This window comes from Niallia yueguangensis (assembly GCF_052663115.1).
Genome location: NZ_JBQTCX010000001.1, coordinates 173014 through 349184, shown reverse-complemented (window position 1 = coordinate 349184; position 176171 = coordinate 173014). Strand labels below are relative to the sequence as shown.

The 176171-nt window shown below is 34.3% G+C and carries 152 protein-coding genes, 7 pseudogenes, 4 riboswitches and 1 other annotated feature (1 of these 164 running past the window's edge); of the genes and pseudogenes, 117 read left to right on the top strand and 42 right to left on the bottom strand.

Features of this window, described 5'->3' with window-relative positions:
* Positions 1 to 329: 329 nt before the first annotated feature.
* The 6 genes from ACTYA4_RS01650 to ACTYA4_RS01625 all read left to right on the top strand — a co-directional run bounded on the left by ACTYA4_RS01650 (position 330) and on the right by ACTYA4_RS01625 (position 5065).
* Positions 330 to 818, top strand: coding sequence for a peroxiredoxin family protein (locus ACTYA4_RS01650; protein WP_443479788.1), 489 nt, complete (start codon positions 330 to 332; stop codon positions 816 to 818).
* 195 nt (positions 819 to 1013) lie between these two features.
* Positions 1014 to 1157, top strand: coding sequence for an FbpB family small basic protein (locus ACTYA4_RS01645; RefSeq protein WP_443479787.1), 144 nt, complete (start codon positions 1014 to 1016; stop codon positions 1155 to 1157).
* An 85-nt stretch (positions 1158 to 1242) separates the two neighbouring features.
* A complete protein-coding gene (locus ACTYA4_RS01640) occupies positions 1243 to 1386 on the top strand; it encodes an acid-soluble spore protein N (RefSeq protein WP_443479786.1) in 144 nt (47 codons plus the stop codon).
* A gap of 324 nt (positions 1387 to 1710) precedes the next feature.
* Positions 1711 to 4044, top strand: coding sequence for an AAA family ATPase (locus ACTYA4_RS01635; protein ID WP_445505415.1), 2334 nt, complete (start codon positions 1711 to 1713; stop codon positions 4042 to 4044).
* Between the two features lie 188 nt (positions 4045 to 4232).
* On the top strand, positions 4233 to 4667 hold the full coding sequence (locus ACTYA4_RS01630) for an acyl-CoA thioesterase (protein WP_443479784.1): 435 nt from the start codon (positions 4233 to 4235) through the stop codon (positions 4665 to 4667).
* Positions 4668 to 4774: 107 nt separating this feature from the next.
* A complete protein-coding gene (locus tag ACTYA4_RS01625) occupies positions 4775 to 5065 on the top strand; it encodes a hypothetical protein (RefSeq protein WP_443479783.1) in 291 nt (96 codons plus the stop codon).
* A 193-nt stretch (positions 5066 to 5258) separates the two neighbouring features.
* Here the strand turns inward: ACTYA4_RS01625 and ACTYA4_RS01620 are convergent, their stop codons facing one another.
* The 3 genes from ACTYA4_RS01620 to plsY all read right to left on the bottom strand — a co-directional run bounded on the left by ACTYA4_RS01620 (position 5259) and on the right by plsY (position 8247).
* Positions 5259 to 5555 (bottom strand): HesB/YadR/YfhF family protein, encoded by a 297-nt coding sequence (locus ACTYA4_RS01620; protein ID WP_443479782.1) that lies wholly within the window; start codon positions 5553 to 5555, stop codon positions 5259 to 5261.
* 434 nt (positions 5556 to 5989) lie between these two features.
* Positions 5990 to 7087, bottom strand: coding sequence for an ATP-binding protein (locus ACTYA4_RS01615; RefSeq protein ID WP_443479781.1), 1098 nt, complete (start codon positions 7085 to 7087; stop codon positions 5990 to 5992).
* A gap of 569 nt (positions 7088 to 7656) precedes the next feature.
* Positions 7657 to 8247 (bottom strand): glycerol-3-phosphate 1-O-acyltransferase PlsY, encoded by a 591-nt coding sequence (gene plsY, locus ACTYA4_RS01610; protein WP_443479780.1) that lies wholly within the window; start codon positions 8245 to 8247, stop codon positions 7657 to 7659.
* Positions 8248 to 8748: 501 nt separating this feature from the next.
* Between plsY and ACTYA4_RS01605 the strand changes: the two genes are divergently transcribed.
* From ACTYA4_RS01605 to ACTYA4_RS01585, 5 genes are all read left to right on the top strand, one after another.
* Positions 8749 to 9900, top strand: coding sequence for an acyl-CoA dehydrogenase family protein (locus ACTYA4_RS01605; RefSeq protein ID WP_443479779.1), 1152 nt, complete (start codon positions 8749 to 8751; stop codon positions 9898 to 9900).
* Positions 9901 to 10124: 224 nt separating this feature from the next.
* Positions 10125 to 10949 (top strand): glyoxal/methylglyoxal reductase, encoded by an 825-nt coding sequence (pgoN, locus tag ACTYA4_RS01600; protein ID WP_443479778.1) that lies wholly within the window; start codon positions 10125 to 10127, stop codon positions 10947 to 10949.
* 144 nt (positions 10950 to 11093) lie between these two features.
* Positions 11094 to 11660, top strand: coding sequence for a GNAT family N-acetyltransferase (locus ACTYA4_RS01595; RefSeq protein ID WP_443479777.1), 567 nt, complete (start codon positions 11094 to 11096; stop codon positions 11658 to 11660).
* Between the two features lie 63 nt (positions 11661 to 11723).
* Positions 11724 to 12422: an SGNH/GDSL hydrolase family protein gene (locus ACTYA4_RS01590; RefSeq protein WP_443479776.1), complete on the top strand. Its 699-nt coding sequence runs from the start codon at positions 11724 to 11726 to the stop codon at positions 12420 to 12422.
* A gap of 312 nt (positions 12423 to 12734) precedes the next feature.
* Positions 12735 to 13313 carry a hypothetical protein gene (locus tag ACTYA4_RS01585; RefSeq protein ID WP_443479775.1) on the top strand — a complete coding sequence of 193 codons (579 nt, stop codon included), beginning with the start codon at positions 12735 to 12737 and terminating at the stop codon, positions 13311 to 13313.
* Positions 13314 to 13479: 166 nt separating this feature from the next.
* On the opposite strand, the gene metH is transcribed toward ACTYA4_RS01585, so the two are convergent.
* The 4 genes from metH to ACTYA4_RS01565 form a co-directional block, all read right to left on the bottom strand.
* On the bottom strand, positions 13480 to 16938 hold the full coding sequence (metH, locus tag ACTYA4_RS01580) for a methionine synthase (protein WP_443479774.1): 3459 nt from the start codon (positions 16936 to 16938) through the stop codon (positions 13480 to 13482).
* A complete protein-coding gene (locus tag ACTYA4_RS01575) occupies positions 16913 to 18778 on the bottom strand; it encodes a bifunctional homocysteine S-methyltransferase/methylenetetrahydrofolate reductase (RefSeq protein ID WP_443479773.1) in 1866 nt (621 codons plus the stop codon). The genes metH and ACTYA4_RS01575 overlap by 26 nt, the downstream gene beginning before the upstream one ends.
* Positions 18779 to 19202: 424 nt before the next feature.
* Positions 19203 to 20309 carry a methionine biosynthesis PLP-dependent protein gene (locus ACTYA4_RS01570; protein WP_443479772.1) on the bottom strand — a complete coding sequence of 369 codons (1107 nt, stop codon included), beginning with the start codon at positions 20307 to 20309 and terminating at the stop codon, positions 19203 to 19205.
* A gap of 216 nt (positions 20310 to 20525) precedes the next feature.
* Positions 20526 to 20636, bottom strand: a riboswitch (SAM riboswitch).
* Positions 20637 to 20831: 195 nt separating this feature from the next.
* Positions 20832 to 21014 carry an H-type small acid-soluble spore protein gene (locus ACTYA4_RS01565; RefSeq protein WP_443479771.1) on the bottom strand — a complete coding sequence of 61 codons (183 nt, stop codon included), beginning with the start codon at positions 21012 to 21014 and terminating at the stop codon, positions 20832 to 20834.
* A gap of 298 nt (positions 21015 to 21312) precedes the next feature.
* On the opposite strand from ACTYA4_RS01565, the gene ACTYA4_RS01560 reads away from it, so the two are divergent.
* The 5 genes from ACTYA4_RS01560 to odhB all read left to right on the top strand — a co-directional run bounded on the left by ACTYA4_RS01560 (position 21313) and on the right by odhB (position 27938).
* The gene (locus tag ACTYA4_RS01560) at positions 21313 to 21441 is read left to right on the top strand and encodes a hypothetical protein (protein ID WP_443479770.1); all 129 of its coding nucleotides are present in this window, start codon (positions 21313 to 21315) and stop codon (positions 21439 to 21441) included.
* A gap of 27 nt (positions 21442 to 21468) precedes the next feature.
* Positions 21469 to 22146: a response regulator transcription factor gene (locus tag ACTYA4_RS01555; protein ID WP_443479769.1), complete on the top strand. Its 678-nt coding sequence runs from the start codon at positions 21469 to 21471 to the stop codon at positions 22144 to 22146.
* Positions 22143 to 23537 (top strand): HAMP domain-containing sensor histidine kinase, encoded by a 1395-nt coding sequence (locus ACTYA4_RS01550; RefSeq protein ID WP_445505414.1) that lies wholly within the window; start codon positions 22143 to 22145, stop codon positions 23535 to 23537. Before ACTYA4_RS01555 ends, ACTYA4_RS01550 begins: the two co-directional genes overlap by 4 nt.
* A 317-nt stretch (positions 23538 to 23854) precedes the next feature.
* Entirely contained in the window at positions 23855 to 26701 is a 2847-nt protein-coding gene (gene sucA, locus ACTYA4_RS01545) for a 2-oxoglutarate dehydrogenase E1 component (protein ID WP_443479767.1), read from the top strand.
* Positions 26694 to 27938, top strand: coding sequence for a 2-oxoglutarate dehydrogenase complex dihydrolipoyllysine-residue succinyltransferase (gene odhB, locus ACTYA4_RS01540; RefSeq protein ID WP_443479766.1), 1245 nt, complete (start codon positions 26694 to 26696; stop codon positions 27936 to 27938). Before sucA ends, odhB begins: the two co-directional genes overlap by 8 nt.
* A gap of 479 nt (positions 27939 to 28417) precedes the next feature.
* Here the strand turns inward: odhB and sda are convergent, their stop codons facing one another.
* The gene (gene sda / locus ACTYA4_RS01535) at positions 28418 to 28549 is read right to left on the bottom strand and encodes a sporulation histidine kinase inhibitor Sda (RefSeq protein ID WP_443479765.1); all 132 of its coding nucleotides are present in this window, start codon (positions 28547 to 28549) and stop codon (positions 28418 to 28420) included.
* Between the two features lie 230 nt (positions 28550 to 28779).
* On the opposite strand from sda, the gene ACTYA4_RS01530 reads away from it, so the two are divergent.
* The 5 genes from ACTYA4_RS01530 to ACTYA4_RS01510 all read left to right on the top strand — a co-directional run bounded on the left by ACTYA4_RS01530 (position 28780) and on the right by ACTYA4_RS01510 (position 30784).
* Positions 28780 to 29181: a secondary thiamine-phosphate synthase enzyme YjbQ gene (locus ACTYA4_RS01530; protein ID WP_443479764.1), complete on the top strand. Its 402-nt coding sequence runs from the start codon at positions 28780 to 28782 to the stop codon at positions 29179 to 29181.
* Between the two features lie 95 nt (positions 29182 to 29276).
* Positions 29277 to 29591 (top strand): gamma-glutamylcyclotransferase family protein, encoded by a 315-nt coding sequence (locus tag ACTYA4_RS01525; protein WP_443479807.1) that lies wholly within the window; start codon positions 29277 to 29279, stop codon positions 29589 to 29591.
* A gap of 138 nt (positions 29592 to 29729) precedes the next feature.
* Complete coding sequence (locus ACTYA4_RS01520; protein ID WP_443479763.1) at positions 29730 to 29933, top strand: DUF6501 family protein; 204 nt, start codon at positions 29730 to 29732, stop codon at positions 29931 to 29933.
* A 75-nt stretch (positions 29934 to 30008) separates the two neighbouring features.
* Positions 30009 to 30425 (top strand): fluoride efflux transporter CrcB, encoded by a 417-nt coding sequence (crcB, locus tag ACTYA4_RS01515; protein WP_443479762.1) that lies wholly within the window; start codon positions 30009 to 30011, stop codon positions 30423 to 30425.
* Complete coding sequence (locus ACTYA4_RS01510) at positions 30422 to 30784, top strand: fluoride efflux transporter FluC (RefSeq protein ID WP_443479761.1); 363 nt, start codon at positions 30422 to 30424, stop codon at positions 30782 to 30784. Before crcB ends, ACTYA4_RS01510 begins: the two co-directional genes overlap by 4 nt.
* Before the next feature lie 88 nt (positions 30785 to 30872).
* On the opposite strand, the gene yidC is transcribed toward ACTYA4_RS01510, so the two are convergent.
* Together yidC and ACTYA4_RS01500 are read right to left on the bottom strand one after the other, a co-directional pair.
* Entirely contained in the window at positions 30873 to 31661 is a 789-nt protein-coding gene (yidC, locus tag ACTYA4_RS01505) for a membrane protein insertase YidC (protein WP_445505413.1), read from the bottom strand.
* A gap of 27 nt (positions 31662 to 31688) precedes the next feature.
* Positions 31689 to 31988: a hypothetical protein gene (locus ACTYA4_RS01500; protein ID WP_443479759.1), complete on the bottom strand. Its 300-nt coding sequence runs from the start codon at positions 31986 to 31988 to the stop codon at positions 31689 to 31691.
* Positions 31989 to 32631: 643 nt separating this feature from the next.
* Here ACTYA4_RS01500 and ACTYA4_RS01495 point away from each other — a divergent pair.
* Positions 32632 to 34107 (top strand): nicotinate phosphoribosyltransferase, encoded by a 1476-nt coding sequence (locus tag ACTYA4_RS01495; RefSeq protein WP_443479758.1) that lies wholly within the window; start codon positions 32632 to 32634, stop codon positions 34105 to 34107.
* A 2-nt stretch (positions 34108 to 34109) separates the two neighbouring features.
* Positions 34110 to 34931 carry an NAD(+) synthase gene (gene nadE / locus ACTYA4_RS01490; RefSeq protein ID WP_443479757.1) on the top strand — a complete coding sequence of 274 codons (822 nt, stop codon included), beginning with the start codon at positions 34110 to 34112 and terminating at the stop codon, positions 34929 to 34931.
* Between the two features lie 171 nt (positions 34932 to 35102).
* Here nadE and pflA read toward each other — a convergent pair whose 3' ends face one another.
* Both pflA and pflB read right to left on the bottom strand, forming a co-directional pair.
* Positions 35103 to 35846, bottom strand: coding sequence for a pyruvate formate-lyase-activating protein (gene pflA / locus ACTYA4_RS01485; protein ID WP_443479756.1), 744 nt, complete (start codon positions 35844 to 35846; stop codon positions 35103 to 35105).
* 431 nt (positions 35847 to 36277) lie between these two features.
* A complete protein-coding gene (pflB, locus tag ACTYA4_RS01480) occupies positions 36278 to 38518 on the bottom strand; it encodes a formate C-acetyltransferase (protein ID WP_443479755.1) in 2241 nt (746 codons plus the stop codon).
* A 666-nt stretch (positions 38519 to 39184) separates the two neighbouring features.
* Between pflB and mprF the strand changes: the two genes are divergently transcribed.
* The gene (gene mprF, locus ACTYA4_RS01475) at positions 39185 to 41713 is read left to right on the top strand and encodes a bifunctional lysylphosphatidylglycerol flippase/synthetase MprF (RefSeq protein WP_443479754.1); all 2529 of its coding nucleotides are present in this window, start codon (positions 39185 to 39187) and stop codon (positions 41711 to 41713) included.
* 109 nt (positions 41714 to 41822) lie between these two features.
* On the opposite strand, the gene ACTYA4_RS01470 is transcribed toward mprF, so the two are convergent.
* Positions 41823 to 43442 (bottom strand): ABC-F family ATP-binding cassette domain-containing protein, encoded by a 1620-nt coding sequence (locus ACTYA4_RS01470; protein ID WP_443479753.1) that lies wholly within the window; start codon positions 43440 to 43442, stop codon positions 41823 to 41825.
* 524 nt (positions 43443 to 43966) lie between these two features.
* Here ACTYA4_RS01470 and ACTYA4_RS01465 point away from each other — a divergent pair.
* Positions 43967 to 44104, top strand: a complete 138-nt coding sequence (locus tag ACTYA4_RS01465; RefSeq protein WP_443479752.1) for a hypothetical protein — start codon at positions 43967 to 43969, stop codon at positions 44102 to 44104.
* Positions 44105 to 44377: 273 nt separating this feature from the next.
* Positions 44378 to 45202, top strand: coding sequence for a formate/nitrite transporter family protein (locus tag ACTYA4_RS01460; RefSeq protein ID WP_443479751.1), 825 nt, complete (start codon positions 44378 to 44380; stop codon positions 45200 to 45202).
* 119 nt (positions 45203 to 45321) lie between these two features.
* On the opposite strand, the gene ACTYA4_RS01455 is transcribed toward ACTYA4_RS01460, so the two are convergent.
* The gene (locus ACTYA4_RS01455) at positions 45322 to 46053 is read right to left on the bottom strand and encodes a ZIP family metal transporter (RefSeq protein ID WP_443479750.1); all 732 of its coding nucleotides are present in this window, start codon (positions 46051 to 46053) and stop codon (positions 45322 to 45324) included.
* A 265-nt stretch (positions 46054 to 46318) separates the two neighbouring features.
* Here ACTYA4_RS01455 and ACTYA4_RS01450 point away from each other — a divergent pair, with 265 nt between their 5' ends.
* From ACTYA4_RS01450 to ACTYA4_RS01425, 6 genes are all read left to right on the top strand, one after another.
* Positions 46319 to 47509 (top strand): MFS transporter, encoded by a 1191-nt coding sequence (locus tag ACTYA4_RS01450; protein ID WP_443479749.1) that lies wholly within the window; start codon positions 46319 to 46321, stop codon positions 47507 to 47509.
* A 246-nt stretch (positions 47510 to 47755) separates the two neighbouring features.
* Entirely contained in the window at positions 47756 to 48046 is a 291-nt protein-coding gene (locus ACTYA4_RS01445; protein ID WP_443479748.1) for a hypothetical protein, read from the top strand.
* Between the two features lie 380 nt (positions 48047 to 48426).
* Positions 48427 to 48543, top strand: coding sequence for a YjcZ family sporulation protein (locus ACTYA4_RS01440; RefSeq protein WP_443479747.1), 117 nt, complete (start codon positions 48427 to 48429; stop codon positions 48541 to 48543).
* A 28-nt stretch (positions 48544 to 48571) separates the two neighbouring features.
* Positions 48572 to 48733, top strand: coding sequence for a YjcZ family sporulation protein (locus ACTYA4_RS01435; protein ID WP_443479746.1), 162 nt, complete (start codon positions 48572 to 48574; stop codon positions 48731 to 48733).
* A gap of 143 nt (positions 48734 to 48876) precedes the next feature.
* Entirely contained in the window at positions 48877 to 51033 is a 2157-nt protein-coding gene (gene recQ, locus ACTYA4_RS01430; protein WP_443479745.1) for a DNA helicase RecQ, read from the top strand.
* Positions 51034 to 51402: 369 nt separating this feature from the next.
* Entirely contained in the window at positions 51403 to 51594 is a 192-nt protein-coding gene (locus ACTYA4_RS01425) for a cold-inducible protein YdjO-related protein (protein WP_443479806.1), read from the top strand.
* Between the two features lie 117 nt (positions 51595 to 51711).
* On the opposite strand, the gene ACTYA4_RS01420 is transcribed toward ACTYA4_RS01425, so the two are convergent.
* Positions 51712 to 51861 (bottom strand): hypothetical protein, encoded by a 150-nt coding sequence (locus ACTYA4_RS01420; protein WP_443479744.1) that lies wholly within the window; start codon positions 51859 to 51861, stop codon positions 51712 to 51714.
* Between the two features lie 404 nt (positions 51862 to 52265).
* Here ACTYA4_RS01420 and ACTYA4_RS01415 point away from each other — a divergent pair, with 404 nt between their 5' ends.
* Together ACTYA4_RS01415 and ACTYA4_RS01410 are read left to right on the top strand one after the other, a co-directional pair.
* Entirely contained in the window at positions 52266 to 54395 is a 2130-nt protein-coding gene (locus ACTYA4_RS01415) for a PAS domain S-box protein (protein WP_443479743.1), read from the top strand.
* A gap of 205 nt (positions 54396 to 54600) precedes the next feature.
* Positions 54601 to 55359, top strand: a complete 759-nt coding sequence (locus ACTYA4_RS01410) for a 3D domain-containing protein (RefSeq protein WP_443479742.1) — start codon at positions 54601 to 54603, stop codon at positions 55357 to 55359.
* A 24-nt stretch (positions 55360 to 55383) separates the two neighbouring features.
* Here the strand turns inward: ACTYA4_RS01410 and ACTYA4_RS01405 are convergent, their stop codons facing one another.
* Together ACTYA4_RS01405 and ACTYA4_RS01400 are read right to left on the bottom strand one after the other, a co-directional pair.
* The gene (locus tag ACTYA4_RS01405) at positions 55384 to 56115 is read right to left on the bottom strand and encodes a hypothetical protein (protein WP_443479741.1); all 732 of its coding nucleotides are present in this window, start codon (positions 56113 to 56115) and stop codon (positions 55384 to 55386) included.
* A 441-nt stretch (positions 56116 to 56556) separates the two neighbouring features.
* Complete coding sequence (locus tag ACTYA4_RS01400) at positions 56557 to 56793, bottom strand: helix-turn-helix transcriptional regulator (RefSeq protein WP_443479740.1); 237 nt, start codon at positions 56791 to 56793, stop codon at positions 56557 to 56559.
* 385 nt (positions 56794 to 57178) lie between these two features.
* Between ACTYA4_RS01400 and ACTYA4_RS01395 the strand changes: the two genes are divergently transcribed.
* The 11 genes from ACTYA4_RS01395 to ACTYA4_RS01345 all read left to right on the top strand — a co-directional run bounded on the left by ACTYA4_RS01395 (position 57179) and on the right by ACTYA4_RS01345 (position 69389).
* The gene (locus ACTYA4_RS01395; RefSeq protein WP_443479739.1) at positions 57179 to 57742 is read left to right on the top strand and encodes a glycerol-3-phosphate acyltransferase; all 564 of its coding nucleotides are present in this window, start codon (positions 57179 to 57181) and stop codon (positions 57740 to 57742) included.
* Positions 57743 to 57842: 100 nt separating this feature from the next.
* Entirely contained in the window at positions 57843 to 59450 is a 1608-nt protein-coding gene (locus ACTYA4_RS01390) for an aminotransferase class V-fold PLP-dependent enzyme (protein ID WP_443479738.1), read from the top strand.
* A gap of 391 nt (positions 59451 to 59841) precedes the next feature.
* Positions 59842 to 60840: an XdhC family protein gene (locus tag ACTYA4_RS01385; protein WP_443479737.1), complete on the top strand. Its 999-nt coding sequence runs from the start codon at positions 59842 to 59844 to the stop codon at positions 60838 to 60840.
* A 101-nt stretch (positions 60841 to 60941) separates the two neighbouring features.
* The gene (locus ACTYA4_RS01380; protein ID WP_443479736.1) at positions 60942 to 61628 is read left to right on the top strand and encodes an NTP transferase domain-containing protein; all 687 of its coding nucleotides are present in this window, start codon (positions 60942 to 60944) and stop codon (positions 61626 to 61628) included.
* Positions 61576 to 62442: an FAD binding domain-containing protein gene (locus tag ACTYA4_RS01375; protein WP_443479735.1), complete on the top strand. Its 867-nt coding sequence runs from the start codon at positions 61576 to 61578 to the stop codon at positions 62440 to 62442. Before ACTYA4_RS01380 ends, ACTYA4_RS01375 begins: the two co-directional genes overlap by 53 nt.
* Positions 62443 to 62470: 28 nt before the next feature.
* A complete protein-coding gene (gene pucD / locus ACTYA4_RS01370) occupies positions 62471 to 64762 on the top strand; it encodes a xanthine dehydrogenase subunit D (RefSeq protein WP_443479734.1) in 2292 nt (763 codons plus the stop codon).
* A gap of 20 nt (positions 64763 to 64782) precedes the next feature.
* Positions 64783 to 65259 (top strand): (2Fe-2S)-binding protein, encoded by a 477-nt coding sequence (locus tag ACTYA4_RS01365; protein ID WP_443479733.1) that lies wholly within the window; start codon positions 64783 to 64785, stop codon positions 65257 to 65259.
* 36 nt (positions 65260 to 65295) lie between these two features.
* Entirely contained in the window at positions 65296 to 65811 is a 516-nt protein-coding gene (gene uraD, locus ACTYA4_RS01360) for a 2-oxo-4-hydroxy-4-carboxy-5-ureidoimidazoline decarboxylase (protein ID WP_443479732.1), read from the top strand.
* A 149-nt stretch (positions 65812 to 65960) separates the two neighbouring features.
* Complete coding sequence (gene uraH / locus ACTYA4_RS01355; protein WP_443479731.1) at positions 65961 to 66314, top strand: hydroxyisourate hydrolase; 354 nt, start codon at positions 65961 to 65963, stop codon at positions 66312 to 66314.
* Between the two features lie 117 nt (positions 66315 to 66431).
* A complete protein-coding gene (allB, locus tag ACTYA4_RS01350) occupies positions 66432 to 67739 on the top strand; it encodes an allantoinase AllB (protein ID WP_443479730.1) in 1308 nt (435 codons plus the stop codon).
* 738 nt (positions 67740 to 68477) lie between these two features.
* Positions 68478 to 69389: an AEC family transporter gene (locus ACTYA4_RS01345; RefSeq protein ID WP_443479729.1), complete on the top strand. Its 912-nt coding sequence runs from the start codon at positions 68478 to 68480 to the stop codon at positions 69387 to 69389.
* A gap of 260 nt (positions 69390 to 69649) precedes the next feature.
* Here the strand turns inward: ACTYA4_RS01345 and ACTYA4_RS01340 are convergent, their stop codons facing one another.
* Positions 69650 to 70780: a CAP domain-containing protein gene (locus ACTYA4_RS01340; protein ID WP_443479728.1), complete on the bottom strand. Its 1131-nt coding sequence runs from the start codon at positions 70778 to 70780 to the stop codon at positions 69650 to 69652.
* 291 nt (positions 70781 to 71071) lie between these two features.
* Between ACTYA4_RS01340 and ACTYA4_RS01335 the strand changes: the two genes are divergently transcribed.
* Together ACTYA4_RS01335 and ACTYA4_RS01330 are read left to right on the top strand one after the other, a co-directional pair.
* Positions 71072 to 71203 carry a hypothetical protein gene (locus ACTYA4_RS01335; protein ID WP_443479727.1) on the top strand — a complete coding sequence of 44 codons (132 nt, stop codon included), beginning with the start codon at positions 71072 to 71074 and terminating at the stop codon, positions 71201 to 71203.
* 587 nt (positions 71204 to 71790) lie between these two features.
* Positions 71791 to 72861 (top strand): branched-chain amino acid aminotransferase, encoded by a 1071-nt coding sequence (locus ACTYA4_RS01330; RefSeq protein WP_443479726.1) that lies wholly within the window; start codon positions 71791 to 71793, stop codon positions 72859 to 72861.
* 226 nt (positions 72862 to 73087) lie between these two features.
* Here the strand turns inward: ACTYA4_RS01330 and ACTYA4_RS01325 are convergent, their stop codons facing one another.
* Positions 73088 to 73909 (bottom strand): Cof-type HAD-IIB family hydrolase, encoded by an 822-nt coding sequence (locus ACTYA4_RS01325; RefSeq protein WP_443479725.1) that lies wholly within the window; start codon positions 73907 to 73909, stop codon positions 73088 to 73090.
* Positions 73910 to 74100: 191 nt separating this feature from the next.
* On the opposite strand from ACTYA4_RS01325, the gene ACTYA4_RS01320 reads away from it, so the two are divergent.
* From ACTYA4_RS01320 to pepF, 3 genes are all read left to right on the top strand, one after another.
* Positions 74101 to 74304: an IDEAL domain-containing protein gene (locus tag ACTYA4_RS01320; RefSeq protein WP_443479724.1), complete on the top strand. Its 204-nt coding sequence runs from the start codon at positions 74101 to 74103 to the stop codon at positions 74302 to 74304.
* A gap of 488 nt (positions 74305 to 74792) precedes the next feature.
* A complete protein-coding gene (locus ACTYA4_RS01315) occupies positions 74793 to 75407 on the top strand; it encodes a protein kinase family protein (RefSeq protein WP_443479722.1) in 615 nt (204 codons plus the stop codon).
* A gap of 53 nt (positions 75408 to 75460) precedes the next feature.
* Positions 75461 to 77272, top strand: coding sequence for an oligoendopeptidase F (gene pepF / locus ACTYA4_RS01310; RefSeq protein ID WP_443479721.1), 1812 nt, complete (start codon positions 75461 to 75463; stop codon positions 77270 to 77272).
* A gap of 123 nt (positions 77273 to 77395) precedes the next feature.
* Here the strand turns inward: pepF and gltC are convergent, their stop codons facing one another.
* On the bottom strand, positions 77396 to 78298 hold the full coding sequence (gltC, locus tag ACTYA4_RS01305; protein WP_443479720.1) for a glutamate biosynthesis transcriptional regulator GltC: 903 nt from the start codon (positions 78296 to 78298) through the stop codon (positions 77396 to 77398).
* Between the two features lie 138 nt (positions 78299 to 78436).
* Here gltC and gltB point away from each other — a divergent pair, with 138 nt between their 5' ends.
* Positions 78437 to 82996 (top strand): glutamate synthase large subunit, encoded by a 4560-nt coding sequence (gene gltB, locus ACTYA4_RS01300; protein ID WP_443479719.1) that lies wholly within the window; start codon positions 78437 to 78439, stop codon positions 82994 to 82996.
* A 16-nt stretch (positions 82997 to 83012) separates the two neighbouring features.
* Entirely contained in the window at positions 83013 to 84506 is a 1494-nt protein-coding gene (gene gltD, locus ACTYA4_RS01295) for a glutamate synthase small subunit (protein WP_443479718.1), read from the top strand.
* Positions 84507 to 84556: 50 nt separating this feature from the next.
* Here gltD and bcaP read toward each other — a convergent pair whose 3' ends face one another.
* The gene (bcaP, locus tag ACTYA4_RS01290; RefSeq protein ID WP_443479717.1) at positions 84557 to 85942 is read right to left on the bottom strand and encodes a branched-chain amino acid transporter BcaP; all 1386 of its coding nucleotides are present in this window, start codon (positions 85940 to 85942) and stop codon (positions 84557 to 84559) included.
* A 487-nt stretch (positions 85943 to 86429) separates the two neighbouring features.
* Complete coding sequence (locus ACTYA4_RS01285; RefSeq protein ID WP_443479716.1) at positions 86430 to 86933, bottom strand: GNAT family N-acetyltransferase; 504 nt, start codon at positions 86931 to 86933, stop codon at positions 86430 to 86432.
* Positions 86934 to 87779: 846 nt separating this feature from the next.
* Here ACTYA4_RS01285 and ACTYA4_RS01280 point away from each other — a divergent pair.
* From ACTYA4_RS01280 to ACTYA4_RS01260, 5 genes are all read left to right on the top strand, one after another.
* Positions 87780 to 88307, top strand: coding sequence for an HD domain-containing protein (locus ACTYA4_RS01280; RefSeq protein ID WP_443479715.1), 528 nt, complete (start codon positions 87780 to 87782; stop codon positions 88305 to 88307).
* Between the two features lie 139 nt (positions 88308 to 88446).
* Positions 88447 to 90687, top strand: a complete 2241-nt coding sequence (locus ACTYA4_RS01275) for an AAA domain-containing protein (RefSeq protein ID WP_443479714.1) — start codon at positions 88447 to 88449, stop codon at positions 90685 to 90687.
* Between the two features lie 77 nt (positions 90688 to 90764).
* Positions 90765 to 90971: a hypothetical protein gene (locus ACTYA4_RS01270; RefSeq protein ID WP_443479713.1), complete on the top strand. Its 207-nt coding sequence runs from the start codon at positions 90765 to 90767 to the stop codon at positions 90969 to 90971.
* Positions 90972 to 91336: 365 nt separating this feature from the next.
* The gene (locus ACTYA4_RS01265) at positions 91337 to 91984 is read left to right on the top strand and encodes a peptidylprolyl isomerase (protein ID WP_443479712.1); all 648 of its coding nucleotides are present in this window, start codon (positions 91337 to 91339) and stop codon (positions 91982 to 91984) included.
* Positions 91985 to 92071: 87 nt separating this feature from the next.
* Complete coding sequence (locus ACTYA4_RS01260; protein ID WP_443479711.1) at positions 92072 to 92506, top strand: peptidylprolyl isomerase; 435 nt, start codon at positions 92072 to 92074, stop codon at positions 92504 to 92506.
* 111 nt (positions 92507 to 92617) lie between these two features.
* On the opposite strand, the gene ACTYA4_RS01255 is transcribed toward ACTYA4_RS01260, so the two are convergent.
* Complete coding sequence (locus ACTYA4_RS01255) at positions 92618 to 92830, bottom strand: hypothetical protein (RefSeq protein ID WP_443479710.1); 213 nt, start codon at positions 92828 to 92830, stop codon at positions 92618 to 92620.
* A gap of 21 nt (positions 92831 to 92851) precedes the next feature.
* Positions 92852 to 93004, bottom strand: a complete 153-nt coding sequence (locus tag ACTYA4_RS01250; protein WP_443479709.1) for a hypothetical protein — start codon at positions 93002 to 93004, stop codon at positions 92852 to 92854.
* An 87-nt stretch (positions 93005 to 93091) separates the two neighbouring features.
* On the opposite strand from ACTYA4_RS01250, the gene ACTYA4_RS01245 reads away from it, so the two are divergent.
* The 4 genes from ACTYA4_RS01245 (at position 93092) to ACTYA4_RS01230 (ending at position 96790) form a co-directional block, all read left to right on the top strand.
* Positions 93092 to 93661: a DUF1796 family putative cysteine peptidase gene (locus ACTYA4_RS01245; RefSeq protein ID WP_443479708.1), complete on the top strand. Its 570-nt coding sequence runs from the start codon at positions 93092 to 93094 to the stop codon at positions 93659 to 93661.
* A gap of 37 nt (positions 93662 to 93698) precedes the next feature.
* Positions 93699 to 94337, top strand: a complete 639-nt coding sequence (locus ACTYA4_RS01240; protein WP_443479707.1) for a DUF1796 family putative cysteine peptidase — start codon at positions 93699 to 93701, stop codon at positions 94335 to 94337.
* Between the two features lie 110 nt (positions 94338 to 94447).
* Positions 94448 to 95194: a glucose 1-dehydrogenase gene (locus ACTYA4_RS01235; protein ID WP_443479706.1), complete on the top strand. Its 747-nt coding sequence runs from the start codon at positions 94448 to 94450 to the stop codon at positions 95192 to 95194.
* An 831-nt stretch (positions 95195 to 96025) separates the two neighbouring features.
* Entirely contained in the window at positions 96026 to 96790 is a 765-nt protein-coding gene (locus tag ACTYA4_RS01230; protein ID WP_443479805.1) for a MeeY/MeeF family manganese export membrane protein, read from the top strand.
* Positions 96791 to 96835: 45 nt separating this feature from the next.
* On the opposite strand, the gene ACTYA4_RS01225 is transcribed toward ACTYA4_RS01230, so the two are convergent.
* On the bottom strand, positions 96836 to 97366 hold the full coding sequence (locus ACTYA4_RS01225; RefSeq protein ID WP_443479804.1) for a ribonuclease H-like YkuK family protein: 531 nt from the start codon (positions 97364 to 97366) through the stop codon (positions 96836 to 96838).
* Positions 97367 to 97651: 285 nt separating this feature from the next.
* Here ACTYA4_RS01225 and ACTYA4_RS01220 point away from each other — a divergent pair, with 285 nt between their 5' ends.
* The 3 genes and pseudogenes from ACTYA4_RS01220 to ACTYA4_RS01210 all read left to right on the top strand — a co-directional run.
* Positions 97652 to 98941 carry an ROK family transcriptional regulator gene (locus tag ACTYA4_RS01220; protein WP_443479705.1) on the top strand — a complete coding sequence of 430 codons (1290 nt, stop codon included), beginning with the start codon at positions 97652 to 97654 and terminating at the stop codon, positions 98939 to 98941.
* Positions 98942 to 99069: 128 nt separating this feature from the next.
* Positions 99070 to 104889, top strand: a complete 5820-nt coding sequence (locus ACTYA4_RS01215; RefSeq protein WP_445505412.1) for a TIM-barrel domain-containing protein — start codon at positions 99070 to 99072, stop codon at positions 104887 to 104889.
* Between the two features lie 84 nt (positions 104890 to 104973).
* Positions 104974 to 105555: pseudogene (locus ACTYA4_RS01210) on the top strand (Tn3 family transposase); the annotation flags it as partial.
* Between the two features lie 68 nt (positions 105556 to 105623).
* On the opposite strand, the pseudogene ACTYA4_RS01205 reads toward ACTYA4_RS01210, so the two are convergent.
* A pseudogene (locus tag ACTYA4_RS01205) lies at positions 105624 to 108591 on the bottom strand (Tn3 family transposase).
* 403 nt (positions 108592 to 108994) lie between these two features.
* Complete coding sequence (locus tag ACTYA4_RS01200) at positions 108995 to 109945, bottom strand: serine hydrolase domain-containing protein (protein WP_443479703.1); 951 nt, start codon at positions 109943 to 109945, stop codon at positions 108995 to 108997.
* A 383-nt stretch (positions 109946 to 110328) separates the two neighbouring features.
* Between ACTYA4_RS01200 and ACTYA4_RS01195 the strand changes: the two genes are divergently transcribed.
* The 13 genes and pseudogenes from ACTYA4_RS01195 (at position 110329) to ACTYA4_RS01135 (ending at position 121605) form a co-directional block, all read left to right on the top strand.
* The gene (locus ACTYA4_RS01195; RefSeq protein ID WP_443479702.1) at positions 110329 to 110883 is read left to right on the top strand and encodes a recombinase family protein; all 555 of its coding nucleotides are present in this window, start codon (positions 110329 to 110331) and stop codon (positions 110881 to 110883) included.
* Between the two features lie 19 nt (positions 110884 to 110902).
* A pseudogene (locus ACTYA4_RS01190) lies at positions 110903 to 112340 on the top strand (transposase).
* A complete protein-coding gene (locus ACTYA4_RS01185; RefSeq protein WP_443479700.1) occupies positions 112333 to 113145 on the top strand; it encodes an AAA family ATPase in 813 nt (270 codons plus the stop codon). Before ACTYA4_RS01190 ends, ACTYA4_RS01185 begins: the two are co-directional and overlap by 8 nt.
* 213 nt (positions 113146 to 113358) lie before the next feature.
* Positions 113359 to 113793 carry an NUDIX hydrolase gene (locus ACTYA4_RS01180; protein ID WP_141434276.1) on the top strand — a complete coding sequence of 145 codons (435 nt, stop codon included), beginning with the start codon at positions 113359 to 113361 and terminating at the stop codon, positions 113791 to 113793.
* 221 nt (positions 113794 to 114014) lie between these two features.
* Complete coding sequence (locus ACTYA4_RS01175) at positions 114015 to 114962, top strand: AlbA family DNA-binding domain-containing protein (RefSeq protein ID WP_445505411.1); 948 nt, start codon at positions 114015 to 114017, stop codon at positions 114960 to 114962.
* 195 nt (positions 114963 to 115157) lie between these two features.
* Positions 115158 to 115733 (top strand): recombinase family protein, encoded by a 576-nt coding sequence (locus ACTYA4_RS01170; protein ID WP_033728358.1) that lies wholly within the window; start codon positions 115158 to 115160, stop codon positions 115731 to 115733.
* A 63-nt stretch (positions 115734 to 115796) separates the two neighbouring features.
* A complete protein-coding gene (locus ACTYA4_RS01165) occupies positions 115797 to 116759 on the top strand; it encodes a helix-turn-helix transcriptional regulator (protein ID WP_047155544.1) in 963 nt (320 codons plus the stop codon).
* 74 nt (positions 116760 to 116833) lie between these two features.
* Positions 116834 to 117466 carry a type 1 glutamine amidotransferase family protein gene (locus ACTYA4_RS01160; RefSeq protein WP_038182224.1) on the top strand — a complete coding sequence of 211 codons (633 nt, stop codon included), beginning with the start codon at positions 116834 to 116836 and terminating at the stop codon, positions 117464 to 117466.
* A gap of 99 nt (positions 117467 to 117565) precedes the next feature.
* Positions 117566 to 117922 (top strand): annotated as a pseudogene (locus ACTYA4_RS01155) (Tn3 family transposase); the annotation flags it as partial.
* Positions 117923 to 118048: 126 nt separating this feature from the next.
* Positions 118049 to 118642, top strand: a complete 594-nt coding sequence (locus ACTYA4_RS01150; RefSeq protein WP_443479803.1) for a type 1 glutamine amidotransferase family protein — start codon at positions 118049 to 118051, stop codon at positions 118640 to 118642.
* Between the two features lie 444 nt (positions 118643 to 119086).
* Positions 119087 to 119542, top strand: a complete 456-nt coding sequence (locus ACTYA4_RS01145) for a hypothetical protein (RefSeq protein WP_443479698.1) — start codon at positions 119087 to 119089, stop codon at positions 119540 to 119542.
* A gap of 207 nt (positions 119543 to 119749) precedes the next feature.
* Positions 119750 to 121114, top strand: coding sequence for an MFS transporter (locus ACTYA4_RS01140; protein WP_443479697.1), 1365 nt, complete (start codon positions 119750 to 119752; stop codon positions 121112 to 121114).
* Between the two features lie 59 nt (positions 121115 to 121173).
* Positions 121174 to 121605 (top strand): RrF2 family transcriptional regulator, encoded by a 432-nt coding sequence (locus tag ACTYA4_RS01135; RefSeq protein WP_443479696.1) that lies wholly within the window; start codon positions 121174 to 121176, stop codon positions 121603 to 121605.
* A 403-nt stretch (positions 121606 to 122008) separates the two neighbouring features.
* Here the strand turns inward: ACTYA4_RS01135 and ACTYA4_RS01130 are convergent, their stop codons facing one another.
* A complete protein-coding gene (locus ACTYA4_RS01130; protein WP_443479695.1) occupies positions 122009 to 122266 on the bottom strand; it encodes a DUF2533 family protein in 258 nt (85 codons plus the stop codon).
* A gap of 99 nt (positions 122267 to 122365) precedes the next feature.
* Positions 122366 to 122668, bottom strand: a complete 303-nt coding sequence (locus ACTYA4_RS01125) for a DUF5658 family protein (RefSeq protein ID WP_443479694.1) — start codon at positions 122666 to 122668, stop codon at positions 122366 to 122368.
* Positions 122669 to 122887: 219 nt separating this feature from the next.
* Here ACTYA4_RS01125 and ACTYA4_RS01120 point away from each other — a divergent pair, with 219 nt between their 5' ends.
* The 6 genes from ACTYA4_RS01120 (at position 122888) to ACTYA4_RS01095 (ending at position 129152) form a co-directional block, all read left to right on the top strand.
* Positions 122888 to 123847, top strand: coding sequence for a tyrosine-type recombinase/integrase (locus ACTYA4_RS01120; protein WP_443479693.1), 960 nt, complete (start codon positions 122888 to 122890; stop codon positions 123845 to 123847).
* Positions 123848 to 123951: 104 nt separating this feature from the next.
* On the top strand, positions 123952 to 124392 hold the full coding sequence (locus ACTYA4_RS01115; protein WP_443479692.1) for an SRPBCC family protein: 441 nt from the start codon (positions 123952 to 123954) through the stop codon (positions 124390 to 124392).
* A gap of 207 nt (positions 124393 to 124599) precedes the next feature.
* Complete coding sequence (locus ACTYA4_RS01110; RefSeq protein ID WP_443479691.1) at positions 124600 to 125220, top strand: nitroreductase family protein; 621 nt, start codon at positions 124600 to 124602, stop codon at positions 125218 to 125220.
* A 330-nt stretch (positions 125221 to 125550) separates the two neighbouring features.
* Positions 125551 to 126306: an exodeoxyribonuclease III gene (locus ACTYA4_RS01105; RefSeq protein ID WP_443479690.1), complete on the top strand. Its 756-nt coding sequence runs from the start codon at positions 125551 to 125553 to the stop codon at positions 126304 to 126306.
* Positions 126307 to 126801: 495 nt separating this feature from the next.
* Positions 126802 to 128085 carry an aspartate aminotransferase type Ic gene (locus ACTYA4_RS01100; protein ID WP_443479689.1) on the top strand — a complete coding sequence of 428 codons (1284 nt, stop codon included), beginning with the start codon at positions 126802 to 126804 and terminating at the stop codon, positions 128083 to 128085.
* 494 nt (positions 128086 to 128579) lie between these two features.
* Positions 128580 to 129152 (top strand): NAD(P)H-dependent oxidoreductase, encoded by a 573-nt coding sequence (locus ACTYA4_RS01095; RefSeq protein ID WP_443479688.1) that lies wholly within the window; start codon positions 128580 to 128582, stop codon positions 129150 to 129152.
* A 234-nt stretch (positions 129153 to 129386) separates the two neighbouring features.
* Here the strand turns inward: ACTYA4_RS01095 and ACTYA4_RS01090 are convergent, their stop codons facing one another.
* The 5 genes from ACTYA4_RS01090 to ACTYA4_RS01070 all read right to left on the bottom strand — a co-directional run bounded on the left by ACTYA4_RS01090 (position 129387) and on the right by ACTYA4_RS01070 (position 132959).
* Positions 129387 to 130019 (bottom strand): DUF2238 domain-containing protein, encoded by a 633-nt coding sequence (locus tag ACTYA4_RS01090; RefSeq protein WP_443479687.1) that lies wholly within the window; start codon positions 130017 to 130019, stop codon positions 129387 to 129389.
* A 30-nt stretch (positions 130020 to 130049) separates the two neighbouring features.
* Positions 130050 to 130844, bottom strand: coding sequence for an alpha/beta fold hydrolase (locus ACTYA4_RS01085; RefSeq protein ID WP_443479686.1), 795 nt, complete (start codon positions 130842 to 130844; stop codon positions 130050 to 130052).
* A gap of 240 nt (positions 130845 to 131084) precedes the next feature.
* The gene (locus ACTYA4_RS01080) at positions 131085 to 131726 is read right to left on the bottom strand and encodes an ABC-2 transporter permease (protein ID WP_443479685.1); all 642 of its coding nucleotides are present in this window, start codon (positions 131724 to 131726) and stop codon (positions 131085 to 131087) included.
* Entirely contained in the window at positions 131716 to 132582 is an 867-nt protein-coding gene (locus ACTYA4_RS01075) for an ABC transporter ATP-binding protein (protein ID WP_443479684.1), read from the bottom strand. The genes ACTYA4_RS01080 and ACTYA4_RS01075 overlap by 11 nt, the downstream gene beginning before the upstream one ends.
* Entirely contained in the window at positions 132579 to 132959 is a 381-nt protein-coding gene (locus ACTYA4_RS01070; protein ID WP_443479683.1) for a GntR family transcriptional regulator, read from the bottom strand. Before ACTYA4_RS01070 ends, ACTYA4_RS01075 begins: the two co-directional genes overlap by 4 nt.
* Before the next feature lie 242 nt (positions 132960 to 133201).
* Here ACTYA4_RS01070 and ACTYA4_RS01065 point away from each other — a divergent pair, with 242 nt between their 5' ends.
* The 11 genes from ACTYA4_RS01065 (at position 133202) to ACTYA4_RS01015 (ending at position 143018) form a co-directional block, all read left to right on the top strand.
* Positions 133202 to 134002 (top strand): HAD family hydrolase, encoded by an 801-nt coding sequence (locus ACTYA4_RS01065; protein WP_443479682.1) that lies wholly within the window; start codon positions 133202 to 133204, stop codon positions 134000 to 134002.
* Between the two features lie 397 nt (positions 134003 to 134399).
* On the top strand, positions 134400 to 135458 hold the full coding sequence (gene murG / locus ACTYA4_RS01060) for an undecaprenyldiphospho-muramoylpentapeptide beta-N-acetylglucosaminyltransferase (RefSeq protein ID WP_443479681.1): 1059 nt from the start codon (positions 134400 to 134402) through the stop codon (positions 135456 to 135458).
* Between the two features lie 376 nt (positions 135459 to 135834).
* Positions 135835 to 137217 carry a DEAD/DEAH box helicase gene (locus ACTYA4_RS01055; protein WP_445505410.1) on the top strand — a complete coding sequence of 461 codons (1383 nt, stop codon included), beginning with the start codon at positions 135835 to 135837 and terminating at the stop codon, positions 137215 to 137217.
* 24 nt (positions 137218 to 137241) lie between these two features.
* The gene (locus tag ACTYA4_RS01050) at positions 137242 to 137835 is read left to right on the top strand and encodes a hypothetical protein (protein WP_443479679.1); all 594 of its coding nucleotides are present in this window, start codon (positions 137242 to 137244) and stop codon (positions 137833 to 137835) included.
* Between the two features lie 480 nt (positions 137836 to 138315).
* Positions 138316 to 138636, top strand: a complete 321-nt coding sequence (locus ACTYA4_RS01045; RefSeq protein ID WP_443479678.1) for a PadR family transcriptional regulator — start codon at positions 138316 to 138318, stop codon at positions 138634 to 138636.
* Positions 138637 to 138707: 71 nt separating this feature from the next.
* On the top strand, positions 138708 to 139049 hold the full coding sequence (locus tag ACTYA4_RS01040; protein WP_028402823.1) for a DUF1048 domain-containing protein: 342 nt from the start codon (positions 138708 to 138710) through the stop codon (positions 139047 to 139049).
* 261 nt (positions 139050 to 139310) lie between these two features.
* On the top strand, positions 139311 to 140072 hold the full coding sequence (locus ACTYA4_RS01035; protein ID WP_443479677.1) for an ABC transporter ATP-binding protein: 762 nt from the start codon (positions 139311 to 139313) through the stop codon (positions 140070 to 140072).
* Positions 140073 to 140822, top strand: a complete 750-nt coding sequence (locus tag ACTYA4_RS01030; RefSeq protein WP_443479676.1) for an ABC transporter permease — start codon at positions 140073 to 140075, stop codon at positions 140820 to 140822.
* Positions 140823 to 140832: 10 nt separating this feature from the next.
* Positions 140833 to 141051: a carboxymuconolactone decarboxylase family protein gene (locus tag ACTYA4_RS01025; protein WP_443479675.1), complete on the top strand. Its 219-nt coding sequence runs from the start codon at positions 140833 to 140835 to the stop codon at positions 141049 to 141051.
* A gap of 327 nt (positions 141052 to 141378) precedes the next feature.
* A complete protein-coding gene (locus ACTYA4_RS01020) occupies positions 141379 to 142038 on the top strand; it encodes a GntR family transcriptional regulator (protein WP_443479674.1) in 660 nt (219 codons plus the stop codon).
* 11 nt (positions 142039 to 142049) lie between these two features.
* Entirely contained in the window at positions 142050 to 143018 is a 969-nt protein-coding gene (locus ACTYA4_RS01015) for a DMT family transporter (protein ID WP_443479673.1), read from the top strand.
* 158 nt (positions 143019 to 143176) lie between these two features.
* Here the strand turns inward: ACTYA4_RS01015 and ACTYA4_RS01010 are convergent, their stop codons facing one another.
* Together ACTYA4_RS01010 and ACTYA4_RS01005 are read right to left on the bottom strand one after the other, a co-directional pair.
* Positions 143177 to 144199 carry a DUF4179 domain-containing protein gene (locus tag ACTYA4_RS01010; RefSeq protein ID WP_443479672.1) on the bottom strand — a complete coding sequence of 341 codons (1023 nt, stop codon included), beginning with the start codon at positions 144197 to 144199 and terminating at the stop codon, positions 143177 to 143179.
* Entirely contained in the window at positions 144192 to 144725 is a 534-nt protein-coding gene (locus ACTYA4_RS01005) for a sigma-70 family RNA polymerase sigma factor (RefSeq protein WP_443479671.1), read from the bottom strand. Before ACTYA4_RS01005 ends, ACTYA4_RS01010 begins: the two co-directional genes overlap by 8 nt.
* A 480-nt stretch (positions 144726 to 145205) precedes the next feature.
* Here ACTYA4_RS01005 and dacB (ACTYA4_RS01000) point away from each other — a divergent pair, with 480 nt between their 5' ends.
* On the top strand, positions 145206 to 146027 hold the full coding sequence (gene dacB / locus ACTYA4_RS01000; RefSeq protein WP_443479670.1) for a D-alanyl-D-alanine carboxypeptidase/D-alanyl-D-alanine endopeptidase: 822 nt from the start codon (positions 145206 to 145208) through the stop codon (positions 146025 to 146027).
* Positions 146028 to 146299: 272 nt separating this feature from the next.
* Here the strand turns inward: dacB (ACTYA4_RS01000) and ACTYA4_RS00995 are convergent, their stop codons facing one another.
* Positions 146300 to 146719, bottom strand: coding sequence for a MarR family winged helix-turn-helix transcriptional regulator (locus ACTYA4_RS00995; RefSeq protein WP_443479669.1), 420 nt, complete (start codon positions 146717 to 146719; stop codon positions 146300 to 146302).
* 193 nt (positions 146720 to 146912) lie between these two features.
* On the opposite strand from ACTYA4_RS00995, the gene ACTYA4_RS00990 reads away from it, so the two are divergent.
* Both ACTYA4_RS00990 and ACTYA4_RS00985 read left to right on the top strand, forming a co-directional pair.
* Positions 146913 to 147959 carry an NADH:flavin oxidoreductase/NADH oxidase gene (locus ACTYA4_RS00990; RefSeq protein WP_443479668.1) on the top strand — a complete coding sequence of 349 codons (1047 nt, stop codon included), beginning with the start codon at positions 146913 to 146915 and terminating at the stop codon, positions 147957 to 147959.
* Between the two features lie 117 nt (positions 147960 to 148076).
* Positions 148077 to 148598: a VOC family protein gene (locus tag ACTYA4_RS00985; RefSeq protein ID WP_443479667.1), complete on the top strand. Its 522-nt coding sequence runs from the start codon at positions 148077 to 148079 to the stop codon at positions 148596 to 148598.
* A gap of 599 nt (positions 148599 to 149197) precedes the next feature.
* Here the strand turns inward: ACTYA4_RS00985 and ACTYA4_RS00980 are convergent.
* From ACTYA4_RS00980 to ACTYA4_RS00970, 3 genes are read right to left on the bottom strand one after another with little or no spacing between them, the layout of a single operon-like run.
* Positions 149198 to 149578, bottom strand: a complete 381-nt coding sequence (locus ACTYA4_RS00980) for a DUF6262 family protein (RefSeq protein WP_443479666.1) — start codon at positions 149576 to 149578, stop codon at positions 149198 to 149200.
* Positions 149571 to 151664: a tyrosine-type recombinase/integrase gene (locus ACTYA4_RS00975; protein WP_443479665.1), complete on the bottom strand. Its 2094-nt coding sequence runs from the start codon at positions 151662 to 151664 to the stop codon at positions 149571 to 149573. The genes ACTYA4_RS00980 and ACTYA4_RS00975 overlap by 8 nt, the downstream gene beginning before the upstream one ends.
* Positions 151661 to 152803, bottom strand: a complete 1143-nt coding sequence (locus ACTYA4_RS00970; protein ID WP_443479664.1) for a tyrosine-type recombinase/integrase — start codon at positions 152801 to 152803, stop codon at positions 151661 to 151663. The genes ACTYA4_RS00975 and ACTYA4_RS00970 overlap by 4 nt, the downstream gene beginning before the upstream one ends.
* A 194-nt stretch (positions 152804 to 152997) precedes the next feature.
* Between ACTYA4_RS00970 and dacB (ACTYA4_RS00965) the strand changes: the two genes are divergently transcribed.
* The 4 genes and pseudogenes from dacB (ACTYA4_RS00965) (at position 152998) to ACTYA4_RS00950 (ending at position 155735) form a co-directional block, all read left to right on the top strand.
* Complete coding sequence (dacB, locus tag ACTYA4_RS00965; RefSeq protein ID WP_443479802.1) at positions 152998 to 153723, top strand: D-alanyl-D-alanine carboxypeptidase/D-alanyl-D-alanine endopeptidase; 726 nt, start codon at positions 152998 to 153000, stop codon at positions 153721 to 153723.
* 561 nt (positions 153724 to 154284) lie between these two features.
* Positions 154285 to 154719, top strand: coding sequence for a MarR family winged helix-turn-helix transcriptional regulator (locus ACTYA4_RS00960; RefSeq protein WP_443479663.1), 435 nt, complete (start codon positions 154285 to 154287; stop codon positions 154717 to 154719).
* A 14-nt stretch (positions 154720 to 154733) separates the two neighbouring features.
* Positions 154734 to 155372: pseudogene (locus ACTYA4_RS00955) on the top strand (nitroreductase family protein).
* Between the two features lie 39 nt (positions 155373 to 155411).
* Positions 155412 to 155735 (top strand): DUF1304 domain-containing protein, encoded by a 324-nt coding sequence (locus ACTYA4_RS00950; RefSeq protein WP_443479662.1) that lies wholly within the window; start codon positions 155412 to 155414, stop codon positions 155733 to 155735.
* A gap of 573 nt (positions 155736 to 156308) precedes the next feature.
* On the opposite strand, the pseudogene ACTYA4_RS00945 reads toward ACTYA4_RS00950, so the two are convergent.
* Positions 156309 to 157187, bottom strand: a pseudogene (locus tag ACTYA4_RS00945) (chloride channel protein); the annotation flags it as partial.
* 128 nt (positions 157188 to 157315) lie between these two features.
* Positions 157316 to 157375, bottom strand: a riboswitch (Fluoride riboswitch).
* Between the two features lie 563 nt (positions 157376 to 157938).
* Here ACTYA4_RS00945 and ACTYA4_RS00940 point away from each other — a divergent pair.
* Entirely contained in the window at positions 157939 to 158268 is a 330-nt protein-coding gene (locus ACTYA4_RS00940) for a PadR family transcriptional regulator (protein ID WP_443479661.1), read from the top strand.
* Positions 158265 to 159449 carry a DUF2812 domain-containing protein gene (locus tag ACTYA4_RS00935; protein ID WP_443479660.1) on the top strand — a complete coding sequence of 395 codons (1185 nt, stop codon included), beginning with the start codon at positions 158265 to 158267 and terminating at the stop codon, positions 159447 to 159449. The genes ACTYA4_RS00940 and ACTYA4_RS00935 overlap by 4 nt, the downstream gene beginning before the upstream one ends.
* A gap of 105 nt (positions 159450 to 159554) precedes the next feature.
* Here the strand turns inward: ACTYA4_RS00935 and ACTYA4_RS00930 are convergent, their stop codons facing one another.
* On the bottom strand, positions 159555 to 160184 hold the full coding sequence (locus ACTYA4_RS00930) for a ribonuclease H1 domain-containing protein (RefSeq protein WP_443479659.1): 630 nt from the start codon (positions 160182 to 160184) through the stop codon (positions 159555 to 159557).
* A gap of 57 nt (positions 160185 to 160241) precedes the next feature.
* Between ACTYA4_RS00930 and ACTYA4_RS00925 the strand changes: the two genes are divergently transcribed.
* The 14 genes and pseudogenes from ACTYA4_RS00925 to queD form a co-directional block, all read left to right on the top strand.
* Positions 160242 to 160625, top strand: coding sequence for an EAL domain-containing protein (locus tag ACTYA4_RS00925; protein ID WP_443479658.1), 384 nt, complete (start codon positions 160242 to 160244; stop codon positions 160623 to 160625).
* 116 nt (positions 160626 to 160741) lie between these two features.
* The gene (gene glsA, locus ACTYA4_RS00920) at positions 160742 to 161671 is read left to right on the top strand and encodes a glutaminase A (protein ID WP_443479657.1); all 930 of its coding nucleotides are present in this window, start codon (positions 160742 to 160744) and stop codon (positions 161669 to 161671) included.
* A 359-nt stretch (positions 161672 to 162030) separates the two neighbouring features.
* On the top strand, positions 162031 to 162840 hold the full coding sequence (gene speD / locus ACTYA4_RS00915; RefSeq protein ID WP_443479656.1) for an adenosylmethionine decarboxylase: 810 nt from the start codon (positions 162031 to 162033) through the stop codon (positions 162838 to 162840).
* 130 nt (positions 162841 to 162970) lie between these two features.
* Positions 162971 to 164149 carry a M20 family metallopeptidase gene (locus tag ACTYA4_RS00910; protein ID WP_443479655.1) on the top strand — a complete coding sequence of 393 codons (1179 nt, stop codon included), beginning with the start codon at positions 162971 to 162973 and terminating at the stop codon, positions 164147 to 164149.
* A gap of 70 nt (positions 164150 to 164219) precedes the next feature.
* Positions 164220 to 164519 (top strand) — a binding site (T-box leader).
* 403 nt (positions 164520 to 164922) lie between these two features.
* Positions 164923 to 166842: a threonine--tRNA ligase gene (thrS, locus tag ACTYA4_RS00905; protein ID WP_443479801.1), complete on the top strand. Its 1920-nt coding sequence runs from the start codon at positions 164923 to 164925 to the stop codon at positions 166840 to 166842.
* Positions 166843 to 166920: 78 nt separating this feature from the next.
* A complete protein-coding gene (gene ykzE, locus ACTYA4_RS00900) occupies positions 166921 to 167097 on the top strand; it encodes a protein YkzE (RefSeq protein WP_443479654.1) in 177 nt (58 codons plus the stop codon).
* Positions 167098 to 167276: 179 nt separating this feature from the next.
* Positions 167277 to 168020 carry a type I methionyl aminopeptidase gene (gene map, locus ACTYA4_RS00895; RefSeq protein WP_443479653.1) on the top strand — a complete coding sequence of 248 codons (744 nt, stop codon included), beginning with the start codon at positions 167277 to 167279 and terminating at the stop codon, positions 168018 to 168020.
* A 283-nt stretch (positions 168021 to 168303) separates the two neighbouring features.
* A riboswitch (Lysine riboswitch) is annotated at positions 168304 to 168482 on the top strand.
* Positions 168483 to 168728: 246 nt separating this feature from the next.
* Positions 168729 to 170149, top strand: a pseudogene (locus ACTYA4_RS00890) (amino acid permease).
* A 220-nt stretch (positions 170150 to 170369) separates the two neighbouring features.
* Positions 170370 to 171446 (top strand): PAS domain-containing protein, encoded by a 1077-nt coding sequence (locus tag ACTYA4_RS00885; RefSeq protein WP_443479652.1) that lies wholly within the window; start codon positions 170370 to 170372, stop codon positions 171444 to 171446.
* A 253-nt stretch (positions 171447 to 171699) separates the two neighbouring features.
* On the top strand, positions 171700 to 172113 hold the full coding sequence (locus ACTYA4_RS00880) for a GNAT family N-acetyltransferase (protein WP_443479651.1): 414 nt from the start codon (positions 171700 to 171702) through the stop codon (positions 172111 to 172113).
* 204 nt (positions 172114 to 172317) lie between these two features.
* Positions 172318 to 174198: a molecular chaperone HtpG gene (htpG, locus tag ACTYA4_RS00875; RefSeq protein WP_443479650.1), complete on the top strand. Its 1881-nt coding sequence runs from the start codon at positions 172318 to 172320 to the stop codon at positions 174196 to 174198.
* A gap of 152 nt (positions 174199 to 174350) precedes the next feature.
* Positions 174351 to 174458: riboswitch (SAM riboswitch) on the top strand.
* 201 nt (positions 174459 to 174659) lie between these two features.
* Positions 174660 to 174827, top strand: coding sequence for a Fur-regulated basic protein FbpA (locus ACTYA4_RS00870; RefSeq protein WP_443479649.1), 168 nt, complete (start codon positions 174660 to 174662; stop codon positions 174825 to 174827).
* Between the two features lie 219 nt (positions 174828 to 175046).
* Positions 175047 to 175718, top strand: coding sequence for a 7-cyano-7-deazaguanine synthase QueC (queC, locus tag ACTYA4_RS00865; RefSeq protein ID WP_443479648.1), 672 nt, complete (start codon positions 175047 to 175049; stop codon positions 175716 to 175718).
* Positions 175718 to 176171 carry the 5' portion of a 6-carboxytetrahydropterin synthase QueD gene (gene queD, locus ACTYA4_RS00860; protein ID WP_443479647.1) on the top strand. 35 nt of this gene lie beyond the right edge of the window, so 454 of the gene's 489 nt are visible here — the first part of the coding sequence; it begins with the start codon at positions 175718 to 175720; its stop codon lies beyond the right edge, outside the window. The genes queC and queD overlap by 1 nt, the downstream gene beginning before the upstream one ends.

Here is a 176171-nt window from a genome sequence, read left to right as displayed (position 1 = left end):
CAACAGTAGAAAACTGTTGTTTTTTTTGATGAAATAAATAAATTTTACGCATCCAATACATATTAAAAAATATCTTCATACTGAAGAACAAAAGCGGAAGCGCCTTGAACAGCTCTGAAGAAAAATGTTCACATGACTCAAAAAGTGCTTTTTACTTTTAGAGGCATGGGGTTATTTTTCACAAGAGCTAGGCGCTGGAGCTGGATGCGGACACAACCGCCAAGTTATCCACAATCCCATTTCGTTTATAATTTCCTAGACGATAAGTAAAAATAAGCTTGGTTGGTTATTCTAAAATTACATATTTTATGAAAGGATGGAGAAGTAAGATGCTGAAAAAAATAATGTGTTCAGTTGTCTTGACCTTAATATTCTGCAGCAGTGATACATTAGCAGCACAGAACGAAGCACAAGAGTTAGAAATAGGAGCAAAAGCACCTGATTTTTCATTAAAGAATCTTGCTGGAGATACAGTCAAATTATCAGATTATCGTGGGAAAAAAGTAATGCTAAACTTTTGGGCAACATGGTGTCCTCCTTGTAAACAGGAAATGCCAACGATACAGCAATTCTTTAAGGAAAGTGGGAATAAGGTTGTCATTTTAGCAGTAAACATTGACGGAACAGAAGATGTAGTTGATTTTGTAAATAATAGACATTTAACTTTTCCAATTCTTTTAGATGAAAAGGATAAAGTGAATGAGCTTTATAAAATAATAACCATTCCGACCACTTTTTTTATTGATGAAAATGGGGTAATAAAGCAAAAATATTATTCCGCTATGCCAATTACAATTATGAGAGAATATTCAAAATGAATGAAAGCGCTTGCGATTGTGTTTTAAATAATTTATAATAAAATGGATACAAGTTGCAAGTTTACCATTTGAATTTTCAGAAATAATTTTATATTATGAATTATAGGTATAAAATAAAATTTCTAAAAAATCCTAATGATTATAGAGATTATCGGAAAAGATAGAAAATAATCGAATAAAAAGGAGTTTTAAATAATGAGAAAACCACGTAAACGTTCCTTTCAAGAATTAGTATCAGAAAATAAGCTTCAATTATTAAAGGACAAAGATGCGATTGAAAAAATTGAAGAACGACTGGAAGAACGACTTGGCAAAAAACACTTAAAAGAAGTACGTTAAAGTGCTTGTTGTCTTCTATAAAACAGTTATTACCAATTATCATCTTTTTTAGATTGCGCATAATAACAAAGAAGGAGTTGATATTATGGGTAATCCGAAAAAAGATAGTAAGCACTTTGTTCCTAGCCATATTGGAACACAACCAAAAGAGTTTGGTGGAAATAAAGGAAAACAAATGCAAGATAAGTCAGGACAACATCCTCAAGTAATACAAACAAAAGGGGAATAAGAAAAGCGTAAGCGACTTGTTTAGCCCTGAAGAAAAATGTTCATTCGACTCAAACCTTTTAGAGGCGAAGGGTTATTTTTCATAAGGGCTTGGCGCTGGTGCTAGACAAAGAAAAGCGTAAGCACCTAGTTCACTTTAAACCTAGCCACTTAACTAATTTCAAAATATACTTTAAAAACCAGCTCTCGTCTACTGAAATGAGAGCTGGTTTTTTATTAATGTAACTAGTGATCCTTTCATTTTAATTAACGAAAGAATGGGAATATGGTAGTATAAGGTGAAAAGATTATATACAAGAATATTTTATAGAGTGAAGTGAACGAAATGAACAGAGAAAATAAAATAGATCAGACTATAGAGGCAAACATTCAAATAATCGAAAAAAATTATTTTGAAAAAGGAATAAAGGTAACGGAAGAAAAATTATTACAACTTATTCAATCATTAAATGAACAGCAGGATAGCAAAGAATTATCGATACTATTAACGATTGCTGCCTTGGCGCGAATGGAAACGAATGAACAAGATTCGATAGCGATAGCTTGGTTAAACAAGGCGCAACAATTGGATCCAACGAATAAAAAAGCTGCAAATTATTTGTCACAGCATGACTGGCAAAAATACCAACAGCTATTACAAGAGCTGATATTTCCTTCAATAAGAGAAACGGATAATCGAACAGCAAAACGTAAAGTTGCAGAGCAGTATATAAATATTTGTAAAAAGTTTTTACATGATGTAGAAGAGGAAAATGAGAAGCTGGAGGCCCAATTGACTGCAGCAAAAAGTTTTGGCAATTCCCAATTGATTACGAAATATAATGAAATCCTTGCTTTATTAAATAAAGTTATTATTAAAACATCCCAATTATTAAAATCTGCTGAAGAATACGAAGAATCGATAAGCGGGGTATTTCATACTTCTATTTATTATGAAAGTGTAAAAAAATTGATTGAAGAATTAAGCGAACTAAAACAAGAATGGAAGCATATATTTGCAAGTGAGGAAAACAAAAAGAAGGGAAAGTCCTCTTTAGATGAATTACAGCAAATGATTGGTTTAGAAACCGTAAAAAAAAGAGTAAAAGATTATTATCGATTTTTAACCTATCAAAAATCACGAAAAGCCTTAGGGTATACGGTTCAAGATGAATTAAGCCTAAATATGATTTTTACCGGTAATCCTGGTACAGGAAAAACAACATTAGCCCGTTTATTAGCTAGTATTTATTATGAATTAGGAGTTTTACCAAGTGAAGAAGTAGTAGAAGTGGATCGTTCCCAATTAATTGGCGGTTTTATGGGGCAAACTGAAGAAAATGTCCGTGCCGTCGTAAAAAAAGCATTAGGCGGGGTGCTATTTATTGATGAAGCATACAGCTTAAAAAGAGAGGGACAAACTAGCAATGATTACGGACAAGCAGCAATTGATACATTAGTTTCTTTAATGACTGGCACAGAGTTTGGTGGGAAATTTGCCGTAATTTTAGCTGGATACCCAGAGGAAATGAGACAATTTTTAGACAGTAATCACGGACTACGGAGTCGTTTTCCATCTTCTAATATGATTCATCTCCCTAATTATAATAAACATGAACTTTTGCAAATTGCCGATAAAATAGCAAGTGATAATGATTATGTGATAACAGAAGGAGGAAAAAAAGAACTGTTAAAAAGATTGGAGAAGGAAGAAGTAGATGAAAGCTTTGGCAATGCTCGTGCCGTAAAAAATATTGTCCTTGATGCGATTTTTAAAAAAGGTTCTCAACGATTAAATGATCAACATTTTTTAGCATATACTCTTTTAGAAGAGGATGATTTTGCAATTGATGAAGAAATGTTTTCTGAGAATCCAGCTGAAAAATTAGAATCATTAATCGGCTTAGAGGCAGTGAAAGCAGAATTAAAAAAAATAATAGCTTTTGTGAAATTGCAGCAAGTAAGAAGGGAGAAAGGACAAACACTGCTTCCTATTCAACTCCATGCAGTTTTTACAGGCAACCCTGGAACTGGTAAAACGACGGTTGCTAAACTATATGCTCAATTTTTAAAGAATTGCGGCATGTTAAAAAGAGGTCATTTGATTGTAACAAGCAGAGCAGATCTTGTTGCAGGTTATGTCGGCCAATCAGCGATAAAAACAAAAAAGAAAATAAAAGAATCACTTGGAGGCGTTTTATTTATTGATGAAGCATACTCCTTATTAAATGGTTCTAATCAAGATTTCGGCAAAGAAGTAATTGATACATTAGTAATGGAAATGACAAAACACAATGAAAATTTAGTCGTTATTTTAGCTGGTTATCCAAATGAAACAGAAGAATTATTAGCAAGCAATCCTGGGTTAAAATCACGCTTTAAAAAATTTATCCACTTTGAAGATTACAATGCAGAACAATTAATAAATATTATGAAAGCATATGCTTCTAGCTATGACTATATATTAACAGATGAAGCAATTACGTATATCATGCAGGAGCTAAATACGACCTCGATTCAAGGAAACGGAAGATTTGCGACAAATGTAATTGATGAAGCGGTTCAATTACAAGCATTGCGCCTTTTAGAGAAAGACGGCGATAAAGAAGCTGAGCATAGTGTACTAACAGCTATAGATTTACGTAATGCACTTTCTTTGTTCAAAGATAAGAAAGAATAAAATTTTTGAAGGTAGAGACGAGTGTCTAGTTCCGACGTACAGATAGATGTACAGATGTACGAGTGCCGGCGTTGCAACAGGAAGTGGCGCATTTAGCCAGCCAGTCGTACGGCGATGAACAAGATGCTTGCACTTTTCTAATCAAGAACGAAAGGAAAAAATAGCGTTTTAAATTGGGGGAATCATATTTGAATAAAGAGTTTGTGTCAACAAGAGAAATACAACTGTATTATGCAGATACTGACATGATGGGTGTTATTTATCATGCAAATTATTTAAAATTCTTTGAATTAGGTAGAGTAGGACTAATAGAAGATATTGGTTTTAGTTATGTAGAGATGGAAGAACAAGGATTTTTTGCTCCTGTATATGATATCCAAGCAACTTATAAAAAGCCGTTGCGCTATGGTGATAAAGCGTTTGTGAAAACATGGGTGGAATTAAATGATGGATTAAAAACAACGTATGGTTATAGAGTAGAAAATGGAGAGGGAGAAACTTGTGTTGTAGGTTCCTCCACTCATATTATTGTGAGTAAAGACAGCTTTAAACCAAAATCTTTTAAAAAAAGTTTCCCTGAATGGTTTAATAAATATGAAGAAATCAAAATAAAGCATGGATAAGCGATAAAAAATGATTTTCTCCTTATCTTATCTTTTAAAAGTGGAAATTCATACACTAATTGAATTGGTCGTAATGCATGTGTTAAGAATAAAAAGGAGCGTAATGAATGGCTTTTGGAATAAACAGAAAAGAGTTGCTTGCATGGAAAAGTCAAATTGATAAGGGGGAAATTGCTTTTTTAACTCATTATTGGTTAGACGAACGTTTTCCAAAAAGTAAAACTGTCACAAAGGTTGGCTGTTCAGACATGGAAAAATTAATTAATTGGGGAAAAAAGCACGGACTGAAGGAAGAATGGATTCATAAAAGAAAAGACGGCTATTCCCATTTTGATTTAGTAGGAGAAGTGCAAACAAAAATATTAACAAAAGAAGGAATTACCACCCATATTAAATGATACAAAAGCATGCGCCCAATTAAGAGAAGTGTCTCACAAAGGGCGCAACTTTTTTTCGTCTAGGAGATTATAAACGAAATGGGACTGTGGATAACTTGGCGGTTGTGTCCGCATCCAGCTTCGACGTACAGGACGTACAAGTACCGATGTTGCCACAGTCCGTACGGTGATGAACAAGGAACTTGCACTGTTCTTATAGCTGTTTTTCGTTAAAATACTCCGGCTCATTTGCATCTGCATTAAATTCTGCATATAAATCATTTCCGTCGAAATACCATAAATCTTTGTCTTCAATATAGTAGTGAATACCATTTTTAATGGTACTTACACCAATGTTTATCGGTTCTTCGTTTGAAATCCCAAGGGAAAAACCTTGTTGTACCGTACTGCATCCACCATAACGGGCGAAAAATCGAACATAATCTCCATCCTTTAACAACATTTCTTCTTTATACCAAGATGCAGCTTTATCACTAATAAAAATTTTCATGCTACGGAACACCTCATTTTCTTATGAATAGTTAGCTTCATTAAGGATATATTGCAAACAAAACGCTAAAAGCTCTTTTCATTTTATATGAATAGAATGCAAAAATAGCCTTATAATAAGTTGTTCAAAAATCATTAGGAGAACCTCATCATTACGTCGTCACTTTATTCCTAAAGAGAAGCAATCACCAATGCTTTCTTCTAGGTTTTCGTGCCTCCACTTTAATTGTCCTTCTTTTTGAACACGTACTATGATTATTATAAAACAAACCATTTTTTTATGGAACTATATGAATCATATAACTTAATAAGTATAAATGAACATTGTTCGTCAGGGCTAATCAAGACGCTATCGCTTTTCTTATCCTTAAAATGAAAAAACAGTTCGAACATGCAGTAATAGATGACAAGGTGAATCTAAAAATAATCATTCTTTCAAAATTTTATGGAAAGGGGGAGTTCTACATAAAATGTTGTGCCAATAGTCCCTTCGCTTTTAGCATATAATTTTCCTCCATAATCCTCCACAATTTTTTTACATACACTTAAGCCAATCCCTGTTCCTTCGCCTTTTGTTGTATAAAAAGGGTTAAATAATTTTTTAACACCGTCATCACTAATTCCACATCCATTATCTTCTATTGTTATGAAGACGTTTGACTCGTTTAAAGATGTTCGTATTAGGATTATACCAGTATGTTTATTAGCACTTTCTTCAATTGCTTCAAAAGCATTTTTAATGATATTCACTAAAACTTGTTTTAATTGTTTTTCATTAAAATAGATAAATGGAGCATGATCCGTCAATTCCAGTTTCATCGTAATATTTTTCATGATAGATTCACTTTCGAATAATGTACAAATATCACGAATAAGCGTATTAATGGAGAGGAAATTCCAATTATTTTCCTTTGGTTTAGAAGCATTTAAAAAATCAAAAATAATATCATTTGCGCGGTCAATCTCTTCTAAAGCAATTTCTGCATAACGTTCTTTTTTTATTTCTTCTAAATGCGGTTTAATCAGTTGAATAAATCCTTTTACTGTCGTTAACGGATTACGAATTTCATGAGCAATACCAGCTGCTAATTTCCCAATATTTTTACTATAATCATTGGAAAGTGCTAATTCTTTAAATGTATGCATAGTATGGTCAAAAAAAACTTTTTGCTCATTCATATGTTGATGAAACTCGAATAATTGATTTTTTATTTGGTCTGACAATCTTTCTACATGTTGATCTTGTTTTTTTAATGGAAAACAAAATAAATGGAATAATTGATCCTCTCTTACTTTATAAATGCGATAGAATGATTCATTTTGAAGTATGGGCAAATGAACAGCTAATTCCATTTCATTTATGTCACTTTCTAAAAAACAGTAAAAATCATCTATATTTGAATGAATGTAATCTGCAAAGGTTGACGTTAAATAGGAAGAATGGGGAATCGAGGTACTGATTATCTCTAACTTGTGATTTATTAAGAAGTATGGAAAAGGAAGCTTTTCTATCGCTTTTGTTAATAAGTTCATAAATGATACCATCCTTTAAAAATATGATTTTTTCCTTAATTAGGGTTATTCAAAAAGTCCAGGAACACAAGCTTGTAAATAGCTCCGTTACGTCTTCCCACTAATCCTCACGAACTCTCTACTACGCTCCGGGCTTCGTGGCTCTGTCCTTCTTTTTGAACACGCATTATTAATAAAGTGCTCGAAATAAAATTACTTTTTGCTTAATAGAGTCTATGTCGAAAAAAATCAGGTATGTCATTTAAATAACTCTTTTCGTATAGATTATAGTTATTTACCCCGCAGCTTGAATACACTTCGATTTCTGCGGACGAGTGCCGAGCCTCTTCGTCTTTCTCGCTTTTCCCTCAGGAGTCTACATCTATTCAGGCTGCTAAGTTTTATGTAAAAACAACAAATTTTGAGAAAACAGCCTTAATATTAAAGAAGGCTCTGTTTAACGATAATATGGTTTATAGGAAGGGAGTGGATTCCCTGACCTTTTGAAAATCAACAATGGAATTTAACAGCGCCTTGTGAAAAAAAGTAAAAAAAGAGGCTGCCCCAAACGTTTTGAGACAACCTACATTCTACAACCATTTTACTTTTGGTTCTTTTTTATGCAAAATACGTTTAATATTTGCTCTATGCCTGTACACAACAAATACAGTTAATATAGCTAATATAGCAATTAATAGTTTATCATCCCATAAAAAAATGGAATAAATTAAGCCAGCAGCCGCAGCAGTCATGGAAGATAAGGACACATATTTAGAAATATATAAAATGATAAAAAATATAACAATGATAAATAGAAACAATAATGGCTCATGTCCTAATAAAATTCCAGCAGAAGTTGCTACTGCTTTTCCGCCTTTAAAACTAGCAAAAATTGGATACATATGCCCTATTACAGCAACAACACCAAAAATCAATGGATTTATCGTGATGTCATCAACAAACATATAAGGTAAAAGTGTCGCTAATGTTCCTTTTAAAATATCGGAAATGGTAACAGCGAATCCTGCTTTTTTACCAAGAGTTCGAAAAGTATTGGTTCCCCCTAAGTTGCCACTGCCATGCTCCCGAATATCGATTCCGTAAAAAACTTTTCCGATTATTAATCCAGAAGGAATCGACCCAAGTAAATAGGCAATTAAAAATAATAATCCTATAATCAAAACAAACTCTCCTTCGTACTTTGTATTATGCTAGTTTATTGTAACATGTATTAGGGAAATCTCCTCCTTTTTTCTGAAATAAAAATTACTAACAAGCATAATTTTCCCTTTTTTAAGGTACACATACAGAAAGATTATTTTAAAGAAAAAATAATGATACAATGGGAGTAACTATTGTTCTTTTTTGTAAGATAAGAAAGATAAAATTTCGAACCTAGTTTAGTGTCTAGCTCCGGCGCCTAGCCCCTGTGAAAGATAACCTCTTGCCTCTAAAAGTAAAAAACACTTTTTGAGTCAAGAGAACATTTTTCTTCGGGGCTGAGCAAGGCGCCTGCGCTTTTCTTATAAATCTTTCCTATTATGAATAACGTATTATTAAAAATCGGATAATGTCACAGGAAATAGTTTATTTTTAGAATAATTTATTCACAGAATAGTTGGATATTAATAGGTGATTTTTTCTATTAAAGTATATAATGTAAAAAAGAAAGGTGATAAAAAATGAATGTAAATTTAGTGGAAATGCAATCCCTAGATGAGCGGTTAAAAGCATTGGCCAATTTAACAGAACGATTTAAAGAAAGAGCAGCTGAAATTGATGAAAAAGGATTGTTTGTTTACGAAAATATCGCGGAGCTGCAACAATCTGGTTATACTGCCTTAACGATACCTAAAAAATATGGGGGGCAGGAAATTTCCCTTTATGAACTTGTACGGTTACAAGAAGTGATTGCTCAAGGTGATGGTGCAACAGCCTTATCGATTGGTTGGCATATGGGTGCGGCAAGAAATATGGAGGAACGCAGCTGGGATCAGGAATTGTTAGAAAAATTATATAAAAGATTACATCATGGTGCCCTTATTAATGCTGCAGCGTCCGAACCGCAGACAGGCAGCCCGACAAGAGGGGGAAAGCCACAAACAAATGCAGAAAAGATTGGGGATAAGTGGGTAATTAATGGACTTAAATCATTTACAACGATGTCTCCGGTTTTAGATTATTTTATTGTTTCAGCTTCCATAACTAATACTGAAGATGTAGGGAATTTCCTTATTCCTAAAGAAACAAATGGAATAAGAATTGATGAGACATGGGATAGTATTGCCCTAAAAGGGACAGGCAGTCATCATGTCTATTTTGAAAATGTAGAAATAGAAGAGTCTTTTTATGTGGAAGATTTAAATAAACACAAAAAAGTAAATGCATGGTTAATACATATTCCAGCTTGTTATCTTGGCATCGCAGCTGCTGCACAAAAAGAAGCCGTTTTATTTGCAAAAAATTACTCTCCAAACAGTATTTCAGGCACAATCAGTGACCTGCCGAATGTTCGTACTAAAATTGGTGAAATGGAATTAAAGATGCAGCAAGCAAAACATTTTTTGTATTCAGTAAGTAAAAAATGGGATGAAATAAAGGAAGAAGAAAAAGAGTTCATGCAGCCTGAATTGAATGCAGTTAAATTAACGGTAACAAATTTAGCGATAGAAGTAGTCGATCTCGCTATGCGGATTGTTGGAGCACAAAGTTTATCAGCAAAAAGTCCGTTGCAACGATATTATCGTGATGTTCGTGCCGGTTTACATAATCCGCCAATGGATGATAGTACAATCGAGCAGCTAGCGGTGCATTCATTAAACAGTTTTGATTAAATGTTGAACAACTGTCCGTTTCGTAACAAATGAGGACTATTCCCGCGGAAAGGGAGCGGATTCTAGCAAATATCAACATTGCAGTTTAACAGAGACATTTTTTAAAACAGTAAATAAGGTGCTATTTCATGAATCGTTATTGATTTTTTTCATTTTTCCATTGAGCAAAATTCTTTTTTCACAAGAAATAATATGAGAAAATGTAATGGATGAGGAGGGGTTAGATGAATTTACAATCGACAGTCACATTACATAATGGTGTGAACATGCCAAGGTTAGGGTTAGGTGTTTGGAAAGTACAAGATGGGCAAGAAGCTATCGAATCAGTAAAAGCTGCTATTAAAGCAGGTTATATAAGTATTGATACTGCAGCAGCCTATCAAAATGAAGAAGGAGTAGGACAAGGCATTAAAGAAGCTGGTGTACCGAGAGAAAACCTATTTATCACAACAAAGGTATGGAATGCAGATCAAGGCTATGAATCTACTTTAGCAGCATTTGAAACAAGTTTAAAGAAATTAGGATTAGATTATGTTGATTTATATTTGATTCACTGGCCCGTCAAAGGAAAATATAAAGAAACATGGAAAGCGTTAGAAACGCTTTATAAAGACGGTAAAGTAAAAAGTATCGGAGTCAGTAATTTTCATCAACATCATCTGGAAGATTTATTAGAAGACGCAGAAATTGTTCCAATGGTTAATCAAATTGAATTGCACCCTTTATTAAGCCAAACTGAGTTACGTACTTATTGTAATGAAAAGAATATCGTGGTTGAAGCATGGTCACCATTAGCACAAGGTCAGCTATTAGAGCATCCAGTACTAAAAGAAATTGCCTCATCCTATAATAAATCAGTTGCGCAAATTATTTTACGTTGGGATATTCAAAACGATATTGTTACCATACCTAAATCAATAAAGGAACATCGAATCATTGAAAATGCCTCCATTTTTGATTTTGAGTTAAATGAAGAAGATATCAAAAAAATAAATGAAATAAATAAAAATGAACGAGTAGGTCCAGATCCTGACAACTTTAATTTTTAATAGATAGAAAACAGGCAGTGTAGAGGAATAAATCTCACTGCCTGTTTTTGTTATTAAATTATTAATATACGGAAATTCCTTTTAAAGAGAAATATCAGTACATATTAAAATAACGAGTAGAATGATGAGAAAAGAGGTGTTTTGGTGGAAAATACACAACTAAAAATGGAGCCACAGCAGGAAAAAGTCACCATGAATCAAATAACGAGAACAAAAATGAAGGTGACGTTATCTCCCGTTGTTTTTTTTCCATTTATTAAAAAGTCAGCAAAAATAAGAACGGTTCGAAAAAGTGATCAAAGCGTATTAAGTAGTCTTTTTTATCATGGCTTCAAAGATAATATCGATTACAAAGGAGAGACATTAATCATGTATCAAAAAGAATTGAAAGCGTTATTAAAGGGACTGTTTGGTCCTTTTTTATTTGATTGTTCTTATTTATTTATTGAAAAAAATCATGTTGTATCTGCTTCTTTAGTTACATTATTTCAAAATGTACCTGTATTAATGTACGCAGTAACATTGCCGGAACATACAAACAGAGGATTTTTTTCACAATTGCTTGCTCACAGTATGGAATCACTATACAAAAAGGGCTATAAAGAACTTTATTTAGTTGTAACCAATGGCAATGATTCAGCACAGTATATATATAAGAAGTTCGGTTTTCAAGAAACGGCACAAGGATGGAAAGAAATTGTTGATAAATAGGAAAAGCGAAGGGGTTTATGTTGTAAATCCGAAAAAACTAATAATCTTAAAGGTGTGGATTGGATGAAAATTGTTTGTTTTGGTGATAGTTTAACGCGAGGCGTCTCGGTAATTAAAGGACGACTGCGAATCGTAAAAGAAAATTACCCAGCTTTTTTACAAAAATTATTTAATTCGAATACTACAAAAGAGACCGTTATCATTAATAAAGGAGTTTTTAATGATAACTCAAGATTATTAGTAGAAAGATTAAATAAAGATGTCATTTCTGAAAGACCAAACTATGTGTTAATTGGTATAGGAGGGAATGATTGCAATTTTATATGGGACGAGGTTGCCAAGTTCCCGGAAAAAAATCATGAACCAATTGTATCGATGACTGAATATATAAACAATATAAAAAATATTATTTTACAATTAAATGAATACAATATCAAACCTATTTTATTAACCTTGCCTCCATTAGATCCTGTACGATATTACCAATTTATTGTGAAAAAATATGGAACAAGCGTTGGACATTGGATAAGCTGTTGTGGTGGCATTGAACATTGGCATGGTTTATATAATCTACAGTTAAAAAAATTAATTCAGCAATTAAATATTAGTTCAATTGATATTCGTTCAGCACTTAAAAACGCAGGTGAACTAACTGATTTAATAAGTGATGACGGAATTCACTTAAGCTCTGTAGGTTATATAGAAATGAGCACAATCATTTATCATGAATTATTGCTTATAACCAATAATGAACAACAGTAATACTGTGTCAGGCTGTCGAAAAACATTTGCTTTCTTCATTTTCCTTATTCCTCGTCGGCTCTCTATTACAACTACTAACTTGAACTCCTCACAAAACGTTACACGGCGATGCGTCAAGCAATTTCGATCAACCTGAATAAGTTTCCAAATGATATTTCTTCAACACTCTGGCACAACCGTAATGTTGTTAGTGACAAATATATACACAAAATAAAGCAACTATTAGTCTATGGAAAATAACTTTAGTTTGTTATACTAGTGGAAAGAAGCACATAGATAAGGAAAAAGATTGAAAATAACGGAGGAAGTCTGATGAGCAGCATGTATGAAAGAATCTTAGACGTAATAGAAAGAATAGGACCGACAACCATTTTTTCTATTCATGAAGAAATAAATAACCTTCCAAGCGAACAGTTACAGGAAAATAGACCAGTTCCACTTTCATCGATTAAATCAGCAATCACCAGAAAAAAAGACTTATTTTATGTAGACAATAATATTGTTTCTATCCTTCCAGATAAAGAAATAAAAAAACTAATAATCGAATATCAAAATCATGATAGTTGTTGGTATAAATTTACGATTGATTTTATGAAAGAGACCTATATTTTTCAAGAATGGCACCGTTCAGCAAATAAACAAACGCTCCCATTTGGAAAAAGAGTCGTGGATAATGATTATTTAGCATTAAAAAAAGAAATATATAAATTAAAAATATGGGATCTAGAGCTAAGTGCACCCTATGAGTCACTTCCTTCATGGACTTTTACGCTGCAAACAGTGGAAAAAGATTATGTAATAAAAGGCATAGATACAAAAGAGAAAAACTGGAAGAAGATTGAAAAAGTAATTTCACCTTTTATGGATATTCAATCTATTATTAGTAAGTGAACTCTCTATGGCTGTTGATAACTTGGATGCATTTGTGTCAGTGTCTAGCTTCTAATGCACAGTTGTTGTACTAGCTATTTGTCTAAGTTTAATAATTTCTTCTTCATAGCTTGTAAAAAAAGGAAAAAATCCTATCAGTTTTTCGATAGGATTTTTTCCTTTTTTATTATATTGAACTTGTTAGAACATTAAAGTATCTTGCATCTGGATGGGCAAATACCATGGCAGATACAGATGCTTCCGGTTCCATCATACATTCTTCTGTCAAATTAATGCCAATATTTGAAGGGGTAATCAAATCAAATAATTTTTTTTGATCGTCTAATTCAGGACAAGCAGGGTAACCAAAAGAATAACGTTGTCCTTGATATTTTGCAGAAAAACGATCTTTCATTGTAAAATTAATTGGGTCAGGGAAACCCCATCTATCCCTGATTTGGCGATGAATTAATTCAGCAAATCCTTCTGCAACTTCCAATGCCAAAGCTTGGAGAGCATGAGATTCTAAAAATTTACCTTCTGCTTTTAAGCTTTCTGAAGCAGCTCTAATTCCGTCTCCAGATGTAACCGCAAAAAATGCAACATAATCCATTATACCGCTTTCCACTGATTTTACATAATCAGCAAGGCATAGGAAAGGGGCTTTTTCCTGTCTTGGAAAATCAAAAGATTGAATAACATCTTTTTTGTTTTCTGGATCATAGATGAGTACTTTATTTCCATCTGATTGTGCAGGGAAAAATTGATAAACAGCTTGGGGGTTAATCCAATTATTTTCTTCGGCCTGCAGCAGCAGATTTTCAACAGTTTCATTTATTTTCACTGTTTTTTCATCTTTTTCCGCTAGAAGCCTGTCAATTTTTCCTTTTACACCTAAATGATGGCCAAGCAACATTTGTTTATTCACATATGGTTTAATATGTGGAAGAGAATAGTTCGTTAATATATGACTTTTTGTATCTTGCGGAACAAAAACAGGAACGTTTTGATTAATTGTTTTTGTTATCTTCACTGGTTTTTGCACTGTTTTTACTGCAACATTTGTTTCGCTTGCTTGGAGCTTTTCTTGTTTCTCCTCATGATCTTTTTTAAGCTGGATTAGCTCTTCTGGGTCTGTTAACTGATTGCAAATAGAAAGACCATTCATGGCATCTTTTGCATAAAGGACAAGTCCTTCATATTCTTTTGAAATTTTTGTATCAGTAAACTTCCTTGATAATGCCGCACCGCCAACTAGAATCGGAATATCGATTCCAGCTTGTTTCATATCAGATGCTGTAATTACCATTTGTTGAGCAGATTTAACCAATAAACCGGACAGTCCAACCATATCAGGCTGTTCTTTTTTTATCGCTGCTACAAGTTCAGCAGGAGGGACCTTGATTCCAAGATCAATTACTTTGTAGCCGTTATTGCTTAAGATAATATCGACCAAGTTTTTTCCAATATCATGAACGTCCCCTTTAACAGTTGCCAAAATAATTTTTCCTTTAGTAGAGCTTGTTTCATTTTTTTCCATATGTGGTTCCAAATGAGAAACAGCTGCTTTCATTACTTCGGCACTTTGTAAAACTTCGGCAACAATCAGCTGGTTATCATTAAATAATCTTCCAACTTCTTTCATTCCGTCCATTAAAGGACCGTTAATAATATCAAGAGGAGCACTGTAATTGATTAACGCTTGATCTAAGTCTTCTACAAGACCTTCTTTTGTACCTTCGACTACATAATATGCCAATCTTTCATCCAATGTCATATCAGGTAAAGTACTTTTTTGCTCTTTTTTCTTTCCACGATAAAAGTTAGTAAACTCTGCTAATGATTCATCTGTTGTATCAAATAATAATTTCTCAGCAAGCAACACTTCGTCTTTGTCAATGGAAGCGAATCTTTCGAGTTTTTCTGTATTAACAATCGCATAATCCAAACCAGCCTGTGTACAATGATATAAAAAGACACTGTTAAGCACTTCTCTGCCGACAGGGGGCAAGCCGAAGGAAACATTGCTTATTCCTAGTATTGTTTGCACATCAGGACAAGCTTCTTTAATTAACCTGATTCCGTCAACAGTTGCTTTTGCAGAACCAATATACTGCTCATCTCCCGTTCCAACAGGAAATACTAATGGGTCGAAAATAATATCATTGCCTTTTAATTTGTATTTTTTGGTAAGTAGTTCATACGATCGTTTCGCAATTTCTACTTTCTTTTCTGCTGTTACGCCCATTCCTACTTCATCAATCGTACCGACTACGACCGCTGCTCCATACTTATGGACGATAGGTAATATGGCTTCAAATCTTTCTTCTCCATCTTCAAGGTTAATACTGTTAATAATGGCTTTACCTTGAGAATAGGAGAGAGCCTTTTCAATGACGTTTTCATCTGTTGAATCGATTACAAGTGGAACTTTTATTTTTTTGCCAACTTCATGCATAAAAGCTTCCATGTCGCTTATTTCATCTCTGTCCGGGTCCGCTAAACAAATATCAATTACATGTGCGCCGCCCTTTACTTGAGCACGAGCAATTTCAGACGCTTCCTCATATTTGCCTTCACTTATTAGGCGTTTAAACTTTCTTGAACCAATTACATTTGTTCTTTCTCCAACCATGATCGGACGAAGAGTCGGGTCATCATAAATAAATGGTTCGATACCGGAAACCATATGAACATTTTTAGATGCTGATTGTCTAGGTGCATGCTCTTGCATTTTATCTGCAATTGCTTTTATATGTTCAGGTGTTGTCCCACAACAGCCGCCAACAATATTAAGCCATCCTTCCTTTGCAAAACCTGCTAATTTTTCTGCAAGGGAAAGAGGGGTTTCATGGTATTGTCCTTCTTCATCCGGTAAACCGGCATTAGGATAGCAGCTGACAGCAAATTGTGAAAGCTCAGATAAAGAACGAATATGGTCTTGCATAAACTCAGGTCCTGTTGCACAATTTAAGCCGATTGCAATAGGTTTCATATGCTCAACTGATATATAAAATGCTTCAATAGGCTGGCCAGCAAGTGTTGTTCCCATAGGTTCTATTGTACCTGATATCATTAAGGGAAGCTCTTTTCCTGTTTTTGCAAAGGCTTGTTGAATGCCAATAAAACCTGCTTTTACATTTAACATATCTTGGCTTGTCTCTAATAAAAGTAAATCAACGCCGCCGTCAATTAAGCCTCTTGTTTGTTCTTCATATGAAGAGATGAGTTCGTCAAATGTTGTCCCACCTGTAACGCTTAATGTTTTCGTTGTTGGACCCATAGCACCGGCAACATATCTTGGCCATTCAGCGGTTGAAAATTTATCTACTGCATCTTTCGCTAGTTTTGCTGCTATGACATTGTTTTCGTAAGCTGTATCTGCTAAATTGTATTCATCTAATACGATACTTGTTGCACCAAACGTATTCGTTTCGATAATATCAGCTCCGGCAGCTAAATATTCTTCATGAATTTTTGAAATTACATCTGGGCGAGTATAGTTTAGGTTTTCATTACAGCCCTCTAAATCTTCTCCGCCGAAATCCTCAGCAGTTAATTCTTCTCTTTGCAACATTGTTCCCATTGCGCCGTCCATAATCAGGATTCGCTTTTTTAGTTCATCCTTTAACGCTGCTTTTCTCATGTGATGTCCTCCTTAAACGGGCAGTGATTTCATGTGTGTATTTTGCTAGTTCAACTGATAGTTCATAACGTAAAAAAGGAGTGATTAAATAAATGCCATTAAAGTATTGTGCTGCAACATCTATTAACGATTGTGTTATTTTTATACCTTCTTTGCATGCTTGAACTGGATTATCTTTATGCGCAAACATCGTGTTTCGAATTGAATCAGATATTTTTATGCCTGGAACTTCATTATGAAGGAATTCAGCATTGTTGCTGCTGATTAACGGCATTAAACCAATATATATAGGTTTATTAATATGTTTAGTAGCTTCATATAATTCGATAATTTTTTCTTCTGAATAAACAGGCTGGGTAATAAAATAATCCGCACCAGCTTCTATTTTCTTTTCTAATCGTTTAACTGCTTTATCAACTTGACGAACATTCGGGTTAAAAGCAGCAGCTACGGAAAAGTTTGTTTTTTCACCTAAGTCTTTTCCAGATAGTGACATACCTTCGTTTAATTGTTTAATCATCGAAATTAAATCAAAGGAAGACATATCATAAACTGACGATGCACCTGGAAAATCGCCGACTCTTGCTGGATCTCCTGTAATGGCTAATACATCATGCAAACCTAATGTGTGAAGCCCCATTAAATGGGATTGAAGACCAATCATATTACGGTCACGGCAGGCAATATGCACTAATGGACGAATGCCAATTTTATTTTTCGTTAGTGACCCGAGAGCGGTATTGCAAATTCTTGGTGATGCTAAGCTGTTGTCCGCTAATGTAAGGGCATCAATTCCAACCTCTTTTAGTTTTTGAGCACCTTCAAAGAAACGATCTGTATTTAATTTTCTTGGTGGATCAAGCTCCACAATAACAGATGGTCTTTCCGTTACAATTTGTTCCAACGGTTTCGTTTCTCTTAATGGCTGAACAGTTTCAACACGGTTCAATACATGCTTTTCTTTTATTGTTTTTTCAACAATAGGGTGGGTGCCTTTTAATGCACTGGAAAAGGCATGTATATGTTCAGGTGTTGTTCCACAACAGCCTCCCAATAAACGGACACCTTGTTTACGAAATTCAATTGCTGAGTTTTGGAAGTATTCAGCATTCTCTTTGTATTCGAATTTTCCATCATTGTATGCTGGTAAACTCGCATTAGGATACGCGGATAAATAGGCGTGTTTTAATAAAGGAACATCTTGTAATGATGCAATCATATGATGCGGTCCAAGTCGACAATTTAACCCAACTACGTCAGAACCTAATTCTTCTAATTGACGAAAAGCTTCTGCAACAGGAAGCTGATTTTGCAAGATGCCAATTTCATGAACTGATACTTGCGAAATAATCGGAAGATCTGTTTCGTTTTTGGCGATAGAAAGTACTGTGTGTAATTCTTCTAGATCATAATATGTTTCTAGAAGGATGCCGTCAACACCTTCTAATAATAAGCAATACAGCTGTTCACGAAAGCTTCTTTTTATTTCTTCCAAGGTTATGGCTTGTGGTTTAATACCTCGGTTTCCACCAATCGTTCCAAGAATTGAGGTGTCTTTATTTGCTGCTTTTTTTGCTATACGCACAGCAGCACTATTAATTTCTTTTACAGAGTCTTCTAATCCATATCGCTGCAGTTTTAAATAATTAGCTGCATATGTGTTTGTTTGGATTAAATTGGCACCTGCGTTTATATAAGCGCGGTGAATTTCTTCTATTTTATCGCTGTGAGAAAGGTTCAATTCTTCTAAACAACTGTCTTTTCCATAGGAGTATAAAAGTGTACCCATTGCTCCGTCAGCTATTAATATTTCATTTTCCATCTTTTTAAGAAAGGACATCTTTGTACACCTCAAAATCTATATATAATGTAATTCTCCTATTTTCTTTCATTCATGTCTACAAAGGCATGCTTATTGCAAAACGGTTTAATTCACTAGTAACCATACGATACGTACGACCGTACACACCCTCTATAATAACCCACATGATCTCCTTGTGAAAGAAGAAGGAAGGCAGTTGATATAACTGCCATTCCAGATGCAAAAGCAAAGCCTTTGTATTCATCTATTAATTGTGCGTTCACTACTTCTATTGCTTCTCTAGAAGTGTGTAAACTTCTACTATAATCATATTGCCAAATGAAACAATATCTTTCTGATGATAAATAGAGGCGTGTTGAATTGACATATTTACCACATCTGTTTCCGAATTCGAAATTATAATTATTAAGAAGCAGTTTTATTTCAAATGTATAATCATTTATTATTTAACCACTTTAGCTAAAGTAAATGCTTTATCTAGATCTTTAATTAAATCTTCTACATTTTCAATACCGACAGAAAAACGCAATAGTTTATTACAAACACCTGTTGCAATGCGTATGTCTTCTGGAATATCTGCATGTGTTTGGGTAGCAGGATAAGTGATAAAGCTTTCCGGGCCGCCTAAACTTTCAGCAAAAGAAATTAATTGTAAATTTTGTAAAAAAGGATTTACTAATTTTTCATCAATAACACGGAAAGAAATCATCCCGCCTCTGCCTGGATAAAGGACATCAATGACATTTTCCTGCTCTTTTAAATAGGAAACAAGTGCGTGTGCATTTTCTTCATGTTTTGCCATTCTAAGTGGCAATGTTTTCATCCCGCGCATTAACAGCCATGAATCAAATGGACTTAATACACCACCCGCAGCATTATGATGCATCGCAAGCTCATCAGATAATTCTTTTCCTTTAGCGACAATAAGTCCTGCAAGTACATCATTATGACCACCTAAATACTTCGTTGCACTGTGAATAACAATATCCGCTCCTAAAAGAATAGGCTGTTGAATAATTGGTGTATAGAACGTATTGTCCACAATCAATAATATGTTATTTTCCTTCGCTATTTTAGCTACTTCAGCAATATCTGTTTCTTCCATCAGTGGGTTTGTTGGAGTCTCAATAAAAATAGCTTTCGTATTAGCATTTATTTGTACACGAATTTCTTCTGAATTTGAAGTGTTGACGTACGAACATCGAAGACCCCATTTTTTAAAGCCTTGTTCTAATAAACGATAAGTTCCACCGTACAAGTCTTTTGAAAGAATCCATTCATCTCCGCTTTGAAACAGAGCAAGGACGGTTTGAATAGCAGCCATGCCGGAGCTGCATGCATATCCGCGATCTCCTTCTTCTAAATCAGCAATGACATTTTCTAATAGTTCCCTTGTTGGATTTCCAGTTCGGATATAATCATAACCGGTTGATTCACCAATTCCAGTATGACGGTAAGCAGTTGATAAGTATATAGGAGGATTTATCGTTCCTGTTGCATTATCACTTCTGTTACCAATTTGCGCCAACTTTGTTTCTGCTTTATACATGTAAAACACTCCTTCATAATCAATGATGTTTTTCTTTACAGAAATTGATCTTCAATATTATTAAATATTACAATTATAATTCTATTCTTAAGAGGCGAGGTTTTATATGTATCTGTGAATGATACTCATTACCCGAAGTAGCAACAAGTTTTTTTCCATAAAAAAGTCTTCTTCCTAAAGTAAGAAGAAGACTTGTGTTAGTTTATAAGGTCATTCTCCTTATCTGTCAAGTTTTTTAACTTGATGGAATTAGCACCTTTTCAGTTCGTGTGACTGAAGGTTGCTGAGGTGTCTTCGGGCCATTCCCTCAACCTCTCTCGATAAGAAATTATCTATGTAATTTTCTATAAATTTACTATACTTTGATAAGAATAGCAACCATTTTTTTAATGATTCTCTTTTTTTTAAAAGAAGGGAAAATTTGTACATAATAAGGTTGTTTAGAAAATGATGATGATGTCTTATGAGATAATTATGAGTTATGAAATAGTATTATGTCCGTTTTTACTGACTATATGGTGGTTATTGTTCTTCTGATAATTGCTGTACATTCACTTCCATCTCCTGATCCGGATTTGCTTTTGGATAGATTCTTGCTGTTTTCGCGTTTTCGTCAACATGTTGAATAATCACGCTTTCTCCCTGGTAACGAACATTTATGATATCTCCAGTGGTCATAATCTCAATGGCTCTTCCTATGTTCATGTTTTTGCCTCCTAATGAATTCTATCATTTATAATGTGTCATTTATTTCGATTTTATCCTTTATAAAAATATTCTCATGTAATTTTAACACTATTTTCATTTGTTTTTCTCGATAAGGTTTTAGAATGAAAAAAGACCATAGTTGTATTTATTTTTACAGTATTAATAACATCAGTAACAGGTTAATGGTATTTACCATTGAGATAATCGGAATCACAAGAAGGGTTTAGTAAAAATCTGGGGGAAGGGAGAAGTGAAAATTTGCTGAATATCGGCCAAATGAAGGGAGAGGGTCCAATTGTTGATGATTTTACGATATGTTGTGATTAGTTTTTTCTCTATTACGGCAGTTTCTTTATTAAGCTATCAGATGATCGCATTTACCCATGCTATAATGGATTTATGTTTTCATAAAAAAATGAAGTAACAATATACGAATCAGTGAGAGTGAAGTATGAGACGAATTTTGATTATTGAAGATGAAAAAAACTTAGCAAGATTTATTGAATTAGAATTATCATATGAAGGATACGAAGCCGCAGTTTGTTCAGACGGCAGAAATGGATTAAATAAAGCAATGACAGAAAATTGGGATATTATTTTATTAGACTTAATGCTTCCAGAATTAAATGGAATAGAAGTATGCCGGAGAATCAGGCAAGTAAAAGATACTCCAATCCTTATGATAACAGCAAGAGACAGTGTCCTTGATAAAGTTTCAGGACTAGACAGCGGAGCAGATGATTATTTAGTAAAGCCATTTGCAATAGAAGAGCTGTTAGCACGCTTACGAGCTTTGTTTCGGAGAGTGGGTGCCAACCCGTCTTCTCAAAAAATGACGATCCTCAACTTTAAAGATATCACGATAGAAGTGGAATCACATATTGCGAAAAAAGGGGATCATATCCTTTCCCTTACAAAACGAGAATATGACTTATTAAGCATGTTTATGAACAATATTAATATTGTGCTGACACGGGAGGTATTATTGAATAAAATTTGGGGATATGAATCAGAAGTGGAAACAAACGTAATCGATGTATATGTTCGTTATTTACGCAACAAACTTGATGCTACCGGTAAAGCAGTTTATATTGAAACCGTTCGTGGAATAGGATATGTAATGAGATGAACATCGTAAAAAAAATATCCCTTTTATCTTGGAAGTGGAAATTGACAGTATGGTTATCCGCTAGTATTTTTTTTACCTTTAGCATTTTTACTTTTTTTGAATACCATACGGTTTCTTCTTGGTTATTAAAACAAGAAGAAAATTCTGTGAAACAAACAATGAATGAGTTATTAAAAAACTTCCATTCTAGTTCAGGATCTCTTGCAAAGGAAGAAATTCAAGCTAGTGTGCCATTTATGGAAAAAATAAATACAAAAAATCAGCTAATACGGGTAACTGATCAAAAAGGAAATTTGATAGTATCTCAAATGAATGGTGATTTTCCTATAATAGAACCGAATCAACTACTTGGATATAAAAAAATCAGTTATTTCACAATCGGAAAACAACAATCATTGATTTACAGTCAATCTTTAAATGGGAAAGACTTTTCCGGCAAAGTAGAAATTATTCGGTTGTTGGATTCGTATGATTTAGTAAGGAAGCATTTAGCATTTGCAATGATGCTGTTTGCACTCACAACCATCCTTATAAGTGCTGGTATTGGTTATATTCTATCTTTACAATTATTAAAACCATTAAGCATTATTACAAAAACGATGAACAAAATTAAAAGTGCCGGTTTTAAAGAAAGAATCCCAGTGTATACACAAGAAGATGAAATTTCAGAGCTTTCCACTTTATTTAATGAAATGATGGATCGAATTGATGATACTTTTCAGCAGCAAAAACAGTTTATTGAAGATGCCTCACATGAATTGCGCACCCCGATCTCGATATTAGAAGGACATCTTTCCATGCTAAATCGATGGGGGAAAAAAAATCCAGATATATTAGAAGAATCACTGCAAGCTTCGGTAGAAGAAATAGCGAAATTAAAAAAACTAGTGCTTTCCTTATTAAATTTATCAAAACTTGATCATCCACGGAGCGGAAGTATGATTATGCCTGAAAACGTGGGAGAAATCATTCACCATACCGTCAAAGATTTTCATATGCTTTATAAAGATTTTCAGTTTATCGAAAAAATACAGTATACTAATTTATATGGAGTTACAGAGCAACATTTTCAACAAATTCTTACGATACTTTTAGATAATGCGGTTAAATATTCGCCCGTAAAAAAGGAAATTACGATTGAAACAATGGAACTGAGAAGAAAGTTTGTATTGAAGATAGCCGATAACGGGATTGGTATACCAAAACAAGATTTGCCGAAAGTATTTGATCGATTTTATCGAGTAGATAAAGCAAGAAGTAGAGAACAAGGTGGGACAGGTTTAGGACTTGCAATTGCCAGAAAAATAGTGGAATACTATGAAGGGGAAATTGTTATTGAAAGTCAAGAAGGAGTAGGCACAAAAGTTATTGTAACTTTCCTGAATAAATGAATAAACTACTTTTTACAAGGCTGATACACTCAGTCTTTTTTTGATGAAAAATACGATAAATCATGAAATGGAAACATTTTGTTTGCAATGTTTGTTAATCGTATTCGATTCTAGGATTTTTATTTTTTTGCTATGTATCCTGTAGTATAATAAGTGAATATTCTGATAGTCTATGATGATTAGTAATCATTCTAAACAAAAGTCTAGAATTTTTATTAAATTTTTAAATGTTTATTTTTTGAATTTGTACAAATTTAGTGTAAATTAGAAAATAAGGTAATAACCGATGAATTAAATTGTGGTGGAGGGGGTTCTTCATGGGAAAGCCAACTAACGGAATAAGCTCACGTCAACCAAAATTTTATGGGCCGAATCTTGGGCTTGCAATGGAATTATATGAAATGTATGAAAAAGATCCTTATTCAGTAGAAGATGATATACGACATCATTTTGATCTTTGGGGACCTCCATTGGAAAGGAAAGAAGACTCTTCTTCCTCTTTTAATAGTTCTAATCAAACTGTTCAAATGGAAAAGGTAATTGCGGCTGTTACACTTGTAAATAAAATAAGAGCATATGGCCATTTAGCAGCTGATATTTATCCGCTGAAAGATCAAAAACGAGAAGACGACATTTTTGAGCATTCTCATGTTCATTTATCAAAAGAAGATTTGGAAAATATACCAGCATCATTCATTTGTCCTGATGCACCACCAACAATTAAAAATGGTTATGAAGCAATCAATTATTTAAAAAAGGTATATTCAAACACAATTGCATTCGAGTTTTATCATGTGAATGACCTTCATGAAAAAAACTGGCTGCAAAATAAAGTAGAGTCAGGCAGTCTTCAATCACAATATGGGTTCTCTATGAAGAAAAAATTATTAAAAAGATTAATAGAAGTAGAAGAATTTGAGCATTTTTTACATAAAACATTTGTTGGACAAAAACGCTTTTCGATTGAAGGTTTAGATACAATGGTGCCGATACTAGACGAAATTATTTCTCAATCTGTGGTGAATGGCGCAAAAAATATAAATATCGGTATGGCTCATCGCGGCAGATTAAATGTATTGGCACATGTTTTAGAAAAACCGTATGAAATGATTTTTTCTGAATTCCAGCATGCGCCAAATAAACAATTAGTACCATCAGAAGGGTCAGTTGGAATCAGTTTTGGATGGACAGGAGATGTTAAATATCATTTAGGGTTAAACCGGCAATTAAAAAACAGCAGCACATCAACCGTTCGTTTATCACTTGCCAATAATCCGAGTCATTTAGAATTTGTTGGTTCTGTAGTGGAAGGTTTTACAAGAGCATCACAAGACGATCGGGGTAAAGCTGGTTTTCCGGTCGAAGATTCTAACTCTGCCCAGGCAATATTAATACATGGAGATGCTGCATTTCCGGGACAAGGAATTGTATCGGAAACATTAAATTTAACAGGATTAAAAGGATATCGAACGGGAGGAACCATACATATTATTGCTAATAATACAATTGGTTTTACTACTGATTCAATGGATTCCCGTTCTACAAGGTATGCAAGTGATTTAGCAAAAGGGTTTGAAATTCCAGTTATACATGTAAATGCTGATGATCCTGAAGCTTGTATAAAGGCTGCACTTTTAGCATGTGAATATCGCGCAACATTTAAAAAGGATTTTTTAATTGATTTAATTGGCTACAGAAGATATGGCCATAATGAAATGGATGAGCCAATGACTACTAATCCGTTAATGTATAAACTGATTCAACAACATCCAACTGTAACAAAATTGTATGAGCAGAAGTTAAGGAAGGAAGCTGTTTTTTCAGAACAAGAAGTGCAAGAAATAAAAACAGAGGTCCGCACGACATTACAAAAAGCTTATGAATTAGTGCCAAAGAAAAAAGAGGCACCTACAGTTAAGAATCCACCCAATTCGGTGGAGAAACTGCTTCCAGATATTCATACAGCGGTTCCTTTAGAAAGATTAAAACAAATAAACAAAGAGCTGCTTCATTTTCCGCCTTCGTTTCAAATTTTTGAAAAGCTAGGAAAAATTCTTAAAAGAAGAGAAAATGCCTTAGAAGCAGACGGCAAGATAGACTGGGGGCTGGCGGAAACTTTAGCATTTGCTAGTATTTTGCAAGATGGCACGCCGATTCGTTTATCCGGACAAGATTCACAAAGAGGTACATTTGCCCAAAGAAATATTATGCTGCATGATCATGTAACAGGAATGTCCTTTTCACCGTTACATGCTTTATCCTCTGCAAAGGCATCATTTGCCGTACATAACAGCCCGCTTTCTGAAGGATCAGTGTTAGGGTTTGAATACGGATATAATGTTTTTGCTCCTGAAACATTAGTACTTTGGGAGGCACAATATGGAGATTTTTCCAATGCTGCTCAAGTAATATTTGATCAATTTATTGCAGCGGGAAGAGCAAAATGGGGGCAAAAATCAGGAATGGTAATGCTGCTTCCACATGGTTACGAAGGGCAGGGACCAGAACACTCCAGCGGCAGGTTGGAGCGATTTTTAGCATTAGCTGCTGAAAATAACTGGACCGTTGCAAATTTATCTTCTTCCGCTCAGTATTTTCATATTTTACGCCGCCAAGCTGCAATTTTAAATATGGAAGAAGTCAGACCACTTGTACTGATGACACCAAAAAGTTTGCTAAGAAATGCAGATGTCGCATCAAATGGAAAGGAACTAAGTGAAGGAAGTTTTCAGTCTGTAATGGAGGAAGAGAATCTATTTAAAAATGTAAACGACGTGAAAAGAATCATATTGTCTACTGGTAAAATGGCGATCGATCTTCATCAAGCATTAAAAGTGCAACATAATATGCATCGATTCCACCTAGTAAGAGTGGAGGAAATCTATCCATTTCCAGAGAATAAATTAAAAGACATTTTTTCTCGTTTTCCACAAGTGAAAGAAGTGGTTTGGGTTCAGGAAGAGCCAAAAAATATGGGAGCATGGAGTTTTCTGGAGCCTCGATTGAAAAAAATTGTCCCTGCTTCTGTTTCTCTGCAATATTTTGGCAGACGGAGAAGATCTAGTCCTGCAGAAGGGGACCCAAATGTGCATCGTAAAGAACAAGCAAGAATCATTGAAGAAGCATTAACATGGAATGAACTGAGGGGGATGTTAAATGGCTGAAATTAAAGTACCAGAACTAGCTGAATCAATTACAGAAGGAACGGTAGCACAATGGTTAAAGAAAACGGGCGAATTTGTGGAAAAAGGGGAATATATTGTTGAATTAGAAACAGATAAAGTGAACGTGGAAATTATTTCAGAGGAAAGCGGTATCTTACAAGAGTTAAAAGCAAAGGAAGGTGATACGGTTTTAGTTGGTGAAACAATTGCCATCGTATCAAAAGATGCTTTGCAGGAAGAAAAAATGTCAACAGTGGAGGACTCTTCCGTAAATGAAGTGCAAGAACCAGAAGTGAAGCAGAATGAAACGCTTCCTTTATCATTAAATAAACCGATAGCTTCTCCTGCTGCACGAAAAATGGCTAGAAATAAAGGGATTGATTTAACGAATGTTCCTACAAGTGATCCACTAGGGAGACTTAGAGTACATGATGTAGAAAAATATGAACCAATAGCGAAGAAAGTCAAAGAACCTGTCATTGACTCTAATACTGCAGTAAATAGCGCCCCAATGGTTCTAGAGGATGAAAAAGAGGAAAAAGTGGAACGAATTCGGATGACGAGAAGAAGACAAACGATTGCGAACAGACTTTTAGAAGTACAGCAAAATACAGCGATGCTTACTACTTTTAATGAAGTGGATATGACGAATATTATGCAACTTAGAAATCGTAGAAAAGATCAATTTCAAAAAGAAAATGATGTGAAATTAGGCTTTATGTCTTTTTTTACAAAAGCGGTCGTTGCTTGCTTAAAAAAAGCGCCCTTATTAAATGCGGAAATACAAGGAGATCAAATCCTTTTAAAAAAATATTATGACATTGGCATTGCTGTTTCAACTGACGAAGGTTTAGTGGTTCCTGTTTTAAGAGACGCAGACCGTAAAAATTTTGCAGAAATTGAACAGGATATAATGGACTTTGCCAACAAAGCAAGAAATAATAAATTATCGTTAAGTGACCTTCAAGGAGGAACGTTTACGATTACAAATGGAGGCGTTTTTGGTTCCTTATTGTCGACTCCTATATTAAATGGACCACAAGTTGGAATACTGGGTATGCATAAAATTCAACTTCGCCCTGTTGCCATTGATGAAAAAAACATGGAAAATAGACCAATGATGTATGTTGCGTTATCCTATGATCATCGTATTATTGATGGCAAAGAAGCAGTAACATTTTTAGCTAGAATAAAAGCATTATTAGAAGATCCAGAATCATTATTATTTGAGGCGTAATAAGAAAAGCGCAAGCGCCCTTGCTCATCGACGGAAAAAGGTGAGTTCCACAGGATGTGGATCACACAATCGTTGCCACAGGACGTGGCGGTTTTAGATTGTGTACCTTACAGAGATAAAGGAAACACGAAGAGCGCAAGCGTCGATGTTGACTTATCGTAGACGAGGTGAGGGAAGCGTTGAAGTCGATAGGGCGCTGGAGCTAGACACTCGTCTAAGTTGAAAATTTTATACTTTCTTATCTTTGAACTAAAGCGGAAGCGCCTTGAACAGCTCTGAATATGGTCAGTTATTAAACCACAAAAATTTTATTCTTATACAAAAATAGCTGACTCCAAAAAATTCGAAAAAATCGACTTTTAGGAGTCAGCACTTGTTTGCGGCAAAACCGTTGTGTAAGAAAAAGATGGTGAAAGGAAAACAGTTATCATCAAAATAGTCTGTTTATCATCACCATCCATCCATATTTGACAACAAATTTAGCCTTTATTAGGTTTTAATCCACGACGTTTAATTTCATCCTTAAGTATAGAAACCCATTCCTTTTCATTTCCGGCCTTTAATGCATCACGATAAGAGAAGATTAACTGTTCATTACTCATAATTTTCATTTAGCATTCCTCCTTAAATAAAATGGATTGAATTTTCTAACAATTAAATCATAACCTATTTTTCACTCTATGAGAAGTGAAATATCAATAGGAAAAAAAAATAGGTAGTTTGTTACAACATATTTTCTTTGCTAAGAAAAAGGGATTAGAAGAAAAAGAAAGAAAAGTTATAGTATTGGCTACCGACTATCATTCACATTTAGGATGATCAAATTGAAAGGAGAAAGGTAATGTTATCAAAAGAAACAATTAATACAAAAAAACATGATATGTTTATAGAAATAACAGAAATAATACAAAAGGCAGTGATAAAGCATCAAGTAAAAGAAGGAGTTGCTTATGTGTATTGTCCGCATACAACTGCCGGGATCACCATAAATGAACATGCTGATCCAGATGTTGTTTCAGATATGATTCGTCGCTTTGATGAAATTTTTCCATGGGAGTTGGAAAAAGATCGTCATCTGGAAGGAAATACAGCTGCACATATGAAAGCAAGCACGGTGGGAGCTTCCCAGACGATATTAATTTCAAATGGAAAATTGCTGTTAGGAACGTGGCAAGGAATTTATTTTTGTGAATTTGACGGACCGCGGAACCGTCAGTATTATATAAAATTAATTCGAACTTAAGGATGATTAATATGGAAAAGTGGATAAATGTGTTTGTATACGGTTCATTAAGACAAGGGGAACAAAATCATTTTATGGTGCAGTAATATCGTTGTATCGCAAAAGAAGTTTGGGTTTATGGAAAGCTGTATGATGCAGGAGCAGGCTATCCTTTTCTTACATTAGATCAAGAAAAAAAAGTAGTTGGTGAAATATATGAAGTGCCGGTAGAAAAAATCAAGGAACTAGATGATTTTGAAGAGTTTATACCGGGAGCAATAGATAACATATACGAAAGAATGTTAATCGAGGTATACGGTGAAAATGCAAAATGGCATGCATATATTTATATTTGTAATCGGAAACAAATGCTAGTAGAAGAAATAGAACATGGAGATTGGAAATTAGTTGAAAGTAGCAAAAAGTTTTAGATTTAAGAAATGAAATCGGCCAGAACTGAAACATCGTTCATATTTTAAAAACAAGGTAAGAATTTCGAGAAGTTTGTTGCATCGCCCATTCCTTTCCTTATATACTAAGGTAGTATATAAGAAAGGGGCAAGAAAAAAATGATACATCAAAATTGGGAAAAAAAAGAAACGGTGAAAACGGTTAAATGTGTACATACGGATGCAAATAAATATATTGTTAATAGAGTTTTAACTGCGGGTCAAAATTATGAAGTAAAAAATGAAACAGAAGAATTTTATTTTATCATTGATAATTCAGGTAAAGTTGGCGGCTTCTACAAAGATTACTTTCAAGATATTTAACCAAAATGAAGGAAGAAAACAACTGTTTTCTTCCTTCATTTTGATTCATAAAAAGATCTAATCGCTGTTGATGGAATGGATAAAACGAATGGAGATGAGTATTTGTTGGTGTATGTTTATGTTGGAATAGGAGGAATAATTGGAAGCTTAGCAAGATATTTTATCAGTCTCATTCCACTTGCTAACAGCTATCCGTTAAATACCAGTATCATTAATATTTTCGGCTCTTTTTTACTTGCTGTTTTTACGGTTTTTGTCACAGAAAGACAAACAATTCGAAAAGATATTAGTACCGCTATTGGGACAGGTATCATTGGCTCCTTTACTACATTATCTACTTTTAGTGTTGATACAATCAAGCTATTGGAACATCAGCATTATGCGGAAGCTTGTATTTACATAGCAACTAGCATGATTCTTGGTTTGTCTGCAGCATATGGTGGTATGATTCTAGGTGAAATGAGTTTTTTGAAAGGAAAGATTAAAACATGATTAAATGGATTGCTTGTATCGCTGCGGGAGGGTTTTTAGGAAGTATTAGTCGATTTGCACTGATTAATTTTTTGAAAAAAAGATGGACGTATTCAATTCCAATTCCGACTATCATCGTAAATTTGAGCGGTTCGTTTTTTTTAGGAGTGTTAGTTAGTATACATGCAGCTGAAACTTTCTATTTTTTGTTTGGCGTTGGTTTTTTAGGAGCTTATACAACTTTTTCAACATTATCTATGGAAGCCATTCAACTTTTCCGTTCTAAAAAAAGAAAAGACTTTCTATTATATACAGGAATTTCTTTTATAGGTGGAATTTTCTTTGCCTTTTTAGGTGTTTGTACAGTCAAAGTAGTTTGAAAAAAATGCAATAATAACTACAGACAACATGTTATTAAACGAGTAAAAAACTGTTAATCAAAAGATTAACAGTTTTTTATTTCCATTATTATTTTTCTGTACTAATCGTATTGGTTACGGTAGTTGGCGGATATAATTTTTTCCCTAACATAGATTGCAAAATTAAAAAGGTACCTCCGACTGTCCAATACAAAGGCAGGGCTGCTGGTGCATGAAAAGATACCATCACAATCATAATGGGAGACATTAACCCAAATAGTTTCATTTGCTTTTGCTGTTCTTCAGGAAGCGTATTTTGAGAAACTTTAAATTGTAAATAATAAACGATTCCTGCAATAGCAGTTAAAACAAGGTCAGAATGCCCCAAATTAAACCATAGGAAGGAATGGGAAGCAATTTCTGCAGAACCTCTTATTGCATAATAAAATCCCATTAATATTGGCATTTGAATTAACATGGGCAAACAACCGATATTTAACGGATTTACCCCATGTTTTCTATAAAGTTCCATTGTTTCCCGCTGTAGGTTTTGCTGTTCTTTTGGATCTTTTGCTGTTTTTAACTTCTTTTGCAGCAAATCCATTTCTGGTTTCAATTTTGCCATTTTTTCTTTCATTACTTGTTGTTTTTTATATTGTTTTAACATAAGTGGCATTAATAATAAACGAATGATTAACGTAATTAAAATAATCGCCAATCCAAAGCTTCCATTAAATAACATAGCAGTACTGTGTATTAAGGAAGCAAAAGGTTCTACTACAAGATGGTGAAAAAAACCATCGCTTTTTCCAGCTTGTGTAGAAGAACAAGCGGACAATAAAAGCGTAGTAATGGTAATAAAAAAAATAACTAATAATTGTTTAGATGACTTTTTCAAAATAATTCCTCCATTTTTGTGAAAAATTTAGATAGTTAGATAGGAGGAATTAGGCTTTTCTGGATCATCTGCTGAACTTTTTGTTCGTTTTCTTATATTTTTACAAATCCAATGTAAAATTGGGGAGTTATATTTCTGTACATTTATATTTATGGTTGCAATGCTAGCCTGAAAGTTAATACTGCTTTCGGAAGCAATGACATTTTCATTAACTGTAGTTTGTAAATTCCAATCCCAAAAATATTTGACCATTAAACCAACTAGTATCGTAAAGTAAATGGTTTGATAGCTTGGAATGGTTGTTATATCCAATAAGAATTCTAACATTTATACACCTCTATTAGTATTCAGCAATAAAATTATACCGGAAAAATGAGAGGAAAGCAAAGAAGATGATATGGAATTTATAGTTTAAATAAGGCAATATTGTGACGATTTTTATGTTTTTTATCTTAGAGGACTTTTAAATATATGAAAGGATTAAAACAATCGAATAAAAACAAGAAGAAGACATTATGAACGAAGGATAAATTTTTATATGGATTAAATTCTACCTTTCATATTTTGTAATAGGGTGTATGATAGTGGTACACCTGTTGGTAATTTGATTGAAATTATTAGATGAGAGGGAACAAAATATTATTTCCAAAATTACATGTTACGTAAAGATAATAGGAAAATAGAAACATGAAAAGAATGGCAAACTAAAAGGAAGTTCGATATAATAATTTTCATCAGGTTATCGACAAATCTTGCATACTTCGTAACAAAGCAAAAAAATGGATATTGTTATCCACGTTATTTTTGTGTTTATCATTTCTATACATACTAAGGGTGATTGCTTCGAGATTGAGTTGAAGTTATTTTTTTAGAAAATACAAGAAGATGGCAGGGATTAATCGAATAAAGGATAGGAAGTATTAGAAACAACTATATAATAAAGGTGTAATTGCAGTATTGGGAGGACAAAATGAGTTATAAATATGAAGATGATAGTTTAATGTTACACACGGACCTTTATCAAATTAATATGGCAGAGACATATTGGGAAGATGGAATTGCGGAGAAAAATGCCGTTTTTGAAGCTTATTTTAGAAAGCTGCCATTTAATAATGGGTATGCTGTGTTTGCTGGATTAGAAAGAATTATTCAATATTTACAAAATCTTCAGTTTACAGAAAGTGATATTCACTATTTAAAAAAAGAAGGATTTAAAGATGATTTTCTAGAATGTTTAAAAGATTTTCGATTTACAGGAAATTTACGTTCGGTTGCGGAGGGAGAAATTGTTTTTGCAAACGAACCGTTAATAAGAGTGGAAGCACCACTTGCACAAGCTCAAATTATTGAAACGGCATTACTTAACATTGTGAACTATCAAACATTGATCGCTACTAAAGCTTCTAGGATAAAAAATGTAGTTGGTGATGGCACAGTAATGGAATTTGGCAGTAGAAGAGCACATGAACTCGATGCAGCACTATGGGGAACGAGAGCTGCATTTATCGGAGGTTTTGGATCCACTTCTAATGTAAGAGCAGGCAAATTATTTGGAATTCCGATATCTGGAACTCATGCTCATTCCATGATTCAAGCTTATCGGGATGAGTACACAGCATTTCATAAGTATGCAAGAAGGCATAAGGACTGTGTCTTTTTAGTTGATACATACGATACTCTAAAGTCCGGCGTGCCGAACGCAATTAAAGTAGCAAAAGAGCTTGGAGATAGCATCAACTTTATTGGTATCAGGCTGGATAGCGGCGATCTTGCTTATTTATCAAAGAAAGCACGAAAAATGTTGGATGAAGCAGGATTCCATGATACAAAAATTATCGCTAGTAATGATTTAGATGAATACACCATTATGAATTTAAAGGCGCAAGGTGCTAGAATTGATGTATGGGGCATTGGCACAAAATTAATTACTGCATTTGATCAACCAGCATTAGGTGGGGTGTATAAACTAGTATCCATTGAAGATGAACAAGGCAACATGCAGGATACGATTAAAATAAGTGGGAATCCGGAAAAAGTGACAACGCCAGGGTTAAAGAAAGTGTATCGGATTATTAATAGTATGAACCAAAAGTCAGAAGGGGATTATATTTGTTTAGAATCAGAACATCCAGAAAAAGAAGAACGATTAAAAATGTTTCATCCGACCCATACGTATATTAGTAAATTTGTAACGAATTATGTAGCAAAAGATATTCATAAGGAAATATTTAAAGATGGTCAATTAATTTATCAAACGCCTGATATCTTTGCCATTCAAAAATATGCTGGTGAAAATTTGGATGTTTTATGGGATGAGTATAAACGTTCTTTAAATCCGGAAGAATATCCAGTTGATTTAAGTACATTATGTTGGGAAAATAAAATGCAGCATTTGGATAAAGTGAAAAAAACGATAAAAAATGAAACAATAAAGGGAGGAGATTAAACATGAGTTTGCAACAACAAATTATTAAAGCATTACATGTTCAGCCAGAAATAGATCCAAAAGGGGAAATAAAAAAACGTGTAACTTTTTTAAAAGAATATGTAAAAAAAGCGAAAGCAAAAGGATTTGTACTTGGAATAAGCGGAGGACAAGATTCATCTCTAGCAGGTAGATTAGCACAACTAGCAGCTGAACAATTACGTGAAGAAGGATATGACGCAACTTTTATTGCGGTGCGCCTGCCCTATGGCATACAAGCAGATGAAGAGGATGCGAAACGAGCTCTTTCCTTTATTCAAGCTGATAAAGAGTATGTTTTTAATGTTAAAAATCCAGTCGATCAGTTAAAAGTAGTGTATGATGATATGACAACAGGTGAGCAGCTGAGAGATTATCATAAAGGTAATGTAAAAGCAAGAATGAGAATGATTGCACAATATGCGATTGGCGGTCAAGAAAATTTGCTTGTAGTAGGAACTGACCATGCTGCAGAAGCGGTAACGGGATTCTTTACTAAATATGGTGATGGCGGAGCGGATATACTCCCATTAACGGGTTTAAGTAAACGTCAAGGCAAACAGTTATTAAAGGAATTAAATGCAGAAGAAAGCATTTACTTAAAGGTACCAACTGCGGATTTATTAGATGGTAATCCTGGACAAGCGGATGAAACAGAATTAGGAATTACATATGATCAATTAGATGACTATTTAGAAGGAAAAAAAGTTCCATCAGATGTTGCAGAAAAGATTGAAACACGTTATTTAATTACAGAACATAAGCGTCAAGTACCTGTCTCCATGTTTGATACTTGGTGGAAATAAAAAGAAAGGGTGTCGAGAAAATGACACCCTTTCTTTTCACTATTAAAGTTGTTCTTTCATTTCTTTTAGCATTTCTTGCATCATAACACTTGAATTTTGGCTGCAATTTTAAAAAATTCTTCATATGATATTCATCAGCAATAAAAACATGAGTATATGCCTCATGTTTTTTTATTGCTGATGTGCAGAAGACTTAGTAAGGATATTATAAGCAAAGTCAACGGAGTCTTCGTTTGGTGGTTCAATGTCTTTTAATGGATATTCCAGACCTAATGCTTCCCATTTATATACGCCAAGCTTATGGTAGGGAAGGATATCAATTTTTTCAACATTGGATAGTGTAGCGATAAAATCACCAAGACCACTTAAATCTTCTTCATTGTCATTAATGGTTGGAACAAGAACATGTCTAATCCAAACAGGAATTTTTTTATCTGACAGAAATGTTGCGAAAGACAAGATATGTTCATTGCCCATTCCTGTTAAAGATATATGTTTTTTTCGGTTAATATGTTTTAAATCCAATAAAATTAAATCGGTATATTGTAATAGTTCGTGCAGCTGTTCTTGAAAAAGTGGTGCAGTTGAATAGCAGCCGCCGGAAGAATCAATAGTTGTATGAATGCCTATTTTTTTGCACTCTTTAAATAATTCAATTAAAAATGGCATTTGAAGCAATGGTTCTCCGCCACTAACTGTAATACCTCCACCGGATGCTTCAATAAAAGGGAGGTATGTTTGTAAATCATCCATAATATCTTTCACGGACATTTGCTTTCCTGTTCCAATTTCCCATGTGTCCGCATTATGACAAAATTGGCAACGCAGTAAACAGCCCTGAGTAAAAATAACATAGCGTATACCTGGGCCGTCTACCGTGCCAAAAGTTTCGATTGAGTGAATATTGCCAATCATGATAGTTTTCCTCCATTACTAAGCAATAAGAAGTCATCTCTGACCAAACTCCAAAAGGGTATTTTCCTTCTTGCTAAAGTCAAAGGGCGGACATGTGTTTTTGGTGTTTCGCTTCCATAACCTAGGCTAGCTTTCTTCCTCAACACTCACAGATCAGGAGACTGAAAGAACATCTCATCGGATACATTCCGTCAGGTGTGTTTTTACCGAACCCCTTCAACGTAGTTCATCGTGCTATCTTTCTTTCGAGAGACTACACTCACTTAAGCTTGAGAGCAATCAACCCTCCATAATAAACCAAAGGTTACGATTTGTTATGGTTTAATAACAGCTGTTGATAGCTCCTTTAATAAAAAACAACCAGCGGGTATTACAAGACTACTATTTAAAGAGAGGGAAGGGAAGCTCCCATCCCCCTTAGATAAAACTAATTACATAGATTCATGGAATGTGCGGTTGATAACATCGGTTTGTTGCTCTCGTGTTAATTTTATGAAGTTAACTGCATATCCAGAAACGCGAATAGTTAATTGTGGATATAATTCTGGATGTTCCATTGCATCTAAAAGTGTTTCTCTATTAAATACGTTTACGTTTAAATGATGTCCTGCTTTTGTAGCATAACCATCTAAAATAGATACTAGATTAGATGAACGAGCATTTTCTTCTTTACCGAGTGCTTTTGGTACGATAGAGAATGTGTTAGATATACCATCTAATGAATAATCATAAGGTAGTTTTGCAACCGAAGAAAGGGAAGCGAGAGTACCTTTTGTATCACGGCCGTGCATTGGATTTGCCCCTGGTGCGAATGGTTCGCCAGCACGACGGCCGTCTGGAGTATTTCCTGTTTTTTTACCGTAAACTACATTGGATGTAATAGTTAAAATGGACATTGTATGAAGAGAATTACGGTATGTTGCATGTTTACGTAATTTTTTCATAAAGCTTTCCACTAAACCGACAGCAAGGCTGTCTACTCTATCATCGTTATTTCCGTATTTAGGGAAGTCTCCTTCTGTTTCGAAATCAACAGCGATGCCGTTTTCATCCCTAATTACTTTTACTTTTGCATGTTTGATCGCACTTAAAGAGTCAGCTACAACACTAAGACCTGCAATACCTGTTGCCATTGTACGAAGGATTTCTGTGTCATGTAATGCCATTTCAATTCTTTCATAGCTATATTTATCATGCATGTAATGAATTACATTTAATGTATTGATATAAAGTCCTGCTAACCATTCCATCATATTGTCGAATTTTTCCATAACTTCATCATACTCAAGATATTCAGAAGTAATAGGGGAGAAGGTAGGACCTACTTGTATTTTTAGTTTTTCATCTTTACCACCATTAATTGCATATAATAGACATTTTGCTAAATTCGCACGAGCACCGAAGAATTGCATTTGTTTTCCAATTTCCATTGCAGAAACACAACATGCAATACCATAATCATCGCCCCATTGTGGTTTCATGATATCATCATTTTCGTATTGAATAGAACTAGTTTGAATGGACATTTGCGCACAGAATTTTTTAAAGTTTTCTGGAAGCTGCGTAGACCATAAAACAGTTAAGTTTGGTTCAGGAGCAGGTCCTAAGTTATCTAAAGTATGAAGGAACCGGAATGAATTTTTCGTAACTAAAGGTCTGCCATCATTCGCAATACCTCCAATAGATTCCGTTACCCATGTTGGGTCACCGCTAAATAAATCATTATATTCAGGTGTACGAGCAAATTTTACTAAACGAAGTTTCATAATAAAATGGTCGACAATTTCTTGAGCTTCTTTTTCCGTTAATGTGCCGTTTTCAAGATCTCTTTCTACATATATATCTAAGAAAGTAGATACGCGTCCAAGGCTCATTGCTGCACCGTTTTGTTCTTTAATGGCAGCTAGGTAACCAAGATATAACCATTGGAATGCTTCGATTGTATTGGCTGCAGGGCGAGATAGATCAAATCCATAGCTTGCACCTAATTGTTTTAATTCGTTTAATGCACGAAGTTGTTCTGAAAGTTCTTCTCTTAAACGCATAGTATCTTCTGACATGACAGAACTAGTTGCTTTTTTATCTTTTTGTTTTTCTTGAATTAAGAAGTCTACACCATAAAGTGCAACTCGGCGGTAGTCACCGATGATACGTCCACGACCATAAGCATCTGGAAGGCCAGTTATTATGGCTGCTTTTCTTGCAAGTCTCATTTCATCTGTATAAGCATCAAAAACGCCTGCGTTATGTGTTTTACGATGCTCAGTGAAGAATTGTTCTAATTCTTCACTTGCTTTATATCCATATGATTCACATGCTTGCACTGCCATTCTAATTCCGCCATTTGGCTGGAATGAACGTTTGAATGGAACGTCTGTTTGAACACCAACGATTTTTTCTTTTGCTTTATCTAAATAACCTGGGCCATGTGATACAATCGTTGAAACTATATTAGTATCTAGATCGTAAACGCCGCCTTTTTCGCGTTCTTCTTTTGAAAGCGCTAAGACTTGTTCCCATAGTTCAGTAGTTTCTAAAGTTGGACCTGATAAAAAAGTTGAATCTCCATAATAGGGTTTAAAGTTTTTTAAGATAAAATCACGAACATTTACTTCTTTTTGCCATGTTCCACTTTTAAAACCATCCCAGTAGTTCGCTTCCACTTTTTCCATTTTAATTCACCTCAACATTTTATGAAAAACTATATAACAGAGTGTTAATTTCTTGCTAAAATAACTATAACAGATTTAATGTGATATTATTCACAAAAATGTGTACATCTTGCGAAGTTTCTGTGTCTGAAATGTGAACTCTTGTTATATCAGTGTTTTTTAGATTCTTGGAGAAAAAATATTTAAAAGGAAGAATTATTTGTTATTAAAACTGTTATATAAATTCCATTGATAAATAACATACTGTTATACAATAGTTGAAAGCGTTTTACTTTGCTTGATTGTAAATTTTTTCTATATATATGCTTAGATTATTATTGGATGACCAATAATAAGAAGGAAAAGTCATCATAATCTCTACAGAAAAAAAGGTTGTTTCAAAAATAAGTTAGCATAAAATTTTTGAAGTTGGATGTTGAAGCCAGAAGGATGTGGTGTTCTTTTCGGCCAGAGAATACCGCTTTTGAAATAACCATTTAAAAGCAATTTCTCGTGTCAAATGAACATTTTTCTTAAGGGATAAGCAAGGCGCTTTTGCTTTTCTTAATAAGAAGTTTTTATAAATTTTCCCTTTTTAGTTTGCGATACAAGCATTTTACGTTATGATAAGGGGGTCTGTTCTTTTATATGCTACATATGTTATATGCAATTTGAGAGGTGAAAACGATGTCGTTCTTAAATAAAGACCGATTATTTTTAATTGTAAAAATACTATTTCCGTTTACTTTATTATTACTAGTTTCTTTAGAACTTCGTGATATGTTTTTATCTATTGATAGAAACTTATTAATGAAATATTTAAAAAAACTAAATTCATTTTCTATTCTATATATTGTGATAGGAGGATTTATTGCGATTAGCCCAATGTTCTTATACGACATTGTGTTAAAAAAGCAGCTGAAAGCCAAGATCCCTTTAAAGCAATTAGGAAAGTATTCTTTAATTAGCAACTCATTTTCTAATTTACTCGGTTTTGGAGGTTTAATTGGTGTTGCATTAAGAACCTTTTTTTATAAAAAATATGAAAGTGACAAAAGAATTCTTTTAAAAGGAATTGCATTTGTCACATTGTTTTATTTGTCGGGAATCAGTATCTTTGCATGGCTTGTTTTTTTTGATAGCTGGAACATGCCTTTAATCAAAAATCATCATTTTTTATTTGTTTCTGTTTTAATAGTTGGTTTAATTTTTCCGGTTATTCTAGCTGGTTTTTTTATTAAAAAAACGAAATTACATACTTTAATGAAATCACCGCGTCTTGTTATTCAATTAATTGCTGCATCTCTGACAGAGTGGCTTTTTGTTTTTCTTTATTTATATTCATTAGCATGCATGATGCATCTACCCGTTTCGACGTGGGATTTTATAAAAATTTTCCTTGTTGCAGTAAGTGCAGGTATAGTTAGTATGATTCCAGGTGGAATCGGGAGTTTTGATTTAGTGTTTTTATGGGGATTTGATTATTTAGGGGTTCCTACTGAAAAATTAATAGTAGTGCTTCTTTTATATCGTATCGGTTATTATTTTGTACCGTTTTTAACTGGACTTCTTTTATTTCTAGGCGATTTATGGAAAAAGTGGAATAGCTATTGGAGTAATATTCCAAAAACAATCGTTGAAAATATTAGTCATTTCTTTTTAACTATACTTGTGTTTGTATCTGGAATTATTCTGCTAGTTTCAGCCGCCATGCCGGGTATTTTAACAAGACTGCAAATTTCACAAGAACTATTAAGTATTAAAGTAATGAATATTACCCACAATGTTTCTGTAGGTACTGGGTTTGTTCTATTAGGGCTTGCAAGAGGGATTGAATATAGAGAAAAAAGAACGTATCATTTAACGTTGCTTGTTCTTGTAATAGCCGCTATTAGTACATTTTTAAAAGGGTTGGATTATGAAGAGGCTTTAGTTATCATCGGTGTTATTATTTTACTCGTACTTTCGAAAGGAAGATTTTATCGAGAAAGCTTTGTCCTTACATGGGGGAAAATCACTTTTGATTTTTTTGTGATTGCACTTTTTACATTTGGATATCTTTGGTTAGGGTATTTAAGTTTGCCATCAACTCAACTTAAAGTACCCTCTATTATTGCTCCATATGTTTTATTAAATGCGGAGAGTTTATTTATTAGTGCTGCTATTGGTCTATTCCTAGCTTTTGTTATTATTTTGTTGGGCTATTTAATAAAAAAGCCAAAAAATTGGATAAAAATCCACTCTAAACTAGATGAAAAAGAGATTATTGAGCATTTGAATACATACAAGGGTACAACATTGTCTCATTTAATTTTTTTACATGATAAGTATATATTTTGGAACAGTTCTAAAAATGTTTTATTTTCTTATCAAACATATGCAGATAAATTAATTGTGTTAGGAGACCCTATTGGGGATGAAGCTTACTTTTTAAAAGCAATTGAAGAACTTTATGAAAAAGCTGATACATATGGCTATACACCTGTATTTTATCAAACTAGCAAATCGATGCTTCCATTTCTACATGGAAACGGCTATGACTTTTTTAAGCTGGGTGAAGAAGGTCATGTTGATATTAGTGAATTTTCTTTATCTGGTAAAAAAATGAAAAACCAAAGGGCATTAAAAAATAAATTTGAAAGAGAAGGGTATCAAGTTTTTGTTTCCTCACCTCCACACGATAACAGTTTAATTAATCAATTAAAGCATGTGAGCGATGAATGGTTGCAAGGGAGAGTTGAAAAAGGCTTTTCATTAGGTTTTTATGATAAGAACTATATAAATACTGTCAGCATTGTTTATGTCACCGACAGTAATAAAAATATCATTGCTTTTTTAAGCTTAAACCCAACCTATCATAAAGAAATGAATTCGGTTGATTTAATGAGAAGTTTGCCTGATGCACCAACTGGTGTAATGGATTTTTTATTTTTACATACGTTTATTTATTTACAAGAACAGAACGTGCATTATTGTAATCTTGGCATGGCGCCACTTTCAAATCTTGGTGTATCGAGGTTTTCATTTTTAAGTGAGAAAATTGCAGATCAAATCTTTCATCATGGTCATGCATTTTACCATTTCCGAGGATTAAGAAATTTCAAGAATAAATATTGTAATATCTGGGAACCGAAATATTTAGCTTATCGGAAAAAGTCATCTTTGCCATTTACTTCAGCACAAGTAACAATGCTAGTTGCAAAAAAACGTTCATAAAGTATAGTTACCAGTTGATAAAAAAAGTAGTGCTATTTCAATTACGAAATGCACTACTTTTTTTATGAAATATAAATTTTCTGAAGTCTGACAGGCGCTTCCACTTTTCTTATTTATACATTTGCGCAATTTGCTTTTGTAACTCTGTATCTTCTAAATATTCGTCATAATTCATTTGTTTATCCACTAAGCCATTTGGAGTAATTTCTAGGATTCTATTGGCAATGGTAGAAATAAACTGATGGTCATGGGATGCAAAAATTAAAGAACCTTTAAAATTAATTAATCCATTATTTAAAGAAGTGATCGATTCAAGGTCTAAATGGTTTGTTGGTTCATCTAACAGCAACACATTTGCACCGCTTAACATCATTTTACTAAGCATACAGCGAACTTTTTCTCCTCCAGAAAGTACACTTGGTTTTTTTAATACTTCTTCGCCGCTGAATAGCATTCTTCCTAAGAAACCACGTAAAAAGCTTTCTGTTTGATCGTTCGGTGAATATTGACGCAGCCAATCAACAAGCGTTTGATCGTCTTCACTAAAATAATTAGAGTTATCTGCTGGAAAATAGCTTTGAGAAGTTGTAATCCCCCATTTAAAGCTTCCGCTGTCTGGTTCGATTTCACCCATTAAGATTTTAAATAAGGTTGACTTTGCCAGCTCGTTTTTTCCGACTAAGGAAATTTTATTCTCTTTATTCATAATAAAACTAATATTGTCGAGAATTTTTACGCCATCGATTGTTTTAGATAAGTTTTCAACACGCAATAAATCATTTCCGATTTCTCTTTCAGGCGTGAAAGCTACATAAGGATATTTTCTTGATGATGGTTTAATATCATCTAAAGAAATTTTATCTAATAATTTCTTTCTAGAAGTTGCTTGTTTTGATTTAGATGCATTTGCACTAAATCGAGCAATAAAGTTTTGTAATTCCTTAATTTTTTCTTCTTTTTTCTTATTGGCATCACTAGCCATTTTAGATGCTAATTGACTTGATTCATACCAGAAATCATAATTCCCAACATATATTTGGATTTTTCCATAGTCTAAATCGGCAATATGCGTACAAACTTTATTTAAAAAGTGTCTGTCATGTGAGACAACAATAACGGTATTTTCAAAATTGATAAGGAATTCTTCCAACCATTGAATTGCATTAAGGTCAAGATGGTTGGTAGGCTCATCTAATAAAAGAACATCAGGCTGCCCGAATAATGCTTGCGCAAGCAAAACCTTTACTTTTTCAGAACCTGATAGTTCAGACATTGTTTTAGTATGAAGCTCTTCACCAATTCCAAGCCCTTTTAAAAGGATGGCTGCTTCTGATTCAGCTTCCCAACCATTTAATTCTGCAAATTCCCCTTCAAGCTCAGCTGCTTTCATGCCATCTTCATCAGTAAAGTCTGCTTTCATATAAATAGCATCTTTTTCTTGCATTACTTCATAAAGGCGAGCATGTCCCATTATTACTACTTTTAATACTTCGAATTCTTCGTATTCAAAGTGGTTTTGTTTTAAGATAGCTAATCGTTCGCCGGGGCCAAGAGAGACATTCCCAGTTTGTGCTTCAATCTCGTTTGATAAAATTTTTAAAAAAGTGGACTTTCCGGCACCGTTTGCACCGATTAAGCCATAACAATTTCCTGGCGTAAATTTAATATTAACATCTTCAAATAATTTTCTGTCACCATATCGAAGACTTACATTGCTAACTGTTATCATTTAATTTATTTCCTCCAACATACAATAATATCTATAAAATTATATCATTTTTCATAAGGATGAGCGAATCCTTTTCATGAATTAATCGTAAACAATATAAAAAGAAAGAAAAAGATTAGAAAATAAAAAAAAATTAAAGGAAAAACAGGGTGATAATAGAATATATTGTTGTAAGCGTTAAAAATTATGGTTGTTTTCGTATAAATTGTTGCTTTTAAACGCTCAACCTGCATACACTTCGTCCGTTTAGCGAGCGTCGAGCCTCCTCGTCGCATACGCTCCTGTGGGGTCTCGTCTTTCTCGCATTCCCACAGGAGTCTACGTGTATACAGGCTGCTAAGAAACACTTTTCTAAATGTTTTATGTAAAAAACAACAAACTTTGAGAAAACAGCCAAGTTTATTTACTTCCATATGAAAATTCAGTTAGTCACAATAATAATACATAAAAATTTATAATTCGTTCATTATTTTTTCATAATTACCCGGTATGATAGAAAAAACAGTCGTAAAGGAGTAGATATTATGGCAAAAAAACAGCTTGTTGATTTAGTAAATAAAATGAAAAAATCAGGAATAAAAATAAGTTTTACAAAACCAAGATCCCAATTTATTGTCCCGTTGCAACAAAGTAATAAACTGACTTCTTCTACATCTCATTGATTAGAAGACAAGCAAGGTTTCCCTACATAATGAAAAAATAGTAAAATGGAAGATTTCTTTTTAAGCTTTAGTTTATCGTCCAGACCTTTTTTGTTAATTATTGTAAATTAATAAGGGGGTTGAAATGAAGGAAGTCTTCCAAACAATCAGAAAAAAATTTTTGTTTTCGGACTTATATTGCTTTAAAAATGTCAATGATTGTTCAATTTTACACAATCTTTTGTTTGTTGTTGTAAAGTATAATACAACTATCAAAGAAAGGGTGGAAGTATAATGGACATTCAACCAGTAGATAAAGCGGTTAATTATGCGTTAAAAAAGAAAGCTACAATCGAGGATTCTTTTTTGCGTTATTTCACCAAGTCAATATTAGCAGGTATATATATAGGTTTTGCCATTATGATATGTTATAAGCTTGCGCAGCCATTTTCTGCTGTTCATTCACCTGCAACCTATATGATGACAAGTTTGTTTTTTGGTATTGCCTTAGTATTAATCAGTTATTGTGGAGGCGAACTATTTACAGGCAACACAATGGCATTTACGATGAGTACATTAAAGGGCGCTACTACTTGGAAAGATACACTTTATAATTGGGTGTCAACCTATTTTGGGAATTTAGTTGGAGCGTTATTTTTTGCTGTTCTTATTCATTATTCGGGTCTTTTTCATTTAGCTGAAAAATCAACATGGTTGATGGAAGTGGCAAACATAAAAATGAGTGCGACCACTACTGAATTATTTGTTAAAGGGATTCTTTGTAACTGGCTCGTTTGTTTAGCGATATGGCTACCAATGAATATTAAAGGTGATGTTGGTAAAATTTTAGCAACCATATTAATTGTGTTTGGGTTTATGATTTCAGGCTATGAACATAGCATTGCGAATATGTCCTTATTTTCCATCGCTTTAATTGTTCCACATCCTGATACGATAACGATCTCCAGTGCGTTACATAATTTGATTCCTGTTTCTTTAGGAAATATTGTCGGTGGAGCATTTTTTGTGGGTGCACTTAATATTTATATTTTTTCGGATAAAAAAACAAAACCGGAAAATAAACCATTAATTGAAAACCAAAAAAGAATAGCAAAATAAGTTATTCCCCATGTTCCTAAAAGCACGTGTTTAAAAAGGTAGCAATTTGGAAGCAAGCAAACGAAGGCTTATGATTTGGTGCTTTTTTGAACATCTTCTAAAATGGCATGGGGAACTGATTAAAAGGAAATATAAGTAAGTGTTAAGGAGATCATTAATCCGAAACAAGTAATAAATCCAATAATAGGCCCACCTTTTTCAAATGCTTCTGGAAGCATAGTAGAACATACCATTGCAACCAAGCCACCAGCACCAAACGCCTCAATATTTGCTATTGCAACCTCGGAAAAATTTTTAAGGAAAATAAACCCAATTAAACTGCTGATACTTGAAATAAACACGACGCTTGCCCATAAACTGACTATTTTGTTATTCGTAAAGCCTCCCATTTTTAATCCTACTGTAGAAGATAACGCTTCTGGAAAATTACTAATAAATATAGCAAGGATAAATAAAGCATCAACTTTATTGTTTGTAAGAATACTTAAGCCAATGATTAATGATTCTGGAATCGCATCCATTAATGTTCCTGCAAAGATAGCTATGCCAGAATGATTGTCTGTTTTTTTATTGGAACGTTTTCGATTTGCTCCACCTTTTTTGTATAAAAATAGTTCAATAATAGTAAATAGAAAAGATCCACTAAGAAAAGATGAGATGGTAAAACAAAGTCCACTTATATGTAAAGATTCTATTAATAAGTCAAAAGAAGAGGCACCGATTAAAACACCTGTTCCTAACGCCATTAAATAAGCAATAATTTTTTTTGGAATGGTGAAAAAAATACCAATAATAGAACCAATTAACAAGGACATACTTGCTAATGCACCCCAAATCGCTGCTTCTAACATTTTTATTTCTCCTTGTCGTAAGCATTTAGTGAAAAGTGTGTGTCCGAGCGTAAGGACAATCAAGAGAGAAGGTCGTTGGTTTGCTCATGTATCTAAATAAGATCTTCAACGTTGCAGGGAGCTATGTAACATCGCACTTTATTTTCTAAATTATTACCTTTTTGTACAGACATTAAAAGGTAGAATTAGATGGATTATTTACTATTCCCCCATTTATTGACTTGTATTCTTAAGGTATAATGGACAAGCAAAGGAGTACGAGATAATGAAAAACCAAATTATTAGAAATAGTTATATATTACAGGCTTTTTATTTTTTTTCGTTTTTTGGCACTGGGAGTTTACTTCCTTTTTTAGGCGTGTATTTAAATAATTCCATTGGATTGTCCGGCTTTGAAATTGGAATAGTTATGTCAATAGGACCGGTAGTCACTATCTTTTTTCAACCCATTTGGGGAATGATTTCAGATAAAAGAAACAATCCATCAACTATTCTTAGATTATGTACATTTTTTACAGGAATATTCAGTTTAGGATTTCTGTTTTTTGATACATTTCTTTGGATTTTTTTCATAGCAATTATTCTTGCTATTTTTCAAAGTGCGATTGTTCCGTTATCCGACAGCATTACGATTAAATTCACTAGTGATTATAAATTAGATTATGGCCATATTAGAATGTTTGGGGCATTAGGATTTGGTATTGCTGTATTTATAATGGGAAAATTGTCTGAAATAAAGCCTAGTATTATTTTTATTTCTTTTTTTATTTCTTTTCTTATTTGTTCCTTTTCTACAAATAAAATGCCAAAGGCTAAACCAGCAACGAATAATAATCCTTTTAAAGGAATAAAACAGTTGGTTGTCCAAAAAAAATATATGATGTTTTTAGTCGTTACATTTATGATTTTTAGTCCTAACTTGGCTAATAATACTTTTTTTGGTTTATTTGTAGAGAACAGTGGAGGAACGTTTACAGGTATCGGAATAGCCTTTTTAATTGCTGTGTTATCAGAAGTTCCTTTCATGAAGATAGCTGGTAAATGGATTAATAAATTTGGATTATTGGAAATTGCTTTATTATCAGGAATCCTTTCATTGGTTAGGTGGATTTTATATTTCACTGAACCAAATTTGATGATTATATATGCTACTGCGTTTTTACAAGGATTTGGAGTAGGGCTATTTATTCCAGTGGGATTGCAATATGTCAAAAAAATTGCACCCTCACATATGATGGCAACCGCTATTACATTTTATTCTGCCATCGGAAATGGTCTTGGAACTTGGTTTAATACGTTTGTTGGTGGTATTATTTTTGATCAGTTTAATATCTTTTATGTGTATTTATTTTTTTGTGTAGTAACTTCCGTAGGAGTTGTATTAACTATTTTATTACTAAAAATAGAGAAAGCAGAAAAATATATCAACAATAAAGAGATAGTAGAATCAATATAGATAGTGGATAATGAGAAACCGTTTTCTAATAATACTACACTTAGAAGGGACTTTCTCCAATCTTTAAAATGATGAAAACAAATAAACGAGAATGACTTGTCATTGACCTGGAACTGTCTAGGTCGGTGATTTTTATTTTGATTGACGATTTGTAACTAAAATCCGCTATTATCTTATGACGGTTGTCCATCCATTCCTTACACTTGTACATAGTATAGTAAAGAGCAAACGTTGGAGGTGTAAAATATGTCTGGTAATCAATATTATCATCAGTGTTCAAATGGAATTGGAAAATGCGTTCGTATTAGAACACATGATGGCAAAGTACACACTGGCATTATTGATAGGGTAACACGTAATAAAGTGTTTATTCGACCATTAGGAGGAAGTCGCAGAAATTACGGTGGCTTTGGCTTCGGTTATTATAGAGGTTACGGTCCAGGTCCTGGCTGGGGATTTGGTTGGGGCTTTGCAGGGGCAGCTATTGGCATTTCCCTTGGGCTAATTGCAGCTTTAGCATTTATTCCGTTTTTTTAATAATCAGTTAATTAATACCACAGGCATTTCTTTCTGTTTTCATAACAAAAAAGATTGTTCGATTTTATTGTTTAGAAATCAAAAAGAAATGCTTTATCCCTTGAGTTAATATTGCTTATACATAACGAAATTATAAGAAAAGCGGAATCGCCTTGTTCAGCCCAGAAGAAAAATGTTTTCTTGGCTCAAAAAGTGTCATTTACTTTTAGAGACAAGAGGTTATCCTTCACAGGAGCTAGGTGCTGGAGCTAGACACTCGTCTAAGTTGAAAACTTTTATACTTAGAAAAGTAAAATAATTTTTTATAAAATAATAAAGTGCCCATTCCTGACAAGCTTTCCATACATATGATGCTTATGTGTATGAGGGAGGTGGATTAAATGAGTGGTCATCCAGAAGAATATAGAGAAAGTTTTGGTGGAGGGTTTGCTCTACTAGTAGTGCTATTCATTTTATTAATCATTGTAGGTTCAAGCTATATCGGTTGTTGTTATTAATATAAAACAAATAAGGAGTGTTAAATAAATGGCATACGGTTATGGCGGTTACGGTTGTGGAAGTTCATATGGATGTGGTTATGCAGCCCCAGTAGCACCAGTTGCAACAGGTTGTGGTTATGGAAGTGGCTTTGTATTAATTGTAGTATTATTTATTTTATTAATCATCGTTGGTGCAGCTTGGTTATAAGATAATAAATAGGGGACTTTCTTATAAGCCGGCAGCACCGGCTTATAAGATCTCTTTTATTTTTTAGATTTTGGTTTGGAATTTCATGATAAAATATATAAGAGAACACCATTCTATTGATTTGGGAGGGTTTTAGTGAAAATATGTTTAATAAAGCGTTAACCATATTAAAAGAGTATTTTGGTTATGAGCAATTTAGAAATGGACAAGCACAGGTAATTGACTACTTGTTAAATGGAGAAAATGTTGCATGCATCATGCCGACAGGTGGGGGTAAATCGATTTGTTATCAAGTTCCAGCGATGATTTTTAATGGCGTTACCATTGTTATTTCCCCACTCATTTCCTTAATGAAGGATCAAGTGGATACATTAACAGCAGTTGGTATTCCTGCTACGTTTATAAACAGCACTTTACAAATGGTGGAGGTAGAAGAAAGAGTAAATGCAATTAAAGCAGGGAAATACAAGCTTTTATATGTGGCACCAGAACGGTTAGAGGCAGATTTTTTTATCGATATCTTAAACGAAGTCGAAATTCCATTAATCGCAGTGGATGAAGCTCATTGTATATCTCAGTGGGGACACGATTTTCGACCTAGCTATTCTCGACTAGGAAAGATGATCAATAAACTACATAAAAAACCAATAATAGCAGCACTTACTGCAACGGCAACGCCACAGGTTCAAAAAGATATTTGTACACAATTGCAAATAAATGAACAGCATACTGTTATTACTGGATTTGAAAGGAAAAATCTTTCCTTTTCTGTTGTGAAAGGAGAGAACAGATTAACCTATATTGATTCATTTATTTCTAAAAATAAAGAGGAGTCAGGCATTATATATGCAGCGACCAGACAGGATGTCGAAAAGTTGTATGAACGCTTAAAAAAGAAAAATCTGCAGGTGGCAAAATACCATGGGGGTATGCTGGATGCTGATCGAGCAAGAGAACAACAGCGATTTATAAACGACGATTGTTTAATTATGGTCGCAACAACAGCTTTTGGAATGGGAATTGACAAATCAAATATTCGTTACTGTATTCATTATCAGCTCCCAAAAAATATGGAAAGCTACTATCAAGAAGCTGGCCGTGCTGGCAGAGATGGGTTGCCAAGTGAATGTATCGTATTATATTCTGCACAAGATATAAGGATTCAACGGTTTTTGATTGATCAAACGACTAATGACCCGAATAAGCAAAAACAGGATCTTGATAAGCTGCAGGCAATGATCAATTATTGCCATACAGAAGAATGTTTACAAGAATATATTCTTAAGTATTTTGGGGAATTATCTGGGCAGAAATGTGAAAGATGCAGCAATTGTAATGATGACAGGTTGGTTGTAGATGTAACAACAGATGCGCAAAAAGTGCTGTCTTGTATCATACGAATGGGTGAAAGATTCGGCAAAACAATGGTTGCACAAGTTTTAACTGGTTCCCGGAATAAAAAACTGATCGATTTTTCTCTGCATAACATAAAGACATATGGACTAATGAAGGAGCAGTCTGCCAAGGATGTAAGTGATTTTATCGAGTTTTTAATTTCTGACTCTTATATCGAGGTGACAACAGGCACTCTGCCGATACTAAAGGTTACTATTAAAGGAAAAGAAGTATTGTTAGGAAAAAAAACGGTATTACGAAAAGAGCAAGTAGTTGCTAATAAATTGGCTGAAGATAATGTCCTATTTCAACATTTGCGATCCATTAGAAAGAAGATCGCCGAAGAAGAAAACGTTGCCCCGTTTATCATTTTTTCTGATGAAACCTTACGCCTCATTGCAGCAAATGAACCAGCTACTATGAATGAGTTTTCTAACATAAAAGGGGTTGGAGAGTTAAAGCTGAAAAAGTACGGAGAAATAATAATTGAAGCAATTGCTCGTTTCAGAAGTAGTTATCCTGAAGAAAAAGTAGATAAATCAATCGTGCAAACAACTGTTCATTCCACGAAAAGAAAGAAAAAAGAAGCGGTAGAAAATTCTCATTTTATCAGCTATGAGTTATTTCAATCTGGGTTAACCATAAACGAAATTGCAGATCAACGAGAATTAAGCAATATAACGATCGAGAATCATCTTCTTCGCTCAGGAAAAGAAGGGAAAAATGTAGATTGGAGCAAGTTTATTACAGCTTCAGATGAATCACAAGTATTATCTGCAATAAGTCAAGTTGGTGCAGATAAATTAAAGCCAATAAAAGAGTTGGTGCCAGAGCATATTAGCTATTTTATGATCAAAATCGTTTTAGCCAAACTGGAATTGGAAAAACTCAGTCAAAGTAAATAACAAAAATGATTTTAATAAACCGAAAATATAAAGAGCCGAGCATGCTAATAGTTGCACAATTATTAGCATGCATGTATTAATAAAGCGCATCCCTTTTTAAAAAATAGGCTGTTCTCAAAGTTTGTTGTTTTTTACATGGAAAATGGGAGAAAAAGTATTTCTTAGCAGCCTGCATACACGTAGACTCCTGTGGGAATGCGAGAAAGACGAGACCCCACAGGAGCGTATGCGACGAGGAGGCTCGACGCTCGCCCACGGAAAGCGAAGTGTATTTAGGCTTCGGGTTTAAAAACAACAATCTATATGAAAACAGCCAAAAAATATTACTAATTTATTTAATATTGGTCATACTAACTTAAAAAGGGGGCGATTCCAATATTTTTCAATAGAAAAGGGTTAGAAGAAAAACCAGAAGAAGTGTTAATAAATTTAGAGGTATATGCATGTAATTCCTGTAATGGATGGATGAGAAAGGATTTTGCGACAGAAGATTTAAAATGTCCGTTATGCGGAAATGAAACTTCTGTTGAAATGAGAGAATTACCGCAAATAAATAATTGAGGGAAAAAAGAATTGAACCTGCAAACGCCATAGAATCGATAAGATATTCCTTATTGGCAGTTTTCACAGGTTCATTTTTAATTTCACAATCTTCTTGATACACTTCGTTTTAAAGTATTATAAATTATCTCGTTGCTGTTCTATTTCTTTTTTTGCTAACGCTGTATTCGTTTCTTCTATATTTGCCAATGTATCAAGTGAATCTCCTCGAAAACGAGCGTTCAGCGATTTACTTTCTGCATTCAGAATTTGTTGTTTTTTCTTCATTACTTATCACACTCCTAATTAAAGTTTTCGCTTATTAACAAAAAATATGATAGAAAAATATAGAAAATTTTGGAGGGGATTCAGCAGTTGATGATAGAAATTTGCTACAGTAAAAAAATATTCTCATCAGCAGAATAGTAATTTAATAAAATGGAAAAATATACAGCAAATCAATTGATCCAGTATAATGTTTTATTTCCATCGCTTGTAAAAAAAACTTTCCTATAATTTGTATTTCCATTACAATCATAGTTGAAACATATTTTTGAAAACTTAAAAAACGAAAAGGTTGCTAATTTTGAATAATAAAGAAACATTTCTATAATTACGCTTTAACTAGGCGAGAATGATTGGGGGGGGTAAAATGTTAAGTAAACTTATTTTTATGTATAGGAGGATGAATATTGTACAGCACCATTCTTATTATTGTTAGCATACTTTTATTGTATGTTGCAGTGTTTACTTCCTTCGATTTATTTTATTTAGTTAGAAATTCAGAAAAAAATAGTCGATTCTTATTTTTAGCGAGCACTTTTTCTATGGGTTTTGGTTTTTGGATTCTTAGTTTTGTCAGCATGATGGCAAATAATATTTATGCAACAGCTAGTTATGAAATTCCTATTACCATATTATCGATGCTTGTCGGTATTTGTTTTAGTGGAATGGCCTTTTATTCATTATTAGATAAAGAACATAATAAACATCGAATTTATATTGGAGCATTATTTTTTAGTTTTTCGATGTTGTCTGTATTTGTAATTGGATTATATTCAATAGGCAGTACAATTCAGTATCATCTATTTTCATTATTTATTAGCTTTGGGTTATTGTTTGCAGGTTTTTCTTTTTCGATCTGGTTTTCTTTTTATCGAACGAAAAAGTCGATAATCCCTTCTTCTTTTATTAGACCATTTTGTTGTTTTGTAATTACTTTGGTGACGCTGACTAGTCAATATATGTTGCTGAATAAAACAACACCTATTAAATGGAATGAATTATCTCCAGACTATTACAACAGCTTTATTGTCTATGTTGTGTTATTTATTACTATTTTAATTTTAGGTGGGCTAATTGGTACAAGTACGCTCATAACAGAAAAGTTAGCTGTAAGTGATATAAATGTTCGTGATATGAAATATGCCCTTGATGAGTCATCAATTGTAGTATTTACGGATAATAATGGAATGATTACATATGTAAATGATAAATTCGTAGAAATTTCTAAATTTAAGCGTTCCGAATTAATTGGCCAAAATCATCGAATCGTAAATTCAAGTTATCACCCTCCTGAATTTTTTAGAGATATGTGGAAAACGATATCAAAAGGGGATATTTGGAAAGGAGGGATTCGTAATAAGGCAAAAGATGGAACATTTTATTGGGTAGATACAGTAATCGTTCCATTTGTAAATAAAAAAGGTATTCCGTATCAATATGTTTCGATAAGACGAGATATAACGGAACAAAAAAAGGTGCAAATTCAATTAGAAGAAAGTATTAAAGAAGTAAGTGATATTAACTTTGCTCTTGATCAATCTAGCATTATTGCATTTACTGATAGACGCGGGAAAATAACGAGTGTAAATGATAAGTTTTGTAAAATTTCTGGATATTTACGAGAAGAGTTGATTGGAAATGATCATCGTATTGTGAACTCAGGTTTTCATTCGAAGGAATTCTTTCAACAATTATGGACAACAATAGCGAGTGGCGGGGTATGGAAGGGAGAAATTCGCAATAAAGCAAAAGATGGAAGCTACTATTGGGTGGATACAACCATCATTCCATTTCAAGATAAAAACAATAAAATTTATCAATACTTAGCAATTCGAAACGATATAACGGACAAGAAAAGAACAGAGGAAATTCTCCATCGCAAAGATAAACTTGCAGCGGTAGGGCAGCTGGCAGCAGGTGTTGCACATGAAATTCGCAATCCTTTAACATCCATTAAAGGATATACAGAGTTTCTAAGTATGGATGAATTAGACAAAAATCGGCAAGAATTTTTCACTATTATTCTGGATGAAATTGAACGAGTAAATTCTATTGTAGAAGAATTTATGTTGTTATCAAAACCAACTGTTTCGGTACTGGAAAAAAAAGAATTAATTCCAATCATAAAAAATGTTATATCCATACTTGATTACCATTTAAGAAAAAGTAAGAGTAAAATCCATTTTGAATATGACAATGAAGAAGTCGTAATTGAATGTGATGAAAATAAATTAAAGCAAGTGTTTTTAAATTTTTTCAAAAATGCGATAGAAGCGATGCCGAATGGTGGAGACATATTTGTTAAAGTGAAGGTAAAAGAAGAAATTGAGATTATAATAAAAGACACTGGTATTGGTATGGAGAAAGAGCAATTAGAGAAATTAGGAGAGCCTTTTTTTACAACGAAAAAAGATGGTAACGGGTTAGGCTTAATGGTTAGCTTTAAAATAATCGAAAACTTAAATGGAAAAGTTTTTATTGATAGTGAAAAAAATAAAGGAACATCTTTCCATTTAACCTTTCCTCCTGCTTCTTAAATAGGTATAAAGAGGTATAAATCATATTTTTATAGGAGAATAGAATATAATATTTGTATTTTTCAGATGATTAGTCTTTGAACTGTTAAAATATTGTTACATTAGTAACAGATTTAATATCTCCTTGTTCTTTTTGTACGTGTATTTCGTGTTATGATTAGTCCCGTTAGCTTTGTAAAGCTAACCAAGGAGGAATAATCATAATATGAAAAAAATCTTATCATTTATCGCCTGTGCAACGATTACAGCAACTGTTTCTACTGAAGCACATGCAGAGAAAATCACCGTAAATGATGGAGATACACTTTGGAAAATATCTCAACAATATGGTGTTTCCGTAAATGACATAAAAAACTGGAACGAACTAGAAACGGAAATTATTAAACCTAAAGATTCATTAGTGGTATCTAAGGAAAAAACATATAAAGTAGTGAATGGCGATAGCTTATGGACTATTGCGAAAAAAAATAATATTACGGTCGATCAATTAATTGAATGGAATCAATTACAATCAGAACGTATCTTCCCAGGAAATGATTTAATTATTAAAAAAGGGAAGCGTAATAAAAAGAAAGCAAATATAGCTTCAAAATCTGTTAAAGTAATGAAAAACAACAATCTAAATGATAAAAGTAAAGACTTGAAATCAACAGTTGATGCTGAACAATCTAGTGGCAAAGAATTAACGGTAACTGCAACTGCTTATACAGCTAGCTGTGAAGGCTGTTCAGGCATAACGAAAACAGGAATAAATTTAAAAGAAAGACCAAATGAAAAAGTCATTTCCGTAGATCCATCTGTCATACCATTAGGCACAAAAGTGTATGTGGAAGGGTATGGAACAGCAATTGCAGGGGACACTGGCGGTGCAATTAAAGGAAATAAAATTGATGTATTTGTTTCTTCCAATAAAGATGCATTAGATTGGGGAAGAAAAAAAGTAAAAGTTAAAATATTAGACTAAAAAACACCCAAAAATGGGTGTTTTTTAGTCTTGTTTTTCTTTTTGCAAAAGAAATCGTTGAACAGGTTTAGAAATGGATTTGAAATTAGCTTCCAATTTGTCTGATAAATAGCTAATTCTTTCAAAAAGGAGGTGTTTTAACACATCTATCTGTCTTGTGATTTTACTCATATTTGCTTCGGTTGCATCCATTTTTTCTATCAATGTTTGGTGGAAAATTTCCTGCACCTCTAATTTTTCTGTCACTGTTTCATAATTTTTATCCACTTTCTCCATGTTTTTTTGCATTTGATTAGCTATGAAGGTATAGTTTTGAAACTGTTCTCCTAATGAAATAACAGCTTGTTCTTGGTAGGAAACTTGATCGAGAATAGCTTGATTCATAATTGTTTCGTTTGCTAATACGTTTGCATTTTCTTTGATTAAACATTCTATTGCCAAAAGTTTTTCTTGAAAAGACTTAGACATTAATTGATGATTAGCAAAGGATGTTAATAAATTAGATGATAGGCTTTCTTGAGCTAGTAGTTTTTGATTCATTCCATCAAACTTCCCTTGTTGGACATGTTGATTGTCCTTTACAAATTGCTGCAAGTCTAGAATTAAGTGTGTTAATTTATCCATAGTATCATGTTGGCTTTGCATATAATCATGTAAATAATTTTGATGAAATGTCTTTTGATTTGAACTGTCTTCTAATTTCGTTTTAGGTTTATAGACAGTTGGAAAAAGTGATTGCTCCTTTTTGTCTGGCATAGCTCTCCTCCTTTTTTCTTTCGTCTTTTATACTATGTAAAAACAAGCGAAAAGGGGATTCTGCTCCTATTATTGTTTTAGGATGACATTTAAATTAAGGCTGTACATATGGAAAAGCGTTTCGTAGCAGCCTCATACACTTAGACTCCTGTGGGAATGTGAGAAAGACAAGTCCCCGCAAAGGTGTATGCAGGCTACGCGTTTAAAAGCAATAATCTATACGAAAACAGCCTAAATTAAAAAATGGTACTTCTATTTGAGTCATGGATTGGAAGAGGTTTCGATTGATAGAATATGAAAAAACTGTCCTATGTACAATGGACAGTTTTTAAAGAATGAATCGGTTTGTAAAGTATGTATAAGTATTCCAAAATATAGTTTGAATGATCAATGAGAAGAGAAAGTAGTAGATGAGATTTTGCTTAGATAGGAAAGGTATTTTTACATAAATGGAGGGATCCCCTTGCTGAATTCCGATAGAATAGAAGAAATAGATTGAATATCTTGATCATCTAAATTAAAGGCGCTTTTGACTTTATTTTCTAAATCTTTACTTACTTTTCTTTTGCCGACTTCCACTAGTGCAATTAAAGCAAAACTACAATCAACTATTTTTGCAAAATCTCTTTGCGTCATTTCATAATTTTTTCGAAGGAATTTAATTATTTCTTTGTTCATTTATTCACCTCTTCATCTTGCATAAAAGTAAAGTTTAGCAAACATATATAATAAAATAAAGTAAAATGCACTAAACAATGCTAATCCCCTTTATTGTATGTTAATATTCTTTACGATGCTGTTATTTGGCAGGAATTTGCATTACAACTATATCATAAAAAAAGATTCGTAATTATTCAATAAAAAAATTTATATTATAAATAGCAAAAAAAGTGAAATTATTCTTCTTTTGCCGTAAAGTATCGGATATATGTATTTATTAACCATTATTAGGATTAAGAAGATGTGAAGAAAATAATCATTTGTGTAAATTTATTCTTTTAGTGTATAATAATGTTATTAACACAATGGAAAATATATTTATTAAGGTGTGATTACGATTATTTTGTATTTAGTAGTATCTTATTTTATTGGCAATATATTATTTGGGTATTTGGTAGGGAAATTGTTGAAAGGAGTAGATATACGACTTGAAGGCAGCAAAAATGTTGGTGCAAGAAATGCGGGTAGATTATATGGTAAAAAAGCATTTTTCCTCACCTTTTTAGGAGATGCTTTAAAGGGAGCTGTGATGATTGTAATAGGAAAGTATTTTCAATTTTCGAATGAAATCCTATTAATTGCTTTGTTTTTCGTTTGTTTAGGTCATATAAAACCATTGTTTTTCCAATTTAAGGGTGGCAAAGGGGTTTCTACTTTTATTGGAGGGCTAATCGCGTTTGATTTTCTTAGTAGTATTATTATCATGATTAGTTTTTTTGTTTTTTATCTAATTTATAAAAGTTTTACTTTTACCGGTTTTATTGCATTATTTTTAGTTTGTGTTTCTTTGCTTCTTAGAGACGGTACCGTGTTATGTACTGTCATAGCGCTCTTGACATGGTTGATGATTTTTTTGTCTCATCATATTTCTTGGAAAGGATTTATTCCGATTAATAAGCCAGTATAACGATCATTTTTTAGAAATAGAAAAAAGATTATTTCTACACTCTTAACGAAAAAACATGCAAAAAGTAATGGAATATATTATTTATTAGGTGGTGGAACTATTGGGGATAAATCCAACCTATTTATTTAAAATAGCAACATTGCAGCATGAAATCGAACAAATTCATCAATTAAATTATGAAACATTTGTGGAAGAAATTCCACAGCATCAAGAAAATAAGGATAGATTGTTAATAGATGCTTATCATAAGCAGAATACTTATTTAATTGCATTAGTACATAATGAAGTGATTGGCATGTTAAGTGTTAATCATATAAGGCCTTTTTCTTTAGATAAAAAACTTGGCGATCTATCTGCCTATTTACCAATTAAACCAGAAAATTTATGTGAAGTTAGATTATTATCTGTAAAAAAAGAATATAGAAAAACAAAAGTATTTGTTGGATTAATGCAACTATTGTTAAAATATTGTCTGCAAAACAAATACGATGCTGCAGTAATCAGCGGCACATTAAATGAGTTAAAATTATACAAACATATGGGATTTACACCGTTTGCACACATTGTTGGAACGAAAACTGCTGCCTATCAGCCGATGTATGTAACAACGGAATGGTTTAAACAAAAAAGCAAGTTATTTACAAAGGAAGTTTCTTTCCTTCCAGGACCAGTTAAGGTGAATTCAAAAGTGATGCAGGCGTTTACTGATAACGTTATTTCCCACCGTGACCACCTTTTTTATAACAAAATGAAAAATGTTCAACAAAAGCTTTGTCAGCTAACGTCAGCCAAACATGTTCAAGTATTATTAGGTTCAGGCACATTAGCAAATGATTGTGTTGCCTCACAGCTTCAATTATTAAACGAAAAAGGACTTATTTTAAGCAATGGTGAATTTGGAGAAAGATTAATTTCACGTGCAGAAAGATTTCAATTACATTTTAATACAATAAAAAAAGAATGGGGACAATCGTTTACAGCAAAAGAAGTACAGGAGGCCCTTACGGAGGATATTAAATGGATTTGGTTCGTAAACTGTGAAACGTCGACGGGCATGTTAAACTCAATAGACGACCTTTCTACTTATTGCAGGCAGAATCATATGAAACTGATTGTAGATGGCATTAGTTCAATAGGAGCAATTCCTGTTGATTTAACAAATGTTTATTTTGCTACAGGTGTTAGTGGAAAAGGGATTGGCAGCATAACAGGTTTATCCTTTGTTTTTCATCATCATAAACTTAAAAGCAGCCATTCACTTCCTCCTTATCTTGATTTAGGAGAATATATGGAGAAAGAGAGTGTACCATATTCTCATTCATCACACTTAGTTTCGGCATTAGAAGAAAGTCTTCAAATTAAAGCGGAACAAAAGTTTTTCCAAGTGGAAAAAATGTATCAATATGTTTATGAATCTTTAATAGAAGAAGGCTTTCATGTAATCACTGAAAGTAAAAAAGCAGCATTCACGATTATTACTGTTCAAATAGATTCTGACCTATCAACAGAATTACTTGGAGATATGATGAAGCTGCAAGGATATGTTCTTCAATATGAAAGCAAGTATTTAATAAAACGCAATTGGATTCAAATAGCTACCATTGGAAATAATACAATCGATGAGACAAAACAAATGATGCGGGTGCTTTTCTGTATTTATCGTTATATGAAACAACATGAAAAAAACAAAAAAGAGGTACTATGGTAGAACAATATAGTGACACTATTTTCTTTGTGGTGAAAAAACCTTCAAGGAAGCTAGTGTCATTTTTTTTTGGTAAAGCCCTTTAAGTAAAGAGCAAGGGTTCTCAAAGTTACAGCTTGCTTTAAATAACTTGTTGTTATATTTTATATCATGCTGCATGATGTAAGTGAAAATAATTGTTTAAAATAGCTAATTTATGTTATTTTTATTAGATAATAAACCCAGTGACTTTTTTTTCTATCCGATATATTATTTGTATAAAAACCTGTGTTAGCTTTTGTAACATCGGATAGTTCGGAAAAAATTCGAATTTTTACAATTTAATTGAATGAATCATCATAAAATCTAATAAACTTGTTTAGTTGATAAGATGAAAATAATGGGAGGTGCGGAAATGTTTTCAGATAGTTACTCCGTTATTCAATCTATCGTAAATAGTAATTGTAGCAGTTATGTAGCAACCATTATTCATGTAGAGGGATCGGCTTATCGAAAAGAAGGAACGATGATGTTTTTTACGGAAGATGGGGAAGAAACGGGGTTGTTAAGTGGTGGTTGTGTAGAGCAAGATATTCTGGCCAGGGTGGAATCAAACACGGTTAATTCATGTCATTTAGTCTATGACCTTCGTTCGGATGATGATTTATCATGGGGACAGGGAGTAGGCTGTGATGGTAGTATTCATATTTTATTAGAACGTATTTCTGCTACAGTAAAAAATGACTATCACAAATTAAAGGATTTGTTAGATGGTAGAATAGCTGTTTCCCATATAAAAGTATTGGATCAAAACTTTCAGTTGCTTAATTCTCTTTTTATTACTGAAACTGGAGAAATATTTGGCACGAAGTTAAAGGATAGGATTGATTTCTCACCCTATGAAAATAATAAAATGATACATAATAAACAATTAGATTGTTATATTTACAAACAAGCATTTATTCCACCGCCGCGTTTAATCATTTATGGAGCAGGGCCCGATGTAAAACCACTGACCATGTATGCAAAAGGTGCTGGATTTCATATTTTATTAGCGGATTGGCGTTCGGGTTTATGCAATAAACAGCAATTTCCGAGTGTTGATGAAGTGATGATCGGCAATCCGATCGTTGCAATGGAAAAAATTCAACCATCAAAGGAAGATTACGTTCTTATTATGACACATAATTTTTCGAAGGATAAAGAATTAGTGAACTATTTATTAACAAAAAAACTGCGATTTTTAGGGTTATTAGGTTCAAAAAAACGTTCACAGCGACTTTTATTATCGAATACGATACCAGATTGGCTTCATTTTCCTATCGGTTTACCTATTAACGCGGAAGGACCAGATGAAATTGCTATCAGCATAGTAGCACAATTAATAGCAGAAAAAAATAAAAAAACGGCATGAAAATGTGTATTCAAAAAGGAATTAGTTAACCTGAGATCTTCGGGGGTTAGCAAGGGGCCTGCGCTTTTCTTAATATCCTCTAAAAAGAAGGTGAAATGTTTGTGATTGCGATTTACTTAGCAGCAGGAAAAAGCAGTCGAATGGGAGAAAAAAAACTGTCCTTGCCTATTCATCATGTTTCACTTGGAAGTATTGCGTTACGAACAATATTGTCGTCATTAATAGAGTATGTTTTAGTTATTGTGAACGAAAACGATTCTTTAAATTGGTTAAATAAAGATTTGATAAATGAACTAAAACGAGGTAGAGGGGAAATAATAGTTTGTTGCGAAGCAAAAAAAGGGCTGGGATATTCCCTTAAATGTGGGATAACAAAAGCGATGGAAATGAATGCTGAACAGGTGATCGTCTGCTTGGCGGATCAGCCGTTTATTAAAGAAACCATGCTTCATACACTACAAATGCAAGCTATGTCTGCAAATGATGATTATGTTGCAAGCAGTCATAAAGGTCTGATAAAACCTCCGATTATTTTTGCGGCAAAAACATTTCGAGAATTATTACAAATAAAAGGAGATTTTGGGGCGAAAAAAATAATCGCCAAAGGGTTATTGCAAGGTAAAAAAATTGAATTTTCAGATGAGTTGAATTTTGCTGATATAGATACAAAAGAAGATTATCAAAAATATCTTCCATTCATGATAGAAAAGTTGAATGGTGAGAGGGGTGGCTATAATGGAAACAGATTACTACCAAACGATTGTAGATATACCGATAACGCTCGTTAAAGCCAAAAAGGTATACGAATCGAATAGCATCTTAATTTCAGGCGGCACGTTATTACAGTTGAATTGGGAAGCTGGAATAGAACGACCCTCTCATCTAATTAGTATGGAGAAAATAATAGAACTAGCAGGAATAAAGGAAATTTCAGAAGCGGGCGTTCGATATTTAGAAATTGGTGCAGCAACTGTCCTTGCAGAATGCTGTAAGAACTCTTTAGTACTGGAACATGCCAAGGTGTTATCTGATGCTTGCAGCAAAATCGGTGCTCCAGCAGTTAGAAACAGAGGAACCATTGGTGGAAATATTTGTAGTGAAGTTGGCGATTCCATTCCTGCGTTATTAGTATTAGATGCCCAATTAAATATTTATAACGGTGAAAAACAGTATGTGGTTTCTATTAAAGAATGGCTGCAAACAAAAAAAGAAGCAAACATTTTAGAACTAATTACAACAATACGTATTCCGATACAAACACAAAAGGAAGGGGTTCATTATTTTTTTCAAAAACTTGGGAGAAGAGAAAGTTTTACTGCTGCAATTATATCGGTTTCTGGATATATAAAAAAGGCAAATGCAAAAATAGAAGAAGCAAGACTAGCAATTGGTGGTGGAGCTCATCAACCTGTTAGGTTAGAGTCTGCTGAAAAAATGCTGCTTCATAGAAATACTGGAAACTTAGATTTTGCCCCCATTTATCAAGCAATAGAAAATGGGTTTGTTTCTTATTCAGATCCTTTTGTCACAGAGCGATACCGCAGAAAAGTAGCAGCCAATATTTTTTTTGCACAATGTAAATCAATTTTTAATCAAGATTGATGATTAGGAAAAAAGGGGGCGAGGTTAGTTGGTATTAACGAAAGAGGGTGCTGGCTCGCGATGGAAAATAAGAAGAGATGGTAAAGGAAAAGTAACTGGTGAGTTAAAGTATTTAACCGATATGGCATTTCCTGATATGCTTTACGCAACTGTTTTGCGAAGTGAATATCCGTTTGCAACCATTCTTTCTATCGATACAACAGAGGCTGAAGTTTTGCCTGGTGTATTTTCAGTTATTACTCATAAAGATGTTCCGGGATTAAATGGTTTTGGCATCATCATTCCGGATCAACCAGTACTTTGTGACAAGAAAGTGAGATATGTTGGAGATGCTATTGCTGCAATAGCAGCCGTTTCAAAGGAAGTGGCAGAAAAAGCAGCCTCTCTTATTAAAGTTGAATATACGCCGTTAACACCTATCACCGACCCGGAAGAAAGCTTATTAGATACAACAAGTAAGCTGCATGAAAATGGTAACTTGCTTCATAAAGCCACTTATCAAAAAGGGGAAGATATAGAAGCAGCATTTTCAAAATGTACATGTATTGTCGAGGAAACGTATGACACGCCAAGGCAAATGCATGCTTATATGGAAACAGAAGGAGGCGTGGCGATCCCCGAAGAAAATGGAGGAATCACATTATACGCACCTACCCAGCATGGCTTTAAAGATCAAATGCAATTGGCAAGAATTTTAAATATGGATGCAGACAATATTCGCGTTATTTCAAGTCCTATAGGAGGTTCATTTGGCGGGAAAGATGAATTAAACATTCAGCCATATATATGTTTATTAGCGTTAAAAACTGGAAAGCCAGTGAAAATTCATCAATCCAGAAGAACTTCCATCAAAGCAGGATTAAAAAGACATCCAATGAAGATTACAATGAAAACAGGCGTCGATCAAGATGGAAAATTACTTGCACATAAGGTGAAAATTATTGCGGATACTGGAGCGTATGCCACGTTAGGTCCTGCTGTATTAGATTTTGCCGTTGAACATAGCACTGGCCCTTATATGATAGATATTGTAGATGTGGAAGGTTATTCCGTTTATACAAATAACGGTGTTTCAGGGGAATTCCGAGGTTTTGGCGGTAATCAAATCACCTTTGCGCTGGAAACACAAATAGAGCGATTAGCGGAAAAAATGAACCTGCTCAGCAGTGAAATTCGTTTAAAAAATATTCGCGGAACAAAAGATCTTGGCCCCGTAAACCAATTAATTGCGCCAACTGATGGTGCCAAACAAGTTCTCGAAAAAATCCTACAATCATCTGTATTAAAGAAAGAAACTGCTGCATCTAATCCATGGAAGTTATACGGAACAGGATATAGTATTACGATGCATGGAGGAGGTCTCGGATATAATAGATCAGACCCGTCAGGAGCAAGAATTTCTTTAAATAAGGAAGGGAAAATAGAAGTTGCATTCGGTTTTGAGGAATGTGGTCAAGGATTAATTTCGAGTATTGATATGATGATGACAGAAGCATTTAATTGTTCTTCTGAAGATATTGACATTATAATTGGCGATACCTCAAAAGTTCCCCATTCAGGTTCATCAACTGCATCAAGAGCGACAAATATGGCATGGCATGGAATTCGCCGATTAAAGGGAGCATGGATTGAAAAAGTATTGCAGGATGTTTCCAGTATTAAAAATGTTAATAAAGAAGATTTATCTGTCGGTGTTGGGGGTGTTTGGTATAAAAAAAATAGTGAATCAGAACAAAAAATGGTGCTTTCCTACAAAGAATTAGCGCTTACTTTAGATGAATTGCCAGTTGTTGCGGCGGATTATCACTTTCCAACCACCCCAACCAGTATTGACGGAGGACATTTTTTATATTCCTTTGCTGGTGTTGCAACTGCAGTTGAAGTAGATATATTAACGGGAAGAGTAAATGTGACAAAAATGGATCATGTCATCTCTGCAGGACCAATTGTTAATCCGATGGGCTACTTAGGACAAATAGAAGGCGGCGCCAATATGGCGCTAGGTTTTACATTGTTTGAAGATGCTACAATGGAAAACGGTCGTTATATGACAGAAAATCTTGACTCGTATTTGGTTCCAACTATAGTAGATATTCCAACAGAAACAAATGTGATTGCAATCGAATCACTTGTAGATGGAGATGAATATGGACCTAGAGGAGTTGGTGAAATAGGCTCTGTAGCAGTCGCCCCGGCAATCGTTGCAGCCATTCATGATGCAACAGGACATTGGGTTAATAAGTTACCAATTCATTCAGAAGAGCTGTTGGATATTGTTTCCAATCATTTGTTTACGAAAGAACAAACCAAACGTTTATAGTGTAGAGCGGAGGGAAATGGATGGAAACGAAAAATTCAGTAACGAAAACAGTGCGGGTGAAAATTAACGGTGTGTTAGAGGAATTACATGTCCCTCCAACTTATAGATTAGTAGATATACTAAGGATGGAATTACAATTAACCGGTACAAAAGTCTCCTGTGAAGTGGGAAGATGCGGGGCTTGTTCTGTAATTATGAATGGTAAATTAGTGAATAGCTGTCTTGTCATGGCTTATCAGTTAGAAGAAGCAGTTATCCAAACGATTGAAAGTGTTTCAACCGAAACACTTCATCCTATTCAAGAAGCGTTTTTAAAAGGAGGTGCCCTACAATGCGGATATTGTACACCTGGTATGATTATGGCTTTAAAAACATTAATAGATGAAAAAAACAAACCAAGCCGTGAAGAAGTTTTGCAAGCTTTATCAGGAAATTTATGCCGTTGTACAGGATATGAAGGAATTCTACGGGCAGTGGATTTACTCGAAGAAAAATAGACAAGAAAAATAACATATTGGAATGGAAGTGGCGTATTGTATACATTAGAACAAATAAATAAGATGGATCAAACGGAGTTTATTAAAGAGATAGGATGGGTATTCGAACATACCCCTTGGATTGCCAAAAAATCTTGGGGTTTTAAACCATTTAATAATTTCGAAGCTTTGTACGATACAATGGTAAATGTTGTGAAAGAAGCAGCAAAGGAAGATCAGTTAGATTTAATTCGTGCACATCCTGACTTAGCTGGTCGAATCCAAATGACAGAGTCTTCCGTGAAAGAACAAAAGGGAGCAGGCCTAGATACATTAACGGAAGAAGAGTATAACAATTTTGCAAATTTAAATAAAGCTTATTTAGATAAATTTAGTTTTCCATTTATTTTAGCAGTAAAAGGGCATACAAAAGACTCCATTTACAGTGAAATGGAAACAAGATTAAATCAAGAGCCGGACCAAGAATTTCAAACAGCTTTAGCTCAAATTCAGAAGATTGTATTATTCCGGTTGCAGGATCTAATTATTGAAAAAACAGAAACGATTTCTTAAATAGGATGTTCAAAAAGGTATGAATTGAAAGACACGAATCTTTTCGTTGGATTGCTTCTAATTTGTCACTTATTTGAAAACAATCTTAATAAATAGTTAGCATTACCATTGTATACAATTGTATGATATTAATAGAATAGGAGATTCAAATGAAAACAGGGATTACAACACATATTCTTGATTTAGTAAATGGAAAACCAGCAAGCGATATTAAAGTGGAACTATGGAAATGGGAAGGAGATAATAAAAAAGTCTTTATAGCAGAAGGCAAAACAAACGATGACGGCAGAGTGGATACGGTTTTATTGGAAACAGTTGAAACAGGAGAGTATGAATTGCTTTTTTTGATTGAAGATTATTATCAAAAGTTTTCGAATGATGAACAAAAACAACCATTTCTAAAAACCATTCCGATCCGTTTTTATGCAAGGAGTGAAGAAAAACATTACCATATTCCGCTGCTTCTCTCTGCTTGGGGATACCAGACATATCGCGGCAGCTGACGATGTGTTTTTGAAAGGAAATGGGACAAGTTTATATTTTTATCATTTTAAATGAAACGTTCTTAATTTATTTCATACAAACGTGTTAACAATAGGCAAAAAGGAAGGGAGCTTTTTATGGAAAAATATGATTTAATTATTCGAAATGGATCTGTAGTAAAAGAAAAGGAAGTTGTAAAAGAAGATATCGGGGTATTAAATGGGAAAATTGTCACTTTATCTGAACTTCCAGATGAAATAGAGGCGAAACAAACGATTGATGCCACGGGATTACATATATTTCCAGGTTTGATAGATTCCCATGTTCATTTTAATGAACCTGGGAGAACAGAATGGGAAGGATTTGAAACGGGCAGCAAAAGTCTCGCAGCCGGTGGTGTTACTCTTTTTTTTGATATGCCATTAAACAGTCATCCACCTACGACGACAAAAAGTGCATTTGAGCTAAAAAATACAATCGCAGAAGAAAAATCAATCGTTGATTATCGATTGTGGGGAGGGGTAGTACCTGGTAATGCAGATGACTTAGAAGCGTTAATGCAATCAGGTGTTATTGGATTTAAAGCATTTATGTCAAACAGTGGAATTGAAGATTTTAAAAGCTCCGATGATCAAACCCTTTATACAGCAATGGAGAAAATTGCGGCATTCGATGGCATATTAGCTGTCCATGCAGAAAGTGACGTGATTACGTCCCATTTAGGAAAATTAACAGCGGAAGCAAACGATAATCGAGCTGCATCTTTTTCTTCTTCAAGGCCCATCTATTCAGAAGTGGAAGCTGTGCAAAGAATTCTTGCGTATGCAGAAGCAACGAAATGTAAACTGCATATTGTACATATAAGCAGTACTAAAGTGTTAGAACCGATTTTAGCTGCTAAACAAAAAGGGATTGACGTGACAGTAGAAACATGTCCACATTATTTATCATTAACAATCGAGGACTTAGAATCATTAGGTGCGGTTGCTAAATGTGCTCCGCCATTACGGGATCAAACGGAAATAGAAGCATTGTGGGAAGCAGTAAAAAATGGTGAAATTGATACGATTGCTTCGGATCACTCCCCATCACCAGCTTTTATGAAGGAAGGGAGCTTTTTAGAAGCATGGGGTGGAATTTCTGGCTGCCAATCTACCTTTAATATTTTATTAGAAGAAGGATACTGGAAAAGACAAGTATCTCTTCCTCAATTAGCGAATGTATTTTCTTTAAATCCTGCAAAACGATTTGGATTAGAAGAGCAGAAAGGCAGCATTTTTGTAAACAAGGACGCTGATTTCGTATTGGTTGATTTAGAAGAAGCGTTTATTTTAAATAAGGAAGATTTATTATATCGGAATAAACAAAGTCCTTATGTTGGCAGAGAGTTTAGAGGGAAAATAAAACAAACGATTATTGCAGGTGCGGTTGTATACGAGGATTAAGGTAAATAGATTCAGCACGCTGAATCTATAGGGAACCGGTAATGAATTACCATTAAATTAAATGAAGAAATAAAATGAGGCTCGAAAAAAGTCTATCCCATAAAGTATATGTTATGGGTGACTTCTTTTTCAGGCTTCATTTATTTTATAAACAAAAAATTTTACGCATCCAAATGATATTACTTTTAAAATAAACTCTGTTAAACGATAATGTTGTTTATAGGAAGAGAATCTGTAAGACTCCTGCGGAAAAACGGGTTGAACTAGACCCGCAGAGAAACGAGCGAGGAGGCTTGAAAGTATGTCCATGGAAAGGGAGTGCATTCCCTGACCTTTTGATAATCAATAATGGTATTTTAAAATAAAGGCTGTTTTTTAAAAGTTTGTTGTTATTGAATAAAATAATAAACATGGATGAAGCACTGAGCAGCCTGAATACACGTAGACTCCTGCGGAAAAAGCGAGAAAGACGAGACCCCACAGGAGCATAGCGACGAGGAGGCTCGGCACTCGTCCGGAAAGCGAAGTGTATTCAGGCTGCGGGGTAAATAACAGTAATCTATACGAAAAGAGTGGAAATAAAAGATAACCTTAAAGAGAATCAAAAGCTTTTTATTGCTGATCTCAACTAAGATTTTTTTCATATCCTCATTTACAGCAGCTGTGCATATTCTCTATAATAGAGTAGGATTATGTCTTGTGTTTTGTGGAGTGAACATATGTTGGGAGTTATGCAAAATGGACAGTTTAAATATACAGTTTTTATATTCCATTATTATTATTGGTTTAGGCTATTGTTTTAAAAGATGGAATATATTAAAAGAAAAAGATGGGGAAGCAATTGCTCGAGTTATTTTTAATATTACATTACCTTGTCTAATCATTTATACCTTTCATAATATTAAAATGGAACTCTCATTGATTATGTTAGTCATATTAGGGCTTTTGTATGGCATGCTCGTTGCTGTTATCGGATTATATTTATTTAGAAAAGAAACAAGACATGATAAAGGGATGCTTAGCATGCTTATTCCTGGATTTAATATTGGATTATTTGCATTTCCATTAGTGGAAGGAATTTGGGGACAAGCAGGGCTTAAGTATTTTGGCATGTTTGATGTAGGAAATGCTTTTATCATATTTGGTTTAAATTATTTAATTGGCAGCTATTATTCAAAAGAAGGGGAAGTTTTAGATTTTAAGCATATTGTTAACAAACTGAGGAAATCTATTCCTTTAATGACATATTTTATTATATTTATTGTTAATTTAAGTGGGCTGCACTTACCTGATACAGCTGTTGAAGTTGCGGGGATTATTGGAAAAGCAAATATGTCATTATCCTTATTATTATTAGGAATTTATTTGAATTTTTCCTTTGAGAAAAGTTATTGGAGAGGGATTGGAAAAGTATTAGGATTAAGATATGGAGTAGGACTTATAGTAGGTGTTTTAGGCTTTTATTTATTGCCTGTAGAAGATATGTTTCGTTATACTGTACTAATTGCCCTTATACTTCCAATGGCATCTGCTGCTTTACCATATAGTATAGAATTCAAATATAATCAGCGTTTTGTTGGGACCGCTGCGAATATATCGATATTATTAAGTTTTGTGTTATTATGGGTTATCGGAAATATGCTTGTTTAATTGAAGAACAGGAAAAATTAGCGCTCGTATAGTGACGTACAATTAGTACGAGTCTTTATACGGGCGCTTCCGCTTTTTCTCGATCCAGCTTCGACGTACAGGATGTACAAGTGCCGATGTTGCCACAGGACGTGGCGTTCTTAATCGGCCAGCGCCTAGCCCCTGTGAAAGATAACCTCTTGACTCTAAAAGTAAAAGACACTTTTGAGTCAAGAGAACATTTTTCTTCGGGGCTGAGCAAGGCGCTTCCGCATTTCTTATTAAGGTGAATAAAAATTCTCTGTGTAGTATGGTTGAGAATTAGCGTTAAATGCGACACCAATTCCTAAATAGTTAAAACTTTTTTGTAAAATATTTTTCCGATGGCCAGGTGAATTCATTAAGCCTTCATGAGCAAATATACTGCTGTATTGTCCGTAAGCAAGGTTTTCACCAGCTGTATGGTATCGGATGCCATCTTCAAGCATGCGGTCAAATGGAGATTCTTCTTCTAAATTAGTATGATCAAAATAGTTGTTTACGGCCATATCTTTACTATGCTTACGGGCTGTTTCTTTCACATGGTCATCCCATTTTAATGGTGATAATCCATTATTTACTCTGCTGGCATTGGTTAAATCAAACAATTGGTACTCAAAACCGACTTGTAAATCAGACGAGCTTTTTGTATAAAAATCATTTCGTTTTTCTTCCAGTCCTTCAGCAATTATTTGCATAGCCGTAACAGTGTTAGCTTCTTCTTTATCAAAAAACACGGTAACATATTCCTTATCTAATAAAAACATTTCATAATCTCGATCAGCAGGAAGCTTATAATAAACAAATCCCTTTTGTAATTCGGTTAAGGGCTTTCCTAACGTTTTTAATACGGAACTTTTACTCGTACCTTTTTGAATTCCTATTTTCGAAGCGATTAGATCCTGATTCGTATATAACGCTGTTACAGATTGCTGTTCATCATATGCAACCATTACATAATGTTGATAGTTTTGGTGATATACATACCAATCAATTCCGTATTCATTTCTACTATGACGTTTCGCTTCGCCTAATTGATTTTCTACAGATGCTTTTTTATCCCCAATTTGAATATTATAGATGGAAAAAGTATGTTTGGTTGGTGCTGTTAAATTTGGCTGTTCCAGTTTTTTTTGTTCTTTTTCAACATTCCAATCTGGCAATGTATTCTGTGCTTCTTGAAAAAGTGTTTTTGCCTTACTCCATTCCTCTTGTACATCATGATAAAAAGAAGTAATAGAATCTTGATTCACTTCCGTTTTTAGACGATCTATTGTATTTGAAAAGGAAACTGAACCATTTTTCCCTTGTATATATTGATAACATGCATACACGATAAAAACAAAAAAGAAAAGCTTTATCCATGTTTTCACTTTTTTAACTCCTCCTTTTTAAAAGGATAACCATATTTTAATGTAGGCATAAGTGTTTCCTTTTTTTTAGTATAACAAAAGAAAAACTGTAAATCATGCTTAGGGAATTTTAGACTATGTAGAGTAATATGGTTTCCATTTTGATCTATAAATGCAATCATAATGTTACGAATATGTAATCTCGTTATTATTGTAATCCCCTTCATTTAACTGTTATACTGACATTAATGAAAGAGAAAAGCGCTTTAAATGGTTTTGCTATGCATGACAAAGCACTAAAGGAGGCTTCATATGCATTTAGTAACAGCCGATATTGATGAAATATTACAAGCGACAGTTGAGATAGGAAACAGCCGTATTAATTGGGATTTTATCATAATAGAAATAGATGAATTGTTGGAAAACACGAAAAGCTGGAACTAGAAAATTGTATTGTAAAAAAAGACTGCATTCGTAATCAATTTTTTACGTATTGTAAGTCTTTTTTTTGTTTAACGCTCTGTTATATTTCATTGTTGATTTATAAATGGTCAGGGAATCCACTCGCTTTCCGTGAATTAACTTATAAGCCTCCTCGCTCACTCAGCGAGCGATAAGTTTCAGAAAAGCCCTTTTAACAGTGCTTATTTACAGGGTAGACACCTATGCAACAAAATTTGCACCATGGCACATGGAAAGAAGCAGTCTCCACATTTATAGCGCAGAGCAGCGTGAATACACGAAGACTCCTGCGCTCGCCCGCGGAAAGCGTAGTGTATTCACGCTGCGGAACTTCTTTTCAGGGTAGCTTTGTTTAAAAAAGGATTTTTGCTTCGAATAGCGAAATATAAAATGGAATGATCTAGTGTATGAAGGATTATGGATATATTTTATTTCATAAAAAAATTAGGATAAAATAAATATTGGCACTTCGATCATCTTTTTCAAAAGATCATGAAATTTTCCTTCATCTTTTTCAAAGTTGCGTTATAATAAATAGAAAAATAATATGAATATAAGGAGAAATCAACGTGAGTGAACAAACTATTACCGTAACATTAGCTTCAGAAAAAAAAACAAAACCAGATCCTGCTAATTTGGAATTTGGTAAAAATTTTACCGATCATATGTTTATGATGGATTATTCAGTAGATCAAGGATGGCATAATGCACAAATTCTTCCATATCAGCCAATTTCTTTAGATCCTGCTTCTGTTATTTTCCACTATGGTCAAACAGTTTTTGAAGGATTAAAAGCTTATTTAACAAAAGAAGGAAAAGTATTATTATTTAGACCGGACAAAAATATGGAGCGTTTGAACAAATCAAATGATCGTTTATGTATTCCGGAAATTGATGAAGAGTTTGCATTAACAGCACTTAAACAATTAATTAATGTGGATAAAGACTGGATTCCAACAGGAGAAGGAACTTCACTTTACATAAGACCATTTATCATTTCTACTCAGCCATACTTAGGGGTTGCAGCCTCTACAAGTTATAAATTTATGATTATTCTATCTCCAGTAGGTTCTTATTATAAAGAAGGAGTTAAACCAGTTAAAATATTTGTTGAAAATGAATATGTTCGTGCAGTTTCTGGGGGAACTGGTTCTGCCAAAACAGCTGGAAACTATGCAGCGAGTTTAAAAGCTCAACAAATTGCTTCAGAAAAAGGATATTCCCAAGTTTTATGGCTAGACGGTGTAGAGAAAAAATACATTGAAGAAGTAGGGGCAATGAATGTTTTCTTTAAAATCAACGGAGAAATTGTTACACCTATTTTAAATGGCAGTATTTTAGAGGGTGTAACAAGAAGAAGTATTATCGAATTATTAAAACATTGGAATATTCCTGTTGCAGAAAGAAAAATTACAGTGGAAGAAATTTTCGAAGCACATAAAAACGGAGAATTAGAAGAAGCATTTGGAACAGGTACTGCTGCTGTTATATCTCCTATTGGTGAATTCTTCTGGAATGAAAACGTGATTGTTGTAAATAATGGAGAAACTGGAGAACTTGCTAAGAAATTATATGATACTATTACAAATATCCAAAATGGGAAAGAAGAAGATCCATTTAGCTGGACTGTAGAAGTTTAAAACACTTCGTTTAACAGGAAACAATAATAGTATGAAAGAGGCAATCTGCAGATTGCCTCTTTTTTAATAGATAAGAAAGTATAAAATTTTCAACTTAGACGAGTGTCTAGCTCCAGCTCCTAGCTCTTGTGAAAAATAACCCTTTGCCTCTGAAAGTAAAAAGCACTTTCTGAGTCAAATGAACATTTTTCTTCAGAGCTGAACAAGGCGCTTCCGCTTTTCTTTTTTATTTTGAAGCATTTTGAGTTAAAATAAATTTTTCGACTACTTTTGCTACACCGTCATTATTGTTAGTATCTGTTGTATAGTCAGCGATTTTTTTTATATCTTCTGGAGCATTGCCCATTGCAACACCAAGTCCAGCAAATTCAATCATGGCTAAGTCATTATAGCTGTCTCCAATAGCGATTACTTCGTCGCGAGTAATCCCTAATTTATTAATTAATAACTCAAGACTTGTTCCTTTCGTAACTCCCTTTTCGGTGAATTCCAGAAAATACGGCTTTGAGCGCATAACACTTAGTTTATGTTGTAATTCGTCTTGTAGTAAACTTTCCACCTTTTTTAAATGTTCTTCTTCTTTTACCATTAATACTTTTACTACTGGTTCTTGAATACTTTCTACAAAGTTTGATACTTGCGTAATAGGAAGTCCAGTTAATTGAGACTCAATTTCTGTAAAAGGATTATTTTCTTCTGTTACAATGCTGTCGCCTACATACGTATGGATCCACACATTTTCCCTTTTACTTATTTCAAAAAGGTTATGAACTGTTTCGGGGGGAAGAGTGCTGCTAAACATCTCTTCATTTGTATGACAATTGGTTATTTTTGCACCATTAAACGATAAGATAAAACTTCCATATTTAGCTAAATCTAAATCTATTGCACTTTGTACGATTGCAAAAGTAGGTCTGCCGGAAGCAAGCACTACTTTTACACCTAATTCCTGTGCATCCATCAACGCTTTTTTGGTTACTTCTGATATAGTGTGATCATCTTGTAATAACGTATCGTCCATATCTAAAACAATCATTTTATAAGCCATTTAGTATCTCCTCGCAATCTACGTTCTATTCGAAATCACCCTCATTATAAATGAATATATCACTATCCGTAAATATTAGTATGAAAATAAAAAACAGAAAAAATCAATAAAGGGAATAATTTCTGTGAAAAAGTATTTGAATTATCAGAAAATTATTGTTATACTATAAAAAAGAAAAGGGGTTGATTCAAATGGAAAAGTATTTATTAAATGCTCCACAACAGTCTGTAGGAAATGTAATGGATTCTTTATTTGCTGAAATGGTATTAGAAAAAGCCCTTTATGAGTTCCGTAAAACAACTATTGAGAAACAAATTGATGCTACACTCATTAAAGGTGACAAAAAAGAATTTATGCGCCTTTCCAATGAATTAAATGAGTTATTGGCATCATAAATCTTATTCAAACCATTTAATAATAACTACTAAAATTAATAGTATTCGTATAATATTCATAATCAGAATAGGTTGCCAGCCTTCTATCGTAAAAAACAATAAAAAAGACACCAATTTAATTGGTGTCTTTTTACGTATTGAGGCAATAAACAGTGCTCCACATTGCACTTTCATGTTTATTGACTTATTCAATAGAGCTCATCGCAAAAATAAATATAGCATATTCTTAGATAGAACACAATAAATGTTATAAAAAAATTAAATTAATTGACTAACTTTGATCATTCGACTAAGATGACAGTACTTTCATTTTATCTAACATTAACTCGCATTTCACCGTAAAGGTAGAAACAGCATAATATAACATTATTGAGACAAAAACTAATCGAATTCTTGCGGTGGGGAATCTGTAAAATTGTTTAGATCTTAGAATAATATAGTTTATCCTTATCAGTTAGTAATAAAAATCTATAAGGGAGACAGGTCCTTTGAAAAAATATGATGTTCTTGCACAAACAATTTACTACCATTTTTTTAATAAAAAGTATGCAGAGGCAAAAAAACATAAAGACTTAGAACTAATCGGCAAAGGGAGAAGTGCCTTCGTATTTAAAATCAAACATACTGATTTGGTAATCAAAGTGTTTTTTAATAAATATAAACACTTAGCTAAAACAGAGGGAGAGATATATGAAACAGTCAAAGGCATCCCTTTTTTTCCTCAAATTCACGAGATCGGTGAAAATTATATCGTAATTGATTATATAAAAGGGAAAACATTATTTGATTGTTTAATAGAAGGCATTATTATTACAGAACCGCATATAAAAGAGGCTGATAAAGCTATTTTATTATCGAAGCAAAAAGGGTTGAACCCTTCGGATATTCATTTAAAAAATATTATTTTAACAAAAAGAAATGAGATTAAAATCATTGATTTAGCTCGTTTTAGACAAGTGAAAAAATGTACCCAATGGAGTGATTTAAAAAAAGCTTATTATAAATTATATCAAAAACGCTTTTTTCCGAAAAAAGTTAGCAAATATATTTTGCACATTATTCGAATATTATATAAAAAGCAATTATTAAAAGTATTTGTTTAATGGATGATCATTTTTTTAAAGGAAATGATGGTTCTATTAAAGGAGGAGTAGTAATGGTAAGTTATAAAAATCGACAAGAGGTATTGGAACAGGAAAAATGGAATTTGCAGGATATATATGAAAATGAAACATTGTGGGAAGGAGATTATAAGCTAGTAGAAGAAAAAATTATCGAAATTGGCCAATATAATGATCAAATAACAGATGCAGCTAAACTGTTTTCCTATTTAAAACTTGCAGAAGAAATTGGAGCTATTTACAAAAAATTATATTGTTATAGTATGCTATTGTTAGATCAAGATACAAGAAATACTCATGCGCAAAAGCTGTTGGATAAAGCGAGACAGCTTGGACAAAAATGGAGTAGTGCTACATCATTTTTTATGCCTTTTTTATTAAGTATGGAAGAAGAAGTATTAAAACAATACATAAAAGAAGTGAAAGAATTACAATATTTTGAAAAAAACTTGTTGGAGTCATTCTCTTATAAAAAACATGTGTTAAGCAAAGAAAAAGAAGAAATACTTGCTGCGCTTGGAGAATCATTATCCGTTCCAAGCCAAATATTTGGCATGATCAATAATGCTGATATAAAATTTGGTACTGTTACGAATGAAGAAGGACAAATGGTGGAGCTTACAAGAGGAATGTATGCAAAACTGATGGAAAATGATGATAGAGAAAAAAGGAAAGAGGCATATAAAGCCTACTATCAACCGTATATTACGCTAAAAAATACAATTGCTACTACATTTGCTTCGGCAGTAAAAAATAATGTGAAAACGTCAAAAATAAGAAATTATCCGTCTGCTTTAGAAAAAAGCTTGTTTTCTGACAGAATTCCAAAAGAAGTGTATGAAAATCTTATTGCCGCAACAAGAAAAAATTTACCGTATATGAATGAATATATGCAATACCGTAAAAATAAGTTAGGGTTAGACGAGCTCCGTCCATATGATTTAAGTGTACCATTGGTGAAAGACGCTGCAAAGGAAAAGATAGCTTATGATAAAGCCTACGATATGATGATGGAAGCGTTAAAACCGCTCGGTGAAGATTATATAAAAATATTAAAATCATTTAAGGAGAAACGCTATTTAGATGTTCGGGAAACACCGGGGAAACGGTCTGGCGCGTATAATTTAGGCTTATATGGTGTGCATCCATTTATTTTATTAAACCATCGTGACGATTTAGACAGTTTATTTACATTAGCACATGAATGCGGCCATGCGATGCATTCTTATTACAGCAGTAAATATCAACCGCAGATCACAGCAGGCTATAGTATCTTTGTAGCAGAGGTGGCCTCTACGGTAAATGAAGTGTTGTTGATTCGTTATTTATTAAAGGTGGAAACAGATGCTAACAAAAGAGAGCATTTGTTAAACCATTTTATTGATAGTTTTAAAGGCACTTTTTTTACTCAAGTAATGTTTAGTGAATTTGAAAAAACTGTACATGAAAAAGCAGAATCAGGGGAAGCATTAACACTTGATCTGTTTAATAAAACGTATGAAGAGCTATTTAAAGCATATAATGGCGATGACCTTGTGGTCGAAGAAGAAGTGAAATATGGCTGGTCAAGAATACCTCATTTTTATCGTCCTTTTTATGTCTATAAATACGCAACCGGTTTTGCAGCAGCGATTACAATTGCGGATAAATTGCTGTTGGGGAACGAGAAAGATAGACTGGAATATTTACAATTTCTAAAAAGCGGAAGTTCGGAGTTCCCTTTAGAATTATTAAAAAGAACAGGTGTGGATTTAACAACACAAGAACCAATTGACCACGCATTATCGATTTTTCATTCACTCGTGCAAGAAGTGATTGCAGATGACAAAATGCTATCTTTAAAATGACACGAAATTTGAGGATGTCTATTAACTAGACATCCTTTTTATATGGTAAGAAAGCTGAAATTTTCTGAAGTCCGATAGGTGTTCAGCTTAGGGGCTGACCAAGACGCTTCCGCTTTTCTAGTATTATTGATACTTTTCTAATATAGAAAAGAAGTCAATGACAAATTTATAAAATGTTTGCACGGAAGGAGGCAGTTCTCGATTTTTCGGAATAATAATACCTACTGTTCGGTTAATAACAGGATCTTCTATTGGAATCTTCACTGTAAATTTAGGAACAGTATCATAGAATGTACTCTCTGGAAGCAGAGTCACGCCCATTCCCGCAGATACTAAGCCTTTAATGGCATCTAAATCTTCTCCTTCTGAGCTTATATTAGGCAAAAAGCCCTCTTGTTTACATGCATCAATCGCAATTTTTTGTAAAATATAGCCTTTCGGGAACAGAACAAAAGGATCATTTCTTAAATCACGTATGCGTAAACTTCGTCTTTCTGATAAAATATGATTACTAGGTATTAATGCTAGTATCCGTTCGATAAACAGGATATTTCCTTCAATTGTGAAATCATCTGTTGGTACTGGACCTAAGAATGCAAGATCAATCTCCCGATTTTTGACTGCTTCAATTAGAAAACTGTAAGAGCCTTGTCTTAATTGAAAAGCAATATGAGGATGTTTTTCTTTAAATGCAGATAGAACAGTTGGCAGCAAATGACTTGCTAAACTAGTTGGAAAGCCAATTTTGATAGATCCTCTATCTGGATCTAAATAGGCGTCTACTTGTTCGATTGCAAGATCAACTGCCTTGATAATAGCTAACGCATGGTTTAAAAAGGTTTTTCCAATTGAGGTTAATTTAACATTTCTGCCTTCTCTTTCAAAAAGTTGAACACCTAGTTCGTCTTCTAAATTGGCAATTTGTCTGCTTATTGCCGATTGGGCCACATGTAAATGTTCAGCAGCTTCTGAAACATGTTCTCTTTCTGCAACTTCGATAAAATATTTTAGTTGTCTAAGTTCCATTTTTTTGTAATCCTCTCCATTCATATCAAAATTAGATTACTTCTATCCAAATAATATATTGTATATATGAATTTGCATAGTATAATTGGGTTATCTGAACTAAAAAAGTTGTTAGAAAATCTGACAGGGGTGGTTGAAATGACGTACAACCAAATGGAAAAAGCACAAGGTCTTTATCGACCTGAATTTGAACATGATGCATGTGGTATCGGTTTATACGCTCATATTAAAGGAACAGCAACACATGACATTGTGACAAAAGGTTTAAGCATGCTATGTAAATTAGATCATCGTGGTGGGCAAGGTAGTGATCCATTAACTGGTGATGGAGCTGGTTTAATGGTTCAAATTCCAGATCGTTTTTTTCGAAAAGAAATTTCAGAATTTTCATTGCCGGAAAAAGGACAATACGGTGTTGGAATGATCTTCTTCTCTCAAAAGGATCAACATAGAGAAAAAATTGAAGAAAAGATTAACGAGTATATCGCAGCGGAAGGACAAGAACTTTTAGGCTGGAGAACAGTTCCTACTGATTTCAGAAAAATCGGAAAAGTCGCACAGGAAAGCTGTCCGGTTGTCCGCCAAGTGTTTATTAAAGCCAATGTTGACAGCAAAGATGCATTAGCATTTGAACGCAAATTGTATATTATCCGCAAATTAGCAGAAAACTGGGGTAAAATAGAAGGAAGAGATTTCTACTTTGCCAGTCTTTCAAGCAGTACGATTGTATATAAAGGACTATTAACATCAGAACAAGTTGGTACCTTTTATTTAGATGTTCAAGATCCAGAATTTACTTCGGCTTTTGCTTTAGTGCATTCCCGTTTTAGTACAAATACATTTCCAAGCTGGGAAAGAGCGCATCCAAACCGTTATATTATCCATAATGGAGAAATTAACACACTTCGCGGCAATTTTAATTGGATGAAAGCAAGAGAGCAGCAATTTGTATCCGAAGCATTTGGTGATGATTTACAAAAAGTATTGCCTATCTTAGATGCGAATGGAAGTGACTCGTCTGTTTTTGATAATGCATTAGAATTTTTTATTCTATCTGGTAGAAAGCCAGCACATGCAGCAATGATGTTAATTCCAGAACCATGGACAGAAAATCCGCATATCTCAAAAGAGAAAAAAGCGTTTTATGAATATCACAGCAGCTTAATGGAGCCGTGGGATGGACCAATGGCCATTTCCTTTACAGATGGAAAACAAATTGGTGCTATTTTAGACCGCAACGGATTAAGACCAGCTCGCTATTATGTGACAAAAGATGACTATATTATTTTCTCTTCTGAAGTAGGAGTTATACCAGTAGAAGAAGAAAATGTTTTATATAAAGATCGTTTAAGTCCAGGAAAGATGCTATTAATTGATTTAGAAGAAGGACGCATTGTTTCCGATGAAGAGTTAAAAGGACAAATTGTTTCAGAACAACCGTATCAAAAATGGCTGGATGAAAACGTTATTCGCTTACAACAGCCAAGTGAAGAAACAGAAGAAACATTATCTGATTTATTAACACGCCAAAAGGCATTTGGATACACATATGAAGATGTACAAAAAAATCTTATGCCGGTTGTGACGGAAGGTAAAGATCCAATCGGGTCGATGGGAAATGATACACCGCTTGCTGTATTATCAGATAAGCCGCAATCGTTGTTTAATTATTTTAAACAATTATTTGCCCAAGTTACGAATCCTCCGATCGACGCTATTCGTGAGCAGATGGTAACATCGACACTTTCATGGTTAGGTGCAGAACGAAATCTGCTTCATCCAGATGAAACAAATTGTCAGCGAATCCAACTAGATTCACCAGTTTTATCAAATGGACAATTAGAGTTGTTAAGAAAAAATGTCGTTTCAGACTTTGTAACGAAAACAATTGATACATTATTTGAAGAAGATTTAGAAGCAAGTTTACAAACCGTTTTGCAAGAAGCAAAAACAGCAATTGAACAAGGTGTTAGTTTAATTATTTTATCTGACAGAGGATTAAATAATGAGAAAAAAGCAATTCCTGTATTATTAGCAGTAAGTGCATTGCATCAATATTTAATTAATCAAGGAATTCGTTCAAAAGCAAGCATCCTCGTGGAGTCAGGAGAAACAAGAGAAGTTCATCATTTTGCAAGCTTAATCGGATTTGGTGCAGACGCTATTAATCCTTATCTTGTCTATGCAACCTATAAAAAAGCAATCGATGATGAGATTTTAGCGCTTCCTTATGAAGAAGTTGTTTCCCGATTTAATACTGTAGTAACAGAAGGCGTAGTAAAAGTTATGTCTAAAATGGGTATTTCAACTGTTCAAAGTTATCGTGGGGCTCAAATTTTTGAAGCAGTTGGAATCGGTGAAGAGGTTATCAACAAATATTTTGAAGGTACCGTTTCGCAATTAGGTGGTATTGGATTAGATACAATTGCAGCGGAAACAACTAAACGCCATGAAGAAGCATTTGCAAGTGTATTGGATGACACATTAGATTCAGGAAGTGAATACCAATGGAGAAAAGGTGGAGAACATCATGCCTTTAATCCAAAAACAATTCATACTTTACAATGGGCTTGTCGCAAAGGAGACTACAGCTTATTTAAACAATATTCACACGCAGCAAATGACGAAAGATTAAGTTTCCTACGTAATTTATTCTCGTTTTCGTCTAATCAGCAGGCGATTGATATCAATGAAGTAGAATCAGTGGAAAGTATTGTGAAGCGTTTCAAAACAGGTGCGATGTCGTTTGGTTCATTAAGTAAAGAAGCGCATGAAACATTAGCAATTGCCATGAACCGAATTGGCGGAAGCAGCAACAGTGGAGAAGGCGGAGAAGATCCAGCACGCTTTGAGTTGGATGAAAATGGCGATAATCGTCGCAGTGCCATTAAACAAATAGCATCCGGCCGTTTTGGTGTAAAAAGTCATTATTTAATTAATGCAAAAGAGCTGCAGATTAAAATGGCGCAAGGAGCAAAACCAGGTGAAGGTGGTCAATTGCCTGGAAATAAAGTGTATCCATGGGTAGCAGAAGTTCGTGGTTCTACTCCAGGTGTAGGGTTAATTTCCCCACCACCGCATCATGATATTTATTCGATTGAAGATTTAGCTCAGCTTATTCATGATTTAAAAAATGCAAACAAAGAAGCGCGCATTAGCGTGAAGCTTGTATCAAAAGGCGGAATTGGAACGATTGCTGCAGGTGTTGCAAAAGGATCAGCTGATGTAATTGTTGTAAGTGGCTATGATGGTGGTACAGGAGCATCACCAAAAACAAGTATTAAACATACTGGACTTCCATGGGAGCTAGGACTAGCGGAAGCACATCAGACGTTAATGTTAAATGGGCTGCGCAACCGTGTTGTCCTTGAGACAGATGGTAAGTTAATGACAGGTAAAGACGTTGTATTAGCGGCATTACTTGGTGCAGAGGAATTCGGTTTTGCAACAGCACCGTTAATTGTTTTAGGCTGTGTTATGATGCGTGCATGTCATTTGGATACATGTCCTGTCGGCGTTGCTACACAAAATCCAGAATTACGATATAAATTTGCAGGGGATCCTGACCATGTTGTGAACTTTATGCAATTTGTTGCAGAAGAAGTTCGTGAATTAATGGCTCAGTTAGGATTTAGAACAGTAGAAGAAATGGTCGGAAGAACAGATGTTCTGGAAGTGAGTGACCGTGCAAAAGCACATTGGAAAGCGAAAGATCTTGATTTATCTAAATTATTATACAAAGTGGATGGAGCTCGTACTTTCCAAACTCCACAAAACCATAAAATTGATGAAAGCTTAGATATGCAAAAAATACTGCCAGCTGTTGAAAAAGCGATTCAAACAGGTGAAACAGTAGATATGCATTATTCTGTACGCAATACGAACCGAGTAATTGGAACCATTGTTGGAAGTGAAATTTCCAAACAATATGGAGAAGAGGGATTAGCGGACAATACGATTAACCTTCATTTTAGTGGATCTGCTGGTCAAAGCTTCGGTGCATTTATTCCTAAAGGCATGAGTCTTTATTTAACTGGAGATGCAAATGACTATATAGGAAAAGGTCTATCTGGAGGCAAAATCGTTGTTACAGCTCCAGCAATAGATTCTTATGTAGCAAAAGATAATGTCATTATCGGAAATGTTGCTTTTTACGGTGCAACTAGTGGCGAAGCGTTTGTAAATGGAAAAGCAGGAGAACGTTTTGCTGTTCGAAACAGCGGTGCTAACGTTGTCGTAGAAGGAATTGGTGACCATGGACTGGAATACATGACTGGTGGTCAAGTAGTTGTCCTTGGCGAAGTAGGAAAGAACTTCGCAGCAGGTATGTCAGGCGGAGTAGCTTATGTTCTAGCAAATGACAAAGAAGACTTTAAACATCATTGCAACCAAGAAATGATTTTATTTGAATCATTAGAGGATGCAAATGAAGTAGAATCTGTAAAAGAGTTAATTGCAAAACATGCAGATCAAACAAATAGTATTGCAGCAAAACAAGTATTAGAGAATTGGGAAAAATCAGTAAGTCAATTTGTAAAAGTAATTCCAAAAGACTACAAACGAATGATTTCTCATATTCAAGAGGGCTTAAACAACGGTTTATCCGAAGAAGAAGCGGTTATGAATGCATTTGAAAACAATTCAAATCAAGACAAAAAAAAACATCAACCTACTAAGTTAACAGTAGCTGTTCAGTAAGAAAGGAGAGAATAATATGGGAAAAGCAACTGGTTTTATGGAATTTAAACGGGAGGAAGCGGAAGAAAGATCTCCGCTTTCCCGCTTAGACGATTATAAAAAATATTCTGCTCCTTTCTCTGATGAGGTACTAAGTAGACAAGGAGCACGCTGTATGGATTGTGCAACACCGTTTTGCCATATTGGAATGGATATCGGTGGTTCAACATCAGGTTGTCCAATCCATAACTTAATTCCAGAATGGAATGATCTTGTTTACCGCGGTAGATGGAAAGAAGCATTGGACAGATTATTAAAAACAAATAACTTCCCAGAATTCACTGGAAGTGCATGTCCTGCTCCATGTGAAGGCTCTTGTACGGTTGCCATTTCTGATCCTGCTGTTGCGATTAAAAATATCGAACGCACCATTATTGATAAAGGGTTTGAAAATGGTTGGATAACACCAAGAATTCCGGAAAAAAGAACAGGGAAAAAAGTAGCGATTATCGGATCTGGTCCAGCTGGATTGGCAAGTGCTGATCAATTAAATCAAGCAGGTCATTCTGTTACCGTTTTTGAACGCTCTGATCGTGCCGGCGGATTATTGATGTACGGTATTCCTAATATGAAATTAGAGAAAAAAGATGTTGAGCGCCGCATCAATTTATTAACACAAGAAGGCATTGATTTTGTGACAAACACAGAAGTAGGCAAAGATATTACAGCAGAGGAATTAAAAAAACAATTTGATGCTGTTATCCTTTGTACAGGTGCTCAAAAACAACGTGATCTAGCTATTGAAGGCAGAGATGCAAATGGCGTACATTTTGCCATGGATTATTTAACTTTAAATACAAAAAGTTTATTAGATTCTGATTTAAAAGACGGCAAGTTTATTAATGCAGAAGGAAAAGACGTTATCGTTATCGGTGGTGGAGATACTGGAGCAGACTGTGTCGCAACAGCTCTTCGTCAAAAATGTAAAAGCGTTGTTCAATTTGGTAAACATCCTAAATTAGGAACATCTCGTTCGGATGACAATATGTGGCCAGCTTTCCCACAAGTATTTACATTGGAATATGCTTATGAAGAAGCTGAGCAAAAATTTGGAAGCGATCCAAGACAGTACAGCATTCAAACGAAAAAAATTGTAAAAGATGAAAATGGAAATTTAAAAGAGCTTCATACTATTGCTATGGAAAAAGTAAAACAAGCAGATGGTACTTTTGTTTTCAATGAACTTCCTGGAACAGAAAAAGTATGGCCAGCTCAACTTGTATTTATCGCAATCGGTTTTGAAGGACCAGAACAGCCAGTTCTAAACCATTTTGGCGTAGATACAAAATCTCGTAAAATTGAAGCGAAATATGGAGAATTCCAAACAAATGTAGAAGGTGTTTTCGCTGCAGGAGATGCAAGAAGAGGACAAAGCTTAATTGTTTGGGCCATTAATGAAGGTCGTGAAGCGGCCCGTAAAGTAGATGAATATTTAATGGGAGTCTCTCATTTACCAACTGTTAATGCTTAAATTAAAAACCAAGGAAATGTCTTTTCCTTGGTTTTTTCTATGCTTATAAATTAATTGTTTAGATTACTATGTTTTTTAGAATAAAAAAAGTAAATAAATAAACCAATAATAATCCATATAACAAATGAAAACCATGTAATGCTAGGCAAGCTTATAGCTAAACATATGCATAGCAACGCACTGATTATTGGCAGTACAGGTACAAATGGTACACGAAAAGAGCCTTTTAATTCAGGAAAGTTCCTGCGCAAAATAATAACGGCAATGGAAATAAGGGTAAATGCAGCAAGGGTGCCCATATTAACTAAATGAGCTAAAGTAGTTAAATCAATAAACCCTGCGATACATGCAGCAACTATTCCTGTTAACCAAGTATTGGCAAATGGTGTTTTTGTTTTTTGGTTAACATTTGCCAGGACTTTTGGCAATAAACCATCACGGCTCATTGCAAAACTTAATCGAACTTGTGCGTAAATTAAAGCTAAAATAACGGTTGTAATTCCCATTACTGCTCCAACAGAAATAATGCCTGCAACACTATCTTGCCCCACTGATTCTAATGCTAAAGCAACTGGGGCTCCTACATTTAACTTAGTAAATGGAATCATTCCTGTTATTACGGCTGATACTGCAATATATAACAATGTACAGATTGCTAATGATCCAATAATTCCAATCGGCATTGTTTTCGACGGATTTTTCACTTCTTCAGAGGCTGTTGCGATTACATCAAAACCGATATAGGCAAAGAAAACAGTAGCAGCCCCTGTAATAATCCCTTCAAATCCAAATGGCATAAACGGCGACCAATTATCAGGCTCTACATACCATACACCAACAATAATAAATAATAAAATAACAGCTAATTTTACAAATACCATAATATTATTAAACTTTATACTTTCTTTAATTCCTTTGCTTACTAGACCAGCAATGAAAAGAATGATTAATATTGCCGGTAAATCAATTACTCCCCCTTTTCCCATTCCAGGTGCAGAGCCAATAATAGAAGGGATGTGGATATTAAATCCCGCTAGCAATGATTGAAAATAGGCAGACCATCCTGTTGCAACGGCTGATACTGCGAGAACATATTCTAACATAAGATCCCAGCCGATTAAGAATGCCAATAATTCACCTAAAGTAGCATAGGTATAAGTGTAAACACTTCCAGATAAGGGGACAGATGAAGAAAATTCTGCGTAACAAAAAGCCGCTAGAGCACAAGCAATTCCTGCAATTACGAATGAAATCATAATGGCCGGTCCTGCATTATTAGCAGCTACAACACCTGTTACTACAAAAATGCCTGTGCCTATTACACATCCCACCCCTAAAAAAATAAGATCCATTACATTAATAGAACGAGCTAATGATTTACTTTTTGTTTGAGCGATCATTAAACTCATTGATTTTTTCCGAAAAAGCTGATTCATGCTGTTACCTCCTAGATGTTTTCATGACATATTTTTTAGAAAGGCTGTTTTCTAAAAGTATGTTGTTTTTGAATAAAACAATAAACATGGTTGAAGCACTGAGCAGTCTGAATACACGTAGACTCCTGCGGGAAAAGCGAGAAAGACGAGACCCCACAGGAGCATAGCGACGAGGAGGCTCGGCACTCGTCCGCGGAAAGCGAAGTGTATTCAGACTGCGGGGGAAATAACAACAATCTATACGAAAAGATCCTTTAGAAAATATACCAAAAATTCTTATGAAATTGCTTGTCATATAATTAGTATTACCAAATTATGTGTTTGTTAACAAAAAAGTCAATGTCAATAAATTCATATTAATTTTAGTAGAGAAAGGAAAACAGTTTGGCTAAAAAACAGAAGCATGGTGAAAAATTAATGAAAGATAATGAAATGAAAAAAACTGTTGAATAATATCTCAACAGTAAATGATTATTATTTCGAAATGTTAAAAATAAGCAGGAATTTGTGATTTTGGCAATTGTGATAATTTTTCATACATTTCATGATTGCAGCGGACCATACAGATTGATTTTGTCTCGTGCTGCTGTTTGCGAAGAAGTTCTCTAAATTGGAATCGGTAGTAATATTGTGGATTTATTTCACTGTATAAAAGAAAAATAGCATCTTTATTTTCCTTTGTATACAAAGAAAAAAATTCATTCAGCATCATTGTTCCGTATCCATTGCCTTGATATTTCTCGTCAATGACAATGGATCCAAGACCATAGATCGGTGCTGTTTGATCGGAAAATTGTATGGTTTTTGATAATACGATCATGGAACCAATTATGTAATTAGTTTCGTCTACATAGACATAACGAGTACCATACGCATCTTCTTTTTTATTGTCATTTACATATTGTTCATACGTTCTTCCTTTTGGCCATTCTTTGTAGCCCATTTGAAAAACAGTATGATATTCATCAGGTTGAATTTTTCGTAATAGCATTGTTGACCACCTTTCACTATCATTACATTTTATCATAGTCTTATTATGCTGATCGTTCCAGAATAGTTTCCGGCCTTTTATTAGATACCATATTTCGCTAATTATAATTGAATGGAAGCACTTATTAGATAAAGGCTGTTTTCTCAAAGTTTGTTGTTTTTTACATAATACATTTTAAAAAGCGTTTCTTAGCAGCCTGCATACACGTAGACTCCTGTGGGAATGCGAGAAAGACGAGACCCCGCAGGAGCGTATGCGACGAGGAGGCTCGACGCTCGTCCACGGAAAGCGAAGTGTATGCAGGCTGCGCGTTTAAAAGCAACAATCTATACGAAAACAGCCTAGATAAAAAAATCGGCAAAAGTTTCCGCCTATTTTTTATAATTGTTGGAATAAAATGCAATTTATTAATAGTGAAAATTATTTTCGCAATAGTAGGACATTTTCATTATCATTTTTTCCTTTTTATTGTATAATAGTAAAAATACTTTAATCGGACCGATATAAGTGTATAAAATGTCAATAAATAATTATATTATGCTAATGGTTTTGTTAGTGAATGATGTTTTATAACAGTTACGTTTGTGTTCTAAAACATTATTTTTTACAAATTGATTAAACCTATAAGCGATATAAAGGAGACACCTGTTGAGGGTGTTTTTTTATAAACAAGATGTATAAGTTTTCTAAAGTTTGACGGGTGTCTAGCGCAAGCAGCCAGCCCCTGTGAAAGATAACCTCTTGTCTCTAAAAGTAAAGAGCACTTTTTGAGCCAAGAGAACATTTTTCTTCGGGGCTGATCAAGGCGCTTGTGCTTTTCATATAAACAACAAGGGAGTGTCGGAGATGAGAGATGTAAAACTAACTGATATTTTTAACCATCATATTGCACAAAAATACATTACGAGATCAGGATTGGCTCATGCTCTGGCAGTTGCCTATCATGCATTTGAATTAGCAAAAGAAAATGATCTTGATGTGGATATTGCAGCAAAGGCCGGATTTCTTCATGATATGGGTCATTATACTTGGTACAAAGACGGAAAATGGGATTATCAACTATATAAACAAAATGATATTCATCCGATTAAAGGTGCGGAAAGGGCGCATAAGCTGTTAATCCGTCTTGGAGAGAATCCAATTAAAGCAAAGGAAATTGCACTTGCTGTATTATTTCATACAGACAGCTTTATTCCTGGTGGTAGTGTGATACTTACACCGCTTCAACAAATTGTAAAGATTGCTGATGAAAAAGATGAGGAGCCAGGCGGCCACCACCATTATCGAAGTATTACAAAAGAAAGAGCTTTAAAAAGCCTCGAGCATTTAGATAAAAGAATTGAGGAAGTGTTGGAGTTAATGGAAAGAAGATAGGGAAATGAAAATTGAATAAAGATTCAGAATACCAACAGCCAAAATGGGACAGAAACAATTCATTCCATCCCTCCTCACAACAAGTAATGATCTCATGTTATAATATTAGATAGAAAATAAGCGAGTAGAAGGTTATAACATGATCAAAACATCAACTTATATTAAAGAGTGGCAGCAAGCGCTGCAATCTGAAATAAATTACTTGAAAAAATTCTCTCAAACGAAAATAGCACTTTATAATGGGAAATTTTTAAATACAGAAGAAGAGTATACGTATTATTTTGAAACAAGTTCGTATACGAAAATTCCAATTGGCTCTACTATCGTATTAGAATGGGGAACAGTTAAAATAAATGGGCGCATTTTATCGTCTGATGGAAAGAGTCTCCTTGTAGTCTTAGAAAAATCAATAGGGGATAGTGTATCAGAAGCCTATTTATTTCATGATCCATGGGAGTTGTTAGAACAACTAATGATCCGTTTCGATTCTATTAAAGAAAATAAGCGGAAAAGAAGAAGAATCTATTGTTTAATGAATCCAACAATGGATCCAAAACATCCTGTCGAAGGAATCAAAAACCATGTACATGAATTAGCATTAAGATGCAAGTATAATCCTGTTACGTTTGTTTGGGGACCACCAGGAACAGGGAAAACGTATACATTAGCGAGAGTAGCTTTACAGCGATATTGGAAAGGTAAACGCATCTTGATTTTGTCCCATAGCAATCAAGCAGTAGACGTGCTTATAAAAGAAATAACGTCTACTTCAAAGAATAAAGGTCGTTTTAAATTAGGTGACATTCTACGATATGGCTCCAATACATCAGATGGATTATTAGGAGACGAACAAGTGACAACAAGTACGTTGCTTGTAGAAAAAGAACGTCATTTATCTGTAGAGAAAAACCAGTTAACTGAAGAAAAAAAACAGCTGAAAATGGTTCTTGCAAACTCTTTCAGCAACCGCGATTCGTCAAGTTTATTGAAATTAGAGGAAAAACTCGCTTTGGTTTTAGAAAAAATAAGAAAAAGAGAAGTACAGTTTGTTAAAAAAGCGATGATTATTGGAACGACATTAGCGAAAGCAGCAACGGATCCAACCATTTATGAAGAAGAATTTGATTTAGTATTAGTGGATGAAGCAAGTATGGCATATGTACCGCAGGCTGCGTTTGCAGCGACGCTTGGAAAGAGGATCATTATTTGTGGAGACTTTAAGCAGCTGCCACCAATTGCAGCTGGAAGAAATGAGTTAGTGGATAAATGGTTAAAAGAAGATATTTTTTCTGCAGCAAATGTTGCAGAAAGTGTGTCCTCCAATCAATTACACGCACACTTACTACTATTAAATGAACAAAGAAGAATGCATCCTCATATTTCTTCCTTTACGAATCAATATATTTACCATTCGCTTGTTGGCGACCATCGAACGGTTTTACAGAAAAGAGAACAAATTGCGGATAAACAACCGTTTAAAAATATAGCGAATATTCTCTTAGACACAAGTCATTATGGTGCATATGGAACGATTGAAAAGGGATCTAATTCCAGGTGGAATGTAATGCATTTAGTATTGTCGCTGCAAGTCATCTATGAGGGATTAATGGATGGAGCAGCAAGCATTGGTTATGTAACACCTTACCGGGCACAGGCAGAACTGATGAGCGGGTTAATAGAAGAGTTTTTTCCAAAGGAGCTTGCGGCAGGAATCGTAGCAGCAGCAACAGTCCACCGTTTTCAAGGCAGTGAAAAAGATATCATAGTCTTCGATACGGTCGATAGCACTTCACATGAAAGACCGGGAATGCTGTTAGTCGGAAAAGATAGCGAACGATTAATTAATGTAGCCATCACCCGGACAAAAGGAAAGTTTATTCATATAAGTCATTGCAATTTTTTAAAAAGAAAAGTAGGATACCGAAAAACGATTAGACAGCTAATCGAACACCAAGAAAAACATTACACGAAAGTAACACCAAAACAAATAGGAACATGGGTTAACAAACAATCACCTTCCTTGTTATGGATGCATGCAAAACAATTAGACAAGGTTTTTGCTGATATTAAATCAGCTAAACATTCCATCACCATTGCATTACCGCAAAATACGTCTTTGCCGTTTGAGTGGATCGAGCAATTAGAAAAAACAAAAAAGACGGTTGTAGTGACGTATTTTGGACCATCTCTGCAATTGGAACGCCCTTATGACCGAAAGCAATGGAATGACATCCCTTTTCCGATAATTATTATTGATGAACAAATTATATGGTTAGGACATCCTTTGGAGAGTGTGATAGGGAGCTTGCCACCGTCTATTGCTGTACGAATGCATTCTATTTTTTTAGCTCAATATATGTTAAAACAATTAGTTCAATAAAAATTTTTATAAAAGAAGTGAAAAAAAATAAGAATTCATGCTATGATGGTACATAGTTAATCATAGGAGGAAACAACATGAATCTAAAAGATACATTAACAGAAGTAATAACAAATGAAGCAGAATTACAAGAGATGCTAAATGTCTATGAGCAAGAAGGGTATATACCAACTACTTCAGAAGAAATGCAGCAAAAATTACTAGATCTATTAGAAGGAAATGATTTTTACGTGTATGATACACAGTTTATTGATGGAGTACATCGTTTATATATTGAATTGTAATATTCGGGCTGTGCGATAAGTTTGATTGCTGACTTATTGCACGGCTCTTTTCTTTTGGCTGTTTTCTCAAAGTTCGTTGTTTTTTTACATAAACATTTAGAAAGTGTTTCTTAGCAGCCTGCATACACGTAGACTCCTGTGGGAATGCGAGAAAGACGAGACCCCACAGGAGCGTATGCGACGAGGAGGCTCGTCGCTCGCTAAACGGACGAAGTGTATGAAGGCTGCGCATTTAAAAGCAACATTCTATACGAAAACAGCCTTTCTTTTATTTTCTTCCATTGTATCTATTATTTGTTTATTCTATGCTTTTTTAATACAATTAAATTCGGTTACATCATAATAGATAGGAGCGTTAACATTCAATGAATAAAAAAAAGAAAAGCAGCATTATTTCCTATATAAGTCTTTTCCTGCTCATGCTTGTCTTAACAGCGTGTGGAACAGACAAAGACAAAGGAAAAGAGTCAAACACAGGGTTTAAAAAGGGAGATGATTACCCCGTTGCAACGATTACAATGGACGATGGAGCAACAATTGATGTAGAGCTTAATCCTGAAATGGCTCCAAACACAGTAAATAACTTTATCTCTCTTGTAAATAAAGGATTTTACAATGGTTTAACTTTTCATCGTGTCATTCCTGATTTTATGATTCAAGGTGGCGACCCAAATGGGGATGGAACTGGGGATCCAGGGTATTCCATTAAAGGGGAATTCAGCTCAAATGGAGTGGAAAATAATTTAAAGCATGAAAGAGGAGTCATTAGTATGGCAAGATCTAATGATCCTGATTCTGCAGGTTCGCAATTTTTTATTATGGTCGAAAATGCACAGCATTTAGATGGAAAATATGCAGCCTTTGGCAAAGTAATAAAAGGAATGGATGTTGTCGATAAAATAGTTCAAGTGGATCGTGATGCAAGCGATAAACCCAAAGTTGATGTGGTTATAAAAAAAGTAACTGTTGATACAAAAGGGGTAAAATATCCAGCACCAGAGACGATCGAATAACGAAAAAAACAAGAATGAAACATTTTCTTTCTTGTTTAAATCATGGTATGATAAAAGCTGATTTTTAATATAAGAGGAGTGTTCATAATGGCAAAAAAAGGATACATATTAATGCAAAATGGCGAAAAAATTGAATTTGAATTATATCCAAACGAAGCACCTGGAACAGTTGCAAACTTTGAAAAGTTGATCAAAGAAGGGTTTTATGATGGATTAACTTTCCATCGTGTTATTCCTGGGTTTGTAAGCCAAGGTGGATGTCCAAATGGAACTGGTGCAGGGGGACCTGGATATACGATTAAATGTGAAACAGAAGGAAATCCTCATAAGCACGTAGAAGGAGTACTTTCTATGGCGCATGCAGGAAGAGATACAGGCGGCAGTCAATTCTTTATCGTTCATGACCCACAACCGCATTTAAATGGTGTTCATACAGTGTTTGGCAAAGTAACATCAAACATCGCTGCAGTAAAAGCAATGAGAAATGGCGATGTAATGGAAAAAGTAGAAATTACTGAGTAAGCAAAAGCGGCAGAATGGCTGAAAATAGCTGTTCTGTTTTTTTTATCAAAAATAAAATTTTACGCATCCAAAATAAAGAGAAAATTTTAAAAAAAAGAAAGTAAAAAGGAATTAATGTGAATTATGCTTAGAAAAACTATTTTGTCTTTCTAAAAATTGTTCTAATTCTACTTTTTCTGTTTTTGTGAATGCATCCAGCTTTTTTTGTAATAGTTCTTTGGCAAATTCATAAAGTTCCATATCCATTGCATTATATTTTTCAATTAAATCTATTGTAGTTTGAGAAAGATCTTCTTTTTTTAATCGTTTTTTCGTAATGTTCATTTTTTGATAATGAACATTTTTCTACTTATACTGTTTCTGCAATAAAAATAAGGATTCATCAAACATTTCCGTAATGCCAACGACATCAAATGACTTTAATCTTTCCTTTGCAACCGTAATATTCGGGTTTACAGGAAATCCGCACAAGAGAATCGTTTGATTGATGCTAATCATCTTCAAAACTATAGGAAAAAGGTGCAATTTCATGAGGCTGGATGAAATAAAAGGTGAATATGATGCTATTTTTAGTTTAGGACATAATTGTTTAGCCGGTATACAATTAAGAGATCATCATTTAAGAGCATCGCTGGCCCTCTTGATTGGGTTGGCACCCCGGATTTAAGAACAGTATCAAAGCTTATCCTTAATCGTTTTTATGGATTTTTAGATAAACAAAACTTACTAGGACTAAATTATATAGAAGAAACTGAAATGCTAGTCTTCGATAAAGTAAACAAAATCAGTTTTAATCATGATTTTAAACCAGATAAAAATACACTCGAAAATTTAGAAGATTTACCGCAAATAAAAGAAAAATATAATAGAAGGATTGAAAGATTTCTAGAAAAGACGGAAAATTGTAAACGCATACTTTTCATTAGAACAGAAGGAAAAATGGATGAAGTCAGTGAACTTCAACAAGTTTTAAAACAGGTCGTTAAAAATGATTTTCATATTCTAATAATTAATCATACTGCTGTCGACCATATGGCAGAACAAGTTTGGACAATCGAAAATGTATGTGCTATTGAGCTTCCAAATGTAGAGATATGGAAGGGGAATAATCAGTACTGGAAAGAATTATTTGAGGATATTTCCATTCGACCTTAACTGTTTTAAGGATCAAGCGATAAAAAGGAGTGAAAAAATGGCTTTAGCAGATATGAAAGGAAAATATAATGCGATATTTAGTTTAGGTGATTTATGCTTAGCAAGTATACAGTTGCGTAAATTTAAATTAAGACCGTTCGCTGGTCCTCTTGATTGGATGTCATCTCCATCTTTATCAAGTGTAAATCGTTTATTGCAAAATCGTTTTCATGGATTTATGGACTTAGCTAATTTATTGCCGACAGGTTATTCTACTGGTATTGATACACCGGAGACATTTCTAGTTGTACATGATCAATCATATGGGATTGTATCCAGCCACGATTTTAAAGCTGACAGAAACACTCTTACTAATTTAGCAACATACCCAGAAGTGAGAGAGAAATTGGATAGAAGAATTCAAAGAATGTTAACGATGATGGAAAAGGGTAAAAGAATACTATTCGTGAGAACAGAAGCTACCTTTTCAGAAACACTGCAATTGGAAGGAGTTTTATCAAAATTAGTGAAAAAAGACTTTCATATTCTTATTATTAATCATACAAAGGGCAATACGATGACAGAAAAACACTGGCCTTTAAACCGAGTCACTGTCGTTGAATTACCCGAGTACGAAAAATGGACAAACAATGATCATTATTGGAAAGAAATTTTAGATAATGTGACGATAAGATAATGTGAACTTCCCATCAGCAGCGGATTCTTCATCCCTGCTGATGGGAAGTTAATCATAGTATAATACATAATGAAGTTTATCTATTATCATGATTTTTGAGGAGAATGAACATGATGTTTAACGGAAAAGTTATTATCGTAACAGGAGCAAGTAATGGGATAGGCCGCAGTATTGCTGCAAGCTATTTAAAAGAAGGGGCAAAGGTTGTTTTAGCTGATGTAGATGAAGAGGCTGCCATGACTTTTATCAACACATTGCCGAATTCAGAACAATCATTATTTATAAAAACAGATGTACGACAAGAAAAAGAAGTAATTGACTTAGTGAATAAAACAATCGAAAAGTTTGGCAAACTGAATATATTAGTGAACAATGCAGGAAAAGCATTGTTTAAATCTGTTTATGACGTATCGTTAGAAGAGTGGGACGATATAATTAATACAAATTTAAGAAGTGTATTCTTGTGTTCGCGTGAAGCTGCAAAAGTAATGAGAAAAAATACAGACGGGGGAGCCATAATCAATATGTCCTCTACTAGAGCGTATATGTCGGAAGCAAATACGGAAAGCTACAGTGCAAGTAAAGGTGGAATAATGGCTATTACACATGCATTGGCCAACAGTTTAGCACATGATCGTATTTCAGTTAACAGCATCGCACCAGGATGGATTGAAACAAAAGATTATGAAAATCTAAGAGACAAAGATCACGAGCAGCATCTGTCAAAAAGAGTCGGCAAACCAGAAGATATAGCAAGAGCCTGTTTGTTTTTAACGAACAAGGAAAATGACTTTATAACAGGTACAAACTTAACGATAGATGGCGGAATGACAGTGAAGATGATGTATGAAGGATAGTGTATATAAGAATCTTTTCATTTAGCTAACCTGAAAAGAAGTTCCGCAGCGTGAATACACTACGCTTTCCGCGGGCGAGCGCCGAGCCGCTTCGTCGCTCCGCTCCTGCAGGGTCTCGTCTGTCTCGCTTTCCCGCAGGAGTCTTCGTGTATTCACGCTGCTCTGCGCTATAAATGTGGAGACTGCTTCTTTCCATGCGCCATAGTGGGAATTTTATTAGCATGGGGGTTTCTGTTAAACAATACAATTGATTTTAGAAGGAAATTTGCGAGCCTCCTGCGGAAAAACGGGCTTGAAAGACCCCGCTAAACGGGTACGAACGAGGAGTCTTGCCAGTTCATCCGCGGATAGCGAGTAAATTACCTGGCCATTATAAATCAACACTAAATCTCAACAGAGCTTTTAATTAAGGAAGACATTCTATTATTATCAATTACTAAGCCTCTTTATAATTCAGAGTTGCAACTAGATAAAAATTACAATTATGTTGATCAACTCATTTTTATCTATGAGGGATGATACTGTAATTAAGGCATGTAATAAATATGGAATAGTAATGGCATTTTCGAATCTGCGTTTGTTTCATCATTAATAAAATTGTACATATAGTTAACAATTAATATCATTGATTAGAGTCTGTGCTAGCTCGAAAACAATGGTTTTAATTATCGTTTAAGCTAAATTCCTTTATAACAAGCAATGAACAAGCATTATTTAATCACTCATTCACTCCTTAGAGCTGAAAAGCAACGAACAAATTTGCAGATGTTGGAAACAAGGAGTATAATATTAGTAATATTTTAACAAATACTGGAGGCATTTCTTGTGGAAATGATCAATCATGTTTTATCGACTTATGCATCTTTTTTTGATTGGGAGATGTGGAAGAAAGTACTTACAGATCCTGTTTCATGGGGGCTAATTGGTTCTCTTGTTATTTTGGAGGGGCTGCTGTCTGCAGATAATGCATTGGTGCTTGCCATAATGGTCAAGCATTTACCACGAGATCAACAAAAAAAAGCATTAACATACGGACTTTTTGGCGCTTACTTTTTTCGGTTTCTTTTTATCGGAATTGGCGTATTTTTAATTAAATTCATGTGGATAAAAGTATTAGGTGCTGCTTATTTAGCATGGATTGTTATTAAACATTTCTGGAAAGGGGACGAAGAGGAAGAGGCTTCTGGAATCAAAAAAAACAGTTGGTCTGTTCGGATGTTTGGCATCTTTTGGGCAACGGTTATCTCTGTTGAATTAATGGATTTGGCATTTTCTGTTGACAGCATTTTAGCATCATTTGCTGTGTCGGAGGAAGTATGGATCCTGTTATTAGGCGGTATGTTTGGGATATTGATGATGAGAACGGTAGCTAAATTATTTTTGCTATTAATCGATCGAGTTCCTGAGTTGGAAACGACTGCATTTGTTTTAATCGGTATTATCTCCTTAAAAATGTTTGCAAGTGTTTTCGGATTTGAATTACATCATTATGTATTTTTCGCTATTTTACTTCTGGCGTTTATTATTACGTTTATTATTCATTTTACGAATAAACCTAAAAATATTCCGAGAGATTTTGTTTCAACAAAAAAATAATCTTAACAAGCATGATGATGCCTGTTTCTTTTTGGGACAGGCTTTTTATTTTGTGTACTTATTTGCATAAGAAGAAGCAACAAATGAGTCTGGTTTTATCTTTGGTTCAATGCCAATCGATTCAATTCTAGCGACCATTTCATTTACGAACTCTCTCGTTTTATTGCGAACTCCTGATCCAATATCAATATGTCCTTCCATCGTAAATGTCGCTCCTTGATAAATATATGGCAGCACAATATTAATTAATTCTGTTTTTTTCTCTTCAGTAAATAAATAAACCACCTCTTCCGTTAACGATGTTTCATAAGAAATTTTTTCATGCAAACGTAATATTTTTCTTGGTACAATCATTTTCCGAATACAAGCCCAAGCCCCTTTTCCTTTGTTTTGAATCACTATCCCAGTAATAAAGGTTGTATATTTAGGATGTACTTGAGAATCTGTTCCGATCATTAACTTATAATGGCCAATCGGATTTCTTTCCATAAAGGCAATAATTCGTTGAAAAACAATATCAAATGACATGTCTCTTTCTTGTAGGTTTTGAAAAGTAATTGGAAAACTCTCATTCATATTCACCGAACAATTCCTCCTTAAAAAAGATAGGACCATCATTACTCGAAATCATTTTATTTCTTTAAAAGATAAAAAGCATAAAATTTTTGAAGTTGGATGGATGTCTGGCTTCAGGCTGAACAAGCCGCTTGCATTTTTCCTTAATACTATTGTATGGCTTACGCAGCAATTTTATCACATTCTTATCCAATAAAGCTTGTATTATTGTATGGTGATAAAAGGAAGAGTGTGCATGAAATATCGAACTGACGTTTAAAACTATCTAAAATAAACAGAGAATGGATGATAAAAAAGAAAAAAATTATTTCACTTGTTTCATTGAATGAATTATGTTACATTCAACCTAAAGATTGGAAGGAGGGAGAAAATGGAGGGATGAAAGCACTCCGATATGGAAATAGAGAGCTCATGAAAGATCTAAACAGATCCCTGGTTATTGATTTAATTCGTTTACAAGGAAATATTTCACGTACCGAAATTGCTAAAAAAATTGGCCTTGGATTATCAACGGTTACTTATATTATCGAAGAACTACTAAATGATAAACTTGTTTATGAAATTGGTACGGGAGACTCTAATGGAGGAAGGAAACCTGTATTATTAAATTTTAATGGCAACTATGGTGTAGTTGCTGGTCTTAAGATTGAGAAAAACGAAATAAAGATGTGTATATCTAATTTAGAAGGTACTATTTTACACAAAGATCAATTCACTTATCATCTGATTGATGAGCATCAATTATTAAGTTTGTTAATTGAAAAACTTGATTTTTTCATCAGACAAAATGTATGCGCTTCCAAATTAGTAGGTATAGGAATAGCAGCTCCAGGATTAATAGATCGAGACAACATTGAAATTGTATATTCTCCTATTTTGCAAATAAATCATATCGATTTGAAACCAGTAAGAGAGCATTTTGGTGTACCAGTTTTAATTGATAATGACGCAAATGTATTTGCGCTCGCTGAAAAGTGGATAGGGATCGGAAGAGAATTTAATAATTTTATTGGTATAACCGTTGGTACAGGTGTTGGGGCAGGTATTGTCATAGATAATAGGTTGTTTAGAGGAGCATTTGGGGGAGCTGGTGAGTTAGGACATATTATCATTCATCCAGATGGACAGCTATGTTATTGTGGTCAACGAGGTTGTCTGGAAATGTATACATCTGATGCATTTCTCATAAGTGAAGTAAACGAAGTGAACATAAATAATATTCCAACTCTATTAAAATCGCTAACTCCGATTAAACCAGAAAAAATCAGATTGGTTGCACAAATGGGGGATAGATACGCACAAGAAATCTTAGTAAAGCAAGGACAAAATCTCGCTTTAGGAATTAAAAATATGATCCATTTGTTTAATCCGGAAGCCATTATACTAGGTGAAGGAGGCTTAAGGGGAGGTGAAATTCTGAAAAAAAGTATTGAAAAGGAGTTGGCCGTTCATTTTTTTAATCAACATCCAAATAAACTACAGTTTCATATTTCCCAGCTTGGAGAAGATGTGTGGTTAATTGGCGCATGTGCATTACTAATTTGTCATTTATTTGAATTTTCAATTTATAAATAGAAAAAAATTTTTTCGGCTTTATTCATTTCTTTAGTTGGGAACATTACATTTAATTCTCTAGATAGCTATTTTTTATAATATGTATACATGCAATGAAGGAATATCCTAAATGATTGGGAGGATGTGACATGCAGAAATATAGGAGTAGTTTTTCACTAAAAATATTCATCATGTCAACAATTTTCATTTTGTTTTTTTCTACAATTATCTTTCATTCAACTTATGCAAGAGATAGTCAGTTTACTAGACAAGGTGCAGGGCCAATGTATTGGATTACGTATGAGCATCAATTTACAAAAGATGTTTTTATGCCGGAGCATCGCTTAAAAGAGAATATTGACTGGATGTCCAAAAACTTTAAAGCTTATGGCTACGATATGATTAGTACGGATGGATGGATTGAAGGATCAACGCTATTAAATGAAAACGGTTACGTCGTTTCACATAATGATCGATGGATGAGTGATCCAATCTATATGGATGGACGTGATAAACCGTATATTAAGCCAGGGAAACTATTTAATGGTGACTTTGAGTATGCGACCACGGAAGGATGGGATATTAACGGGAATGCTGATTATGGTGTAGATAAATCAGGCGCACGCAATAACTTTAAGTTTTACTTTTATAAAAATACGGCTTTTAATGCTTCTGCGCATCAATCAGTGACAGGACTTGACGGAGAAAAAACGTATCGAATTTCCGCATGGGCAACTTTAGCTGATTTCAGCGGATCAAATCAGTTTACCGATGAATCAATCGGAAGCTTTGCTGAAATGCGGATTAGCCAAAATGGTGAATTAATTAAAAGGGTACCTATCAAGTTAAATTCCAGTTATCAAAACTATACAGTGGATATAAAATCGATTGGAAAAGATATGAAAGTCGAATTTGTCATCGACAGCAAAAAAGGAAATGCTTCCTTGCAGCTCGATGATATCTCCTTTGAAGCAGTCGATTCAAATCAATCCCCAACGTCTGCTGATGCATGGCAAGGTTATCCAAATGAACGCTACCCAGATGGCCATACTTGGAAACATTGGGCTGATTATGTAAAAAGTAAAGGAATGAAGTTTGGAATCTATTACAATCCTCTATGGATTAGCCCGGAAGTAGTGAAACATCCGGATAAATACAAAGTCGTAGGGACAGATACTCCAGTAGCAGACCTCGTGATTAAAGAGCCTCAAGATTTAGGCAACGGCAAAACCCTGCAAGGTGATCGTTTTGATGGCGGTCAAGGGGGGGAAAGAGCTCTTTACTGGTTAAATGTTGATCATCCTGACGCAGAAAAGTTTTTAAAAGGATATGTAGACTTTTTCGCGAAACAAGGCGCTTCTTATTTGCGAGTAGACTTTTTATCTTGGTATGAAAGCGGTTACGATAAGGGGCTAGGTCAAATTGGTACTGGTCATACGAGAGAACAATATCGAAAAGCACTGCAATGGATGGATGAAGCTTCGAAAGAAAATAATATTTTCCTAAGTTTGGTCATGCCAAACTTATTTAACCACGGAGAATTCGAACAAAAATATGGGGATATGATTCGTATTGATGAAGATGCTTTTCATGGAGGTTGGGATCATATCAGTGGACGAAGACAAGAGTGGACAAATAATTGGTCTCAATGGGCCAATCCATTCCAAGGGTTTACAGGTTTTGCTGATATTTCTGGACGCAGTTCTATGATCAATGACGGCGACTTCTTAAGGTTAAATACGTTTAAGGGCAGATATGCAGAAAATGAAAAGAAAACAGCGATATCTTTATTTACGATGGCAGGTTCTCCAATTACGATTGCCGATCAATATGACACTATTAGCGACAACTATAAATATTATCAAAATCCTGAATTAATAGAATTAAATAAACGAGGCTTTGTTGGAAAACCTTTATTTTATTCCAATTTACACTATAAAAATAATGGAAGCCGCGACAGTGAAAGATGGGTTGGTCAGCTGCCAGATGGTTCATGGGTTGTATCCCTCTTCAACCGTAGCGATGTAAGCAAGGGACTTTCCATTGATTTCAAAAAAGATCTTGGGCTCAGTGAAGAAGCATTCGTCCGCAGCCTTTGGGAACATAAAGATCTTGGCTACCGCTCTATGTATTCTGAAATGCTCGAGCCTCATGATAGTACTGTATTAAAATTAGTTCCAAAATCAAATAAAAAAGCATTTCAAACAGAAGTCGCTTCGTATCAAGGAGGAGCCATCTTTGATAATGAACAAATGGGCTTTGATGGATTTGGCTATATAAAAGGGCTAGACAAAAACGGTTCGAAAGTGACGATTGCAATTGACATGCCTGAATCAGGACAGTTTCCTTTAGCAATAAAATATGCGAGTAAAAATGATGAAGAGAGCAACTTATCCCTTTCCGCCGAAGATGAAGAAAAAAACGTGATAGATACACCGAAAACAGTATCTTTCCCTGCTAGTAAAGACAAATGGAATACGGTGAAGGATTCTATCCAACTTAATAAAGGCGAAAATTTAGTCACCTTGGAATTTTCAAATGAAAATAAAGGATCTGTTTTACTTGACTCCCTTCAGTTTGAAGCAAGTTCCGGCAAACTCGTTAACGGAGATTTTGAATTAGGCAATGAAACAGGTTGGACTGTTAATACCTTTGGAACAACATTATGGCATGGTGTTGATAAAAACGATGCATATGAAGGATATAAACAATACTTGTATTCTCCTAATGAAGGTGGCAAAGCTTCTTCTAAGCAAACGATTGTTGGTTTAAAGAATGGAGAGTACACGGTATCATCAATGGTTAAATTAATGCCTCATTTAGATCCGAGTTTTTCAGGAGGGGTTGCAAAATTAATTATCTCTCAACCAGGCAAAGAAAAAGTAGAAGTAGACATTGATCCTAAATTAAAAGATCCGGATGGTCCTGCAAAACAAAAGTGGACTGCTGATGATTTTGAATATAGAAAAATAAATACTGATAAAATTCAAGTTACAGAAGGGCAATTAACGATCGAATACTATATGGAAGCTTCGAAAGCTGATACTTCCATGCAAATAGACAATGTGGAGCTTCAACCAGTAAACTCTAATGACCAAGAAGATGTGCAGATCAAACTATATAACAGCGAGTTTGACCAAGGGTATACAGGATGGAGCCGTACAAACATGGTGAACCAATCCATTAAATCTGAAGATGGAAAGAATTTTGCAAGAATAACGGGTTCAGAAGCTTATTTATCTGATTTATGGCAATTTGGCAATGCACCTATAGATGGGAATTACACTTTATCGGTAAACACGCGTAAATCTGGAAACTTTGAAAATGCGGTTCTTTATGTCGTATACTCTGGCGGTATAAAAGAAGTTCCAATTCCGGAAAGCGGAGATTGGAAGGAAGTAAAAGTCCCAAATATCGAGTTATTAAATGATGAAGTTGCCAAGGTTGGCATCAGAGCAGATGGCAATGCTGACAGTGTTCTTGATATCAGTCAAGTAAAAATGATGAAAAAAGATTCATCTGAATATCAAAATGTTTCATATATTGATAGCTTAAATGCAAATGCACCTTATACTGTTGCCGATGATGGGAAAAGTATCGTGTTAAATGCAAATGGCCAAGAAAAGGTAAAAATTGAATTTTTACAGAACGATACCGCTAAAGTTTGGATGGAACCAACTGGTACATTTAAGAAAAAAGCATCTTTTGTTGTGGATCAAGAAGCTGCTACGGTAGTTCCAAAAGTAAGCAATCAACAAGATTACATCTTGATCCAAACAGATAAAATGAGCGTACGTGTCTATAAGTCTCCTTTCAAAATAGCGTATTTTGATGCAGCAAATACAAAATTGTTAACAGAGCATAGTGAAGGGGAAGGTTTAGGATACGACGGGGATACTGGTATATATTCCACTATGAAACTAGATTCTGATGAGCATTTCTTTGGATTAGGAATCGATCGTGATTCACAAACCTTCGACCGTAGAGGTCATAAGGTCGTAATGAACAATGCAATGAAGGGAGGATACGGAGGAAACACGTCTGATATTTCTGGTACTTTCTTCACTAGTACGAAGGGATATGGACTTTATTTTGACAACACCTATGAAAATGCAACGTTTGATATGGGTGCTACAGACAACAAAAAGTATATGTTCCATTCATCAAATGGCGAAATGATTTACTACTTTATGTCTGGAGAAAAGGAAGCTACTCTAACTGATATTATGAAGAGCTATGCAGACCTAACGGGTACTCCGCCGATGCCACCGAAATGGGCACTAGGTTATATCCAATCCAAGTTTGGGTATAAGAGCTGGCAAGAAGTAAATAAGATTGTAGATACGTTTCGAGATAAACAAATTCCAATGGATGGAATGATTCTTGATGCGTATTGGGCAAAAGAAAACCATTACTTTGATATGACCTGGTCTGAAGCATTTGCTAATCCGAAAGAAAGCATGGAGAAATTAGCAAAAAAAGGCGTCAAAACGGTTCCGATAGTAGATCCTTACATTCAAGTAACGGCAAATAACTTTAATGAGGGAGATCGTAATGGATACTTTGTGAAAGATGCTTCTGGAAATACCATTATATATGACGCTTGGTATGGGAAAGCTGGCTTAGTCGACTTTACGAATCCAAAAGCGGTTGATTGGTTTAATGCACAAGTGAAAACATTGCATGATGCAGGTGTAAAAGGATATTGGATTGATCTAAACGAACCAGAGATTGCAACAGATTCCTTAAGGCATCAATTTTATAAGGGAAGTGCAGCTGAGATTCGAAATGTGTATGCACTAAATGAAGCAAAATCCTTCTATAACGGTCATAGAAGCTACAGTGATAATCGTTTATGGAGCTTAGCAAGATCCGGATTTTCCGGCATCCAAGAATACGGCACAACAGTATGGAGCGGCGATGTGGATGCAAGCTGGGAGTCTTTTAGACATAATTTGCAATTAGGCTTGAGCTCATCCATGTCTGGAATACCTTATTTTACTACTGATATTGGTGGATTTTATGGCAAACCATCCGCTGAATTATATACCCGTTGGATGCAGGCTGGATCCTTTATGCCAATCTTTCGTGCACATAATTGTGAATGTGGAGATCCAACAAATACTAGAGAACCTTGGGCGTTTGGAGAAAAAACAGAAAGCATTGTAAAGCAAGCGATTGAACAGCGCTACAAACTGCTGCCTTACATTTATTCTGCTGCAAAAGAAACTTCAGAAGGAAATGTATCACTGATGAGACCTCTTGTAATGGATTATGCAAAAGATTCAAATGTATACGGAATTGAAGATCAATGGATGTTTGGTCCTAATATGCTTGTAGCTCCAATGTCATTAGAAGGGGTTGTGAAGAGAAATATTTATCTTCCAGAAGGAACATGGTTTGATTGGAGCAGCCAAAAAAACTATACGGGCGGACAAAACATAGAGTATGAAGCGGATTTGTCTAAAGTTCCGGTATTTGTAAAAGAAGGTGCGATTATACCACAGCGAGAGGTGCAAAACTATACTTCTGAAAGACCAGCAAATAAAATAACGCTTCATGCCTATCCAAAACAAAATGGTGAAGCAACAAGCTTTACGTTATATGAAGATGACGGCCAAACGTACCAATATGAAAATGGTCAATCTACTGAAACAAAGCTTTCAGTTCAATCAAATACGAGAGAGACTTCCCTTGAAATTGCACCAATGAAGGGTAGCTTTGACGGACGAATAGAAAAAAGAACATGGACTTCAGAAATAAAAGTCGATGTGAATAACCCTAAGGCAATTAAATCTGTAAAACGAAATGGAAAAAAATTAAAGTTAGTAAATTCGAAAGAAGCAGTAGAGGCAGAAAACGATGTTTGGTATTACGATGCGCAAACAAAGATGGTAATCGTAAAGACAGCAGAAGTTACTACTTCTCAAGAACAAGTAATAACCATTAATAAAGGGAAAGTAAACTGACTGATGTATGTATAAAAAAGGTAATGGGGTAGGATTTGTTTTTCTCCTTATTACCTTTTTCTTTTTACCTGGGAAAGGTACATCTCTTCATCTGACGGAATGCGAGTACAAGTTGGTGTTTCATCGTTGCACGCCGAAGCAAATCCCCATTACGGCACAGGGAAAGGGGCAACCATTTACAGGTTTACAAGTGATCAATTTTCGTCTTTTTATACGAAAGTTATTAATACAAATGCGAGAGATGCCGTCCATGTCATCGATGGATTACTTCATCATGAAACAGAATTAAATATTGAAGAGCACTATACTGATACAGCTGGTTATACCGATCAAGTTTTTGGTTTAAGTCATTTGTTAGGATTTCGTTTTGCACCAAGGCTTCGTGATCTAGCCGATGCCAAACTATATACCATTCAAAAACCAAGTGATTTTCCTAACCTAGAAAAATTACTTCGTGGACGGATTAACATGAAGGTTATTCAAGAAAACTTTGATGATGTACTCCGTTTAGCCCATTCTATTCGAGAAGGAAAAGTGTCCGGTTCACTTATTATGGGGAAATTAGGATCATATGCAAGGCAAAACAAGTTAGCTACTGCATTGCGAGAAATGAGAAGAATTGAAAAAACTATTTTTATCTTGGATTACATATCTAATGAAGGGGTACCGTCAGGAAAATGCGGATTTACAACGCTAAGCCCATTTTCAAGCCGATTCCCCCATTTTTAACAACGTTAAGAAAGTTTCAATGGTCTTAAAGAATCTAACGAGACCATTTTTTCTGAATTAAAATGGTATTCTCCAAGTAAATTAATATGTTCCCAACCTAGAGGTGACATATGGTGCAATAATTCTTCATTAAAACTATCTGACCGTTTTTGATATTCAACTGCTTTTGTTAGATGTAAGGTATTCCAAATACTGATGGCATTGATAATTATGTTTAAAGCACTGGCTCTTTGCAATTGATGCTGTATGGTTCGTTCCCTAAGCTCTCCTTGTTTTCCAAAGAAAATAGCTCTTGCCAGTCCATTCATGGCTTCTCCTTTATTCAATCCTCTTTGTATTTTTCTTCTTAGAGATTCATCTGAAATGTAATTAAGAATAAAGATCGTTTTTTCTATTCGCCCCATTTCACGTAAGGCTGTAGCTAAGCTGTTTTGTCTTGAATAAGAACCTAATTTCCCCATAATAAGGGATGCTGAGACTGTTCCTTCTCTTATTGAATGGGCTAACCGCAAAACATCTTCATAATTTTCTTCAATGACCTTTGTATTTATTTGTCCACGTAAAATAGCTTCTAGTTTTGGATACTCACTTGCTTTATCTATTGTAAATAATTTTGAGTCCGATAGATCTCTTATCCTTGGAGCAAATTTAAATCCTAATAAATGAGTTAATCCGAAAATTTGGTCTGTGTAACCAGCTGTGTCTGTATAATGTTCCTCAATGTTTAGATCTGTCTCATGGTGTAATAAACCATCCAAAACATGAATTGCATCCCTTGAATTAGTATGAATAATTTTTGTGTAGTAAGAAGAGAATTGATCACTCGTAAATCGATAGATGGTGGCTCCTTTTCCAGTTCCGTAATGTGGGTTTGCATCTGCATGTAGTGATGAAACACCTAGCTGCATTCTCATTCCGTCTGACGAAGAAGTTGTACCGTCTCCCCAATAGGAAGACAATTGTAATTTGTGATGAAAATTTACTAATACGGCTTGGGCTTTATTCATTGCGTCTTCATACATGCGCCATTGAGATACATTGGCTAATTGCTTATATGTAAGTCGGGGTGTTGCTTCTGCCATCTTACTCAATCCAATATTTAGTCCCATTCCTAAAAGAGCAGCCATAATAATAATCGTTTCTTCTTTATCCGGTTTTCGATTATTGGAAGCATGAGTAAATTGCTCATGAAATCCTGTTATATAAGCAATATCCATCAGTAAATCAGTTAATTTTATTCTTGGTAGCATCTGATACAGGCTTGCACTAAATTTTTTTGCCTCTTCTGGAACATCTTTTTCTAAGCGTGCAAGAGACAGCTTTCCTTTTTCAAGAGAAACTCCATCCAACTTGTTGGAATTGGCAGCTAACCACTTTAACCTTTCATTAAGGCTGCTTGTTCTCTCCGTTATATAATCTTCGAATGATAAACTAACTGATAATCTCGTATTCTCCTTCGCTTGATTCCATGTATCTTCAGAAAACAAATATTCCTCAAAATCTCTATATTGTCTGCTGCCAACAATGGAAACATCTCCCGCCCGAACATGCTCCCGAAGTTCTGTTAAAACAGCCATTTCATAGTAATGACGATTAATTGTTGTACCATCATCCTCGTATAAATGCTTTTTCCATCGTTTTGAAATAAAATCCACAGGTGAGTCATCAGGCACTTTTCGCTTTCCGGATTCGGTTCATTCCTCGGATAATCTTAACAGCCTGTAAAAGTGGCTCATTTGCCTTTGTAGAATGAAATTCCAATACCCTTAATAGCGTTGGCGTATATTTTCTTAGTGAATAAAACCTTTTTTGCAATAAGTCTAAATAATCATAGTCGGCAGGACGTGCAAGCTCCTGAGCTTCTTCGACCGAAGAGACAAAAGAATTCCATTCGATAACGGATTCTAAAACCTCAAAAACGTCTAATTTTTCCTGTTTTGCCTTGATCAAAGCTTGTCCGATGTTCGTAAAGTGTATAACTTTCTCATTCAGTTTTTTACCGTTTTGTTTCTGAATTTCCTCTTGAGCCTTACGGCCTTTTGATAACAGACTAAGTATTTGTCTGTCATGAATTTCAAAAGCTTTATCCGTTAACTCCTGAGTAAGATGTAATAAATAGACGGTTAATATCGAATATCGTTTATTTTCTTGAAAATCACGGAATGCATAAGGCTCTTATCTTGAACCAAAGCGAGATAGTTGTAACAGGCGATTGCGATGCAAATGACTAATTTGTACCGTTTCTAATTCCATTCCTCGTATGTATTCGAGTCGTTCTATTACTTTTAGAAAAGTTTCGGGTGAAGGATGACCCGGTGGCTCCTTTAACCAGCCCAATATCGTTTTATTGGATTCGGATGGATGCTGTGAAGTAATGATCTCTTCAAGTTTTTCTTTTTGTTTATTTGTTAGAGATTCACTAACCGTATTAAATAGCTTCTTTTCAGCCATTGCCCTTGCCTCCCACACCATTCTTTCAAGTGTAGTGATAGCAGGCAGTATGATTTTGTCTTTTCTTAGAAAATCAATGCATTCATAAAGTAGATGAATAGCATCACCATTTTCAAAAGCTAATTGATGAAGATGCTTAAATGTCATTCGATATTCTTTTAGAGTAAAAGTTACAAAGTCGTATTCATTACGAATTTCTTTTAAATGATCCCAAAGTGTATTTTCTCTTTGGGGATAAAGACTAAGCGAAAAAGGAGTGGCACCGATTTGTTTCGATATATAATGTATGACTGAATCCGGGATACTTTTGATATGAGTGTATGGCCAACCGGGATACCGAAGAACGGCTAATTGAATGGAGAATCCTAAACGGTTTTCTTCTCTCCTTCGCTTATTTATAATTTCTAAATCCTGTTTTGATAAAGTATAGTAGGTTGCTAGTACCCACTCATCTTCAGGAATTTGCATAAGAGCCTGTCTCTGTTCTGATGTAAGCAATTCCCTACCTCTCGCAATTTTCATACAGTATCATCTCATTTCTGTAATTATTCAGTTAATTAGTTCAATTATATATCAATAGAGTTTACTCTATTGATACAAGTGTAGGAGACTGTCACTTTAGGAGTTATTTTGCATCTATTTTAAGCGTTATTTTGCACTATAAGTAAATATAAAAAAATCAATTTCTCAGCATTAAAATTGAAAAATTGGACTTTTCTCGTTACTCCGGAAAGCGCCTTTTAATTAAATATCGTCCGGGAATACCCTATTAGGCGTACCGCCAACATTACGCATTTTGTATGGTAAGAGAATTTCAACCTAAAAAAAGTCGAATTCCTGTATTCTAAGGAATCGACTTTTTTGTTTGGCTTGTTAAGCTAACCTTACCGATAGTTTAAGTAGAATCCTTCACAATCTCTTGACTCTATTCGAACAATGGAATAATATGCTTTCTAATCAATTCAATTCTATCTTTGGCACGTGGCATGAAGCGAGAAGCAATAGTAACTACCATTTCCTTTTTGGGGTTTATGAAAATTACATTTCCACCATCACCCAAAGCTGCATAGCAATCATCAACAATCCACCACAAGTAACCATATGACAACTCTCCCCATCTACTTTTTTCCTTTGTGCTGTCCTCTATCCATTTGGAAGATAGAATTTGATTACCGTTCCATACACCGCCATTTAAATATAACTGACCTATTTTTGCCATATCCCGTGGCGTTAAAGTAAGCCCCCAACCGGCGGTGTTTACACCTTTAGGGTCTATTACCCAACCAGTTACATATTTATCCTTAAGAAAAGCGAAATGTTCCTCTTTATTTTGTATAAATGCATTATTAGGAGCTTTGATTTCAAGAGGTTCAAACAAGCTCTCTGTAGCGAAATCAATCACAGATTGACCAGTTGCATTTGTAAGAACACCTGATAAAATATGTGTGCCAACGGTAGAATATTTAAACTCTTCAAAACCGCCTTTTCCCCCTAGTAAATCCAATGTAGCTTTTACCCAGTCATCACTTGTATAAATCTTTGTATATGGCTCTGACTTGTATTTATATGGTGCAGTCATTGTCATCAAATTTTTTATGGTGACATTTTGTATTGTTTTTTCGCCACGCCTAACTGTGTAATCCGGAAAAAATTCTAAAACTTTCTGTTCTGTATTTTTGATATATCCTTTATCTATTGCAATACCAATAAGAACTGATATTACACTTTTTGTTACAGATGCTATATGCAATACATCATCTTTGGTGTACCCATCAAAATATTTTTCATAAATCAAACTTTCATCTTTTCTAATAGCAATGCCTGCTATATTGGAATATTCTCTTTTTATTAAATCTTCAAAGTTATTATTATTCATTCTCACCTTTTCGTATTGACACATTGACGTCAAATATATCAATCCATTCCTTTCGTTAAATTGATTGATCAATATTGATGTAATAAAGAATAATTTATTATAAAATTATTTTCAATTCATTTTTACATATAAATAACAATGTGGAAAAATTACTTCAGATTCTCTATATTTATGCTGCCAAAAGAACTATTGGAAATTTCATGAAATTTTTATGTTCCAAAACTCGTCCTTTTCTGAACACGCCCCTTTTAGATTCATAGAAGGCGTTTTTTACCGCTTAAAATGTAACAAAACTCCGTTCATTAATCTATGTTCATTAACCATGTATTTAACATCTTATGTTACAATGAAATCAAAGGTAAAAATCAGAAAAGAGTGGTTTTGTGCTAATTGGATATGCACGTGTATCAACGGGATTACAAAATTTGGATTTACAATTGGATGCTTTAACGCAACATGGTTGTTCGAAGATTTTCCACGACAAAATGAGTGGATCAAAAAAACAACGCCCCGGTTTGGAAGAAGCGCTTAAGTATGCACGTAAAGGAGATACGCTTGTCGTTTGGCGATTAGATCGACTAGGGCGCAATATGCAAGACTTGATTCAAATTGTAAATAGCTTAAATGATCGAGGTATCGGCTTTCATAGTCTGCAAGAGAACATAACAATGGACAAAAGCAATGCGACGGGGCAATTAATGTTTCACTTGTTCGCAGCATTTGCAGAATTTGAACGTAATTTGATCGAGGAGCGCTCTGCTGCGGGACGAGCAGCTGCCAAAGCACGTGGGCGTCTAGGTGGACGCCCTGAAAAGTATGGAGCTAAAGATATTGAAATGATGAAGGATTTAATTGAAAGTGGCACACCGATTAAAGATGTTGCGGAAAAGTGGGGTGTGTCTCGCACAACGATTTATCGCTATTTGGAAAGACAGTAAATCGGAAAGGTTGATGCCTATGCAAAATGAACAACTCCCATTAACAGCTTATTCGGAAGAACAACGGCAAACAGCAGTAGAAAAGTATAAAATTATCGCACCCTATCTTATCAATGAAAAAACATTAACCACCATTACAGAAGAAACAGGTATTTCAAAGAGAACGTTGCAATACTGGATTCGGGACTATAAACAATTTGGATTAAAAGGTTTAATTCGAAAAACAAGAAGTGATAACGGCAAAATACATTTAGAACCGGAAATTGTCTCTTCGATTGAACAACTGATTTTAAAGTACAAAAGGAATTCACTAACATCTATTCATCGAATGATCTGTGAGCAATGTCAGAAAAACGGCTGGCAACAACCAAGTTATTATCAAGTGTATAAGGTATCGCAATCCCTTTCACCAGGCTTGAAGAAGTTAGCGCATGATGGCAAAAAAGCATACGATAACCAATATGATTTAGTTTATCGTAGGGAAGCGAGCTACCCCAATGAAATTTGGCAGGCCGATCATACCCCATTAGATATTATAGTTTTAAATGAAAAAGGGAAACCCGAAAGACCTTGGCTCACAATTATTTTAGATGATTACAGCCGAGCAGTCGCTGGGTATTTTTTAACCTTTGAAAACCCCTCAGCTACACATACATCATTGGTCTTACATCAAGCAATATGGAAAAAATGCAATCCAGATTGGCAAATATGCGGTATCCCAGAAACATTTTATACAGACCATGGAAGTGATTTTACGTCCAACCATTTGGAGCAAGTAGCAATTGATTTGAAAATTAATCTGGTCTTTTCTTCAATTGGTGTTCCGAGAGGGCGAGGGAAAATAGAAAGATTCTTTTTAACCGTTAATCAATTGTTTTTACAAGATTTACCCGGGTACTTGGGAAATCAGACTACTACTTCACTTCTTACCCTTAAGGAACTAAATAAAAAATTATTGAATTTCATCCTATATAATTATCACCATAGGATTCATGGGACAACCAAAAAAGAACCGATACAGTCGTGGAATAACTCTGGATTTCTTCCCAATATGCGAAAGCCTTGATTTATTACTGTTGAACGTTGCTAAACCAAGGAAGGTTCATTCTGATGGGATTCACTTTCAAGGACTTAGATATATAGACACGAATCTAGCTGCATACGTCGGTGAAACAGTCATTATTCGTTATGATCCAAGAGATATTGCGGAAATACGAGTGTTTTATCAAGATAAATACTTATGTACGGCTATCTCCCCAGAAATTTCAGATTATACAGTAGATTTAAAGGAGATCGTATCAGCACGAAATAAAGTACGGAGAAATCTAAAAAAACAATTTGATTCTGGAAAAACTGTTGCAGAGGAAATTGCCTTGTCAAAGCAAAAGGATTTTGAGAACAACACAGACAAACCAAATGCTAAAAAGTCAAAATTAAAGAGGTATTTCAATGAATAAAGGTCAAAAATTTATTGAAACAAAGGAATATAAAAGGTTTGCCGAGTTCTGTGACGATTGCATTAAATACAAGTACATAGGCATTTGTTATGGTTTACCTGGTGTCGGAAAAACGTTATCATCGAGGTATTATTCAAATTGGGGTTCCATTGAAAAACAAATAGCTTACAAATCAGCTAACAATATAGGATTAGACGCAAATGAAGAAATACTTGAAGCTAAAACAATTTTTTATACGGCTCCAGCAGTACGAGCGACTAAAATGACTGAACAGATTAATCTTATTGGAGCTAGAATGAATATGACGAGGACAATGTACAAAGTCCTCACTAAAGGAGAAGAAGAAAAGTATTCCGCTAATGATTATGATGACATTGACTTGATTATTGTTGATGAAATTGATCGTCTAAAAATGCAAAATTTAGAACAACTTAGGGATATTTATGATCGAAATGATATAGCAATGATATTAATTGGAATGCCCGGCATTGAAAAGCGATTAGCCCGGTATCCTCAACTCTACTCTAGAATTGGATTTGCTCATGAATTTGATAAACTTAGTAAAGATGAAACCCATCATATTTTAGAATATAAATGGGAAGAGTTAGGACTATCTATAAAGCTTGAAGATTTTTCTGATTATGAAGCAATAACAAGTATAATTAAGATTACTGGAGGAAACTTTAGGCTCATACAAAGACTATTTACACAAATTGAAAGAATACTTGAAATTAATAATCTTGATAAGATAACAACAGAAGTTGTTGAAGCCGCACGAGATAGTTTAGTAATCGGAATAAAGTAAAAGTAAAAAAAGTTTTTCCCGATTGTTCAGCAATCGGGCCATTTAATTGAGTAAGACATCTAAACGAAAATGGATATTAATGATAATGTTGGTATAAGAATGCGAAGGAATAAACTTAAATTAAAGTGGCAGTTTAGTTTACTGAAGAAAAAGGAATCGTTAAGGGATTTGAAGAATTAACAAATAAAGTAAATTATCGTTTGGGAGAGGGAAATGAATACACAAGGCTGTTTTACAATTATTGTAAATAAAGAGTATAAATTGTTATTAGTTAAAAGAAAAGACTACCCAATTTGGGATTTTCCAGGTGGTAGATTAGAAAACGAAGAGTCATTAGAAGAATGCGCAATCAGAGAGACGCAAGAAGAAACTGGATATAAGATTAGTATAGTAAAAAAAGTTGGGGAGTACCATCGTCCTCAATACCAGGACACGCAGCATTTATTTATAGCTAAAATTGTAGGTGGAAAAGCAATTGAGAATGGAACAGAGACTTCAAAGTTAGCTTGGTTTTATCCAAAAAAAGTGCCTTTATTTTTAATACCGAACAGGAAACTTCAAATTAAGGATTACCTAAATAATAAAACTAATATTACAAGATATTTAAAGGAACCTTATATGCTAAGGCTTTTAAGGAAATGGATTTAACTTGTTTCTACCTATATAAATCAACTAAAGAGTGTTAGGTTTCAATAAATGCGAGCCATCTTCAGCAGCCACTGAACTTCAACAATCGGTCCAGATTATGAAAGAAATAAGGAGCTAGTGGAGAAGTGATTTTATAATTTCTTCATCCGTAAAAATAGAGGTTATTTGTCACAAAATGCAGAAATGGAAAACTATGAAAAATAGATTATAAGGGTGAGAATATGCTATATGTTGATGAAATTAAAATGTATAGTCGAATAATAAAAAACGGTGGGACTGTAGAAAACCCAAAGATTGAATTAAAAAAAGAGTGGTGGGATTTTTCGCAAAATAAGGGACAAGAAGAATTTATAAAGGATGTAACAGCTATGGCTAATACACAAGGTGATGATGGGTATATAATTATAGGATTAGATGGGAAAAATGGAGACCTTTTTAATTCACCTTTTCCGCAAAGTAATTATGATGACCCTTCTAAGATAATTGGTTTAATATATAAAAAGGTTATTGAGCCAATGGATGTTGAGTTTTATGAAGAAGAAGTTGAAGGAAAGAATATTATTATTGTCCATATCCCAAAATCACAAAATAAACCACATGTAATAAAATCTTTTAATAATAGACATCATTTTATTCCTGTACGTAAAGGTACTAGTATAAATGCAGCGACTAAATATGATTTAGATTTAATGTACAGTGAAAGAGATAAAATAGTGATTCCACCGTATAGATTAGCAATTCATTTATCAAAAAATACAATTTTTACATTAATTCCAGCTGTTGGTCAAAAAGGAATTAAAACTTTAGGGTTTAATGCTCATATATTAAATACTGGTCAAAACATAAACATGGTAAAAGAAGCAAAATTAGTATTAATTGAAAATGAACGTGAATCTTATAAGTTCGAACACAATAGCTTTTTTAATACTGTAGACAATTCATGGAGACGATTAGAGTATGATGAATATATTAAGATACCTCCAAATGATATATTAAAAGTAAATATGGGTTTTATATATGAAGGAGAAGAAGAGTACTCTGAATTTAGAGAGAAGGATTTTTCAAATACAACAGGGTACCTTGAATTAACTGATGTTAGTGGAGCAAAAGTAAGATCAGATATAGTATCTTTTAGCAATCAAGCGCTGTTAAATGGGTTTATTCCGTAATCGGGCGCTTTTCCGGAGTAAAAAAAAGCCCAATTTCTTAATTTCAATGCTGAGAAATTGGGCTTTTTTATTTTTCCTTATAGTGCAAAATAACACTTAAAATAGAAGCAAAATACCTCCTAAAGTGACAAGGAGACTGATAAAATCATAGTTAAGAGCGTCTCATAAGACTTGTCTCAAAAATGAGGTGATATTTTGCGAAAAATCGGTTATATACGTGTCAGTTCAACTAGCCAGAATCCTTCAAGGCAATTTCAGCAACTGAACGAAATCGGAATGGATATTATTTTTGAAGAAAAAGTTTCCGGAGCAACAAAAGATCGTGAGCAACTTCAAAAAATGTTAGAGGATATACAAGAAGGTGACATCATTTATGTTACGGACTTAACTCGGATTACTCGTAGTACACAAGATTTATTTGAATTAATCGATAACATACGGAGTAAAAAGGCGAATTTAAAATCCTTAAAAGATACATGGCTAGATTTATCAGAAGATAATCCCTACAGCCAATTCTTAATTACGGTTATGGCGGGTGTAAACCAATTAGAACGTGATCTTATCCGTATGCGGCAGCGTGAAGGAATTGAACTGGCTAAGAAAGAAGGAAAGTTTAAAGGTCGGTTAAAGAAGTACCATAAAAATCATGCAGGAATGAATTATGCAGTAAAGCTTTATAAAGAGGGAGATATGACTGTAAATCAAATTTGTGAAATTACAAATGTGTCTAGGGCCTCATTATATAGAAAGCTATCGGAAAGGAACAGTTGATGAGTTATACCAAAAATCGGAAATATATAATAGAAAATAAATTTCATATAGAGGTGGAATTATATGCCTAAAATTGACAATATGTTAGCAATTCTATGGATGCTTCGTTCAGGTGAAAAAATTACTGCAAAACAAATTTCAGAAAAGTTAGAGATGAATATAAGGACTGTGTATCGTTATATTGATACAATTTCAACAAGTGGCGTACCTATAATTTCAGAACCAGGACATAACGGTGGATACACTTTATTGAACAATTTTATTGAGGCTCCTCTTTTTTTTGATTTTGAGGAGCAAACTTCACTATTTCACGCTGCTGTTTTTGCAGAAGAAGCCGGATATTATGGAGGTGAAGCACTAAATAGGGCCATTTCAAAACTAAGTAAATACTCAAATCAAGAGCAGGAAACAAAGATAAACCAACATTTAACTAGTCTTGAAGTAATAAGTCGATTAAGTTCACTCTCTATGGAACCTTTTTTGAAGGAGTTGGAGCAGGCCGTAGCTGACGGGTACTCAGTAAAAATTCTTTACCATAAAAGTGGCGAAAAGCAATTAAATTATAGATTGGTCGATCCGTACAGAATTATCTATTGGAATAATAAGTGGTATGTGATTGGATTTTGTCATCTTAGGAATGATATCCGTAGTTTTAGAGTAGATCGAATTGAAAGTCTAATGCTAACCGAAAATAAGTTTAACCGGCCAGAAAATTTTTCAGCACGTGACTTTTTTATAAAAAGTCTTCTTCCAACTATAGAAGATAAGGAAGGGATTATTTCTTTGGTTATTAATGGGGATAAAAGTGTATTGGCTGATATTTGCCAACATTGGTTTTTAGGACATTATTTACAAGAACGGACTTCAAATCAAGCAGTTTTTCTTCTTGAAAAAGATATGATACATACATATGTACCTTATTTACTTTTACCGTACAATAAATCTATTAAAGTTATTGAGCCAATAAGTCTTAAGAAAAGACTTATTGAAGTTCTGTCGGAATTAATAAAATTTCATCAAGTATGATAACTTCCCTGACGTTAACTGTCAGGGAAGTTATATTATAATAGCTATATCAATTGTGATTGGAGTGTTATTGGATGCAAACAAAAAAAGTTTTTCTATATGTATTTAATACAATGTCGGACTGGGAATATGGATATTTAATTGCTGAACTAAACTCAGGAAGATATTTCAAAAAAGATTTAGCACCTTTAAAAGTAATTACAGTAGGAGCTAATAAAGAAATGATTACTACTATGGGAGGACTGAGCATAAAACCAGATATTTCCCTTGATGAATGTACTCTTGAGAGTAAAGATCTTTTAATTTTACCAGGAGGGACTACTTGGAGTGAAGAAATTCATCAACCTATCTTGGAAAGAATTGGCCAAGCTTTAAAGCTTGGCACTATTGTTGCTGCAATTTGTGGTGCAACTGAGGGCCTCGCGAATATGGGATACTTAGATACTAGAAAGCATACAAGTAATAACTTAGAATATACTAAAATGGTATGTCCTAACTATAAAGGAGAAAAGTTCTATGAGTTGGGATCTGCGGTATCTGATGCGAATTTAGTTACTGCATCAGGAATAGCTCCTCTGGAATTTGCAATGGAGGTACTGAAAAAAATAGATGTATTTACACCAGATGCATTACATTCATGGTATAACCTAAATAAGACTCATAAACCTGAATACTTCTTCCAGTTAATGAATTCAATAAATAAATGAAGTAACTGAAAAGCTTAATTTCTCTATTTTGATTTGTAGAGAAGTTGGGCTTTTTAATTTGGAATTTCCTTATCGTTGTAAATCCGCATTTTCCTGACGCTACCCCATGAAGCACTTCGTAGGCGTATTCAACGGGGATTGAACAAAGGGGAAGCAATGAATGGTTTGGCAAGAGCATTATTTTTTGGAAAACGGGGTGAGTTACGGGAACGAGGGCTGCAAGACCAACTTCAACGTGCAAGTGCCTTAAATATTATAATTAACGTCATTAGCGTATGGAATACCGTATATCTAACCGAAGCAACAAATTTACTGAAGGAAAAAGGGATTTTACGAGAAGACTTACTAAAACATATTTCGCCATTAGGATGGGAACATATCAATTTTCTTGGTGAATACACCTTTGATATGAAGAAAATAGCAAGCCTACATTCGTTGCGACCTCTTATTCAATAAAATAAATGTTGATTTGAAAAGTTTGATACAATTACGTTGGGAAGCCAAATTGTGACAATTCAACAAACGGGCCAGATTGTTGCACAACTACACTCAAAAACTAAAAATATACGGGGGAAATATAGTTTGAAAAAGGCGTTATTTCTTATATTAGACGAGTATGCAGATTGGGAAGGTGCCTACTTATCATCGACATTAAATCAAAGAGAGGATTGGTCTGTTAATACTATTTCTTTAGATAGTATTGTAAGTTCAATAGGTGGCTTTAAAACTTCTGTCGATTATATCATTGGGTCTGAACCTGAAGATTTTAATTTACTAGTGATGATTGGCGGAAATTCATGGAGTAATGATAATAAGAAGCTTTTACAGTTAATCAAAACTACATTTCAAAACAATATTCCCATAGGAGCTATATGTGGTGCGGTGGACTTCTTGGCAAGAAACGGTTTTCTAAATGATCATAACCATACTGGTAACTCAGTTTATATTTGGAATGATTATGAAAATTATAATCCTACTAGCAGTTTTCTAGAGAAACAAGCAGTAAAAGATAAAAATTTGGTTACTGCAAATGGAACGGCTCCTATTGAATTTACTAATTTAATTTTGGAATTGATAGAATTTGATACCCCTGAAAATATTGAAAAAATGATGTATATGAATAGGCATGGTTTTTATAATTATTGCGAAAAATATGGGAACCCGTATTTTGGTTAATTTAATCAATCCTCCGGAACCGAGCGCTTTAATGGCATAAGGATGGATCACAGCAATGGTCAAACTTTAAATTCCAAAGCAACTATAAAAGCCGATACTTCCTTAACGTAGGGAAAATCGGCTTTCTTTATGTCGAAATTTGCTTAGCGTATGTTTTGCGCTTTTTGTTGGTAGGACCCCATATTGTACTGGGCATGTTATTTACTAACTCATAATAGAGTATTTTTTCAATTTCAGAATCCCAAAAATCTGTTTTGTTAGGATTAATAAAATTCATACTATTCACCGACTTATTAATAAATTAGAAAAATATTTATGCTTGATAATTGATAAATTAGTATAAATGACTTATACTAATTATGCTTATTATTTTAATGAAAGAAATGAGGTTATTTATGCAAGAAGTAGAGGTAAAGTTCAGTGAAGTACGTTACGTTTTAACTTTTGACAAGGAAAGGAGAAGAAAAAGTACTAGTAGTATCTGATGAAGAAAGCCTGACAGCATTTCGCTATATGCTTGAAAATTGTTTAGTAGCTCAAGATTTTAAAACTCAAGGCTGTCTAGAAAAACATAATTTAGAAAATTATTTAAAGTCAAGAATCACACCTTCTGATAAAAAGTGTCTGCTTCAATGTTTAGAAAAAATTAATTTCAGTGGTTTATTGGGAACAAAAATAAGGTTAGTAGATAAAAATATAGTTCATAAAACATCGCAGGAAAATGTTATGATTTCAGAAATTGAGTTGCCAATAAAGACAAAAATTGGTTTGTTTTCAGGTGATGTTACACATACAACTGAAATAAATTTAGACCATGTCAATCAGGAACACATTGAAGCAAGTCTATTAACTGAATTATGTAGACAAACTTCTATGGTAACAGTCTATCTAGATTTTTAGGTTCAGATGCCGAGTATCATATCATTGAAGAATTTAAAAAATATAGAGATATTGTTCAAAGAAGTAACGATATATTGATTCAAACGATCCCAGTAAAAGGAAAGAAAAATAAAGGAATAGGATTATGTCTCTTCACTGTGTATCAAAATTCTAAATTATTTTTAAGTGGTTATTTTTCAGTTATGTATTTTAAGAAAGGAATGTGACATGAATAAAAACATATTAATTATAATTGCAATGTGTTTAGGTGTCTTCTTGACCTTGCTTGATACAACGGTAATGAATATTGCATTGGCAAGTATCCAAGTAAGTTTGAACACAAATTTAACAGCTTTGAACTGGGCATTAAATGTTTATAGTCTATTATTTGCGGCTTTTGCGATTCCTTTAGGGAAGGTGGCAGGACGTATCGGGCTAAATAAGTCATTTTTGATTGGTATTGTTGTTTTTCTAATAGGTTCACTTGTTTCAGGTGCTGCAGGTAATGTTGCATTTCTAATTGGCGGGCGTCTTATGCAAGCATTCGGTGCAGCGATTGTGCTACCTTTATCAATGACGATTGCTTATTCAACAGTTGCTGTGGAAAACAGAAAACCAATTATTGCAACAGTTGCAATGACTCAGGGTCTAGCGGGAGCGCTTGGTCCCAGTATTGGAGGTGTTTTGACGCAATACTTTTCTTGGCGTTGGGTCTTTTTTGTAAATGCTCCAATCATTTTCCTCATTATTGCTTTATGTTTTTACACACTAGATTTTAAAAATGAAACTGTAAATAATGAAAAAATTGACGTCATCGGATCGCTTCTTTGTATTTCAACGTTGTTTACCTTAACACTTGCCTCAATACAGGGCAATGCTTGGCATTGGACAAGTCTGGCTATAATGAGTTTATTTGCAATTAGTTTCATCTCATTGCTCGCATTTATTTGGTATGAAAATAAAATTGATTACCCTATGATTCCAATGAAGCTCTTTAGTTATCGCCAGTTCAACGGTGCGGCTTTAACTATGGTTTTGAGTACAGTTTTCTTTGTTGGGGTGTTCATTATTTTGCCAACTTATTTTGTTAAAATTCAACATCAAACTGAATTGGCAGCTGCGTTACTTTTGACGATTATTAGCATTGTACTTTCTATTTTTTCACCGATGGCTTCTATGTTGATTTCAAAAATTGGTGCTAGACTAATTATTTTCTTAGGATTTATTTTGATGGGAATTTCTTATAGTCTTTTTGCAACGATAAGTATGACTAGCACGATACAAATTTATGTTGCTTGTGCTTTATTAGGTGCTGGATATGGACTTTTACTTGGGCCAGTTCAAGTTTTAGGGGCGAGTGATTTTAAAGGTGATCTACTGACAGCTTCGCAATCTGTTTTGTTTGTTTTGCGTCAAGTTGGTCTAGTTTTTGCTTTTGCGGTTTTTATCTCAGCTCTTAATAGCAACATTCAAGAAATTGATGTTAAATATACCCAAATTTCAGCTTTCACAAGTATATATAAAGTTGCGCTTTTCTTTGTGTTTTTAACATCAATGGTGAGTCTTCTCTTTAAAAGAAAAAAGATGGATTAAACTTTAACTATTTGGTATAATTAAAATAACTTAATTATACCAAATAGGAGAATTATCCCATGTCATATTCAATCGCATTTTCACAAGCTACAGAAATTATTCTGTATATCAGCATAAAGTCAGAGGAAGAACAATCTAAATACTTGTCAATACAGAGTATTTCAGAAAAACTAAATATGCCAATTCCAAGTGTAAAACGACTGGTCGGATTGCTAAAAAACGAAGGCCTAATTACTTCAAAAACGGGCATTTCAGGTGGTTTAATGTTAATGAAAAAAACGCAAAACATTACTTTATTTGACATTTTTAAAGCGATAGAAGGCAGTAAAGCCATGTTTAAGTTTTATCAAGGATTTGATGTCTCTAAATTTGAACACGCTCAACAAGTCGAAAAGCAACTCAATCAGGTTAGTGATTTATTAAATGAAGCTGAACAAGCGATGTTAGAGGTTTTGAAAAAGAAAACTGTATGGGAAATTATGGAGGATTAAATGAAAGCTATGATATATAGCGGAAAAGGCCATTTGTTGTTTGAATTCCGCAGTAAATGTTCGGCGTGCTTTTTTGGTCATTGTAGCTTCTCCTCTAATTGTCTTATTCGTATTCTACTTGACCTTAAAATATCTGTCCAACTAAGTGTAACCTATCCAGGTTCTTTATATAGAGCAGTCAATAGAAGAAGGCTTGAAGAAATAAAAAAATAGGGCGCGTTTTATTATTTCACCAATTTTACTTTGCGGTCTACAGCAGGAACCCTGTCACTATGCCTTTTAGATTAATTTTTTTTCTTCCTATTGTTTCTTTAGACATATTGATTAAATTTTCTATCATTTGCATCCTTTATGATTAAAAAAGCAGAATTTCTTCCATCTAGTAGAAATTCTGCTTTTTTAATCATTTCAACTTTTCTGCGTATTCCTTAACCATTTCGATTGTTACTACTTTTCGTGTCGGAGTAACTCCTAGTTTTGCCATTGTATTGATTTCTTCTGTTACTTCATTTATTTTTTGAACAGAGAAGCTTTCTCCTTTTGAACAAAGCTGTAAGGCTTCTTCAATATATTGTTCACGCAAATCATCCAATTGTTTAAAAACATTCACCCGACTATTTACTTGTTCCACATGTTTTGTAATTGCTTTATGTACACTCATGATTTACTACCCCTTTTTTATCAATCTTTCTTCATTGTAATATTGTTTTTAAAAAAATGAAAGAACATTTATTAAATTACATAACATAATTATAGTAAACTAAAATGAAACTGCTGTAACGATCCAAGCAAAATGAAGCAGCATAATGCATAAATATAAACTTAGTGGGACAAACAGGAAAATCGTCCATGTTTTTTGATGCCTAGTTAAAAAAAGCATCGAAATGCAAAATAACAAAACGGAAAGAGTAATTTTGCAAAAAAGAAACAGAAAGGGAGAAATATTCCATATACTTTCCATAAGCGGATTAGATTCTGAAATGAAATGTAAATGCAATCCAATACAAGTGAAAAGTCCATCAGCCAGATTAAATAAACTAAGCAAAATAAATAATATTTTCATACAATCAGCTCCTAGTATAAGTATAACCAAAATGGAAACTTTTTACTAATTATCGCTATTTTAATGAAGAAATGAAATAGGTACTTGCTAATGAAAGTGCAAATAATTCTATTGTAATGGATTCTACTGCATTACCGCGCATAATATCTCTTATGTGCGGTTTTTGAAGGAATATAGTATACTTAAACTAGTAAATTAATAGATAGGTGGAAGGATATAATGATAGAAAAAGAACTTTTATCGCAATGGTATGAAGAAGAATTAACGATCTTTACGACACATATGGATAATAAGGATTATAGTAGATTCACTATCGACAATTATCTTCGCGATATTTTATTCTATTTAGAATTTATTACCCGCAAAAAACAACAAAAAGTTCCTTTAGAAGAAGTGAAAAAAATTACGTTAACATTATTTATGAATGAATTAAAAACGAAACGAGCAAACAGTGCTGAATCTAGAAATAGACGGTTAACTGCGATTCGCTCCTTTTATAAATGTTTAATCGATTATGAACTCGTTGCAAAAAATCCAGCGAATGACTATGAAAGTGCCAAAGAACAAAAAGGCAAACTGCCTAGTTATCTGGAAAAGGAGGAGTTAAAATCATTTTTCGCAATGATTGAGAAAGTATCACAAAAACAGCATGTACGAAGAAATAAAGTGATGCTAGGTTTAATGGCATTTGCCGGCCTTCGTGTAACAGAAATACATACGTTAAATGTAACATCGATTCATACTCATAAAAAAGGAATACAAGTGATCGGGAAAGGCAATAAATCAAGATATATTCCACTTCCAGCAGCCTTATATGATGAGTTGCTCTATTATATTCAGGAGGATAGAATTCTACCAATGAAAGGGTATGAAGAGGCTATTTTTATTTCCAGACGAGGAAAAAGAATTTCTCGTAGAAGAATACAAGAAATAACAGAAAGAATCTGTAATGGAGTTGAGCAGGAATTTCCAGAGTTTCATTGGAAAGCGAAAGGAATCTCCAGTCATAAATTAAGGCACTCCTTTGCAACACATTTAGTCCGAGATGGAAGAGATATACGAACTGTTCAGGAATTATTAGGACATACAAATTTAAATACAACTCAAAAGTATACGCATGTTTCAGATAGCCAAAAAGAGCAAGCGATGGATATGGAAATCTCAGATTATTTATCTTGATATCACCATAATAATATTATGTAAACTAACGGTTGGATATAGGCATATTTTACTTATCTATGCATAGAAATAGAAATATAAGTGCTTAGTAAGGAAGTGTTGCGATGCCTCAGAAAAAACATAGCATCATTGTAAAAGCAGACATTCAGAAAGTATGGAATTTCGTACGATCTATCAACAACTGGGCACCACTTGTTCCTGGTTATATTCAACATCAAGTTCTGTCTGATTTAGTCTCTACATGGGAGTTTAAAACGGATTTTGGTTTTATTCAGAAACAAATTCAATTGAGGGTAGATATTCTAAAATGGGAAGAACCAAGTAAAATAACGTTTAAATTAACAGGAATAAACGATAAATTTACTGGCAGCGGCTATTTTTTGGCAAGTCCCATTTCCAAAAAGGAAACAAAAATGACAAGCTTCCTACAAATAGAAGCTGTTGGTACGTTTGCGAGTATGAAGAACAGTATGCTTGAACCAAAGTTAGATGAATTAATACAGGAATTGACGATTAGTATTTGTAAAGAGATAGAGAGTTTATAAGCTACTATAATAACATTATGTAAACTAAAAACCTAATTATCTATTATTAGGTTTTTTCATATCTTTATAAAAACAATAATAATATTATGTAAACAAAAGTAGAGGGAGTGCTGTTTTCATTTCATTCAAATATCTTGAATTCGAAATAATTTTCTAGTACAATAAACCTATTAACAAGGTTAACTTATTAAAAGGAGACTATATCCAATGACAAATTTTGAAACGATTATAAAAAACAGAAGATCTGCTAACAATTTTGTTGAAAATGTATCAATTTCCAAGCAAGAATTAAACGAAATATTTGAAGAAGTGAAATTAGCGCCAAGTGCGTTTAATTTGCAGCACGCCCAATATATAGTCATTCAGGACCATGCATTAAAAGAACAATTAAGAGAGGCAGCGTATGGTCAATACAAGATTAAAACATCCTCTGCAGTTATTATTGTTTTAGGTGATAAACAAGCATATCAAAACGTGGCAAAAATTTATGAAGGCTTAAATATGTTAGGGATTTTAAATGATATCCAATATGAAGCAATGGTCCAAGAAGTCATTCAATTACATGAAAATCGCGGAATTGTTTTTCAAAGAGATGAAGCGATACGCAATGCATCTTTATCAGCGATGCTCTTTATGCTTGCAGCAAAAAATAAAGGATGGGATACTTGTCCCATGATAGGTTTTGATCAAGAAAAAGTTCGCGAATTATTAAAAATTGATGACAACCTAGAACCTGTACTTATGATTACGATCGGAAAAGAAAAGGTAGAAAGTCGAAAGCCGCGTGGTTATCGTAAACCTGTTGGTGAATTTGTTACCTTTCTGTAAGCGAGGAAAACATCATATTTCAGCAATTGGCTGTAATCCACAAGAGAATTTTGATTTTTATAGTGAAATAGCAACAGATTCCCCTGGATTTACTGTTGATTAAGAGGATTCTCATCTAGGATAAATATCAATGTTGCCCGCATGGTATGAATCACAAAGTGAAAAAATTGAAGCAAGTTTGTCTCCTCTTATAGTAAGACATAGATAAATAAATAGGGATTCATGTCAGGGTGATTGAATAACCATGTAAAAATTCTTTATGAAAAAACATAATTCTGTTAATCTATCATATAGAATGAAATAATAAACGATAGGAGTTAGCTTTTTTTCATGAAAATAGTAACATGGAATGTAAATGGAATTAGAGCATGTGTGAAAAAGGGATTTCTTGATTTTTTTCACGAAATAAATGCAGATATATTTTGTATTCAAGAATCAAAATTACAAGAAGGACAAATCTCATTAGAACTGGATGGCTATCATCAGTTTTGGAATTATGCAGAAAGAAAAGGCTATTCGGGTACGGCCGTATTTTCAAAAATAAAACCACTTTCCGTCGCTTATGGACTGGGAGATGATTTTGAAGAGCGAGAAGGAAGAGCGATTACCCTTGAATTTGACACATTTTATTTAGTAAATGTGTATACACCAAATGCAAAACGAGATTTGAGCAGACTGCCGTATCGATTGGAATGGGAAAAACAACTACAAAGCTATTTAATTTCCCTGCAGGAAAAAAAACCCGTTATTTATTGCGGCGATTTAAATGTAGCTCATCAAGAAATCGATTTAAAAAATGCAAAATCAAACATGGGGAATTCCGGCTTTACGCTAGAAGAACGAGGGGAAATGAGCACTTTGCTTGCAGCAGGTTTTATTGATTCGTTCCGTTATCTTTATCCCGAAAAAACGGATGTATATACATGGTGGTCGTATATGGCAAAAGTAAGAGAAAGAAATATCGGTTGGAGAATTGATTATTTTATTTTATCGGAAAGTTTAAAAGATAAGCTGATCGATGTAGAAAGTCATTGTCATATCATGGGCAGCGATCACTGTCCAGTCTCTTTGACTATTAACATATAGTTTGAAAGAAGGGGACGATTGATACACTTTTAAAAATGGATATAGTGTAGATTGGAATCTAATTGAAGCGAAAAACAATTTCACCGATAAAGTGATAGCGTCTTGAAAAATGTGACTCTACGATAAAAAGCACATTTTCAAGACGCTTTTCTAAAGTCCTTAGAAATAAACTTACAAGTAAAATTTTAAAAAGACGGGTGGGTTTTCTCAAAGTTTGTTGTTTTTTAAGTAAAAAAATGGGAGAAGAAGTACTCAACAGCAATCTATTGAAGTAGACTCTCCACTTGATTTTTCCGAAATTTCAGTGAAAAGAGTTCGATTTTTTCGTATAATGAATATATCGAATTTACCATTGAATTCCTATAAAAAATTGGCCGCATGTAATCGAAATTATGATTGTTGAAGTTGCTAACATATAGGAAAAAGTTTATTCATGAAACACCGTAAAAATTTATTAATCATGTAAAATTTCAAGGAAATTAGGAGGGGTTCATTTTGTCAAACTTAAGCACTTTAAATCATACAAATTTAGAGGAACTATATGCAAATTTTGAGAAAAAATATTCGGAATTTAAAGATAAAAAGCTATCATTAGATATGTCTAGAGGAAAGCCTAGTCCGGATCAACTAGAGCTTTCATCTGATCTTTTCACCATTTTGGATGCTGGTGAAATGGAAGCAGCTGATAAAATAGATATTCGCAACTATGGATCAGTGGATGGTTTAACAGAAACAAAAAATCTATTTGCTGAAATACTGCAAGTAAGTCCTCAAGAAATAATTGTTGGCGGTAATTCTAGTCTTAATTTAATGTATGATACGATATCGAGGGCATTAATAAAAGGGGTTATTGACAGTGACTTGCCATGGGTAAAATTACCTAAAGTAAAGTTTTTGTGTCCAAGTCCAGGTTATGATAGGCACTTTGCTATTTGCGAATTTTTTAATATCGAAATGATCACAATAGACATGTTAGATGATGGACCAGATATGGATAAAATTGAAGAACTAGTAAGTAAAGATGACTCGATAAAAGGGATTTGGTGTGTTCCTAAATATAGCAATCCAGAAGGTATAATATATAGTGATGAAGTGGTTAACCGACTTGCAAATATGTCTTCGAAAGCCAATGATTTTAAAATTTTCTGGGATGATGCATATACTGTTCATCATTTAACAAATGAACAGCCTCATTTAAAAAGTATCCTAAAAGCTTGTCGCGATGCAGGTCATCCTAATCGAGTTTTTATCTTTGCTTCTACATCTAAGGTGACATTACCAGGATCTGGTGTTGCAGTGATGGCAGCCAGTGAAGAAAACATTTCCTTTATTCGAGAGCAGCTTTCTGTACAAACAATTGGTCCAGATAAGATTAATCAGCTACGGCATGTTCGTTTTTTAAAGAACTTGGAACATATTACATTACATATGAAAAAACATGGTGATATCATCAAACCTAAATTCGATATCGTATTAAACGTGCTTGATTCCCAATTAAGCCAATATAAAATTGCCTCATGGAGCAAACCTAAAGGCGGTTATTTTATCAGTTTAAATACATTAGATGGTTGTGCAGCAGAAGTAGTAAAGCTTGCTTCTGAAGCTGGCGTTACATTAACGAAAGCAGGAGCGACATTTCCTTATGGAAAAGACCCTAGAGATAGAAATATTCGCATAGCTCCTACATACCCAACGACAACAGAATTAAAAACGGCAATTGAGGTATTATGTTTATGTGTACAACTAGCGAGTATTAAAAAGTTACTTCAAAATAAATAAAAGACCAGTTTGAGTAAACTGATATAACTATAGTTAGAAAATATGAAAAATTCTAAACTAGATAATCTAGATTATTTAGTTTGAGTATGGCACCGATTCAAGAAATAAGGAGTTATTATAGAAATAAAATATATTTTAGGGAAGAGGCCGTCTATGTTCAGATAGGCTTTTTTTACGATGAAAAAATGTAAACAGATTATTAAACGAAAAGAGGAAAGGGTTTATTAAGTATACAAGATACAACTATAATTCAATATATTGACATTACGGTAGATTGGATGTATTATTTGTTTGTACATACAAATAATACATGAGAAGTGATACTAATACTAAATGAGGGAAAAACTATTTAAAGATATTCAACTGTACTTGGAAAAGAAGCTTGTAATCAATTGAGTAGTCATCTTCTAGGGGCTAGCTGCAAATTGAGTTAAGGAAAAATTTTAAACACATATTTGTTTGTACAAACAATAAAAACGATAGGAGAGATTTATATGAAAACGCTAGTACTCGTTGTGCATCCAAGCATAGAATCCTCTCGAGTAAATAAAAAGTGGAAAGAAGCGGTTTTGACTGTACCAGGATTAACAGTTCATGATCTCTATGAAAAATATCGTAATCAACCCATTGATGTAGAATTAGAGCAACAACTACTACTCGCTCATGATCGTATTGTTTTTCAATTTCCGTTATACTGGTACAGCAGTCCTCCACTTTTAAAACAGTGGTTTGATGAAGTGTTTACCTTCGGTTGGGCTCATGGCCCTGGTGGAACGAAATTGAATGGGAAGGAATGGGTAATAGCCATTTCCATTGGTTCACCAGAACATTCTTATCAAGCCGGTGGATATAATTTATTTTCAGTTAGCGAACTGACAAAGCCGTTCCAAGCATCTGCTAGTTTAGTAGGCATGACTTATCTTCCTTCCTTTGTCGAATATCGTGCAAATAAAATCAGCGACCAAGAAATCGCCCAAAGTGCGATTCGATATGTAGAACATATTACAAATAAAGAATTAAACCCGAAGATTCGCCTTCGCAACTATATAAAACAACTAGAAGGTTGAACTATTCCCACTTAGCAAGCTTAAAGCGGGGATTCTTAAGTTCTAAAACTTAAGAACCCCATCGGTTAATTATACAAGATGATAGAAGTGTTCATTTGCTCCGAAATTCATAGAAAATAACAACCCCATATCCTGACTTAGACAAAGGAATCGAGTTATTTAGTGAAGTAAATATTGACGTTGTATATTTTTCATGAAGCTATCCAATATAGCGTGAAGATAACGAAATAACATTTAATCAATGTGAATATTTTTTTTACTTAACAACTTGTTATGAAGTTTTGATAAGATAAGCAGTGCAATGATAGAGCCTATTAATGTTAATGACATATCCCATTGTGAATCCCAAATGTCGCCTTGTGTTCCTAAGAAGTCTTTTGAAGCTTTATTGCCTTTTGAAATGATTGCGGCTAACCATTCTATAATTTCATATAACGCTCCAATTGAAAGTGCAAAACTTAATGTAACAGCCCATAACCATGCTCCTTTTGTTAACTGGGATTTTCGTATTAATACTTCTCTAATCACAATTGCAAATAAACCTTTTAGTAGATGTCCAAACCGATCATAGTGATTCCGTTTTAGGTCATATTGATCTTTTATCCAATTAAATAGAGGAACTTTTTCGTACGTATAATGTGCGCCGATAAACATAGTAATCGTAACAATCGCAATAATGATATAGGATAATGTAGTAAGGCGAAATTTATTATATGTAGCCATGACAAGGATCAATAGCACAATTGCTGGAAGTGCTTCCATCGTCCATATCAAGTATCCAGATGGCTGGATAACAGACCAAATAAGAACGGCTATTACTAATATTAGTAATAATAAAGAAGTTCCTCTACTTTTATCTTTTTCCAATTTTTTCACTCCATTATATTCATGTATTTTTTAATAGTAGGTTCCATCTGTATTCATTTCATGATGTTTATAAATAAAGTCTTTAATCATTTCATTAAGTTCATGTGCAGCTTTTGTAGGGATTTGATGTTTTACACCACTAATGTACTTTAATTCCTTACATGGCAATTTTTCATTTAATATTTTGGCATAATAGGAAAATATCCGATCCTTTTTACCATATACAAGTAAAACTGGCTGTTTGATTTTCTCTAGCTGATTGGTACAGTTATAATGCAAACTAAAACGGTAATACTGCTCAATATTTCTTGCATCTCCTTTTATAGCTTCTTGATACATCTTGTTAAACAACTCTTTCGTATTAGAATTGCTCCATGAAATTGCTAGCGCAAGCACTGGAAATTCTTTATTATTCGCAAGGGTTACTCCTACCGAAATTTTATCCTTTAAAATATCCCTCACTTCAGACATACCACTTATGACAATGCCTCCTAATGCCCGATCAGAAAAATGAAGCAAATATTCCAATACGATCGAACCACCAGTAGAATATCCGCATATCATTGCTTTTTTAATGTTTAAATGGTCCAAAATCGATATCATATCGTTTACAATTAGTGGATAGGTAATGGGTACTTTTGAATACTGACTCTTTCCATGGCCTCTAATATCAAAAGTAATAATTTGAAATTCTTTGGATAATTCCTCTATTTGATATGTGAAATTCATGTCAGAGAGTAAAGGAGGAGTAATAAAAATAATTGGAACTCCTTTTCCTTTCACATGATAGTACAAGCTAATACCATCTACGTCTAACATTGGCATGTAATAGATCACCTCAATAAAAATAATATCGTTTCAAAAGTCTTATCTTATTTTCCCTTTTTATTGTTTTTTTATTACTAATTGTTTTCGTAAAAAATCGGGAGGACATCTAGGTTCGAATATGTTATTGCTTCTTATCGAATATTTACTCGAAAATGCCGGAAAAATAGAAAAATCTCGAACTAGATAATTCTTTGCCTAGAACGAGATCTTTTTAATATTTTTATTGAAATAAGATTTTCATAAGTCTTTTCCATTATATAGATTTTGAGAAATCTGCATCGATACTAAAAAAACTAAACATGCAAGAATAAACGGAATCCATTCCTCAATAGAGCTAGATAGTTTGAAGTTTGTCAACTGATGTATTGGTATATTTTTCATTAAATGCGGAAGTACAAATGGCGTGATAAACACGATGAACATAGAAATATTTTTTGTTTTTATATAACCAAGCTTTATTTGAACCGGTATAAGTATGCCAAATAAGACGGTGATAATAAGTAAGCTGATACCGGTTGAAAAGATAGATAGTGTTGTTAAACCACGAGAAGCACCAAATAGTACTGCAAGTTGATACAACAAATAGCACCCTAGAAAAATAACTAAAATAAAAAGATATTTTGCTTTTACAACTCCACTGCGAGTATAGGGAGTAGTACATAGAAGTGCAGCACCTTTGTATTTTGTTTCTATCATGGAAACAGAACTAAATAAAATAAATTCGACATAAAACACCGTTATAAAAAAACTAATACTGCTTCCATTGCTTACATCGAACTTTGAATAAATGAATATAGGTGCTACGATCGAAAACACCAGCATAAATATTAGATATTTTTTGACTAAAATAAAGTCTTTTTTCACTAAATTAAATAGCATGACAACTACCTCCAATGTATGCAAGCATCACTTGTTCAATCGTTGGTCGTTCGGTAATAATATCCGGTATTTTTTTCTTTACCACATCTACTTGATTGGTTAAACCTTCAAAGCCATACAGTGTTTGTTGACTCGTTATAAATAAAGATTGGATATCATCTGTATAATACCTTTTGTCTCCTTTAACGACTCGATGTCTGTCTAATAAGTCATCTTTGCTTTCATTTAAGACAATTTTTCCATCATCAATTAAGATAAGCATATCTGCCACTTTATCTAGGTCAGTTGTTATATGGGTAGAAAAGAAAACACTTTTTCCTTCTTCCTCCATAAATTCTAACAATATCTTAGAGAGCTCTGTTCTAACTAATGGGTCAAGTCCACTTGTTGGTTCATCCATGATCAATAAATCAGCATGATGGGAAAGAGCTAAACTAAGAGCAAATTTCATGCGCATTCCTTTTGATAAAGTGGCAATTTTTTGGTCTAAACGTAATTGAAATCTTTTTATATAGCTTAAAAAAACGGTTTCATCCCAGTTTGAATAGGAAGGAGCAATTATGCTTTTCATTTCCTTTAACGTCATTTCTTCATATAAATATCCCTCATCTAGGACAACACCGATTCGATTTTTTATTTCCTTTTCGGCTTTTGTAAAGTCCTTATCATTAAATAGGATACTTCCATTATCCTTTGTATATAGTCCTAATATTGTTTTGATTGTTGTGGTTTTCCCTGAACCATTAACGCCAATAAATCCAGTAATACAGCCTTCTTTTAAAGAAAAAGATACGTTGTTTAAACAAAATCCATTAAATTGTTTGTCTAAGTTTTCCACTTGTAATATCGTATTCATTTTTCTTCCTCCTCAAAAAGTACATCCATCATTTGATATAATTCTTCTTTTGATATGCCGAAATCTTTTGCCATTTTCCATGCTTCTGCTAGTTTTTTTTCAATCATATATTTTTTGGATTCTATTAACATTTCTAGATTATCTGGTGCAATAAAAGATCCTTTGCCAGCTTTCGTAATAATAAAACCTTCTTTTTCAAGCTCCTCATATACTCTTCTTGTCGTGAGTACACTCACTTGTAAATCATTTGCTAACGAACGAATAGATGGCAGCTGTTCTCCAGTGACTAATTCTTGACGTAAGATGGCAGATTTGATTTGTTCTTTAATTTGTTGATACAAAGGCTTATCGGAAAGATTTTGAATAATAATGTTCATGAAAATTACCTCGTTTTTCAACTGTATATATATTTAATACACAGTATATACACAATGATCATTTTCTTCAACCAAATTAAGGAAGTTCATAAAAATGTCACATTTAGAAAATAGGTGATATACTGCTCGTGAACAACTACCTACAAAGTTATTGAAAAAAGAATCAAAGCATGTACGCTGCTTTCTGTGCTATTATGAACATATAATTTATAGACACTAAAGAATTTAGGGGGAGAACCAAAATGAAATGTGTATCGATTGATTTAGATGGTACATTATTAAATGATCATCATGAAATTACGGAAGCAAATAAAAAGATAATACAAAAACTTAAGGATAACGATGTACATGTTATTTTAAATACGGGCAGACAATATCCGGATGTAATCAAAGTTGCAGGTGTTTCAGAATTAGAAGTTCCGATTTTTTGCTTAAATGGAAGCATGATGTATTCTCCAACAGGAGAGTTAATATACGAAACAACGCTAACAACTGACCTATATTACGAGCTTTTAGCCGATTTACAAAAATTAGACGTCGGCCTTCTTGTTTATACGAATCAAGGTGGATTTCCAGCAACATTGCCTCAGTTAAGAGGGAAAGCATGGGATGAAATCCAAAAGATGTTTGATGCCCAAAATTATGACAGCATTCCACAAATAGAAGGCATCAAAATATATAAAATCATTGCGGTTGTTGCCGAAACGGAAATTGCGAAAATTGAGTCAGTAAAACAAACACTGCGAAACTACAAAACAATTTCGTTTTCCTCGTCTTTTCCAAATAACTGTGAAATTACTTCCAACGATGCACAAAAAGGAAAAGCAATTAGAAGATATGAAAATATCAAAAATGTAACCTTTAAGGAAATTTATTCGTTCGGGGACGGTGGAAACGATGTGACTCAGTTTGAAGTATCTACCCGCTCCTTTGCGATGGAAAATGCACCAGATGAAATTAAAAAAAGCGCAAGCGATTTAACGAAAAGCAATAATGAAGATGGAGTAGCATACGCTATTGAGCATATATTAAAATTGGTGTAAAGTATTTTGAGATAATGTACATACGTTTCTACTGTCCCTAAGTAGAAACGTTTTTTATATAAGGCTGTTTTCTAAAAGTTTGATGTTTTTGAATAAAATAATAAACGTGGCTAAAGCACTGAGCACCCTGAATACACGTAGACTCCTGCTTAGAAAAGCAAGAAAGACGAGACTTGTGCAGGAGCATAGCGACGAGGAGGCTCGGCACTCGTCCGCGGAAAGCGAAGTGTATTCAGGCTGTGGGGTAAATAACAACAATCTATACGAAAAGAGCGTTATATAATGCCAATTATTCAAGCATTTTTCTATAAAATAATTTATAATGTTTAATTGGTATAGTACATAGAATTACAATAAGATTCATAAAAGGAATTAACGTAGGGAGAATGATGAAATTTTGAAGAAAATTGTTTTTACTGGCGGAGGGACTGCGGGACATGTTACCCCAAATTTAGCCATTATAAAGGAATTAAATAAAAATGAATGGGATATCCATTACATAGGTTCAAAAAAAGGGATTGAAAAGGAACTAATTGAAAAAATCAACATCCCTTATTATTCTATTTCCAGCGGAAAGTTAAGAAGATATTTGTCTGTTGAAAATGTAAAGGATATTTTTAAAGTATTAAAAGGCTGTTATGATGCTAGAAAATTACTAAAAAAAATTAAGCCGGATGTTGTTTTTTCAAAAGGAGGATTTGTTTCTGTACCTGTAGTCATTGCGGCAAGCATGTTAAAGATTCCCGTTCTTATTCATGAAAGTGATTTGACGCCTGGTCTTGCCAATAAAATTGCGATGCGTTTTGCGTCAAAAATATTTACTTCTTTTGAAGAAACGTTAAACTATTTGCCAAAAGAAAAAAGCAGTTGTATCGGATCTCCGATTCGTAAAGATATTTTAACAGGCTCTGCTACAGCTGGAAGACACTTTTTAGACTTTACTAGCAGCAAACCTATTATTACCGTTATGGGCGGAAGTTTAGGTGCTAAAAAAATTAACAAAGCGATTCGCGAAAACTTGGACGTATTAACAAAAAAATATCAAATTGTCCATTTATGCGGGAAAGGCAATGTAGACGAAGCGTTAACAACAAATAGAGGCTATAAACAGTTAGAATATGTACATGATGAACTAGCCGATATTTTAGCAGCAACTAGTTTCGTTATCACAAGAGGCGGTTCCAACGCGATTTTCGAATTTCTTGCTTTAAAATTGCCGATGCTTATTATTCCACTAAGTAAACAACAGAGCAGGGGAGACCAAATTTTAAACGCAAAATCTTTTACGAAGAAAGGTTTTTCCTTAACGTTGGAAGAGGAAAATTTAACTTCTGTAACATTTTTAGAGACTGTGCAGCAATTGGATGAAAAACAAGCAGCCATTAAACAAGCAATGAATTCTAATGTAAAAAATGGTGGACTAACAGAAATTTTACAGGAATTAAAAAAATATTAATGAAATTGGCTTCCTTTTGGGAAGCTTTTTCTAATCGTCTAGGAAATTATAAACGAAATGGGATTGTGGATAACTTGGCGGTTGTGTCCGCATCCAGCTCCGACGTACAGGATGTACTAGTGCCGGCGTCGCCACAGGACGTGGCGTATTTAGCCGGCCAGCGCCTAGCTCTTGTGAAAAATAACCCCATGCCTCTAAAAGTAAAAAGCACTTTTTGAGTCATGTGAACATTTTTCTTCAGAGCTGTTCAAGGCGCTTGCGCTTTTGTACTTGATAATACGATTTTTCGCAGCTTTTTCTTGCTATTTTTGCTGGAAAAAGCCACAATAAGTAATGTTCAGTCGCAATTAGCGGCATTTAGAAAGTAGGGATACATTTGCAGGATTTTCAACAATTAGGAATTTCTTCTTTGTTGCAGGAAACGTTAAAAAAACATCATATTAAGAAACCAACACCGATTCAACAACAAGCAATTCCAACCATTTTAAACGGAAAAGATATTATTGCGCAAGCACAAACTGGGACAGGAAAAACATTTGCGTTTGCTTTGCCTATATTGGAAAGAATAAACAAGGAAGCGACTTATATTCAAGCATTAATTCTTAGTCCAACAAGAGAGTTAGCGATTCAAATAACAGAAGAGATAAACAAGATAAAAAGCGACGATATTGAAGTATTAGCGGCATATGGAGGACAAGACGTCGAAAAACAATTACATCGCCTTCAGCAAAGAATTTCCATTGTCGTGGCAACACCTGGAAGACTGATGGACCATCTAAAAAGAGGAACGATTGATCTTAGCCGACTAACTTGCCTTGTACTAGATGAAGCCGACCAAATGCTGCATATCGGATTTTTAGAAGAAATCGATTTTATTATAAAACAAACACCAAAAACGCGGCAAACGCTGTTATTTTCCGCCACCATTTCAAATGACATCAAACAATTAGCGAAAAAATACACCAATAATGGGACATATATTACGGTGGAAAAAAAGCAGGGGCCAGCGTTAACGGTAAAACAACAGTGTATCCATACGCCGCCTCGTATAAAGCAAGCTGCCTTAATGACGATCATTAAAAAGGAACAGCCGTTTATGGCGGTTATATTTTGCCGTACAAAACGGCGGGTAAGCAAATTATATGAAGCACTTAAAGCTTATCATTTTTCATGCAGTGAGCTGCACGGTGACCTTTCACAAGGAAAAAGAGAGCAAGTCATGAAAGAGTTTAGAGAAGGGAAATTTCAATTGCTGATTGCAACGGATGTAGCTGCACGAGGACTCGATATCGATGGGATTACCCATATTTTTAATTATGATATTCCGTTAGATGCAGAAAGCTATGTACACAGAATTGGCAGAACTGGACGAGCAGGTTCTGAAGGCATTGCTATTACTTTTTATACTTCAGAAGACAGACCTTTATTAGATACAATCGAAAAGCAATTACAAATCAAAATAGAGAAAATGCAGCTGCCAAAAAAAGAAACAGAACAGAAAAAGCAAGCAACTGCGAATAATCAATATTCTCCTACAAAACCGGTTAGAACTTCAAAAAGTCGAAAGACAACCGGTAAATCGAAGGAAAATACGTTTTCATCGGAAAACCGAACGGCAAAAAAGCAATCCTCCCCGTCCATTCGAGGGAACAGCGAGGGAAACCAAAACAGAAAAACAGAAAAGCCTTTATTAAAAGGGAGAAATAGAAAAGCAACCGGTAGTGCTATTTTCAAGCCGAAAAAATCAAAAAGAAAATAATTTTTTTCCGCATGGAGGAACAACATGTTAAAAAAACAATTTCAACGCTATATTGAAAATCAAAATAATCAAAAATATCCTTTATTTTCAGAAGAAAAGGCATATGTATTTAAACAATCATTATTAGGAGAAGCAGAGATTGCTTTAGCAGATTCTCCAGCAAGATTTCAAAATTTATATCTCGAGCTGGTGAATAAAGAAAGCGATGAAAGGATTCAAGATAACATCAATCTAGATTTTTTATCAGAGAAAATGAACTATTTTGAGCAGCATTTAGATCATTATTTGTATCTCGAAACTGATACATTTGAAATAATTGGTATAGATGGGTTAATATTTGAGGTCGATTCTGTTTTTCGAACGTACGAAGTAATATTTGGATTAAAATTGCCTAAAAAGTTGGGAGATGCCATTCGCTCTTATTTTAACGAATCCATAAAAAAAGAAGGGCTTACATATAACCTGCTATTTAATGATCAAGAAGGGTTATGGGAAGTTAATTTTCCAATTGAAGCGTTAAACACTTTTTCGAAAGACATGGAAATTAATGAAGCGCTGCAATTAGTCTATTTATTTTTATTTCAAATGGAAGATGAAATAGAAGATAAATTATCATGATCCTACCTTAGGGGCTTACACATTATGTGTGGCTTCTTTTTTTCTACAAAGGGGTCCCGCCGCATGACCATCAAGTTAAGATATCATAATACCCCCAGAACGAAAATTTTGTGCATGTTGCTTGTTTTTATCGTTTTGGGGTAACTCGTTCTTGTTAGCTTGATGGCGATGTGGTGCTACCCTATATTTAGAAAATCCAGTTGACAGTCCGACTACTACGTGTTACGATTTACCTGTAGTAGGTCACACTGGATACCAACACCACTGAATAGTGAGGTTACAAAAGTATTTTTAAGAAAATTATTTGACACCCCCTCTACTCAGTGTTACACTGTACATGTAATAAGTAATACTGAATAGCGTGATTTCCCAATAGCTATTCAGTAAAAATCCCCTTAGTACTAAGTTATACTGAATATAAGTCAGACAAAATAGGGGAGGCTATGAAATGGAAAAATTAACTGAAATGAGGCTATGAACATGGAAAATTTAACTGAAATGCTGAAGGGTTCGCTGGAAGGCTGCGTACTGGAAATCATCAGCCGTCATGAAACCTATGGCTACGAGATTACCCGCCGCTTGAACGAGCTTGGGTTTACCGAAGTTGTGGAAGGGACGGTCTACACCATCCTCGTGCGATTAGAAAAGAAAAAACTTGTGAACATAGAAAAGAAGCCGTCAGATATGGGGCCGCCCCGCAAGTTTTACTCACTTAATGAGGCTGGCCGCCAGGAACTTGAATTGTTTTGGAAAAAGTGGAATTTTGTATCATCAAAAATCAACGTCTTAAAGTCAATCTAGCTTCATAAGATGTTCCGTCCGATATTTTTGGAGTGTCTTGTTCAGCTTTATAAAAAAGGAGGAAAAATAACATGATGGAAATGTTCAAAAAAATGATTGGTGATAAAAAAGAGTACAAGATGATGATGGCACGGGTTGAAGCCCTGCCAGAGGACTACCAGTTTGTATTTAAGAAAATTCAAAACTACATGTGGAATTTCTCAGCGGGAGGCGGGATGGATATGCTGCACATACAGTATGAATTAATCGAGTTGTTCGAAGCCGGTGCGGCGGAAGGCAGACAAGTGCTGGAAATCACTGGGGACGACGTAGCGTCCTTTGCCGACGAACTAGTGGCAAACGCTAAAACCTATGTCGCCAAGTATCGTGAAGATTTGAATCAGAGTATCATGAAGCGATTGGGAAAAAAATAAATTCAATAGATAATACCGACTGAATAGCTGGTTACAAATGTGAATTGCCACCTTCGCTATTCAGTTATATTTTCAACCTTGTAATAAGTTATACAGATTATCAGTCATACTAAATAGAAGAGTATAGGCAATCTAGCTCCGCAAGACGCTCGACCGGATAATTACTCCGTGAGAGCAACCCGCTCGCTTATCAGACAAAGCTCCGTAATTTCCGGATCTCGCAAGCGGCCTTGCTGCGCTTTTTATAAGGAGGAAAAAAGTATGAGCAATGCAGCGATTTCTGTAAAAGGGTTAAAAAAATCCTTTAAAGACAAGGAAGTCTTAAAGGGGGTGGATTTTGAGGTGCGGCGTGGCGAAATTTTCGCACTGCTGGGCTCAAATGGAGCGGGCAAGACGACGACGGTCAACATCCTCTCGACGCTGATGAAGCCCGATGGCGGCGAAGTAGGTATTTGCGGCTTTGACGTCCAGCGTCAACCGGATCATGTTCGCCAGAGTATCAGCCTGACAGGGCAGTTCGCAGCTTTAGACGGCATGCTCACCGGGCGGGAAAACCTGATGATGATCGCCAAGTTGCGGGGAGTTTCCAATCCCGCTCAAGTCGCCGACAATCTGCTTGCAAGATTCAGCCTGACCGATGCGGCCAACCGCCGGGCGGATAAGTATTCCGGCGGGATGAAGCGCCGGCTTGACATCGCTATGAGTCTGATCGGGACGCCAGCAGTCATTTTTCTCGACGAACCGACGACAGGGCTTGACCCCGAAGCACGGCTTGAAGTCTGGGATACCGTCAAGGAGCTTGCCGGCGGCGGCACGACCATCTTGCTGACGACCCAGTACCTGGAGGAAGCCGAACAACTGGCGGACCGTATCGCCATCCTGCATGGCGGAAAAATCATCACGACCGGTACCCTTACCGAACTCAAAGAGATGTTCCCGCCAGCGAAAGTGGAGTACATCGAGAAGCAGCCGACATTGGAGGAAATTTTCCTCGCGATCATCGGCAAAAAGGAGGAGATGTAAATGAAAAGCAAAACAGGGGTATTACTAGGGCGTTTAATGCGCAACATCATGCGCAGCCCGGATATGATTATTACGGTGGCGATTACGCCGATTATGATGATGCTGCTGTTTGTCTACGTATTTGGCGGCGCCATAGAGACAGGCACGGACAACTACGTCAATTATTTATTGCCGGGAATCTTGCTAATGGCTATCGCATCCGGCGTCGCTTACACTTCCGTGCGGCTGTTTACGGATGTAAAGAGCGGGCTGATGGCGCGTTTCATTACCATGCCCATCAAGCGCTCGTCGGTATTGTGGGCTCACGTGTTGACCTCGCTTGTTTCCAATGCGCTTACTGTCGTGGTGGTTATCCTCGTCGCGCTCTTGATGGGCTTCTGTTCCAGCGCTGATATCCTGGATTGGCTCGCGGTAGCTGGGATACTCGGGCTGTTTACGCTTGCGCTGACATGGCTGGCGGTCATTCCCGGATTAACAGCAGGGTCTATGGAAGGGGCGACAGCCTACTCGTATCCACTGATTTTCCTGCCGTTTATCAGTTCGGCCTTTGTCCCCACCGAAACCATGCCTAAAATTGTCCGTGCGTTCGCTGAGAACCAGCCCGTGACTTCAATCGTGAATGCGATTCGTGCCCTCTTGTATGAAGGGTCTGTTGGCAACGGTATCTGGATCGCGCTTGCCTGGTGCGTCGGCATCATGGTCATCGCTTACTTCTTCGCCAGTAAAGAATTTAAACGTAAGTTAGGGTAAGTACACCATTATGGGATTAGCCATATCAATAGTCAGCCGCTGCGATGAATGCATTTGCTATCACATGGAAGGCTGCTTAAATGCCGGGGCAACCATCGACGAAATCATGGAAACCCTCAAAATTGGTGTGATTGGTGCGGCTCGATCACTTATCCCAACGCTAGGTTTGCCATGCATGCTTAAAAAGAATTTACAGCGGGTAGTGCTCTTTCGCAGGAGGAGAAACTAAAAGAATAAAGCCCATAGATAAAATTGACAGTAAAAGAGTAGATTCCGAAGCAAAACCGCTTTGGTAATCAATGTCATTAAGTTAAGGAACTATGGATTACATTTTAGTTGGAATGTAATCCATAGTTTTTTTCGATTGAGGGCTATTTTATTACTTAAAAACAGCACACATTTTATTTAGGAATCCTCTTGAACAATAGTTAACTTGATGGGCATGCGTTCCCGCCGACAATACACGGATATTATACGATATTCGTGTTTTGTCGGTAGTACCCCTAAAATAAAAAATTAAATTGAATAAAAATCCAATATTCGATATATTGGTTTTATGAAAAAAGTTAAGATAAAGCCAATTAAACGGATGTCACTGAGAGAAGAAGTATATCAAACGTTAAAAAAAGCAATTATTACATTGGAATTACAGCCAGAGCAGCGTTTAAATGACAAAGAACTAGCAGAGGAATTTGGTATTAGCCGCACTCCTGTTCGAGAAGCTCTAAAACGTCTTGAAGATGATCGGCTTGTAGAATCCATCCCTGGTTCATCTACTCGCGTTGCTCCATTAAATCTAGAGGAGGCGAAACATGCATTTACTGTTGTAGCAGCTTTACACGCTTTAGCTGCTCGTTTAGCAGTTCCGTTCATAAAAGAAGCGGATATTGAAGCGTTAGAGTTCCATAATCATGCTCTGCTAAAGGCGATTGAGAAAAAAGATGTTTTTAAAGCAATGGAAGCAGATGAGTTATTTCACGATGTTTTTTTAGAAGCGGCAGGAAATCCTGAAATTATTACTGCATTAGAAAGAAGCATCCCAAAGATTCAGCGCCTTGAGATTTCGCAATTTACGTCTGTAAATGGTTTAAAGTCAGTAGAGCAGCATCAACAAATTATCGAAACCTGTAAACATAATAATTTAGAAGAAACAGTGCATTTGGTGGAACAAAACTGGCTAAGCCTTGGAAAAATACTGACTGATCAAACAAAATGAGGTGAATTTACTTGCGTCCAATTTTTTTAGGCAGCTGTGCTGCTTTCTTTTTTGCATTTACGTTTATTCTTAATCGAGCAATGGAATTATCGGGAGGAAACTGGATGTGGAGTGCATCGCTGAGATTTATATTTATGATTCCATTCCTCTTGCTTATTGTAATAGTTAGAAAAAATTTAACTTCTCTATTACAAGTGATGAGAGAAAATCCAAAACCATGGTTTTTATGGAGTTTTGTCGGATTCGGACTATTTTATGCGCCATTATGCTTTGCTGCAGCACATGCTCAAGGATGGATCATTGCTGGAACATGGCAAATAACGATCATATCTGGATCATTACTAGCACCTTTGTTTATACAGACGATTCAAACACCAGAAGGGCTTCTTAAAGAACGAGGCAAAATACCGATGAAAGGTTTGGCTATGTCCCTCGTTATTCTTCTTGGGATTATCTTTATGCAAGTGGACCAAGCAAAACATCTTTCTGCAACCGATATTATGTTAGGCATTATCCCAGTAATCGTTGCTTCTTTTGCTTACCCACTTGGCAACCGTAAAATGATGGAGATTTGTGGAGAGCGTTTAGATGTATTTCAAAGGGTGTTAGGAATGACTTTGGCTAGCCTGCCATTTTGGTTAATGCTATCATTGTACAGTTTTTTTACAACAGGAGCACCAAGTAAAGAGCAAACAATGCAATCTTTTTTAGTGGCGCTTAGCTCAGGGGTAATTGCAACGATATTATTTTTCAAAGCAACGGATATAGTGAAAGGAGACATGCAAAAGCTAGCTGCAGTAGAAGCGACTCAATCGATGGAAGTACTTTTCGCTGTGATCGGAGAAATCTATTTATTAGCTTCACCGCTTCCTTCCGTGTTATCGTGGTGTGGCATGTTGATTATTATGCTTGGGATGATTTTACATAGTTTTACTTCTCATAGAGGGGAAGTTATACGCAGTAAAGATGTAAGTGCATAAAGTCTATTAAAAATAAACAAATCCCAACTTTTCATCTGGACAGTTGGGATTTGTTTTCGTAAAAGAATTTGTCTTCTTTCTTAAAGCACAACACTTCATTTAAAATACTGAGTCAAACTTCAAAGAGTTGCAACAAAAAGTTGATTAGAATGACCATTTTATTTCAGTTTATCCAATGGAACGACCAACTCTAAATCCTTTATTTCTTCACTTTGACCTTCATTATCAACATCTTTAGGTTTGAAAGTCAAAGATTGAGGTATATTATCCATTGGAGGCAAAACTAGAATCATATGGCGTCCATTGTTTCCTGCCATGCCTTCTTGCAATTTTATTCCCTCATATACTTTACCTGTATCATCGACTACAGAGAACTCGAACCATGGCCATGTATCGTTTTCATCCATTTCAGCAGGGTAATCTACCGTTAAGTCTATTCTTGTTGATAGGGGGGAAAATAATATTTTGTCAGCTTTTAAAACATAAACCTTGTCCATTGTTTCAGCCTTTACTTCTGGATAGAACTCGTGTATATTTCCATTTACTTTTTCAAGTGGGAAGTCAACTTTCCACTTACCTTTATATCCAAATAAATTTTCCCCATGGACAGCAACAGCGATTTCATCACCAAACTCATCATAATTAGTTAAAGTGAATTCATGATACTGAACAATAATATTAGAATCCTTTGAAGTTTGTTTAGAAGAACCTATGGAAACATTAGCTTCTTTTCCATTGATGGTTATATAACTAAAACCTGTGTTTGCCTCATTATTTGAAAAAGGTTTATTTCCTTCGTACTCTACAGTTACTACTAAACGCCCACCATCATAGACTGCTTCCTTCACATTCATGGTTAACCCATCATGACTATCCTTTTTTTCAATTTTTGTAGAGAGATTATCATTTTGAATCTTTTCTGAGGCAACGTCATTAAATTGTTCATAAATAGGACCAATAAGTGGTAATTTGGATAATGCCTCTGCCGCACCAGGTAAAATAAAGCCGGATCCGAATAAGGAGATAAAAATACCGGATGCAATAAGAATCATGGGTTTTGTTTTCTTACCAATTTTTCGTTTTTTCTTCGCTTGGAACATAGCAACCCTTTCTCTTTCCATTAATAGTTCTTCTGGTACATTAATATCATCAATATAACGACTAAATTTTTCTTTATTCATACATATAGCCCTCCTTTAAAATCGGTTTTAGCTCTTTTTTCGCTCTATTGATGTAGGATTTTACCGTGCCTTCCGGATAATTCAATATGGTCGCAATCTCCTTAATAGACAGATCGTGATAATACCTTAATAAAATAATGGTCTTATATTTAGGGTCCAAGAATTTAAAAGCATCCGAAAGATCCATTGAATGAGCTATATAATCAACGTTTTCTTTAGAAATTAGCTCTGCAAATATCTCAGTATTATCTGTAGTAAAATGGCGTGAATCTTTTCGAATAAAATCAATAGATTTGAAAACAAGAATCTTTAAAATCCAGCTTTGAAAACTCTCTGGTTTTTTCAATGACTTTAAAGAAGTATATGCCTTATAAATTGTTTCTTGATAAATATCAAGAGCATCTTGCTCATTTCTAACATATGAATAGGCTGTTCGATACAATTTATGGCGAACAGAACTAATCAGTTGTTCAAACGCTTCATCATTACCCTTTTTCGCATTTTGTACTAATTTAGCAATATCCATTTTGACTATCCCCTCCGATACACCATAAAGTCGAATAGGGAAGTGAAAACGTTGCAATATAATTAAAAACAGCAACATTTCTACTTCTATTAATTTCTAACATACATTTACTGAACTACTTAAAATTCAAAAACAGCCATCATAAATACATGACGCTTTTTCCTCATAAGCACTCATTAAAATTGAGAAAAATAAAATATTAAAGTTATTCCTTAACCGACTTTATTTGTAATTAAACAAAAGTTTAATCATTTATTTTTTAAATTAAGTTAAATAATTTAGCGGGAAAATAGGCTAACTTACCTGTTATGTATTCACAGAAAAAGGCATGCAACCTATACAATAATACAATATATTAAATAACTATTTCTTTTAAAAAAAACTTTATTTTTAAGTTGCCGATAGTTACTGAGATTCGTTTATATCAGCGATTTTTTGCCCATACTGATTAGCTGAATAATAAAAGTAGGGGAGAAATGAATGAAATCCACAAAACAAATATTGTTATTTATGCTAGTTTTTTCTCTCATCATACAATTAAACGGGAGCAGAAATCAGCATGTTCAAGCAACTGGACATACAAGCAAGTTAAGCAGCGATATTCACACCATTTTGACAAGTGAACCTGATTTGAAAGGAAGTCTAGCAGCTATTAGCATTCGTGACCAAAACAGCGGAGTGATTGTTTATGAGCATTTAGGAAACACAAGATTGGCGCCAGCCTCTAATATGAAGCTATTAACAGCAGCGACTGCATTAGCCATTTTAGGGGAAAATTATCGATTTAAAACAGAATTGTATACAGATGGGATCGTAAAAAATGGGATATTGCATGGAGATCTTTATTTAAAGGGAAAAGGGGATACCAGCCTTGATGCTGTTGAACTAGATAAGCTTGCCAAAACATTAAAGAACAAAGGTATAAAGCAAGTTACCGGTAATCTTATTGCTGACAGCAGCTGGTATGATTCCACCCTTCTATCTATTGATTTAGCATGGAGTGATGAATCCACCTATTATGGCGCCAAAATTTCCGCATTAACCGCATCACCAAACAAAGACTATGATGCAGGGACCGTAATTGCAGAAGTTACACCTTCAAAAAAAGCGGGGCAAACTGCAAACCTTACAGTCAAACCGCAAACGAATGAAGTAAACATCATCAATAAAACAAAAACCGTACAAAAAGAAGGAAAAAAAGAGCTGCATTTTAGCCGGGAACATGGCAGTAATATCATTATTTATCAAGACCTAAATTTTAAAAAAACAATAAACATAGGCTGTTTAACATATTATACATGACTAATATGTAAACAGCCTATTTATTAGGAATACTCCTCAACAATCGCGTCCTTTAACAGAAGACTCGATTTCAAGATAACCTTAAAAGATAATAATAATGTTCTTTCACTATTGCTGCCAGTTAGTTCATCAAAAAAAGACCGCCGCAGCGACCTTCATCTTTAACTATTGCACCCGATAGTTTAAGTGAATTAGTTCACATTCTTGTTCTTTTCACAGTTTCTTTTATTACAGAAAGGTTCAGTTATAGTAAAATAACAGCTATCTAATGTTTATTCATTTGCAATTTTAAGTATGTGTTCTAAGTCACTATCTGTTAAAAATCCGCGTAATTTATCGTTTAACGTCACCTCAATTAAAGCGAGCAATTCTTCTCCTTCATTTGTTAGCGTAACAGTGTTACTCCGTTTATCTTCTAAATATGTGGATTTCTTTACAATTTGTTTATTTTGATAACTTTCCATGCGTGTTACCAGCCTAGATATTGCACTAAGACTAAGACCAACTTTAGGTTGAAGTTGAGACAATCTTAGTGTCTGATTATCTGCTTTGGAAAGGTAGTACAGAAAATAAAATTCGTTTAAACTTAGTTGGTATTGCTGTTGTAACGCATAATCAATACTACTTTGTAATCTAGAATAAAACTTAGCATAATTAACCCAGGAATCAACTATATGGTCAGAATTCTTCAAAACAATTCACCCTACTTTACAACTAAATATAAAATCACTATAACATGTCATGTGTTATGTTTTCTAATTTTTTATCTACCATACTGAATGTTTGACAAATATATAGGATTGAATTATTATTACTTGCATGCGCAAGCAATATAATACTAAATTAGTTGCTTGCACAAACAACTAAATGAAGGAGATGATTTTTATGGCAACTTTACCAACGCCATTTACCATAAAAGGGTTAGAACTTAAAAACAGAATCGTGATGGCACCTATGTGTCAATATTCAGTAGATAAACAGGATGGTACTCCAAACAACTGGCACTTTGTTCATTATGTTTCAAGAGCAATAGGTGGAACAGGACTTATCATCGTTGAAATGACAAGTGTTGATCCTGAGGGGCGTATTACAAATGGAGATTTAGGGTTGTGGTCAGACGAACAAATTCCTGCTTATAAAAGAATTGTCAATGAAGTTCATAAATACGGAGCGAAAATTGGTATTCAAATTGCACATGCTGGTCGAAAAGCTGAAGATGCAAATCAACCAGTAGGTCCCTCAGAGATCACGGTGGAACCTTTACCAGAAGAAAGCAAAAATGGAGAGTTAAAACCACCAAGAGCTTTGACAACAGAAGAAGTTAAAAAAACAGTAGTTCAATTTAAGGAGGCTGCACGTCGAGCTGTTGAAGCTGGCTTTGACACAATTGAACTTCACGGTGCACATGGCTATTTAATGCATCAATTTCTATCACCAGCAATTAACAATCGCACTGATGAGTATGGTCAAGATCTATCTAAATTTGGAGTGGAAGTTGTTCAAGCTGTGCGCAGTGTTATGCCAAAGGACATGCCCCTTATTATGAGAATGTCAGCTATTGAATATATAGATGGCGGTTATAAGATTGAACATGCTATTGAAATGGCTAAAGAATTTAAAAATGCCGGTATCGATATATTCCATATTTCAAGTGGTGGAGAAGGACCTCCAGGCGAATTAAAGCCAGCAAATCATCCGGCTTATCAAGTACCTTTTGCACGTGCATTTAAAGAAGCATTAAATATTCCTGTTATTGCAGTAGGTAACTTAAGTGACGCACAGGTAGCAGAAGCTACACTTGCAAATGGAGATGCAGATCTTGTAGCTGTAGCTAGAGGAATGTTAAATGACCCATATTGGGGATTGCACGCTATAAAAGTAGTAGCTCGAACAGTAACACCTCCTGTACAGTACGAAAGAGCAATTCGATAACGTTTTATAAAGCATTTCTTTCTTAAATAACTCTATAGTCTCGTTTTAAAATGTGTGCATACGCTTTTAAAACAATACTGATACTAATAAAACATTTAACAAAGGAGATTTTACAACATGACAAACATTACACGAGGCATTGACCATATTGGAGTAACAGTACCCGATATCGAAGAAGCTACAGTTTTCTTTAAAAAAGCTTTTGACGCTAAAATTGCTTATGATAATAAAAAATTAGAAGATGAACCTTTAGCCGGACCAGATGTAGAAAAAACATTAGGCCTCAAAAAAGGGACAAGAATTGTCCATATGCGTATACTTTCTTTCGAAAACAGTGCTAGTATCGAACTATTTAAATACGTAGATACTGATCAAAGACAACCGTCTATTGCTTCTGATTACGGTGTTCAACATTTTGGCTTCTATGTGGATGACATAAAAGAAGCTGCTAATCGTTTCGTTGAAGCAGGCGGAGAGCTATTAAATGATCCTGGCGAATTGTTAGGAGATGTTGAAGATGGAACAGGACATTTTGTATATGGCCGTGCACCTTGGGGAATGTTAATCGAACTCATTAGCTATACACCAAATGGATTAAATTATCCGGTAGAGAGTGAAGCAAAACGTTTTACACCTTAATGGCTAATTTGGTGACTAGTCATATTTAAAATATAAAATAACTCAAAAAGCAGCATTTCTATAAATATAGGAATGCGCTTTTTGTTCATTGAAATAGTAACCATATTTCTTATTCGTTAACTAAATAAATGATGCCAGACAAGTAATGATGAACAGTTAACCATCCTATACTTTTTAAAATTTTTTGTATCTATTGTGTATTCTCAAAAACTAAATAAGACTGCCCCAATTATTCATAAAGTTCTCTTTCTCTAAAAAATTGTTTACCATATACTTTAAGTACACATCGTAGAAGTTAATATATTATTTAAATTTATTATTGTCTCCCATTTTAAATGTCGTATGTAGATATGCTGCATTAAGTCGTTTAGCAATTAACCTACACCATAGTAGTTATTAGGTGTGTATATTAGCATACCTATTTTCATGGAAAAGGAAATTTCTTCTTCAACTAACCTTTTGTTTAAGTGCAAACATTCACAATCTCTACTCTATATTTAAACATAAATTATCCAATTTTATTGAAAACCTTGCTCAACAATCTGGCCCGATTGTTGAAGATAAAGACAAGTAGGAAGGGAGTTTTTCTCCAATCGATACTAAAATCTTTTATATACCTCTGCGTACGCTACTTTCAATTGGTCTCGTAGTTGCTTGTTTTCACCTTCTAGATTCTTAATCTTTCGTCTCAGTGATTCAATGAGAGCATCCTTGTTGCTCTCATTTATTTCTCGCTTAACTTGTTTAGGTGTAGGTTCTAGTGATTGTTGCTGCCTTAATGCTTCAATCCGTTCCCGAATAGCGACATTGTTGTAGAGGGTTGCTTTCGATACACCCGATTCATTTGCTACGCTATTAAAATTAATGTACTTATTGGCTCTCACGAGCTGTTTAATAGCTTCATCAACTTTTTGAGTGGTGGCAGCCTTACGGTGCTTATGTACTTGTTTTAGATGTTCTTTAAGGTCGAAATTAGACATTATTTTCTTCCTGCTTTCGTTTTAATCTTTCTAGTCGACCAAATATAATGTGTCCGCCCTCAATAGTGTTTAAAATACTTGTATAACGGCTTAAATTCTTTTTATTCTTTTCTGCAATATCCAATCGCCCACGCTTTTCTAAGGCATCAATCGTCTTTCTAGTTGCTTTTATCAATAATTCATATTTCTGTTTGTCTAAATCGGAAAAACCAATCGCTAGATCCTTACAAGGACTTCCACCGTTACAAGTTAGGCAAGGAGGTTCTTCTGAATAAGGACAGTTACCATTTATTCTTGCGTGGCAACTTCCATATGGATTATCAATTGCATTTAATTTATGATCACGCCATAGCATTTCGAGTATATCTGTTGGTATTTCATCATCTGGACTAATTTGTTTCATTTGGTCATTCATATCGAAGCTAAACAAACCCTGTTTCATAGCTTCTTCAAATACTCTTCGCTTGGTACTATCTAATAATTTTGCATACCGGATAATCATTTCAGGAGAGGAATGAGCTAATAGTTCCTGAACTGTAAGTATATCAGCTCCACTATTTAACATTTTAACTGCATACGTGTGTCTGAACTGATGGAATCTAAAATGATAAATATCGCCATTTTCATCCACTATTCTTCTTGCTTTCGCAAGATCGTTGAGTTTTTCACTTATCCAACCGTTCGAAAAGGGACGACCTTTTCGAACTCCTCTATACCTAACAAAAATAAATCGATTTGGGTTGTTTTCTTCATTGCTATTCTTTTTTGATTTGTCTATTAGCACAGCGAGAATATCTGCTAGTTCGTCATCTATTGGTACTGAGTGATCTGGCACATTTGTTTTAGAAATGTCCGTTACTAATTGATATTTTCCATTCAATTTGACTAAACAGTCATGGTTAAGTCTTAAAGTATCAGAAATTCGCAAGCCTGTTTTGAATGCTATCCAAATAATCGGTTGTACTTCCTCATGAAGATAACTTAAATTCTCAAATAACTGCTCTAATACATTATCCGGGATGAAGTTTACTTTTTCTGACCTTCTTTTATATTTTGGTTTATCTTCTGGAAAAATAAGTACTCTAATATCTTTTTCAGGTGCTAAATCCGAATGAACCTCTTGTAATCCCTGAAGAAATTTTTTAACTGCTGAAACTGATTTTATGATATGGTGTCGTGAATTTGTTACTCTTTGCTTAATCTTCACTTCCTTATTTAGTTTCTCTAGGTATTTTTCAATGTGACTTCTAGTTAACATGACCAAGTTGTACCAATCAGGTTCCAATGTAAAAATAAAATCTAGGAACGGAGGGATAAAACTCATATAGTTTCTAGCAGAACCCCATGTCAAATCATTTGACAATAAGCGACGTTTTAAATATTGTTTTGTTTCCTCACGGAATCTAAGATTTTTAATCACTGTAAAGTCGATTGTAGTATGACTTGAAGCTTGATTAAAATACACACCATACTCTTTATTCAGATTTTTAGCTTCCCAAATATCCTTTTCCCATTCATCGCGAAAGTCTATCAGTTTATTAAGCTCGGATAGAAGATTTGATAAGTATTTAGCTTGAGGAGACTTTACTTTATATCCGTCCCGTTTACTAATGTAAGTGGTCGATATTCCGTTTTTCTCTAACCAAAATAGCCACTCTCGGTTTGTCCTATCAATATTTAAATCAATTAGAGAGTTTAAATTGGGGTGTTTTTCATTTATAAATCGGTTAAATAATTGAATGTTATTCGCTTGTCCAACAAACATAGTGTTCATAGTCCATTCATCTCGAAATATTTTTGTATGTACAAAAAATTTAATTTCTAAATTTATTAGTTCGCTTTTGAATGGAATATGTATTGCTTTTCTGTTAAACGTAGGCTCTTTTAAATAAGGTTTAAACTGAGAAATGGCACTGAAAAAATCAATATGCCAAGAATTTTTATATAAAAAATATGGATTATTGACAATCTCTTTTTGTTCATTTCCATCTTCATCAATATATCGGTCTACATACGACGATAGTTCATTTCTCATGTAATCGTGTACACTTTCAAAACCATGAATCATTAAGGGATTGGTGCTCATTCAATGTTTCCTCCAGGATTATTCTTATTGTAAATTTTAAAAGCATCTTGGGCTTTTTCCCAATTATTTCGAATATCTTCTTTAGAAGGATGAAGGTATAGGTTGATGGTTGTTTGTATATTGCTGTGACCTAGCCGTTCTTGAACTTGTTTAATATCACCAGTTTGATTGTAATAAAGAGTCGCATGCGTATGACGTAAAAGGTGGGGGTGAACAGAGATGTTGCACTTTTTCCTTAATCGTTTAAAGAAAGCTGATACATCTTGATAATCCATGCCCTGGCCTGCATTTTTCCCACGTAATTTAACAAATATAAAATTTTTATGAATATCCATTTCATCTAAGATTTCGTATAAATAGTCATCATACAAATCCATTAATTCTTGGGAAACATATATTTCTCTTTCCCCTGTCTTCAACCTTGCTCCATTTTCTAATTCTCCCCGATCAACTAAACGTATCCGATGACCATTTTTATGATCAAACACGAAGTCCTCCAGGTAGAGAGAAAGTAGTTCTCCAATCCTTAGTCCTGTTTCAAACAGAGTTTGTAACAGCAGCCTATCCCTAATATTACTAGTTGCTTTAATTAATTCCCGTACGTCCTCTTTAGTTAATGTTTTGATTTTTCTCCTCTTCTTTTTGATTTTCAAAATGTTCTTCTGTACCGTTTTATTTTTATTCACATGGTAAAGGAAATCTTTATACTTCCTTTGTCCCCTGGTAAAAACCTGTTTCATAACTATATCATCCACTGCTGTATCCATTTCCTCATTGCGATATAAATAATTGTAAAACCCTGTAATTGCAGTAAGGGTAAGATTTATTGTACTTTCTGTCTTTCTTGCTTTTGCAGGGTGCAGAGGGGTAGCTTTTAGATTTACATGAGGATTTCTTAACCATGCTATAAACTCGACCAAATCCTCTAATTTAATCATCTTGTAGTCTAAGTTATTTTGCTTTAAGAAAACAAAATATTGTTTTAGTGCGTAGCAATAGGTTTTTTGTGTATTTCTACTTTTTTCTGTGACATCCAAATACTTTAAGTATTTCATGACGGGAATAACTGGTATTCCCTCTCCATCTACGAGTATGTATCTCTTGGCATTATTCTCTAAGTAAATCTCTTGAACCCTCATTTACTCTCCACCTTATGCTTTCAATAATGAACATTATTTTTATGTATGATTGGTTAACCTCCCATCTAGACATAATATAGTAAACATAGTAGACATATTTTTTAAGACCCATTTAACTAATTTAATATATTAAAAAAAGAGAATACATGCCCTTATAATGGACATAATATCCTCTTAAAATATTACTATAGTTAATCATTGAAATCACCGGAACGATTCCGATGGAGGCGCCTTTAGAGAAAGAATGGATTTCCGTTTGGAACCCTAGTACATTTGCAGCAGATTTATTTTTACAATCCTTGCAGAAAAATGGGATAAGCGTTGAAGGGAGAATAAAAGAAGGTACAACGCCAGAACTATCATCATTAATAACATCCCATTCCTCCATTCCGTTGTCTGAATTACTCATTCCATTTATGAAACTAAGCAATAATACAATAGCAGAAACGCTGTTAAAAGAAATGGGAAAAGTGGAAACAGGGGAAGGAAGCTTTGAAAAGGGCTTAGAGGTAATGAAAAAAGAGCTAGTTCACTTCGGGTTAAATCCAGACAATATGCTATTGCGGGATGCTTCTGGCATTTCACCAGTTGACTTGTTGACTGCCAATGATTTATCAATGCTTTTATTTACGGTGCAGAAGCAACCATGGTTTTCTACTTATTTACATTCCTTACCTGTTTCCGGAAACAAAGAAAGAATGGTTGGAGGGTCACTCCGGAATCGTCTTCAATCAGAAAATACAAAAGGAAAGGTTCAAGCAAAAACAGGAACTTTATCCTCAGTTAGTACGCTGTCTGGTTATGTTCAAACAAAAACCGGACATCAATATATATTTTCAATACTGTTTAACCATTTATTAGATGAAGAAAAAGGAAAGGTAATTGAGGATAAAATAGTGGAGTTATTAGCAAAACAATGAAAGTTATTGTAATAGTAGGGGTACCGCTAACATTTCACGTTTACCTTAACTTCGATGTGAGAACTATTGGAATATCAATGGTTCTCACAATATTTACATGCATTCAATGTAAATATTGGTTTACAAAGATATGATCATTTTTTGATGTCTTTTCAAGTAATGGGCACCCGTTAATCAATAAGTATTTTCTCTTTTGGGGGTCCCGCCACATCACTATCAAGCTAACAAAATGGATTGCCCCCAAAACAATAAAAATGAGTTTCATTACTATAAAATACATAAAATATCCGTTTTTAGAAAAAACTAATTTTTTTAACTTGATGGTGATATAACTCAATTCCTTTATATATTTAGCTAAATATGATTATCAGAATAAACTTAAAATAACTATGATTTCTAGAAATGCGAACTGATGTTGTGAATTAATTTAAAGCTGCTGGAACAAAATAAAACTAATTGAGCAAAAAAAAACTTGCAAAACTAAAAAGAGAGATGTATATTATTGACGTATCAATAATTGATACGTCAATTAATTTTTTAATAAGAAAGAAGGGGTGAGTTTTGAAAACATGTTGTTCAGAAGATGCCGAAATTTTATATAAGCTACAAAGTTTGAGCAAAGTAATTGGTGCGAAGTTTGAAGCATGCATTGGTATTAGTCAATCTCGATTGGAATTGCTCGCATTGCTTTATCATGTTGATGAAATTAGTCAAAGCGACCTTCAAAAAAAGGTGAATATTGATGGCGCAGCCATCACCAGACACGTTAAGCAGCTTGAAGCCAAAGGAATCGTATTAAGAAGAAAGAAGCCTGAGGATAACCGTATAACGCTTGTTCGGTTATCTGAGCAAGGACGAGAACGAATCGAGTCTTCCAAGAAAGAAAAGGAACGTTTTATGAAGGAAATGCTCGTAAATATCAGTGTAGAAGAACGCAATGTACTTATTCATGTTCTATCACAGATGCAAAAAAATGTAGAGAATATTAAAGGATAGAGGAGTGTTTATACATGGGAACTACATTAAAAACAAACGATTTTATGAAAATAATGAAAGGACGTCGATCCATACGTAATTAAGATCCAACAGTCAAAATCAGCAAAGAAGAGATGGCTGAAATATTAAAGGAAGCTACTACGGCACCATCCTCAGTTAATGCACAACCATGGCGCTTTCTTGTTATCGAAAGCTCGGAGGGAAAAGAAAAGCTTGCAAAACTCGCTAAATTCAATCAATTACAAGTTTCTACTTCATCTGCCGTTATAGTAGTATTTGCAGATATGGACAACAGTGACTATATAGAAGAAATATATTCAAAAGCTGTTAAGCTAGGATATATGCCGCAAGAGGTAAAAGACAGACAAGTACAAGCATTGACTGCACATTTTGAAAAGCTTCCAGTCCAAGAAAATCGCGAAACTATTCTGATTGACGCAGGGCTTGTCTCCATGCAGTTAATGCTGGCAGCACGTGCACATGGATATGATACAAATCCAATCGGGGGTTATGACAAGGAAAATATCGCTGGAATCTTTGGATTGGAAAAAGAGCGCTATGTACCAGTTATGCTTCTATCTATCGGTAAAGCAGCCGACGAAGGATATGCTTCATACCGTCTCCCTGTTGATAGAATTGCACAATGGAAATAGTATAAAACTGATATTAGGGAGTAGAGGGGGCAGAATGGTGTGGAAATAATCGCAGCTATTTTAGTCGGGATCGTAGCATTAGAACATTTATTTATCATGATCCTCGAAATGTTTTTTATTGATTCAAAAGTAGCAAAACGCGCTTTCAAATTACTGAAGCATTTAGAAGGAGATCGAAATGTAGCCATTATGTTTGCAAACCAAGGTTTATATAATGGATTTTTAGCCGCAGGTCTCATTTGGGGACTTATACTTGGGCTCAACCCAATTGGTTATATGGTTCAATTATTTTTCGTAATTTGTGTGGTGGTAGCAGCTATTTTCGGAGGTTTCACATCTAATAAATCAATTCTTGTGAAATAAGGACTTCCAGCTATTTTAGCACTGGTTGCCCTTTTATCTATGATATAGAACCAAAGCTTTTCAATAAAAGAACTCATTTTTGAAAAAATACGCTATTCTTTCTGTAGAATCATAGGAAATGAGGGTTTTAGTCATAATAAAAAAGCTTTTTCAACACATTAGTCATGTATAATATATCAAACAGCTTATGTTTTTTGGTTTTTAAAAATTTAGGTCTTGATAATTTTAAAAGCAAAAACAGGAAATTGCTTTTTTCGTTTGTAAACTATGAAAAAGAACGCAAAAGGTTTTTAACCCTGCGTTCTTTTTGTATAACTTCCCTATACCAAAGGCTCAATTATATATGAAAAGATTGCTATTTCTCTCATTGCTTTATTTACCACTTCAAAACGGTCCTCCATATTGTCATATTCCCCAACTTCAATATGAAATGTATACACACCTAGTGAATCCATATCATAAAAAGCGGGTTGACTCCCTGGCCTTAACGTCCATGATCCACCGTCTGGATTATGCATTTATGATTTAAACGAAGTTTTCCTTTTTTTAGCTCAATCTTATATATACATTCCAAAACGTGAAGAACGATACTGTCCCATCAAACGCTTGATCAATTAAAGGAATCCCCAGTCCTAAATACTTTCTTGTGCCTACAATATAAACAAGAACAACAACAATAAGTCCACCAATAAAGCTTTTAATAACTGGGTTAGGGAACAATTTTGTATAAGTTTTCTTTAACAAATGCGTTAATTCACTAAACAACGTACTAGTTAAGCCGAATAATATTGAAGCTATTACAATTTTTACAATTAATAACCACGATAATTCTGGAATCCTTCCAATATGATATTGGTGATGATATATGCCCCAAGCACTTGTCACAATATCCCCTATAAAGGCTGCAACAAAACTAGGAAAAATGGCTTCATGACGAATGAGTCCAATTACTAATACTTCTAACCCAAATACGGTACCTGCCAATGGCGTTCCGAATACTGAGCCAAAACCACTACTAATCCCACAAATCATAATAATTTTACGATCGATTTCATCTAATTTAAATAATTTACCTACTAATTCAGAAAAAGCACCACCCATTTGAACGGCGGTTCCTTCACGTCCTGCAGACCCACCAAATAAATGTGTCACAACTGTACCAAATAGAACCAAAGGTGCCATACGAAATGGTACACTTTCTTTCGCACCATGCGCTTGTTCAATAATTAAATTATTTCCTTTCGAAGAGTTTTGACCAAATTTCCAATAAAGCAAGCTAACAAATGCTCCTCCAATAGGTAATAAAAATAACAGCCATAAATACGTTTGTTGTGTTTTCGTAGCCCAATCTAAGCTTGCCAAAAAAAATGCAGAGGCCGAACCAGCCAGAATCCCTACTCCTCCACCTAATATGATCCATTTGAATACATAAAATAGCAGACCAACATGCATTCTCTGGGAAGAAACTGTAACAATACGTTGTTTTATTTTCTCCAATGCTCTCTCTCCTTTTTACTTAGTATAGTTCTTTTTAGACAAAAAAATAGACTCCTACTAGGGAAAGACCGTTTCAGGTCACATCTCTAGTAGGAGTCATCAGCTCTAGGGCGTTCATGGCGAACTCCATCGCCTATTCATCATGTCCTTTTTCACTATACAATATTACAATGTATGGCTTCAAGATAAAATTATAACTATTTTGTTACAACTAGATGTAAAAATAATCATATCACTTCAAGATATTTAAAGTGTTGAGTTAGTTTGAAAAAGCTAAGGTGTATTTGATCGTGGAGATATTGAGGTTATCCATTTTATTGTCAAGTTCAGAAGAGATTGTGAAGATTGCTACTTAAACTAACGGGTGGGTTGGTTTAAAAAAATGCCAAAGTATTAAGTAGATTCATAACATAGGTTCATGAATCGTGGTGAGAATTACACAAGATTTTCGTTCTGGGGGCACTAGAAAATATTAGCTAGATGGGCATGTAATGGGACCCTATTTCTTTTATTTCTTCAAACTCAAATCAGCCTCTTTGAGTTCTCCTTCTTATTAGTTAAAATACAAAAATATGGAATGAATTTTATTGTTTAGTATGTCACGTTGTGATATAGTCATATCATGATATATCTAAATGCGATATAGAAGATTGCTATCGCATTGTCATACAACATCCACAGTTGTACTGAAAAAGAGGTGGTTATTTTGGATATTAAAAAGATACTGAAAAAGTACATTCCCATGACTGAAACTGCATTTTATATTCTTCTATCCTTAACAAAACCTCGACACGGATACGGAATTGTCAAACATGTGGAGGAGATTTCAAAATCACGGATTAGATTAGGATCGGGTACCGTATACGGGACTTTAACGAAAATGCAGAAAGATGGGATTATCACTGTATTTGCGGATGAAGAAAGAAAAACAGTTTATGAAGTAACGGAAATTGGAAAAAAATTAATGACAGCTGAGATAAGCAGACTAAAAGAGTTACACGAAAATGCACGAAAATACGAGGAGGATTTTTTATGATTAAAGTATTTCGGCCATTTTGGAGCTATGATGTATCAAAAACAGAAGCATGGCTTTCCTCTATGGCGAAAAAAGGCTATTTATTAGTCGGGTTAAATCGATGGACACGCTGCTTTTTCTTTCGTCAAGACAAGTCCAAATCAATCACTTATCGAATAGGGTACGATAAAATTAAAGGTGTTTCATTGTCTACATCTTTATTAGAAGAAGACTGGGTAAAGGTAATACAGAGTGGAAACTGGTATGTAACGTCGAATGAACAGCCCATTGAACAAATAAAAACGTCGTCTGTTCGCGACGGTATTATCAAACACAACAGGAAAATTATGTACATTTTTAGCGCGGTATTAATATATTTTTTACTTAATCTGACATTCATTATATCTACTATAGGCATTTCTTTGTTTCAAAATGCATCTGGTAAAGTAGATGAAAGTCCTTTGTGGATTTTAACCTACACTTTTTTTGGAATGGAGATAGCACTAATTATTCTTTCCATCTATTCTGTAATAAAAATTAATAAAATGAATAAATACTTGATTAGAGAAAAAGCAAGTACACTTCAAACGAAAAATAATATGGAAAGAAGACTAAATAAAGAAAAAGAAAAGCAATTGAAACGTTCAGGACAAATGATTGTGAAAAGAAAGTTTGGCTGGTGGTATTCCCCGGATAAGCTTGAAAAGTGGCTTGAAACAATGGAACAACGAGGATATAACCTTTATAGAGTTAACAGAAGAGGAACAGCTTTTTATTTTATGATTGGCAGTCCTCGTAAGGTAAGTTATTGCGCTGATTATCAAAACATTTCTAACGAAAGCTATTTCGACATGCACCGAGATGCCGGATGGAAGAGTGTATTTATGTCAACTTCCTCGTTACAAAAATGGACGATATGGAGCCGGGAATACGCAGAAGGGGAAGAACGCCCACAAATCTATAGTGATAAATCCTTTCACTTAAAACAGGCTAGAAAAGTAGCTATTACCTATACAAGTATGTTTTTTCCTATAGTTATCCTCTATATTTTCATTATTGCAAAAATAGTTATTCACGGGTCAACGAGTTTGAATTTAACAAATACAGTACTGATTTTATGGTGTATTTTTGTCTTTGGTTCGTTCACATTAAGAACTTGGCTATATTATATGCGTATTAAAAAACGGTATAACTTTATTTGAACAACTATTATCCAAATATTAGTTAATCATCAAAAAATGTTCAATCAGCATACCCTATTGTAAAAAGCCCATTTTCTCTTTGGATAAATTGGGCTTTTTACATATTTATTTTCTGCCAAAGTCTGCTTTTATTTCTCCATAACGCTTCGTATCCCATTTGATTACTTTATTAGTATATGTATTTTCTTTTAACCATTTTTCGGCACGTTCGATCATTTGCCAAAGTTCTTCCGTTCTGCTGTCTCTTTTTAAAGACGTATTCGCTTTTTTATTGCGCACCCATGATAGTGCTGTCATGCTGTCACTATATATCGTAGTGTTTTCCCCTTGTTTTTTTAACAAGGCAAGTGCATGGACAATACCAAGAAATTCCCCAATATTATTCGTACCAAATACGGGACCATAATGAAAAATCGTTTCTCCCGTTGTTGTATGTACTCCTCTGTATTCCATTAAACCAGGGTTTCCACTGCAGGCTGCATCAACTGAAATGCTGTTTTCATCAATCGCTTCTTCGGTAATATTCGTATTCTTCGGTTTAGCGCCCGTTTTCGCAGGTCCGGAAGATCCAGTATTTTTTCCTTGTTTAAATGCATTCTCTGCTTCGTCTAAAGTAGGGAAGGATTTAAAGGAAGCTCCCTGGAATCCTTTCGTTTGTTGTTCACATTCTGCCCAGGTTGTAAAAATCCCGGTTTTTCTGCCTTTCCACACAACATAATACTTCTTTTTTGCCATTATAACACCCTCCAACATGCCGTCATTTTCCTATCATATCATATGAAAGAATATGGCATGAATAATTTCATGATTCTTCATGCATTAAAAGAATTAGGGTTTCGAATTTCCATTGATGATTTTGGTAAAGGCTATTCATCCCTTAGTTATTTAAAATACCTGCCCATTGATACGATAAAAATTGACAAATCATTTATTGATGATATAGAGCATCCCATCCATCAAGGATCGTTAGTAAAAGGAATTATTGATATGGGGCAAAGTATGAATTTTTCTGTATTAGCAGAAGGAATTGAAAACAAGGAACAAGTACAGTTTTTAATAAAAAACCATTGTAAATATGGGCAAGGGTATTATTTCAGAAAACCGCTCCCTGCCCTAGACATTGAAGAATTTATTTTTCCAAATTTAGAGCGTGCCGGAAATCAACATAAAAACTAGTCTAAATGCTAGTTCTTAATTGAAATTATCCATCTGTTATAGGAAAATAAATAACGTATTACATATTTATTTTTCTGGTCAAACAAGACAATATTAAAAAAGTTGGTGAGCAAAAGATGCCTTGTCAAACAAGTAAAGAATTAGAAACATTTTTAAAGGAAGCAAAACAATACACAACAATGGGGAAAGTCGCAGATTATATTCCGGCATTAAGTAAAGCAAATGGTGATGAATTATCGATTGCCATTTATTCTCCAGATGGCAATTATGTCTCTGCAGGGGATATAGAAGAAAAAATCACGCTTCAAAGTATTTCAAAAGTGTTAACTCTTGCTCTTGCATTAATTCAGCGCGGGGAAGAGTTTGTTTTCAGCAAAGTTGGCTATGAACCTACAGGAGACCCATTTAATTCTATTGTGAAACTGGAGATGAGCAAACCATCAAAACCGCTTAATCCAATGATCAATGCTGGTGCTCTTGCGGTTACCCATATGATTAAAGGGAACTCTGTTGAAGAAAGATTATCAAGCATTTTATCTTTTGTTCAATTATTATCAGGGAATAAAGAGATCCACTATTCAGAAGAAGTAGCACAATCTGAGTTTGAAACATCCCATTTAAATAGATCTTTATGTTATTTTATGAAGCAGCACGGCATCATTGATGAAAATGTAGAAGAGCTATTAGATTTATATACAAAACAATGTGCAATTGAAGTGAATTGTTTAGATTTAGCAAGAATTGGCATCGTTTTTGCTTTAGATGGCATCGATCCAATTACAGAAAAAAGAATTATGCCTGCATATGTAGCCCGTATTTGTAAAACGTTTATGGTAACTTGCGGCATGTATAATGCTTCAGGCGAGTTTGCGGTCCGTGTTGGCATTCCAGCAAAAAGTGGTGTGTCCGGCGGAATATTAGGTGCAGTTCCAAACCGTTTTGGCATCGGTATTTCGGGACCTGCACTTGACGATAAAGGAAATAGTGTTGCAGGTTTAAAATTATTAGAAATGCTGGCAGAAAAATATTCATTAAGCATGTTTTAATTAGGCATAGGATTATCTTATATGAAAGAATCCACTTTTTTAAAAGGGATACTCATATGGGTAATCCTTTTTTTGTTTAGGCTGTTTTCTCAAAGTTTGTTGTTTTTTACGTAAAAAAATGGGAAAAGAAGTACTCAGCAGACTGAATACACGAAGACTCCTGTGGGAATGCGAGAAAGACGAGACCCCACAGGAGCGTATGCGACGAGGAGGCTCGACGCTCGCCCACGGAAAGCGAAGTGTATTCAGGCTGCGAGTTTAAAAGCACTATCTATACGAAAACAGCCTTTGTTTAAAATTTTCTTAGCAGGGTAAGATAAATTTGAACTGTCATTTAAAGGAACAGGGGGAGAGTCGTTTTGAATTTAACACCGCAACAACGAATTGAATTACATGGGTTTAATAATTTAACGAAGTCCTTAAGCTTTAATATGTATGATATTTGTTATACAAAGACAAAAAAAGAACGAGAAGCTTATTTAAAGTACATTGACGAACAGTATAATGCCGATCGGTTAACGAATATATTAAAAGATGTTTCCGATATTATTGGGGCACATGTCCTTAATATTGCGAAACAAGATTATGAACCACAAGGAGCCAGCGTTACCTTACTTGTGGCAGAAGGGCCTGTTGCAGAAGCACCAAAAGATGTTTTTGAAGAATCTCCTGGTCCACTTCCCGGTACGGTTGTCATGCATCTTGATAAAAGCCATATTACTGTTCATACATATCCAGAATATCACCCAGATGAGGGGATTAGTACATTCCGGGCAGATATTGACGTATCTACATGCGGAGAAATCTCTCCATTAAAAGCGTTAAATTATTTAATTCATTCTTTTGATACAGATATTATGATCATCGATTACCGTGTAAGAGGATTTACACGGGATATACATGGTCATAAGCTGTTCATCGATCACGACATAAACTCCATTCAAAATTATATTCCGAACGATATAAAAAAAGTCTTTGATATGATAGATGCAAATATTTATCAAGAAAATATTTTTCACACGAAATGCAAGTTAAAAAAATTTGATTTAAATAATTATTTATTTGAATATCAAGTAAGTGAATTATCGGCTGCTGAACAAGCTTCCATTACAGAAAAGTTAACGATGGAAATGAATGAAATTTTTTATGGGAAAAATATACTCGGTTAACAAAATAAAGAGAGCGTTAATTCTATGTCAAATTTGCTCTCTTTATGTTTATTGAAGTCGACTCCTTCTATTCTTTTTTTCATTCATTTGTTAAACTATTTTAGTAGAATAATAGAAAGGTTGGATACTTGTGAAAAACAACATCATAGAAGCAATTGAACAAAATAAACATGATTTTTGTGAAATCAGTACATACATTGGTGAAAATCCTGAATTAGGTCACGAAGAATTTAAAGCATGTGCCATTTTAACAGACACTTTAAAAAAGCATGATTTTAGAGTAGAAACAGGCACTTGTGGTTTAGCTACTGCTTTTACGGCTACATTCGATAGCGGGAAAGAAGGTCCTGTTATTGGATTTATGGCAGAATACGATGCATTGCCTGAGGTTGGTCACGCTTGTGGCCATCATTTAATCGGCACAATGGGCGTGGCGGCTGGAATTGGACTTAGCAAAGTGTTACATGAAACTGGTGGGAAGATCATTGTTTATGGAACACCAGCAGAAGAAACTAAAGGTGGAAAAGTCACGATGGCGGAAGCTGGGATTTTTTCTGAATTAGATGTTGCAATGATGGTTCATCCATTACATAGCTATATAAAAAGCGGTACTTCTTTGGCTATGGATGCGATTCAGTTTGAGTTTTTTGGCAAGTCTGCCCATGCAGCTGCAAGTCCCCATTTAGGCATAAATGCACTGGATGCTGTGATTCAAACATTTAACAGTATCAATGCCCTTCGCCAGCATATTAAATCAGATGCACGTATACATGGAATTATCACAGAAGGTGGTAAAGCTGCCAATGTTGTACCTGATTATGCTGTTGCTCAATTTTATGTACGTGCTGGGAAAAGAGACTATGTAAATGAATTAGTGGAAAAAGTGAAAAAATGTGCAGAAGGTGCTGCCATGCAGACAGGGGCCGAGGTTACTATTTCCAATTATGAGTTCTCTTATGATGATATGATGACAAATAACGCTTTATCAGAAGCATTTACGGAAGTATTAATTGCTTTAGGGGTAAATGAAGAAGAAATATCCGCGCAACGCGATGGATCCGGATCTTTAGATATGGGAAATATAAGTCAAGTTGTGCCAGCTATTCATCCTTATGTAAAAATATGTAACGAAAACTATGCATGCCATACCCATGAATTCAGGGAAGCTGCCATGACAGACCAAGCGAGAGAAGCAATGATACTTGGCGCCAAATCAATGGCGTTAACAGGTTATGAAGTATTAACAAACAAAGAGCTACTTCAGCAAATAAAAAAAGAATTTCAACAACAGAAAAACAATAAAGAATAATTGTTTACACCATTTTTCTCTTTTAACCTTTACAAATAATTGATAATTTTATACAATAATGGAAATGTTAAAAGATGCGATGATAAGGACATGAGTTTTTCTTGACGGTTTACAGAGAGGGAAGGTAAGGCTGGAAACTTCCTAACACGACAGAATGACTTACCACCTTGGAGCAGTATTGGTGAAATAATAGTAGTCAATACCGTAGCTGCTACGATACAGCAAAACGAGCCATCATTTTCATAAGATAAGTGTAAATTTTTTTAAGTTAGATTGATGTCTAGCTTCAGGGCTAAACAAGCCGCTTCCGCTTTTCTTATTTGATGGGAACTTGGGTGGAACCACGAGCTAACACACACTCGTCCCTTTTTTAGGGATGAATGTGTGTTTTTTTATTTTTAACTTAAATAAATAACTGCAATGAAAAGGACATGAGTTTTTCTTAACGGTTTACAGAGAGGGGAGGCAGGCTGGAAAATCCCTAACACGAAAGAATGACTTACCACCTTGGAGCATGTATGGAGGAACTAATAGTATTCTATACCGTAATAGCTGCGATAAAGCGTTAATGAAGCCATTATTTTTATAGGATAAGTATGGATTTTTTTAAGTTATGAAGTTAGATGGATGTCTAGCTTCAGGGCTAAACAAGCCGCTTCCACTTTTCTTATATGATGGAAAGCTGGGTGGAACCACGGGTAAAAGACACACGCTCGTCCCTTTTTTAGGGATGCGTGTGTTTTTTATTTTCAAAAAACTAGGAGTGTTGCATGATGAATCAAAAAGAAGTTGTGATGAAATTTCCAGATGGAAAAGAAAAGAAGTATGAGAAAGGCATTTGCTTAGAGGAAATTGCCCAGTCGATTAGTCCAAGTTTAAAAAAGAAATCTGTTGCTGGCATGGTAAATGGATCATTGTATGATTTGACACGCTGCATTATGGAAAATGCTGAGATTAAGTTATACGACCTTCATACTTCAGAAGGAATAGAAATTATGAGACATACAACTGCACACGTACTCGCTCAAGCAGTCAAACGTTTATATGGAGACGTGCATTTAGGAATAGGACCTGTGATCGAAAATGGTTTTTATTATGATTTTGATTTAAAAGAAACGCTCACAATAAATGACCTAGAACAAATTGAAAACGAAATGAATCACATTATTTCAGAAAATCTGGAAGTAAAACGGGAAGAAGTTTCTCGTGATCGAGCAAAAGAAATCTTTGCTCACGATCCTTTAAAATTAGAACTGTTAGAAGCAATTCCAGTGGATCAAGTGGTGACAGTGTATCGCCAAGGGGAGTTTTTTGACTTATGTCGAGGTCCACATTTGCCGGCAACTAAGGCTATTAAAGCATTTAAATTAACACATGTTTCCGGCGCTTATTGGCGCGGTGATAGCAATAATAAAGTACTTCAGCGTATTTATGGTGTGGCATTTGCTTCAAAGGAAGAATTAGATGAATATTTTCATTTTGTAGAGGAAGCACAAAAAAGAAATCATCGAAAACTTGGAAATGAATTAGAATTGTTTATGTTTTCGGAAGAAGCACCTGGCATGCCATTTTATTTAGCAAACGGCCAGCTTATTCGCAATGAACTTGAGTCTTTTTTAAGAAATCTTCAGAATTCCTTTGACTATAAGGAAGTTCGTACACCAATGATGATGAACCAAAGGTTGTGGGAGCGCTCTGGCCATTGGGATCACTATAAAGATAATATGTACTTTTCGGATGTAGACGATCAGCGTTTTGCCTTAAAACCGATGAACTGTCCTGGACATATGCTTATTTTTAAAGATAAGCTGCATTCCTATCGTGACCTTCCGATTCGTATGGCTGAGTTTGGTCAAGTTCACCGCCATGAATTCAGTGGTGCGTTAAACGGCATGCTGCGTGTTCGTACATTCTGCCAAGACGATGCACACATCTTTGTTACACCTAACCAAATAGAAGCGGAAATTACATCCGCTTTAAAATTAATCGATTATGTGTATCAAACATTTGGATTTGACTATGAAATAGAGCTTTCTACTAGACCTGCTGACTATATGGGAAGTGGTGCATTATGGGATCAAGCTGAAGACGCTTTAAAAAATGTTTTGAAAAAATTAGGTTATAACTATTCCATTAATGAAGGAGACGGAGCATTTTACGGACCAAAAATTGATATTCATATTAAAGATGCACTGAAAAGAAGTCATCAATGCGCTACAGTGCAATTAGACTTTCAAATGCCAGAAAAATTTGATTTAACTTATATCGATGAACAGAACAATAAAGTCCGACCAGTGGTGATTCATCGTGCTGTCTTTGGGTCAATTGATCGCTTCCTTGGTATTTTAATTGAACATTTTGGCGGGGCATTCCCTGTTTGGTTGGCACCAGTTCAAGTAAAAGTGATACCAGTATCCAACGAAGTTCATAAAGAATACGTAGAAGAGATTACAAAACGATTAAAACAAGAAGAAATAAGAGTGGAACTGGATGTAAGAGAAGAGAAACTCGGCTATAAAATAAGAGAAGCCCAAATGAAAAAGGTTCCATTCATTATCGTTGTTGGGGATAATGAACAAAAAAATCAATCGGTTCATGTTCGACAATTTGGGCAAAAAGAATCTAAAGAAGAGAAACTGAATGATTTTATCGCTAATCTAAAGTGGTCTATTGATAATAGATGCCTGAATTAAAGTAATGCAATTTCGAAGTAAGAATAAAAATAATACCTTCCAATCATACTAAGGATGATGATAAAGGAGGTTATTAAAATGGCAAAGAAAAATAAAAAAAATGATCCTCAACAAAAAAATAAAAAAGGCTTTGATTCTGCAGTATTAAATGAAGAATTCGCTCATGAAATCGGCAGTGCAGCAACGAATAAAATTCATCACGATAAAGCAAAAAAAGAAAAAGCATCGAAAAACAATGGCGAATATAAAAAGTAAAAGAGTGTGGCTGACATCTTTCCAATTGGCAAATTCCTATTGGAAGATGCCAGCCCTTTTCTTTTTTATAACATGGATTCCTTTTACTATTATAGAATGTTAGCGTATAATAATAACCGTCCTATTTAGAGGAAATGAATATACAATTACGTAACAAGAAATGAACGGAGAGAAAGAAAATGATTGTAAAAAATGAACAAGATGTAAATGGATTAATAGAAATTGGAAAAATTGTCGGCAAGATTCGCGACGAATTATGTACAAAAACGGTACCGGGAATCACAACAAAAGAATTAGATGAACTTGCTGGAAAACTATTCGAAGAGAATGGAGCAGTTTCTGCCCCAAAATCTATGTATGATTTTCCTGGATATACGTGCATATCTGTGAATGATGAAGTAGCACATGGGATACCAGGCAATCGTGTCATTCAGGAAGGGGACTTAGTCAATATAGATGTATCCGCTAGTAAAAACGGTTATTTCGCAGATACAGGCAAATCATTTGTCGTAGGAAATGGAGATCCGAATCTGGAGAAATTATGTGAAGTGGCAAAAGAAGCGTTTGAAGAAGGATTAAAATGTTTTAAACCTGGTGGCAAAAAAAATCGCATCGGAAAATTTGTTTTTAATACCGCGAAAAAAAATGGTTTTACAGTAATTAAAAACCTTACTGGTCATGGGATTGGAACATCCTTGCATGAAAAACCAAACCATATCTTAAATTACTTTGACCCTTGGGATAATGAATTATTAAAAGAAGGCATGGTTATCGCGTTTGAACCATTTATTTCAACAGATGCGGAAGAAGTATATGAAAAAGAAGATGGTTGGACATTCTCTACAAGAAATAAAAGCTTCGTCGCTCAATATGAACATACAGTGATTATTACAAAAGATAAACCAATAATTACAACTTTATAAAAAGTCAGTGGTTGTCCAGTAATGTACTCGCCTTCTTTTGGTAAAAAGATAAGTGGGTTGCTTTGCTGGCAGCCACTTTTTAATATAGTAGAAAATCTTTCCATCTATCTCTATCACTATAACCTTGTTTCAAAATTCTAGTAAACAAGGCTTCACTTCACAATTTAATCATTTTTAAGAAAATTAGAAATACTTTTCTATCATAACTTTTTCGATTGACTTCCTGATAAATATTCCGTATTGTAAAAGATATAATTTGATAACAAAAATCCTTATCAGCTCAAGATGAGGTAGAGGTCGCGATTTTTATTAGTATAAAGATGGAGAACCAGAGAACTTGCAGATATCTTTAGAAAGGAACAATCGCCGAAGCACTATTATTCTCTGATAATATGTAGCTGGGCCTGTATACGAATAGGTACAGGACTGTCATAGGAATTACTATGATGAACTATCCTTTTAACTGGTGGTGTTTTATATGCTCGCACCATACAAGTGGTGTGTTTTTTTATGATCATTTATTCAAGTTCTGGTACTCTATTTTAGATAATACACAATAAATATAGTGAAACAATTAAACGCTCATCATCATTTTTTACAGATTAATAGGATTTAACGAGTATCCTAAAATACTCGTTAATCCAGGATACTCGATTCAAAGTAAGTTCTCCTATTTTGAGCAAGAGGAAAAGAAAAGGAGACATCAACATGAATACTAAAGGAAAACTTGGACTAGGAATATTAACGTCCCTTGTAGTCGGTAATATGGTCGGATCGGGTATTTTTATGCTGCCTCGTTCCTTATCGGAAGTAGCAAGCCCAGCTGGTGTACTTGCTGCATGGCTACTAACAGGAATGGGTGTTTTAACAACAGCTCTTGTGTTTGGAAATCTCGGAGGAAGAAAACCTAACTTAATTGGCGGATCACAAATATATGCAAAAGAATTATTTAAAGCTGGCTCTAAACAATCCTTGCTTGCAGGATTTATGGCTACATGGGGATATTGGATTGGTAATTTAGCAGGGAATATTGCCATTATTACAACATTTGCAGGCTATCTTTTACCTTTTTCCCAATACTAACGAGCGAAGCGGTTGTATGTACAGTTGGGGCCTTTACATTAAAGGTTGGCAATGTATTAACCTTTTCCGTTTGTTCGATGTTATTATGGGGTACGCATTTCTTTATTTTAAGAGGAATTGAAAATGCAGGAAAACTTAATTTTGTAGCAACAGCTGCAAAGGTTACTGGTTTCTTATTATTCATTATTGTTGCAATCTTCGCTTTCCAAAAAAGCAATATATTGCCATTTATAGAACCAAGATTAGATGATCAAGGAAACACTGTTAGTCTTTTTGGGTAAATAAATAATGCAGCAATTACCACGTTATGGGCATTTATTGGTGTGGAATCTGCAGTTGTTTTTGCTTCAAGAGCGAAAAAGAAAATTGATGTAAAACGAGCGACTATTTTAGGCTTATTTATCGCTTTAGCCATTTATATTGGGATAAGCACGCTAGTAATGGGGATTTTAAGTCAAGACGTCCTTGTTTCTTCACAAAAACCATTAATTGATGCGATAGAAACAGTTATAGGGCCAGTTGGAGGAAAAGTACTTGCCGCAGTCGGTTTAATCAGCTTATTCGGTTCCACAATAGGCTGGATTATGCTTAGTACAGAAGTGCCGTTTCAAGCTGCAAAACAAGGAATCTTTATCCCTGCGTTTTTAAAAGAAAATGAAAAAGGCATTCCAACCTTTTCTTTAACGATAACAAATATACTTGGCCAGATTTTTATTTTTTCTACCATTTCAAACAGTATTTCCGCTGCTTTTGATTTTGTTATTTATATCGCAACCTTATCGTATTTAGTACCTTATTTAATCGCATCTGTATTTCAGTTAAAACTTACCATTACTGGTGAAACGTATGAATCAAACAAAAAAAGAATGACGGATGGCATCATTGGTGGACTTGCGACGATCTACTCTATATGGGTAATTATTGCAGGAACAGCTGATTTCAAAACATTCACATTCGGTATACTATTATTATTGAGTGGTGTATTGTTTTATAATCAGGTAAATAAACCGCAAATAAATAAAAAACCGTCACAAAAAGCATCGTAATCTTTGAAAAAGCATCCAAATAAGAAAGGATGCTTTTTTATATAAATGACTGTATTTACTTAAAGTTAATAATTATGTTTTAATAGGAATATATTGGGTTATTTATGTTAAAATAGATCTATATGCATAAAGAAATATTGTTATGCTTTTCACTTGTAATTGATATTCTCTTCATTTAATGTAATAGAACAATCTTGCTGAAAGAGGTTTTTGTTTTCAAATGACTATTATTTCAATGACAGTTACATATTTTTTTTGGGCTAAAGCTGTAAACATTATTTTAATTGTTTTTCTTGTTATTACAGTTCTTTATTTTTTGAATAAAACAAAGGTGCTCATCAGAGAAAGTAAACGAATGAACAAAGATTTAAAGAAAAAAAATCTACTAATTCTCCAACTGCAGAATCAAGTAAAATCACATCAATCATTGGTTCATTCCATAGGTGGATTATTACTATTTCGTCCACCTAAGAAAGAGTATTATTTTTCGGAAAATTTCGAAATGCTTATTGGATATCCAGCAGATAAGATAATTGAAAATCCGCAATTATACAGACAGATTATTATTACAGAGGATTTATCTATTATTGATGAATTAATAAATGCTTTAAAAAAAGGGGAAAGCAAGCAGGTAGAATTCCGTATAAATCATCCAGAGGAAAAAGAAAAATGGATACTCTGTTTTGCAAAATCGATTATTGATTCAAATGGCACTATACTGCAAATAAATGCGCAAATCCTAGATATTTCAAAAAGAAAAACATTAGAAGAAGAATTAAAAAAATTAGCCTATACAGATCATTTAACCGATTTATCCAATCGAAAGGCACTAGACCGACATTTGCATAAAGCGATTGCAAGATCAAAGCGACATCAACATACGTTAGCCATTATGTTTATTGATTTAGACGATTTTAAAATAGTAAATGATACATTAGGGCATCATGCTGGTGATGTATTATTAATGGAAGTGGCAGACCGCTTCCACAAAAGTATTAGAGAAGAAGATTATATTGCTCGAATAGGCGGCGATGAATTTATTATTGTGTTTGAGGAAACGAATAAAATCGAAATGAAAAAAATTACCGAACGGATTATACATTCTGTCTCGAAACCATATGTTATCAATCAAATGGAAGCATCGATCACATTAAGCATCGGGATCAGTTTATATCCTGATGACAGTGATAATAAAGATAAATTAATAGCCTACGCAGATAAAGCAATGTATATGGCAAAAGATAAAGGGAAAAATCAGTATCATTTTTATGCATCTGATAGTACAGAAGCGGAATAAACCAGAGACATCCAGTTTATTTACACTCTGGTGCTGTCCAAAATAGGAAAATCAGATAAAATTTAATATTCTCGTATATGAAAAGGGGCTTCCTAAAGTCGAAAAAACGACTTATTTGGGAGCTCTCTTTATTTAAATGCGTTTATTTCTTTTAACCTAACTTTTTTTCATAAATTTATCAAAATCTAATTGCATATTTATTAAATATATTGTATAAATATTATTAGTTGATCTTTAATGAAGGGGAATGTTTATGAATTATTTAGTTACCGATAAAATACCTGAATATAAACCATTTGCTCATTTGCACGAAGTGAGTGGATTATTAAAAAATAAAAAAGGGAATTACACACAAGAACAATTATATACAGCTGCAACTAATAGCTGGTTTTGTTTATCTATATACGATGGAGAATCTTTAATTGCTTTTGGCAGAATGATATCTGATGGAGTATATCAAGCATTAATATGTGACGTAATGGTAGATCCTTCTTATCAAGGAACTGGATTAGGTAAAGAAATTATTGAAGGTCTATTACAGAAATGCCAACAAAGCGGTATTCAGTCTATTCAACTTTTTTCCGCAAAAGGAAAACAACAATTTTATAAAAAATTAGGCTTTCAAGAAAGAGAAGCAGATGCTCCTGGAATGTCTATCGTAATATAAAAAACTCATTGGAAAACTATTTCAGTGAGTTTTTTATATTACGAGCAAAATATCCCTTTAAAATGCAGAAGCCGGATTCCTTTTTCAGTTGACATATTTTCAAATACATGGTATTAAAATAGTGGTTAGCACTCTTTGTGATGAAGTGCTAAGCTATACTATTTTTACATAGAACTAGAAAAAAAACTGAAGGGAGAATATTTTATGGTACAAACAAAAGAATTTAAAGCGGAATCAAAAAGACTATTAGAAATGATGATTAATTCTATTTATTCTCAACGTGAAGTGTTTTTGCGAGAGTTGATTTCGAATGCAAGTGATGCGATTGATAAAATTTATTATAAAGCATTAACAGATGACAACATCTCATTTAATAAAGACGATTATTATATTAAATTATTTGTTGATAAAGAGAAGAAGACCCTTACAATTTCCGATACTGGCATCGGGATGACACAGGATGAATTAGAAAATAACCTTGGGACCATCGCAAAAAGCGGATCCTTGGCATTTAAAACAGAAAACGAAAGCAAAGATGGACATGATATTATCGGCCAATTTGGTGTTGGCTTTTATGCTGCCTTTATGGTCGCAGATGTCGTTACCGTTATCACAAAAGCACTTGGCAGCGAAACCGCCTACAAATGGGCATCACATGGGGCAGACGGATATACAATAGAAGAAACTGAAAAAGACACAGTCGGCACCGATATTATTTTACAAATAAAAGAAAATACAGAAGAAGATCAATATGATGAATTTTTAGAAGAATACCGCCTGCAATCGATTATCAAAAAATACTCTGATTTTATCCGCTATCCTATTAAAATGGATGTAAAAAAGCACCGTGCAAAAGAAGGAACGGAAAATGAAACAGAAGAATATACAGAAGAAGAAACAATTAACAGCATGGTTCCAATTTGGCGCAAAAATAAAAACGAATTAACAGAAGAAGATTATCAGCAATTTTATCATGAAAAACGGTATGGATTTGATCAGCCGCTTCAGCATATTCATATTAGCGTAGATGGCAGCATCCGTTACAATGCTATTTTATATATACCCGAAAAAACGCCATATGACTATTATTCAAAAGAATACGAAAAAGGGTTGGAGTTATATGCTAATGGCGTATTAATTATGGAAAAATGCGGAGATTTACTACCTGATTATTTTAGCTTTGTAAAAGGAATGGTCGATTCTGAAGATCTTTCCCTTAATATTTCAAGAGAAATGCTCCAGCATGACCGTCAATTAAAAAGAATTGAAAAAAATATTACTAAAAAAGTGAAAAGCCAATTACAAAGCTTATTGAAAAATGAAAGAGAAAAATATGAAACGTTCTATCAATCTTTTGGCAGACAATTAAAATATGGTGTGTACAGCGATTTTGGCGCAAATAAAGAAATGCTGCAGGATTTATTATTATTCCATTCATCTAAAGAGAAGAAACTTGTCTCTTTAGATGAGTATGTTGCCAATATGCCGGAGGATCAAAAATATATTTATTATGCAGCAGGCGATTCCATTGAAAGAATTGAAAAGCTTCCACAAACAGAACTTGTGACCGATAAAGGCTATGAAATTCTTTTCTTCACAGATGATATTGATGAATTCGCCATCAAAATACTGATGAACTATAAAGATAAAGAATTTAAATCTGTATCAAGCAGTGATCTTGGCATCGATCAAGATGACAATGCTGAAGACAAAGCATCGGAAGAAGAAAACAAAGAATTATTTACGTATATGAACAACCTATTGTCTGGAAAAGTAAAAAAGGTAAAGTTATCCAATCGTTTAAAATCCCACCCTGTTTGTTTATCAACAGAAGGGGATGTAACGATTGAAATGGAAAAAATCCTAGCTGCTATGCCTGACAATCAGCATGTTAAAGCAGATAAAGTATTGGAAATAAATAAAAACCATGAAGTTTTTCAATCTTTAACAGCTGCCTTTGAACAGGATAAAGAAAAGTTAACCTTGTATACAAATCTATTGTACAATCAAGCACTTTTAATTGAAGGATTGCCAATCGAAGATCCAGTTGCCTTTACGAATGATCTTTGTAAAATAATGAAATAAAATATTGATCATAAAAAAACAGTCTTGTTCATACTATTTGAATAAGACTGTTTTTTGGTGTGGAAAATTCTATACAAAAATGAAAAAGGTTATGACTTGACTTTTATTTTTTATCCTGTTTTAATTATTTGTACATTTACTAACCATAATACATCTTATCCAGAGAGGTGGAGGGAAACGGCCCTATGATACCTCGGCAGCGGGTTCTTTCGAATACTGTGCCAATTCCTACAGACAAATAATGGTCTGAAAGATAAGAAGAGAAAAAAGCAGCTTAAATCCTCTTCTGTCTTCAGAAGGGGATTTTTTGTTCATATGATGTTTAAAGCATCAGAAATTGGAAAAAAATAATAAGTATATCTTCTTTTTCATATTATCAAAGGAACATAATTAGCACACAACATTTAATCCGACTAAGGAAATGTGAATAATATATTTATTTAGAAAGGGGAAACCTAACTATGGAAAAACAACTATCACAAGTAGAAAACCAAAAAAACGAACTGATTGAAAAACTACTTCATCATGGTATCTATAAAAAAGAATCTCTGCATTTATTCGAGTTAACCGTGATAGAATTAGAAGAAGAATATAATAAAGTAATCGATCAAAAAAATACGGATTACTGAGTGCCTACTCAAAGAGTTCGTAGTTTTTTTTTTACAAAAAGTATGGTAGGATAGGAATGATTATAACAAATAATAGAGGTTCTAGCCCCCCTCTTTAAAAAAACTAAGATGAAGCAGTACTTCCATCTTGGAGTGCTGCTTTTTTATTTGCGGCTAAGTACTTAACAAGTTTATTTTAATTGTATTTTGATAATGAATGTTAAGAAGGGAGTATATACGATGTTAAAAGATGAAAAAGCGGTAGTAGTGTTTAGCGGAGGGCAGGATAGTACTACTTGTTTATTCTGGGCATTAAAAACATTTAAAGAAGTAGAGGTTGTTACCTTTAATTATAATCAGCGCCATAAAGAAGAGATTGAATGTGCAAAAAAAATCGCGAAAGACTTACATGTTTACCATCATGTACTGGATATGGCGTTATTAAATCAGCTTGCACCGAATGCACTAACAAGAAACGATATCGAAGTAAAAGAAGGGGAAAACGGAGAATTGCCATCCACTTTTGTACCAGGACGTAATTTACTTTTCCTTTCCTTTGCTGCTGTTTTGGCAAGCCAAATTGGTGCGAAGCATATTATTACAGGTGTTTGCGAAACAGATTTCAGCGGCTATCCTGATTGCCGCGATGCTTTTATCAAATCGCTTAATGTGACGATTAATTTAGCAATGGACAGCCAATTTGTCATCCACACCCCATTAATGTGGCTAGATAAAGCGGAAACGTGGAAGCTTGCAGATGAATTAAAGCAATTAGACTATATTCGAGAACATACATTAACTTGTTATGAAGGCATCATTGGAAATGGTTGTGGAGAATGTCCGGCTTGTAAATTAAGAAAAGCAGGATTAGATAGTTATTTACATTCAAAACAAAAGGTGGAAAAACAGTAATGGACCAAAATATATTCGGCTTTCGAATTGTCGAAGGCCTGCAAAAAATAGATGAAGATATTCAAAGAAATGAATTAAATTATCATAAAAAAAGAGTGCTTGTCAGCAAAGAGTTTACATTTGATGCAGCCCATCATTTGCATTGCTATGAAGGAAAATGTAAAAACTTGCATGGACATACGTATAAAGTCGTATTTGGCATTAGTGGTTTTACAAATGATATTGGTTTAGTCATTGATTTTGGTGACATCAAAAAAATCTGGAAAGAAAAAGTCGAAATCTATCTTGATCATCGCTATCTAAATGAAACATTACCTACAATGAATACAACGGCGGAAAACATGGTGGTCTGGATTTATGAAAAAATGCACGATGCATTAACCAATCCATCTTCTATTTCACAAGGTACACGTTTAGAATTTGTCCGCCTTTATGAAACACCAACAAGTTATG

Bases quoted from the DNA above. Each gene is read 5' to 3' on its own strand.
- ACTYA4_RS01320 (WP_443479724.1), top strand. From the start codon at position 74,101: ATGGAAAAGTATTTATTAAATGCTCCACAACAGTCTGTAGGAAATGTA.
- gltC (WP_443479720.1), bottom strand. From the start codon at position 78,298: ATGGAACTTAGACAACTAAAATATTTTATCGAAGTTGCAGAAAGAGAA.
- ACTYA4_RS01385 (WP_443479737.1), top strand. From the start codon at position 59,842: ATGTTTTCAGATAGTTACTCCGTTATTCAATCTATCGTAAATAGTAAT.
- bcaP (WP_443479717.1), bottom strand. From the start codon at position 85,942: ATGAATCAGCTTTTTCGGAAAAAATCAATGAGTTTAATGATCGCTCAA.
- ACTYA4_RS01510 (WP_443479761.1), top strand. From the start codon at position 30,422: ATGATTAAATGGATTGCTTGTATCGCTGCGGGAGGGTTTTTAGGAAGT.
- ACTYA4_RS01255 (WP_443479710.1), bottom strand. From the start codon at position 92,830: ATGAACATTACGAAAAAACGATTAAAAAAAGAAGATCTTTCTCAAACT.
- ACTYA4_RS00925 (WP_443479658.1), top strand. From the start codon at position 160,242: ATGAATAATTTCATGATTCTTCATGCATTAAAAGAATTAGGGTTTCGA.
- ACTYA4_RS01590 (WP_443479776.1), top strand. From the start codon at position 11,724: ATGAAAATTGTTTGTTTTGGTGATAGTTTAACGCGAGGCGTCTCGGTA.
- ACTYA4_RS01620 (WP_443479782.1), bottom strand. From the start codon at position 5,555: ATGAAAATTTTTATTAGTGATAAAGCTGCATCTTGGTATAAAGAAGAA.
- ACTYA4_RS01045 (WP_443479678.1), top strand. From the start codon at position 138,316: ATGGAAAATTTAACTGAAATGCTGAAGGGTTCGCTGGAAGGCTGCGTA.
- ACTYA4_RS01605 (WP_443479779.1), top strand. From the start codon at position 8,749: ATGAATGTAAATTTAGTGGAAATGCAATCCCTAGATGAGCGGTTAAAA.
- ACTYA4_RS00880 (WP_443479651.1), top strand. From the start codon at position 171,700: ATGAATTATTTAGTTACCGATAAAATACCTGAATATAAACCATTTGCT.
- ACTYA4_RS01200 (WP_443479703.1), bottom strand. From the start codon at position 109,945: ATGAATAATAATAACTTTGAAGATTTAATAAAAAGAGAATATTCCAAT.
- ACTYA4_RS01120 (WP_443479693.1), top strand. From the start codon at position 122,888: ATGATAGAAAAAGAACTTTTATCGCAATGGTATGAAGAAGAATTAACG.
- ACTYA4_RS01260 (WP_443479711.1), top strand. From the start codon at position 92,072: ATGGCAAAAAAAGGATACATATTAATGCAAAATGGCGAAAAAATTGAA.
- ACTYA4_RS01020 (WP_443479674.1), top strand. From the start codon at position 141,379: ATGAAAAAAGTTAAGATAAAGCCAATTAAACGGATGTCACTGAGAGAA.
- ACTYA4_RS01025 (WP_443479675.1), top strand. From the start codon at position 140,833: ATGGGATTAGCCATATCAATAGTCAGCCGCTGCGATGAATGCATTTGC.
- ACTYA4_RS01440 (WP_443479747.1), top strand. From the start codon at position 48,427: ATGAGTGGTCATCCAGAAGAATATAGAGAAAGTTTTGGTGGAGGGTTT.
- ACTYA4_RS01005 (WP_443479671.1), bottom strand. From the start codon at position 144,725: ATGGATATTGCTAAATTAGTACAAAATGCGAAAAAGGGTAATGATGAA.
- ACTYA4_RS01280 (WP_443479715.1), top strand. From the start codon at position 87,780: ATGAGAGATGTAAAACTAACTGATATTTTTAACCATCATATTGCACAA.
- ACTYA4_RS00930 (WP_443479659.1), bottom strand. From the start codon at position 160,184: ATGGCAAAAAAGAAGTATTATGTTGTGTGGAAAGGCAGAAAAACCGGG.
- map (WP_443479653.1), top strand. From the start codon at position 167,277: ATGATTGTAAAAAATGAACAAGATGTAAATGGATTAATAGAAATTGGA.
- ACTYA4_RS01070 (WP_443479683.1), bottom strand. From the start codon at position 132,959: ATGAACATTATTATTCAAAATCTTTCCGATAAGCCTTTGTATCAACAA.
- ACTYA4_RS00885 (WP_443479652.1), top strand. From the start codon at position 170,370: ATGACTATTATTTCAATGACAGTTACATATTTTTTTTGGGCTAAAGCT.
- ACTYA4_RS00975 (WP_443479665.1), bottom strand. From the start codon at position 151,664: ATGAGCACCAATCCCTTAATGATTCATGGTTTTGAAAGTGTACACGAT.
- ACTYA4_RS01645 (WP_443479787.1), top strand. From the start codon at position 1,014: ATGAGAAAACCACGTAAACGTTCCTTTCAAGAATTAGTATCAGAAAAT.
- recQ (WP_443479745.1), top strand. From the start codon at position 48,877: ATGTTTAATAAAGCGTTAACCATATTAAAAGAGTATTTTGGTTATGAG.
- odhB (WP_443479766.1), top strand. From the start codon at position 26,694: ATGGCTGAAATTAAAGTACCAGAACTAGCTGAATCAATTACAGAAGGA.
- ACTYA4_RS01625 (WP_443479783.1), top strand. From the start codon at position 4,775: ATGGCTTTTGGAATAAACAGAAAAGAGTTGCTTGCATGGAAAAGTCAA.
- pflB (WP_443479755.1), bottom strand. From the start codon at position 38,518: ATGGAAAAAGTGGAAGCGAACTACTGGGATGGTTTTAAAAGTGGAACA.
- ACTYA4_RS01075 (WP_443479684.1), bottom strand. From the start codon at position 132,582: ATGAATACGATATTACAAGTGGAAAACTTAGACAAACAATTTAATGGA.
- gltD (WP_443479718.1), top strand. From the start codon at position 83,013: ATGGGAAAAGCAACTGGTTTTATGGAATTTAAACGGGAGGAAGCGGAA.
- glsA (WP_443479657.1), top strand. From the start codon at position 160,742: ATGCCTTGTCAAACAAGTAAAGAATTAGAAACATTTTTAAAGGAAGCA.
- ACTYA4_RS01445 (WP_443479748.1), top strand. From the start codon at position 47,756: ATGTCTGGTAATCAATATTATCATCAGTGTTCAAATGGAATTGGAAAA.
- thrS (WP_443479801.1), top strand. From the start codon at position 164,923: ATGAATCAAAAAGAAGTTGTGATGAAATTTCCAGATGGAAAAGAAAAG.
- sucA (WP_443479767.1), top strand. From the start codon at position 23,855: ATGGGAAAGCCAACTAACGGAATAAGCTCACGTCAACCAAAATTTTAT.
- ACTYA4_RS01165 (WP_047155544.1), top strand. From the start codon at position 115,797: ATGCCTAAAATTGACAATATGTTAGCAATTCTATGGATGCTTCGTTCA.
- ACTYA4_RS01140 (WP_443479697.1), top strand. From the start codon at position 119,750: ATGAATAAAAACATATTAATTATAATTGCAATGTGTTTAGGTGTCTTC.
- ACTYA4_RS01085 (WP_443479686.1), bottom strand. From the start codon at position 130,844: ATGCCAATGTTAGACGTAGATGGTATTAGCTTGTACTATCATGTGAAA.
- ACTYA4_RS01230 (WP_443479805.1), top strand. From the start codon at position 96,026: ATGATCAATCATGTTTTATCGACTTATGCATCTTTTTTTGATTGGGAG.
- ACTYA4_RS01130 (WP_443479695.1), bottom strand. From the start codon at position 122,266: ATGAGTGTACATAAAGCAATTACAAAACATGTGGAACAAGTAAATAGT.
- ACTYA4_RS01550 (WP_445505414.1), top strand. From the start codon at position 22,143: ATGAACATCGTAAAAAAAATATCCCTTTTATCTTGGAAGTGGAAATTG.
- ACTYA4_RS00980 (WP_443479666.1), bottom strand. From the start codon at position 149,578: ATGTCTAATTTCGACCTTAAAGAACATCTAAAACAAGTACATAAGCAC.
- ACTYA4_RS01325 (WP_443479725.1), bottom strand. From the start codon at position 73,909: ATGGCTTATAAAATGATTGTTTTAGATATGGACGATACGTTATTACAA.
- ACTYA4_RS01265 (WP_443479712.1), top strand. From the start codon at position 91,337: ATGAATAAAAAAAAGAAAAGCAGCATTATTTCCTATATAAGTCTTTTC.
- ACTYA4_RS01365 (WP_443479733.1), top strand. From the start codon at position 64,783: ATGGAAACGAAAAATTCAGTAACGAAAACAGTGCGGGTGAAAATTAAC.
- ACTYA4_RS01575 (WP_443479773.1), bottom strand. From the start codon at position 18,778: ATGTCCTTTCTTAAAAAGATGGAAAATGAAATATTAATAGCTGACGGA.
- ACTYA4_RS01250 (WP_443479709.1), bottom strand. From the start codon at position 93,004: ATGATTAGCATCAATCAAACGATTCTCTTGTGCGGATTTCCTGTAAAC.
- ACTYA4_RS01180 (WP_141434276.1), top strand. From the start codon at position 113,359: ATGAATACACAAGGCTGTTTTACAATTATTGTAAATAAAGAGTATAAA.
- gltB (WP_443479719.1), top strand. From the start codon at position 78,437: ATGACGTACAACCAAATGGAAAAAGCACAAGGTCTTTATCGACCTGAA.
- queC (WP_443479648.1), top strand. From the start codon at position 175,047: ATGTTAAAAGATGAAAAAGCGGTAGTAGTGTTTAGCGGAGGGCAGGAT.
- ACTYA4_RS01105 (WP_443479690.1), top strand. From the start codon at position 125,551: ATGAAAATAGTAACATGGAATGTAAATGGAATTAGAGCATGTGTGAAA.
- ACTYA4_RS01040 (WP_028402823.1), top strand. From the start codon at position 138,708: ATGATGGAAATGTTCAAAAAAATGATTGGTGATAAAAAAGAGTACAAG.
- ACTYA4_RS01400 (WP_443479740.1), bottom strand. From the start codon at position 56,793: ATGAACAAAGAAATAATTAAATTCCTTCGAAAAAATTATGAAATGACG.
- ACTYA4_RS01270 (WP_443479713.1), top strand. From the start codon at position 90,765: ATGAATCTAAAAGATACATTAACAGAAGTAATAACAAATGAAGCAGAA.
- ACTYA4_RS01080 (WP_443479685.1), bottom strand. From the start codon at position 131,726: ATGCTATTTAATTTAGTGAAAAAAGACTTTATTTTAGTCAAAAAATAT.
- ACTYA4_RS01460 (WP_443479751.1), top strand. From the start codon at position 44,378: ATGGACATTCAACCAGTAGATAAAGCGGTTAATTATGCGTTAAAAAAG.
- ACTYA4_RS01450 (WP_443479749.1), top strand. From the start codon at position 46,319: ATGAAAAACCAAATTATTAGAAATAGTTATATATTACAGGCTTTTTAT.
- ACTYA4_RS00970 (WP_443479664.1), bottom strand. From the start codon at position 152,803: ATGAGGGTTCAAGAGATTTACTTAGAGAATAATGCCAAGAGATACATA.
- ACTYA4_RS01615 (WP_443479781.1), bottom strand. From the start codon at position 7,087: ATGAACTTATTAACAAAAGCGATAGAAAAGCTTCCTTTTCCATACTTC.
- ACTYA4_RS01215 (WP_445505412.1), top strand. From the start codon at position 99,070: ATGCAGAAATATAGGAGTAGTTTTTCACTAAAAATATTCATCATGTCA.
- ACTYA4_RS01160 (WP_038182224.1), top strand. From the start codon at position 116,834: ATGCAAACAAAAAAAGTTTTTCTATATGTATTTAATACAATGTCGGAC.
- ACTYA4_RS01345 (WP_443479729.1), top strand. From the start codon at position 68,478: ATGGACAGTTTAAATATACAGTTTTTATATTCCATTATTATTATTGGT.
- ACTYA4_RS00990 (WP_443479668.1), top strand. From the start codon at position 146,913: ATGGCAACTTTACCAACGCCATTTACCATAAAAGGGTTAGAACTTAAA.
- ACTYA4_RS01635 (WP_445505415.1), top strand. From the start codon at position 1,711: ATGAACAGAGAAAATAAAATAGATCAGACTATAGAGGCAAACATTCAA.
- ACTYA4_RS01465 (WP_443479752.1), top strand. From the start codon at position 43,967: ATGGCAAAAAAACAGCTTGTTGATTTAGTAAATAAAATGAAAAAATCA.
- ACTYA4_RS01435 (WP_443479746.1), top strand. From the start codon at position 48,572: ATGGCATACGGTTATGGCGGTTACGGTTGTGGAAGTTCATATGGATGT.
- ACTYA4_RS01585 (WP_443479775.1), top strand. From the start codon at position 12,735: ATGAGCAGCATGTATGAAAGAATCTTAGACGTAATAGAAAGAATAGGA.
- dacB (WP_443479670.1), top strand. From the start codon at position 145,206: ATGAAATCCACAAAACAAATATTGTTATTTATGCTAGTTTTTTCTCTC.
- ACTYA4_RS01470 (WP_443479753.1), bottom strand. From the start codon at position 43,442: ATGATAACAGTTAGCAATGTAAGTCTTCGATATGGTGACAGAAAATTA.
- nadE (WP_443479757.1), top strand. From the start codon at position 34,110: ATGAGTTTGCAACAACAAATTATTAAAGCATTACATGTTCAGCCAGAA.
- ACTYA4_RS01125 (WP_443479694.1), bottom strand. From the start codon at position 122,668: ATGAAAATATTATTTATTTTGCTTAGTTTATTTAATCTGGCTGATGGA.
- ACTYA4_RS01640 (WP_443479786.1), top strand. From the start codon at position 1,243: ATGGGTAATCCGAAAAAAGATAGTAAGCACTTTGTTCCTAGCCATATT.
- metH (WP_443479774.1), bottom strand. From the start codon at position 16,938: ATGAGAAAAGCAGCGTTAAAGGATGAACTAAAAAAGCGAATCCTGATT.
- ACTYA4_RS01240 (WP_443479707.1), top strand. From the start codon at position 93,699: ATGGCTTTAGCAGATATGAAAGGAAAATATAATGCGATATTTAGTTTA.
- ACTYA4_RS01010 (WP_443479672.1), bottom strand. From the start codon at position 144,199: ATGAATAAAGAAAAATTTAGTCGTTATATTGATGATATTAATGTACCA.
- pflA (WP_443479756.1), bottom strand. From the start codon at position 35,846: ATGATTGGCAATATTCACTCAATCGAAACTTTTGGCACGGTAGACGGC.
- allB (WP_443479730.1), top strand. From the start codon at position 66,432: ATGGAAAAATATGATTTAATTATTCGAAATGGATCTGTAGTAAAAGAA.
- ACTYA4_RS01065 (WP_443479682.1), top strand. From the start codon at position 133,202: ATGAAATGTGTATCGATTGATTTAGATGGTACATTATTAAATGATCAT.
- ACTYA4_RS01375 (WP_443479735.1), top strand. From the start codon at position 61,576: ATGGAAACAGATTACTACCAAACGATTGTAGATATACCGATAACGCTC.
- ACTYA4_RS01285 (WP_443479716.1), bottom strand. From the start codon at position 86,933: ATGCTATTACGAAAAATTCAACCTGATGAATATCATACTGTTTTTCAA.
- ACTYA4_RS01650 (WP_443479788.1), top strand. From the start codon at position 330: ATGCTGAAAAAAATAATGTGTTCAGTTGTCTTGACCTTAATATTCTGC.
- ACTYA4_RS01235 (WP_443479706.1), top strand. From the start codon at position 94,448: ATGATGTTTAACGGAAAAGTTATTATCGTAACAGGAGCAAGTAATGGG.
- ACTYA4_RS00935 (WP_443479660.1), top strand. From the start codon at position 158,265: ATGATTAAAGTATTTCGGCCATTTTGGAGCTATGATGTATCAAAAACA.
- ACTYA4_RS01455 (WP_443479750.1), bottom strand. From the start codon at position 46,053: ATGTTAGAAGCAGCGATTTGGGGTGCATTAGCAAGTATGTCCTTGTTA.
- pepF (WP_443479721.1), top strand. From the start codon at position 75,461: ATGGTAAGTTATAAAAATCGACAAGAGGTATTGGAACAGGAAAAATGG.
- ACTYA4_RS01035 (WP_443479677.1), top strand. From the start codon at position 139,311: ATGAGCAATGCAGCGATTTCTGTAAAAGGGTTAAAAAAATCCTTTAAA.
- ACTYA4_RS01495 (WP_443479758.1), top strand. From the start codon at position 32,632: ATGAGTTATAAATATGAAGATGATAGTTTAATGTTACACACGGACCTT.
- crcB (WP_443479762.1), top strand. From the start codon at position 30,009: ATGGATAAAACGAATGGAGATGAGTATTTGTTGGTGTATGTTTATGTT.
- htpG (WP_443479650.1), top strand. From the start codon at position 172,318: ATGGTACAAACAAAAGAATTTAAAGCGGAATCAAAAAGACTATTAGAA.
- ACTYA4_RS01135 (WP_443479696.1), top strand. From the start codon at position 121,174: ATGTCATATTCAATCGCATTTTCACAAGCTACAGAAATTATTCTGTAT.
- ACTYA4_RS01030 (WP_443479676.1), top strand. From the start codon at position 140,073: ATGAAAAGCAAAACAGGGGTATTACTAGGGCGTTTAATGCGCAACATC.
- ACTYA4_RS01095 (WP_443479688.1), top strand. From the start codon at position 128,580: ATGAAAACGCTAGTACTCGTTGTGCATCCAAGCATAGAATCCTCTCGA.
- ACTYA4_RS01405 (WP_443479741.1), bottom strand. From the start codon at position 56,115: ATGCCAGACAAAAAGGAGCAATCACTTTTTCCAACTGTCTATAAACCT.
- ACTYA4_RS01520 (WP_443479763.1), top strand. From the start codon at position 29,730: ATGATACATCAAAATTGGGAAAAAAAAGAAACGGTGAAAACGGTTAAA.
- ACTYA4_RS01175 (WP_445505411.1), top strand. From the start codon at position 114,015: ATGCTATATGTTGATGAAATTAAAATGTATAGTCGAATAATAAAAAAC.
- uraH (WP_443479731.1), top strand. From the start codon at position 65,961: ATGAAAACAGGGATTACAACACATATTCTTGATTTAGTAAATGGAAAA.
- sda (WP_443479765.1), bottom strand. From the start codon at position 28,549: ATGAAAATTATGAGTAATGAACAGTTAATCTTCTCTTATCGTGATGCA.
- ACTYA4_RS01570 (WP_443479772.1), bottom strand. From the start codon at position 20,309: ATGTATAAAGCAGAAACAAAGTTGGCGCAAATTGGTAACAGAAGTGAT.
- ACTYA4_RS01115 (WP_443479692.1), top strand. From the start codon at position 123,952: ATGCCTCAGAAAAAACATAGCATCATTGTAAAAGCAGACATTCAGAAA.
- ACTYA4_RS00985 (WP_443479667.1), top strand. From the start codon at position 148,077: ATGACAAACATTACACGAGGCATTGACCATATTGGAGTAACAGTACCC.
- ACTYA4_RS01335 (WP_443479727.1), top strand. From the start codon at position 71,072: ATGCATTTAGTAACAGCCGATATTGATGAAATATTACAAGCGACAGTT.
- ACTYA4_RS01410 (WP_443479742.1), top strand. From the start codon at position 54,601: ATGAAAAAAATCTTATCATTTATCGCCTGTGCAACGATTACAGCAACT.
- ACTYA4_RS00870 (WP_443479649.1), top strand. From the start codon at position 174,660: ATGGAAAAACAACTATCACAAGTAGAAAACCAAAAAAACGAACTGATT.
- ykzE (WP_443479654.1), top strand. From the start codon at position 166,921: ATGGCAAAGAAAAATAAAAAAAATGATCCTCAACAAAAAAATAAAAAA.
- ACTYA4_RS01500 (WP_443479759.1), bottom strand. From the start codon at position 31,988: ATGTTAGAATTCTTATTGGATATAACAACCATTCCAAGCTATCAAACC.
- mprF (WP_443479754.1), top strand. From the start codon at position 39,185: ATGTCGTTCTTAAATAAAGACCGATTATTTTTAATTGTAAAAATACTA.
- ACTYA4_RS01565 (WP_443479771.1), bottom strand. From the start codon at position 21,014: ATGAACATAGGAAGAGCCATTGAGATTATGACCACTGGAGATATCATA.
- ACTYA4_RS01220 (WP_443479705.1), top strand. From the start codon at position 97,652: ATGATAAAAAAGAAAAAAATTATTTCACTTGTTTCATTGAATGAATTA.
- ACTYA4_RS01050 (WP_443479679.1), top strand. From the start codon at position 137,242: ATGTTAAAAAAACAATTTCAACGCTATATTGAAAATCAAAATAATCAA.
- ACTYA4_RS01275 (WP_443479714.1), top strand. From the start codon at position 88,447: ATGATCAAAACATCAACTTATATTAAAGAGTGGCAGCAAGCGCTGCAA.
- ACTYA4_RS01185 (WP_443479700.1), top strand. From the start codon at position 112,333: ATGAATAAAGGTCAAAAATTTATTGAAACAAAGGAATATAAAAGGTTT.
- ACTYA4_RS01420 (WP_443479744.1), bottom strand. From the start codon at position 51,861: ATGAAGAAAAAACAACAAATTCTGAATGCAGAAAGTAAATCGCTGAAC.
- ACTYA4_RS01555 (WP_443479769.1), top strand. From the start codon at position 21,469: ATGAGACGAATTTTGATTATTGAAGATGAAAAAAACTTAGCAAGATTT.
- ACTYA4_RS01225 (WP_443479804.1), bottom strand. From the start codon at position 97,366: ATGAATGAGAGTTTTCCAATTACTTTTCAAAACCTACAAGAAAGAGAC.
- pgoN (WP_443479778.1), top strand. From the start codon at position 10,125: ATGAATTTACAATCGACAGTCACATTACATAATGGTGTGAACATGCCA.
- ACTYA4_RS01530 (WP_443479764.1), top strand. From the start codon at position 28,780: ATGTTATCAAAAGAAACAATTAATACAAAAAAACATGATATGTTTATA.
- ACTYA4_RS01110 (WP_443479691.1), top strand. From the start codon at position 124,600: ATGACAAATTTTGAAACGATTATAAAAAACAGAAGATCTGCTAACAAT.